We start from the raw sequence: 230686 nt of genomic DNA, 5'->3' as shown, positions 1-230686 counted from the left end.
GAAACGCTGTCGGGCCGACCATCGAAGGCCGCGAATGCCTGACCGTATCGACGTTCATTACCGACAGAAGAACCGACCGCGCGGCGGGCCACCACGCCACCGATTCCGAGTGCGCGTCAGAGACCCACGCGGGCAGGAGATCACGACGGTGGACCTTGGGGCGACCGCGTTCTACGCACTGGCCGACCAGATACAGGACCGCATTGACACCTACGAGCGAGCACGACAGGAGACACACCAGTGAAGACCGGAGTCACGTTCACCTGCCCATGCGGCGCCACCGATGTGCCCGCCGGTTGGGACTGGACGGCGTACGTTCACGAGTCCGGGACAGCGTGGTCGAAGGGGGCAGCGCAGCGGGCGCACCGTCGCGGCACCGTGTGCCGAGGTCCGGGCGACCTGTTCACGTGGATGCTGCGGAACGCCGAGCTGGCCGAGGCCGGGCCGGACCTGCGGCTGGCGACTGACGCCGAGATCGAGGCGGGCCGCTACCACGGCGGCGACAGCGACCCACGCAACGATCACGAGCAGAATATGCGCGACTACGACGAAGCGATGCGCAAGTACCGTCAGGGGGAACTGTTTTGAGCCCTGAAGTCACCGGCCAGCCGATCAAGTATCACGGCACGCTGCAAGCGCCGTACCAGGCCGCACCGCTCGCACTCTCTCGCGACATCTCACTCAGTGATAGCGCGCGGTCGATCGCACTGTGGCTGTGGTCGCACAACGAGAACTACCGCATTTCACAGAATCGGGCAGCGGAGCAGCTTGCACGCTCGCGGAACACGGTTCGGAAGGCATTCACTGAACTGCAAGATGCTCGTTGGCTCATCGCGCAACCTGTCCGGCCGCGATCGGGGGCACGACCGCTCGGATTCATCTACCACCTGACGCGTGAAGGCAGATTCACAGATCGGCAGGCGGAGCGGCTGAGTGCTGACGTAGTGCCGGGTTGTTCAGAATCTGAACAACAGCCTTGTGCAGGAAGTGAACACCTAAGAAGTCCAAGGGAAGAAGTACAAGATACTTCGTCAGCGCAGCTGACGGTATCCCTGCAACTGCCCGGAGACTGGCAGCCGACTGCAACGCACCACGGGCAAGCGGTCGCGAAGGGCGTGGACCTCGACGCGCTGGCCGACACGTTCACTACGCACTTCGCGGACAGCGGCGAGAGCAGGCCGAACTGGAACGCAGTGTTTGGCGACTGGATCAACCGTGAGGCTGCGAATCCCGGCGTCCTGGCGAACCTGTAAGCGACTGACCACACGGAAGGACTGACCGATGGGCAGCATCAACCACAACCTGAAAGCGATCGTGCGCAACACTCACCGCAACCGACGCGAAACCATCACAGACCGACAGCGACAGAGCCACCAGGCGCGGAACGAACTACTGCGCCGACTGCGGTCCGGCGAAGGATCGTGAACCGCCGGCATTGAGATAGCGAACAAGCCCACCATCCAACATCACGGAGAAACGACCATGACTTACGCAAACCAGCTTCGCGCAGCCGCCGACCTCGCCGACCTCGAAGGCGTAGCCACCGTGGTCGAGCATCACGACCACAACTTTCCCAACGAAGCAGTTGAGATTCGCGTCAACCCTCGACGCTATGCGGTCGCACCCGACACTCTCACGGGCCACGTGATGCTGAGCCAAGACCAGGCACGGGCACTCGCTCGCGTGCTACTTCGGGCAACTGAGCAGTAATCAGCCCCTGGGGCCACGCCTGTTGTCGTGCGTGGCCCCTCACGTAGGGGGTGGCTCGATCACGAGGAAGCCGGGAGGCCGGAGGCGAGCCGCTGGTTGGCGTCCTCTCCCCTGCGACCCTAGGCCCATCGGGCGCGTGCGCGCGCGAGGCAGCCGGGCCTGACAACTGAACAGAACCAAGCCATTCCGGGCGCTCAGATCAATTCTGGGCGCCTTTCGGCATCTATTGGAGGTATTGACCATATGGAACGGATGGAAGCAACGAACCGGGGTCGCTGTCAGGCGTTGACGGCGGCGCTCGCGTTCTCGAAGGGCGATCGACGGGCGTTTGAGCGGGCGACTGATGACGTATTCGAGCGGGCATCGGGCTACCACGAGTTGGTGGCCGGTCTCTGCGATCTGGTCGTGGAATCGTTCGACTGTGACCACCAGGGCGATCGGGTGGCGGTGGCCGAAGCGATCCGGGTGCGGCGCGAACTCGCGGCCGAGGCATCGGCGGTGCGCTGATGCGGTGGCCGTGGCAGGCACCGAAGCACGGACGGGCCTACGGGCTGGACGAGCCGCTGACCCATGATGCGGCAACGGTGCTCGATAAGAGTCCGGCCGAGCTGTACCGGGAGCAGCCGCACCTGCGGACGGTGATCGACTTCCTGGCGCGCAACGTGGCGCAACTCGGGCTACACGTGTTCGAGCGCACCGACGATGACGGCCGTGAGCGTGTCCGGGACGGCGGGCTGGCCGCACTGTTGGCACGGCCGAATCCGCACCAGACGACCTATGAGCTGGTGTACGGCATCGTGGCGTCACTCGCGCTGTACGGGCGCAGCCTGACGTGGGTCGGTGTCGATGAGTCGGGGCAGCCGGGCGCACTCTGGCCGATCGCTGAACAGTGGGTGGTGGACACCAGAGACTCGACGGCGTTCGCGGTCGGCGTGTATGTGATCGAGCCGAATGATTCGGGTCGACGGATTGAGATTCCGGCCGACCAGGTGATCGAGTTGCGCGCTTGGCATCCAACCGATCAGAGGGTTGGTTCGTCGCCGGTTCTTGCGTTGAAGTCGATTCTGTCGGAGCAGATTCACGCGCAGACGTTCCGGGAGCAGCTGTGGCAGAACGGTGGTCGTGTCGGCTCGTACATCACCCGTCCGGCTGAGGCGCCGGACTGGTCGAATGAGGCGCGCGCCCGTTTCAAGGGATATTGGAAGGCCGTCTACACGGGCGATGGGCGCAAGGTTGGCGGGGTGCCGATTCTCGAAGAAGGGATGCAGCTACACCGACTCGGATTCAGCGCGAAGGACGAGGATTACGTCGAGGGAACCAAGCTCGCTCTGACGACGGTTGCCAGTGTGTATCAGGTCAATCCGACGATGGTCGGCGTGCTCGACAACGCGAACTACTCGAACGTGCGCGAGTTCCGGCGGATGCTGTACGGCGACACGCTCGGGCCGATCCTGAAGCAGATCGAGGCACGGTTGAACGCGTTTCTCGTGCCACGGTTCGCCGACACCGGGGACCAGTACGTCGAGTTCAACGTTCGGCAGAAGCTCGAAGGCTCGACGGAGCAGATGGAGCAGTACGTGGCTGCGGTCCGTGAGGGCATCCTCACGCCGGGCGAGGTCCGTTCGATGATGAATCGGCCGCATATCGAAGGTTCTGACCATCTGCGTCTACCGGCGGGTGTGACTGTGGCGCAATCGGATTCAGATAGTGGGGTGAGAGATGAAGCGGAGCAAGCTGGCGGTCGGTGAGGTCAAGGCCGTCCAGGACGACGCTGGAACGTTCGAGGCGTACGTCTCGGTGTTCGGCAACGTCGATTCGGTCGGTGATGTGGTCGAGCGTGGCGCGTTCGCGAAGACGCTGGCGGAGTGGGCCGAGCGGGGCCGACACGTGCCGGTCTACTACGGGCATAGGACGGATGATCCGGACATGTGCGTCGGGCATGTGGTCGAGGCGGTCGAGGACGAGCACGGGTTGAAGGCGTCGGTGCAGATCGACATGGACGGGCCGAAGGGCGCGCAGACGTTCCGGCTGGTCAAGGATGGTCGGATCGGTGAGTGTTCGTTCGGGTATGTGGTGCGTGAGAGCGAACGCGAGAACGGGCACAACGTTCTGAAAGAGCTCGAGCTGTTGGAGGTTTCGGTGGTGCCGGTGGGTGCGAATCGGGCGACCTCGATCAGCAATGTGAAGGGTGGCGGGGAGTCCGTCACCGAACAGTCGAAGGGTGACGACATGCAGGTGAAGATCAACAACCGTGACGAGCGGGCAGAAGCCAAGACCAAGGCCGACGAACTGGTAGCGCAGGCCAAGGCGGGCGAGCTGAACGATGAGGGCAAGGCGGAGCTGGCCGGTCTGGTCGAGGCTGTCCAGGAGTTCGACGCCAAGGCTGCGAAGGCGCTGGAATCCAAGGCGCTGATCGACGCGGTGGCCGCGTTGGGTGGCGAGCCGGTCCAGGACGAGGACGGCGAGAAGGCCGCACCGGTCGCGGGCCGTAAGTTCCTGGCCTTCAGTGGCCGCAAGTCGCAGGCTGTCGCGTCGAAGGCTGCCAAGGCCATGCTGGGCGGTATCGGTACCAAGGCTCTCGTGTCGTCCGGGTCGTCCGTGGTCGGTGTCCCGCTGGAAGACCAGTCGCCGATCGAGCAGCAGCGAATCCCGACCAGCTTTCTGGACGTGCTGCCGACCAAGCAGCACACCAGCCCGACCTACCGCTATCTGCGTCAGACTGTGCGCGACTTGCAGGCGGCGGCGTGGCAGTCAGGACAGAAGGCGACTTCGGCCGTGTCGGTCGAGTCGGTGGACGGCGAGCTGCGCGTGATCGCGCACATCTCCGAGGGCGTCCCGGAGTACGAAAATTACGACAACGCGGAACTGTCCGCGTTCGTGGAAGCTGAGATGCGCTACGGGCTGCGGCAGGCGGTCGAGGCCGAAGTCCTCGCGGGCGACGGCACCGGGGCGAGCATGACCGGCATCCTGAACACCAGCGGTGTGCAGGCGCAGGCGTTCGACACCGACCCGATCACCACCGCGCGCAAGGCGATCACCGTCATGGAAGCGGCCGGGTACGTGCCGCACGTGTTCGTGATCCGGCCGGAGACTGCCGAAGCGATCAGCTTGCAGCGCAACACCAGCGGTCAACTCGACATGGGCAACGTGGCGGTGGATCGGGCGGCGCAGCGTCTGCACGGTGTGCCGTACGTGGTTTCGACTGCGCTGCCGACCGGCAAGGCGGTTCTGCTCGACCAGTCGGCTGTCCGGGTCGATTACGACGCGGCCGGTGTCCGCGTGAAGTGGGGCACTCAGGGCGACGACTTCGGATCGAACCTGATCCGGTTGCGTTCGGAGCTGCGCGCCGGTGTCAGTGTGTTGCGGGCCGGGGGCGTCGTGGTGCTCGACACCGTGAGCGTGTGACAAGTGGATGAGTGACGGGAAAGCGCCCCGCTAGCGGAATGCTGGCGGGGCGCTCTTCTGCGTTCCGGCTGTTTGCTAGTACGCCGGACCGCACTCATTAATGCTATCTGCCGAGGGCGGCCTGGCACCTCGGCCGAGGCTGGTGAGATTCGCGCGATTTCCGTATCTGCGCAGTACCGTTCTCCGTTATGACGGGAGACCAGCATGACGACTTGGATGACTTTGTTGAATGGACGCGGCGCTACAGACTGAAAGAGCAAGAATCATTCCAGCCGCAAGGGGCAATTGAGCAGACCGTTCTAAACATGATCGGCGCATACGAGAACGTTGTCTCGCGCGCGAATTGGCTGTGCTTTCACCAAGCTGGCCCCGACGGAGTCGCTGATCGCGAGCGCTTGGTTCCTGCGCTTCGAAGAGCGATCGAGGCCGCCGGGATCGAGGATTGGTCGATCGATGCTTTTGCGACGCAGTTCGACAAAGTCAATACGGCCCGGAATCGGCTCGCACACATGCTTTGGGTAGACGAGGTAACCGGAGACTGGCCGAACCGCAGTTTGCGCGTTGTAGTGCGTGGGAAGGTCGGTGAACCAAAAGGTCGAGGAGAACTTGAGTGGTTCGCTGATGGCTGGTCTAGGAAGAACACTCACACGGTGCAGATTTCCGAGCAGGAACTATATCGGACTCTTGATCGCCTGTGGTCTCTCCGGAACTCACTTCTAAAACTGGGGCGTGCATTCAGCATTGCCGCCGAGAACAAGGCTAGAAACGAGGCGGTCTGACGACACCCTCACACGGGTGGCCCAGCCTCTGCCCCATCCCGGTCGATCGACCCACGAACCACGCCCCTATCGCGTCCGGCCACGACTCATAGCCTCACCGGGAACCGGCAAGGCGAAGTCATGGCACCGGCCGGGCGGCGATCAATCGCGCGGCGGTGGCGCACGTCCCAGGCGTGCGACTGAGCTACTGGAAGCAGGTCGGGATTACGGTCGGGACTCTGCATATAGCCGACCAGTGCCCCGGTGCCGCTACGACGCGGCGAACGACTCGAATCGTCCGGGGCTGGTCGGGTCAGAGCAGAGCGAGAGCGCGCCGGTAGGCGTCCACAGAGCCACGAATCGCGGCGGAGGGCCGCAGGGTGGCGGTCAGATCATTGATGCGGCTGGTGAGCGATGCGCGCACATAGGCGCGGTCAGCGGCAGCGTCGTCCGATTGGATCGTGTCGAGGAGGTCGCCGACGTGTTCGGCCGCGACCATGTAACCGTCTGCCTGGTCGGCGTCGGCACGGTAGAGGTCGGGGAAGGCGCGCCATACGTGGGCGATGATGCGATCGGCGCTACGGTTATCAGTACGGTTCATGCGGGTCAGCTCCGTGTGTCCGAGACCCGGTTCAGCGTTGGCGCGCTGAGTCGGGTCGTTCTATGTCGGACAGGTGCCGGAGGGCACGAACAGGGCACGAGACGGCCGGATGATCGGAGAAACACCGATCTACCTGCACTTATGCTGTGCTCCCGGCAGGATTCGAACCTGCGACACCGGCTTTAGGAGAGCCGTGCTCTATCCCCTGAGCTACGAGAGCGGATCGACCGGACCGATCGAACACAGTGGAGTGTACGGCACCCCACACCCGACCCTGATGGACGCGTCCGTGGGCTGCGGACACCCGGGGAGCGCGTCGATCGCCAGTCCCCGGCCGCACCTCGAGGCGCGGCTGTCACCGCCACCTCGCCTGTGTCCCAGACCACAACTACGGTGCGGTTCACCGCTGTGACCACCGAAAATCTGCCAGGCTGTGAGATCTGTTGATTCTCCTGCCAGGAAATGCCCGTAAACTGCGCGACGCATGACCGTCGAAAGACCAGGAGGGGTGGAGTTGCACAACGGCGCCGATACGACGCCGACGGAGACACGTGGCAGCGTCTCCGCTCCCGGCACCACCACGATGGTACCCAGCCCAGCCACAGCCGCCACTGCGCCGCCGTCGGCGAAGGCTGCGCGCGCCCACACCGCCGACCTGGTCCGTGTCCTGCTGTTCACCGGCGTCGTGATCGCGCACAGCATCAACGGGATCAACACCACCCCGGACGTCATCCGGTCCAGCAACCTCGTCGGCACCCTGCTGCACCTGACGCGCTACGGCTTCGTCGCGGTGACCCTGTTCGTGCTGGTGCTCAGCACTCGCGACCGGCCGATGGCGCCGCGCACCTTCTGGCGTCGCCGCTTCGGGCTCGTCGTCTGGCCCTATCTGCTGTGGACGATCATCTACGCGATCACCGATCACCTGGTGATCGCCGGCAACCCGTTCGGTTCACCCGGTCAGTTCTTCGGCGACCTCGCCGTGAACATGGTCGACGGGCAGGGCAAATATCAGCTTTACTTCCTGCTGATCTCGATGCAGATCTATCTGGCCTTCCCGGCCATCGCGTGGCTGTTGCGTCGCACCGAGAACCGCCACTGGGCAGTGCTCGGGGCGGCCGGGGCCATCCAGATGTCGATGTTCGTGGTGTATCAGTATCTCCCCCGGCCCACCGGCGACGCGTGGACGGTCGTCTACGAGAACCTGTGGAAGACGCTGCCGATGTACGCCTTGTTCGTCGCGATCGGCGCGCTCGCGGCTTACCACCATGAGGCCGTCGAGCGGTGGCTGCGCGACCATGTCGTGTGGGTGATCGCAGCGGGATTGATCGGCACCGCGTTCAGCGTCTCCGCCTATCTGCTGGCCACCGCCCCGGGCGACGTCCCGCTGCAGGCCAACACACCGTGGAATCCTGCCACCCTGCCGTGGCTGATCGGCGGGCTCGCACTGTTGTGGCTGGCGGCGATGGGCTGGGACGACCTGCGAGCCGCCGGCCGCTCGGTGGGCGCGCGGGCGGTCAGCATCGCGACGATTCGCGCATTCGGTGTGTTCGCCGTCCACCCACTGATCCTGGACGTGCTGGCACGGATCGGGTTCATGTCCGCACTGTTCGACTGGTTTCCCAACTCGGCCGCGCTGCGGTCCATCGCGTTGGTGGTGGTCACGTTGGCATTGTCATTGGTCGTCGTCGACCTGCTCTTGCGGACGCCGCTGAGCCGCTGGCTGGTGGCCCGGCCCCGCATTCCACTCCGCCGCGCCGAGCGATCTTCAACGATCGTTCAGAATTCACACAAGTGACGCCAGTTTTCCTGGTCGTCACATCTGCGAAATAGCTCAGGTACCTCCTGCTCATAGCGTCATATCGCTTGCACAACGAGCTTGTCGGGTGTCCGTGGTCCGGCAGGCGACGAACCCAGGAGTGACCATGAGTGGCAGCATGTCTCGCCGTCAAGCCATCGAAGCAGTGACCACCTACGAGGTGGAAACCGACGGCTTCCCCGAACCCTTGGCAGATACCTTCGGACGCAACGTCTTCACGCTCGGGGTGATGAAGAATCGGCTTCCCAAACATGTCTTCAAGGCGGTGTCGGCGACCATCGACAAGGGTGCGCCGCTCGACCCGGCATTGGCCGATTACGTCGCGGTGGCGATGAAGGACTGGGCCATCGAGAAGGGCGCCACCCACTACGCGCACGTCTTCTACCCGCTGACCGGTTTCACCGCCGAGAAGCATGACTCCTTCCTGGAGCCCGACTCCAGCGGCGCGTCGCTGGCGGAGTTCCAGGGCAAGACCCTGCTGCAGGGCGAACCGGATGCGTCGAGCTTCCCCAACGGTGGACTGCGCGGCACGTTCGAGGCGCGCGGCTACACCGGTTGGGATGTGACCAGCCCGGCCTACATTCTGGAGAACCCCAACGGCAACACCCTGTGCATCCCCACGATCTTCATCTCGTGGACCGGTGAGGCGCTCGACAAGAAGACTCCGCTGCTGCGCAGCCAGCAGGCGATGAGCAAGCAGGCCATGCGGGTGCTGGAGCTGTTCGGTCACACCGACATCGACACCGTCGTCTCCTACGCCGGCGCCGAGCAGGAGTACTTCCTGATCGACCGCCACTTCTACTTCTCGCGTCCCGACCTGATGTCGACCAACCGCACCCTGTTCGGCGCCAAGCCGTCGAAGGGTCAGGAGTTCGACGACCACTACTTCGGCGCCATCCCCGACCGGGTGCTGGCGTTCATGATCGAACTCGACCGTGAGCTCTTCAAGCAGGGCATCCCGGCCAAGACCCGGCACAACGAGGTCGCGCCAGGCCAGTTCGAGATCGCGCCGGTGTTCGAGAAGTCCAACCTCGCCCACGATCACCAGCAGCTCATGATGACCACCATGAAGAAGGTCGCCGAGCGTTACGGCATGGTGTGCCTGCTGCACGAGAAGCCGTTCGCCGGTGTCAACGGGTCAGGCAAGCACGTGAACTTCTCGCTGGGCAACAGCAACCAGGGTAACCTGCTCAACCCGGGCGACACCCCGCACGAGAACGAGCAGTTCCTGGTCTTCTGCGCCGCCATCATCCGCGGCGTGCACAAGTTCGGCGGGCTCCTGCGCTCCTCGATCGCCTCGGCGTCCAACGACCATCGCCTCGGCGCCAACGAGGCGCCGCCGGCCATCATCTCGATCTTCCTCGGCGACCAGCTCGCCGACGTCTTCGACCAGATCGCCAAGGGCGGCGCCAAGGAATCCAAGCAGACCGGTGTGCTCGAACTCGGCGTCGACACCCTGCCGCCGCTGAAGGCCGATGCCGGCGACCGCAACCGCACCAGCCCGTTCGCCTTCACCGGCAACCGCTTCGAGTTCCGTGCCCCCGGTTCCAACCAGTCGATCGCCGACCCGATGATCGCGATCAACGCGATGCTCGCCGACTCCCTCGACTACGTCGCCACCTTCCTGGAGAAGGAACTCTCCGACGGCACCGAGTTCAACTCTGCTGTGCAGAAGCTGCTCTCCGACATCATCGTCGAACACGGCAAAGTGGTGTTCAACGGCAACGGTTACTCCGACGAGTGGCAGGAGGAAGCGGCCTCACGCGGCCTACTCAACCTGCGCACCACCGTCGACGCGATGGCGCAGCTCGACGAGCCGGCCATCAAGTCGGTGATGAGCGATTACGGCATCCTGAGCAACCGTGAGCTCGAGGCGCGCAAGGAGGTCGTCCTCGAGCAGTACGCGCTCGCGCTGCTCGTCGAGGCGAAGGAGTCCCTCGAGATCGCGAAGACGATGATCCTGCCCGCCACCAACCGCTACCAGGGAGAACTGGCCGCAACCGCGGCGAGCCTGAAGGCCGCGGGCGTGGAGACCGACCATCCGGTGATGCTGACGGTGACCAAGAACCTCAAGGATCTCTACACCGCGATGGTCACGCTCGAAGAGGCCATCGACCAATTCCACGGCGACTCGGTCGAGGCCGAAGCGGAGTACGCGCTGAAGTCGTTGATCCCGGCGATGACCGAGGTCCGGGAGGTCGCCGACAAGCTCGAGACCATGGTGGCCGACGACCTGTGGCCGTTGCCGACCTATCACGAGATGCTCACCATCCTCTGATCACCGCCCGCTGATCAGCGCCGGGCGGCGCTCGGCCGCCCGGCCACGCTTCGGCGACAAGTGCCTCAGAGAACAACCCGAACAGCGGGTGTTCTCTGGGGCACTTCGCTTTCCGTACGGGGTTCGTATCCGAGTGGGGTGCGCTTCGATGAGCGCAGCGTGGTTCTGCGTTGCCGGAGCGGCAGATCACCACCGACGCGTCGAACCTCGCGACGCGCAACCGATGCACAACCGCGCGGCCGGAAGGGCCTCGAGCCGGGCATCGGAGATCGGCTCACCGCAGCGCTCGCACCGCCCATAGGTACCAGCGTCCGCGCGGCTCAGCGCGGCGTCGAGTTCGTCGAGTCGCACCCGCGACCGCTCCAGCTGCGCGACCAGTTGGCCACGCTCCACCGCGAGTGTCGACCCCTCCGGGTCGTGCTCGTCGTCGGAGCTGGAGTCCGCGGTCGCCTCGATCACCGCCGCCAGACGCGCCGAGAGCTGTTCGATGAGTCGCGTCGTCTCGGTTCGTTCACTGTCCAGCACGCGCCTGATGGCGTCGCGGGCGTCGCCGGTCATCTCGATCCCCTCATCCACGTATAGCCCTCAACGACAGCGCCACCACGAGCCGCGTCGCGGGATCGTCCAGATCCATTCCGGTGAGCGCCTGTAACCGACGAATGCGGTAACGCAACGTGTTCGGGTGTACATGAAGCGCCGCAGCCGCCGTACGGACGTCGCCGAAGTGGTCGAGGTAGGTGCGCAGAGTGATGGTGAACTGGCTTCGCGTGCGTTCGTCGGTGTCGGCCAGCTCGACAACCCGACTGTCCACGAGTTCGGGGTTGGCTGCCAGATGCGCCACGATCTCACCGAGCAACACACCCGTCTGCGATTCCTCGACGGTGGCGACGTCGCCGATCAATTCGCCCTCACGTTCGGCCGCATCGAGGACCCGATCGACCTGGCCGCGCAGCCTCGGCACCGATTCGAGTCCGACGTCCGGGCCGGCGACGACCACCCGCAGGCGGGCGCCGAACTGTCGCTCGGCTGCGTCGATCGCCGCTCGCGCCCACGCCACCGTCGCCTGGGCGGCCACCCGGGGCGCGACCACATATATCCGGGAGCCCAGCGTCCCGGTCACCGACAACGGGCTGAATGCGCTGGCGTGCAGGGTGACCGCCGAAAGCTCGCCTGGGCCGATCGATCCTGCCGGCGACGACGCGAGACCGGCCACCACTACGGTCGCGTCAGGCACCATTCCGAGTTGCGCCGCAAGGTACTCGGGGTCCACGATCTCGCCACGTACCCCGAGTAGCCGGCGGACGGTCACGGCGTGGTCGTTCCCGCGGGCCCGGCCACGCGAGATCACCCGCGCCGCGACGGCGGCCGCGCCGGTCAACACGTCGTCGGTATCCTCGGCGAAGTCGACGGCGCCTCGTTGCAGCCAGATGGCCCCGAGGAACTCCCCCACCGCCGAGCCCGCCGCCCGGATCGCCACCGCACGCCGCGCGCGGATGCCGAGGTCGGCGTGTTCGTCCACCCGAATCACCTCCGACGACGTGCGCAGCGTGTCCATCACCCCCCAGGTCCGCAGCCAGGCCATCATCTCCGGCGGACCCTCGCGGCCCAGGATCGAAAGCCTGCGCAATTCGTCCGCTTCGTCGCCGGCGCGGCTGTAGGCCAGTACATGCGACCGTTCGTCCTCGACACTCACCAGAGCACGGGTGCGTCGAGCTAGTTCGGCCGCAAGGTCGAAGAGGTCGCCGGTGGCGCCCGTCCGCATCGATTCGCCCTGCGACTCACCGCCCGCCTCGGCCTCCAGCACGCGCATGATGAGGTGATAGATCCGCTCCCATCGGGCATGCGGGTCGACGGCGACTACCGCGGTTCCGGTGGCCTCTGCATGTACCACGACCTGCGCCGATGGCGATTTACAGAACACCGCGACCGGCGCGCGGGAGTCGAGGCCGCACAGCCAACTGTGCAGCGTGTCGTCGGGGACCCCGACGAACAGGAACATGTCCGCTCCACGCGCCGCGCGTCCCAGACCGAGACGGACGTCGTCGACATCCAGCAGCGCTGCGGAGGAGACGATCGCGTCGAGACCCGCGGGTGCGGTGATCAACTGCGCGACCGTACGGTCCAAGGCCAGTAGCAGCCGTCCGATGGATACACCTGCGGACACGGACATGATTCCAGTATGCCTGCGGTTCGTTGTTCGATCCGACAAAGAGTCCGATATCGCGTTGGCCGATGAGCCATGTCCTCGTCGCCGCACACGCGGTGAAGTAAGCACATGGATGCCGTCACCAGTCCCCCTCGACCGACCAACGAACCGGTACACATCTATGCGCCGGGTAGCGCCGAACGCAGCCTGATCGTCGCCGAACTCGACCGCTGCTCCGCCGCCGACCCGCAGCACCTGCCGCACATCATCGGCGGGCGTGAGTGCTCCGGCACCGGCCCACTCGTCGATGTAGTCCAGCCGCATGCCCACCACGAGGTCCTCGGCACCATCACCAACGCGACCCACGACGACGCCCGCGCGGCGGTCGATGCCGCGCTCGTGGCGGCGCCGCAGTGGGCGTCCACCACATTCGACGAGCGCGCCACCGTACTGCTGCGCGCGGCCGATCTGTTGAGCGGTCCGTGGCGTGAGCGCATCGCCGCGGCAACGATGCTCGGACAGTCGAAATCGGTGCAGCAGGCCGAGATCGACGCACCCTGTGAGCTGATCGACTTCTGGCGATTCAACGTCGCCTTTGCCCGTGAGATCCTTGCCGAGCAACCGATCTCATCACCGGGGGTGTGGAACCGCCTCGACCACCGGCCGCTCGACGGTTTCGTGTATGCCATCACCCCGTTCAACTTCACCGCCATCGCCGGCAACCTGCCGACGGCTCCGATGTTGATGGGCAACACCGTGATCTGGAAACCCTCACCCACCCAGGCATATGCCGCTGCCGAGACGATGGCACTGTTACGTGCCGCCGGACTGCCCGACGGGGTCATCAACCTCGTGCACGGCGACGGGAAGGAACTCTCCGAGGTGGTTCTACCCGACCAGAATCTGGCGGGCATCCACTTCACCGGTTCCACGGCGACATTCCAGCACCTGTGGCGCGAGGTGGGCGGCCACATCGACCGCTACCGCAACTATCCTCGCATCGTCGGGGAAACCGGCGGCAAGGACTTCATCGTCGCCCACAGCTCGGCCGACCCGGACGTCGCACGCACCGCCCTGATCCGTGGCGCCTTCGAATATCAGGGGCAGAAGTGTTCGGCCGCCTCACGCGCCTACGTGGCCCGCTCGGTGTGGGACCGCATGGGTGATGACTTCCTCACCGAAGCAACAGAACTGACCTATGGAGATGTGCGTGACCTGTCGAACTTCGGTGGCGCGGTCATCGACCGTCGTGCGTTCGCCAAGAGCGTTGCCGCCATAGATCGCGCCAAGACGGTACCCCATCTCACCGTGGCCACCGGTGGCGAATGCGACGACAGCGAAGGCTATTTCGTCCGACCCACCGTTCTGCTGGCAGATGATCCGACCGATGACGCATTCGCCACGGAATACTTCGGTCCCATCCTGGCGGTCCATGTCTTCGACGACGACACGTTCGACGACACCTTGCGCCTGGTGGATACGACCGCCAAGTATGCGCTGACCGGCGCAGTGATCGCCACCGACCTCGACGCCATCGCGAACGCGTCCGGCGTCTTGCGGCAGGCGGCGGGCAATTTCTACATCAATGACAAACCGACCGGGGCCGTCGTCGGCCAGCAACCCTTTGGAGGCGCCCGCGGATCGGGAACCAACGACAAGGCCGGCTCCAAGGCGAACCTGATGCGGTGGACCTCCACCCGCACCATCAAGGAGACCTTCGTGCCACCGACCGCATCGTCGTATCCGCACATGCGCAGCGATCTGTCATGAGTCTGTTCGACGCCACCCTGCGACCGATGATCCTCGCGGCCGCCGGCAGCAACCGGATCCGGGAGACCGCACAGCGGACGGCGATGACCCGGCAGGTGGTCGAGCGGTTTGTTCCCGGGGAGACGCAGGCCGACGTCCTCGCCGCAATTCACGGGTCGCTCGATGCGGGACTCGCGGTCAGCGTCGACTTCCTGGGTGAGGACACCACCGACGACGCGCAGGCCACGGCCACTGTCGAGGCCTACCTCGACCTCATCACAGCGATGGGGCGGCTTTCCCTGGCCGGGACCGCAACCACTGCCCTGGAGGTGTCGGTGAAACTCACCGCGCTGGGCCAATCCCTGTCCGACCACGGCGCCAAGATCGCCGAGGAGAACGCCCGTAGGATCGCCGCCGCGGCACACGACGCGGGTGTGCTGGTCACCATCGACGCCGAGGATCACACGGGCGTGGAGACACGTCTCGGCATCGTCCGCAGCCTGCGCAGTGATTTCCCAGAAGTCGGCACCGTCCTACAGGCATACCTGCGCCGCACCGAGGACGACTGTGTCGAGTTCGCCAGATCGGGTGCGCGGATCCGGCTGTGCAAGGGCGCCTACGCCGAACCTGCGTCGGTCGCCTATCCGACTCGCGAACTCACCGACGAGTCCTACCTACGCTGCCTGCGAATCCTCATGAAGGGCGACGGGTATCCGATGGTCGCCAGCCATGATCCGGTCATCATCGACGCGGCGCAGACGATGGCCGATGAACTCGAACGTACCCCGGACTCGTGGGAACACCAGATGCTCTACGGAATTCGCTCCGATGAACAGAAGCGGCTGGCGGCCACGGGTCGTCGTATACGCGTCTACATCCCGTACGGCAGCGAGTGGTACGGATACTTCGTTCGCCGACTCGCCGAGAAGCCGGCCAATCTCGGATTCTTCTTACGCGCGCTGGCCGGCTGATTGCACACAGAGAACCACGGCCATCACCGCAGCGGCTGAGCCCGTTTCACCTGATCGGCGGCCCGAGCAGCGTCGAGATCGACATCGGCGGTGAGGACGGCCGGACCTACGTGCAGAACACCTGAGGTCAGCGGTTGCGTCCGCAGGCCGCCGCGACCGATCAGCGCCTTGCGCACCCCTTCTCCGGCAACGGTGTCCATCCAGGAACACGGGTGTGCCGGGCGGCCGCCACGGAAGCGAATCGGGCCGCTCCCGGAGTTGATGGTGAACTCGTGTGCTCGCAACGGGTCGAGTTCGAGGCCGCGTACCACCACATTGCGTCGCGCCACTGAGGGGTCGACGTCTCCGGCGGCGGCCTGCCACGCCTCGAGTGCGAGAAAGGTGACCGCGGCCTCGGTGTGCGCACGGACGCCGAAGAAGCGATCGCCGCGAATTCCCTTGTCTGCGACGATCTCCACTTGTTCTGGCGTTGACGTCTGCACCAGCACGGCCGGACCGTCCTTCGGTCTGCCGAAGTACGCGTGGGCCGGTGAGACCAACAGCGAGACGATCTCGAAAGAGTACTCCACGCCCTCGAGAGTAGAGTCACCCGCGCTCGCGCGCCGAGACGTAGTGCAGCCCGCGGAACACCGCACTGCTCGCGAACACCGACGCATCGAGTTCGACGTCGCGGTGCCGCGCCATCCGCAGTGCCAGCCGCAACAGCATCTTGATGTCGCGCGGCGTGATGTCGGGGAAGCCGCCGACGAGGTCGTCGAGTAGATCCTCGCCGAGCACCACATCGTTGCCGGCCGCGAGGATCTGCCAGATCTCCCGGGCGTGTTTGGGCCCCGGCGGCTGATACTCGATGACAGCGGCACAGCGCGCCAGGATCGCCTCGTCGACACCGTCGACGCGATTGGTCGTCAGGAACAGCAAACCGTCGAAATACTCCAGAGTGCGCAGGAATTCGGCGACTATGGCGTTCTGCGCCAGATCCAGGCCGCGCTCCATCACGAACACGTCCGCCTCGTCGAGCAGCAGCACCGCATCCCAGCGCTTGGTCCGGTCGAAGATCACCTCGAGATTCTTGCGCACGAGTTCGGCGGTGGTGCCGAGTGAGCCGGAATGGATCGAGTACAGCGGGCGCCCCGTCACCTCTGCGTACACCTCGGCGGTGAGCGTCTTCCCCACGCCCGGTCGCCCCTTGGCCAGGATCACGTTACCGGCCGACTTGCCATCGATGATGTCTCCGGTGAACACCGAGATGTCTGTGGTCAAGATGTTCAACAGTTCCCGCTGCTCGTCGGGCAACACCAGCTTGTCCTGCAGATGCACATCGTAGACATAGGTATCCAGGTCGGCGGTGTTGACGTCCAGGAAATCCTGCGCCCCGAGATCGAAGACGCGCACTGCTGTGATGACCGGCACCGGACCGTAGTCGGTGCCGGACTCGTCGTCACCGAACAGGATCGACGGCGCGACCATCCGCAGCGCGGCGATCTCGCCCGGCGCGACGTCCTGGATCACCTTGCGGTTGTCGCGTTTGTTCGGTGCACGGTAGTCGTCGGTGCGGATCACCCGGCCGGTGAACCGGAACTGGGTGCCGAACCCGGTGTCGATCACCTCGTGGTATCGGTCGCGCCGAATCTCATACGCCGCCTTGAGCTCCGGCGTCTCCTTGTAGGACCCGCCGGCGGCCAGGGCATCGGCAGGTACCTTGCCGACCACCTCGGTCTCCTCGAACACCAGCAGCCGGGGTGCACGCGACGGGCGCTTGACCGTCGCGTTGTCGGCCTCCATCGTCACCTTGATGCGCGGCCCGTGGGTGCGGTCGGCGTGCTCCAGGGTGATGTCGGTGACCAGATACGGATGCAGATGTCCGTCGGATTCCCGCACATAAAGCCAGCCGTCGATCATGTCCGCACGCAGGAAACTGCGGAAGATCTCGGTGGCGGCGTCGATGTGCGGGATCACCGGGAACCTACCGGCGCGGGCCGACTGGATCGCACCGACCGCGCGGGCGAAGGACTCCGCCCTGTGTGCCTGCGCGGTCTCGGCCAGGTCGGCCAGCGCCGCGTCGGTCAGATCCCGATCGGCGATCGCCAATTCCGCGGACCGCCACGACTGAGCCTGGTGTCGCACGCCGGCGAGGTCAGCGCAGGACGTGGCACCGACCACCGCGGTGGGTGCGACGAGCATCCGTTCAGCGCTCGGGGTCGAGGACGAAGTCGTAGTCCACCACGACGCCTTCGCCGTTGGGGTTCTCCCTCGGATCCAGCATGAGTTCGGGCTTGACCGCCGACGCGATGTCGTCGTCATTGTGCGGATCACCGGGGAAGTACAGCTGGGTGGTGATCAGCTCATGGCCGGGTGCGCTCACCTTGAAGTGCAGGTGGGCCGGGCGCCAGGCGTGCCACCCGGCGGCCGCGATGAGCTGGCCGCACGCACCATCGGTCGGGATCTGGTAGGGCGCCGGACGCAGCGTGTGGATCTCGAATCGGCCGTCCTCGTTGACAGTCCAGGTACCGCGCAGATTCCACTCCGGCAAGCCCGGGGCGAACTGGGAGTAGAAGCCGAGGTCGTCGGCATGCCACAGTTCGACTTTGGCGCCGGTGAGCGGAGTGCCGTCGACGGCCCGCACCTGGCCCGCGAACACGAGTGGCATGCCCGGTTCGTCGTCGCGCATCGGGATGGTGCCGTTCCACTCCAATTCCGGTGAGCCGTCCAGATAGTAGGGCCCCTCGATGGTGCCCTTGCTGCCCTCTCGGTGCTCGCTGGCGACCTCCTCGACGGAGTGCTCGAGCCAGACGTCGAGGAACAGCGGCCATTCGCCGTCCTCGCCGACCTTGATCAGCCACGCCTTGAGTGCGTTGTACTCGGCGTAGCTGACCTTGTCCTCGAGGATGATGTCGTTGAGGCCCTTGATGACCTTGGAGGCCAGGTAGTCGACGCGGGCGGTGTCGACGACACCCTCGCGGGTACCCGCCGATGCCATCCGTTCGCGGAATCGCGCCGAAGCGTTGGCGCCGGATTCGGCGGCCTTGGCGGTGACCTCGGCGTCAAAGCTGATGTCGGTCATGGGTCGTGCTCCTTCTTGATCGGCCGGTGGGCTGACGCATGCGGAATGAGGGCCGTCTCAGCCCGCTGCGATATCCGAGGGGTGGGTGGCCAGCGGGGTCACCGCGATGTCCATGTAGGCGAACAGCGGGAGCGCGGAGAGGATCTCGTGCAGTTCGTCGTTGTCGGTCACGTCGAAGATCGAGTAATTGGAGTACTCGCCGACGATCCGCCAGATGTGCGGCCATTTACCGCTGCGCTGTAGATCCTGCGAGTACCTCTTCTCGCGTGCCACGATCTCTGCGCGCACGTCGGGATCGAGGTCCCCGGGGATGTGGACATCCATCCGTACGTGGAACAACATCGTCAACTCCGATCGGTTCGATAGTGGGCGAGTTTGTCCGGGTCGATCTCGATCCCGATTCCGGCGGAGGCGCACCGGTGCAGGTGGCCGTCACTGATCTGCAGCGGATGCGCCAGCAGGTCATCGGTCATGTCCAGAAAGTTCGACAGCTCACCGGCATTGCGCGAGGTCGATTCGAACGCCGTCCCGAATGCCAGCGCGCAGGCCGTGCCGACCTGACCGTCGATCTGATTGCCGATCACGACCTCGAGTCCGAGTCCTTCGGCGAGATGATGGACGCGGCGAGACGCGGTGAAGCCGGTGCGAGCGGTCTTGATGCTGATGGCGGTGGCGGCTCCCGCGAGGATTTCCCGCGTGACATCGGCGGCAGTCGGCACCGACTCGTCGGCGATGAACGGCACATCGAGCTGCCCGACCAGCCATCGCCGGCCGATCACGTCGTCGGCCGGACACAGTTCCTCGGCGAACAGCAAACCGAGGTCGGCCATCTCCTTCATCGCCCGCGCCGACTCCGACGCCGTCCAGCCGCGATTGCCGTCCACGTAGAGATCGACATCGGCACCAAATCGGTCGCGTAGAGCGCGCACCACCGCGGTGTCGAGGTGTACCGGCCGACGCCCCACCTTCACTTTGAAGGTGGTGATGCCGTAGGTATCGCGCATCTTCTCGGCCTCGGCGACCATGGTGGCCGGGTCGTCGAAACCCAGCATGTGACTGACGCGCATGCGGTCGGTGTAGCCGCCGAGCAACTCGGCCACCGGTAGTCCCAGCGACTTTCCCAGTGCATCCCAGATCGCCATGTCCACTGCGGATTTCGCTGTGGGGTTACCCACGGTTCGGGCGAGCCGGCCGGTCACCACCTCACGCTCGAGCAGGGTCAGACCGATCACCTGCGGTGCGAACACCTTGTCGATCACCGCGACGATCCCGTCCTGAGTCTCGCCGTAGGTGAATGGGCGCGGTGGCGCTTCGGCGACCCCCACGATGCCGTCGTCGGTGTGCACCCGCACCAGCACATGTTCGGCGATATGCACTTCGCCGGAGGCGAACCGCAATGGTTTCGAATACGGGATGGCGAATGGTATCGCCTCCACTGCAGTGATCTTCATAGCTGTTCTCCAACGTAGGTGTCGTTCGGGGAGCGACGGGGCACGACCGAGTCCGCGGCGAATGCCGCCGCGATGACCTCGGCTACGCTGTGCACCACCGGGTTGTCCTGGCCGCCACGCCAGGCGAGGGCGAGTTCGACGCTGCCGGCGTCCACCAGGTCGCGAATGACCAACCCTTCCAGCGGAAGTGATCGCACCGACGCCGGCACCACCGCGACGCCCATCCCGGCGGCCACCAGCGCGAGCAGCACCGCCGTGCCCGGCGCCCGGTGCGCGCGGTGTGGCACGAAACCCGCGCGGTGGCAAGTGCGGACCGCCGCATCGTTGACCGCGGAGTCCTGGCTGTCGTACATCACGAACATCTCGTTGCGCAGATCCTCCACGGCGACCACCGGTTCCACCGCGAGGCGATGGTCCACCGACACCGCGAGCACCATCGGTTCCACGTCGATCAAACGCATGGCGATACCGTCGCCCACCACCGGCGGCCGTAGCACGCCGAGGTCGATGGACAGAGCACGCAGGCTGTCGCACTGCACCGGCGTCAGCATGTCGGATTGGATGTGCAGGTCGACATCCGGCAACTCCCGCTTGACCACCCGCGCGATGCGAGGAAGGTGGGAGAACGCGGCGATGCCCGTCAGACCCAACCGGATGACGCCACTGCGTCCCGCGGCGATGCGCCGGACACCTTCGACGGCATCGTCGACACCCGCGAGGATTCGTGCCGCCTCCCCCTGCAGATACTCGCCAGCGGGTGTCAGCGACACCTGCCGGGTGGTGCGTGTGAACAGGGTGACGTCGAGTTCGGACTCGAGTTGGCGAATGGCATACGACAGAGCCGGCTGAGCCACGTGCAGCTGGGTTGCCGCCTGCCCGAAGTGGCAGGTGTCGGCGACCGCTGCAAAGTAGCGAAGATGCCGTAGCTCCATGTCGTGCGACTCTCTGTCTCTCTCACCATTGAAAGTGGTCCGCTGTGATCGGCACCACGTCTGTCCCAACGGTAGGCCGATGATCCATACCAGACAAGAACATGATTTCCCGTTATTCATGAATCGCATCGATCAATAGGATGCTGGGTCAGGACTGGCAATGTTCCTGGTGTGACAGAGGCCACGCGATGCGAGAGTGCAGAGGACAGCCCACACTCTTGGAGGTAGGACATGACCGCGTCGATCACCGACAACCTGCAGCATGTGCACTCGGTTCTCACCGATGCCGTCATCGACGACCGCGAAGCCGGCATCTACCGGGCCAACCGCCGTATCTTCACCGACGAGGACATCTTCGAACTGGAGATGAAACACATCTTCGAAGGCAACTGGATCTACCTGGCGCACGAGAGTCAGGTGCCCAACCCGGGCGACTACTTCACCACCTACATCGGCCGGCAACCGGTGATGATCACGCGCGACAAGAACGGCGAGCTGCACTGCCTGATCAATGCGTGCGCGCACCGGGGCGCGATGATCTGTCGGCGCAAGACAGACAATCGGATGACTCTCACCTGCCCCTTCCACGGCTGGACCTTCCGCAACGACGGCACGTTGCTCAAGGTGAAGGACCCCGACGATGCGGGCTACCCGGACACGTTCAATGTCAACGGCTCGCACAACCTCACCAAGGTCGCACGCTTCGACAACTATCGCGGGTTCCTGTTCGGCAGCCTCAACGACGATGTGCAGTCGCTCGACGATCACCTCGGCGACACCCGGCTGATCATCGACATGCTGGTCGACCAGTCTCCCGAGGGCCTCGAGGTGCTGCGCGGTGCCTCCACCTATACCTACGACGGCAACTGGAAGGTGCAGGCGGAGAACGGCGCCGACGGCTACCACGTCACCGCGACACACTGGAACTACGCGGCTACCACCTCGCGACGCTCCACCGGCGAGTCGAAGAACGACACCAAGGCACTCGACGCGGGTGGCTGGGGCAAATCCGGTGGCGGGTACTGGTCGTACCCGAACGGGCATCTGTGCCTGTGGACGTGGGCGGCCAACCCCCAAGACCGGCCTCTCTGGGACAAGATGGATGAGCTCAAGAAGGAGTTCGGAGACGCCAAGGGCGAATTCATGGTGAAGGGCTCACGCAACCTCTGCCTGTACCCGAACGTATATCTGATGGATCAGTTCTCCACTCAGATCCGTCACTTCCGGCCGATTGCGCCGGACAAGACCGAGGTCACCATCTACTGCATCGCCCCGAAGGGAGAGAGCGATGCCGCCCGCTCCCACCGGATTCGGCAGTACGAGGACTTCTTCAACGCCTCGGGTATGGCGACGCCCGACGATCTCGAGGAGTTCCGTTCCTGCCAGCTCACCTTCCGCGCGCAGGCCGCGCCGTGGAACGACATGAGCCGCGGTGCCGAGCACTGGCTCAGTGGCCCCGATCCCGTCGCGGAAACCCTCGGCATGACCGGTGTCATCTCCGCAGGAGTCAGGAACGAGGACGAAGGCCTGTATCCCGTCCAGCACGGCTACTGGCTGGAGACAATGCGCAAGGCGGCCGCCCAGGAAGAGAACAGTCCTTCGGCGGTCGAGTAGCCCGAGGCGCCAGCCGAGAGCGTATCGAGCCCCGCCACCCCGCGATCTCGATACGCCACTCACTCCGTTCGCGGCTACTCGATCAGCAGTCGACCGCCGGTCGAGTAGCCCGAGGCGCTAGCCGAGGGTGTATCGAGACCCCGCCCCATCCCGCCGGTCGAGTAGCCCGAGGCGCTAGCCGAGGGCGTATCGAGACCCCGGCGACCTGACCCGCCAAACTCCGAACAGGACCCACCCCATGACCTCCACCCAGCCCGAAACCTCCACCACCACTGGAGAAAAGCTCATCACCCAGAACATGATCGAGCAGTTCCTCTACCGCGAGGCCCGGTACCTCGACGACCGCGAGTTCGAGAAATGGCTCGACTGCTACGCCGACGACGTCGTCTACTGGATGCCGTCGTGGGACGACGCCGACCGTCTGACCGAGAATCCACAGCGCGAGATCTCGCTGATCTACTACGGCAACAAGGGCGGCCTCGAGGACCGGGTGTTCCGCATTCGCACCGAACGGTCGTCGGCCACCTCACTGCCGGAGCCGCGGACGAGTCACAACATCACCAATGTCGAGGTGATCGAACGGCGTGGCGACCTTGTGGACGTTCGGTTCAACTGGCACACCATGTATTTCCGGTACAACACCGTCGACCCGTACTACGGGACCTCGTTCTATACCATCGACTTCTCCGGTGAGCAGCCACTCATCCGTCGCAAGACGATCGTGCTGAAGAACGACTACATCCACCATGTGGTGGACGTCTATCACTTCTAGGAATTCGAGCAGATGACTGTCACCACCGACCGAGACCTGTCCGCGCCCACCGGCGCCGACGACCGCACCCACCAGGTCGCGCTGGCCTTCGAGGACGGTGTCACCCGGTTCATCACCTGTCGTGAGGACCAGACCGTCGCCGACGCCTCCTATCGTCAGCGCATCAACATTCCACTCGACTGCCGGGACGGCGCCTGCGGAACGTGCAAGTCGTTCTGCGAATCCGGCGATTACGATGGCGGCACCTACATCGAGGACGCACTGTCAGCCGAGGAGTCCGCCGAGGGCTATGCACTCCCCTGCTGCATGAAGCCCACATCCGATCTGGTGCTGCAGATCCCGGCGACCTCCGACATCGCCAAGACCCAGGCCTCGACATTCACCGGTACGGTCGTCGAGATCGAACGCCTGTCCGAGTCGACGATGCGGCTGGTGATCGAAATCGCCAACCGCGGCGATCTGGCCTTCCTCCCGGGCCAGTACGTGAACATCGCCGTACCCGGCACCGACGACGGCCAGGGCGAACTGCTCACGCGCTCCTACTCGTTCGCCAACGGACCCCATGAAGAACGACTGGTCTTCCTGGTGAAGCTGACGCCGGGCGGCGCGATGTCGACGTACCTGACCGAACGCGCCGCCCGCGGGGAGGCGATCACCTTCACCGGACCGCATGGTTCCTTCTTTCTGCGCGAGGCCGCCCGACCGGTGCTGCTGTTGGCCGGCGGTACCGGGTTGGCACCCATTCTGTCGATGTTGCGCAAGTTGCAGGACGACGACAGTCGTCGCAAGGTGCACCTCATCTACGGTGTGTCCACCGACACCGATCTGGTGGCATTCGACGAGATCGAGTACTTCGCCCGCGAGTTGCCCGGATTCACCTGGGACCACTGCGTTTCCGACCCGGACAGCACCGCTCCCAACAAGGGCTATGTGATGAGTCTTATCTCTCCGGACCACCTCTACGACGGTGACGTTGCGATCTACCTGTGCGGACCCCCACCGATGGTCGAGTCGGTCCGCACCCACGTGGCCGACGCCGGCATCGATCCGACCGGTTTCTATTACGAAAAGTTCGCGCTCGCGGTTCCGTCGGCATCCACCACTTCGGTCGCCCAGACTCCGGCAACCGACGTGGCACAGACTGTGATCACCGTCGAGGACAGCGTGATCCCCACGGGCGATGCACGCGCGATCGCCGGGCAGATCACCTTGCCGGCGGTCGAGCTCTCGCCGTGGTGGGGGCCGGTTGCCGAATCCACCGACGACGACAGCCGATTCCGCATCGCGGGCCAGCAGGTGTGGCGTTCCACCGGGAACAACGCGGATATCGACCCCGACGATGGTCGACTCATCTTCGTCGACGCGCGGGGCATCGCGGGCCACGAGGTGTTCGTCCCCAGCGACATCGAGCCGCTCTCGGTACCCGAAACGGGTTCGGCGTCAGCGGTGGCCGACGACACGCCGGCGGTCGGCACTCCCGACACGACGACGATCACGCCCGAGGGCTACCAGATCGGCGAGGAGCATCCGGAGATCCACGAGTCCGACGCGCTCTTCGAGGCCAGGGCCGCACTCGAACTCGGCGCTTTGGAACTGACTTTCGGACGACTGACCAGTCAACAGCTCGCCGGGTACCGACTTCTGGCAGAGACCACGTTGCCGTTCGTAGACGGCGATCGATTCGTCGATGCCGCCGAGTACACCGAGACCAATGCCAACTTCCACGACTACCTGTTCAGCCTGACCGGCAACACTCATCTCCTCGACGCATATCAGGCTCTGGGCGTGAAAGGACGTATGAGTGAGGTGCTGCGCAACGCCACCTGGTGTCATCCGCTGTGTGCCCGCGACCACGTCGACATCGTCGCCGCCTTCGAGTCGGGCGACCGCGACGCCGCGCGGGCTCTGATCGCCGCGCACGCCGACCGCTCCAAGCAGACCATGCGGCGTGCGATGGCCGACGAGATGGCCGCTCGTCGGCCGCGTTTCGTCACCCCCGGCCGTTTCGCCGGCAAGGTCGTCGTGGTGACCGGCGCCGCGCAGGGCATCGGCGCGGCCACCGCGCGCCGCATCAGCGCCGAGGGCGGCAAACTGGTGCTGGCAGACCGGTCGGACCTGGTGGCCGAGTTGGCCGACGAACTGACCGCGTCCGGCGCCGCCGCCGTACCCGCGATCGCCGACCTCGAGGATTTCGGTGGCGCGGAAGCGGTGATGTCCTCGGCGCTCACGGCCTTCGACCGGGTCGACGTGCTGATCAACAACGTCGGGGGCGCCATCAATTTCAAGCCGTTCACCGAGTTCACCGACGGCGAGATCCGCGCAGAGATCGACCGTTCACTGATGACGACGCTGTTCGCGTGCCGGGCGGTATTGCCGTCGATGGTGGCCCACGGCGGCGGCGTCATCGTGAACGTGTCGTCGGCGGCCACCCGCGGTATCAACCGCATTCCATACTCCGCGGCAAAGGGCGGCATCAACGCGATCACCGCCTCGCTGGCGATGGAATATGCGGAGTCGGGCATCCGGGTGGTCGCCAGCGCGCCGGGTGGCACCGAGGCACCACCGCGCCGGGTATCGCGCGGCACTCCGACGCCGGCCAATGCGACCGAACAGGACTGGTTCCAAGCGCACATCGACCAGACGTTGTCGTCGTCGTTGCTCAACCGCTATGGCACACTCGATGAGCAGGCTGCGGCGATCTGCTTCCTGGCCTCCGACGAGGCCTCCTACATCACCGGCACGGTGCTGCCGGTCGCGGGTGGAGATCTGGGCTGACGGTGTTCGGCACCGCGGGACCCCGGTTCGGACATACGATGGGGCGATGATGGTCGTCGCCGCCTGCGTCGGGCGGGAGCAGGAGATCGCGACCATCCTCGCCCGCAGCCACGCCGCCCGCCGGACCGAGTTCATGATGATCATCGGCGAGCGGGGCATCGGCAAGTCGACCTTGCTCACCCATCTTGCGAACCGGCACAACGAGTCTGCGGACACCGCACGCACGCTGTACGCGCAGGCGTCGGCTTCCGATCACCAGTCCGCGGGTGGTGTGCTGCGTCAGCTCACCCAGTCGTCCGACGCCAGCAGGGCGGCACTGGCCGACGTGCTCGGTGACCTCGACGCGCCCACCCTCATCACGATCGACGACGCCGAGTTCGTAGACGAGGAGTCGATGCAAACGTTGCTCGCGGTCATCCGCGAACAGCGCGATCGTCCGACGCTGGTGGTGATGTCGATGACGCCGTCCACTATCGGCCGACCGCCCGGTCTCCTCGCCGACGAGCTGCGACTTCGTGGTATCGCTGCTCCCGCAGTGGCCGAACTCGCAGCGCAGCGAGGAATCGTGCTGCACCCGGCGATGCTCGAGAGCCTCACCCGCCACACCGGCGGGAATCCTCGGCACATCGTGTCCCTGCTCGATGAGCTGCCTGCCGGGACGTGGTCACGCACCGGGATCGCGCTGCCGGCACCGAGTTACCTGGTCGACGACGTCCGAACGCGGCTGCACAAATGCTCGGCGCCCGCCCGTGCGCTGGTGGAGTCGCTGATGATCGTCGATGAAGGCGAACCGCTCTCGACGGCGGTCACGCTCGCCGGACTCGACGCCCCGCTGGCGGCGCTCGACGAAGCCGGCGACAGTGGGCTCATCACCCTCGGGGCGGCGCTGACACCCGCCGACGCACAACCGCGACCGACCGATCCGCTCATCCGTGCGGCAGTGCTCGAGATCATGGGGATGGAGGCCGTCGGTGCCGCACACCGGCGCGCAGCCGAGTTGGTGAGCGACCCGGCACGTCGGATGCATCACCAGGTGTCCGCCACCCCGACAACCGATCCCGAACTGGCGAATGACCTCGATGACCTTGCGCGTCGTCGCTCTGCCGACGGCGCCTGGGCCGAAGCGGCCGGATTGTTCCGCCAAGCGGCCCGACTCACGTCCGACCCGGTCCCGCGTGACACCCGCGTCACCCTCGCGGTTGACGCCCTGCTCGCCGCAGGCGACTGTGTTGGCGCGGCAGCACTGGTACCCCTGGTGGAGAGCCTGCGTGAAACCCCCTTGCGCAACGCGACTCTCGCCTATCTGGCAATCCTCCGCGGTCGAGCCGCAGAAGCCCGGGTTCGTCTGGATCGCGCATGGGACATCGTCAACTTCGACCGTGAACCAGACATCGCAGCCCTGATCGCCCAGCGTTACGTTCTTCACAATCTGGTCCGCTGTCAGGGCGACGAACTCGTCGAATGGGCCGACCGGGCAATCACCATGGCGGGCAGCCAATCCCCGGCCGGGGTCGAGGCTGCGGTGATTCGCGGTCTGGGCCTGGCATGGTCGGGGCGACCGGCCGAGGCGACGGCCGAGTACGCCGATCTCACCGATCGGATCCGGTTCGGGGCGCAAGCGCAGCGGGCCACCATGGGTCGCGGCTGGCTTCAGTTGGGTCTCGACGATGTCGGGGCCGCGCGTAGCAATCTGGAGACTGCGGTCTCGATGGCAACACTCGGTGGTTCCACCCGCATCTCGTTGTGGGCACTGGCGTGGCTGGCGCGCACACAATTCCTCACCGGCGACTGGGAAAGCGCCCTGCACAACGTCGAGCAGGGTCGAGCACTGGCCCGCAGCAGCGGTATCGAGCTCGCGAGTCCGCTGTTGAACTGGACCGCAACCGCCATCCATTCGCTGCGCGGCGATTGGCCCGACGCCGAGCTCAGCGTTGCCGACGCCGCCACCAGCGTCGGCGACTACGAGATCATGCGTATTCCAGAGCTGTTGGCCCGGGCACAGATCGCCGAAGCGGCTGCCGATTACGAGAAGGTGCGACGCATCCTGGAACCGTTGGTGACGATGGCCGCCGACGTGCCCGGCCTGGCCGAGCCCGGCTGGTGGCCGTGGGTCGACGTGCTGGCCAACGCCCTGGTCATCGGCGGCGAACTCGAATCCGCCGATGCTCTGCTGACGCCCTACGAGACGCTCGCCGAGCAGCGCGGGCATCGGTCGGCGAGTGCGCGACTGAAGTACGCGCGCGGACGGTATCTCGGCGCCATCGGCGACATCCACCAGGCCAAACGCGCCTTCTCCGAAGCACTCGAACTGCTCGACGGCCTGCCGTTGCGATACGACCGCGCCCGGGTCAACTTCGCGTACGGTCAGACCTTGCGCCGAGCCGGGAAGCGACGCGCGGCCGACGCCGTGATCGGTACCGCCCGGGAACTGTTCGTCTCGCTTGGCGCGACCACCTACGTCGAGCGTTGCGAGCGAGAACTCAAGGCGGGCGGTCTGAATGTCAGCCGCGGCGAACGCGGTGATGTGGAACTGACGCCACAGGAGGAGGCGGTCACCGCACTCGTCGCGCGCGGACTGTCCAACCGGGAGGTGGCCGCGGAACTGTTCATCTCACCAAAGACCGTGCAATACCACCTGACCCGGATCTATGCGAAGCTCGGCGTACGCTCCCGATCCGAGCTCGCCGCGTTGCGCCGGCCGTCGACCGCCGAGTGAGCCAGCGGCTCGACAGCCCGAGCCGGTAGTCGACGTATCGAGACCGAGCCACCCCACCTGGCCTCGATACGCTGCCTCGCCTAGCGGCTCGGTAGCTACTCGACCAGCGACGAAACCGCTCAGTAGCTATCCTTGGATCGAGTCGGCACTGAGCCTGCGACAGGTCGGCTCGAGAGCGCGAGCCGGTGGTCGAGTAGTCGACGAGCCGCTAGGCGAGTCGACGTATCGAGACCGAGTCACCCCACGTGGCCTCGATACGCTGCCTCGCCTGGCGGCTCGGTAGCTACTCGACCAGCGACGAAACCGCTCAGTAGCTATCCTTGGATCGAGTCGGCACTGAGCCTGCGACAGGTCGGCTCGAGATCCGCCCAACCAATGGACGAATAGTCCACCATCCGCCCAACCGAGGGTCGACGTATCGAGATCGACGAGCGACAGAACCACTCGACCAATGGGCCGCACGGCTCAGTTGACCAGAGCAGAGGTCCGATCAGTGAGTGGGGCACCGGTTTTGGCCTGCGCATCGGCGAGCGTCACGTCCGGCGCCAGCTCGGTGACATCGAAACCCGAACCGGTCACGTCGAATACGCCGAGATCGGTGATCACCCGGCTGACGACCGACCGTCCGGTGAGGGGCAGCGAGCATTCGGCCACCAGTTTGGGGTCGCCCTTCTTGGTGGTGTGTTCCATCAGGACGATGACCTGACCGGCCCCGTTGACCAGGTCCATGGCGCCGCCGATGCCCTTGACCATGGCGCCGGGCACCATCCAGTTCGCGAGGTCGCCGTTGGCGGCCACCTGCATCCCGCCGAGTACCGCGACGTCAACGTGTCCACCGCGGATCATCGCGAAACTCGTTGCGGAGTCGAAGAAGGAGGCGCCCGGTAGGACGGTCACGGTCTGCTTTCCGGCGTTGATGAGATCCGGATCGACCTGGTCCTCGTAAGGGTACGGTCCGACGCCGAGGATGCCGTTCTCCGCGTGCAAGGTGATGCCGGAGTCATCCGGCAGATGATCGGGAATCATCGTGGGAAGCCCGATTCCGAGGTTCACATAGTCCCCGCGGCGCAGCTCTCGGGCGGCCCGCGCGGCCATGTCGTTGCGTGTCCAGGTCATGGTTGTCTCCTAGGTGAGTGCCGGCTCGGCGTCTGCGGCGCTCGGCCGTACACGAGTGGTGCGCTGCTCGATCTCTTTGCGGGCGGCCTGTTCCGGGGTCAGTTCGACGACCCGCTTGACGAAGATGCCTGGCAGATGGATGTCTTCGGGTGCGAGTTCGCCCACCTCAACGACCTTCTCGGCCTCGACTATGGTGGTGCGTCCCGACATGGCGGCGGGAGGGTTGAAGTTTCGTGCGGCCGCATGGAATTTGCAGTTTCCTGCCTTGTCCACCACCGCGGCCCGGATCAACGCATAGTCGGTGACGATGGCTTCCTCGAGCACCATGTCCTGACCGTTGAAGGTCCGCACCTCCTTCGACGGCGACGCCAACGCGACGCTTCCGTCGGGGTGGTAGCGCCACGGCAACCCACCATCGGCGACCAGGGTGCCCACACCCGTCGGGGTGTAGAAGGCGCCGATGCCACTGCCGCCGGCACGCATCCGCTCGGCCAGAGTGCCCTGCGGGGTGAGTTCCACAGTCACCTCGCCGGCCAGGAACTGCCGCCCGAACTCCTTGTTCTCACCGATGTAGGAGGCGATGACCTTGTCGATCTTGCGGGCTTCCAACAGAAGTCCGAGGCCGGCCCCGTCCACTCCGCAATTGTTCGACACGATGGTGAGGTTGCCGGCGCCCTGCTCGAGCAGTGCCTCGATCAAGAACCAGGGGATGCCGGCGAGTCCGAAGCCTCCCACCGCCAGACTTGCCCCGTCGGGGATGTCGGCGACGGATTCCGCCGCCGATGCGGCCAGTTTGTCGATGCTCATGCCTGCTCCAGGTGTTCGATGAGTGCGGGAGTGATGATCTCGGGTTGTTCTGCATTGGCCAGGTGTGCCGACTGCTCGACGACCAGCAACCGGCCGTCCTTCACACTGTCGGCGATCTCGGCCAGTTTCGGCGGCGGAGTGGCCGGGTCGTCGGCGCCCGCGATGGCCAGGGTTGGCGCGCTGATCGTGGCCAGATCACCGCGTTGGTCCATCATCGCGATGGCCTCGCAGCAGCCGGCGTAGCCTTCGGCGGGCGTGGCAGCGACCATGTCCTCGTAATATCCGGCCGAAGCCGGGTTGGCAGCGAGATATGCCGGAGTGAACCACCGCTGCACCACAGCCTCGGCGACAGCACCGGTCCCGTGCTCGCGCACGGTGGCCGCCCGGTCGGACCACGCCGATGACGGCGTGAGCTGAGCTCCGGTGCACAACAGCACGAGCCGGTCGACCCGCTCCGGATTGCGGGCGGCGAGCCGCATCGCCGTCATCCCGCCGAGCGAGAGTCCCACGATGTGTGCGTGCGTAACCCCGAGCCGATCCAGCAGCGCCACAACGTCGTCGGCGAGATCGTCGATGGTGTACGGCCCTGCCGGTACCGGCGTTTCACCGTGACCGCGGGTGTTGTAGCGCACGACCCGGAACCGTTGTTCGAGCGCCGGCACTTGGGCGTCCCACATGTGGTAGGTGGATCCAAGCGAATTGGACAGCACCACAACGGGTCCGTCCGGACGCCCGGTGACGACGTGGTCGACCTCGACGGCGCTCACTCGACCACCTCGAAGATGGCAGCGAGTCCCTGTCCGCCACCGATACACATCGTCTCCAGCACGTGGCGGGCATCGCGGCGGCGGGCCTCGTGCGCGGCGGTGGCCAGAATGCGTGCCCCGGTGGCGCCGATCGGATGTCCCAGTGAGATCCCAGAACCGTTGGGGTTCAGCCTATCGTCCTCGGGGTCGACCTTCCACTCGGCCAGCACGGCGAGCACTTGCGCGGCGAACGCTTCGTTGAGCTCGATCAGGTCGATCTCGTCGAGGGTGAGGCCGGCCCGCTCGAGCGCGGACGCGGTGGCGCTCACCGGCCCGATACCCATCGTCTCTGGCGCACAACCGGTGACCGCCCACGACCGCAGCGCGAGAACGGGGTCCAGACCACGCCGCTGCGCCTCGTCGCGAGTCGTCACCACGCACATGGCTGCGCCGTCGTTCTGGCCGGACGCGTTTCCGGCGGTGACGGTCGACTCCGGATCGATCTTGCCCCGGATCGCCCGCAGCTCGGCCATGGATTCCACGGTGGCATCGGGGCGGGGATGCTCGTCGCGATCGACCACCACGTCCGGTTTACCTCGTCGCCCGGGTACGGTCACGGGTACGAGCTCCTCGGCGAAGCGGCCTGCCTTGTGCGCGGCGATCGCACGCTCATGTGATCGCACCGCCAGGTGGTCTTGTTCGGCACGCCCGATGCCGTATCGCGCACGGAGATTCTCGGCGGTCTCGATCATGCCACCGGGCACCGGATGGCGCTCACCGCCGGCGGTGAGCCGCCCTCGGTCGAGCCGGTCCATCAGCTCGACGCCGCCTTGACGCACGCCGGTCCGCAGCCCGAGTGCGTAGTGCTCGACATTGGACATCGACTCGGCGCCACCGGCGATCACCAGGCGGGCACCCCCGGTGGCAACCTGAGCTGCGCCGTTGAGCACTGCCTGCAGTCCGGACCCGCAACGCCTGTCCACTTGCATTCCGGGCACTCCGGTGCCGAGGCCCGCGTCGAGCGCCGCGATCCGGCCGATCGCGGGGGATTCACCGCTTGCATATCCCTGCCCCAGCACCACGTCATCGATGTCGCCATCGCCCAGGCCGGTCCGCGTCGCGAGCTCACGCAGCAATCCGGTGGCCAGGTCAGTGACCGTCAAACGAGCGAGCGCACCCCCCATGCGCCCGACGGGTGTGCGCAGTGGCGAGCAGATGACGATGTCGGTTCCGGAGGTCATACAACTACGATAAGAACCTGATTCGATATTGAGAAGTATCTATTTCGGTCACAGTGATATGTGTAAAGTCTTAATGATGGAATTGCGCCATCTGCGATATTTCCGCGCGGTCGCCGAGGAACTCCACTTCGGCCGAGCCGCAGAGCGCCTGCACATCGCACAGCCGCCGTTGTCGCAACAGATCCGACAGCTCGAGGCCGAACTCGGGGTGACCCTGCTGGTTCGCTCGACCCGCCGGGTGGAACTCACGCCGGCTGGGCACGCCTACCTCGAGCGCGTGGAGTCGATTCTGGACGCGGTCGACGTCGCGGGAATCCAGGCACAGCGAGTCGCCGAAGGTCGGGCGGGCACGCTCGCGGTCGGCTGTGTGGGCTCGGCGACGTACTCACTGCTGCCGCGGCTGGTGCGGGCGCTACGCGAGGAGCTACCCGACCTCGAGGTCAGCGTGCACGGCGAGATGCTGGCCCCGGCTCAGCTGTCGGCGCTGGAGACCGGGGAAATCGACATCGCGCTACTGCGTCCACCGGTGGGTAGCTCCGATCTGGTGGTGGACATCATTCGCCACGACAAACTGTTCGTCGCGGTCCCCGAGGACCTGCCCATCGGCGCCGCCGATGGCGTGCACGCCGAGGACCTGCGTGATGCCGAGTTCATCGCCCACGTCGGTCATGGCCGATCGGTGATGAACGGGGTGCTGGCGACGATCTGCGCCGGAGCCGGATTCGTGCCGCGTATCCGCCACGAGGTGGCCGAGACCTCGACGCTGGTCACGCTGGTGGCTGCCGGGCTCGGTGTCGCCCTGGTTCCCGAACCCACCGCCGCGCTGGGGATCGCCGGTGTGCGCTATCTCCCCCTTCGGCCGGGCGCCCCGACCGTCGAGCTCGCGGTGGCCCGACTCGCCGGTGAGCCGTCGCCGGCGATCGAGCACGCGCTCACCGTCCTACGCCGTGTCGCGGTTGGCTCCTGACTTCAGCGGCCGGCTGCGGCAACGCGCGCCTGGATGGCGTCGACGAACACGTTCTGGATGTCCTCGGGGGTCTCCGCGACGTAGGTCGACCCGCCGGGCGTGGCCTCGGCGATCTGCTCGAGCGCGTCGGTATCGGCGTCATCGGAGATACCGATGGTCAAGATCAACACCGGGCGGGCGGGATCCTCCAGCGACTTCAGCTCCGACAACAACTCGTCGAGGCTGATGCTGTCCGGATCCTCGTTCTGACCATCGGTCATGATGATCACCGAGTTCGAGTAGTTCGGGTCGTAGCTGTTCTGAACCTCTTTGAAGGCCGCGAGGGTTGTGTCGTACAGGCCCGTACCACCGCCGAGCTGCGATGGCGCCAGACCACGCTGCACCGCGCGGCCGAGCTGGTCACGATGCGTTCCGCCGCCGGCCGAGTTCGCGTCGAGACGCTTGATGGGCGACATCCACTTCCAGTCCTGACCGGGACCACCCTTGTCGATACCGAACGCCCACCCCCCGATCGAGGCGTTGTTGGGGAACAGTTTCAGCCCGGTCATCGACGCGTCGATGAGCAACTCGGCGCGGGTGGTATCCCCGGCAGGCGCGGCCATCGAACCGGAGGTGTCCTGCACCACCAACGTGCGGATCGGCACGCCGAGCACCTGCCATTGCCGAATGGCCTTGTCGACCTGGGAGGAATCGTCGAGCTGCAGTCGCTGCACCTGCCCCACGCCGGCGTTGTCGGGCAGCGGGTCACCGTCCGGATTCCGGTAGCCGGATTCGTTGAGCGCCGCGAGTCCGTCGTCGGAGGCGAGTCGGTCCATCAGCGCCTGTCCGGCCTCGGCAGCCGTGTCCTGACGGGACGTGCTCGCCGTGTTGACCATCGGATAGTCCAGCATCACGGTTCCGTCTGCCGGCACCGACGCGGTCAGGCCGGCATCACTGTGTGTCCGCATGTACAGCAGATACTGCTGCTCGGTGGTGACCACCGGAACACCCGTGGCGTTCGCGAGGTTCAGCCGGGCGCCGTCGCTGTCGTTCTCCAGACGTGCGTTGTTCTGTTGGACCGCGAGCACCGTCATCGCCGACGTCAACTCGTCCTCGGTCAGTGCGCCCCCGTTGACCTCGGTGAGTGCACCGACGATGGGGGCATCCCCGGTGCTCGTGTCGATTGGGCTGCCGGTACGCAGATCTGGCAGCTTCATCACGTCGACCCAGCTGTTGAGTTCTGGAACGTCCTTGCCGACGACGACTGTCGGCGAGGTGGCGATCGACGGGGAGACCAGATTCAGGTCCCGACGCACCTGGGTCAGGACCCGGCGAGCCTGGATCTGCGAATCGGCCACCCACAGGTCCGGCGCCTGCTCGCCACTGGTGAGCTGCCCGGGAACCTCCGCGCCGGCAACCCCGCTGACCTGATAGTCGAAACATGAATCCGCGGACGCCTGCTGCGCGACCGACTGCAGTGCGCTGGTCATCGCCGGATCGGAGGCGACCGCCACCGATGTCCGGTCGCCGCAGCCGACCGCGCCGGTTCGCCACAGGACGAACCCGGTGACCAGCGCGACCACCAGGATCAGCGCCGCGATGCCCCAGATCAGGCCCCCGCGGCGACCCGACGATGACCGGCGATGTTCGAAACCGAATCCGTCATCGCCAGATGCGGGGCGCGCAGGCGCGGCAAACGGTCCACTGGCCGGCATGTCGATCGGACCGCTGCGTGATGCCGACGGTTCATTCGGCCCGCCCGATCGCGGCGAGCGCGGTTGATCCCCGTCCGAACTATGACGCCCCACGCCGTCTCCCCCTTGTCACGCAATCAATACGCGGTGGATCAGCCGAAAACCGTGCGGAATGTCGTCAACGACTTGCGCAGATCCCCGGACACCGCCATCGCCGCCGCCTTGCCTGCGGGGCCGATGAGCGGCAGACCACCCAGATCGACAGTGAACGTTACTGTCGAACCGGCATCGGTGGGAAGGATGCCGAGATCGAGCTTGGCCTTCACCCCACCTTTGCCATTGCCTTTGAGGCGCACCTGCTCGAACGGTCGGTACGTCTCGATCAGCCAGTCGAACCGGACCCTGGTGCCCTTGACCTTCACCACCGACGCCAGCGTCACGCCCGCCGCGAGTTCACCAGCACTGGGCACTGGCGAACGCCACCCGTCGTGCAGCAGCAGCCACTCGGAGAACCTCGACAGATCCGACGCTGCCGCCCAGGTATCCTCGACGGACAAGTCCACGTCGATGGAGTCACTCGTCTTGGCCATGGTCAGTGAGCCTAGCGTCAGCCTCGAGGCCCGAGCCCTACTGGGCGCCGTTCTCGTCGGTCACGGAGTCGCCGCCCGCATCACCGAGGTCGAGGCCTACGGCGGCCGCGACGACCCGGCGTCACACGCGTACCGGCGTACCCCCCGCTCGGAGATCATGTACGGGCCGCCCGGACGCCTGTACGTCTACCGCATCCATGGCCACCACTGCGCGAACGTGGTGACCGGCCCCACCGAGCAGGGGGCGGCGGTCCTGATCCGCGCCGGGGAGATCGTCGACGGCCTGGCGACCGCGCGCGACCGACGGCCCACCGCCGGCAACGACGCTGCGCTGGCGCGCGGCCCCGGCAACCTGACCCGCGCCCTCGGGATCACGATGGCCGACCTCGGCACCGACCTCGGCGAACCCCACCCGGTTCACCTCGACGCGACGGGGCGACCGGCAGGTGTGCACATCGCGGTCGGCCCGCGGGTCGGGGTGCGGTTGGCCGCCGACGTCGCATGGCGCTACTGGATCGTCGGCGACCCCTCGGTGTCGGCCTACCGACGCCACCCGCGCGCTGCTGCCGCCGGCGATCCCGAGGCAGGCCTCACTGCTGAGGCGGATTCGGGTTCTGCTGGGTCGGGTTCTGCTGGGTCGGGTTCTGCTGGGTCGGGTTCTGCGGGTTCCGCTGGGGCGGTTGCGAATTCGGATCATTCGACGACTCGGCGCCGACGGCCTTCTTGACCGCGTCCTGCGCCTTGTCGACGTGACCGGCATACTTGCCGCCGGTCGCTTTGTCGATGTAGGAGCCACCCTTTTCGATCAGGTGCGGGTTGCCCCGGAGCGTGTTCTTGGCCTTGTCCACGAGTCCCTTGAGATCCATACGGACCACCCTAGTTATTTCTCGGCGAATGCGACGCCCGCGCATCCCGAACCGCGATCAATCCGGGTACCACTCGTGACACCGCTTCGACGGCGGCCACACCGACGGCGCCCACCATGACCGCCACCGAGACCATCTGTACGTTCGACGAGTCGAGTCGGAACAGTTCCTGAGTCCACGACCAGGTGAAGATGAGCACGTAGGCCCCCACCGACAGCGCCAGCAACACGACTTTCCACCAGGTGTACGGGCGGGCCACCACCGCGAGCACATAGAGCGCAACCATCAGCAGGGTGATCAGCGCGGCAGTGGCGGCCTGCGTCTGTTCCGGGGTGAAGTCGATCGAGTCCTTGGCCCCGACAGCCATCTCGTTGCCGCCCGGGTTGACGATGATGTAAGTCGCGAAGGTGGCGAGCCCGACGATGATCCCGTTGGGTACCGCCTGCGCCAGGACTCGGCGGACGAATCCGGTTCGTGCGCGCTCGGAGTTGGGCGCCAGGGAGAGGACGAACGCCGGTATTCCGATGGTGAACCATGCCGAGATGGTGACGTGGATCGGCTGGAACGGATAGCTGATCGACCCGAATCCGAACACCTCACCGCACACGCCGGCCAACCCCACCAACAGGGCAAGCAGGACGGCGTACACCGTCTTGGTGAGAAACAGGTTCGAGACGCGCTCGATGTTGCCGATGACCCGACGCCCCTCGGCCACCACGTATGGAAGGGTCGCGAACTTGTTGTCGAGCAACACGATCTGGGCCACCGACCGCGCCGCGGAACTCCCGGAGCCCATCGCCACCCCGATGTCGGCGTCCTTGAGTGCCAGCACGTCGTTCACGCCGTCACCGGTCATCGCCACCGTGTCCCCGCGGGACTGCAAGGCGGCAACCATGGCCCGTTTCTGATCGGGCCGCACACGGCCGAAGGTGACGCCGCGGCCGACGACGTCGGCGAGTTCGTCGGTGTCGGTTGGCAACGACCGTGCGTCCACCGAAGTCGCCGGGCTACCGAGCCCGAGCGAGGCCGCGACGGCTCCGACCGACGCAGCGTTGTCCCCGGAGATGACCTTCACCTGTACCCGTTGTCCGGCGAAATAGTCGAGTGTGTCGCGTGCGTCGGGTCGGACCCGCTGTTCGAGCACCACCAGCGCGATCGGTGTCACGGTTCCCGGCGCCACCCGGTCATCCGATGGAGGTGTGTCCACGGCGACGTCGGTGCGCGCCAACAGCAGCACGCGCAGGCCTTGCACACCGAGCTCGGCGGCGTCGGCGGCGACGTCGCTGTCCGCATCGAGCAGAACGTCGGGAGCACCGATCAGCCAGTTACCCATGTCGGCGTCGGTGGTGTCGTCGCGGAACGACATCCCGCTCCACTTCTTTGCCGAGGTGAATGGCTCGAGCGCGCTCATCGTCCAGCGAGGCGGATCGGGATAGGCCTCGGCAAGTGCTTGGATGCTCGCGTTGGGGCGCGGGTCATGCGCCGCGATCGCTGCCAGCACACGGTCGACCTCGCCGACTTCGGTCGCGTCGACGGCGTCGACTCCCCGGGTCAACCGAACCTCGGCGAGGCGCATCCCGTTCTCGGTGAGCGTCCCCGTCTTGTCGGCGCAGACCACGTTGACACGCGCCAGGCCCTCGATGGCGGGCAGCTCGTTGACGAGACACTGCCGCTGACCGAGCCGGACCACGCCCACCGCGAACGCGATCGAGGTCATCAGCACCAGCCCCTCGGGCACCATCGGCACGAGTGCGGCAACCATGCCGAGCAGCGCCGCGCGAATGCCGTTGTCACTGATGAACAACTGATTGATGATCGTGAGGATGCCGGCCGGGATCAACAGCCAGGTGATCACCTTGAGGATCTGATCGATACCCGATCGCAGTTCCGAGGAGACCAAGGTGAACTTCGACGCCTCGGCGGCCAGCTGCGCGGCATACGCGTCCGCACCGACCCTGGTGGCGCGGTAGGCGCCCGCCCCCGCGACCACGAAGCTGCCGGACAGGATCGGGTCGCCGGGCGTTTTGTCCACGGCATCGGCTTCACCGGTCAGCAGCGACTCGTCGACGTCGACGGCGAGCGCCTCGACCATCTCACCGTCGACCACGATCTGATCGCCGGGGCCGATCTCGATGATGTCGTCGAGCACCACCTCGTCGGGAGCGACGTCGGTCGACTCACCGTCGCGGCGAACGACAGGCCGGGCCTGACCGACGATCGCCAGTTTGTCCAGCGTCCGTTTGGCCCGGACCTCCTGGATGATTCCCACACTGCTGTTGGCCACGATCAACAACCCGAACAGGCCGTTGATGAGCGAACCGGTGGACGCGACGATGACGAACAGCACGCCAAGGATGGCGTTGATGCGGGTCAGCACATTGGCGCGGACGATGTCGAAGACCGTCCGCCCGGAGCGGTCCGGCCGGTCATTGACCTGGCCGTCGGCTACCCGGCGCGCGACCTCGGCAGCGGTCAACCCGGGGTTGTCGGCAGTCTCGGTCGTAACCTGTGTCACGCGCTCTTCTCCCACCAGCGCGGCATCTCGAGCCCCGTCCCGGTCCGGTGGAGCAGATGCACGGTGCCGCCCGGCGGCGGAATCAGTACGTCGGTGGGATTGACCACTGCCGCCGGCAGCAGCCGTGCGATCGGATCCCCCCAGGAATGTCGGGCCAGGTTGAAGGTGCCCCAGTGGATGGGGATCATCACCGATTCGCGATCACGTGCAAGCATCCGGTGCACCACGACGGCCTCTTCCGGCGTGACGTGCACATCGGGCCACACCGGGTCATAGGCACCCACTGCCGTCAGCGACGCATCGACCGGGCCGAGCCGGGCAGCGACATCTTCGAAGTGTTCCGAGAACCCTGTGTCGCCCGAGAAGAAGACACGGTGTACCGGGCCGGCCATCACCCAGCTCCCCCAGAGCGCCAGATTGCGGGACAGCGAACGTCCGGAGAAGTGCCGCGCCGGGCAGCAGATGAAGGTGATGTCGCGTCCACCGGCCGACACCGTGACCTCGCCCCACCAGTCGGCCTGATCGATCCGGTCGGCGGCCACGCCCCAGGCGATGAGATGTGCGCCTACCCCGATCGGTGCGACGAACCGTGCCTGCGGATGCAGCAGCGCCAGGTCGACAACGGTCGCCATGTCGAGGTGGTCGTAGTGGTCGTGGCTGATCAGCACCACATCTATGGAGGGCAGGTCGGCGACGGTGACCGGCGCCGCATGCATCCGGGCCGGTCCAACGGTCTGCGACGGCGAGCAGCGACGACTCAGGACCGGGTCGGTGAGCACCCGCACCCCGTCGATCTCGACGAGCACCGACGCGTGCCCGAGCCAGGTGATCTGTAGGTCTTCGACGTCGCCGGAGAAGGCGGGCGCCAACACCGGAACGGGCCGACGCGGCTTGCCCGGGCGACGGGCCATGTCGAGCACCACGCGCAGATCGGCGTCCACCTGCGACGGCGCATGGTCGAGGTTGCGGAAGAACCCGTCGCGCAGATTCGGTGAGCCATGCGTGAAAGCGCCGATCTCAGTGGCACTTGCACCAAGGGCGCGTGCCGCCGGCACGCCCCCGCGGGCCAGGGAACCGGTCGCCGACTCCAGCGCAGTCCGTCCGGCCGCCGCCAGGGTCGTTGCGGCGCGTCGTGCCAGGCCCGGGGACACTGAGCCGATCGTCGAGGTCACGGACCCAGGGTAATGCCGTCGCACCCGATGCCGCGGATGGATCGCCCGCCACGGCGTTCATTGCGCCGCGCCAGACGAAACTGTCCCCATTCATGGGGCCATCCAGCACATCCGGTCCGATCTGCACTGATAGTCTGCTTCGGATATGTTCACCGCGCATGCGCAGGTCGCAGGCGCTCAGGGGGGTAATGCGGTTTGGCACGGATGTCAGTCGAGCAACGACGGACGGCGTTGATCGAAGCCGCCTACCGAGTCATCGCCGACCACGGTGTGGAGGGGGCGACGACCCGCCGCATCTGTTCGCACGCCAATATGCCGCTGGCGAGCTTTCATTATGCGTTCGACAGCCGCACATCGTTGTTGAGCGCGGTCATGGAAACCGCGGTCCCCTCGGACATCGGCCGGATGCTCGAGGCGATCCTCCCGATGACGGCCGACTCCGAGGCGCGCGGCGTCGAGGCGATGCGCAAGAACATGCAGGCTCACCTCGAGGCCTTCTACCGGCTACTCAAGGCCGACCCCGGACGTATGCAGGCGACGATCTCACTCGGCATCTACGCCCACAATCACGCCGAGCTGCAGGCTGTCGGCAAGCAGATGTACCAGCGGCTCTACGAGGTCGCCACGATCGGCCTCGAGGTTGCTGCCGAGCGGTCCGGAGTGCGCTGGATCGAGCCGACAGCGAACCTCAGTCCGGTGATCATCGCGACCACAAACACGATCACCTTGACCTATCTGAGCACGTCTGACGACGTGGCCATCGCGAAGATCATCGAATTGATGGTGACCGCACTCAGCGCTTACCTCATCGAGGACTGACCGAACGGAGATGTCGAGGCGCTGCCGGATCGTTCGGTGAACGATCCGGCAGCGACCACAATCAATGTGTGATGACGCTCAGTGCGATGTCATCAGGCCGGCGGTTGAGCGGGCAGCACATGTTCGCCGGTCTTGTCGCAGGACAGAGCCAGCGAACTGATGTACTGCTTCTCGCCGTTGGGCCCTGGCACGTTGGAGGCGATCATGTCCGGACGCTCGAAGTCGATCCCGGTCACGCAGCATGTGAGGCGAACGTCGGTGGGGTTACCGTGCTCGTCGTACATCGGGATGTCGATCCCGTCGTCGGTGCGGCGCAGGTAGTACTTGCCCTGTGTCGCCGTGGCGATGATCGGCGGCAGCACCAGCGCGAGGATCAACGCGACCAACGGTGAGTACGGCTGGATGGCATCGCCGAACACGTGGAAGTACACCATGATCGACACGCCCCCGGCCACGATCACCGACACGAAGCCGACCGGGTTCACGTTGTAGAGCATGCCGCGGCGGAACTCTGGCTCCTTGGGCGAGATCTTCAGCAGATACTTGTTGATCGCGATGTCGGAGGCGACCGTCACGATCCACGCGATCGCGCAGTTGGCGTAGAAGTTCAACAGTTCGTTCAGGAAGCTGAACATGTTGGCTTCCATCAGCGCGATGGCGATGGCGACGTTGAACACCAGGAAGACGAGCCGGCCCGGGTAGGTCTTGGTGACCCGGGTGAAGCTGTTGGTCCACGCCAGCGAGCCCGAGTAAGCGTTCGTGACATTGATCTTGACCTGGCTGATCACCACCAGGATCACGGCGAGGGTCATTGCCAGCCAGTGCGGCATGAACTCTTCGTAGACGGCGAGGAACTGCTGGACGGGCTCATTGGCCACACCCGCCTGTTCGGCGAAGTTCATGATCAGATAAACGGCCAGGAACAACCCGACGATCTGCTTGATGGCGCCGAAGATGACCCATCCGGGGCCAGCCGTCAGCACGGCGGTCCACCATTTGCGATTGTTCTCCGGCGTCTTGGGCGGCATGAAGCGCAGGTAGTCGATCTGCTCGGCGATCTGGGCGATCAATGAGAGACAGACACCGGCGGCGAGCATCGTTCCGGCAAACGACACGCCATGACCTGCTTGGCCATCGGTTCCGCCGCTGAACGCGAAGAAGTCACCGATCGCGTCGGGATGCTTGATCACCAGATAGAGGAACGGGAAGACCATCATGATCAGCCACAGCGGAGTCGTCCAGACCTGCAGCTTGGCGAGGGTGTTCATGCCGTAGATCACCAGCGGGATGATCAACACCGACGACAGCAGATAGCCAAGCCACAGTGGGATGTTGAGACCCAGTTTGAGACCTTGAGCCATGATCGAGCCCTCGAGCGCGAAGAAGATGAACGTGAAGGACGCGAAGATGACGTTGGTCAGGACCGATCCGTAATAGCCGAAACCGCTTCCGCGCGTGATGAGGTCGAGATCGATGTTGTAGCGCGCCGCGTAGTAGGCCAGCGGATAGCCGGTCAGCACGATGACGATCGCGAAGAACGCGATCCCGAGCAGTGCATTGCCGGTACCGTTGGCGATGCCGACGTTGGCACCGATCGCGAAGTCGGCCAGATAGGCGATGCCACCCAGGGCAGAGATGGCGACAACACCCGGGCCCCACTTGCGATAGCTCCGTGGAGCGAATCGCAGTGTGTAGTCCTCGAGCGTCTCGCGTGCGGCGGCGGCCTGCGCACCGGTCGCGACGATACTGTGTTCAGCGCTCTCGATCTCACCGATGTCCTCGGTGAATTCCGATTCTCTCGACATACCTCTCCCTCACCGGACCCGGCATCAACCAGGGGTGGTCAACGCCTTGGCTGAAAGTAGGGACCAAGGGTTTCGGTCACTTGATCGATATGTTTCGTCTGTGAAAACTGCGGCGCGGCATGAAGTTCGAGGCTCCTAATGTCCGATTTGGGCGTATTTTGGGATTCATGGGACACGCATTCGTGGCGGTGCGCACGTGCCCAGTCGCGCGCATGTCGAACCGACGAGATCTACCGCTGACCTGCAGGAACGTTCTTGTCGGTGGGGTGTCGTAGATTGGTGTCAGCGAGATCGACGAAGTGATGATGTGAGTCGGGCGGGCCGTGAATGTCGGCCTGTTCCTTTCGGAGATATGTGGGTTGTGGTCTCGTGCTGCCCCCGTTGCTGTCTCTGGAAGGTGTGTCGTGTCGGGTCCGGGTTGGTCGATCGCGTCGTGGTGGAGTGACCCGTCGCCGTGGCCGGACCTACCGTCGCTGTTCACCGGCGGGTTACCGGCCGAACAGGTCGGGTCGCGGGAGACGAATGATCTGCTCGGCGCCTTGATCTCCGATGCACGCGGTGAGGCATTCCTGGCGTGGCATCGCTATCAGATCGCCGCCGAACTCCACACCCGCCTGGTCGGTGCTGAATCCGATGATCACGCCCTGTTGCTGCATGACGGGTTCGCCGACTGCGCGGCGCGGATCGCGGTGAGCCAGGGCATCAGTCAGGGTGCGGCCGAAAAGTTCCTGCATCAAGCGGTCGCGTTACGCGACCGTCTGCCACAAGTGTCGGAGCGGTTGCGCGATGGTCGGATCACCGCCGAGTTGGTCACCAAGATCATCTCCCGCACCGAACTGGTCGATGGGCAACCCTATGCGGCGGCAGTCGATGCCGAGATCGCCGCCGACCTCGACGCCCACACCACCGCCTGGTCGGCGCACCGGCTGCGCGACATGTGCGATCGCATCATCTTCCGGCATCATCCCGATGCGGTACGTGAACGTCGCCGCGAGGCCCTCGACAAGCGTGGTGTGCACTCCAAGAACACCGGTGACGGGATGGCCGAGATCTCGGCGACGATGGCCGCCGAAAACGTACGCATCGCCGCCGAGGCGGTCCGTGCACTCGCCGACGCAGTGTGCGACAACGACGAACGAACCCGCCAGCAACGGGCCTCAGATGCGATGTTCGCGCTGTTGTCGGGCACACCGTTCGAATGCCTATGTGGTGTCGACACCTGCACCGCCGTGATTCCCGAGGCGACCACGGTGCCACCGGCGGATGCGAAGATCGTCATCCACGTCGTGTGTGACGAGGCCACCCTGGATGGTGCTGAGCATGCCGGATTCATCGACGGCTACGGCGTCATCGACGACGCACATGTGCGGGAGTTGGCGGCGCGTAAGGACGCGGTCATCAAGCCGTTGGTGCCCGAGGGCACCGTACCCGTCCCGGATGGCGGGTTCACGCTGGATGCGCATCTGCCGTCGGATCCGTATCGGCTGTCCTCGGCGTTGGAGACGTTCATCCGGATTCGGGATGCCTACAGCGTTATCCCCGGTAACGACACCCCCGCGTGGCGCGCCGATATCGATCACGTCGCCGAATACAACCATGCTGATCCGGGCAGGGGTGGTCAGACCGAACCGGACAATCTGAACGTCAAAGACCGCTTCTCCCACATCCCTAAGACGTTCGGGTCGTGGCTCGACGACCAGTACCGCGACCGCTTCGGAAGGCTACGAACGGAGTGCATCACTCCCGAAGGCCTCGTCATCGGCGGGGATACCGAAAGCATGGAGAAACTGTTCCCCGGCCTACGACGTATCCGATTCAAACCGCCACCACCGGCGGCCGACACAAGCACCGACACAACAACACCACCATCGCCGAAACCCCCCACCCGCTCCACACCTCGGGTGGCAGCCAAACACGCCCGCCGACAGCAAGAACGCGAACGCAACCGACAACGACGGGAGGAAGCCGAAGCCGCCGACGACCGTGATGAGGACTAGTCGGACACTAGCGTCCGGAGAACTTCGGCGCGCGCTTCTCGGCGCGTGCCGCCCGCCCCTCTGCGAGATCGTCGCTCTCCCAAGCCTGCATCATCGCCGCGAGTCGATCGGCGGCGGGTTCGGTGCGCGCACCGTCCTCATTGAGGACCATCTTGTAGTGCCGCAGGGTCAGCGGCGCGAGATCGGCGATCATGGACGCCCAATGCTGCGCGTCGGTCACATCCCCGATGCGATTCGCAAACCCCAGCGCATGCGCCCGATCTGCCGACAAGGGATCACACCCGATGAGCATGCCACGCGCCTGACCGGCGCCGACCAGCGACACCAGGCGCCGGATGGTCCACTCGTCTACTGCGACTCCGATCTTCGCGGCCGGGATACCCGCTATCGCATCGGGCGCCATCACGCGCAGATCGGCCGCCATGGCGAGTTGCAGACCCGCCCCCAGTGCCGAACCGTTCAACGCGGCGATCACGGGAATCGGGGTGGCCTCGATCTGCTGCAGCGTGCCCACCAGTCGGTCCAGAAACCCCGGGTCGTAGACGGGCCCGGACAGATCAGCGCCCGCGCAGAACACCGATCCGCGCCCGGTCACCACGATGGCCCGCGCGCCCGCATCGACCGCGGAGGTGAAGGCGTCCGACAATCCGGCAAGCATCTGCTCGTCGAGAGCGTTGCGCTTGTCGACCCGGTCCAGCTCGATGGTCACAACGGTCCCAGTGGCAGACGAGTGGATCATGAGCCGAAGCCTACCCATCCCCCGGGTTCGGCGTCTGTGCCCACGGCGGCGGGCACCACACCCGAGCACGATGCCAGACTGAGAACCGTGGACATGGCTGACCGAACCGATGTGGTGGTGATCGGCGGCGGACAGGCGGGGTTGTCGGCGGCCTACTTCCTGCAGCGATTCGGTCTCGGCAACCGCTACCTGTTGCTAGACCACGCGCCCGGCCCCGGTGGCGCCTGGCAGTTCCGTTGGCCCACCCTGACCCTCGCGACCGCCAACGGCGTGCACGATCTCCCCGGACTCGGGTTGGTCGAGGCCCTGGGCCGAGACTGCGAGGCCTTCCCCGCCGCCACCGCCGTGCCCGAATACTTCGGCAGGTACGAAGAGAAGTTCGGACTCGCCATTCGGCGTCCGGTCAGCGTCGAGATGGTCGACCACGCTGACGACAACTACACCGACGGCGAATTCGCCGTCACACTCGGCGACGGAGCCGTCATCGGCGCACGCGCCATCATCAACGCCACCGGCACCTGGGAGCGGCCTTTCGTCCCGTATGTCCCCGGTATCGCAGACTTCCGCGGCCGGCAACTGCACACCCATGACTATGTGGGCCCCGACGAGTTCGCCGGCCAACGGGTCCTGGTGGTGGGCGCCGGAATCTCTGCGGTGCAGTTGCTGATCGAGATCGCACGGCATGCTGTCGGCGTCGAGACGTACTGGTGTTCGCGCACCGAACCCGTCTTCGACGCCACACCGTTCGACCCCGACAAGGGCAGACAGGCGGTGGCCCGGGTCGAGGAGCGAGTACGCGCCGGCCTGCCGCCCACGTCGGTGGTGTCGGTCACCGGGTTGGCACTGACCCCGTCGATCGCCGCCGCCCGCGATGACGGCATCCTGACGTGGCACCGGATGTTCACCCGGATCACCGAGACCGGCGTGTGCTGGGACTGCGGTACCGGCCCGGCCGGGAGTGATCATCTCGACGTCGACGTCATCTTCTGGAACACCGGTTTTCGCAGCTCACTGGATCATCTGGCACCACTGCGCCTGCGCTCGTCCGGCGGTGGAATCACCATGACGGGCCGGCTCGCGACTACCGTCGCCGATGATCCGCGGGTGCAGTTACTGGGGTACGGGCCGTCCGCGTCGACCATCGGGGCGAACAGAGCCGGCCGCGAAGCTGCACGCAATGTCGCAGAATTCCTCGATTAACAGCATTTCGATGTATCCCCTTGACATGTTGTTGTGTTTTCACAACACTTGATCAGGTGAGTCCAGTGCGGCGGGGTGACAAGCTCCCCATTTACAACCGGATCGGCGTGTTACGCGCCGAGCGCAAGCTCACCCGCGCCCAACTCGCCGAGATGGTCGGGGTGAATGTGCAGTCGGTGGGCGCACTCGAACGGGGCGACAACTATCCCAGCCTGGATCTGGCCTTCCGCATCTGCGCCGTATTCGATCTACCCGTCGAAGCCGTGTTCAGTCGCACTGAATTCGGTGCGATGTCGGCGGAACTGTATCGGCGTCCGGACAGCCACGATTCACCGACTTCAGACCTTGGAGGTGCACGATGAGGGACCCCAACTCCGCCGTTCCCGAGGAGGCGACTCCGGAATTCTGGCGTCGCTACGATCTCTGGCGAGCCCAGCGGCATCTGCGGTTCAACACCAGGCATGCCGGCTCCCTCCGACGGTGGCGCAACCGTCGTGGCTATCGCACATTGGTGGTGTGCCAGTTGGTGATTCTCGCCGTCGCCGGCATCGCCGCCGTCCTCTCCTACTTCACCGAGTGGTTCATCGTGCCGTTCGGGGTGGCCGTGGTCGGCTCGCTCGTATGCCAGTACCTGCTCCGTATCGTCACCGGGTCGATCGCCGACACGCCCGTCTCGGCCCTCGACGAGATTCAAGCGGCACAACGTAACTCGGCACGATCGATGGCATTCATCGTGCTGTACTCGCTGATGTTCGTGCCCTACTTCATCTTGGTCGCCCTCAGTACCCAAGACCAGGTCAGCGGCGACGCGGTGTACGGCACCGCGATCGTGCTGATCACGCTCGTGTTGTGCGCGGTGATGCTGCCGACACTGCTGACCACATGGTGGATGTCCGACCCCGATCCCGAAGATCTCGAAGTCGCCCCCGCCTACCCCGAGGACTCCGCGCACCACCCCGGCTCCGCGCCCCTCCCCGACCCGGGCAACCCGGACACCGCCGACCCCGAACGGAGCACGCGATGAACGAACCGTTGATCATCGACGGCCTACACAAACGATACGGCGATCTGGTCGCCCTGCAGGACATGACTTTCCAGGTGTCACCCGGGGAGTTGTTCGGATTCGTCGGCAGCAACGGCGCCGGCAAATCCACCACCATGCGCATCATCCTGGGTGTTCTCGCAGCCGACGCAGGCCGCGTCACCCTCGGTGCGAATCCCATCGATCTGCACACCCGCCGTCAGATCGGGTACATGCCCGAGGAGCGCGGCCTGTATCCGAAGATGAAAGTGGGTGAACAACTCGTCTTTCTCGCTCGCCTGCACGGTATGTCCATCAGAGCCGCGCAGGAAAGTGTGGACCGTTGGACCACCCGACTCGGGGTCGACCAGCGTGTCAATGACGATGTGGGCGATCTGAGCCTGGGCAACCAGCAACGCGTGCAACTCGCTGCCGCACTCGTCCACGATCCTCGCGTACTGGTCCTCGACGAGCCTTTCTCCGGTCTCGACCCAGTGGCCGTCGATGTGATGAGTGATGTCCTCAAAGAGAAAGCTGCCGAGGGTATCCCGGTGATCTTCTCGTCGCATCAGCTCGACCTGGTCCAACGGTTGTGCGATCGCGTCGGCATCGTGGCGCGCGGCCAGATGCGTGCGCTCGGACGCGTCGACGAACTACGTGCCCGCGACGGCGTAACCCTGGAGATCACCGGGCCGCCGACCACGACCCGGTGGGCCGACGGTCTGCCCGGCGTTCTGGGCGCCGATTATCGGCACACAGACAACATCACGTCGCTGCGCGTGGACCCGACGATCGCCGACGACCAGTCCATCCTCGCCGCTGCCCTGCGCACCGGACCGGTACACCGGTTCGCGCCCTCGACTCCCGATCTGACCGAACTGTTCCGAGAGGCCGTTTCCGCATGAACTCCTCTGTCCCGCAATCCTCAGCCGCCCAATCGATCTGGCTGGTCGCCCAACGAGAAATCGTCACCCGCGCCAAAACCCGATCATTCCTCATCAGTACCGGGCTACTGATGGTCGTGATCATCGTCGGCGCAGTCGTGTGGTCGGCATTGGCAGGCGATTCCGAACCCGACAAGGTCGGCGTCGTCGGGGGTGGCCCCGCATTGTCGAGCACGATCGAGGAATTCGGGAACTCGACCGGCAGCCCGGTCGAGGTGCAACCGGTGGCGACGGCCGAGGACGCGCGCAATCAAGTGGCCGACGGAGGGCTCGACGCCGCGCTGGTCGTCGGGCCGAACGCACAGTTCGTTGCGATCTCCGACAGCGGTCTCAGTCCGACGCTCGATGGCATCCTCCGGTCCTCGGTCGACCAGGCGTCATTGAACCAAGCCCTCTCCGATCGTGGTGTCGACGCGGCCACGCTGCCCCGGGCATCGCTCACCGTGGAGCAGACGACCCCCGACCGACCGGATGAGGGACAACGTATCGTCATCGCACTGGTCGGGACGATCCTGCTCATCACGGCGATCATGATGGGGGGTTCCATGGTGGCCGTGGGCGTGGTCGAGGAGAAGACCTCACGCGTCGTCGAACTGTTGCTGGCCACCATCAAACCGCTGCACCTCTTGTGGGGAAAGATCATCGGGATCGGCGCGATCGCGATGGCGCAGGTTCTGTTGCTGGGAGCGACCGCGTTGATCGCCGGCATGGCCACCGGGTTGCTGACCATCCAAGGCACGGCTATCGGCATGTTCGCCGCCGTCATCGCGTGGTTCGTGCTCGGATTCCTGTTCTTTGCAACGCTCTACGCCGCGACAGGCGCACTCGTCTCCCGGCAGGAGGAACTCAACGCCAGTTCCGCGCCGTTGACCATCCTCGCGATGGCGGTGATGTACTCGGGCATCTTCGGCATCCAGGCACTGGATTCCACGTTGATTCAGGTACTCACGTGGATTCCGCCGTTCAGCGCCGCGCTCATGCCGATTCGGATCGCGACCGGCGACACCTCGACCATGCAGGTCATTGTCACCTTCGTGCTGATGATCCTGGCCTGCGCCGCAGCAACCTGGTTTGCCTCGCGGATCTATCAGCGGTCGATCTTGCGTACCGGCACCCGCATCAAGTGGAGTGAGGCACTGTCGCTGGCTCGCTGATCAGGGTCAGATCTCGCCGAAGCGCCGGAGTGCTTCTTCTCGCTCCGCTTTGTGGTCGACCATGGGGTCGGGATAGTCGTCCGACCCGTACTCCGGCACCCAGCGCTTCACATACTCGCCGTCCGGGTCGAACCGCCCGGCCTGAGTATCGGGATTGAACACCCGGAAGTACGGCGCCGCATCGGTTCCCGTACCGGCAGCCCATTGCCACCCATGCTGATTGGAGGCCATGTCCCCGTCGATCAGTTGGTCGAGAAACCACTGGGCACCCCACCACCACGGCAAGTGCAGGTCCTTCACCAGAAACGACGCGGTGAGCATTCGTACCCGGTTGTGCATGAATCCCGACTCGGCCAGCTGGCGCATACCGGCGTCGACCAGCGGGAAGCCGGTACGCCCCGCCTTCCAGGTGTCGAAGCGTTCATAGGCCGACTTGTCGGTGTCCAGGGCGATGTCGTCGAATTGGCTGTTCCAGTTGTGCCAGGCGCTCTTCGGCCAGTGGTAGAGCACGTCGGCGTAGAAATCGCGAAACGCCAGCTCCCGCAGATACGCTTGCGCGCCTTTCGATCTGCCAAGATCGGCGGCCAGCGTGCGCGGGTGGATGTTGCCGAACTTCAGGTAGGCCGACATCCGGCTGGTGACGTCGAGATCGGGTCGGTCACGGTCGTCGTCGTAGCCGGGGAGATCGTCGTCGACGAAGGTCCGCCACCGCTGCAACGCGGCCCGCTCCCCGGCAGGCAGCGACAATTCGGTGGGGGCAGCGGGAATCTTGATGCGGCCGGAACGCTTGATGGTGCTGGGATCCACGAGGTCGGTAGCGGAAACCGACGACGACGCCGGAGCGCGCCACCCGTGGCTGCGCCACTGCTTGAAGTACGGCGTGAACACTTTGTAGGGCTCGCCATCGGATTTGGTGACCCGTCCGGGCGACACCAGGTACGGCGAGCCCACCGCCTCGAATGGGGTGTCGCCCAGCGCTTCGGCCACTGCGCCGTCACGCCGACGACCGAACGGCGAATAGTCCTCGCTCACATGGACCGACATCGCATCGACGGCGCGGGCCAATCTGGGGATCTCCTCGTCGGGCCGACCGCGGACCACCAGGAGCCGCCCGGACAACTGCTCGTCGAGGTCGCGCAGCGAGTCGAAGAGAAAACTCAAACGTCGTGGACCCGACGACTTCTCCAGTCGCGGGTCCACGACGAAACAGATCAGTACCTCGTCAGCGGCTTCCTGCGCTGCGATCAGCGGCGGAAGATCGCCCAGGCGCAGATCGCGCCGGAGCCACAGCAGCGAGGGTCGTGCGGAAATGGACTACCCCACACCCAGCAGGTCGATGACGAACACCAGCGTCTTGCCGGACAGACGGTGGCCGGCACCGGCCGGGCCGTAGGCCAACTGCGGCGGCACGGTGAGCCGACGCCGACCGCCGACCTTCATACCGGGGATGCCCTCCTGCCAACCGGGGATGAGGCGCTCGAGCGGGAAGTTTGCGGACTGGCCGCGATCCCAGGAGGAGTCGAACTCTTCACCGGTCGCGAACTCGACGCCCACGTAATGCACGTCCACGACGCCACCCCGCTGGGCTTCGGCGCCCTCGCCGACCACAAGATCGGTGATCTGCAGTTCGGACGGGGCAGGCCCCTCGGGGAAATCGACTTCGGGTTTCTCAGCGCTGGTCAACGGGACTCTCCTTTGAGTCGTCAGTCGGTATCTGTGGGCGGACGGCTTGTCGATGTCGTCCGCCGGCTCCCCGCGGGTCGGTCAGCGCGCATCCATGGCGACATAGTCGCGCTCGGTGTAGCCCGTGTAGAGCTGGCGCGGACGACCGATCTTGCCTGCCGGGTCCTCGTGCATCTCACGCCAGTGCGCGATCCAGCCGGGCAGCCGGCCGAGTGCGAACAGCACGGTGAACATCCGGGTCGGGAAGCCCATCGCACGGTAGATGACACCGGTGTAGAAGTCCACATTCGGGTAGAGCTTGCGCTCGATGAAGTAGTCGTCATTGAGTGCGACCTCTTCCAGACCCTTGGCGATATCGAGCAGATCATCCTGAACGCCAAGGGATTCCAGGATCGAGTCCGCAGTCTTCTTGACGATGGCGGCACGCGGATCGTAGTTCTTGTAGACGCGGTGCCCGAAGCCCATCAGCTTCACGCCGGCCTCTTTGTTCTTGACCTTGTTCATGAAGGCCTGAGTGTCGCCACCGGAGAGCCGGATCTCCTCGAGCATCTCCAACACCGCCTGGTTGGCGCCGCCGTGCAGCGGACCCCACAGGGCGTTGATGCCGCCGGAGATGGACGTGAACAGGTTGGCCTGCGACGAACCGACCAGGCGCACGGTCGAGGTCGAACAGTTCTGCTCGTGGTCGGCGTGCAGGATGAACAGCATGTCCAACGCCTTGGCGACCTCGGGGTTCACTTCATAGGGCTCGGCCGGGAAGCCGAAGGTCATCCGCAGGAAGTTCTCCACCAGGCTCAGCGAGTTGTCCGGGTAGAGGAACGGCTGTCCGGCCGACTTCTTGTAGGCGTACGCAGCGATGGTGGGCAACTTTGCGAGCAGCCGGATCGTGGACAGCTCGACCTGCTCCGGGTCCTTGGGATCCAGCGAATCCTGGTAGTAGGCCGAGAGCGCGTTGACCGCACTGGAGAGCACCGGCATCGGGTGCGCGTTGCGCGGGAAGCCGTCGAAGAACCGTTTGAGGTCCTCGTGCAGCAGGGTGTGCCGACGGATCTTGTCAGTGAAGTCGTCGAGCTGGGACGGCGTCGGCAGCTCACCGTAGATCAGCAGGTAACTGACCTCGATGAAGGTGGACTTCTCCGCGAGCTGATCGATGGGGATGCCCCGGTAGCGCAGGATGCCCGCATCGCCGTCGATGTAGGTGATCGCCGACTTGGTCGACGCGGTGTTGACGAAGCCACCGTCGAAGGTGGTCAGCCCGGTCTCGGCGAGGAACTTGCCCAGCGCGACGGAATCGGACCCCTCGGTGGCCTTCAGGATCGGAAGCTCCAGCTGCCCACCGGGGTAGGTCACGGTCGCTGATGCCGTATCGGATGCCTGGTCAGCTGGGACTGTTTCAGCGGACACACGAACCCCTTTACTCAGGTTTGAGCCTATGTTCAACGCAGATCCGGGTAAGGATGCTGTTGGCTACAACCTAGTCGCTTGCCAGCTCGCTCGCCCACGGAGGGTCCGCGCCGGGCCTGGAAACGGTCACCGCAGCGACCTCACCTGCGAATTCGGCGGTCGCGCGCCATTGATCGGCGTCGAGCTCGGCCACCGCCACCGATGACAGCGCACCAATCCGATCCAGGTGTCGCAGCACACCGCCGACAACGCTGTCACCTGCACCGATGGTGTCGACAACCTGAGTAGGCGGTGCGGGTACGGTCAGCTCGGTGTGGCGGGTCCGGACGGTGATTCCGGCCGCCCCCGCCGTCGTTATGATCGCGCTCACACCTGCCGCGAGCCATTCGTCGCCGGTCGTGCCGTCGGGTCCGCTCGCCAACCACCCGGCGTCCTCGTCGGAGAGCTTCACGATGTCGACCGACGATGTCCAGGACGCGAACCGACGACGGTACGCGTCGGGATCTGCGATCACCGCCGGCCGGATGTTCGGGTCGACAATCACCAACCGCCCCTCGCCGTGAGATCGCCGCAACAGCGATTCATACACCGACGCACCAGGTTCCAGCACCATCGACAGGGTGCCGAAACACACCGCGGCCACCGTGCTGGCCAACGGGCCGGGGTCGCTCACCTGACGGTCCGCGGTGCCCTCCACGTAGAACGAATACTGCGCGCCGCCGCCGGGTCCGATCGTCGCCAGGGCCAGCGACGTGGGTTCGGCCCGCCGTTGCAACAGCGACGTGCCGACGCCCGCGGAGCGCAGCGCAGACACGATGGCCTCGCCGTAGGTGTCGGTGGACACCGCCGAGCACAACGAGACCGCGCTCCCCAGCCTGCCGAGGGTGACCGCAACATTGAACGGGCCACCACCGAGCGCCGGCTGCAGCGGCGGCAAGCCACCGCCGGCACCAGCCGGACTCGCCGACGTTCCCACCACGTCGACCAGCGCTTCACCACACACCACGATCTCGCGCATTCGCACCTTTTCGTTGTCGAGCATCTCGGCCGGACCGGCAACCCGCCACGCTGACAGATCCGGCCACGCCGCTGTTCGTGGTGTCATCATGGCCGCTGAGTGGCCGGTAGGTTGGACGTATGCGCGAGTTGCCCGCAGGTCACGACGCGGTGATTCTCGACTTCTCCGGCGACCCGGCGCCGACCGAGGCGGTTGCGCGCGCCACCGCCGCCCTGCATGCCGCCCGGACGGCGGGAACCCTCCTCATCGCCGACGTGGTACCCAGCGCGCAGACCGTGCTGGTGCAGGCCGATCGAGGGAACGGTATCGACACCCTCGGCGTCCACCGGGCACTGCGCACCGGCGATGCGAGCGTGGCGACCGCCGGCGGGGCCGACGACGAACTGCGGATTCCCGTCGTTTACGACGGGCCCGACCTCGCCGACGTCGGCCGACTGCTCGATGTCGACATCCCGCGGGTCGTGGAATTGCACACGAACACCCTGTGGCAGGTGCAGTTCATGGGCTTCGCCCCCGGCTTCGGCTACCTCATCCCCCACGACGAACCCGACCATCCGTTGTGCACGGTGGGGCGGCGGTCCGAGTCGCGCACCCGTGTCCCGCGCGGCGCGGTCGCGATCGCCGCGGGCTACAGCGCGGTGTATCCGCGGGTCAGTCCCGGTGGCTGGCAGCTGCTCGGCGCGACCTCGATGACGATGTGGGACGAGGCGGCGGTCCCCCCGGCCCGACTGCGGCCGGGCAGCCTGGTGAGGTTCGTCGCGGATGAGTGATCGACACCGGCAGGTCACCGTCGTCGCGCCCGGCCCGCTGGCCACGGTGCAGGATCTCGGCCGCGCCGGATACGCCCACCTCGGGGTCCCGGTGTCCGGTGGCGCGGACCGCGGGGCGTTGACCTTGGCCAACCGACTCGTCGGCAACCCGGAATCGGCAGCCGTGATCGAGGCCACGTTGGGAGGCTTGCACATTCGACTCCACGGCGATGTGCTGATGGCGGTGACGGGGGCCCGCGCCGAAGTCCGCGTGGACGGGATACCGGTCGGCGTCGACGCTGCGCTCCCCGTCTCCGACGGAGCCGAGGTGACCATCGAGAGTCCGACCCGCGGGTGCCGCAACTATGTTGCGATTCGCGGCGGCATCGACGTCCCGCTCGTGCTGGGGTCCCGCTCCACCGACACCCTGTCCGACCTCGGTCCGCCCGCGCTGCGTGCCGGTACCGAACTGCCGGTGGGCCAACCCACCGAGGACTGGCCGGCCACATCGTCGGCGCCCCGGGCGGCCGTGGACTCGGCGGTGACCGAACTCGAGGCCACCGAGGGACCACGCCGCGATCATGTACAGACCCCCGCGCATCTGACCCGTGGCGTGTGGGTGGTCGGCGCCGACAGCAACCGGGTGGGTGTGCGACTGTCCCGTCCCGAAGACAGCGATGACCCGCTGGTCGTCCATCGCGCCGACACCGCAGAACTCGCCTCCGAGGGCATCCCGCATGGCGCTGTGCAGATCCCACCCAGTGGACGTCCGGTCGTGTTCCTCGCCGATCACCCGGTCACCGGCGGATACCCCGTCGTCGCTGTTCTCACCGCAGCGTCGTCGGACCGCGCGGCGCAGCTCGTCGCGGGCGATAGGGTGCGCTTCCGCATTCGGTGAACATTGACACCCCGGGTGAGACGATTCTAAACTTTCGTCTCATGACCGAGGTGCTGACGAACACGCCAGAGGACTCATCGATCGAGCACCGGCGCCCGGCGCCCATCCGCGCCGAGGACTACACGCCGCTCGGCCCGGACTCGTTGACGTGGCAGATCTGGGGCACCTGGACCGGGATGTTCCAGGGCCTGTGGGCCGGCTCCATGCAGAACATGCACCCCAAACTCGGCGCGGCCGTCTGGGAGCACTCGGACTTCTTCGGCGAACGCTGGCAACGGTTGATGCGCTCGCTCTACCCCATCAGTGGCGTGGTGTTCGACCCCGTGCCCGACTCGGGTCCGACCACCGGCGAGGAGGTGCGCGACTACCACCGGGACGTCAAGGGCGAGATGGAGGATGGTTCTCGGTATCACGCCCTCGATCCCGACGTCTTCTACTGGGCGCACGCCACATTCTGGTACGGCAACGTCCGACTCTGCGAGCGGTTCGGCCCGTGGCTGAGCGAGGACCAGAAGCGGCAACTATTCGAGGAGTCGAAAGCCTGGTACGCGATGTACGGCGTCTCCATGCGCCCGGTCCCGGATACCTACGAGGACTTCCTCGAGTATTGGGACTACATGTGCCGCAACGAGCTTCGCGATCATCCGGCCGTACGTACGGTGCTCGACATCAGCAAGCTCCCACCGCCACCGTTTCTCTCGTTCATCCCGGAGTGGTTCTGGTTCCGCTTCATGGCCGAACAGAACCAGCGATTCTTCACCTGGATGACCACCGGCTTCTACGACGAACCGGTGCGTGAGATCCTCGGGCTGCCGTGGAGCGAGACCGACGAGCGACGATTCCGCCTACTCGGTAGGGGCGTGAACCTGGTGATGCACCGCCTGCTGCCGAAACGGTTCCTGCGCCATCCGCGTCCCCGCGACGCCTGGGATCGCGTGCACGGTCGGGTGGCTGACGACGCCCCGCTGGTGCACACCCCCGCCCGCAACCTGCCGCCGGAAGCCGAGCGCGACAACCCGATGCACTACTGTCCGGTGCACGCCGCACGGCGCGCCACCTACCCGGGCCGCATCAGCTCCGACTGAGCGGGTCGGGGCTACTGCTGGCCCATGCCGCGACGCATCGCCTGGCGGACGCGTTGCGCTTCGCGGCGCGCGTAGGGATTCGACAGCCCGGCGCGCGAGCCGGCCAGCTTGGCGCCGATGTGCTCGCCGACCGTGATCGGCGAGTAGCGACTGCCCGCACCCACACACGACGGGAGGGTGGAGATGGTGGCATCGATGTTGCCGTCGTGGAAGAACGCGGCGGACCGACGACGTTCGATGGTTCCGTCGATCACCGGCGGCTTCACGCGGTGCAGCGTCGACATCCAGCGTTCGTTGGTCCAGCGCGCCATCAGGTCACCCAGATTGATCAGCAACGCGCCGTCCGCGGGCTCCACATCGTGCCATTCGCCGTCCCGATCGAGGACCTGCAGTCCACGCACCTGGTCGGCCCACAGCACCGTGACGATCCCGTAGTCGGTGTGCTCACCCATGCCGGTCAGCTCACCGTCGAGCTCCACCTCGCCGGGCGGCAGCGCGTAGTTGTTCATCCGCAGCACGTCGAGGGAATGGTCGGTGTATCCGTCGAAGAAATCCGGCGGGAGATCGAGCGCCTCGGCGAAGATCCGGGTGAGGGTGTGCGCCACCCGCGAGGCCTCGGCAAAATACGCGGACACGGCCGCCTCGAAGTGGTCGACACTCGGCCAGGTGTTGCCGGCGTACTGATCGTCGGGCAGTTCGAGGTCCGGGTAGGCGGCGGCCTCGACGCCTACGTTGTAGGCCTCGAAGAAGTCGTTCATGCCCTCGGCCGGCTCCACGCCGAGGCTCAACGACAACGACTCCGACTTCGGCGGCGAATACCCGCGATTGATCTCCGGCGGCGTACGGTAGGCCTTCTTCTCCTCGAGCGGCAACGCGAAGAAATCATCCATCACCGCGGTGAACTCCTCGATCACCGCGGCCGGGATCTGATGCCCGATGATCTGGATGAAACCGACCGTGCTGGCGGCGTCGTCGATCTGGGCGGCGACGACTGCGCGTTGCGCCGCGTCTCCGTTGGCCGTGTACGGCGTGATGTCGATGATCGGCACCGCGAAGGTGCCCGTGGGGTTGTCGACTACCGCACTCATGGCACCATACTGGCACCGAATCCGCGGCTTCGCTGAGCAGGCACTTTGTCCGAGTCGCGACGGACTGCCCCATCACTCAGGCCAGCTGACCGGCCCGGTATCGGACGAACGCCGGAATGGCCAGCGCGGCAACGATCGTCAGCACGATCACGGCCAGCCCGCCGCCTGCGGTCGCCACCGCGGTGCCGACCACGGCCGCCGTGGCCCCGTGCGTGACGTCGGCGATGCGGGGCCCACCGGCCACCACGACGATGAACACGCCCTGCAATCGGCCACGGACGTTGTCGGTGGCCGCGGCCTGCAGCATCGTCTGCCGAAATGCCGCCGAGGCCATGTCTGCCGCCCCGCCGACCATCAGCGCGACCACCACGACCGGCAGCATCGGCAACACCGTACCGTGCGCGAAGAACAGCGCCCCACCGGCCACCGAGATGGCCGCACCCCAGATCAGGATGCACACGATCACGGCCAGACCTTGACGGCGCACCCGCACGACCCACCCGGAGAACACCCCACCGATCACCGATCCGAGCGGAATCGCCGCGAACAGCAAGGCGAACGCGAGACCACCACCTTCGGGACCGCCGAAGCTCTCGTGCGCCATCTGCGGGAACAGTGCGCGCGGCATCCCGAAGATCATCGCGATCAGATCCACCAGGAAGCTGGCCAACAACACCCGGTGATCGCGCAGGTATCGGAATCCGTCGAGCACCGACCGCAACCCGGCGGCGGGACGGCGCTGACCGTCCGCGAGTTCCGGACGCAATACGGGTAATCGGAGCACCGCCCAGAGCGTGGCCAGCAGGCTCAGTGTGTCGACCAGGTACAGCGTGGCGTAGCCGAGTACCGGGATCAGCGCGCCGCCGACGAGCGGTCCGGCGATGGCGCCCGCTTGTATCACCGTCATGTTCAGCGAATTGGCGGCGGGCAATTCGGTCAGCGGCAACAGTCGCGGGAGCACGGCGGTGCGGGTGGGCTGGTTGACGGCGAAGAACGCCTGCTGAACGGCGAAGACGCTCAACAGAAGCCAGACATTCCCGACACCGAGCGCCGCTTGCGCCCAGAACAGCGCGCTACAGCCGATCAGACCCAGTGTCGTCACGATCAGGATGCGCCTGCGGTCGAACACGTCGGCCAGCGCACCACCCCACAAACCGAACACGATCAGCGGAACCAGGCCGAACACGCCGGTCAGGCCGACATAGGCCGAGCTGCCGGTGATCTGGTAGATCTGCGCCGGCACCGCGACGACGGTCAGCTGCGCGCCGACGACGGTGACGATGTTCGCGGTCCACAGTCGCCGGAAGTAAGGATTCCGCAGTGGCGTGGTGTCCGCGAGCAGTCGTCGACTCGACAGCCGCCTCGGCCGGGGAGCGGTGGGCACCAGCGAAGCCTAGTAGTGGCTCACGGCTGCAGTCGCACGGCCTCCCACCCGGCGTCCGATCGGGTCAGGCGAACCCGATTGTGCAGCCGGTTGGCACGCCCCTGCCAGAACTCGACGGTCGTGGGCACCAGTCGATAGCCGCCCCACGCCGGCGGCACCGGAATCTCTGCGCCGGCATCGAATCCACCGAACTGCCCGGCGACCCGGGCCGCGAGATCCTCGAGGTCGGTACGGGTCTCGATGGGTTGCGACTGCGCAGATGCGTACGCGGAGAGTTGGGAGCCGCGTGGTCGCATGTACCAGTACTCCGCGGTCTCCTCCATCGTCACGTGCTCCACCGCTCCGCGGAAGTGAACCTGGCGCTCCAGCGCGATCCACGGGAAGGTCACCGACGCATACGGATTGGCAGCCAGGTGGTGCCCTTTGTCGGAGTCGTAGCCGGTGAAGAAGACGATGCCCGACGCGTCGGCCCCTTTGCACAGCACGGTGCGTGTGGACGGGATGCCCTCGGCGTCGGCGGTCCCGAGCACCATCGCGTTGGGTTCGGGGATGCGCGAGTCGATGGCCTCACGCAGCCACACATGAAACAGGTCCAACCAGGGCGGGTCCCCGCGTAGCCAGCTCGGATCGAGGTTCTCGCGGATGCCGTCGGCACCCGCCGCGCGGTCCCCTTCGCCGATGTTCGGTGGGATGCCGCCGCCGTAGCCCACCCGCATGTTGGGTAGGTCAATCGCATCATCGGCCACGAGGTGAGGCTACTCCGCGACGCACGGTTACTCCCCGGTATGCCGCCGGTGTGCTCCTGTCCTAGAGTTCCTGGTGAGATTGCGGGTCGTGGTGGATCGCGGTGTGGTATCCCCACGACAGTGGTCCACACGATGTGCGTGTCGAGGTGAGGTGGTCTTCGATGTCCAACACGGTGCCCGACGATTTCGTCGCCGGTCTCGAAGGAGTGGTGGCGTTCACCACCGAGATCGCCGAACCCGACAAAGACGGCGGTAACCTGCGCTACCGCGGCGTCGACATCGAGGACCTCGTGGAAAACCACGTCACCTTCGCCGATGTGTGGGCGTTGCTCGTCGACGGCCGATTCGGCGACGGACTACCCCCGGCCGAACCCTTCCCCCTGCCCATCCACACCGGCGACGTACGCGTCGACGTACAGGCCGCCCTGGCCATGCTCGCCCCCATCTGGGGCTACCGACCCCTCCTCGACATCGACGACGACACCGCCCGCGCCAACCTCGCCCGCGCCTCGGTGATGGCACTGTCCTACGTCGCCCAATCGGCCCGCGGCATCCATCAACCCGCCGTCCCCCAACACATCATCGACCAATGCGACACCGTCACCGCACGTTTCATGACCCGCTGGAAAGGCGACCCCGACCCCCGACACATCCGAGCCATCGACGCCTACTGGGTCAGCGCAGCCGAACACGGCCTCAACGCATCGACATTCACCGCACGCGTGATCGCCTCCACCGGCGCCGACGTGGCCGCCGCGCTGTCGGGCGCGATCGGCGCGATGTCCGGGCCACTGCACGGCGGCGCACCGGCCCGAGTGCTCCCGATGATCGAAGAAGTCGAAACCACCGGCGACGCCCGCGGCCTCGTGCGCGGCATCCTCGACCGCAAAGAAAAACTGATGGGCTTCGGACACCGCGTCTACCGCGCCGAGGACCCACGGGCCCGCGTACTACGCCGCACCGCCCAAGAACTCGACGTCCCCCGCTACGAAGTGGCCGCCGCCCTCGAACAAGCCGCACTCACCGAACTACGCGAACGCCGCCCCGACCGCGCCATCGAGACCAACGTCGAATTCTGGGCCGCAGTCATCCTCGACTTCGCCGAGGTCCCACCCCACATGATGCCCGCCATGTTCACCTGCGGCCGCACCGCCGGATGGTGCGCCCACATCCTCGAACAAAAACGCCTCGCCAAACTCGTCCGACCCGCCGCCATCTACACCGGACCAAGCCCACGACGACCCGAGGACGTCGCCGGCTGGGGCGACGTCAAACCGGCGCCGGGACTCTGATCCGCACCCGATCGCGGGGAGGTGCGCCCCGCCCCGCCCCCGCGCATAGGGCAAGCCGGTGTCGTAGGGTCATAAATCAGACACATAACGATTGCCCGAATACCACTGATTGCACACCCTGATCCTGCAGTAGCGTCCGATTAGGTCGCGAACACGTCGCGGAACCTGTCGGTTCGCCGCCGATGTGAGCAGGTCGACTGCCGTCGATGCCGAGCAGCACGCTGTGCCGCTCCGCGTCGACGACGATCGTCGATGTGCACGAGTTGCAAGGGAGCGAGATATGTTCCGGTCCGCCTGGCGGGAGCAGCACAAACCGGTGTTCGTCACCGCGTCGCTGATCATCTTCGCCTTGATCATCTTCTGCGTGATCTACGCGAGCACGGCAGCCGACGCATTTCAAAAGCTGAACGGGTGGATCACCTCCGGCGTGGGTTGGTGGTACATCCTCATCGTCACCGGGTTCGTGATATTCGCGATCTACTGTGCGATCAGTCGGATCGGAACGATCCGACTCGGCAAAGACGACGAAGAGCCCGAGTTCGGTGTCCTGTCCTGGTTCGCGATGCTGTTCGCCGCCGGCATGGGCATCGGCCTGGTGTTCTACAGCGTCGCCGAACCGCTGTCGCACTACATCACGCCACCCGAAGCCGGTGGCATCGAAGGTTCCACCGACGCCGCCGCCAATCAGGCGATGGAACTCACGCTGTTCAACTGGGGCCTGCACGCCTGGGGCATCTACGTCGTCGTGGGTCTCGGCCTGGCGTACATGACGTTCCGCAAAGGACGCCCGCTCGCGGTGCGCTGGCTGCTCGAGCCGTTGATCGGCCGCGAACGTGTCGAAGGCTGGATCGGGCATCTGGTCGACGTCGTCGCCATTGTCGGCACTTTGTTCGGTGTCGCCACCTCGCTGGGCTTCGGCATCCAGCAGATCTCGGCCGGCCTGGAGTATCTCGGTTGGCTGACGGTCAACAACTGGGTGGTCGTCATTATGATCTTCCTGATCACGAGCCTGGCGATCTTCTCCGTGGTCACCGGTGTCACCAAGGGTCTGCGATGGCTGTCGAACATCAATATGGCGGTCGCGGCGCTGTTGGCCGCGTTCGTCCTGGTCCTGGGGTCCACGCTGTTCCTGCTGCAGTCCTGGGTGCAGAACATGGGCAACTACATCGCCACGCTGCCGGACATGATGTTGCGCACCGCGCCGTTCGCCGACGACACCTGGATGGCCGATTGGACCATCTTCTACTGGGGCTGGTGGATCAGTTGGGCCCCGTTCGTGGGCATGTTCGTCGCCCGGATCTCCCGCGGCCGCACCATCCGGGAGTTCATCGCCGGTGTGCTGCTGCTCCCGACGTTCATCAGCGCCATCTGGTTCACCATCTTCGGCGACTCCGGCATCCTGCGTCAGCAGCAGGAGGGCAACATGCTCGATGACGGCAGCGTCAACGCAAACACGTCGCTGTTCCAGTTGCTCGACGGGTTCCCGCTGGCCGCGGTCACCAGCGTCATCGCGATCATCGTGGTGGTCATGTTCTTCGTGACGTCGTCGGACTCCGGGTCGCTGGTCGTTGACATGCTCGCCACCGGCGGCAAGATCGAGACCCCAGTCCTGACCAGGGTCTACTGGGCCAGCCTCGAAGGGGTGACGGCAGCCGTGCTGCTGCTGGTCGGCGGCACCGACTCGTTGACCGCCTTGCAAACGATGTCGATCGCCACGGCGGTGCCGTTCTCGATCGTCATGGTGCTCGCGTGTATCTCGTTGCTACGGGCGTTCCACTACGACATCGCCGTGCAGCCGAGATTCCTGCACCTGAGTCTGGGCAATGGGAGCGAGGCGGCCGCCGTCGCCGCAGCCGCCGAACCGGCGCATCGTCACGAGAAACGCCGGCGTCCGATGTCGGCGACCTTCGCGGGACTGCCCGACAATGCCGACAAGCCCGACACCGGCGAGCTGATCGTCGCGGTGCACGAGGTACCGCATCACGCGGTGACGGTCGACCCGGAGACCGGGTCGTTCGCGATGGGTGCGTACGAGGAACCCGAGGATCCCCTCGCAGATGGCGACGGGTCCACCAACGGCGAGGTCAGCCGATCTGTCGACGACGAAAGATCGCCCAGCCAGTCGTGACGAACAGCGCCGCGACCCCGATCAGCACGACGATCGGGGTCGCGCGCATCGGGTCCACCGGCACCAGCGGGGTGTGGGTGAACGGCGACAGATCGGCGGCCCACTGCGGCAGGTCGAACATGCCCGACAGCGGCCCGAGCAGCAACGCCCCCACCACGACCACCCATCCAACATGGGCCAGCGACGGTCGGATCGCGTAGAGCGCAAGCGCTATCGCCACCACGACCAGCATCGCCGGAACCTGCACTGCGCCCGTTTGCGCGGCGTTGGTCGCGGCTCTCGACCATCCCCCGCCCGCGATGCCGGAGCCGAGCACCATGCCGGCCGCCGCCACGATCACCAGGGTGACGCCGCCCACCGCACCGATCACCGTGTAGGTGAGGTAATAGCGGCCCCGAGCAGTCGGCGTCGTGAGTACCACCTCGGCGCGACCGGCCGACTCCTCGGCCCGCAGACGTTCGGCCAAATTGACTCCCCATGCCGAGGCGGCGACAGCGAGGAAGCCCAGCATGGTCATCCCGAACAACGTGCTCAACGTCGCGTCACCGAGTGCGGCGCGCATGACCTGATCAAACTGTTCGTTGCCCTGCGCGAGGTCGGCCACTGAGGGTTGCATGAAACCGATGATCAACGCGTAGACGAATATGCCTGCAGCCCAAGCCAACAGCAACGACCGAGACAGCCGCACCGCCAACGACTCGACGCGTGGCAGCCGGGAACTCGCCGCCGGACCGCGGCGCTGGGCGATCAGCCCGGCTCCCAGATCGCGGTGCACCGCGACCCGCCCGGCGATGGCCGTCCCGCCGACGAACACCGCCACCGACAACACGGCGGGCAGCAGATCGTTGTTCCCGAACGGGTCGATCTGCTCAGCCCATCCGATCGGGTTGGTCCACCTCAGCCATGCCCAGTCGTCGGTTGTGTCGGCTGCACCGCGAAGCAGATAGCCCAGTAGGACAACCGAACTGGCGGTCAGGTTGGCGATATGGGAGGTGGTCGCGATCTGCGCGGCGACCAACGCCACCCCGATCGCAGCCAGCCCGGTCGAGGCGTACTGCGCGAACACGGCGACCGCATCGCCTGCATCGGCCCCCAGCGGGAGCAGGATCACTGCCATTGCCACCGAGACGATGCCGACGAAGAGGGTAGCGACGGCCGCGGCCGCGGCGGCCGGTGCCAGCGGGCCCACGGCGGCCGCCCGGACGAGTTCGGTACGGCCGAGTTCCTCCTCTTTGCGGGTCTGCCGCACGGTCATCATCGCCGCGCAAACCCCGAGCGCGGCGATCAGGAACAGCCCCGCGCGCCAGGAAACGAGCGCCGCGGTAGGTTCCACGTGGGTCAACTCACCGAGCAGAAATCGGAAGGCCGGGTTGGCACCAGGCCCGGCCTGCAGGCTCAGCCGCTGCTGGGGTGTCTCGTACATCCCTGAGATCGCCTGTGCGGTCGACACGTTGATCAACACGAACAACACAACCGTGATCGGCGCGAGAATCCGTTCGCGTCGTAGGCCGAGTCGCACGAGCACTCCGACGTGGGCCAGTTGATGCGACACCACGCTCGCGCGCACGCCGGCGACTCCCGCCGTCCCCGCCGTCATGCCCCGACCTCCCGGGGTTCGGAGTAGACGTGCAGGAACAGTTCCTCGAGACTCGGCGGCTCGACCGCCAACCCCCTCACGTCGAGTCGGGCGAGGACGCGGGTGACTTCGGCCAGTCCGGCGTCGGCGACGGTGAAGCTGACCTGATCGTGGTCGACGGTGAAGTCGTGCACGCCGACAATCGAGGCCAGGTCGTGTGCGCCGACTCCGATGGTGGCGGTCACCCGTGAGCGTCGCAGGTGGCGCAGTTCGGTGAGCGGGCCGGACCGGATCGTCTTGCCGGCCCGGATGATGGTGACCGTCTGGCACAGTTGCTCGACCTCGTCGAGGAGATGGCTCGACATCAGTACCGCCGCCCCGCCGTCGGCGACTTCGCGCACGCAATCGGTGAACTCGCGTGTGATCAGCGGATCCAGTCCGGAGGTGGGCTCATCGAGCACCAGCAGTTCGCATGGCGCCGCCAGCGCGGCGATCAACGCCACCTTCTGGCGGTTCCCTTTCGAGTATGCCGAGGCCTTCTTGGTGGGGTCGAGGTCGAACCGGTCGATCAGTTCGTTCTTGCGTCTGCCGGACTCGACTCGCAGACCCCGCAACGACAGGAGCAGGTCAATACATTCGCCGCCGGACAGTTGTGGCCATAGATTGACGTCGCCGGGCACATAGGCGAGACGACGATGGATCGCCACCGCGTCGGCCATCGGGTTGCGCCCGAATACCGCGACTCGCCCGGCATCGGGCCGGTACATCCCGAGCATGGTGCGGATCGTGGTGGACTTCCCGGCGCCATTGGGACCGAGAAATCCGGCGATCTCGCCGGCGCACACGGTGAGATCGAGGCCGTCGAGGGCGGCGAACGAGCCGAACGTTTTCCGTAGCCCCTCGATGTCGATCACCGGATCAGTCAGAGTCGTGGTCATTGCGTTCCTCTCGATAGGCCAGTACCGCATCGAGCAATGACTCGTCGGTCATCACCCCGTGAACGGCGAGTTCGGCTGCGGGCAACACCACCCGGTCGACGTAGGACTGCAGGATCACCCCGGCATCCGACCAGTCCGCGGGCGGATTCATCACCACGTCGACCAGCAATGCACCCATCGACTGCGCGACCATGTACCGGGCGCGGGCGGCCTCGTCGCGGGAGGGCCGGATGGTTCCGGCGGCCACGCCTTTGCGGAAGGTCTGTTCGGCGTCCTCGGCCAGGTGCGCCAGCAACTGACGGGCCATCTCGCCGCCCGCCTGCAGACTGCGGATGAGATAGACGATGCGCGGGCCATCGGAGTCGATGTCCTCCATCCGCCGCACGAATCCGGCGAACGCGTGCGGACCGGCCTGCTCGTCGAGCCCCTGTTCGTTGGCCTCGCGGGTCTGCCGCAGGACATGTTCGTCGCACTCGGCGCGCAATTTCTCCTTGCTGCCGAAGTGATGGATCACCAACCCCGGACTCACCCCGGCGGCCTCGGCGATCGTGCGCACGGTCGCGGTGAAGCCGTCGCGGGCGAACACCTCGATGGCGGTGTCGCGGACCCGAGCGCGGGTGGTGCGATCGTCGGCGTCAGCTAAACGCATGTACAAGATGTTAAACACACGTTCAGCCGGGGTCAACAGATAACCAGTGGGGCCTGCCCGGGGTGGTCGGGGCCACAACCTTAGACTTGCGGACATGAGTGACACCGCCACCGCACCGATCACGATTCCCGCCGACCTCCTGCCGTCGGACGGCCGCTTCGGATGCGGCCCGTCCAAGGTGCGCCCGGAACAACTGCAATCCCTCGTCGACACCGGTGCGTCGGTGTTCGGCACCAGCCACCGTCAGGCGCCGGTGAAGAATGTCGTCGGCTCCATCCGCGCCGGCCTGTCGGAGTTGTTCGCCCTGCCCGACGGGTACGAGGTGGTGCTCTCCAACGGCGGCACCACCGCCTTCTGGGATGCCGCTGCGTTCGGACTGATCAAGCAGCGTTCCCTGCACCTGACCTACGGCGAGTTCTCGTCGAAGTTCGCCACAGTCGCCAAGAAGGCCCCGTTCCTCGACTCGCCCGCGGTGATCTCCACCGACCCGGGGACCGCGCCTGATCCCGCCGCGCTGACCGCCGACGACTTCGGCGGCATCGACCTGATCGGCTGGGCGCACAACGAGACCTCCACGGGCGTGGCCGTGCCCGTGACCCGTCCGGCGGGCTCTGACGATGCACTCGTCGCCATCGACGCGACCTCCGGCGCCGGCGGCCTCCCGGTGAACATCGCCGACGCCGACGTGTACTACTTCGCACCGCAGAAGTGCTTCGCCTCCGACGGCGGCCTGTGGATCGCGTTGATGAGCCCGCGCGCCCTGGAACGGATCTCGCATATCGCCGAGACCGACCGGTGGTGCCCCGAGTTCCTCTCGCTGCCCACCGCTGTGGACAACAGCAGCAAGAACCAGACGTACAACACCCCAGCCGTGGCGTCGTTGCTACTCCTCGACAACCAGGTGCAGTGGATGCTCGGCCAGGGCGGTCTCGATTGGTGCGTCTCGCGCACCGCCGATTCCAGCGCACGCCTCTACCAGTGGGCCGAGGCGAGCGAATTCGCGACACCGTTCGTCGCTGATCCGTCGCAACGCAGCCAGGTGGTCGGCACCATCGACTTCGACGACGAGATCGACGCGGCGACCGTCGCGAAGACGTTGCGCGCCAACGGCGTGGTCGACACCGAGCCGTACCGCAAGCTCGGTCGCAACCAGCTGCGCGTCGGCATGTTCCCGGCGATCGAGCCGGACGATGTCAGCAAGCTGACGTCGTGCATCGACTTCGTCGTCGACAAGCTCTGAGGGCCTCCTGCTGACCGTCCCGCTGATCGAGTAGCCCGCGAGCCACCGTCCCGCTGATCGGGTAGCCCGCGAGCCACCGTCCCGCTGATCGGGTAGCCCGCGAGCCACCGTCCCGCTGATCGAGTAGCCCGCGAGCCACCGTCCCGCTGATCGAGTAGCCCGCGAGCCACCGTCCCGCTGATCGAGTAGCCCGCGAGCCGCTAGGCGAGCGGGCGTATCGAGATCCCTTGCCTCGCGCCGGGTCTCGATACGTTGCCTCGCCTAGCGGCTCGGCAACTACTCGACCAGCGGGGAGAGCGGCGGCCCACCGGCGGGGAGGCGCGGCCCACCGGCGGGGAGGCGCGCCCACCGGCGGGGCTGGCGGCCGCCGGTCGGCCGGAGCTCACAGACCGTGAGTATCCCTGTTATCACCTGTAGCCTGTGCCCCATGGGTAACATCTGCCACAACCTTGCTGATCTGCGGTTTTACCGCGTGTCAGACAGTTCGGCAGGCGAGGTCTGGATTAACCTGACCCCAATGCCCGCACTCGTGGTCACCGGAGGAGGAGCAGATGCGTGAGCTTCGCGTCGTCGGCGTGGAGGCCGACGGCACCCATGTGATCTGTCAGGATCCCGAGTCGGGTGAGAAGTACCGGATGGCCGCCGATGAACGGCTCCGGGCCGCCGCACGCGGCGACATCTCACGATTGGGGCAGATCGAGATCGAAATGGAAAGCACACTACGGCCCCGAGAGATCCAGGCACGCATCCGCGCGGGCGCCACCGTCGCCGAGGTCGCGGCGCTGGCCGGCGTACCCGTCGACAAAGTCGAACGCTTCGCCCACCCGGTTCTGCTCGAGCGCGCCCGCGCCACCGAACTCGCCTCGATGGCCCACCCGATCCGCGAAGACGGCCCTGCTGTCTCCACCCTCGGCGAGGTGGTCGGTGAGGCCATGACCGCGCTGGGTCACAACAACCAGGACGTGGACTGGGATGCCTGGAAGGGCGACGACGGCTACTGGGTCGTCCAGGTGTCGTGGCATGTCGGCCGCACCGACAACCATGCGCACTGGCGGTTTCAACCGGGTAGCCATGGCGGCACCGCCGACCCGCTCGACGACCTCGCCGACGAGCTCACCCATCCCGAGATGATCACGCCGCGTCGTCGGTTGACGCCGGTGGCCACCCCCGACCTCGCGCCGACACCCGCGGTCGAGCATGAGCCCGAAGGCCACGACGAGGTCACCTTCGACGCCGATCGACTCATCGATGCACAGCGCACGCGGACGGGCCAGATCCCGCCGAGTCACGACGAGCACGGAACCGTTGCCATCGACTTCGGCACGCCAGACTCCGACTCGACCCCCTCCGGTTCGACCGATCAATCCGGCGACGACCGCGAGCCGGACTCGGCGGTCACCACCGCATCCGGTGAGCAGGCCACCGACGATGCGGCGACCAACGGCAAGCCCCGCCGTCGGTCCCGCAAGCCCGCGGTGCCTGCGTGGGAGGACGTTCTGCTCGGCGTCCGCAGCAACGGCAACGGCTGATCGCTGACGTGTCGGCCCGCGCAGTCACTCTGTGGTTCATCGACAGTGACGACCCCATCGCACAACTGTCCGCCGATCCCCTCAACGATGTGGTCGCCGCGCAGAAACTCGCCGCGACGATCTACGGCGACCGGGTGCTGGTCCCCGTCGCCGATACCGATCTCGCCACTGCGGCCGCTGCGGCCGACGCGCATGTCTATGCCGGCTGGTATGGACGTTTGTCGGTGTTGTGCTGTTCTCTCTTCGACACCACCGAACCGTCCACGCTGACCCGGACACTGGCGTCGATCCGGCCCAGTTCGGCCGCGACGCTGCTGGTCACCGACCCCGACCGGTCGGCCGGAGCCTTCGCCCGGTGGGAGCACGGCGAGCTGCGCCGGTCCTTCGCGGCCGACCCGGTGACGATCTTCGAGGACTCCGGCCTGCCCTACCCGTTCGAGCGGCCGTTCTGGGCGGGCGAACACCCCCTTCGCTATGCGCCGGGGGTACCCGCCGAACCGCTCGCGCTGCCGTTCCATCCGCAAGAACTCGCCGAACAGGCCAACCGGGAATGGCTGGGCTTCCGGTTCACCACCCCGCTGGCCGACACCGATCTCGATCCAGCCCGAATCCCGGTCACCGCGTTCGCGATTCACCCCGCCGACTATGTTCCTGCCGAGGAGGACTGGGCTCGATACCAGGGCAATCTGACCGTCTCGGGCAGTGCCGTGGCCGACGACGGCGCAGACGCGGCGTCAGGATCGCCCGCGCCGCCACCCAAACGCCGCGGGCGCCTCGCGCGCTACTTCGGCTTCGGCTGACCCGGTTGCCGGGCGCCGGTGGTCAACGCCCCAGCGCCAACAGCACAATCGACGACCCGAGGCCGGCCAGCAGGCCGATCAGCGCGCCCCAGACGATCCAGCGCCATACCGGGCGTTCGCGCAGGTCCCACAACGTCCACCCCATCCCGAGCGCGACGACGAGCACCGCAGCCAAGCCGAGCCAGGTCACGAGCGACCCGATCAGTTCGTAGACGCCGACGAGGAGCAACGTCGCGAATACCGCGCTGATCAGGGTCACCAGCAGACCCAGCACCCAAGGTGTCGGCTCGTCGACAACCCGATCATCGACCATCGGGCCATCGCTGGTTCGTGGACCCGCGCCCGGTCGACGGACGAGCCGCGACCTGCGCCACCGGGACTCGTCATGTTCGTCCGACCTCATGGCCTCATTGTTCCCGACGCCGCTCCCAACTCCGCGGAAGCCCCCGCACCGCATCGTGATCCCCGAGCACGCACGCCTGTCGACGTCAGGTCGTCAGCGAGCGCTCGCGCTCGTAAAACGCGATCGCCGCGGCCGTGGCCACGTTGAGTGAATCGGTACCCCGGCTCATCGGGATGCGGGCGCGCACATCACTGGCACGCATGATGGTTTCGGACAAACCAGGGCCCTCCGCGCCGACGAGGAATGCCACCTTGGGGGCGTCAACGGTCTCCGACAGCGGTTTCGACCCCTCTCCCGGGGTCAGGGAAATGGTCCGGAAGTCGTTGTCGCGCAACACCGACAGCCCGCGCGGCCAGTCTTCGAACCGGGCGAATGGCACCAGCAGCGCGTGACCCATCGAGACTCGCACACAGCGGCGGTAGAGCGGGTCGGCACATCCGGCTCCGAACAGAACCGCATCCACGCCGAGTCCGGCCGCGTTGCGGAAGATGCTGCCGATGTTTTCGTGGTCGTTGACGCCCTCGAGGACGGCGACCGTCTGTGCCGATTCGATCGCCTCACCCACCGACAGCGCGTCGGGACGCCGAGCTGCACCCAGCACGCCGCGGTTGAGGTGAAATCCCACCACCTCGGCCATCACCTCTGCTGATGCCCGATAGAACGGCACCCCCTGCACCGACGGGACGGTGAGAGCATCGGTGAGCTCGCCGAGCCGCTTGTCGACGCCGAGGAAGGCGTGCGGGGTGAACCGGGAGGCGATCATCCGCTGCGCCACCAACACGCCCTCGGCGATCACCAGCCCCTTGCCGACGCGCCCGCCCGGCAGGGCAGGGAGATCGGGTCGCCGGTCGACGGAATTGAGGTCACGGAAGTCATCGACGCGCTGGTCGGCGGGGTCGTCGATGTCGATCACGTCGACACAGATGCTGGACACGTGACCAGTCTGCCAACCCGGGCCGTCGTCGCCGGCGGTGGCCCGCCGGCCTGATCGGGAAAGGCGGGGCTGATCGCTCGCACAAACCCGCACTGTGAAACGGTTGACCGGTGAGTATCTCGCAAGCCACCTCGTCCGATCTCACCCTGGCGCGTGCCACCGACGCCGATTGGGACGAGATCTTCGCGACGGATGCCCGGGCGTTCCTGATGACCGATCCGCTGTCGGCGGCAGAGCAGGCCGACCTGCGCGGCAAGGTCGACAACCGCGACGTCGTGCTGGTCCGTGACCCGCAGGGACTGGTGGGGGCGCCGCTGGTGGGCGTGTCGATGTTCTACCGCATGGCGATGACGGTGCCCGGCGGCGGCCAGACGCCTGCGGCCGGTTTGTCGTGGGTGTCGGTCGCGGCCACCCATCGTCGGCGGGGCATCCTGCGCACGATGATCACCGAGCTGTTCGACCAGTGGGAATCCGAGGATCAGGTGTTCGCCATCCTCACCGCCAGCGAGGCGACCATCTACGAACGCTTCGGGTTCGGACCCGCCTGTCATGCGCACGACGTCTCGATCGATCTCGGGGCCGCGAAGATGCGGCATCGGGCCGACAAGCACATCTCGCCGGTGAACTACGCCTCCGGTGAGGACGTGGCTCGCCGAGTTCCCGAGATCCATGCTCGATGGGCGGCGACGCGGCCCGGCGCACTGAGCCGCCCGGCGTCCTGGTGGGAGCCGATTCTCGCCGACCGCCGATCGCAGCGGCCCGCGCAGACCAGCGGCCTGCATTACCTGCTGCATGCCGACGGTTACGCCAGCTACCGGATCAACACCTCGGTGGAGCCCGCGCGGGGTGACATCTCGGAGGTGGTCGCCGTGACCGAGGCGGCACACACCGATCTGTGGCGGGTCCTGGTCGGCCTGGACCTGATGTCCTCGGTGACCGCATCGATTCCCGCCGACGACCCGTTGCCGGAAAAGCTCACCGATCACCGGGCGGTGTCGGTGACCGGGGTGCACGACAAGATGTGGCTGCGCATCCTCGACGTCGACCGTGCGTTGCAATCACGCACCTACTCCGCCGATCTGGATGTGGTCCTCGAGGTCACCGACGAGTTCCGCGGCCGGGGCGGTGTGTTCGACCTGTCCGTGCGTGACGGTGCGGCGACGGTCACCCCGAGTACGTCGGCGCCGACGATCCGCATGGACATCTCGGCATTGGGGTCGGTGTTCCTCGGCGGGACCCCGGCGCGCACGCTCGCCGCCGCCGAACGAGTGTGGGCTGCGGACGCGGCAACGTTGCGGGCGTTCGACCGCGCTTTCGCCACCGATCGGGCACCGTACTCGGGCACCTTTTTCTAGCTGTCCGCGACTGGTAGCGCGGCGCGCTGATCGGGATTCACTCAGCGATCATCGTCGCTGGTGATGACCTTGTTGATGATCGGCACGACGGCCGCGAGGGTTAAGCGCTCCTCGGGTGTGAGTTCGTCGAGGCGCGCACTGAGCCACTCCTCCCGCGCATCACGCTCGGCGGTGATCACATCGCTGCCCTTCTGCGACAGCGTCACGATCGCCTGCCGCCCGTCGGTGGGATGCGGCTCGCGTTTGACCATGCCCAGGTCGGACAGCGAGGCGATGACCCGGGTCATCGAGGGCGGCTGCACCCGTTCGGCCAGGGCCAGGGCGCCAGGAGTCATCGGACCCTCGTGGTGCAGTGTGTGCAGCGCGGAGAGCTGTGTCAGCGAGACGACCTTGCTGGCGCGCCTGCCGCGCAGCCGTCTGGCGAGTCGGACCACCGCCAGCGACAATTCCCCAGACAGCGTCCGGTCCGAGAGGATGGTGTCTTCGCGAGTGAGCTGTGAGATCGTCATGCCGCCGTGTCCGTTCCGAGCGAGTCAAATCTGAGACCACGTGGTTCCCAACGCTAAGCGTAATTCACTTCCGCGGTCTTGCAACGGGTTAACGTCAGTTTTTGCGAATGCGAACCGGCGTTGTCGTACCAACGACGTACACAACGGGGCTGACCGCGCTCATCCGACGAGGTCGTAGATCGGTCCGCGCGCGAAGTAGGCGAGAAACACCGCGGCGATGATCCACAGCAGCGGATGCACCGACCGCGCTCGTCCGGCCGCCGCATTGAGGACCACCCAGCTGATGAACCCGACGCCGATGCCGTTGGCGATGGAATAGGTGAACGGCATGATCACCACGGTCAGGAACGCCGGCAGCGCGTAGTAGAACTTGGTGAAGTCGACCGTGGTGAGCTGGCCGATCATCATGGCACCCACCACCACCAGCGCGGGTGCGACGGCTTCGAGCGGCACGATCTCGTACAGCGGCGTCAAGAACATGGCCAGCAGGAACAGACCGCCGGTAACGACATTGGCCAGGCCGGTGCGGGCGCCTTCGGCGATGCCGGAGGCCGATTCGACGAACACCGTGTTCGACGACGAGGATGCGACGCCGCCGGCGATGGCGCCAGTGCCCTCGACGACCAGCGCCTTGCCCACACCGGGCAGGTTGCCCTTGGCGTCGGACAGGCCGGCTTCTTTGCCGAGGCCCGTCATCGTGCCCATCGCGTCAAAGAAGTTCGAGAGCACCAGGGTGAACACGAGGACCGAGGCGGCGAGCACACCGATACGTGTGAACGCACCGAACAGGTCGACATCACCGACCAGCGCGAGATCGGGCAGGCCGCCGAGCCCGTCAGGGATCTGTGGAATCGACAGACTCCAGCCGTCCGGGTTGACCGCACTGGACCCGAGGTCGAGGGTTGCTTCCAGGATGATCGAGAGGACGGTCGTGATGACGATCCCGATCAGCAGACCACCGGGCACTCGGCGGACGACGAGCACTCCCATCAGGAGTACCCCGATGCAGAAGATCAGGGTGGGGACGGTGTTGATCGAGTTGTCGGTGCCCAGCTGCACCGGCACCGTGGTGTTCGCGGCATCTGGGACGCGCCGCACGAATCCCGCGTCGACGAAACCGATGAAGGCGATGAACGCGCCGATGCCGGCGGCGATCGCTGCCTTGAGTTCCGGCGGCACCGCGTTGAACACCGCGGTGCGGAATCCAGTGACGGCCAGCAGCACGATGATGATGCCGTCGATGACGACCAGACCCATCGCTTCGGGCCAGGTCACCTGCGGTGCAATGGTGACCGCCAGGAGGCTGTTGATGCCGAGCCCGGTGGCGATGGCGAACGGATAGTTCGCGACCAGACCGAAGATGATCGACATGACACCGGCGACCAGCGCGGTGACCGCTGCAACCTGCGCCAGTGGCAGCACGTTGCCCAGGACATCGGCGTTCTTCGGTTCGCCGGGGATGCCGCCGATGATGATCGGGTTGAGCACGATGATGTAGGCCATCGTGAAGAAGGTGACGAGTCCGCCGCGGACCTCGCGGGTCAGCGACGATCCCCGTTCACTGATCTTGAAGAAGCGGTCGACGCCACCGGTCGGTTCACCCGGCGGCCGATCGGGTTCCACAGCCGCCGGGTTGGTCGCCCTCAACGCCGGTTCGGAAGCGCTGGGCGAAGTGTCGGATGATGTCGACGAATGTGCGGGTTCTGGCGACCCTTGTTCTGTCGACGCTGTGCTGGGCTCGCTCGACGGATCGGTGGGCACAGTCGAAAGTTACTCTGAAGCCATGGCCGACGCACGAGACATCCCGGAACTCCCCCGCGCGTTGCGCGCCCCCGAACCGGTGATCATCGTCGGCATGGTTGCGTGGCTCGTCGCCACGGTCGTGGTGTGGATCGGCGGATGGGGCGGCGATCGCACGCTCGCAGTGTGTCTGGTCGGGCTCGCGGTCGGAGTCCTGGGCACGACGATCGTCCTCATCCAACGTGCAGCGGTGCGCCGCGGTGACCGAACGGCGCAGCAGGGCCTCGACTGACGCCCCGAGGGTCTGGACTGACCCGCCGAAAGTTCTGGCCGCAGCCACTGGCTCCAAGCCGGAACCTGAAACTGCGGCCAGAACCTGACGGGCACGCGGACGTGAGGGTCACATGCCGCTGAACACCGGGAACGCGGCGGCATCTCCGTAGTCCTCGATCCGCATGGTGCGCAGGGTTGCCATGTCCTCATCGGAGATGGCGAAGTCGACCTGCGCGTTGCTACGCATGTGCTCGGGGTTGGCAGTCTTCGGTAGCGACACCGCCCCCAGCTGCAGGGTGTAGCGGATGCACAACTGCGGCACACTCACCTCGTAGCGCTGTGCAATTGCCGCAACCTCGTCATTCTTGAGCACCTCACCGTGCCCGATCGGCGAGTACGCCTCGACCAGGATGTTCTTCTGTTCGCAGTAGTCGATCAGGTCTACCGGGGTGTTGCCCGCGTGCACGAGGATCTGATTCACGTGCGGGGCGATGGTGCCCTTGGCAAGGATGTTGTCGAGGTCGCTTGCCTGGAAGTTCGACACACCGATCGCGCGCAGCTTGCCGGCCCGATAGGCCTCTTCGAGTGCGCGCCACGCCTCGAGGTTGCCCTCGGCGTAGTCGCCGCCACGCCAGTCGGCCCACGGCTGCGGGCTGTGGATCAGCATCAGATCGATATAGTCGAGGCCCATCGTGCGCAGTGACTCATCGATCGCCGCCGCTGCCTCCGCATGGTCCTTGATCTCGGCGGCGAGCTTGGTAGAGACAAACAGGTCGCCGCGGGCGACGCCGCTCGTGCGCACCCCCTCACCGACACCGCGTTCGTTGCCATAGGCCTGGGCGGTGTCGATGTTGCGGTATCCGATGTCGATGGCCGACCGGACGGCGTGCGCGGCCTTGTCGTCGTCGATGAACCAGGTGCCCAGACCCAGCTTGGGGATCTGCACGTCGTTGGCCAGTGTGTAGGTCTCGTTGAAGATCATGGCTTTTCGCTCCTGTTCTCTGTTCGCGTCAGGCCGTGTACTCGGCGTCGGTGACGTGGTCGAGCCACGTGACGACCTGGCCGTTCTCGTCGGCTTCCTGCATCGCGACGTGAGCCATGAAGCGATCGGGAGTCGCGCCGTGCCAGTGCTCCTCACCGGGTTCGATGTACACCACGTCGCCGGGCCGGATCTCCTGCGCTCCCCCGTCGCGGGTCGCTACCAGTCCGATCCCGTCGGTGACGTACAGCGTCTGCCCTTTTGGGTGGTGGTGCCAGGCGGTGCGGGCACCGGGCGCGAAGCGGACGTGCGCGCAGCCGATCGCCGACTGCTCGTCCGGGTTACGAATGCCATCGATCTGAACCGTTCCGGTGAACCACGCCTCGGGTCCGGCGCCGGTTTGTCCGCCACTCTGCGTGTACTTCATGCCATTCTCCTCACGACTTAACGGATATCGTTCATCCGGTTACTACCGTATGCCAATAAGCGGATACCGTCAATCCGATTCACTGCTACAGTGGCTGTATGGCGAAAGCGCACTCCTCCCGACCGCTGCGCAAGGATGCATCGATCAACCGCGAGCGATTACTGGACGCGGCTCGGGAACTGTTTGCCGAGAAGGGACTCGGCGTCACCCTCAACGACATCGCCCATCACGCAGGCGTCGGGGTGGGTACCGCGTACCGTCGTTTCGCCAACAAGGAAGAGGTCATCGACACCCTTTTCGAAGAGCGACTACAAGCCGTCGAAGCAGTGGCACGCGAAGCTCTCGACGAGCCGGACCCGTGGACGGCGCTCGCCGGCTACCTCCGACGCACCCTGAAGATGCAGTTCGGCGACCGCGGCCTGCACCAGATCCTCGACGACCCCACCCTCGGCGACGCCAGGATCAACGACGTCCGTGTCCGCATCGCCCCATTGATCGTCGAGTTGGTACGCCGAGCGAAGGATGCCGGCGTGGTCCGCGAGGACTTCGAGCCGACCGACGTGACATTCATCCAGTCGGCAATGGCACCAATAATCGACAGCACGCGTGACGTGGCGCCGGCGGTTTACGAGCGCTACCTGACATTCTTTCTGGACGGAATCCGCAGCGACGACCGGAGATTCACCCCGCTACCGGCGCCCGCACTCAACTCGGAGACGACGCATTCGGCGATGACACGGCGGCGGCGCAACACGTAGCGTCAACCGCCTTCGCCGCGCGTGGTAACCACTTCGGCGATCGCTGTGACGAGTCGGTCGGCCATCTCGGCGAGTTCGTCGCGCTTCAATTCGATTCGCCCATCGAGCCATTCGAGGTAGAGCGAGATCGACACACCCGCGAGCGCCGCGGCCAACACCGACAATTCGGTCGAGTCACGTGGAAGCAGCTTATCGTCCACGCCCCCCAGCGCGGGGATGATTGCGCTCAGGAACGCCGGCGACCGACCGGCTTGATGGACTCCGTAAAACGTCATCCGACAACGGCTCTCGCAACAGAGTGCGCGCTCGACGCGGGTCTTCTTCGAAATACTCGGCGCATATGTCGATGATCTCGCGGATCGACAGCTTCGGCGCGGCCTCGTTCGCCGGGACCAACCGCGCGAGAAGACCCGCCTCGGCGTGGTCGTACACCGCTGTGAGCAGCCCCTCTCGATCGGCGAAGCTCTCGTAAAAGTAGCGCGGACTCAGGCCCGCCTCCCGACACACCGCCCGGAGCGTCACGCTCGGTGCGCCGTGGGTTCCGATCATGTCGAAACCCACGTCGAGAAGCTGCGCTCGGCGTTCCGCGGAACGGTCGTCCATGGTTTGACCGCGCCAGACAATCGGCTCGTCCATGAGCCAATCATGCACGCTGAGGTCGATGGGTTGCAGCCAGGCGACGCTGGTTGCCACTGCGGTCCGGGTTCCGCGATGCTCGAGTCGCTCAGCAAGCGAGCTGCGACCGCCGGATGGCTTCTGCGTTGTCCTCTCCGATGAATGCATCAACCAACCGCGGACCGAGTCGACCGACGTGGAGCAGGGCGAACGCAGGCAGAGAGGCCAGATAGAGCAGATCCAGTAGCGGATCGGCGATGCGCGGAATGCGGTGCAGGCGTCGGCATGGACGCGGAATCGCGCCATAGGCCAGAAACGTTGTTCCCACCAGCAGGAGGTCGGCGGCCATGGTGCCGGCCGTGTCGGCATCTGTCAGCCTGAACTGGCTCTTGGCCGTACGTAGCTGACTAGCGAAATAACCCTGCCGCTTGCGGTATTTGGACGACTGCGAGCGATAGTAGTGGGCGACATCTCGCGCCGTAACCGGTATCCGATCCCTGGGGACACCCATGAGGACCGCGAGTTCTGCGGTTTCGGCGAAGAACTGGTCCCGATCGCACTCGGGCAACCGGCGCGGGAACCGCCTGTCCCGAAACACGAATCGTTCGTATGCAAGGAGAGCCCCGTGCGCGATGGTGACGGACGCGAACAACATGGTGTCGGGGTCGACCGCTGAGTACATCTCGCCGTCGTCGCTGTTGATTCCCTGCATCGGGCGGTGGTACGCGACAAGCCTGTCGGCGCATCGCCGGGCCGTCTCGCGGTCGCCGAAAATGATCGGTAACGGACCGACGACGGTCCGCCGCAGCCTGTCGGTTATCCGACCCCCTTTTTTTGCCGGATCGCCGCGCCAGGCTCGCTGCTTCTTCCGGTTCGTCGGGTACAGCGGATCATGATCGAGCATCACCGATTGAAAATCGACATGGGGTGCCTCGAGGAGATTGGTGACCTGCGCAATCATCAGCGGCACGGGCGTAGCGCCGAGGATCGTCCATGACAGTGACCGACGACCGAAATACCCGTCGTCTTCGACGCTGTCTACAGCCCATGCCCTATGGTGCTTGCGTTGCGGAGCAGCGGATTCGGAGGACCCCCGGAAGTCCCGCAGCGCCGACGAAGGGCTCGACACCCTGCGGATCAAACGATCTGTCAGCCATGGGAAACATATGTTTCCCATGGCTGCGGCTGCGTCAATACGCAGCCGGCAACAATCACCCCTTGACACGTCTCAAAAAGTGAATGTACGTTCACTCACTATGAGAGTGCGGTCACTAACCGCGCCGATGGAAGGAGTTGGAGTTCATGAACTACGAGGACATCGAGTACACCGTCGAGGGACCGACCGCGATCATCACGATGAATCGACCACAGCGCTACAACGCCTTTCGGGCCACGACGGTCGAGGAGATGATCAACGCATTCCGGCGCGCCTGGGCCGACCGCGACGTGCAGGCGGTGATCCTGACCGGTGCCGGCGAGAAGGCGTTCTGCACCGGCGGCGACGTGAAGCAACGCGCGGAGACCGGTGACTACGGACCCTCCGAGAGCGGCATGTTCGAGATCGGGAACCTGCACAAGACCATCCGCGACATCCCCAAGCCGGTGATCGCGGCCGTCAACGGCTTGGCCATCGGCGGCGGGCACGTGCTGCACGTGCTGTGCGACCTCACCATCGCCGCCGACACCGCCCGCTTCGGCCAGTCCGGCCCCAAGGTCGGTTCGTTCGACGCCGGGTTCGGCTCGGCGTTCCTCGCCCGCATTGTCGGCGAGAAGCGCGCCCGCGAGATCTGGTACCTCTGCCGCCAGTACGACGCGGAAACCGCTGAGCGCTGGGGCCTGGTGAACTGGGTGGTCCCGGCCGCCGACCTGCTCGACGAGGCCAAGAAGGTCGCCGCCGAGATCGCGGAGAAGTCTCCCACCACCATCAAGTTCCTCAAGCAGAGCTTCAACGCCGACACCGACCACCAGGCGGGCCTGTCGAACATGGCGATGAGCGCGCTGGATCTGTTCACCCACTCCCCCGAGGGCCTCGAGGGCGCCACCGCCTTCGCCGAGAAGCGCGTGCCGGACTTCAACAAGTACGTCGGTGCCTGAGCCACACGATCGACTCTGAACAACCCGACCGACAAGGACACACCATGAGCAGCACCAACATCGCGGTCGTCACCGGCGCCGGATCAGGTATCGGACGGGCCATCGCCCTGGCTTTCGCCGAGCAGGGCACCACCGTCGTGGCCGCCGACCTGAACCTCGACGCTGCCAAGCAGACCGCCGAACAGAACACGACGATCGTGCCGATGAGCGTCGACGTCGCCGACCGCACCACTGTCGATGCACTGCGCGACGCGGTCCACGCGAAGGTTGGTGTACCCGACATCCTGGTCAACGCCGCCGGCTGGGACCGAACCGACCAGTTCCTCAACGCGACAACAGAGTTCGCCGAGAAGGTGGTCGGCATCAATTACCTCGGCCCGGTCCACATGGCCAGCGCGTTCCTGCCCGGCATGGTCGAGGCAGCCACGGGCGACGGCTGGCAGGGCGGACGCGTGATCAACCTCGCCTCCGACGCCGGTCGTGTCGGCAGCTCCGGCGAATCGATCTACGCCGGAGCCAAGGGCGGCGTCATCGCACTGTCGAAATCCCTGGCACGCGAGATGGCGCGGCACCAGATCACCGTCAACGCGGTGTGCCCGGGTCCCACCGACACCCCGCTGTTCCAGGCACAGTCCGACAAGCTCAAAGAGGCCCTGGTCAAGGCGATCCCGTTCCGTCGCCTGGCCCGCCCAGACGAGGTCGCGGCACCGGTCCTGTTCTTCGCGTCGGCCGCAGCATCGTTCATCACCGGTCAGGTGATCAGCGTCAGCGGCGGTCTCACCATGGCCGGCTGAGCGGCCAACCACCTCCCCCGGATCATCGGAGATCTGCCATGAGCACCAACGACTCCCAGAGCTACGTCTACGACGCCCACCAGTACCGGAGCTTCTTCGAGAACGAGTTCACCTACCTGAATGGCTTTCGCCGCAACGTCACCCGGTATGCCGGTGCGGTCGCGATGATCGACCCGGTCACCGACACCACCTGGACCTACGCCGACCTCGGCCGAAGCGTTGATTCTCTCGCCGCCGGACTGCGTGCCCGCGGCGTAGACGAGGGCGATGTGGTGGCTTATCAGTTGTTCAACGGACCCGAGTTCGCGCAGTTGTATCTCGCCACGCAGGCGGCCGCAGCGGTCGGCTCACCGGTCAATTTCCGTCTCGCTGCCGGGGAGACCGCTGTGATCCTCGACATCAGCCGGCCGAAGATCTACGTCTACGACACCGACCTGACCGCGACGGTGACCGAAGCGATCTCGCTCGCCCGGCACACCCCGCACGTGCTCGTCGGTGTGGGCGACGGCCAGTTGGTCGACGGCCCGGTGTCGATCCGGTTCGATGACCTGCGCTCGGACGCGGCGGTGCCCGCGCCGAGTCCGTCGATCTACGACGAGACGACTCGCCTGTACACGTCAGGCACCACGGGAATGCCCAAGGCGGTGCCGATGAACAGTGCCATCGAGATCTTCTCGGCACACGACGTGATCATCCACTTTCCGCTGTCACCGGAGGACCGGACGCTGAACATGACACCGTGGTTTCACCGGGGTGGGCTGTACTGCGCAGGCCCGAATCCGACGTTCTACCTGGGCTCGTCGCTGCTACCGATGCGCACCTTCGATCCGGAACGCACGCTCGACTGGGTGGAGCGCTACGCGCTGACCTTCCTGATCGGTGCCCCCACCAATCTCGCCATACTCGCCAACGCCCAGCAGGCGAATCCACGAGACCTCTCCAGCCTCAAGGGCATCGTCACCATGGGCGCACCGCTGGAACGTGATGCCGCCCTGCACTATCAGCACGTGCTGACGCCGCGGATCTTCAACGGGTACGGCAGCACGGAGGGGTTCTGGAACACCTTCCTGCGGCCGACCGATCTGCCCGACCACGCCGGAACGGCCGGACGCGCCTGCGTCGACGACGAGGTGCGGGTGGTCAAGGTGCGCGACGACGGACAACTCGCGAGCCCCGACGAGGTAGTCGCCCGTGACGGTACCGAGGTCGGCGAGGTGATCATCCGGTCACCGAAATGTGCTGCTGCCTATTATGATTCACCGGCGCAGGAAGAAGTCAAGTACCGCGGCAGCTGGCTGCACATCGGCGACCTCGCCACTTGGGACACCGACGAGTTCGTCACCATCGTCGGCCGCAAGGACGACATGCTGATCTCCGGCGGCGAGAACGTGCACCCCGTGCAGGTCGAGGAAGCGCTCAACGGCCACCCCGACGTGGCCGACTCGCTGGTCGTGGGTGTTCCCGATGAACGTTGGGGCCGAATGGTGGTCGCCTATGTCCTTCCGGCGAAAGGGGCATCGCCGACCGCGGAGCAGCTCGACGACTACTGCCGCAGCCACCCGATGCTGTCGCAATTCAAGCGACCGCGCGCCTACCGGTTCGTCGATTCGCTTCCCGTCTCGGCGACCGGCAAAAAACTGCACTACAGGGCAACCGAATCCGCGGCAGCCGAGATGACCTCCGGCGACTTCGTGACGCCGACGGCGTCACACGCTGGGTGAGAGGTCGGGGCATCGGAATCATGGAGCGTCACCTGGTTTCGATACGTCCTCGCCCAGCGGCTCGGACTACTCAACCAGCGGATGGCCGAGGCTCGGACTACACCGTGGATCAAGTTGCGGCAAGCGAAGCGGCGCACCTTCACCGCTGGTCGAGTAGCGGCAAGCGAAGCGGCGCACCTTCACCGCTGGTCGAGTAGCGGCGAGTGAGCGGAGCGAGCCCGCCGCGTATCGAGACCCCTACCACCACAACACACCAGGACACGACACATGACTGCATTGACCCACGACATCGAGCACAAGCACTTCCGCGAGACCGTTGCCAAGTTCGTCGCCGAGCAGATCACCCCGGCTCACGAGAGCTGGGAAGATGCCGGACTGTGGGATCGCAGCCTGTTCACCGAGGCGGCCAAGAACGGGCTGCTCGGCTTCCCGGTGCCGGAGAGATTCGGCGGACCGGGTGTCGACGATTTCCGCTATCACGCCATCGTCATCGAGGAGACCGCGACCACCGGTGCGGCTGCGGAGGCCATCGCCTTCTCGCTGCAGAACGATGTCGTTCTCCCTTACCTCGTCGAGATGACCGACGACGAGCAGAGGGCCCGATGGTTGCCCGGCGTGGTCTCCGGCGACACCGTCCTGGGTATCGCGATGACCGAGCCGGGTGCGGGCAGCGACCTGACCGGCATCCGGACCACCGCGGTCCGCGACGGCGACCACTACGTCGTCAACGGCTCGAAGACCTTCATCTCCAACGGTCGCAACGGCGATCTGTTCGTCGTCGCCACCCGAACCTCGGCCGACAAGCACAAGGGCCTGACCCTGCTCGTCGTCGACGCCGACACTCCGGGCTTCCAGCGGGGACGCAAGCTCGACAAGATCGGGTTACACGCCCAGGACACCAGCGAACTGACCTTCACCGACATGCGAGTCCCGGTATCCGACCGCCTCGGTGAGGAAGGCCAGGGCTTCTACCAACTCGTGCACAACCTTCCCCAAGAACGGCTGTCCCTGGCGGTCGGCGCGGTCGCCGCCGCCGAAGGCACGTTCGCCCGCACGCTCGACTACGTGAAGGAACGCACCGCCTTCGGGTCGCCGATCTCGTCGTTCCAGAACACCCAGTTCATGTTGGCCGAACTCGCCACCGAACTCGACATCGCCCGCACCTTCCTCGACGACTGCATCGCCGAGCACATCGCCGGCACGCTGAGCGCGGCACGCGCCGCGAAACTCAAGTGGTGGGCCACCGAGCTGCAGGTGCGGGTCGCCGACCGTTGCCTGCAGTTACATGGCGGATACGGTTACATGCGCGAATACCCGGTGGCGAGGGCTTTTGTCGATGCCCGTATCCAAACGATCTACGGCGGGACCACCGAGATCATGAAGTCCATCGTCGCCAAGGATCTGGGCATTTGAGACGATGACAGCCGTGACGAGGAGCTCAGGAACCACCACATCGGTCGATGTCGCCGAAGCGGTGCGCGCAGTGCGCGCATCGTCGCGGCGCCGTCAGCTGCTCGACGCCGCGGTCGTGGTGATGGGTCGGACCGGATTCCACCAGATGTCGATGCAGGCCCTCGCGGACGAGGCCCAGGTCAGCGTGGGCCTGTTCTACAAATACTTCGGGTCCAAGGAAGACATCCTGCTCGCCGCCATCGTCGATATCCTCGAGGCCTTTCGCGACCAGCTGCAACCCGCCATGGACACCGCCGGCGACGACCCGGTGATGCAGCTGATCGCCGGATTCCGCCAGTACACGACGATCGTCGACGAGAACCGGGATGCCGTCGTGCTCACCTATCGGGAGAGCCGCACACTCGATGCCGCCGGCCGCGACCGCATCAAGGAACTCGAGGTGCAGACCTCGGCACCGATGCGCGACGCAACGACCGCCGCCATCGATGAGGGCCTGATGTCGTCGGTGGACGTCGACCTCGCCGTGTTCGACCTGATGATGCTGGCACACGGGTGGGCGCTCAAACATTGGCATTTCGCACCCGATTACGGACTCGACGCCTACATCGCGGCACAACTGCGCTTCGCGCTGCCCGCGCTGCTGGTTCCCGAGAAGCTCGGCGAGTACCTCAGCCGGATCTGACCCCGACCGATCGCAGCGTGCGTGCGTACGCCGCGACACCGCGTCCCGCCGCGGTCAACGGCTCGGACGACCGCATGGTCCGTGCCATGACGAACGCCCCCTCGAGCGCCGCGATCACCGCGACGATCAAGGCGCGGGCGTCGTCATCGCCGAGTCCGCGGGCACGAAACAACGCAGCGCCGTTGGTGATCCACGCATCGAACACTTCGGCAGCAACCTGACGCAACTCCGGTTCCACGTCGGCGACTTCCCCGGCCACCGTGCCCACCGGACACATGTTGGCCCAGCCGGTCTGTTCGATGTCCTCGGCCGCGGCCGCGAAAGCGAACTCGATGCCGTCGGCGATGTCCTCGTGCGGCGCCAGCAACGACGCGACGAGCTCGCCGTATGCGGCCCCCGACTGCCGCAGAGCCGTCGCCGCGACGGCGCGCTTCCCGCCCGGGAAATGGTGATACACCGAGCCGATCGGCGCCCCAGACGCGTCGACGACCTGCTTGATCCCTGTCGCCGCGTACCCCTGCCGCCGCAGTAGCTCCGCCATCGACACCGCGATCCGCTCATCCGTCTGCATCTGGCCATTCTAGAATAGTTGCTCTAGAGTGATCATTCTAGAGCGTCCGTTCTAGTGAGGGAGGATCATCATGGGTCAGGTGCATCTCACAGCAGGTCCGGTCGAGTACATCGAGGTCGGCGACGGCCCGCCCGTCGTCCTGCTGCACGGCCTGTTCATGGACGAGTCGCTGTGGGACGCGACGTTGCCGCTGCTGCCGAACGGATTTCGCTACATCTGTCCGGTTCTGCCGCTCGGTGGACACCGCCGACCCATGGCTCCCGACGCCGACCTCACGCTCATGGGGATGGCGCATCTCCTCGCCGATTTCCTCGACGCCCTCGACCTGCGCGACGCGACGCTCGTCCACGCGGATTGGGGAGGCGGACTGTTTCTCACTGCGATCGGCCGCGACGAGCGTGTCGGCGCCATCGTCATTCTCCCGTGCGAGGCGTTCGACAACTTTCCGCCGGGACTGCCGGGGCGGATGGCGACTCTCGCCTCCCACCTGCCGGGCGGCATCACCCTCGCCGCCCGCCAGCTGCGGATCGGATTCCTTCGACGGACACCACTACTCTTCGGCTGGATGGTTCGACGCGACCTGTCCGACGACCTCGTGCGCCGATGGACCGAACCGTCGCTGACGATCCCCGGCGTGCGCCGCGACCTGGAGAAGTATGCGGCGTCGACATTCGACAAGCGCGAGCTTGTCCGTGACACCGAGGCCTTGTCGGGCTTCGACGGACCGGCGTTGGTGTTGTGGTCGCCCGACAATCGAGTGATGCCGCCCGAGCACGGTCACCGACTCGCCGAACTCATTCCTCGCTGCCGGTATGCGGAAATCGATGATGCCTACGTCTTGTCGATGCTGGACCGGCCGGCCGAGGTCGCCGCGCAGATCGGGTCGTTTCTCATCGAACGGCGCGACACCGCCGACGCGTGACCCCCCTCGAGACCCTGAGACGAGGCCAGCCGATCACCGGGTCGGCAACACGGGCCGACGGCGTCGCCGACCCACGCGCGCCTGTCGAATCGCGGCCCGCCACATCACCTTTATTCCCGATGACATGTGCGGCAGAGTGATCGAGTCACGCGCCAGGATCGCGTTCGCGCGAGCGATTGTCCCAGCCGATGCGTTGGCCACGTTGCCCGAGTGGAACGGCGGCTGTGGGTCGTACTCGATCGCGAGCGCGATGGCCTTGGCCCGTTCGGAACCCGCGATCCGCTCGGCGATCCACAGGGCAAGATCGATGCCCGCGGAAACCCCGGCCGCAGTGACGATGTCACCGTCTTCGACGATGCGTTCGTCGGCGCTGGGCGTCGCGCCGAAAGCGCGCAGAGCCTGCACGGCCTGCCAATGCGATGTCGCGCGTCGGTCGCGCAACAGCCCCGCGGCACCGAGGATGACCGACCCTGCACACACCGACGCGGTCCAGGTGGTGTACTCATCGACGGCCCGCAGCCACCGGCGCAACTCGGGATCATCGGCATGGATCATCACCGACGTGCTGCCGCCGGGGACCACCACGATGTCCGGACGCGGCGTCTCACGAAACGCGTGGGTGGCACCGATCACCAGGACCCCGGAATCGGTGGTGACCGGCCCGGTCTCGTGCCAGACGAACCGGATGTCGGCGTCGGGGAGCATGCGCAAGACCTCGTACGGGCCGATCAGGTCGAGCGCGGTAAATCCCGGGTAGGTGACCAGCGCGATCTGGGTCACGCCGCCGTTCCGTCCCGAACGTCGGAGCGCCGGAACGGGGTGAGGCGCAGTATGTGCCGAAGTAGAACGCCGAGGAGTGGGCGAAGCAGAGGAGCAGTCCAACGCCACGGGAGGAAGCCGATCCATCGCGGCGACCCGGCGATCTCCCAGGTGACGACGACGGTGCCCGACCGGTCCCCGTCAGTGATGGTGAAACGCTCGACGAAGCCCTTCACTGCGAGCGGCACCGAGACGCCGGTTCCCGTGAGGGTGAGACGTTCGCGCTCGTCGACCTCGATGACCTGCTCGCACACTGCCAGGAACGTGCCTGACATCGACCGTCGCTCCCCGGACCGCACGGGGAATGACGCGTCGGCCGTGCGGCCGAGCTCCATCCAGTGCGGTCCGCGTACCAGCGGGAGATTGCTCAGGTACGCGGACTCGGCGACGCGGTCCCACACCTCGCGGCGCGACAACGGCGTCGTCTCCTTGACCGTGACGGCCAACGACGCGCGTTTTGCGAGGTAGTTGTCGACGTCGTCGAGGGCGATCGCCTTCACCCGGAAACGGTCGGGTCGTTTGGCCAGCGCATACAGGATCGCCAAACCGACCAGCGCGATGACACCCAGCGCGACGATCACCCCGATCACCGTCCACATGATCTGCGTGCCACTCATACAGCCCCCGATTCCGTGTCGTGTTTCATATATGAAACCTGAACATACGACTCATGGGCCATGAGAGCAACGACGCTCGTCGACGAACCCGTCGAGCCCCAATCAGAATTCGACGACTCAGGAGCCGGCGATGAGCTCGTTGAGCCGTCCCTCCACCATGCCCACCGCGAGTCCGAGCGCACCGAAGCGCTCGTTGGTGGTCTGCCCGTGGTAGTAGCGGTAGTAGATCTGTTGCGCGATCACCGCGAGCCGGAAATGCCCGAACGCCTCATACCACCGCCATTTCTCCGGTGTCATGTCGAAACCCATACGGTCGCAATAGCGTTCGACGAACTCGGCCCGGGTGATCATGCCCGGAAGATTGGTGGGCACACGGCGCATCGCCTGCGTCGCGTCGTCGTCGTCGGCTTGTACCCAGTACGCGAGCGACCCGGCGACGTCCATCAACGGATCGCCGAGCGTGGCCATCTCCCAGTCCAGGATGCCGACCACCCGGGTGGGGTCGTCGTTGGACAGCACCACGTTGTCGAGCTTGAAATCGTTGTGGATCACGCAGTTGGCGATGTCCTCGGGCTGGTTGTCAGCCAGCCACGCCATCACGGCCTCGTAGTCGGGTACGTCGTCGGTTCGGGCGTTGCGGAAACGCGCCGACCACCCGTCCACCTGCCGGCGCACATACCCGTAGCCCTTGCCCAGATCAGCCAGACCGGCCTTCTCCGGGTCCACCGAGTGCAGTTCCACCAGCACGTCGATGAAGGCGAAGCACAGCGCGCGGGCCTGCTCCGGCGAGAGGGCCACCTCGGGCGGGAACTCCTTGCCCGCGATGACGCCGTCGATCTTGCCCATCGCGTAGAAGTCGGACCCGAGGACCCCGGGATCGTCGCAGAACGCGATCATCGGGGCGATATAGGGCAACACCGTCGACAGCTTCGACTGAATCCGGAACTCCCGACCCATGTCGTGGGCGCCCTTGGCCTTGGTGCCGCCCGGCGCCCGACGCAGGATCACCTCGCGAGTGGGGTAGGTCAGCAGATAGGTCAGGTTCGACGCCCCGCCGGAGAACTGTTTGACCGCCGGCACCGCATCGAGGCCGGACGAATCGACGGCGTGCTCGCGCAGCCACTCGGCCACCACCTCGACGTCGAACGCATCCTCGGCACGCACGTCGCGCGCGCCGGCCACCTGACTGCTCACTGTCGCCTCCTCATCGGTGTTCCTCGGTTCGAGCCGCATCCCGTCACCATCGGCCAACCGTAGCGAACGCTCCCCGACCCGAGTCTCGGCCTTCGCCGAGTTCGGCCGGTCGTGACGACACGGGCCACGACCACGCCCCCGACGTTAACGCGCCGGCCTCGCCGTACGCGGCCAAATTCGACGATGCCATTGACGTCGCTGACTCCAGCGTCGAGAAAGCCACGCACACAACATGACCCACAGGGCGCCCAGCACCCACCCCGCGAGCACATCGGTGGTCCAGTGCACCCCCAGATACACCCGGGTACAGCCGATGGCGACCGAGGCGAGCGGGGCAATGACCAGCACCAGCGGGTGCGCCCGCACCCAGGGGCTGCAGCGATGCGCGGCGACGGCGAGCAGCCCGAACACCACCATGCTGGTCATCGCGTGCCCCGAGGGGAACGAGAAGGTGTCGATGGTCAGCAGACGGTCCGCCACCGGCGGACGTGGCCGGGCGACGAGGTGTTTGATGCCCACCATGAGCGCGTAGCCGCCGACCGAGCCCGCGGCGACCAGCAGCGCCTCCGGCCGATGGCCCCGCGATACCAGCCCGACCGACGCGGCGATCATCACCAGCGCGAGCACCACCGTGCTGCCGAATGCGGTGACGACCAACGCGAGATCGGTGGCGAACGGGTTTCGCGCGTCGACAACGGCGTCGGTGATAGCGCGGTCGATCGGGTTGGCGTCGAGAATCACCAGCTCAGCACCCATCTGCCGACAGTTGGGCCGCGGCTCAAGTCGGGCCCAAGCGGTCCACAAGTCATGCCTCCCACCCTAATGATGTCCACCGACCTGCTCGCTCGTGTCACCGCGGAATCCGTGCACAAGACCGAGCACTCACAAAGGAAGACCCATGCAGACCACCCCCCTCTACCGGTTGGGCCGGGCGTGCGCCGCCCACCCGGTCCGCGCTCTCCTCGGTTTCGTGATCGGCCTCGCCGTGCTGCTGGGTGCCTCATCGGGCCTCGGCGGTCAGACCCAGGAGAACTGGGACGTCACCGGAACGCCATCGCACAGCGGTATCGAACTCCTGCGCGAGCATGTCCCCGGTGCCGGCAACGCCTTCGCACATGTCGTCGTCCATTCCGATGCCGGCGCCCTGTCCTCGTCCACCACCACCGAATTACGCGAACGGCTCGGACGTATGCCGCACGTCGCGACGGTCACTGAACCTCGGCTCAGCGCCGACGGTGACACCGCGATCATCTCGGTGGGCTACGACGTTCCCGAGACCGATCCCGACCTGATGGGGGACGCGAGCGCCCTCGACGACGCCATCGAGCCAACCCGGGCGGCCGGCGTGCAGGTGGAGATGAACGGCTCGTTGCCCGAGACCGCGGCCGCACCCATCAAGGGTCATGCCGAGATCATCGGCATCACCCTGGCGCTGCTGATCATGGTGTTCGCTTTCGGTTCGGTGGTCGCGGCCGGTCTGCCGATCCTCTCCGCGATCGCCGGCCTGGTAGCCGGGTCGGCTGGTGTGCTGGTGCTCGCCGCCGCCATCGACGTCAGTCCCACCGCCCCGATGGTGGCCAGCATGGTCGGCCTGGGTGTCGGCATCGACTACGCGCTGCTGGTGGTCAGCCGGCACGTGGAGTTCTTGCGTCGTGGCCACGATCCGATCGAGGCCGCGGCCCGGTCGGTGGCCACCGCGGGTCGCTCGGCGGTGTTCGCCGCCACGACGGTGCTGGTCTCGCTGATGGGGCTGCCGCTGGCGGGACTGCCGACGTACTCGTCGTTCGGGTTCGCGACGGCGATCGCCGTGATCGCGATGCTGATCGCAACCCTGGTGCTGGTACCGGCCCTGTGTCGGTTGGCCGGGCGACGCATCGTGCCGCGCAAGACACGGTCGCTGTCGACGGAGCCGGTAGACGACGCCATCGCGACACGTCCGCCGCTGACCGCCCGCTGGGCCGCGCGCGTCGGGTCGCGGCCGGTGGCCGCGGTGCTGATCGCGCTGACCCTGATGCTCGCACTGGCCGCGCCCGCGATGTCGATGCGCACCTGGCCGCAGGATTCCGGAGCGCAGTCGAGCGAGTTGACCACGCGCAAGGCGCACGATCTTCTCGCCACCGAATATGGTGCCGGCGCGAACGCCGACGTGGTGATCGTCGCGCCCACCGATGAGGTCACCCCGGCACAGTTGGCCGCCACGCGCGCGTCGCTCGAACGCGTCGACGGTGTGACCGCGGTCGCCCCCACCACTGCATCACCCGATGGCGCCCTCGACATCATCAATGTCACCATCGCCCACGACCCCGCCGACGCAGCGACCGTCGACGTGCTCGACGACATCCGTTCGAGCCTGCCCGCGGGTGCGATCCTGACCGGCTATACGGCGTACCTCGACGACATCTCCACTCTGCTGCAGCAACGCCTGTGGGTGGTGATCGGATTCGTCGTCGCCGCATCCGTGGTGCTGCTGACCGTGCTGTTCCGGTCAGTCGTGGTCCCGGTGAAGGCAGCGCTGATGAACCTGTTGTCGGTGGCCGCCGCCTACGGAGTGATCACCATGGTCTTCCAGTGGGGTTGGGGCCTGTCGCTGCTGGGGGTGGATCATCCGGTGGCCGTGTCCAGTTGGGTACCGATACTGATCTTCGCCGTCCTGTTCGGCTTGTCGATGGACTATGAGGTGTTTCTGCTGTCGCGCATTCGGGAGGAGTGGCTGGCCACCGGCGACGCCCGCGCAGCGGTCATCGCCGGCCTCGCGAAGACCGGTCGGGTCATCACCACCGCCGCGGCGATCATGGTCGCCGTCTTCATCAGCTTCGCCACCGAGACCGACATCGTGCTCAAGATGCTCGGACTCGGGATGGCGGTGGCGGTCCTGTTGGACGCCACGGTGATCCGGATGGTACTGGTGCCCGCGACGATGAGTTTGCTCGGCAGGTTCAACTGGTGGCTGCCGGCGTGGCTGGACCACATCCTGCCCCGCATCGACGTCGAGCTCGACGACGACCCGACCCCGGCACCCGGGTCAGCGGCAACGCCCCAACTCACCCGCACCTGAACGCCTCCTGCGGCGCCTTCGATCGTGTCGGCCAAGCCGACCACAACTGTGGCCCAAGCGATGTGTCGCACCCTCAGCTCATCACCAAGAAAGGACATTCCGATGACCGCTCAACTCGCCGGTTCCGACAATCCGACCCAGGTCGTACTGCCCGGACAGGCCGCCGCCCCGGACGGACCGAACGACCCGTTCATGATGTACTTGATGCACTACGCCTTTCGGCGCGACCTCTACCAGTTCGCCCGAACCGCGCCCCGCACACCCGTCGACGATCACGCCACCTGGCAGGCGCTGCACAAACGCTGGGCGCTGTTCCGCGACACCCTGCACCATCACCACACCGGTGAGGATCAGTGGCTCTGGCCGCTTCTGGAGTCGCGCAGCTCGGCGGCCGAACAGCAGACCCTTGCCGAGATGGAGGCAGAACACGGCGTGATCGATCCGCTGTTGGCTGCCGGCGACGCCGGCTTCGCCCGCCTGGCGGCCGGTGCCGACGACGCAGCCCGACTCGAACTCGCGGACACGCTGCGGCGCACCCACGATCGTCTCATCGCCCACCTCGCGCATGAGGAAACGGACGCGCTGGCGCTGGTGCAGCGTCACCTGTCGCCCCAGGAATGGACCGACCTCGAGGCCAAGTTCGGTGAAGACTCGTCGCTGACCGACTTGTTTCGGGTGGCCCCATGGGCGATCAAGGGGCTCGACGGCGGGGATCTCCGGTCGGTGCGGACGCACGTACCGAAGCCGGTATGGCTCATCGCTCGGCTGTGTCTACGGCGCTTCACCGCCGCCGACCGGCGCGCCTTCCGCTACGACCCGGATGCGACCCGCTGAGATGACCGGTTCAGCGGGAGGCCAGCGAGCGTGCGATCACCAGACGTTGAATCTGGTTGGTGCCCTCGAAGATCTGCGTGATCTTGGCCTCCCGCATGAATCGCTCCACCCGGAAGTCCCGGGTGTAGCCGTAGCCGCCGAACACCTGCACGGCGTCGGTGGTGACCTTCATCGCGGCATCGGTGGCGACGAGCTTGGCGGTCGCGGCGGCACGCGAATACGGACGGCCGGCGTCGCGTCGCCGCGCCGCGTCGAGATAGGTGGCACGGGCCGAATCCACCGCCGCCGCCATGTCGGCGAGCACGAACCCGAGACCCTGGTGGTCGATGATCTTTCGACCGAAAGCCGTTCGCTCTCCGGCGTACTCGACCGCCGCGTCGAGCGCGGACTGTGCCAGACCGGTGGCCACCGCCGCGATGCCCAGGCGTCCGGAGTCCAACGCGGAGAACGCGATCGGCAGACCCTCCCCTTCCGCGCCGAGCCGACGATCCGCAGTCACCAGCGCATCGTCGTAGGTGGCCGAGGTGGTGGGCACGGCGTGCAGGCCCATTTTTTCCTCGGGTTTGCCGAAGCCGAGTCCCTCGGTATCGCGTGCGACGAGAAAGCAGCTGATCCCTTTGGATCCCTCACCGGTGCGGGCGAAGAGGTTGTAGACATCGGCGATTCCGCCGTGCGTGATCCACGCCTTTGCCCCGTTCACCCGATACCCACCGTCGACGGGTTCGGCTTTACACGCCAGGGCGGCGGCGTCGGAACCGGCCTGCGGTTCCGAGAGACTGTACGCGCCGACGAGTCTGCCGTTGAGCAGGTCCGGCAGCCACCGCTGCTTCTGCTCATCGGTGCCGTAGTGGAACAGCGGGTGGCAGGCCAACCCGTGCACGCTCACCGCGACCGCCACCGCGGCCCATCGCGCCCCGAGCTCTTCGAGAACCTGCAGGTAGACCTCGTAGGGCTGGCCACCACCGTCCCACTCCACCGGATATGGCAGACCGAGCAATCCGGCCTCCCCCATCTCGGCGAACAAGCCCTCGGGGTACTTCTCCTGCTTCTCGTGGTCGTCCACGATCGTCGCAAGCCGCTTGTCGGCGAAATCCCTGGTCAGGGCGATGAGGTCATGCGCTTCATCACTGGGCAGCAAACGATCAACGGGCATGACACGACCTCCGGGGGAACGAAACCAGTACTACAGTACTCCAGATAGTACTATTTCTGACGTGGACGACACCATCGGCTTCGGCACCCGGCGCCGCGACGATCTGTTCAATCGGTTGCTGACCCTGCTGCTGGCCGAGGGATTCGCGCAGCTGGGCGTCGCGGATCTCGCCACACGCCTACGATGTTCCAAGTCGACCCTCTACACCCTGGCCGGCAGCAAGGAGCAGTTGGTCGTCGCCACAGTGACGCAGTTCTTCCGCACCGCCACCACACAGGTGGAGTCGGCGGTGGCCGGTGCGGTGACCGCCCGGGACCGGGTGATCACCTACCTGGTCGCGGTCGGCGACGCCTTGGCCCCGGCATCGGAAGCGTTCATGACGGACCTGCATGCCTTCGGACCGACTCGCGAACTGTACGAACGCAACACGGCCGCCGCCGCGCTGCGCGTGCAGGGACTGATCAGCGAGGGTGTCGCCGCCGGGGAGTTCCGCGATGTGGACGCCGCCTTCGCCGCCGACATGGCGGCCTCGATGATGAGCCGTATCCAGCGCCGCGAGGTCGCAGCGACCACCGGGCTCGACGACGCGTCGGCGTACCGTCAGCTGGCGTCGATCCTCACGGTCGGGATAGCCGCGGCAGATGAGTGATCCCGCCCTCGTCGATCCACCACCTGACCCGCTGGTCACTCCGCTCCCCGTTGCGGTGCACCCGAACCCAGAGTTCGTCGTGTAACCGGATGTCTGCGCGGGCCAGGGCGTGACCCCAGGTCGCGGCGGACAGTGTCGCCTCGGCGCACGCCCAGGTGGCCGGCGTTCCCTCATCCAGCACCTCGCCCCGCACCTCATCACCTGCCGTGGGCAGATCGAGGATCTCAGCCAGCACGGCCGCGTCATCGGGGTCGGTCGCCACGCCGGCCAGCACGATCTCGTCCGGACCGAGCACCTGTGTCAACCACGGTCGGTCGAGCACCACGGCCGACGCCACGGCGTGGCCGGACGCCGACCGAACTCGTTCGGGTACCGCGAGTTCGGTCGGATCGATGACCCCGCGGCGGGCGGCGATCACCAGATTCGCGTGCACCGCGGCGGCGACGCCGGACTCTATCTCGCGCGCCGCCTCACCCAGATGCGCGAGGACGGTGTCGGCGTCGGCGTCGGATTCGATGACGTCGCCGCCGAGGGCGGCCGCGAGTTCGTCGGCGTGCGGATGGTGCAGTACGTCTCGCACCCCGCTCATCGATGTGTCGGATGGCGCCCGGTACCAGCCGAGCGGATGGCCGTCGATGACGGCATGCTGTCGTAGCCACCACGCGGTGTATCCGTGCCGGTCGGCGAGCAGCGGCGCGGTGCGCCGGTCGGTGGCCAGGAGCGTCAGCGCCTGTGGCCAGCGGTCGTCGTCGATCAGGTCCAGATCACGTACAGCCGCGAGGGTTTCCGGCGGATCCACGAGGGTCTCCCACCACTGGTCTTCGTCGGGGAGATCGTGATCGGGGCCCACCGGCAGCTCGTCGACGACGGTCAGAAACCCCCACCCCACACCGAGTGCGCGCAGCGGTTCGACACCCACCCGATCCACGAGATCGTCGGCGACCCTGCCGAACGGTGCGTCGTCGACGAGGACGGCGGCCAGCGGACTCCCGGGTAGCAGCAGTTCGTCGGCGGCCCGCAGTTCGCCATGCTGATCTGGCAAGGGCAGCGCAGCAAGCCACTCCGGCACCGATCCGGGCGGATCGGCGGCGAGCAGGGCCAACACCTCCCCGGCCACCACGGCCAACTCGTCGTCGTCGCCGTGGTCGATCAGTTGCCGCAAGGCAGGATCAGCCAGGGCGTCGCTCACCGTCAACGTGGTTGCGCCCAACCGTTCGAGCAGCGGGTGACGTGCCTGTGCGTCGACGGTCGGAACCCAACGCAGCGGGGTGTCGATGCCGTCGGCGAGGAACAGCCCGCGGGCACCGACCGACACCCGTCCGTCGGAGCGTGGGATCGGCAGCGCACCGAGTTCCTCCGCATCGGCGGCGGTCGTGACCAGCGGCGACAGCGCCGCATAGAGATCGCGCCACCACGTCGAGGATCGTTGTGTGCCGGTGAGTCGTTCGGCGAGGTCGGCGAGTCCGATCTCGGTCACCCCGACACTGCGCAGGCGAGCCAGGTGGCGACGCTCCGAAACGTCGGGATGGGCCAGGTCGCCCATCAGCGGCGCGAGCACCTCGGCAAGGTCTGCGGTGAGGTCACCGAAGACCACCGATCTGCCGGGCACCAGCTCGTCGCCCGCCGCCCCGGGTAACCAGGCCTCATCGGCGAGGTCCGCGAGCACCGCCGCGCTCAGCGCGGCATCGTCGCGGTTGCGTGAATGCGCGGGCACCGGGATGAGTGACGGGCGGACCGATGCCGGCAGTGCCCGCATCAGGTCGGCGTAACCGTGTGCAGCCGTGGCGATGTCGGCGTCGGGGTGAAGGTGGCGCCGGTCCGGCGTGAGGTGTAGGCCGGTGATGGCCGCGGCGGGCAAGGTCAGTTCGATGTCGGTGGGAGTCGGTGCGCGCAGCACGTTTTCGGTGAGGGCCGAGGGCGTCTCGGCGAGCGCGCCTGCGTCATCGATCTCGACCAGCCATCGGGTGTGCAGGCCGGTCTGCAACCAGTGATGGACGCGCGTTCGGCGAGGTGACGTGATGGTGATGGTGATGTGTTGCGTTGCGGCCCTTCGTGACGCTCGACTGGCGCCTCGCTCCTCAGGCGTCGAGGGTGGGGTCGGCGCCATCTCGATCGTGAAGGCGGTGTCGCCGACGGTGATCTGAGCTAGCCCGGGCAGTTCCAACAGCAGATCGGCGGCCTGCGCACGCGCGGCCCCCACCAGGTCCGCAGCGGAATTGCCGTCGCTGAGGTACAGGACGATCTCGGTGTCCATCCCGGGGGCGGGTGGCTCGTCGACGGGCCACGCCAGCCGCAACAGGGGCGGCCGCCGCGAACCGGTCGCGACGCGTTCGTCGGCGAGGACCTGCGCGGTGCGAGCGCGGTCGAACACGAAAGACCCGGTGGTCGAACGCACCTCGACGCGATCGGCGACAGCCGCGGTTGCCGTGAACCCGACGCCGTAGCGCCCCACGCTCTGCGCACCCGCGACCTTCGCCGAGACGCGCAGGGACAGCAGCGAACGCACGCCATCATCCGAAACCGGGGCCCCGGTGTTGGCGACATGGACCGTGCGTTCGTCCGATGACCAGATCCGGACCTGACCGGCAACGTCGGCGGTCATCGCCGCATCGGCCGCATTGGCGACGAGTTCGGTGAACAGCCGGTCGCGGTAGCCGACGGTGACGAGATCGTCTTCGGTGGTGGCGTCCTCGACGTACCGGGTGGCCGATGACCGCCACGCCGATACGACGGCGGATCGCATCTCGTCCAGGCCGAACCGGTCGGCCCGGGCACCCTCGGTCAGGAGGTTGCTTCCCCGCCGGCGTCTGCCGCCGTCACGTGCACGATCTCCAGGACGCCGTCGTCGAACGCATCGTAGGCGGGTGATCCCTGGCCTCGCGGGGCCGCGACATCGGAGTGGGCGCCGCACCCGTAGTCGGCGGCGACCACCTGTCCATCGGCCGAGTACTCGTTGGCGCAGACACCGAATGCCGGTCGAAGCGCGCCCGCGATCGGCAGATAGAACCCGCACGTCGCGCAGTTGAACTGCGCCGCGGCGGCCATGTCACTGTGCGGACCGAAATCTCCGTCGTGCCATCGTTGTGCCGCCTCGTCGCGGCCCTCCGGGCTGAGCAGTCGCCGGCGACCCAGTCCGATCTCGCCCGCGATCTGCCCGATGTCGTCGGGATCGGTGCTGTCGTCGTCGAACCGGAACTCGTCGGCGGTGTCGATCTGATTGGGGACCAGTCGGTGGTCGTCGGGTTCTGCGGCCAGCACGTCGCCAGGCGTCAGATCACCCGCGGCGATCCGCTCGTTCCACGGCACCCAGTTCGGCGCCAGCAGCGACCCCTCGCCGGGCAGCAGGACGATCTCGCTCACGGTGATCTCGTCGTGGCCGGGCGCACCGGCCACCACGACGCACCACTGCCACCCGCGGTAGCCGGGCAGGTCCGCCTCGAAATAGTGGGCGACCGCCCACTCCCCCTCCGGGGTGCTCTCCAGGTGCCGTCCCGGTTGCTGGCCATCCTCGACGAGCGCGGCGCGCGCCACGTCGGCGGCGGCGAGCAGCCGGTCACCGTCGAATACAAGAGTCACCCCTCCAGTGTGCAACACGAACCCGCGCTCGCGGCACGGACCCGCCTCGCTGGTGGCGACCATCCGCGACTCGACGGCCACGATGAGGAACAATTGTCGGTGTGAACCGACCCAGTCCCCACTCCCCCCGCCGGGACGACGGTGACCCGACCCGCTACCAGGGTCGCGACGGCTTTGCGGGCAACGGCCACGATCGGCGCAGTCCACGACAGCATCCGGGTACGGCGAACTACCCCGCCGACGACGGCCGTTCCGGACGTGCGACCGGCCGCGGTGCTGCGCGGGGGCCCAACGATCATGCGTACCTCCCGCCCCGAACCCACAACCCGCATCTACCTCCGCTCGACGACGGGCACCCCGCCGCCGCGGGCGCCGAGCGCACACGGGCGATGCCGTCGACGGCGTCCACCGACCCGCGGATGCCCAAGAAACTGACCGTGGCCCGGGTTGCGGCGATGCGCAGCCGCGAGCTGACCGGGCGCGGTGTCGGCAAGATCTATCAGGCGGCCACCGCCGACGGCGCCGATCGATCCGGGATGACGGCACTCACGCTGCCCGTCATCGCGAACTTCGCCGTCGACGCGGCGATGGCGGTCGCCCTGGCCAACACGCTGTTCTTCGCCGCGGCGACCGGGGAGTCGAAGACCAATGTCGGGCTGTATCTGGCGCTGACGATCGCGCCGTTCGCATTGATCGCCCCACTCATCGGGCCGTTGCTGGACCGGCTGCAGCACGGTAGACGCATCGCCATGGCCACCACGTTCGGTTTGCGCGCGGTGCTCGCGTTGCTGATCATGGCGAATTCGTCGTGGGACAGCGCTACGCAGCAGTTGCAGTACGACCCGTGGGTGCTCTATCCGTGCGCGCTGGGTTTGTTGGTGTTGTCGAAATCGTTTGGTGTGCTGAAGTCGGCCGTCACCCCCAGAGTGGTGCCGCCGTCGATCGATCTGCCCCGGGTGAACTCCCGGCTCACCACATTCGGTCTGATCGGCGGGACGCTGGTCGGCGGGGCCGTCGCTGCGGTCTTCGAACTGTTGCTGGGCAAGGTGCTGCCGTTCCACATCCCCGGCGCCATGGTGTGGTTGGCCATCATCGCGGCGGTCGGCGCGTGGCTGTGCATGCGTATCCCGTCCTGGGTGGAGGTCACCGAGGGTGAGATCCCCACCACGCTGACCTACCACGGCGAGCCGGCGATGTCGCGGGCCCCCGAACACGATTCCGGCGGAGCCGGCGGATTACGCGGTGCGCGGGAGACGGCCAACGAACTCGCCCAGAAGATGCGGCAACCGTTGGGACGCAAGGTGGTCGCCGGCCTGTGGGGTAACGCGACCATCCGCATTCTCACCGGCTTCCTGACGCTCTACATCGCGTTCTACGCCAAGGCCCAACAGGATGTGCACTCCGACTGGACCCAGTTGGTGCTGTTGGGTGCGGTGGGCGCGGCGGCCGCGGTGGGCAACATGCTGGGCAACGGTCTCGGCACCCGACTGGAGCTGAAGAACCCACCGACCATTGTGGTCTGGTGCACCGCAGCCTGTTTCGTCGCGGCGGTACTCGCCGCCATCTTCGGCAGCATCGTGATCGCGACGGTCGCGGCGTTCGTCGCCTCGGGGACCAGCGCCATTGGCAAGGTGTGCTTGGACTCGTCGATCCAGGACGACCTCCCCGACGAATCGCGCGCATCCGCGTTCGGTCGGTCGGAGACGGTGCTGCAGTTGGGCTGGGTCTTCGGCGCGACGCTCGGCGTGGTGTTGCCGACCACGCTGTGGATCGGGTTCACCGTGGTGGCCGTACTCCTGGGCATAGGTCTGGTGCAGACGGTGCTGACCAATCGCGGTTCCTCGCTGATCCCCGGCATCGGCGGACGTCGACCCGACTACGCCGAACCGACGGTGGCCTTCGCCGCGATCGGCGACCCAGACCGGCCGTGGCGCCGGGGCAGCCACGGCTCGCCCTCGACGGCACCGACCCGCGCGCACCGGGCACCTCACGATCCTCGCCGGCCCGATCTCGACCCCGGCCGGACAACCCCTCCGACCAAACCCCACCACACAGGACGGCACTAGACGGTGAATCTCAGCAGTGCAGACAAGAAGGTCATGGCCATCATCGCGGCGGTGGTCGTCGCGTTCGTCGTGATCGTCGGCGGGGCCGTCGCGGTTCTCACCAAGGACACCTGGTCGGGCGATCACCCCGACGAAGATCCGTATCTGCAGCTCGCGGTGGGTGATCGCCTGGTGCGCGTGGAGCCGACCCGGATGTGTGATGTGTTCCTGCGCAACTGCGAACCAGAAGACCCCACCGCGATCGACGTGGCCCGGGTGCCGGTGCCGGTCGGCGAATCGATGATGTTGTCGGTGTCTCAGGACATCGCCGAATGGCCGTGGAACCTGGTCGTGCAGTATCTCACCCCGAGCGGGCCCGACGGCACGATCGTGCCGATGCGGTCCAATTCCACCTACACCACGGTGCTGCACTCCACCCCGGACCGGATCCTGATCGCGATCGAGGTGCAGCTGCCGTCGGTCGTCTCCGCCGGCGACGACACCGTCAGCATGCGCGGCTATCTCGCCGCGGACACCTCTCCGGAGGGCATGCAGTTGCCGGGCAGCGGCGCGGCGCTCAGTGCTCCAGCTCGCGGGTGACCGCGCGAACCACCTCGGAGATCCGCTGGGAGGTCTTGCGGTCGGGGTACTTGCCCTTGCGCAGTTCCGGCTGCACCGCACCTTCGAGCAAGGTGATCAGATCCGCCACCATGCCGTGCAGTTCATCGGGGGTGTGCCGTTTGGCGTCCTTGCGGGCCGCCTCGCGGGTGTTCTTCGCGACGCTGGGTGCGGGATCGAGCACAGCCACCTTGAGCGCCTGCGGTCCGCGGCGGCCGGCGGCCATCCCGAATTCGACGCGCTGCCCGGGCTTGAGCGTCTCCACGCCCTCCGGAAGCGCGGACGAACGGACGTAGACGTCCTCGCCGCTCTCTTGCGACAGGAAGCCGAAGCCCTTCTCCGCGTCGTACCACTTCACCTTGCCGGTCGGCACTGCGCTCACCCTCATCTGCGTTTTCGGACGTGTCATGACAAAAGCGCCCCTCACCTGACCCAGCAGCCGTCCCGAACCCGGGCCGGCCCTCCATCAGATGAGCAGAGGCGCCAATGAGGCACAGTCTAGCCAACGGCCGGCCCCACGGTCACATGGAATACCCACGACCGGCCGAGCCGAGCCGGCTTCTCGACGCACGCCGCCACCAGACGGCGCGGTGTTCTACCGTGGAGGACATGCAGAGTCACTCCACTCCCCGCCTCCTGCAGGCGGCCGGGGTCGTCTTCGCGATCGGGCTCGCCGCGATCGTCGCGTTGTTCGTGACGCCGCTGGTCACCGACGGCGACACGGCGCCGACCTTCGTGTATCTGCTGACGATGTGTGCCCCTGTCGGATTCATCCTGGGCATCGCGTTCGCGCTGCGATCGGGACGGAGGGCGCGGTGAGGGTCGACTCCGTGATGCCCGTCGCCGACGATCTTCGTCCGGCCGCCGATTCGGACACGCTCCGCCAGGCCTACGGCTGCTTCCCGTCCGGAGTGGTCGCGGTGGCCTGCCGGCTCCCCGACGAGAACGGTACCGCCGCTCCGGCCGGGATGGCCGCGAGCGCGTTCACCACCGTCTCCCTCGAACCGCCGCTGGTGTCGCTGTGTGTGCAGAACACGTCCACCACGTGGCCGCGATTGCGCACCGCGCCGGCCATCGGGGTCAGCGTGTTCGCCCGGGACCAGTCCGACCTCTGCCGGCAGCTCGCCGGGCCGGCGGAATCCCGGTTCGACGGCATCGCCCCGATCCGCACGGACGACGGCGCGGTCTTCATCCCGGACGCGGCGGCCAGCCTGTCCTGCTCGTTGTTCAACGAGATCCCCGCCGGCGACCACACCCTGGTGTTGCTGCGTATCGAGGCGCTGCGCTTCGACCCCGGCGTGGAGCCCCTGGTCTTCCACGCCAGCACCTTCCGCTCCCTGGAAGCACTTCGGGACGGCCGATGACCATCGTCGGACTCGGGCTCCCCACCACCCCGTCGGATCGGGTGGAGCCCACCGATGCGCCCACCACTGGCCCGCTGCGCGACCGCTTCGGCCGGGTGGCTACCGACCTACGCGTGTCGGTGACCGACCGCTGCAACCTGCGCTGTACCTACTGCATGCCCGCCGAGGGTCTCGACTGGCTGCCGACCGACGAGGTCCTGCGCACCGACGAACTGATCCGGGTGATGACGGTCGGGGTCCGGGATCTCGGCATCCGATCGATCCGGTTCACCGGTGGCGAACCGTTGCTGCGCCGCGACCTCGAGGATCTGATCTCAGCGATGTCGGCGCGCCCAGAGCGTCCCGAGATCGCGATGACCACCAACGGGCTCGGTCTGGCCCGCCGGATCGATGGCCTGGTGGCGGCGGGGCTGGATCGGGTGAATATCTCGCTGGACACGGTGGATGCGACGCGGTTCGCCGAGATCACACGACGCGACCGGCTGCACGATGTACTCGCCGGCCTCGCCGCTGCCCGGTCGTCCGGGCTCAGCTCGGTGAAGGTCAACGCGGTGCTTGCCGATCACGACGACCTCACGAGGCTGCCCCAGCTGGCTCACTTCTGCCTCGACCACGGATATCAGCTACGCATCATCGAGCAAATGCCACTCGACGCTGATCATCGGTGGGACCGCGCGTCGATGGTGACCGCCGATGAGATCCTCGCGAAGCTCAGAGCCCACTTCTCGCTTCGCCCCGATCCCCGACCGCGGGGTAGCGCCCCCGCGGCCACCTGGCTCGTCGACGGCTTCGACGTCGACGGTTCCCCGGCGCGCATCGGGGTGATCGCGTCGGTCACGCGGCCGTTCTGCGGTGACTGTGACCGCACCCGGTTGACCGCCGACGGCGCGCTACGCAATTGTCTGTTCGCGCAGGGTGAGACCGACCTCCGCGAGATCGTGCGCGGAGGGCTGACCGGCCACGACCTCGACGACGCGCTCGCCCGTCGCTGGCGTGGCAACACCTGGGCCAAGTCGGCCGGACACGGCGTGAACGATCCGGGATTCCTGCAACCGAGCCGGCCGATGTCGGCCATCGGGGGCTGACCGTGCACGTGACCATCCGCTATTTCGCTGCGGCGCGCGCCGCCGCCGGAGTGGAGTCGGCCGTCCTCGACGTGGACGACGAGGCGACTCTGGGTGATCTGGAGGCCGTGCTCGGCAAGGACAACCCCGACCTCGGACGGGTGCTCGAACGGTGCTCGTATCTGCGGGATTCGGTGGCGCTGTGTGACCGCGGGGCCCGGCTGGGTCGGTGCGACACTCTCGACGTGCTCCCGCCGTTTGCCGGTGGCTGACACCACATCTCGTGTGTGAGCTTAGTCACATAACGGAATGATTACGGCTAGGACACGACTCGACCATCAGGCCGTGAGCAGGCAGGACGCGAAATCTGAGTCGAAAGCTCCACTCGGACGCGGAAAACAGCCTTGCCAACAACGTGATTAGCAATGCGAGAAGTCGTAGTGTGACTCAACGACGCCCTCGGGGGGTCACGAGAAAGTAACCAAATGCATAACGTCGCATCGGCCGCGCCGAACCTCGCTCCACCGATGAGACGCACGAGAACGACATCTAGGAGCGAGGACGGGGGACCCACCTCCCGCAAGGGAACGGATGCCGATACGACGTCCTTGGGGTCAAGTCCCGCCAATGACAAGCGTCAACGGCGGGGCCGGGCACCTCTCGCCCGAACCCGACAGCTGACTTCGTAGGCGCGTGGAGAGAGGAAACGCAGCAATGTCCGGACGTCATCGCAAACCGACGACAGCCACCACCACCAAGACCTTCGCGAAGGTCGCGCTGACCGGGGCCGTCCTCGGCGGCGGCGCCGCTCTGCTGGGAACCGGAACCGCCAACGCGGCCACCGACGCCGAGTGGAACCAGGTCGCGCAGTGTGAATCGGGCGGCAACTGGTCGATCAACACCGGCAACGGCTACCACGGTGGCCTGCAGTTCAGCCCGAGCACCTGGAGCGGCTACGGCGGCGGCGAGTTCGCGCCGACCGCCGATCAGGCCACCAAGGAGCAGCAGATCGTCGTGGCCGAGCGTGTGCTCGCCGGCCAGGGCAAGGGCGCATGGCCGACCTGCGGCACCGGGCTGTCGGGCGCCACCCAGCGCTCCGCTCCGGCCGCACCGAAGCCTGCTCCGGTCCTGCCCAAGCTGCCCGAGCTGCCCGCTCCGTTCGATTGGGCCACCGCCCCCGACGCCGGGAGCACCGCGGATGTGAACAAGCAGATCGACCAGGCGCTCGGCCAGGCGATCGACAACAACCAGGTCACCCCCGAGGTACGCGACCTGTGGAAGGCCGCCAAGCAGAGCGGTTACGAGCTCACCCCGGATCAGATCGACCTGTTCAACCAGCACAAGGATCAGCTGCCGAATCCCTGATCGACAGCTGAGCACAGCCCGCACGGGCCCCTAGTCGAAGGGCCCCGCACGACGGCCACGCGCCCGTGCGGGGCCCTTGTCCATTTCTCGGGCTGGTGTGCCCGACCCACCACGGAGACGGTGCCCGATGGACGCGAAACGGCGCCCACTCGACGGGACGGGGCATGCGCCGATGTCGGCGAGATGGAACGGTCGAACTCGGGTCAGTCGTCGCCCAGGCGTCGGCGCTCGTTGAAGGGCAGCACCACCCACATACACACGAAGACGACGACAGCGATCACCGCTGCCGCCAAAGCGGCCCATCCGCCGAACACGATGTCGAAGATCACCGCGAGCACGCCGGTCAGTGCCATGCCGAGGAAAGTGATCCCGATCAGGGTCAGTCGATGCGCTCGGTGCACCAAGCGATCGATCGCATGCCGGCGGAACAACAGTCGATGCAGTGCGACCGGTGAGATCAGGGTGATGGTCGACAACACCGCGCACACCAGGCTGATCACGAAGATGTACTGCTGCCGCGAGGTGAGTTCCTCGAAGCCCTCCTGGAACGGGACGGTCAGCATCAGGCCGGTCAGGATCTGACCGCCGGTCTGCACAACCCGCAATTCCTGCAGCAGGCTCGCCCAGTTGCGGTCCAGCTGCTCGGTCCGGGTCTCGTTGCGTTCGGCGTCGCGCGGCGGTGTGGTCTGGTCGCGGTCGGCGGTCACGCCGACCCCACCCACTCGTCGGAGCCGTCGCCGAAGTGCTGATGCTTCCACACCGGCAGCTGTGCCTTCACCTGATCGACCAGTTCTGAGCAGGTCTCGAACGCGGCCCGACGGTGGTCGGCGGCGACGGTCACCACGAATGCGACGTCGCCGATCGCCAGGTCACCGACCCGATGTGACACCGCGACCGCCCGAACCCCCGCCGTCTGCGTCACGACGCCCTCAACCACCTGCCGCAGCACATCGGGAGCGGTCGGATGTGCCGAGTAGTCGAGTCGGGTCACCTCGCGGCCGCCGTCGTGATTGCGCACCGCACCGACGAATCCCACGACGGCGCCGGCACGTCCGCCGGCTGCCCGGGTGACGAGGTCCTCGTGCTCACCGAGTGCGATGGGCTCCGCAGCGAGTGCAGCCCGCACGACCTGTACCGGCGCGAAGTCGCTCACTTGTGATCGCCTCCTCGGATCTGGTCGAGTGCATGGTCGAGTACCCCGTCGAGCACCGACAAACCATCCCGAACTCCGCCGGGCGACCCCGGCAGGTTGATGATCAGGGTGGACCCGGCGACACCCGCGAGACCACGCGAGAGCACCGCGGTCTGCACCTTCGGCAATCCCGCCGAACGGATGGCACCGGCGAGGCCGGGAACCTCCAGATCCAGCACGCCCCGGGTCTCCTCGGGGGTGCGGTCGGTGGGCGACAGTCCGGTACCACCGGTCGTGATGATCACATCGGCATGAGCGTCCACGCCGGCGCGCAAGGCCGAACCGACCGGAGGCCCGTCGGAGACCACCCGGTGTTCCTCGACCACAAAATGTCGCGCGGTGAGCCACTCACTGATGATCGGGCCGGTTCGATCGGGATACTCACCGCGACTTGCACGGGTGGACGCGACCACGATCCGGGCGACCCGCGGATGGCCGCTGGTGGCGGGGTCAGTCACGGTGCCACGGTCCGGATTTCCCACCGGTCTTCGCCAACAGACGGATATCGGTCATGCTGGCCCGGCGGTCGACGGCCTTGACCATGTCGTGCAGGGTCAACCCGGTCACCGCGATGGCGGTCAACGCCTCCATCTCCACACCCGTCTGACCGCTGGTGGACACGGTTGCGGTGACGTCGATGTGGTCGTCGCCGATCGAGAAATCGACCTCCACCGACGACAACGCCAACTGGTGACACAGCGGGATGAGTTCGTCGGTCCGCTTTGCCGCCATGATGCCGGCGATTCGCGCGGTCGCCAGGACGTCGCCCTTGGGCAGCTTGCCGTCGCTGAGCAAACCGATGACCTCGGCCGTCGTTCGGAACCTGCCACCGGCGACCGCACGCCGCGTGGTGGCGGCCTTACCCCCGACATCGACCATGTGCGCCGCGCCGCTCGAGTCGATATGACTCAGACCGGTCATGTCGGGCGATCGGCCCTGGTCGGACACCCGCTTGTCAGCGGTTGACGACGGTCTTCGACTGCACGAAGGGAAGATCCTCGAGCGGGATCGGGAATTCGACATCGCCGAACGGTGAGAGCGCACCCGAGATGTGGGTGGCGAACTCCGATACCGCATGTTCGGCGGCGTCGCCGTTCCCGTCCTTCGGCCAGCCGTTGTCGACATACTTCTTCTTCTCAGCCACGCGCTCATTGTGCCATGCACCCCGGTGCGCCGTGCCGGCGAAACCGGCGCGACGTCGGCGCTCAGTAGAATCAGCCGAATGAGTGCGGATGACCAGGGACTGAGCCTGGCCGACGATCTGGCGCTGCGCAGCGACGACGAGCTGTTCGAGTTGCTCTCCGCCCGCCCGGATCTGGCGTCGCCGCCACCGGCGGGCACCGGGGTGCTGGCGTCGCGCGCGCTGGCCGCCGCGTCGTCGGCGCTGGTCGGCGAAGACCTCGACCTGCTCGACGTGGCGGTGCTCGAGGCCATCATCGGACTTGGTACCGGGTCATCGGGCCGCATCCCCGCCCCGACCTCGGTCGACGCTGTCGTCGCGGCGCTGTCCGGCCGCGCCGACGACGACGAGATCATCGCGCGCGTGCATCACCTGCGCACGCGTGCCCTGGTGTGGGGACCCGACGACGCGATCGTGTCCGGCGCACACGCGCCTGCGGCCCTCCCATGGCGGGCGCACCACCTCACCGGGCCCCTGGCACGGCAAACCACCGAGCAGTTGCAAGCCCGCCTGGACGGCCTCGACGAACGCCAACGCTCCCTCCTGGAAACCCTGTCCCGGGGACCCGCTCTCGGACGCAGCCGCGATGCAGCACCCGACGCCGATCCCGACCAGCCGGTGGCCCGGCTCATCGCCGACGGTCTGCTCGCCCGCGTCGACTCGCAAACCGTTGAGTTGCCACCGATGGTCGGGCAGCTCCTGCGCGGCGAGCCACCACTTTCCACCGCCGATCTCCGCAGACCGGCCCTGCACGATGCGGCGGCGAAGAAACGGTTCTCGCACGCCGCCATCGACGCCGCGGCCGGCGGCGAGGCGATCGAACTGATCCGGCATACCACCACGCTGATCCGCGCACTCGGGGCAACGCCGGCGGCGGTGCTGCGCAGCGGGGCCCTCGGGGTGCGCGAGTTGCGCAGGCTCGCCAAGGTGACCGGCCTGGAGCAACAACGCGTCGCCTTCGTCGTGGAACTCCTCGCCTACCTTCGGCTGATCGACGCCGGGTTTCCCGAACCGGCACCGGCCACCGACAACGGTGAACTCGCCTTCGCCCCGACCGCGACGGTCGACGCGTGGCTGCACCACACGCCGGACCGTCAGTGGGCGGCGCTGCTCGGGGCATGGCTGGACATGCCGCGCCGGGCGTGGCAGGTGGGTGAGCCGGACCGCGACGGCAATGCGCTCGCCGCCCTGTCGGGCGAACTCCACGACTCCTACGCCCCGCTGCAACGGCGCGCCATCCTCGAGACCCTTGCCGACGCCACCCGATCGCTTCCCGTCGGCATCGATGCCCTGGTCAGCGCGTTGCACTGGCGGCACCCGCGACAGATGCGCCGATACCCCCGACGGGTCGTCGAGGAGACGCTGCGCGAGGCACGCGAGCTCGGGGTGGTCGCCCACACCGCACTGACCGGGGTCGGACGCGCGGCGATCGACCCCGGAGAACCCGACAACGCGGAGTCACGTCTGCTCTCCGCGATGCGGGTGGCACTGCCCGAACCGGTCGACCACTTTCTCGCCCAGGCCGATCTGACCCTGACCGTTCCCGGGCCGATGACCCCGGACCTCGCCGAACAGGTGGACCTGGTGGCCGACCTCGAATCCGGGGGTGCGGCCTCTGTGTACCGCGTGTCGGAGAGCAGCGTGCGCCGCGCACTCGACGCCGGACGCAGCAGCAGCGAGTTGCTCACGATGTTCACCGCGCACTCCAGCACGCCCGTCCCCCAGTCCCTGACCTATCTGATCGAGGACGTCGCTCGCAAACACGGACAGTTGCGGGTCGGGGTGGCGTCGGCGTTCGTGCGGTGCGAGGACGCCACCACCCTGGCCGCGGTGCTGCGAAGCAACGCCGCCGAACACCTCGCGCTGCGGGCCTTGGCCCCGACCGTCGCGGTGTCCCAGGCGGATGTGCGGGAGGTGATCGACCGGTTGCGCGAGGCCGGATTCGCTCCCGCCGGTGAGGATTCCAGCGGAACCCTGGTCGATCTGCGGGAACGCGGCTCGCGGGTGAGTGTCACCCGGGCGCGCCGCCAACCGCAGCAGCGACGCCCGGTGGCATCGCCGGAACAGCTGCGTTCGGTCATCTCCCGGATGCGTTCGCAGGACCGCGCGGCGTCGGCGCGCCCCGCGGCGGCCGATCCGTCCGCAGCGCCGGTCCGCGCCTCCGGGGGCGGCGAATCTGCCACGGCGCTCATCCAATTGGCGCTGCGGGTCAACCGTCGGCTGCGGGTGGACTACGTCGACGCGCAGGGTTCGGCCAGTCGCCACGTGGTCACCCCACGCACCCTCGGCGCCGGTCAACTCATCGCCATGGATGCGGGAAGCGAGGAGGAACAACGCTTCTCGTTGCATCGCATCACCAGTGTCGAGCTCCTCGAGAGCTGACTCACCGGAGAACCGGGACACCACGCCGAAACTCTCTCGACCGGGCCGACCCACCAACGTACGGTGAGTGCGCCACCCCATCGAAGGGCGAGCCCGTCGCGTACCGCGGCAGGCCCCCGCGACCCAGGATCGTCATGAACACCCGCTTCCCCGTTGCCCTTTCGGGCGCTCGTGCGTCGACTCTACTGTGGACCGACGAGGAGTCGATCGAGCACGAGGCGCGCAACCAGCTGCGTCGCGTGTCCGCCCTGCCCTGGGTGCACGGGGTTCGTGTCATGCCCGACGTCCATGTCGGCAAGGGCGCCACGGTCGGTTCGGTCATCGCGATGCGCGACGCCGTCTGCCCGGCGGCGGTCGGTGTCGACATCGGGTGCGGAATGGCCGCGGTCCGGACCGACCTCGTCGCCGACGACCTGCCCGACGACCTGTCCGGGCTACGGTCGGCGATCGAGTCGAAGGTGCCGGTGGGATTCACCTCGCACGCCCGACCGGTCGATCTGCGCCCGTTGCAGGTCGGTGGCGGCTGGGGTGATTTCTGGCAGCGGTTCGACGAACTCCACGACGGCGTACAGAAACTGGATGGCCGGGCGCACAAGCAGTTGGGCACACTCGGCGGTGGTAACCACTTCATCGAGGTCTGTCTGGACGACGACGACGCGGTCTGGGTGATGTTGCACTCCGGATCGCGCAACATCGGCAAGGAACTCGCCGAACGCCACATGTCGATCGCGGCGAAGTTGCCCCACAACGCCGATCTACCCGACCGTGACCTCGCGGTGTTCCTCTCCGGCACAGCCGAGATGGATGCCTACCGGCACGATCTGGAGTGGGCGCAGGAGTACGCGGCACGCAACCGCCGGGTGATGCTCGCGCTGGTGTGCGCGGCCGTGGCGGAGACCTTCGCTGCCCGCACCGTCCGGTTCGACGACCCGATCAGCTGCCACCACAACTACGTGGCCGCCGAGTACATCGACGGCCTCGAGTTGTTGGTGACCCGCAAAGGCGCGATCCGGGCCGGCCACGGCGAGCTCGGGCTGATTCCCGGGTCCATGGGCACCGGGTCTTATGTGGTCCGCGGGGTGGGGTCGGCGGCGTCGTTCTACTCCGCGTCCCACGGCGCCGGTCGACGGATGAGCCGGTCCAGGGCACGCCGAACGTTCACGACCGAGGACCTCGTCGCGCAGACCACCGGCGTCGAGTCCCGCAAAGATGCCGGAGTCCTCGACGAGATCCCGGCGGCCTACAAGGACATCGACTCGGTGATCGCGGCGCAGACCGATCTGGTCGAGGTGGTCGCCCACCTGCGTCAGGTGGTGTGCGTAAAGGGCTGAGTGCCGATATCGGCTCCTGACCTGCGCTCGAGGGATATCCCCCTCGGCGGGCGTCGGGGGCCGACCTCGGCACCACTGACAGGAGTTGCGCCGATCTGGACAATGGATCGGGTGACCGATGGACCTTTGATCGTGCAATCTGACAAGACGCTGCTGCTCGAGGTGGATCACCCCGGCGCGCCGGCAGCGCGCGCGGCGATCGCCCCGTTCGCCGAACTCGAGCGTGCACCCGAACACATGCACACCTACCGGGTGACCCCGCTGGCGCTGTGGAACGCCCGCGCCGCGGGTCACGACGCCGAGCAGGTGGTGGACGCGCTCGTCACCCATTCGCGGTACGCAGTGCCGCAGCCGCTGCTCATGGACATCGTGGACACGATGGGCCGGTTCGGTCGGCTGCAGCTCGTCAAGCACCCGGCGCATGGACTGACGTTGGTCAGCCTCGACCGGGCGGTGCTCGAGGAGGTGATGCGCCACAAGAAGGTCGCGCCCATGTTGGGCGCCCGGATCGACGACGACACGGTGATCGTGCATCCCTCCGAGCGGGGTCGGCTCAAGCAGATCCTGCTGAAAGTGGGCTGGCCGGCGGAGGACCTGGCCGGCTACGTCGACGGTGAAGCCCATCCCATCGACCTACAGCAGGACGATTGGCACCTGCGCGACTATCAGCAGCTGGCCGCCGACTCGTTTTGGGCCGGCGGTTCCGGTGTGGTGGTGTTGCCATGTGGTGCGGGAAAGACCATGGTGGGCGCGGCTGCCATGGCCAAGGCCGGTGCTACAACGCTGATCCTGGTGACCAACACGGTCGCGGGTCGACAGTGGAAGCGCGAGCTGGTCGCACGGACCTCGTTGACCGAGGAGGAAATCGGCGAGTATTCGGGCGAGCGCAAGGAGATCCGTCCAGTCACCATCGCGACCTATCAGGTCATGACGCGCAAGTCGAAGGGCGAGTACAAGAATCTCGATCTGTTCGATTCGCGCGACTGGGGTCTGATCATCTACGACGAGGTCCATCTGCTGCCCGCACCGGTATTTCGTATGACCGCCGACCTGCAGTCACGTCGTCGGCTCGGACTCACCGCGACCCTGGTGCGTGAGGACGGACGCGAGGGCGACGTCTTCAGCCTCATCGGCCCCAAACGCTACGACGCCCCGTGGAAGGACATCGAGGCCCAGGGGTGGATCGCGCCGGCGGATTGCGTCGAGGTGCGCGTCACGTTGACCGACGAAGAGCGCCTGCAGTACGCGGTCGCCGACTCCGACGAGAAGTACAAGCTGTGTTCCACCGCCCACACCAAGGTCAACGTGGTGAAGTCGATCCTGGCTCGGCACAAGGAGTCTCAGACCCTGGTCATCGGCGCCTATATCGACCAGCTGGAAGAACTGGGCCGCGAACTCGACGCACCGGTGATCCAGGGATCGACCAAGAACAAGGAACGCGAGGCCCTGTTCGACCGATTCCGGTCGGGCGAATTGCAGACCCTGGTGGTGTCCAAGGTCGCGAACTTCTCGATCGACCTCCCGGAGGCGTCGGTGGCGGTCCAGGTGTCGGGCACCTTCGGTTCGCGGCAGGAAGAGGCGCAACGGCTCGGCCGGCTGCTACGACCGAAGAAGGGCGGCGGTCAGGCCCACTTCTACTCGGTGGTATCCCGCGACACCCTCGACGCCGACTATGCGGCGCACCGCCAGCGTTTCCTGGCCGAACAGGGCTACGCCTACCGGATCACCGACGCCGACGATCTGCTCGGACCGACCATCGGCGAGGAATCCGCGAGCTGATCGGTACCGGATGAGGTCCGGTCGAGGTCCCCGATGACACAGGGCTCGACCGGCCTCAGGGTTCGCCGAGGCAGTATCCGAGCGGGTTCGGCAGCGCGAAGTACACACCCAACTGGGTGCTGGCACATGTCGGCTGGCCCTGGGTTCGACTCTCGACCCGCAAGATCTCGGTGCCGGCCGCCTTGATCGCCCCGCATTCCACCTGCTGGTAGTCCGAGAGGCTTGCGGTCGGCAGCCCCCCGACCGGGATCTGATAGCACTCGCCCTGGGTCAGATTCGGGACCAGGCACAACTGCTCCCCGGTCTCCTCACCGTCGCGCAACCAGTACAGCCGCGAGTAGTCGTCGTTGGGGCAGGAGCCGCCGCTGATCTTCTGCGCCACGTAGAAGGTGAAGGCGCCCTCGGATCCGCAGTCCGCCTTGGCAGCGCTGATGTTGTCCTCGGCTTGGCTGCCGCTGATGGTGACGCAGTCGCCGACGGCGACGTCGTCGCTGTCGGTCACCGCATCGCGGGTCACGAACACGACGAGACCGATGATCACCACCAGCAACAGCAGGACGATGCCGATCACCCACCACAACCGCTTGCTGGACCGCTTACCCGATGCGGGTGACGGGTAGGCACCTGCCGGATACGGCTGGCCCGGATACGGCTGCTGGCCGCCAGAGTAGGGCGGTTGCTGCTGCCCCGGAAAGACTTGTTGTCCCGGATACGCCTGTTGTCCCTGATATGCCTGTTGTCCCGGATATGCCTGTGGGCCGGCGTCGGGCTGCTGCGATCCCGGATAGGGCGGTTGTCCACCCGCCTGCTCACCCGCGGGGTACTGCTGCGTGCCCGGATACTGCTGGCCGCCCGGATACTGCTGCGCGCCCGGATACTGCTGGCCGCCCGGGTACTGTTGTGCGCCCGGGTACTGTTGTGCGCCCGGGTACTGCTGGCCGCCCGGGTCCTGAACTGCAGGGTTCTGCCCACTCGGATACTGGCCGCCGGGGTACTGGGTACCGGGCGGATAGGACGGCTGTTGCGGCGATGGATATTGTCCGGCAGCAGATTCCGCGCCCGGATACTGTTGGGCGCCCGGATATTGTTGCGCGCCCGGCCCCGGCTGCGCGGCCGATTCGGTGCCCTGATTCTCCGGGCCGTCTGTCGAATCCGGATGGGGTGGTCCCGGCGGCGTTGTCATAGTGGCAGATGCTACCGCTGCCGACGCGGACTCGGGGCGATGCTGTCAACCCGATGACCGACGGGTGTGCCCGCGCCATCGAGTATGTCAGCCTGGACTGCGTGCGCACCGTTTCCCGCCTTAGTCCCTTCGGCACCACCGTCTTCGCCGAGATGTCGGCGCTGGCCGTCGAGCATTCAGCAGTGAATCTCGGCCAGGGCTTCCCCGACACGGACGGTCCGGCGTCGATGCTGGCTGCGGCTGCGCGGGCGATCGCCGAAGGCCACAATCAATATCCGCCGGGCATCGGCGTGGCCCAGCTTCGCCACGCAGTCGCCCGCCACCAGGATCATCATTACGGGCTCCGGTACGACCCAGACACTGAGGTGCTGATCACCGTGGGCGCCACCGAGGCGATCGCCGGTTCGGTGGTGGGACTCGTGGAGCCGGGCAGCGACGTGGTGATGATCGAGCCCTACTACGACTCCTATGCCGCCACCGTCGCGATGGCCGGCGGCAACCGACGCACCGTCCCGCTCGTCGGCGACGCGGACGGATTCCGGCTCGATCGTAGTCGGTTGGCCGAAGCGTTCACGCCGCAGACATCGATGATCCTGGTCAACTCACCGCACAACCCGACCGGTACGGTGCTCGCCGATGATGACCTCGCCGAGATAGCCCGGTTGTGCGCTGCGCACGATGTCGTCGCCGTGACCGATGAGGTCTACGAGCACCTGCTGTTCGACGGACGCGTGCACCGGCCGCTGGCCACCTTCCCCGGCATGCGGGAACGTACGTTGCGCATCTCAAGTGCGGCAAAGACGTTCAATTGCACCGGGTGGAAGGTCGGCTGGGTCAGCGGACCCGCCGACCTGGTGGCGGCCGCACGCGCAGCCAAGCAGTTCATGTCCTATGTCGGTTCGGGCCCGTTCCAGCCCGCGGTCGCCCATGCCCTCGACCACGAAATGGATTGGGTACGAGCATCTTCGGCCGAGCTGGCCGGCAAACGCGACCTGCTGTCGGCCGCGTTGCGCGATGCCGGGTTCGATGTGCATCGCAGCGAGGCGAGCTATTTCGTCTGCGCCGACCCGCGTCCGGTGGGTTATGCCGACGGAATCGAGTTCTGTCGCATGCTGCCCGAACGGATCGGCGTCGCGGCGGTGCCGGTCAGCGCGTTCGTCGACGACAAGTCCACATGGCGTCATCTGGTCCGATTCGCGTTCAGCAAGCGGGAGGACGTGATCGCCGAGGCGGCCCAACGCCTTCGACGACTCTGAGCCCGGCATCAACGCGGGGCCCGGGGCATCAACGCAAGGCCGGCATCACCTGGTGCTCGAACAGTTCCAGACTGCTGGTGTCGTGTGCGATGTCGGGGAAATAGAAGATTCCGTACGACATCCCGGCCTCGGACAGTCCGGACAGGTTCTCGATGACCTGCTCCGGCGTACCCACTGCGGGCATCCCGCGGAAGGCACTCATGGTCGCGTTCGCCACGTCGGCTGGCACGAATCCTGCCAACCGCGCCTGGAGCGCGTCCAGCCGCTGCGCCACCTCGGCGTCACTCTCGGCGATGATCACGTTGTAGTTGGCCGACCTGACGATCGAGTCGTAATCACGTCCCAGATCGGCACAATGCTGTTGCAGCACCGAGGACTTGTGGGCGAAGCCGTCCGGCGTCCCGTCGAAATTGGTGTAGTCGGCGTACTTCGCCGCGATCCGCAAGGTCTTGCGTTCCCCGCCACCAGCGATCCACAGCGGGAGTCGCCCGGCCTCCGGCTGCGGAGCGCAGATGGCGTCGTCGACCTGATAATGCCTGCCGTCCAACGTGGCTCGGCCCAGTTCCCAGGCCTGTTTCATGATCTGCACTCCTTCGTCCAGGCGTGCAAGACGCTCCCCGGCCGACGGGAAACCGTAACCGTAGGCGCGCCATTCATGCTCGTACCATCCTCCCCCGATACCCATCTGCACCCGACCACCCGAGATCAGGTCGGCGGTCGCCGCAACCTTCGCCAGGTACATCGGATTGCGATAGCTCATCGCCGTGCACATCTGCCCGATGTCCACTCGAGAGGTGGTCGCGGCGAACGCCGACACCAGCGTCCACGCCTCGTGGGTCGCCTCGTCGGTCGGCAACGGGACGGTGTGGAAGTGGTCATAGACCCAGATGGAATCCCATGCGCCGGTGTCGGCACGGCCGGCCAGGCCCGACATCACCGACCACTGGTCGGCCGGGGGTATCCCGGTCAGATCGAGTCGCCAGCCTTGGGGAATGAAGAGACCGAAGCGCATGACCACACGCTACCGTCGTGAGGGCGCGGCCGGCCACGGTCGCACACCCTAAACTGGGACGAGAGTCCGACAGCGGGGTCGGTCGGGGGCAGGCAGGAGAACGAGTCCGATGACAAAGGGCCGCAGCGAGCAGGTGGCGAACACCCGGGGTCTCCTGCTCCGCACCGCTGAACGACTGTTCGCCGAACAGGGCATCTCGTCGGTCTCCAACCGCCAGATCAGTGAGGCCGCCGGGCAGGGGAACAACTTCGCCGTCGGCTACCACTTCGGCGGCAAACTCGAACTGGTGCGGTCGATCCTCGCTCACCACAACGCGGCGATCGAGCCCATCCGGCGGACGATGTTGGCCGACCTCGGATCGACGGTCCAATTGCGCGACTGGATCAGCTGTCTGGTCCGCCCGCAGACCGACTACCTGGATTCACTGGGTGCACCAACCTATTTCGCGCGATTTTGCGCGCAAATCACCACCGACCCCCAATACGGTCGAACGCTGTATGAGCAGGCCGATATCTCCGACGAGCTGATCACGTTGCTCACCGGGCTCTATTCGGCGCTGCCCGCCCTGCCGCCGTCGGTCCTCGAGATCCGCGACACCATGGCCCGGAACATGATCGTGTTGACCCTCGCCGACCATGAGCGGGCGTGCGCCGATGGCGCCGCGACCCGCTCGTGGTCTGAGGTCTCCGATCAGGTCGTCGACGCTCTGGTCGGCATGTGGCTGGCGCCGGTCGTCGGACCATCCGACGACTCGTCGCCCGCCTAGTTCTCGCCTTGTGCCCCGCACGAAAGCTCAGATGATCGACCCCACATCGCACGCCACGATCTCGTCCAGCGCCCGCTCGGCCACGGCGGCGATCGTCATCGACGGATTGCATGCCGCGGTGTTGCCGGGGATCAACGCACCGTCGAGAACGTACAGACCGCGTTGACCGTGCACGCGACCCTCGAGGTCGCACACCGGCCCCATGTTCGCCCCTCCGAGCGCATGCCACGTCGAGGGCACCACCGCGTTGGTGTCGGTGAGGATCCCGGTGGGCCCGGCGATCGCGGCGGCCGTCGGGTGGATGGCACCGTTCTGAATCCGCGCGTCGCCCTCGTGTGGCCACCAGAGTTTGGCCTCCCCGGCAGCAGAGTCGTAGGCGAAGTGCCCACGCGCATCGCTCACTCCGAAACCAACCATCATCGTGCTGTGTGAGTCGAGACCGAAACCGGGTATGGCGGCTTGGATGACCGTATGGGCGCGGTCGGGATCAGACCAGTTGAGGCTGCCGTACACGACCGGGCCACCCTGCACTGCGCCGAAACCACCCGATGGGTCCGACCACAGGTAGATTCGATCGGCGTTGGTTCCCCACCCGTGCCCGAGTCCGTCGGGCAGGTCGCCGATCAATCCACGCGCCGACGCGCGCACCAGCAGTTTGGTGGTGTTGAGGCTGCCCGCGGCCATCACCAGTGCACCGGCGGTGAGGATCTTCTTCTCCCGCACGGTCCCGTCCGACGCGATGCGATCCACATGCACCGTCCACCGGCCGTCGCGTGCGCGAGCGACATCGGTCACCTCGTGCTGCGGGCGCACATCGACCAGTCCGGTGCGCTCGGCCGCGGCGAGGTAGGTGACGTCGACGGAATGTTTGCCTCCGTTGTTGACACCCATCGCGCCGGAACCGTCGGTGTAGGACGGCTTCATCTTGCCCTCGATCTCGGCGAGCGCATAGTCCCAGTCGATCGGCATGGGGATCTTGGACACCGGAAGACCGGCGGAACGGGCATGGCGGGCGAAGGTTCGCACCGCGCGGTAGTTCGGCGTGTTGATGAGTCGGTCCGGCGCGGTCTCGATCTGCAGCATCCGCGCCACGCGCGGGTAATGGATCCGATTCATCGTCGCCCAATCCAGCTGCTCTGGCAGCTGGGTGTTGAACACGTCCTGCGCCGGCTGCAACGTCATCCCCTGATAGACCAGTGAGCCTCCGCCGACGCCAGCCGCACACAGGGCGGTCATGTTCTGCCCGATGACCGTTTCGACCAGCCCAACATACGGGTCGAAAGGCATTGGCCTACCAAAAAGTTCCGGTTCCGAGCGATACCACAGCAGGCGTTTGTCCGGCTGGGTCGGATTCGGGAAGGTGGTGGCGTTGGGGCCGGTGCGCCATCGTCGACCTCGCTCCAGCACCACTAGCGGCACGCCTGCTTGCGACAGGCGAAGTGCGGTGACACCGCCTCCGAAACCCGACCCGATCACCACCACCCGGTGATCTTCCCGCGTCACTTTCACTCGGCGCACAGGCGCCGAGAACACTTGCCCCACATTCGATGAGGTTGCCGCGGCCGCCCCCACGGCCGCCACCCCACCGAGAAATGATCGACGTGCGATCACGTCAGCCCCCTCGAGCGTCTCGTCCTCGTGGGCCCACCTACGCGCGGCGGGCCGGGAGACATTGAAACATGTTTCAGTCATCCGACTCAAGGCTACGCGAGATCGCACGCGCTGACGCCGCTCGCTCGCGCGATGCCGCTGGAGGCACGCCATGCGGGCACGCGCATGTCCGGGAACATCACGACCCACGGGGGTCGGAGGGACAATCCAGATCGTCGCCCGCTGCGGTGATGTCGGCGGACACTTTCCGACGGCGCCAGGCCCGGCGGCGGCCTGGCTCGGCAGTTCAACGCGGAGATCGACGAGCACAGCAGCGCCGCCGAATCACGGAACTAAACAAGCAGTCTGGACTGTTTGTGATTTTCGCACTACCGTCACCGACATGACCGAGCACGAACCCGCTCCTACGCGAACCCAGGCACAGCGCACCGCGGCCACCCGCGCCAGGGTGCTCGACGCCGCCATCGACTCGCTCGTCGAGCTCGGCTATGCGCGCACGACGACGCAGGAGGTCAATCGGCGTGCCGGGGTTTCGCGCGGCGCTCTACTCCACCATTTCCCCACCCGTGAATCTCTGGTCGTCGCCGCCGTCGGCCATCTGGTCGAGGCCCGCATGACCGAGATCCTGCAGCGCCCGCGCACCGGCGGCGAAGACATCTCGGTGATCATCGAAGCCTTCAGCGGACCTCTGTTCGACGCGGCGCTCGAGCTGTGGGTGGCCGCCCGAACCGACGACGCATTGCGCACCGCCATGGCGCCCCTCGAGCAAAAGGTCTCCGACGCGCTCACCACGGGCAGCGAAGAGCTTTTCGGCGCGCGCTACACGCCCGATCAGATCGCATTGTCGGTGGAGCTCGCGCGTGGCCTTGCGGTCTCACGCATCCTGCGCACCCCAGACTCCGACCGCGCCTTCACCGACCGCGTGCTCACCACTTGGAAGGACATCCTCGATGCCCAGTGATCCCACTCCGATACCTCGCTGCGACCGGCTACCCGACCGCGTCGACGTCCTCGTCGTCGGCGCCGGATTCGGCGGCCTGGCAGCCCTGCATCGCCTGTCCGTCGACCACCCCGATCTGAACGTTCTCGCTGTCGAGCGCGCCGAGGGCGCGGGCGGGGTGTGGCGCGCCAACGACTATCCCGGAGCCGCGTGCGACGTCCCCACTTCGCTGTACTCGCTGTCGTTCGCACCGAATCCCGACTGGTCACACACGTACGGGCGCCAGCACGAGATTCGCGACTACCTGGTGGGCGTTGCGGCCCAGTTCGATGACCGCATCCGTTACCGCTGCGCGCTGCTGGATGCGCAGTGGGATGACGCCGCAGGTGAGTGGTCGGTCACCACCGAACTCGGTGGTCTTCGGTGCCGGTTCCTGGTGGCTGCCCCCGGCGCGCTGTCGGCGCCGGGAGTCCCCGATCTGCCGGGGTCAGAGACGTTCGACGGTCACGTATTCCACAGCGCGCGCTGGGATCACGAGCACACCTTGTGGGGCCGTCGGGTCGGGATCGTCGGCAGCGGCGCCTCGGCGGTGCAGATCGTCCCGGAGATCGTCGACGAGGTGGAGCACCTGGTGGTCTTCCAACGCACACCCGCGTGGGTCGTGCCGCGCCTCGACCGCCGCATCGGACGAGCCGAGCAGGAACTGTACCGACGCATTCCCGCGGCGCACCGCCTGATGCGCAGGATGGTCCATCTCTACCGCGAGTCCTATGTGATCATGATGGCGCGGCGTCCGGAGTTGCTGCCGATCGCCACGGCGATGGGTAAGGCACAGCTGCGGCTCCAGGTGCGCGACCGCACGCTGCGGCAGCGACTGACCCCGCGATACACCATCGGGTGCAAGCGCATGCTGCTCACCAACAAATGGTTTCCCGCGCTGCAGCGACCCAACGTGACGGTCACCGGCGCGCTGACGGCGTTGTCCGACGGTGGCGCGATCGACGACTCCGGAACAACGCACGAGGTCGACACACTCATCTATGCCACCGGTTTCACCCCCACCGAACCACCCATCGCCCAGCACATTCGCGGGCGCACCGGCGCCACGCTCGCCGAAACCTGGGCCGGATCGCCGTCGGCCTACCGTGGCGTGTCGATCCACGGGTTCCCCAATCTCTTCTTCCTGTACGGGCCCAACACCAACCTCGGGCACAGCTCGATCGTGTTGATGCTCGAACCACAGGCGCGCTACGTCAGTACCACGATCGCCCACCTGCGCACCGCCGGCATCGACACCGTGGAGGTGCGGGCCGACGCCCAGCATCAGTACAACTCCCATCTCGACGACGAACTCGCCGGAACGGTCTGGAACACCGGCGGCTGCGCCAGTTGGTACATCGACTCGTCCGGCCGCAACTCGGTGATGTGGCCGACGTTCACGAACACCTATCGACGGCTGATGTCACACTTCGAGCCGCTCGATCACCGTCTGGGTCGTCGCCACGGTGCGACTGCCGGCCAATCGGCGCGCGAAGCTGAGGTCGGCCGATGACGACTCGCGACGACCACTACGACGTCCTCATCGTCGGTTCGGGATTCGGCGGCTCGGTTGCGGCGCTGCGCCTGGCGGAGAAAGGCTACCGCGTGGCGGTGCTGGAGGCGGGACGACGATTCGCCGACCATGAACTCCCCAAGACGAGCTGGCGCATCCGGGACTATTTGTGGGCACCGGCACTCGGATGCTATGGCGTACAACGTATGCACCCACTTCGCGACGTGCTCGTGATGGCCGGCGCGGGAGTCGGTGGCGGGTCGCTGAACTATGCGAACACCCTGTATCGACCGTTGCCCGCGTTCTTCGACGACCCGCACTGGGGCGCCATCACCGACTGGGCGAGCGAACTCGACCCGTACTACGACCAGGCGGCGCGCATGCTGGGCGTGACCACTTTTCCCGACACCACCGCCGCCGACGAGGTGATGGCCCAAGTCGCCGAGGAAATGGGCGTCGGTGACACCTTCGTCCGCACGCCGGTCGGTGTGTTCTTCGGAGAACCGGGCAGCACCGTCGCCGATCCCTACTTCGGCGGTGCAGGACCTGACCGCACGGGGTGCACCCAATGCGGTTCATGCATGACAGGGTGTCGGGTGGGCGCGAAGAACACTTTGGTCAAGAACTACCTACATCTGGCGGAAGGCCTCGGCGCGCAGATCATCCCGATGACAACGGTCGTCGGCGTGCGACACCAGACTGTGGGCGGTTACGAGGTCGACACTCGTCGGACGGGCGCGAAAGTCCGTCGCCGGCGACGCACCTTCACCGCCGATCAGGTCGTCTTCGCCGCTGGCACCTACGGCACCAACAAATTGTTGCTGTCCATGCAGCGCTCCGGCAACCTGCCGAGGCTGTCGGGCCGCCTTGGAAAGGTGGTGCGCACCAACTCCGAAGCAGTCCTAGCCGCCACCGCACGCGACACCACCACCGACTACACCCGCGGCGTCGCGATCACCTCATCCTTTCACCCCAACGACCACACCCATATCGAACCGGTCCGCTATGGCAAGGGCAGCAACCTGATCGGCCTGCTCCAGGCGATCCTGGTGGACGGCGACGGCCGCACACCGCGCTTGCTCAAGGCGATACTCGCGATGGCCGCGCACCCGGCCACCACGGCACGGTCGCTGTCGGTGCGCCGTTGGTCGGAACGGACCATCATCGCACTCGTCATGCAGACCATCGACAACTCGATCGAACTGTTCGCGGCGGGCACCGGGCCGGTGCTTCGAAGCCGGCCCGGCGACGGTGACCCGCCACCGAGATGGATTCCCGAGGGGCACACCGCCGTCCGGTCCGCCGCCCGACAGATCGACGGAGATGCGGGCGGTTCGCTCGTCGACCTGCTCAACATCCCGATGACGGCACACTTCCTCGGCGGTTGCGCCATCGGCGCCTCCCCTGAGGACGGTGTGGTCGACGCCTACCATCGCGTCTTCGGATATCCGGGACTGCACGTGGTAGACGGTTCGACCGTGTCGGCGAATCTCGGAGTCAATCCGTCATTGACCATCACCGCACAGGCCGAGCGCGCAATGGCGCTGTGGCCCAATGCCGGAGAATCCGACCCTCGCCCACAACTCGGATCGGACTATGTGCCCGTGGAAGCGGTCGAACCATATCGCCCGGCCGTGCCACCATCGGCGCCGGGTGCACTCCGTCTGCCGATCACTCCGGTGCAGCGGTGGGCGTGATCGGCCGGCCGGCCTGGATACGCCGCCCGACCTGACGGATCGGGGCGTACGGTGTCGCGTATCGCGCACCACGAGGGTTGTTGTGCAACCGATGTGGCCGTCGGGTACGCGACACCGTTGCGGCGCCGTTGTTTCACGCTATGGAGTTCTCAAGGGACGGTTGCGGTCCCGACCGGGATCGGGTGCGTGGGAAGACTTGGCTGCGTGACCTACTCGCCGGTCAGCGTGGCTCAGGCGGCGGCGGGTAGGTTGTCGAGGTTCATCGTGCGTCGGTTGTAGGCCGGTATCGGCCGACGTGTCGGGTCGACAGCGACGGGTGGGATGAGCCAGGGATGTCGGTCGTGACCCATGATCACCTCCCACCCGTTATGGTGGATGTCGGCATGACACGACGGGCACAGCAAACATCCGTTATCCAACACCGTGATTCCACCATCAGCCCAATGCACAATATGATGGCCCTGGCAGCGGGAGGCCGCCACACCGCATTTGATGCAACACTCGTCGCGTTTGTGCAACGCTTTACGCAGATGGGCTGGGAACAGGCGTTTGTCTTTACTCATCTCCATCGGCACCGCCTCACCATCGACGATCGCGACCGTCGCGGTGGTGTCACACGTCAGGGTGCGCAGCATGGCTTCGGAGATCGACCCCAGGAACGGCAGTTCGGCCAGATCAGGAGTATCGGCGGGCACCGACACCAGCATCTGGTGACGCGGTGCCGAGGCCGCATCGCCGCTGCGGGCAGCGATATCCAGCAACGCTTCGAGGGCGTCGGCATGCCGGCGCTCGGTGGAACGCGCATCCGGTGAACCGTCAGGTTCAGGGCGCGGAGCCGCCAACTCTTCCATCGCAGCCGAGAATTTTTCGCCGACCTCGGTGTTGAGGTCGGCGCGCACCTGCAGCCGTCCGTCACCGTCGACATCGTGGGTGAGCGTGTTGAGGTTGCGGTCTTCGGAGGCGGGTAGCCCACCGGTGTCCTCAGCGGCCTGGTTACCCAGACGACGGGCACGTTTGCCGATGTCGGCGGGGGTGGCGCCGGAAAAGAAGTGGGCGAGAAGTTCGGTCACGATGTTTAGACGCGCCACATCGTCGATCGGTTCCGCTGATCTTTTCCCGACATGATCGACACCTTTACCCACCGCGTCGACATGCTCGGCGGAGATCGCCCCATCAGCGGCGTGCGCGGCCAGGGTCGGCAGTTTCTCGCGGGCGGTCGCGATGCGGATCAGACGGGTCGCCACCGCCGGCGCGAGCCCCATCACGATCAACAACTCGCTGAGTTTGCGGCCGTGGTCGCGGGCCACACCCAGTCGGTCCAGATGGCCGACCACCGTCGCGGCGTGATGGTCGATCAGATTACGCAACGTGACCAGTGTGGTCATCGCATCGAACGCTGCCCGACCCGACATATCGTCGCCCAAGTGCAGGTCACGAACAGAATCAGTGATGGTGGTGAGATCCCCCGAAGCTCCCATGACTCCACTATGGTCGAACACCAGTTCGACGTCAAGGAAATTCTTGAAAATAGTGCAGAAGATTTTTGAGCGGGTGGGGTGGTTTCGATACGCGACGGGCTCGCAAGCTCGCACGCCGCTACTCAACCAACGAAAAGGGGGCGGCGGCACGTAGGGCGGGCGCCGCTACTCAACCAACGAAAAGGGGGCGGCGGCACGTAGGACGGGCGCCGCTACTCAACCAGCGAGGGGGGCGGCCGTGCATGGGGTGGCACGCCGCTACCCAACGAGCGACAGGGGCAGCGGTGCATGGCGTGGCACGCCGCTACCCAACGAGGAACGGACAGCGGGCTCGCAGGCTTGCGCCGACTGATCCGGTGAGACCGTCAGAAGTACTGGGCCCCACCATCAATGGAGATGTGCTCGGCGGTGATGAACTTCGATTCGTCGGAGGCGAGGAACGCGACGACGTTCGCGATCTCCGACGGCTCGGCGACGAACTGGTTGAGGAAGGTCATCCCCATGCCGGCCAGGCGCGGATTGGCCGCGTTGGTCTCCTCGATCCGCGCGACCATCTGTCCGGAGCCCATCGGCGTGGCGACGGCACCGGGGTGGATGCTGTTGACCCGGATGTCGTGATTGCCCAACTCCGCAGCGAAAGCCCGTGTCATCCCCACCAACGCATGCTTGCTGGTGGTGTAGTGAACCATGAAGGGCTGCAACTTCTTACCGGCCAGCGAGCTGGTCAGGATGACCGATCCGCCACCTCGCTCGATGAGATGCGGCGCGGTCGCCGTGACGGTGTTCCACACGCCGATGACGTTGATGTCCATCACGTCGCGGAAGCTGGTCGGAGTCACCTCGTCCCAGGTCTCCGGAATGCAGATGCCGGCATTCGCCACCACCACATCCAAGCCGCCGACCATGGCGACGCCCTCGGCGACGACCTCCCGGAGCGCCTCGAGATCTCGCACATCGCATTGCCGCAGGTGCGCCGCGGCGCCCTGCTCCTCGACAAGACGACGGGTCTCGTCGAGGTCTTCCGGGGTGGCCGGGTCATACGGTACGCCGGGCAACGGGCCGGCGATGTCGACGCCGACGATGGTCGCCCCTTCAGCTGCGAGTCGGACGGCGTGGGCACGGCCCTGGCCGCGGGCCACACCGGTGATGAAGGCGATTTTGTGGTCGAGTCTTCCCATGGTGTGAAGTCCTTTCGTGAGCCGATGCCCGAACTGGTCTCCCACTCAGAGCGGCAGACCCTGTTCCAGCAGATCGACCGCGTTGAGCAGGGTGGCGAGCAGGTCGTCGTCGGTGGGGTCATCCCTGGATTGTGCGAAGTGAAACATCACTCCGCCCGCGGCGGCAATGAACACCCGTAGGCGAAGGTCATCGGACTGCACGCCCAGGTAGTCGGCGAAGAAGTCTGTCGCCTCCGAAATCGCTCTGTCGCTTTCGATCTGGTAGGCGGTTCGCAGCGTCGGCTCGGACTGGATCAGCCGCATGCGTGCGGAGTTGCTCACCCACTCGTCGGCGGTCCCGATGCGGAACATCTGTCCGATCAACCGGCGCAGCAGATCGAAATGCCCCAGCCCGGGCGGGATGGCGGCGATTGCGTCGTGCCGAGCTTCCTCCAGATCGTCGGAGATGACGACCTGCTCCTTGGAGGCGAAGTACCGGAAGAACGTGGTGTGAGAGACCTCTGCCTCGCGCGCGATCTGCTCAACTGTCGTGTGGGTGTAGCCGTTCTCGGCGAACAGCTTCATCGCCGCGTCGCGGATCGCTTTGCGGGTGCGAATCTTGTTCTTCTCCCGCAAACCGACCCGACGCCCCGGGCCGCAGCCCGGGGACGTCGTCGGTGTGGCCATTTGTCGGTGACCTCCCTGATCAGGTCGCCGGGGCGACCGCCTGCCGCTCGTTGTCGGCATCGAGGTGTTCGAGCCCGCGGTCGCGGACCGCACCACCCTCGATGTCGAAGTTCACCACAAGACGATCCAACCACTTCGGCAGCCCCCAGGCGCGATCACCCAGCAGAGCGATGATCGCCGGCACCACCATCATCCGGATGATGAAGGCGTCGAACGCCACTGCCACCGCAAGCGAGAAGCCGAGCATCTTGGCCGTGGTGTCAGGCGCGAGCATGAACGCGGCGAACACGCTGATCATGATGATCGCGGCGGAGGTGACCACACGCGCACCGTGCCGATATCCGGCGATGATGGCGTCCTTGGCGGACATCCCGTGGATGTACTCCTCGCGCATTCGGGTCACCAGGAACACCTGATAATCCATCGCCAGGCCGAACACCACGCCGATCAGGAAGATCGGCAGGAACGACAGGATGGGCTTGGTGTTGTCGATCAGGCCCAGTGCGCCTTCCTGGAAGAAGAGCACCGTCATGCCGAAGGTGGCGAGCACGGAGAAGATGAAGCCGAGGGTGCCGATCAGGGGCACCCAGATCGAGCGGAAGACGCCGATCATGATCAGGAATGCCAGCCCGACCACGACCACCAGATACGGGATCAGCGCACTGTCGAGTTTGGCCGACAGATCCGACAGGATCGCCGTCTGCCCACCGACATGCAGTTCCACCCCGGCGGCTTCGGCGGTGGGCGCGTAGTCGCGGATCGTCTCCATCAGATCGTGCGTTGCGGCATCCGATGGCGCGCTGATCGGCGTCACCGAGATGAGTGCGGTGTCCGCTCCCACCTGTGGCTGCGGTGTTCCGTTACCCATCCAGGTGAGCGTGGCGGCGTTGGCCACGTCGTCGAGCGTCGCGATATGTTCCACGGCACTGTCGGCCGCAGCGCTGACGTCACCGTCTTCGGTGTGCAGCACCACCAGCAGCGGCCCGTTGATGCCCTCACCGAAACCGCGCTGCAGCAAGGTCTGCGCCTGCGCCTCGTCGTCGCTGGTCAGCGACATGCCGAGTTCCATCTTGGACATCGGGATCGCGGCCAGAGCCAGCACGGCGAGCCCCGCGACGATGAACGGGATCGGCCGATTGACCACTCTGCGACCGACTTTGACGCCCACGGTATCGAAGGTCGCACTCTCCTCAGCGTGCTTGATCCACGGTATGCGCGGGGTGAAGGCGAATCGGCCGACCGCGCCGAGCAGCGCCGGGATCAACGTGAGAGCTGCGACCACCGCCATGAACACGGCGACCGCGGCGCCCATACCCATCTGGGTGATCAGCGGGATGCCGATGACCATCAGGGCTGCGACGGCGATGATCACGGTGAGGCCGGCGAAGACGACGGCCGATCCGGCAGTGCCGACCGCTCGGCCGGCCGCATCGGCGGGATCACCACCCCGCATGCGCTCGGTCCGGTAGCGGGACACGATGAACAGCGCGTAGTCGATCGAGACGGCGATGCCGAGCATGGTGACGATCGCGGTAGCGGTCTCGTTGATGCTGAGGAACTCCGCCGACAGCGTGAGCAGCATGATGGTGATCATCACGCCCACCAGGCCGGTGACCAGCGGGATGAATGCCGCCACGAGCGCACCGAACGCGACGATCATGACCACGAAGGCGACCGCGAAACCGATCAGCTCGGCAGTCCCACCGGCCTCCATGACCTGCATGAGCGAGCCGGTGGCCTCCACCCGCAGGCCATCACCACTGTGCTGGGCGAGGATCTCCTGCAGCTGCTCCTTCTCCTCGACGGTGAGATCCATGATCTCGATGTTCTGGCGGATCTGGATCAGGCCCACCCGACCTTCGTCGCCGAGGACCGACGCGCCGATGGTCGGGTTGGCCTGCGCGGCCACCACCGGGTTGACCACGGTGCTCGCATCGGTCAGATCGGGCAGTGTCTTGAGGTTCTCGACCAGCGCGTTGATCTGATCGGTGTGCGCGGCCAGCCCGTCGTCGGCGGCCACGAGCACGCTGGTCGACGCTTGCGACTGCTGCTCCATGACCTGCGGGAAGTACTCCTCGATCTGCGAGGTGGCGGTACCGGAGTCGGTACCCGGCAGGCTGAAGTCCTTCGCGAACTTCGGGCTCAGCGCGCCCACCAAACCGGCCACCGTGACGGCGGCGAGCAGCCACGTCGCGATCACCCACCATTTGTGTCGGAAGCAGAATCTTCCGACTCGGAACAGCATTGAGGCCATCGTCTCCCTCTCGGATCGGCGGATCGCCGGCGGTCAAAAGTGTTAGTGACTACCACTTGTTACTGGATAACAATAAATGTCGGATTTCGCCACCGAGTCCGCCGCCAGAGTGTCGAATGCCTCCCTCCACGCACCACCGTGACGCGCACAATATCGAACACGCGTTCGCATGAGTCGGTATGCTCGCGTTCATGACCGCAGGTATGCAGTGGTCGCTGTTCGACCAGTCGACCCACACGGAGTTACGCTCGCTCGACCGCACATCCCGACACGTGCTGTCGGACGGCGCGTGGGTGGATCTACGTCCCGGATGGGTCGCCGGTTCGGCCGCACTCTTTGACCGCCTACACACGGCCGCTGCATGGCGCGCCGAGCGACGACGCATGTACGACCGGGTGGTCGACGTCCCGCGGCTGGTCGCGACCTACCATTCCGCCGAATCGTTTCCCGACCCGATGCTCGTCGCCGCACGTGACGCACTCAGCGGCCAATACCGCCGCGAGTTACCCGAAGGGTTCGCCACCGCGGGCCTGTGCCTCTACCGGGATGGTTCCGACAGCGTTGCCTGGCACGGCGACCGGATCGGGCGGGGCTCACACGAGGACACCATGGTGGCGATCGTGTCGTTGGGCTCACCCCGGCCGTTGCTGCTGCGTCCACGCGCCGGCGGCCCGTCGGTGCGCTTCGTGGTGGGCCCCGGTGACCTGCTGGTGATGGGCGGCAGCTGCCAGCGCACCTGGGAGCACGCGGTACCGAAGGCCTCCGGGGTCGGCCCACGCATCAGCGTCCAGTTCCGCCCCCGCGGCGTGTGGTGATCGGCGCAACCGAAATTCACCCGTTCCTGACGCCCCGCCAACATGGTCACGGTCGGTGGTGGTTGAATCGACGAGAAGGTCCACGCATCGGGGGGTTGTCAGTGAGTCTCAAGTCGCGCTTGTTTGCGCTCGCCGTCGGATCGGCGGCGGTGGCCATCGCAGTCTCCGCCGCACCCGCCCTCGCCGCTCCACTGGACTCCGTCTTCGGCAGCGCAGGCAGTTCCGGTTCCGGGAGTGCGGGCAGTTCGGATCTGCTCGATGCCGGTAGTTCAGCACTCGGCTCCTCGGGCGACAAGACCGAGCACTACGGCAAGCTGGGACGCGACAACGCCCCCAACGGGGTGAGGTCGATCAACGTCTGGGTGTACGCGCCGAACACGCAACCGATCAGCCCGGGTGTGTATCCCCGGAACTCACAACTCGGCGTCCGCTACAACTCGACGATCGATGCCGGGCCCGTCGTAGACGGCGACGAATGCGCGATGCAGATCCGGTTGAGCGGGCCGAAGGTGCCGAAGAAGGCGCAGCTCTTCAGCACGCAGGATTGCACGTCGGTCAAGCCCTACACGCTGCGCGCTCCGGGGTCGTACTCGATCAGCGTCACCGACACCATCTCCGGCGCCTCGAACGCGATCACCTTCGACGTCCAGTAGGCGCGGCCGCCCTTCGTGACACTCGGCTGGCGCCTCGTTCCTCAGACCACGAAGTCGGTCTTCGTGAGCTGTTCGGACATCGTCCACAGCTTGTCTCGGACGCCGGCGTCGTCAGCACGCTTGTGGTAGCCGGAGACACCCGGGGCCCCGCGGCTGCCGAACATCTCGGTCGGACCGTAAAAGGTGCCGTTCGTGGCATCCGGCGATGTCGCGGCGTACAGCGTGGGCAGCGCACCCTCGGCGGCACTCTGCGCGAAGATCTTGTTGCCGAACTTCATGAACACGTCCTCGACCGTCTCCGATCGCCCCTGTAGCTCCGTGGCCGCGTAAAGCCGAACATCAGATTCGCCATCTTTGAGTCCCCGTACGCACGCCACCGGCGGTATCTGCGCGCCTCCCAGTTCAGACCATCGAGGTCTATGCGTCCAATCTGATGCATGGATGACGAGAGCGTGACCACTCGGTCGGCGATCTTGGGCAGTAGCAGCGCGGTCAACGCGAAGTGTCCGAGATGATTGGTGCCCATCTGCATCTCGAATCCATCGGCGGTGCGGCGCATCGGAATCGCCATGACCCCGGCATTGTTGATCAGCACGTCGGCACCATCGCAGCTGTCGGCGAACGTCCGCACCGATGCCAGATCAGCCAGATCCAACTGGGCCACAGTCGCATTCGGACCGATTTCGGCTGCCACCGGCTGCGCCTTGTTGACATTGCGGCACGCCAGGGTCACGGTGGCACCGGCCTTTGCCAACGCTTTCGCCGTCTCGGCCCCCAGACCGCTGTTGGCTCCGGTCACCACGAACCGGCGCCCGGTCTGATCCGGGATGTCCGCGGTCGTCCACTTGCTCATCATGCCTCCCCATCGATGCTGTGCGCTGACTGCCAGCGACGCTATGGTCTCCGACCAACGTCGTCAACGAGCGATCACAACTGCCCGGTGACCCGGCGCGCCGGCCGGAGCAGACCGGCCACCACCGTGCCGATCGAGATTCCCGGCGGGCGCGTGGCAATCGAGCGCGGCGCGAACACCTGAGTCGGCTCACTGCGACCGCGCAGTGACCGCGTCCCCACCGGAATCCACTCACCTGCCTCGTCGTCGGTGGCGCAGGCCAGCGCCGCACCCGACGCCATCACCGAGCTGCCGGACTGTTTGGCCAGATCCGACAACCGCGCGCTTTCGTTCACCGCGTCACCGATCACCGTGTACTCGTAACGGGTCTCGGCGCCGATGTTGCCGGCGAACACCGTTCCGTAGGAGATACCCATTCCCCACCCGATGTCGAGTTCGTCCCCCAACCGATCGGCGAGGTCACGCGCCGCGGACAGTACCGACGTGGCAGGGTCGTCGAGTTCCACCGGCGCGCCGAAGATCGCCAGCGCCGAGTCGCCTTCGAACTTGTTGACGAAGCCGTGATGGCCGTCGACCACGTCGGCAACGATGGTGAAGAAGTCGTTGAGCAGCTCAGCGGTGGCCCCCGGATCCTGCCGCGCGGCCATACCGGTGGAGTCGATGATGTCCACGAACAGCACACCGACCGTCGCGTTGACTCCCCGCATACCCTCGCCGTGTTCGAGTGCCTGCGCCGCGACGGTGTCGCCGACATGGCGGGCGAAGAGCTGCCGCATCCGCTCGCGCTCCTCGAGTCCGATCACCATCGTGTTGAAGCCGTGCTGCAGCACGCCGAGTTCGGAGGAGTCGTAGACAGGCACCCGGACGGTGTAGTCGGCCGCGTCCACGCGCGTGACCGCATGGTGCAGATCGCTGAGCGGGTCGGCGATGGAACGACCTACGAGGGTGATCACCCGGATACCGGCGACCAGCGCCACCACCCCGAGGATGATGATCGTCCAGTCGACCGGACCGCTGACCGGCGGGAGCATATCCAACCATCGCCCGAGATTGAGCAGCAACAACCCGAACATCGGTACGGCGGAGCTCACCAGCCACACCGCGATCATCCGGCTGCGGACACCGTGAAAGACGTGTCGCGCCGGGAAGTCACGGAAGGCGACCACCGCCAGCGGTCGGGCCGCCCGTTCGGCGAACAGATAGGTGATACACGAACTCGACATCGCCGCGAGTAGAAAGGCCGCGGCGACCCCGGCCGTGCGCGACGACGACGGGTCGTCGGCGACGACGGCGTAGGAGCCGACGGCGGTGGTCCAGGCGGCCAGCGTGGCGATCACCTGATTGCGCGGTATGTGACGGATGGCTGCGCGGCGAGCGCGATCGGCGGGTATTCCGCTCACGAACCAATCGACCTGCGGTTTGATCAGTAGGACGCCAAACAGCATGTTGGTCAGCGTGCCGACGATGATGCCGGTGAGCACTGCCGGGAAGTTGGGGGCGCCGACCGTGCCCTCCAAGGTGAGCTGACTGCCGTTGTACGCCAGCTGCACCAGCAAAAAGGTCTCGATCCCGATCGCACAGTTCGTACCGATCAGCGCGATCGCGGCGGCTGCGGTCGCCCGCCGCGACATGCGGGCGCGTTGTGTGCGGGGCAGTTCTGCGAGGTCCCGAACGTTGGTGCCGCCGTGGCGGCCCCACAGGTATCGCGGCAGTGCCTCGCCGTGGATGTACGGCCACGCCCGTTGCAGGGCGGCGTGGCCGAGTGGTCGCGCCATGACGGCCACCTCCTGCGCCGGTAGGTACCTGCAGGGTACCCATGACCGACGGCGGCGGGCAGGGCCTCGAGGTCCCGGATGCCCCCGGCATGCAGAACGGCCGGCTCCACGGCCTCGGGGGATGAGGGGTTCAGGTGTGGAGCCGGCCGACGCTCCGGCCGATCGGGCCGGACGTTCGTGATCGGATCAGGCAGGCTGGTTGGCCTCGATCTCGAGCGTGATGGTGACCTTGTCGCCCACCACGACGCCGCCACCTTCGAGCGGCATGTCGATGTCGATGCCGAAGTCCTTACGGTTGAGGACGGTGCTCGCCTCGAAGCCGGCGACCGCGCCGTGGCCCATGCCGGGGTTGGTGCCGTTGAACTCGAGGTCCAGTTCGACCGACTTGGTGACGCCCTTCAGGGTGAAGTCCCCGGTGAGCACGTAGTCGTCGCCCTTGGGAGCCACGCCGGTCGAGACGAAGGTGGCCTTCGGGAATTTCTCGGCGTCGAAGAAGTCGGCGGACTTGATGTGTCCGTCGCGCTGATCGTTGCCGGTGGTGATCGAGGTGACGTCGATCTCGGCCTGCACCGAGGGGGTGCCGTCCTCGGCGATGGTGATGGTGCCCGAGAAGGTCTCGAAGTTGCCGCGCACCTTACTGACCATCAGGTGCTTGACGGAGAACGCGACGGCCGAGTGAGCCGGGTCGATGGTCCAGGTGCCGGTTGCGATGGGGGCGGCTACGGCTGCGGTCATGGTGATACCTCCAATGGGTGTGGTCTTGGGTCTGGTGGGCCCTTTCGACCCAACACCACCTTAAACGGACCGCAGTCCGATTACATTCCCGGGCCGGCAAAAAAACTTCCGGGGCAATGTCAGCGCGTGGTGGAGATCCCTCCATCGACCGGGATCACTGCGCCGGTGAGGTAGCTACCGGCCCTGCTCGTCAGGTACACCGTGGTACCGATCACGTCATCGGCCCGGCCGATACGACCCAGCGGAGATGAGGCCGCGATCTCATCGCCACGTTCGGCGAGGAAGTGAGCCATCATGCGTGATTCGAACGGGCCGGGCGCGATGGCGTTGACGGTGATGTTGCGCGACCCGAGATGTCCGGCGAGGTGTCGGGTCAGTTGGTGGACGGCGGCCTTGCTGGCAGAATAGGAGTACGACTCGGTCTGCGGGACCCGGATGCCGTCGATGCTGCCGATCATGATCACGCGCGCTGGGTCGTCGACGGTTGCAGACGCCAGCAACTGCGGGAGCAACGCCTGGGTGAGGGTGAAGGGCGACTGCACGTTGAGATCAAGGACCCGGTCCCACGCCGAGTCCGGGAAGTCCTCGATCGGCGCACCCCAGGTGGCGCCGGCGTTGTTCACCAGGATGTCGAGCCGATCCACCTCAGCGCCGACCTGCGCGGCCAACTCCCGGCACCCCTCCGGGGTGGACAGGTTGGCCTGGATCGCACCGAGGCCGGCGGCGCGGGCCTCGGCCAGCGCGGGCTCCTTGCGCCCGGCGATGATGACGCGCGCCCCGCGATCGGCCAGACCGTGCGCGATCATCGCGCCGATCCCGCTGGTGCCGCCGGTCACGAGCGCGGTCTTGCCGCTGATGTCGAAGAGGTCAGTGGTCATCGTCGTCGGTACTCCGGTCGTCGTTTCTCGAGGAACGCGGCCGTTGCCTCGGTCCGGTCGTCGGTCATCGCGGTGATCATCTGTTGTCGGTTCTCGAACTCCACCGTCGCGGAGAACGAGTTCGACTCGACCGCCGCCCACATCCCCACCTTGGTCATCTCGACCGACAGCGGCGGGTTGGCGAGGATCGATTCGGCCGTGGCGATCGCCGCGGCCAGCAGGTCGGCCTGCTCGACGACGTAGACAAGCAGCCGTACCGCAACGCGTCGTCGGCGTCGAACTTGCGGCCGGTCAGCATCAATTCGTGTGCGCGGCCGGTGCCGACCAGTCGCGGCAGCAACCAGGACACCCCGATGTCGCAGGCGGAGAAGCCCGCGCGGATGAAGCCGACCGCGAAGACGCTGTCGGTGGACCCGATCCGGATGTCGCTGGCGCTCACCAATGCCAATCCGCCGCCGGCCGCCGCACCGTTGACGGCCGCGATGACCGGTTGGCGTAGACCGTGCAGACGGCGCGCCAGACCGGCGATGTCCTGCTGGCGTTCAAAACTCGCGATCATGACGCCATCGTCGACCGAGTCGTCGTCGCCATACCCCCGCAGATCCAATCCGGCGCAGAACGCCCGACCGGCGCCGGTGAGGATCACCACGCGACAGTGCTGGTCCCGGTCCAGCTCGTCGAGTACAGCCGTGAGATCGCGCACCAACGCGGCGTTCAGCGTGTTCATCGCGTCACGGCGGTCCATCGTGACGATGGCGATCTCCCCGCGATGCTCGACGGCCACCGTCGTCATCGACCGGCTCCGGTCATGTCGTGGATCACATACGTGGTCATGCTGTCGTTGGTACCACCCCCGGCGCCACACCTAGGACCGAGGTGGCGAATCTGGTGTCCTAGCGCCAGGCGAAGACGGGCTGCTCGAACCCGTCGACGCGGGTATGCCGTTCGCGCAGGACGACTTCGGCGAACTGATAGATCACCGCCGCAGTCGGTGCGTGGACCAACGCACCCACGATGGGCAGCTGGATGACGGGACGGTCCGATTGCGGGATGGTGAGGAACCGCGGCTCGACCATCAATTCGTCGAAGGTGACGAAGAAGAGTTGGGCAACCTCGTCCGGGTTGGGGTCCGGAACGTGCGTCTGGTCGGACCAGCAGACGACTGGCGTGATCACGAACCCCGATCGGGTCGGGTAATCGTCAAGCATGCCGAGCACGCTGTCTGCGGGGAGCTCGACGCCGATCTCCTCGTGTAACTCCCGCAAGGCGGCCGTCGGCTGGTCCTCCCCCGGGTCCAGTCGCCCGCCCGGTAGTGCGTACTGCGCCGCGTGACGGCGCATCGTTGCGGGTCGCTTGGTCAGCCAGATCCCCTGCTGTCCGTCCTGTTCGGCGATGGTGATGGCAACCGCCGCCGAGCGCGCGTCCGGCAGGTCGGCCGTGTGTCGTCGGAATCCGGAGATCCGCGCGGCTACGGCGGCGCGATCGAGAGTGCTCACCTTCCCAGTTGACCACGCCCGGCGCTCGACCAGGATGAGTGCGTCCACATGGGAACTGACATCCACGGTGGTTGCTTCCGGGTGTGAGAGTCAGATCCGCGCGTTGTCGTGGGCGGAGGTCTGCCGTCCGAGGTGGTAGCTGATGACCGCCAGGCCGAACAGCCCGACACCGAGATTGATCAACGCACCAAACCCCTCGAGGGCGAAATCGACCAGGGCGTTGGTCACGGTGAACACCAAGGCGGCCATGCGGAGCGACCGCAGCGGCCACACGCTGTCGGTGCGACGACGTGCGATCATCGCCGGCAACGACAACCCGAGGGTGGCGATACCGCTGACGAACAGAATCCAGTTCGCCGTTGGGTTGCGGCTGATCTCGAAATAGAGGTCGATGTCCCCCATCTCCCTCGTGTTGAACGTCCAGGCGAGGACTCCGAGGACAAATGTGAATGCCGAACTGGCCACCAGCAACCACCCCACCACCGGCACCCAGCGCGGGCTGCGGAAGAAGTCGGGAATCAGCCCGGTCGCCCGATCACGCAGCCGCATCAGGCGATCCGGCGTGTCCGCGCTCGCATCCAGCAGTCCACGTATGTGACCGATCGCCGTCGGGTCGGCGCCCTGGTCTTTGGCTACCTCGAGGAAGCCGACCGCCTGCCGGCGCCTGCGGGCGGGCAGACCATGGGAGATACCGTCGGCGGCAATCGTGGCGGCGTTGGCCATCGCTTCGGCGACTGTCGGCTTCTTGACGTCGCGGACGACACGACTGATCACCAGCACCGCGACGACCAGGATGTACATGATCTCGGCCGACGGTCCATAGAAGTAGTCGTTGTTCTTGGTGATGAACTTCCCGATTTCATCCAGGAACAGCCCGAAGCCGATGCCGCCCATCACGATCGCGGTGACCCGGGTGGCCGGACCCAAGAAGAGCCAGCCGATGATCAGCGCCAGCATCATCAGCGCACCACCCCACAGGGCGTGCGCGATGTGCAGCGTGCCGCCACCGACCTGCGGATAGCCGGTGAGCTGCAGGTAGAGCCGAGTCACCAAAATCGTGCCGATGGCGAAGATCAAGAACCATTCCACCGACGTGGTGCCGTAGATACTGCGGATCATCACCGCGTTGGCCCTATTGCGCGTCGGTCGCGATGTCGTGGGTCGCGAGGTCATGGACGCAGTATCGCGTGCACCGGTCGGGCCGGGCGGGCGTTCACGCGATCAGGCCGTGCGCACGGCCCATTCGGTGCAACGCTAACGCGACTACCGCGTGTCGACCACCAGGCCTCCGGCGCCGAAGAGGTCGAAGAGCAGGCGCGTGGCGCGAGCCGGGGCGACGACGTCGACACGGCCGGCGGCGACCAATGGATGCTCGGCAATCGTGCCGACCGCGCGCGGGCTCATGAAGGAGACGTCGGCGAGGTCGACTATCACCCGGGCGTACCCGGCGCCGGCGCGGGTCATCGCGCGCTGCAGATCTCCGCATGCCGCGAGGTCGATCTCACCGGTCACCCGCAGCCAGACGGTGCCCGCAGAGCGTCGTTCGACGGTGAACTCGTAGAGCGGAACCGTGTGCTGCCGGGGTGTTTCCGCCGAGCCGATGACATCGAAGACGTCGATCGCGGGGATCGTGTCGCTCTGGTCATCGGTCGGAAAAGGAGCAATGGTCATGGCGTCACCGATCGTCGCAGGGGCACTGATCCGCCGTCACGGACGTGCTCTACGCCAGATCCGCCGGTAACCAAAAACTACCGGCGGGATCGGACACGCACGCACGCACGGGACATCAGTGATACCGCACCGATATGACAAGTCTCGAAACGGTAACGGAACGCAACTCGACATTCCAGGCCCCCGCCCGTTCAGCGGGCACTCCACCCGCCGTCCATCGGATACGACGAGCCAGTCACCATGGCGGCAGTGTCGGATGCCAGCCACGCAACCAACTCGGCGACCTCACTGGGCCGCACGAGACGCTTGACGGCGCTCTCGGTGAGCATCACCTTCTCGACAACCTCACCTGCGTCCATCCCGTGCACACGCGCCTGGTCGCTGATCTGCCGGGCCACCAGCGCGGTCTCCACATAGCCGGGATTCACGCAGTTGCTGGTGACCCCACGTGAAGCGCCCTCCAGTGCAACGGTTTTCGACAACCCTTCCAGCGCGTGCTTGGCGGTGACATAGGACGACTTGTAGGCCGACGCCCGCAGTCCGTGGATCGACGAGACGTTGACGATCCGGCCGAATCCGCGCCCATACATCCGCGGCAGCGCGGCACGGATCAGCAGGAACGGGGCCTCGACCATCACCCGCTGCATCCGGCGAAAGGTGTCCGGCGCCATCTCCTCGATCGGCGCGACCGATTGGATACCCGCGTTGTTGATGAGGATGTCGACATCCAACCGGAGACCATCGAACTGTTCGGTGTCGCAGAGGTCGACGTGCCACGCCTCACCGTCGAGATCGGCCGCGACCTGCTTGGCACCGACCTCGTCGATGTCGGCGACGACGACGTGTGCGCCACGCTCGGCGAGGGCGCGGGCACAGGCCTGCCCGATGCCGCTCGCCGCACCGGTGATCAACGCGCGTCGCCCGGCAAGCTCCGCCGTGCTCATACCGACACCCCTTCCCGGCGTGGCGCGACGTGGAGGAACTGCGCCGCATCGGCGTCGTCGATCGACTGCAGGGACAGTCCTCTGGTCTCGCGCGCCGCGATCACCGCGATGATGGTGACGACACAGGCCGCGGCCAGGTAGATCGCGATCGGCACCGACGAGTCGAACCGACTCAGCAGCGACGCGGCGATGATCGGCGCGAGCGATCCGGCGACGATCGAGGTGACCTGGTAGCCAAGCGAAACGCCGGAGTACCGCATTCGAGTGGGGAACATCTCGGCCATCATCGCGGGCTGCGGCGCGTACATGAAGGCATGGAAGACCAGGCCGCTGATGATCGCCAGCATGATGACGCCGTAATGGCCCGTGTGCATGAGCGGGAAAGCGAAGAATCCCCAGGCGGCGGTCGTCACCGCCCCGAACAGGTAGACCGGCCGGCGGCCGAGACGATCGGCCAGTCGTCCGACCATCGGGATCACGGCGAGGTGAACGGCGTGGGCCGCGAGCATCCACCACAGGATGTCGGCGGTGTCGGCGTCGACGACGACCTTCAGGTAGGTGATCGAGAAGGTCACGACGAGGTAGTACATGATGTTCTCCGCGAAGCGCAGGCCCATCGCGGTGAACACGCCACGGGGGTATCGCTTGAGCACCTCGATCGCACTGAACGACGATGTCTTGATCTCCTCGGCCTCGCGTTGTGCGGCGACGAAGATCGGCGCGTCGGTCACCTTGGTGCGCACGTAGTAGCCGACCAGCACGATGACCGCCGAGAGCCAGAAGGCGATACGCCATCCCCAGCTCAGGAATGCGCTGTCGGGCAAGGTGGTGGTGAGCACCAGCAGCACCACTGTCGCGACAAGGTTGCCGACGGGCACGCCTGCCTGAGGCCACGATGCCCAGAACGCGCGGGATCGGTTGGGGCTGTGCTCGGCCACCAACAACACGGCCCCACCCCACTCACCCCCGACGGCGAAACCCTGGATGAACCGCAGGGCGACGAGCAGCGCGGGCGCCCAGTAGCCGATCTGGCCGAATGTCGGCAGACATCCCATCAGGAAGGTGGCCGCTCCCACCAGCACGAGACTCAACTGCAGCAACTGCTTGCGCCCGTACTTGTCGCCGAAGTGACCGAACACGACGCCGCCGAGCGGCCGGGCCACGAAACCGACGGCGTAGGTGACGAATGCGGCGATGATGCCGTCAAGCTCGTTGCCGGTGTCGGGAAAGAAGACCTTGCTGAAGACGAGGGTGGCTGCGGTGCCGTAGAGAAAGAACTCGTACCACTCGACGATCGTGCCGGCCATGGACGCGGCGACGATACGACGCAGGCCCGACCGTTCGTCGCGCGACGACATCGCAGGTTCTGCACTGGACATGCTCACTCCTTCGCGGGAATTTCATGTGATTCGGGTCACGTGTCGCTCGAGTATTGAATGAACATGGATGCGCATGCAATGCCCAGATCGGCGATGGGCATCTGCAAAAATGCAGATATGCCTGCTGACTTGCCGAGTCCGGACGACCTGCTGGTTCTTCTCGCCGTGGGTCGCAGCGGGCGCTACACCTCGGCCGCGGACACGCTCGGCCTGAACCACACCACCGTCGCGCGTCGGATCGAATCCCTCGAACGCACGATGGGCGGCCGAGCACTCGCCCGCGGCGCGGGAGGCTGGGAATTGACCGATCTCGGTCGGCAGGCGTTCGCCGCCGCTGAGCGCATCGAAACTGCCCTGCGGGCACTCGAGGCCGACATCGATGGATCGCCGAGCCTGAGTGGCGTGGTCCGGATGTCGGCCACCGACGGGTTCTCCGCCTACCTCGCCGCACCCGCCGCGGTGTCGGTGCGGCGGCACCATCCGGCAGTGAGCGTGGAGATCGTCACCGCCACCCGACTCGCGTCGCAGCACCGCACCGGCCTCGACATCGAAGTCGTCGTCGGCGAGCCGCATGTGCACCGCGCCGAGGCGATACGTCTCGCCGACTACCGCCTCGGTCTCTACGCCTCGCGCGGCTATCTCACCGAACACCAGACGCCCACCAGCCCCGGGGATCTCACTGCTCACCCGCTGATCTACTTCGTCGACGCAATGCTGCAGGTGGACGATCTGGATCTGGCCCGGACCCTGGTCCCCCAGATGCCCGAATCTGTGACGTCGACGAACGTGTTCGTGCACGTCGAAGCCACCCGCGCGCACGCCGGCATCGGACTGCTGCCGTGCTTCATGGCCGACCGGCACGACGATCTGGTCCGCGTGCTGCCCACTGTCGGAGCCGAACTGACCTACTGGCTGGTGACGCGGACCGAATCGGCCCGGCGCCCGGAAGTCGCCGTGGTGGTCGACGCCATCCGCGCGATCGCGGACGCGCGGCGAGCCGAGTTGTTGGGTGAGCCCTCCGGAGCGGTTGCCGCGAACGCGAACCCCTGACAACACAAAACCCCCGGAGTGATTTCCGGGGGTTGTGACGTGGCCAGGGCCGGGATCGAACCGGCGACCTTCCGCTTTTCAGGCGGACGCTCGTACCAACTGAGCTACCTGGCCGGACGGCACCCGAACCGAATGCCTATCGCAAGAGACTTGCGACCCTGACGGGACTCGAACCCGCGACCTCCGCCGTGACAGGGCGGCGCGCTAACCAACTGCGCCACAGGGCCATGTTCTGTTGTGTTGCACTCTCTCCGACCCCCGCGAAGGGTCCGAGCAAGCGTACCCCCTACGGGATTCGAACCCGCGCTACCGCCTTGAAAGGGCGGCGTCCTAGGCCGCTAGACGAAGGGGGCCGGTTCTCCGTGAGGAGGTCTCCGTTGGGAGCCGACTCAGCTTAGGACACTCTCTCGACAATTCACAAATCGGGAGGTCGGACGCTGTTTCCACGCCATCACACCGGTCGTGTGGAAGCCACGTCTTCGCGTCCCCCGAGTGGCCACCCTTCGCTGAAAACGATCCGGCATTCATGATAGGCAAGAGAGATGGGGGAACAACTCTTCGTGCGCCCGGTCGACCCGTCGACGAACGGTCGGACGGCACCGTTCGACGACGCATCGATCCGAAGTTTCGTCGCACGACACCTGCTCCCGATCGCCACGGCCGACCTCGACGCCGACGATGCGCCTCCGGTGGACGGAGGTCGCCGAGTCGCCGGGACCACTTACGTCGACAGGTCGGGGATACGGGTGGACATCGGCCCGGAGGCGATCGTGGTGCACGAATCCGGCCACGCAGCCGAGCAGACGATCTTCGCCGCCCTGACCGAGATCGGGGGCATCGCGATCGACCCCGAGCAAGCACTGGCGATCAGCTGCGACGTGACCTGGCTCGACGCCACATATAGCCCGATCGACACGCTGGTTGTGGTGTCCACCGCCACCGAGTTGAGTGCGGCGATGCGCACAGTCCTCCCGGAAGCCGGCATCGTCGACGGTCGGCGGCGATGAGCGGCACCGACGACGTACCGACCCGACGACGGTGCCGTCGATGATGCCTGTAAACTCGTCGTCGCCCTGCCCGCAGGGCACGCCCCTATAGCTCAGTTGGTAGAGCTACGGACTTTTAATCCGCAGGTCCCAGGTTCGAGCCCTGGTGGGGGCACCATCGTTGTCGGCCGACGTCGGCTACGTTCCCGATCCGGCCAGTGGTCACCCGGTGACAGCGATCATCCCGTGCCCTGCGGAAACTAGTGCTGAACCGGCGCCGCCATTCCCACGAAGGCGACGATGTGGTGGCCACCCGGGTTGCTCTGGATGGGCACCTCGTCCCAGTTGTTGGCGACCCACACATTGCCCGACTGATCCACCGCCACACCGGTATTGCGGACAAGTCCGTCGAAGGCATAGCCGGTGATCTCCGGCGAGATCGGCGCTCCGGTCCTCTTTCCGGGCGGGCAGGTCCGGGTGTTGACGCCGCAGAAATGTGACAGCCGTTTGCCACCGAAGTTGGCGACCCACACATTGCCGTCACCATCGGTCGCGATTCCCCACGGCAGAGTCGCGCCGCCACCGTAGAACGGTCCGGCCACCGGCTGTCCGTCCGGGCTGATCAAGCTGACCGAGCCGATCGTGGACGGTGTGCTGGGACGCTCGGGACACGGCAGGGTCACCGCCCCCGAGTTGGCCACCCACACGTTCCCGGCCTTGTCGGCCGCCACCCCCATCGGCTTCTGGAACATCCCGGTCAACGGGGGCCGCACGGGCTTACCCGTGTAATTCAACACCGCGACATTGTTGCTCTCCATACCGCTGACGAAGACATGCTCGCCGTTGTCGACCACACCGAATGCCTGCTTCAGTCCGGCGTCGATGGTGCGTGCGCGGGACCGGTCACCATCGGGGTACACCGTGACCGTGCCCGACCCACAGTTGGCCATCCAGAGACTGCCGCGCCGGTCGAAGGTCATGCCCTGCGGCCAGTCCAGGCGTCCCTGCGTGTACCCGGTGGACGGCGAGATCGGCTGCCCCTGTGGAGTGAACTCGGACACCGAGTTGTGCGGTGGCTGATCGGGGCACCCGGGTGCGGCGAATCCGTAGTTGCTGGCCCACACGTTGCCCGACGGGCCGAGCGTGACACCGAAACCTGACCCCGAAAGACCACCGCCCCGGTACGGTGATCCGTCGACCATCGCGCCGTCAGGTCCGAACTTGAACAGCATGTCGCTGGCACACACGGGAACCCGCCGGTCCGAGTTGTAGACGTAGTTGTTGTTGACCCACAGGTTGCCCTCCGGATCGATGGCGAAGTTGCCGGGACCGTCGATCAGGCCGCCGCCACCGTCGAAGCGCAGCGCCAACGTCCAGGACGTGGGCGGCAGGGCGACACCCGGCCCGAACACCGGTCGGGTTTTGGCCAGGGTGAACAGCTCCAGTGGCTTGTTGCCCGGGTTGCGGGTGATCGAGGCGAACGCCCGCAAGCTGTCCGGCGGCACCGGCCAGCCCGGGGTGGTCGCTCCCGCGCGCAGGGCATCACAACCCGATGTCGCCGCGACGCAGGCGGCGAGCATGTTGGTCATCGAGGTGAAGGTGGCAAGTGTCGAGGTCTGTCCGCCGTTGGGTGAACTGGTGATCACCCGGCCCAGCCGGCCAGTCGCGACATCGACCAGGTTCGGCACCATCGACGCGGCATTGACCACGCCCGGCGCGCGACCGGTGATGCCCGGCGTGCCGAGGAACTGCGCCATCGCCACACCGGTCGCCACCGTGGTGCGCTCGTTGAGCACCACCCGTCCAGAATGGCCGGCCGGCAGCACGGTGGCGAAAGTCGGCCGGTTGCCCTGCCCCGGCGCCTTCGCAGTCAGATACAGCACGGCACCTGGTCCCGGACTCGCGGACACCGGCACGACAAAGGATCCGTTGGGCGACGTGGTCGCGCGACCCACCACCCGCGCGGCCTGCGATGGCGACCCCGACACCGCAGCGGTGACCGCCCACCCGGCGCCGTTGCCGGTCGACGGGCGCACCGCCCCGCCCACCGAGTCGCCGGGCGCACCAAAGGCCGGGACCGTGATGCTGCCGGCGAACACCACGGCCAACGCGGCGATCAGCGGAGCAGCCAAGCGATATCGCTTCCTCGAACCACCCTCACCTGATTGACTGGTCTGCGATCTGACGGAAACATGAGAGCCGTTGGTACGCAAGGTGAAACCGCCTTGTATTCCGGCGCGTCGGGGACTGCTCGCGACTGACGCCGTGCTGAGGATGACCGATTCGGTGCTCTCGCATGGTAAACGACTGCCCTACATTTTTCGCCACAAACAGCCAAATGCACGTAGACCGGACGTGTGGGGTCCGGCGCACATTCGGCCATCGGGCTGCGCTCGTCCACCGGGTGAGGGATGATCGCAGAATGAGGGTCGCCCTGTTCGCCACCTGCTTCAACGACACGATGTGGCCGGGCACCCCGAAGGCCACGGTGCTGCTGCTCGAACGCCTCGGTGTCGATGTGGAGTTCCCTCTCGAGCAAACCTGTTGTGGGCAGATGTTCACCAACACCGGCTATGCCGACGAGGCGATCCCCGGTGTCCGCCGCTTCGTCGATGTGTTCGCCGCGTACGACGCCGTGGTGGCCCCCTCGGGTTCCTGCGTCGGCTCGGTGCGCCACCAGCACCGCCTGATCGCCGACCGGGCCGACGATCACACACTGCGCTCGGCCGTCGACACCATCGCACCAAAGGTGTATGAGCTCAGCGAGTTCCTCATCGACGTGCTCGGAACAGTAGACGTCGGAGCCTATTTCCCGCATCGGGTCACCTATCACCCGACGTGCCACTCCCTGCGGATGCTGCGCGTCGGGGACAAGCCGTTGCGACTGCTGCGGGAGGTTCGCGGCATCGACCTCGTCGAATTGCCCGAGGCCGAGCACTGCTGCGGCTTCGGGGGCACGTTCGCGATGAAGAACGCCGACGTCTCGGTCTCGATGGGATCGGACAAGTGCAGCAATGTGAAACGCTCCGGCGCCGAGGTGGTCGTCGCCGGTGACAACTCCTGCCTGGCACACATCGGCGGACTACTGAACCGAGAACGGTCGGGCATCCGCACGATGCATCTGGCCGAGATCCTGGCCGCCACCGAGCGGGAGCCGGTGTGAGCGCCCGGTCGACGACCGGCGGTCATCCCCATGTCGGGGTGACCACCCAGTTCGTCGGCATGCCGACGTTCCCGGACGCGGCGCGTTCGGCGTTGGCAGACGCCACCCAGCGGCGCAACCTCGCCCACGCGACGGGGATCATCCGAACCAAACGTGCCGAGGTCGTCGCCGAGCTGGACAACTGGGAGCAATTGCGCGCCGCCGCAGCAGCCATCAAGGACCGGACCCTGCGACATCTCGATCAACATCTGATGCGGTTCGAGGAGAACGCCACTGCCGCCGGCGCGGTGGTGCACTGGGCTCGTGACGCCGAGGAGGCCAACCGCATCGTCATCGACCTCGTGCGCGCGGCCGAAGCCGACGAGGTGGTGAAGGTGAAATCGATGGCCACCCAGGAGATCGAGCTCAACGAAGCACTCGCCGATGCCGGAATCGACGCCTGGGAAACCGATCTCGCGGAGCTGATCGTGCAACTCGGCGACGACTGGCCCAGTCACATCCTCGTGCCCGCGATCCACCGTAATCGAAGTGAGGTCCGGGAGATATTCCGGCATCGCATGGGTCAGGTGGGACGGCCCGCTCCCGACGACCTCACCGATGAGCCACGCCGGCTGGCCGAGGCCGCTCGGCTTCACCTACGGGAGAAGTTCCTTCGGGCGAAGGTCGGGATCAGCGGCGCCAACTTCGCGATAGCCGACACCGGTAGCCTCGTCGTGGTGGAGTCCGAGGGCAACGGCCGGATGTGCCTGACCTTGCCCGAGACGGTGATCTCCGTGGTGGGTATCGAAAAGCTGCTACCGACCTGGGCAGATCTCGAGGTCTTTCTACAGGTGTTGCCCCGCTCGAGCACCGGCGAGCGGGAGAACCCGTACACGTCGGTGTGGACAGGGGTCACCCCCGGCGACGGGCCCCGCAACGTGCACATCGTGTTGCTCGACAACAATCGCAGCACCGTTCTCGCCGACGAAGTGGGTCGCGATGCGTTGCGGTGCATTCGCTGCTCGGCGTGCCTCAACGTCTGCCCGGTGTACGAGCGAACCGGTGGGCACGCCTACGGTTCGGTGTATCCCGGCCCGATCGGCGCGATCCTCACCCCGCAACTGCGCGGCACCGGTTCGGCCGTCGACGCCTCGTTGCCCTTCGCGTCGAGCCTCTGCGGCGCATGCTCGGATGTGTGCCCGGTCGCCATCCCCATCCCAGAACTGTTGGTACATCTGCGCACCCGCGTCGTCGACGAACACCGGGGCGGCATGCCTACCCCCGAGACGGGTGCGATGAAGGCAATGGCGTGGATGTTCGGGAGTCATCGCCGACTCGAGGCCGCACAGCGGGCGGCGACGGTGGGCAACCGCCTGCTGGGCCGCCGCGCGAGCATCGGCGCGCTGCCCGGTCCGCTCGCGGGATGGAGTTCGGCCCGCGACATCCCGGTCCCGCCGGCCGAATCCTTCCGACAGTGGTGGAAGCGCGAACGGTCCGAGAAGGCCGATGAGCCCGGGGCCGCCCAGTGAACGCCCGCGAGGAAATCCTCAGCCGGGTCAGAGCCGCGCTCGCCGACGTCACCGATCCCGATCCCGCCGAGACGCGGGTGGACTGGTCCTACGGTGAGATCGTCGACACCGGCGACCTTCCGGTGGTCGACCGTTTCGCCGAGCGCGTCGCCGACTATCGCGCTGCCGTCGAACGCGTCGCAGAGCACGAGTTGGCGGCCGCCGTCAGCGCGGCCCTGTCGGGGGTGGGTGGCCCGATCTTGGCCGACGACACGGTGCGCCGCCGCCTCGACCTCCCCACGCTCGACTGGCTCGACGACGATCAGCTGTCGCCCCGCGAACTGGACCGCGCCGGAGCCGTGGTGACGACCGCCGCGGTCGGAATCGCCAACACCGGCACCATCGTGCTCGACCACAGCTCCGGACAGGGCCGGCGGGCCTTGTCGCTTGTGCCGGATGTGCACGTGTGCATCGTGGATGCCGGCCAGGTGGTCAGCGACGTCCCGGAAGCGGTCGCTCACCTCATCGGGATCGGTGCGCAGAGCCGGCCGCAGACCTGGGTCAGCGGCCCCAGCGCGACCAGCGACATCGAGCTGGACCGGGTGGAAGGCGTCCACGGCCCGCGGACCCTGCACGTGGTCATCGTGGACTGAGCGAGGCATCCTCCGGCGTCGGGGGTACCGGCGCACCGGCGTCCTGCACCGCATCGACCGCGTCGACGAACGGCGGGATGAAGAACTGCGCGCCCAACACACAGCACGCGTGCCCGCCGTCGACCTCGAAACGGCGAGCCGCCGGGATGCCGTCTATCAGCAGTTGCTGGCGCGCAGGCTCCACGACACGGTCACGCACCGAGACGACCACCGACGTCGGGACATCGATCTCGGCCAGCCAGCCGCGGGAGTCGAAGCCACCCAAGCCCTCCCCGAAGTGGCCCAGGTGCGACAGCGGGGTGGAGAAGAACTGCCGCAGCGCCCACACCGAGGTGTGACCGACGGGATCGTCGAGCCGGTTGAGCCGTGGCTTCGGGAGTGCCCGGTACACACCGGTCATCAGTCGTCCGGTGCGATGCGATTGGGCGCGCAGGTCCGGGTCGTTGGTGCTGAAGTACGGGCCCGTCGAGCACAACACCAGTCCCGAGACCCGCCGGCGATGGCGTCGCCAGACCAGTTGGGCGATACCGCCACCCATGGAGAAACCGGCGGCGGTGAACCTCTCGATGCCGAGTTCGTCGGCGAGGGCCGCGACGTCGTCGGCGCAGTCGCGCAGATCGAACCGGTCGGATCGGATGCCGCGGCCGTGCCAGCGCTGATCCATCGTGATCACCCGGTATCGCTTGTTCAGCTCCGGGATGACCGGATACCAGCAGAGCAGCCCGGTGGTCAGCACCGAGTGCAGCAGAAACACCGCGGGTGCATCGCGCGGTCCGGAGTCGGTGACGAACACCGGGCCCCGGTCCGGGAGCTCGACCATCGTCCCGGGCGGGACGTCGCGCGCCGGATACGGCCGCAGCACATGACCGAATGCCCGACCCACGCCGCGGACGAACTGAGAACTCATGGACTCGACGCTACGCGCTTTCGGTTGAGAATCTGCTGTGCTCACCTCAGCGGACGCTCACCGATAGTCGATGACCATCCGACCCTCGATCGCACCCTTCTCCATCCGCCCGAAGACCTCGTTGATCTCGTCGAGTCGCATCGTCGCGACGGTCGGCTTGATCAGCCCGCGTGCGTAGAAGTCGAGCGCCTCGGTCATGTCCTGCCGGGTACCCACGATCGAGCCCCGGATGGTGAGTCCTTTGAGCACCACGTCGAAGATCGGCGCGGGGAAATCGCCCGGCGGCAGGCCGACGAACACGATGGTTCCGCCGCGCCGGGCCATGCCGATGGCCTGACCGAATGCCTGCGGATGGACTGCGGTGACGAGCACGCCGTGGGCGCCACCGGTCTGTTCTTGCACCGCGACCGCCACATCAGTGGTCTTCGCGGCGTTCACGGTCACCTCGGCGCCGAGGTGACGGGCGAGGTCCAGCTTGTCGTCGGCGATGTCCACGGCCGCCACCCGCATGCCCATCGCCTTCGCGTACTGCACGGCAACGTGACCGAGTCCGCCGATTCCGGAGATCACCACCCACTGCCCGGGTTTGGTGTCGGACACCTTGAGCCCCTTGTAGACGGTGACCCCGGCGCACAGGATCGGGGCGACCTCCACCGGGTCGACCCCATCCGGGATCCGCGCGGCGAATCGCTCGTCGACGAGCATGTGCGTCCCGAAGGACCCGTTCACCGAGTAACCACCGTTGCTCTGCTTCTCGCACAGCGTCTCCCAGCCTGTCCGGCAATACTCGCAGCTCCCGCATGCCGACCACAGCCACGCGTTGCCGACCTTGTCGCCCACCATCAATTCGGTGACGCCGGGGCCGAGGGCAACCACCGTCCCGTAACCCTCGTGCCCGGGCACGAACGGTGGTGACGGCTTGACCGGCCAGTCGCCGTGTGCGGCGTGCAGGTCGGTGTGGCAGACCCCTGAGGTCTCCAGTTTCACCAGCGCCTGGCCGGGGCCCGGTTCGGGGAGGTCGAGTTCGGTGACTTCGAGCGGATCGCCGAACGCGGTGACCACCGCCGCTGTGAACTTCTGATCTGACATCTCACACCACCTGTCGTCTCAACGGATCCCCCGGACGCTTCCAGTCTTCGCGATCCGGGCCGCGGCGGGCGCGGTTTCGGGTGAACAATCGGTTCAGGCGGAACCTCGGCGGCTCTCGAATCGGCAGCGAAGAGCAGGCCGCGTGATCCACAACACACGCGAACGTGGGATGCTCGAGGACATGATGGACATCGACCGCCCCAAGATCGAGGGGTCAGTGACCGTCGGAGACGACGGACAGCGTCGTATCGGGTTCGCCGAGTTCGGTTCGGCCACCGGACGCGCACTGTTCTGGCTACACGGCACTCCGGGCGCACGACGACAGATCCCGACCGAGGCGAGGGCGTTCGCCGCGCAGCACGGACTGCGCATCGTCGGCCTCGACCGGCCCGGGGTCGGTTCGTCGACGCCGTACCGGTACCGCAACGTGGCCGAGTTCGCGTTGGACCTCGAGATCGTCGCCGACGCACTCGGTATCGAGGAGTTCGCGGTCATCGGTCTGTCCGGCGGTGGCCCGTATGCCCTCGGTGTCGCGCACACCTTCCCCGACCGGGTCGTCGCCGCAGGTGTCCTCGGTGGGGTTGCCCCCACCGTCGGTCCCGATTCCGCGCCCGGCGGCGCCATGCGACTCGGGCGCGCGGCGGCGCCGGTGCTCGGTGTTGCCGGCGCGCCGATCGGCAAGGTGGTCAGCTCGGTACTCGGCGTCGCCCGTCCGATCGCCGACCCGGCGATCGCGATCTATGGCCGATTGTCCCCGGAAGGGGATCGAGAGTTGTTGTCGCGGCCGGAATTCCGCGCGATGTTCCTCGACGACCTATTGCACGGCGGCTCCCGTCGGATGGAGGCGCCGTTTGCCGACATCGTGGTGTTCTCCCGGGACTGGGGCTTCCGCGTGTCCGAGGTGACCGTGCCGGTGCGTTGGTGGCACGGCGACCGCGACCACATCATCCCCCACGCACACGGCGAACACATGGTGGCCATGCTCCCCGATGCCAAGTTGTTCACCATGCACGGCGAGAGCCACCTCGGCGCTCTCGGCCTCTCCGTGGAGATCATCACCGAACTGCTGACCGTGTGGGACCAGCCGCGCTGAACCGTCGAACACCGAGCGCATCGACAGATACGGCAACCCGCTCAGGGTGCGGTGCCCGCGAGGCCCACGGCCAGCCCGAGCACCACACCCATCACCGCGAGTTCCACTGTCGCCAAACGCAACGAGGTGGCCTCGCTGAGCTGATGCCGGTCGACGCCGGGAACCCAACGGCGCCGCGCGTACACGCCCAGCCCGATGAGGATCACCAGGCCTACCGCCTTGGCCAGCAGGACGCGACCATAACCGGTGTCGAGCAGGTCGCCGAGGCCGATCTGCAGCGCAGCGCTGATCAGCCCCGTCGTCGCGATCCCCGCGACCGCCCACAGTGCGCGGGAAGAGAACTCCGGCAACGCCGAGGCCCAGCCCCGGCGCCCGCGGACGACGAGCACCATCGCGGCCAGGGTGCCGCACCACCAGGCGGCGGCAAGCGCATGCGCACCGACCAGGATCGGCCCGATCGCGTGTTGGCCAGGGTGGCCGGTGATCGACGTCGCGAGCACTCCGACGCCGGCCAGCAGCGCATAGGAAGCTGCAGGTGGTGCCGCGCGGCCGGTGAGCTCCACACACACCAGCCCGACCACCAGACACGAGGCGACCAGAGTGACCATCTCGGGGGCCCCGGCCCGCAGCGTGTCGACGAACTGACCTAGCCCCACGGCGGTCGGTGCCCGACCCGACTGATCGGCGGTTCGCAGCCAGGCCGCCACCGCGACCCCGACGAACCAGGCCGCACCGGCCACACCCACCGCCACCGGCGACGGCACGAGCCCGAGAACCGGGAGCGAACCGAGACCCACGAGGAGCACCGCGGCCGCCAGCGCGACCGTGTTGGGCAATGACGTCGCGGCCGGGCCGGCGGGAGCCGCAAGCAGCCAGCATCCGCCGAGACCGACGAACATCGCGGCCGACGCCGCGGCGATGGCCGCCGCCCGCTGCCGCTGATGCACAGGCCCGCGGCGTCCCGCCGTCGTGTTCATCGCACCGTCATACCGACCGGCCCGACCGCCGCGACAGTACGACGACCACGCCGAGTCCACCGACGAGCACCAGCACTGCCACGACGATGAACGGCCACAGCGGTGGACCGTCGTCGCCGGAGTCGGCCGCGGTGTCGGCGACCGGTCCAGGCGTCCCGGACCCGGCGACGGTCAGCTCGAAGCTGCGCTGTCCGTCGACGGGATGTCCGTCGGCCGAGGTCACCCGATAGTTGAGCGTGTAGGTACCGGTTGGCCCCAGTTCACGCAAGCCGACACTGAGCCGTGGGCCGTCGACGACGGCGTCGCCGTCCTGCCAGTAATTGCCGTCCGGGCCCACCACGGTCAGCACCGCAAAGGCTTCCTGGAGCGGCTCGTTGAAGGTTACGGTGGCCCGCGCCGGACTCGACTCCACCCGGGCTCCGTCGTCGGGGTCCGATGAGACCACCTGCGAATGGGCGTGCGCCTCGGGCGCGGTGACGACGCCGAACAGGGCGGAGCACAACACCCCCGCCACGACTGCGACGGCAGTGGTGATCATCCGACTGCTACGCATCATCGGAGCCGCTCTCACCGGTGCCGGACGACTTGGCAGCGCGGCCGGCGCGGGTCAAGGCGGCCACGCCGAAGACCGCACCGAGCGCACCGACGATCAGTCCGATGCCGCCGAGCCACCGTGCGGTGTCATCGGTGGACGAGTCGGCGGCCTCGGCAGTGGTCTCGTCGGACGCCGAACCCGTGCCGTGGTGGCCACCGTCGCCATCGGCGACCGGCAACGTCAGCACCGGCGCGGGGTGGTCGGGTTCCGCACCATCGGCGCCCATCGGCTCCGACCACGAGACCTCCTCGCCGTCGCCGTAGGTCTGGGTTGCGGGCAGGGCGATGCTGTCCTCCTCCGGGAACGGTCCGCCCGAGATACGGAACTGCGCGAACTCTCCGACGGGGACCCCGGGGGTGCCCGGCAGCGCGGACCAGGTGATCGAGGTGACCTCCTCGGTGGACGGGTCCTTGGTCACCGTGGACCGCCAGCCCGACATCACCTCGGGTCGGGCGGACTTCAGGTTCGGCAGGGTAACGGTGAGTGTGGTGGTGGCGGCGGTCTCGGATTCGTTGGGAACCACGAGTGTCACCACGCCGTAGCCGCCCTGGGTGAGGGTGGGCGCGGTGGCCGACACGTGGGCTGCGGCCGCGCCGGCACCGGCCAGCGTGCCGGCGGCGGCGATGGACAAGGCTGCGGCGGGTGCCGCGAGGCATCGGATCATGCGGTTGTTCATGGTGAGAAGTCCTGTCTGTGCGGGCACCTCAGCGCCCCGGTGCTCGCGCCGGCCGATGCCAGCGAAGGGGTATGCCCGGCGAGCCGAAACGCTGCCAGGCATCGATGTCGAGGAATCAGGACCTACCGGGCGGGGCTCGTACGCCGCAGCCACCGATGACCAGCGCGCCACCCGACCGGAACATCTCGCGACTGATCGCCGCAACAGTGTGGGATGCGATGACCGATATGACGGTGATCGCGCGAATTGTCGAGGTCAGCGCGGCGAGTAGGCCGGCCGCCACGACGATGAGCAGCGCACTGACCGGGATGGCGATTGCGTGCGTCACCGTCATCGGGAGCAGGGCGTGCTGGTCGATGTGCATCGCCGGATGCCCGACCGACATCGCCACGTGCGCAGCCAACTGCGCCGCGGTGAGCGCGATGACCGCCGACAGCGTCGCCATCAGCGTCGATCGACGTCGCAGATCGCCCATGGCCAGCGTGGTGAGGACACCGATGGCAGCGGTGAGCAGCATGCCTCCGGTCGAGGGGAGCGCGCCGGCACCGAGCCCGTGGGCGGCCACCGCGACCACCGGCACCACGACACCGGCGGCGACGCGCGTCAGCGTGTCACGGCCCCGGTCCGATGGCGTCCTGCTCATGAGGCCTCATCCTAATGAGGTCGCATGGCGGTTCTGCGGGCAGATTCGCCTGGAATGCTCACGGCACCGGCCGACCGTGGCACGGGAGGTTCGAGTCGCGCGTCACCGGGCCCCGCGGCGGAGGGTGACCCGATATGTGTAGTGCTCGGGGAGGAAATGGCTGATCGCGAGTTCTACCGCGTTGCCGGCCGCGTCGGTGTAGAGCCGATCGACCCGCAACATCGCATGCCCCTCGGCGCACTGCACCTGTTCGGCCACCGCAGCATCGGCCGACGCCACCGTGATCGACTGCGCCGCCTCGGTGATCGGATGCGGCAAATGCGGCTCCAACAGCCCGATCATGGTGTGAGTACTGGTGGCACCGTGGGCGAGTTCGTCGCGATCGGCCACCAACCGTCCCACCGATTCCGGCCACCACACGGTGGTCGACACGAATGGCACACCGTCGTGAAATCGCCGAAACGTCAACCGGTGGACCAGATCGGTGTCGAGACGCAGCCGCCCGGCCGCGTCCAGATCCACCTGACGACGCGGCGCCGACACCACTTCCATCGTGGTGTCGGCCGACAGGTTCATCAGATCCTCGATGGAACCGAGTTGGCGAAGATAACGCCCGGCCCCCTCGGTGGCGAAGGTGCCCCGGCCGGGCACCCGATACACCGACCCCTCGGCCACCAGGTCCTGGAACGCGCGCCGGACGGTCTGCCGGCTCAACCCGAATTCGTCGGAGAGTTCGGACTCGGTGGGCAGACGCACCCCGCCGCGATAGCGTCCCTCGGCGATCTGCGCGCGCAACGTCGCGGCGAGCGCCCGGTAAGCCGGTTCGGCGAGACCACGTGAGCTCATCGAGCTGATCCTATCGGTCCTCAGATGCCGCCCCGGGAAACGAGTTGGGCGGCGATCACGTTGCGCTGGATCTCGTTGGTGCCCTCACCGACGATCATCAGCGGTGCGTCCCGGAAGTACCGTTCGACGTCGAACTCGGTGGAATAGCCGTAGCCACCGTGAATCCGAACCGCGTTGAGGGCGATCTCCATGGCCATCTCGGACGCGTAGAGCTTGGCCATCCCCGCCTCCATGTCGCAGCGTTCACCCTTGTCGTACTGTTCGGCCGCGTGCCAGGTCAGTTGTCGCGCAGCGGTGAGTTTGGTCGCCATGTCGGCCAGGTAGTTGCCGATGGACTGGTGTTTCCAGATCGGCTGGCCGAACGACTCCCGCTGCTGCGCATAGGTCAATGAGTCCTCGAGCGCCGCGGTCGCCACACCCAGCGCGCGACACGCAACCTGGATGCGTCCGGTTTCCAACCCCTTCATCATCTGCCCGAAGCCCTTGCCCGGCGTCGTGCCGAGGATTGCCGATGCGGGCACACGGTAGCCGTCGAAGGACAGCTCGCAGGTCTCCACACCCTTGTATCCGAGTTTCGGTAGGTCACGCGAGACCGTCAGCCCGGGGCCATGCTCGCACAACACGATCGAGATCCCGCGGTGGCGGGGCTCGGCGGCCGGATCGGTCTTGCACAGCAACGCGATCAGGCCAGAACGGCGGGCGTTGGAGATCCATGTCTTTGACCCCGAGATCACCAGATCGTCACCGTCGGTCTTGGCCACGGTCGACATGTTTTGCAGATCCGAGCCCCCGCCCGGTTCGGTCAACGCCATCGTCGCCCGCATCTCGCCGGTGGCCAGACGGGGCAGGTAGTTCTGCTTCTGTTCCTCGGTACCGAACAGCGTCAGCAACTTGGCCACCACGGTGTGCCCGCCCATCGCCCCGGCCAGACTCATCCAGCCGCGCGCCAATTCCTGAGTGACCTGCGCATAACACGGCATCGACACCGGCGAACCGCCGTACTCCTCAGGCACCGCCAGACCGTAGATGCCGATCTGCTTCATCTGCTCGATCCAGCGCTCCGGATACTCGTTCGCGTGCTCCACGTCCTGCACGGTCGGCTTGACGTCGCGGTCGATGAACGCGCGCACCGTATCGACCAGGAACGACTCCTCGGCGTTCAAGCCACCCATAACCTACCTCGCCAATCCCACGTGTTAGAAAACCAATTTGTACGGCCATATTCACCGTCGGACATGTCCCTGTCAAGACTCGAGGCGCACTTCCCAAGATATGGGCACGTCTGGTAAGAGTCAGAGGACCATATTTGGCCGCACATTTTGCCATCGCAATGGCACCCCGGCCGATCGAGACCAACGGATCGAGGCTCGCCGATGCAGACCGTTCGACGACGAGCAGTGCTCGTCGCACCCGCCTCCGACGACCGAAAGGCCCGCAAGGCGCTCGCGTCAACCGCCGATGAGGTCGTACTGGACCTCGAGGACGCCGTCACCCCGGAGAACAAGGAATCAGCCCGAACGGCCGCCGCCGCCCTGGTCGCCGAATTCGGAGCGCAGCGACCGGTGTCCATCCGGGTCAACGCCTTCGACACCGAGTGGTTCACCGACGACCTCGCGGCGTGCGCGGCGATGGGCGGGGGCCTGAGTGCCGCCGTGGTACCGAAAGCCGAGTCGCCCGAGCACCTCACGGAGGCAGACCGACTACTCGGCGACTCCCCCGCCGCGCTCCAGATCCTCGTCGAGACCCCCACCGGCATCCGCGATGTCGCGCACCTGTGCGCGGCCACCGACCGACTGGCCGCGATCATCATCGGCTACGCCGACCTCGGTGCGGCACTGGGTCGCTGGCCGTCGGCACCCCCATCGGTGTGGCATCCGATCCAGGAGAGCGTCCTCGTCGCGGCCAGGGCGGCAGGCGTGTCCGTGGTCGACGGGCCGCATCTGACCATCGCCGACGACGACGCATTCCGAAACGCCAAGACCTGGGTCCGGGACCTCGGCTTCGACGGCACATGGGTCATCCATCCCTCCCAAATCGATTCGGCAACAACTATTTTCACTCCCGATCCGGAGTCCGTCGAGGATGCACGGCGCGTACTCGCGGCACTCGAGGAGGCAGCCGCCCGTGGCGACGGAGCCGCGAAACTCGACGGCCGGATGCTCGACGAGGCACTGGCCGTCTCGGCGCGGCGTGTGCTGGCCAAGGCGGGTCCGGCATGACCCGGGTCGTCGCCGTGGGCGGGCCGTACTTCGACGACCTCGCCGTCGGCCGACGGTTCGACGACGCGCCCTCGGTCACCATCACCGACGGAATGGCCGCCGCACATCAGGCCATCCTGGGCGATCGAATGCGGTTGTCGCTCGACACGGAGTTGGCCCGGCGCGTGACGGGCGTGGCAGCACCGGTCGCCCACCCCGGGCTGGTCTGCGACCTGGCCATCGGCCAGTCCACTCTCGCCACCCATCACGTCAAGGCCAACCTGTTCTATCGCGGACTCCGATTTCTCCGGTACCCGCACGTCGGCGACACACTCGCCACCACGACCGAGGTCGTCGGACTGCGGGAGAACTCGGCCAAGCCGGGGCGGGCACCGACCGGGCTGGCCGCACTGCACATCGTCACCACCGATCAACAAGGTCGACGCGTGCTGGACTTCCACCGATGCGCGATGTTGCCGCTGAGCGCCGGCCCGAAACCCGACCGCACACCCGCCGCCGACGACCTCGCCGACATCGGTGACACGTCGTCGGAACCCGTGCTGCCCGACTGGGATCTGTCCGAGTACCGAAACTCTCTGCCCGGACAGCACTTCTCCCCAGACCTGCGCGACACCGTCTTCACCTCAAGCGGGGACGTGGTGTCCAGCGCCCCCGAACTCGCGCGACTCACCCTCAACATCGCGGCCACCCACCATGACGCCCGCGTCGGGCAGCAGGGGCGACTGGTGTACGGCGGCCACACGATCGGCCTCGCGCTGGCCCAAGCCACTCGAGCCCTACCCAACCTCCTGACCGTGCTGGACTGGGAAGGGTGCGATCACACCGGCCCGGTGCACGAGGGCGACACCCTCACAAGCGACCTACACGTCGAGACCGCCACCACACTCGACACCGGCGGCGGCATCCTCGGACTGCGCTCGACGGTGGTGGCCGAGGAACCCGACGGAACCCGACGTCCCGTACTCGACTGGCGCTTTCGCGCCTTGATGGCCTGATCAGAGGAGCCCACACATGACCAACCCCGCCCCTCCCCTCGCCGGTCTGCACGTCGTCGAGGTGTCGAGTTTCATCGCCTCCCCGCTGGCCGGACTCACGTTGTCGCAGTTGGGTGCCGACGTCACCCGGGTCGACCCGATCGGTGGTGCGGCAGACGTCCATCGGTGGCCGGTGACGGCAGACGGCAAGTCGATCTACTGGACCGGCCTCAACAAGGGCAAACGATCGGTGACCGCCGATCTGCGCAGCGACGACGGACAGAGAATGGTGCAGCGGATGGTCGCCGACTCGGGACCCGGCGGCGGAATCCTGCTGACCAATCAGGCCGGACGATCCTGGATGAGTCACGAGACCCTCTCGGCGCTGCGGCCCGATGTCATCACCGTGGAGATCCTCGGCCGCACCGACGGCACCCCGGGCGTCGACTACACGGTCAACGCGGGCCTCGGATTCCCGCAGATCACAGGCCCTACCTCCCATGCGGATCCGGTCAACCATGCGCTCCCGGCCTGGGATGTGGCCTGCGGGCTGTATGCGGCGCTGGCCATTTCGTCCGCGGTGCGGCGTCGGGAACAGTCCGGCGTCGGGTCACAGATCACGCTGCCGCTCGAGGACACCGCGCTGTCGATCGCGAGCGCGCTGGGATATCTGACCGAGCCGCAGGTCAACGGCCACGGCCGCTCCGGCACCGGAAACGACGTGTACGGCACGTACGGAACCGATTTCGCCACCGCAGACGGTGGCCGATTCATGATCGTCGCGCTGACACCTCGACACTTCCGCGACCTGCTGGAGCTCACCGGAGTCGGTGATGCGGTGGCCGCCGTGGAGAAGGCACTCGGCGCCGACTTCGGCCGCGAGGACGACCGGTTCACGCACCGCACCGTGCTCAACGGGCTGATCGCCCCCTGGTTTGCCGCCCGGTCGACAGCGGACGTGGCAGCGGCGCTGGAGAAGTCGTCGGTGCTGTCACAGCGCTACCGCACCTTCGACGAGGTGGTCGCCGACGGCGACCTGAGCACCAATCCGATGTTCAGCGCACTGGATCAACCCGGCATCGGCACCTTCCTCGCCGCCGGCCTGCCCGCCGCCTTCGACGGCGAGCACTACACCACCGGCCCCGCCCGCGCCCTCGGCGCCGACACCCCTCGCAAGTAACCCAAGCAACTCGACCCACGGAGGCCGCGAAACTGCGTTCCGTCGGCCTCCGTGCCGGCCGCGATGTCCGGTCGGGTTACCGGTGGTTCTCCTCGAGCTCGGCGAGGATGGCTTGGGTGTGTTGGCCCAGCGCGGGCACATCACCCATCGGGAGCTCGACGTCGGCGAAGGTCATCGGCGGCAGCACCGCACGTATCGGGCCGGCCTCGGTACCGACCTCGCGCCATCGGTCGCGTTCGGCGAGCTGCGGATGCGCGAGGACGCCGTCGAGCTCGCGGATCTCGGCGGCCGGTATCCCGGCGGCGGCGAGGGTCTCGTCGAGTTCGGCCGTGGTGAATCTCTTGGTTTCGCCGGCAACGAGGTCGTCGACCTCGCCGCGCCGCCGGACCCGCTCGATGTTGGTGGCATAACGCGGATCGTCGGCCAACTCCGGGCGGCCCAAGACGTCGTCGATCAGCACCCGCCAACCACGGTCGTTCTGCACGCCGATGAGGATCTCCCCGTCACGTGTCGGGTAGCGATCATACGGCACGATCGCGGCATGACCGACCCCCGAACGCGGGATCTGACGGTCACCGTAGAGCCGCATGTACAGCGGGTGACCCATCCATTCGACCGTCGCGTCGAACATCGACACCGCCACCGCGGCGCCCGCGCCGGTGGTCGCACGCCGGAGCAGGGCGCTGAGCACCGAGGTCAGCGCGTACATACCGGCCGCGATGTCGGAGGTCGGGACCCCGGTCTTCGCGGCCTCGTCGGCAGAACCGGTCACCGAGATCAACCCGGTCTCGGCCTGTACGAGCATGTCGTAGGCCTTGCGCTCGCGGTACGGTCCGGCGTCGCCGTACCCGGACATGTCGACCACCACCAGACCGGGATTGTTCCAACGTAAGTCCTCCGCACCGAATCCGAGCCGCGCCGCCGCCCCGGGCGCGAGATTCTGCAGGAACACGTCGGCGCGCGCGATCAACCGTCGGAGCACATCACGTCCGGCATCGGTCTTCAGATCCAGCTCCATCGACTCCTTGCCGCGGTTCAGCCATACGAAGTGCGACGCCAGACCGTGCACGGCGTCGTCGTAGTCCCGGGCGAAGTCGCCCTCGCCGACCCGCTCGATCTTGATCACCCGCGCTCCGAGATCGGCGAGGTGGCGGGTGGCCAGCGGTGCGGCCACCGCCTGTTCCAGGGCGATGACGGTGATCCCGGCCAGTGGCGGGCCCGCAGAGTTGTCGATCACCGGGCAACAATCGCCCGGCCACGACCACCGCGTCAACCGGTACGTTCCCTGACGCAGGTGATTGCGCATAGGCAGTTCCTCATCGAGCGTGAGCCGGACCCACTTTGAACGCGATCCGGGGCACGTGGTCGGATGGAAGTTGATGCGCGCAACTGTCTGAAGCTGCGGGCGACGATCTGGAGGTGCAGATGACCACGATCGAGGTCACCGGACATCGTCAACGTGAGGCGTGGGCAGAGAAAGTCCTGCCGCCGGTCGAGGAGGTCCGCCCGGGACTCTGGTCCATCCCCGTACCGATGGCTCCCAACCCTCTGCGGTACGTCCTGATCTACGCTCTGGTGCTGCCCGACGGCATCGCCCTGATCGACACCGGTTGGCCATCCGACGACGCCTGGCAGGCGCTGGTCGACGGAATCCATGCGACCGGCCACGACATCACCGAGGTCCGACACGTCTCGATCACCCATCTGCATCCCGACCATTTCGGTCTGGTGCCACGGCTGCTCGAACACGTCGATCCCGTCCTGGCGATGCATCACAATGATGCCTGCCACCTGCACCACGTCACCGAGGCCGAACTCGAGCGCCAGATCGCGACGGCCCGACACGAGCTCGAGGCGCTGGGCGCACCCGATGTCGTCGACAACGGCTTCCGACACATCGCCCGCCTGCCCAAGGGCCGCACGATCGACGTCGAGCTCGACCATGACGATCCACTCGATCTGCCCGACTGGAACGTCCGCGCATTGTGGACACCCGGGCACACCGCTGGGCATCTGTGCTTTGCCGACGACGACGCCGGCGTCATCTTCACCGGCGACCACCTGCTGCCACGGATCAGCCCGAACATCTCGACCAATGCGTTCCAGGCCCACAATCCGCTCGACCAGTATCTCGTTTCGCTCGCGCACACCGAGAAACTCCCCGACCTCGAGGCGCTCCCCTCGCACGAATACCGGTTCCGCGGACTCGCCGACCGTGTCACCGACCTCCTCGACCACCACGAAGAGCGACTCCGGGAGATCACCACGGCGGTCGTCGACAATCCAGAGAGCACCGCGTGGGAGATCACCCGATCGGTCACGTGGTCGCGGCCGTTCGAACAGCTCGGCACGGACCTGGCGCGGATGGCCATGCGCGAGACCCATGCGCACCTCGTCGTCCTGGAACAACGCGGCGTCCTCACTCCGACCGAAGGCTCGCCCGTCCGCTGGAATCGGACTCAATCTGCCGCCGGCCCCACCGCTGACAGGAGTGTCCGATGAGTTCGGTGACCACCGAGTTCGCCGACGGCGTCGCCGTCATCACCATCAACCGTCCCGAGGCCAAGAACGCGGTCAACCTCGACGTCGCCGAGGGTATCGCGGCGGCCGTCGAGGAACTCGACGCCCGCGACGACCTGACGGTCGGCATCCTGACCGGCGCGGGCGGGACCTTCTGCGCCGGCATGGACCTCAAGGGCTTCACCCGCGGTGAGCGTCCATTTGTATCGGGCCGCGGCTTCGGCGGACTCGTGGAGGCCCCACCGAGCAAACCACTCATCGCCGCCGTCGAGGGCTGGGCACTGGCCGGAGGGTGCGAACTTGCGCTGTCCGCCGACCTGATCGTGGCCGCTCGCGACGCGCGGTTCGGCCTGCCCGAGGTCAAGCGCGGTCTGGTCGCCGCTGCCGGCGGCTTGTTGCGGCTGCCCAAGATCCTGCCGTACCAGCTCGCCATGGAGATCGCATTGACCGGCGAACCTCTCAGCGCGGCACGCGCACACGAGTTCGGGCTGGTGAACCGGCTGACCGAGCCGGGCGATGCCCTCGCCGGAGCACGACAGCTCGCGGCGACGGTCGCCGCGAACGGGCCGATGGCCGTCCGCGCCACCAAACAGGTCCTGTCGATGGCGATCCGCTACACCGACGGGGACCTGATCACCGAGCAGCGCCGCCACATCGACCCGGTCTTCGCCTCACAGGACGCCCAGGAGGGCGCGCTCGCCTTCGCCGAGAAGCGCGCTCCCCGGTGGACCGGGAAGTGAACGCTCGCCGGTGACCGAGCGCACACCGGTCACCGAGACCTCCGTACGATGAGTCCGTGGACCTGCACCTCGTCACCTACTTCGTCGCGGTGGTCGATCATGGCGGGATCACGAAGGCAGCCCAGTCGCTCTACATCTCGCAACCGTCGTTGTCACAGGCGATCCGAACCTTGGAGCGCCGACTCGGAGTCACCCTGTTCGACCGCTCCGGACGACGACTCGAACTGACCGAAGCGGGTCGCAAAGTCGAGGTCGCGGCACGCCGCATCCTCGACGACGTGGACCGCGCCAAGGCACGGGTCGCCGCCGTCCGTGAGCTTCGCTCGGGTCGCGTCGACGTGGTCACCCACAGCGCGTTCAGCATCGATCCGATGGTGGAGATCGTTCGCGTCTTCCGCGAACGCTTCGGCCACCTCGCCGCGCGCATCGTGGCCGCCGATGGCCCGAGTGGAGTTCTCGCGACGCTCCGCCGAGGGGATGCGGAGATCGGTCTGATGGACGCCTCGGCCGACCACGCCTCGTTCACGGCCATCCCGCTCGGCACACAGGAACTCGTCCTCGCGGTCCCGCCGGAGCGTGCCTTCGACCTGCCGGATCCGCTGTCCCGAACCGATGTTCGCGACATCCCGCTGGTGCTCGACATGGCCGATCCGGGCACTGCCGAGGTGCTCGCCGACGTGATCGCCGAGAACGGCCGCAATGTGGTCGTCGACTGCGCCCACCCCACCGCGACCTGGGACCTGGTCACTCGCGGCACCGGCGCCACCGTTGCCCCCGATATCGTTGCGCGACAGCAGATGCCCGGCGCACTCCGGTTTCGGATCGAACCACCGCTCACCCGCGGATTCGGGCTGGTGTTGCGCTCGGGCCGGCCGTCACCGGCAGCGATGGCTTTCATCTCGGTCGCACGCGGCCTCTTCGGCACCCAACCCGCACAGCCGTCCGCCGAACTGACCGACGTCGGTGATTGGTGATTCTGTGGAGCTACGTCAGATCGAGTACTTCCTCGCCGTCGTCGAGCACCAGGGCATCGGGGGCGCGGCAGGCGCGCTCGGGGTCGCCCAACCCACCGTCTCGCAGGCGCTGCGAGCGCTGGAACGGGAGTTGGGGGTACAGCTCTTTCACCGGATCGGACGCGGCATGGTACTCAGCTCCGCCGGACGGTCCATGGTGGGCCCGGCACGCCAGATCGTGCGTGACGTCGATGCCGTCGGAGATCTGCTGGCGGCCCCCTCCGACGAGTTGACCGGGCGACTCGACATCCTCGCGGTACCGTCGGTGGCGTCGGGTCCACTCGTCGACCTCCTGGTCCGCTTCCGATCCGAATACCCAGGTGTCACGGTACGTTTCGGCGAACTCCGAGACGAGACCCAGGCCGCGTCGGCGATCGAGGACGGTCACTGTGAGTTCGCTGTCGCCCACCTGCCGATCGCCGGCGACGACCTCGAGGTCGTCGTGGTGGGTGAACAGGAGTACCTGCTCATCTATCCACCCGGGACCCAGGTACCCGACGGCCCGATCCCCCTCGAGGAGTTGCCGTCGGTACCCATGGTATTCGTGCCGCGGGGCCAGTCGGTCGCCGACGAGATCGAGGAGGCGATCCGCGTCGCCGGGGCCCGACCGCCGCTGGCCGTCCTCTCCGAGCATCGGGAGGAACGACTCCCGATGGTGCTCGCCGGCATCGGTGGGACGATGCTGGAGAAGTCGATGGCCGAGGCCGCCGCCGACCGCGCCGTCGTACGGACGGTGCAGCCCCGATTCGTCCGTCCGTTCGCGATTGCTTACGACCCCACCACTGTCTCCCCGGTCGGCCAGGCCTTCGTGGACCTGATCGGCACGGTCCTCGAGTCGAATGGGCGCTGATTGCGAAGGTGCGCTATGCCACCCGCTCGAAGACTGCCGCTAGTCCCTGCCCGCCACCGATGCACATCGTCTCCAGGCCGTAGCGCACCTGCCGGCGATCCATCTCCCGAGCCAGCGTCGCCAGCATGCGAACACCGGTGGCGCCCACCGGATGTCCCAGTGAGATACCAGAGCCGTGCACATTGGTGCGGTCGAAGTCGCCGCCGGCACCGAAGCGGCCGAATCCCCACTCCCTGGTGACCGCCAACGCTTGCGCGGCGAAGGCCTCGTTCAGTTCGATGAGGTCGATGTCGGCGAGCGACAGGCCGGCCTTGTCCAGCGCCTTCGCGGTAGCGGGAACAGGACCGATACCCATTGTGCGCGGAGCGACGCCGGCCGCCGCCCACGACACCAGCCGCGCCAGCGGGCGTAGCCCGTGCCGCTCGGCGACCTCGGGAGTGGTCACGATACACATCGCGGCCGCATCGTTCTGACCGCTGGCGTTGCCCGCAGTCACCGTGGCGTCGGGATCCTGCTTGGCCATGATGGGTTTCAGCTTTGCCAGCACGGCGGCAGAAACATCCGGTCGCGGGTGCTCGTCGGTGTCGATCACTCGCTCGCCGCCTTTCCCTGCGACGGTCACAGGGATGATCTCCTCCGCGAAGATGCCGTCCTTCTGGGCGCGGACCGCACGGAGATGGGATTCGACGGCCAACTCATCCTGTTCGGTGCGGCTGATCTCGTATTCTTCCCGCAGGTTCTCGGCCGTCTCGATCATGCCGCCTGGCACCGGATAGTTCTTGCCGCCGGCGGTGGACCTGGCGCGAACCAGGCTGTCGTGCATGGCGATACCCGACCGGGCGCCACCCCATCGCATATCGACGGAGTAGAACGACGCATTGCTCATCGACTCGGTGCCACCTGCCACGACGACATCGTGGTCACCGCCCGCGACCTGGAAACCCGCCTGGATGACGGCCTGCAGACCCGACCCGCATCGTCGGTCGATGTGCATACCGCCCACCGTGACCGGCAACCCGGCGTCGAGCGCCACCACCCTCCCGATCGCCGGTGCCTCACTGTTGCCGTTGCAGTGTCCGAGAATCACATCCTCGACGGCCTCCGGAGCAAGTCCCGACCGATCGAGCATCCCCCGCACCGCCGTCACCCCGAGGTCGACGGCGGTGAGATTCTTGAACATCCCGCCGTACCTACCGATCGGTGTGCGTACGGGTTCACAGATGACAACGTCTCTCATGGTGCGCCTTTCGGTGATCGATAATCGGATCTGATGGTTGTCACATGAACCGTCCGCCGGTCACCTCCAGCACGGTTCCGGTCATGTAGGACGACATATCCGAGGCGAGGAAGAGTGCCACGGAGGCCACCTCGTCGACCTCACCGGCGCGTTGCATCGGGATCTCCGCCATCTTCTGATCCCAGGCCTTCTGCGGCATCGCCTCGGTCATCGCCGAGCGAATCAGCCCGGGTTGAATGGCATTGACCCGGACACCGTGATGTGCCATCTCCTTTGCCGCGGCCTTCGACATGCCGACGATCCCTGCCTTGGCGGCCGAGTAGTTGGTCTGACCGACCATGCCGACCTTGCCGGACAGCGACGAGATGTTCACGATCGCACCACGTTTGGCCTCGCGCATGATCGCGGCCGCCTTGCGGGTGCCGTTCCACGTGCCCTTCAGGTGAACCGAGACGACGAGATCGAAATCCTCCTCGCTCATCGTCCGCATCGTCGCGTCGCGAGTGATTCCGGCGTTGTTGACCATCACGTCCAACGAACCGAAGCTGTCGACGGCGTCGGCGAGCAGGGTGTCCATCTCTCCCGCGTCGGTGACGTCGCATCGCACCGCACGCGCGACCTCGGCGCCACCGAGTTTGCCCGCCGCGGCCGTCGCGGCGTCGAAGTTCAGATCCCCGAGGACGACGCGCGCCCCCGCGTCCACGAAACACCGGGCGATCTCGAAGCCGATGCCCTGAGCGGCGCCGGTGATCACCGCGGTTCGTCCATCGAGCAGATTCTGAGGTGTAGAGGAAGCCATGGGTCGGAATCTACCGCCGACCGGCCACCGGCGGCCCCGTCGATCCATACAAAGCAGCTAAGGGTGCGAGAGGGAGTTCGATGTGGACCGGCACCGCAGAACCCGTCAGAGTGGGAGGATGACCAGTGTCGTGAACACCACCGCCCAGCGCGAGGTCAGCGATGACGACTTCGCCGACATACTCGCGGCGACACGCGAATTCATCCGAGCGAAGGTCGTCCCGCGGGAACAGGAGATTCTCGACCTCGATGCGATCCCCGAGGACATCCGCGCCACCGCCAAGGAAATGGGACTGTTTGGCTATGCGATTCCCCAGCAATGGGGAGGGCTAGGACTCGATCTGACCCAGGATGTCGAACTCGCGATGGAGTTCGGATACACCTCGCTGGCGCTGCGATCGATGTTCGGAACCAACAACGGGATCGCCGGCCAGGTCCTGGTCGGGTTCGGTACCGACGAACAGAAATCCATGTGGCTGGAGAGGATCGCCTCTGGAGAGGTCGTCGCATCGTTCGCACTGACCGAGCCAGGCGCCGGCTCCGATCCCGCCGGACTACGCACCAGAGCGGTTCGCGACGGATCGGATTGGGTCATCAGCGGCGAGAAACGCTTCATCACCAATGCCCCGATCGCCGACCTGTTCGTGGTCTTTGCGCGAACCCGCTCCAAGGACGAGAACGGAACCGGCATCGCGGTGTTCTTGGTTCCCGCCGACACGCCGGGCGTGAGCGTGGGCGCCAAAGACCGCAAGATGGGCCAGGAAGGCGCTTGGACCTCCGATGTCCATTTCGACGATGTCAGGGTGCCGGCTACCGCCCTGGTCGGAGGGAACGAAGATGTCGGTTACCGGGCAGCGATGACCTCGTTGGCGCGTGGCCGCGTACATATCGCCGCGTTGTCGGTGGGGACCGCCCAGCGGGCGCTCGACGAGTCGGTCGCCTGGGCTGCGACGGCGACCCAGGGTGGCACACCCATCGGCGAGTTCCAGCTCGTGCAGGCGATGCTCGCCGATCAGCAGACGGGTGTGATGGCGGGCCGCGCCATGGTGCGCGAGGCAGCCCGCGCCTGGGTGGACAACACGGACCGCCGAATCGCGCCGTCGGCCGCGAAGCTGTTCTGCACCGAGATGGTCGGCAAGGTCGCCGACCTCGCGGTCCAGATCCACGGCGGCAGCGGCTACATGCGCGAGGTTCCGGTGGAGCGGATCTACCGGGATGTCCGGCTGTTGCGGCTCTACGAGGGCACCAGCGAGATCCAGCGCTTGATCGTCGGTGCAAATCTGGTCAAACAGGCACAGAAATCGCGCTGACCTGGCCGTCGCCGGCAGACTCAACAATTTTCGACAATTCGCTTGACTTCGAACGTGAGTTCGAATACCTTGTTTGCCAGCAGGCCGAGATGATGACGATATGCCGGACCGGATAAGCACGCACAGGAGCGAATGCGTTGCTCGGCACGGTAGGAAACCCAGAACGGCCGCCTGCATCACCGGTTACACCGGTGCCGTTGTCGTATCTGCTGGGGAGTCGTCATGTCTGTCATCGCTGAAGTGTCTGTATCTGCTGATTCGGCTGTCGATGCGGAGTTGTCTGCGGTGGTCTCGGTATTGCGCGAGCTGCGCTGCGATGACCTGTCGGGGCGTGCCACCTTCGACGCCATCGGTCAGGTCCTGGCGCTACGCAACCTCATCGATCATCACGCGGCCCGCCTGGCCGCACAACTCGACCGACTCGGTGTGGCCCGCGACCACGGCCGCAGTACCCGTGAACTGCTCATCGTGATGGGATTCGCACCATCGGTGGCCCAACGACTGCTGCGTATCGCCGGCTCGCTCGACACACTGCCCACCCTGCACGCGCACGCCGCCGACGGCGCGATCCCCGCCGAACACCTCGACGCCATCGTGCGCGGAGTCAGCCATATCGCCGGCAGATCGGCGGAACCAATCGACGACGCATTGCGTCTAACCCATGTGACCGATCTTCTCGGACAATACTTTTCCGGCGCCACCCCCGCCGACATCGACACACGCGCCCGCACCCTGGGCAACCAACTCGCCGCCGGCACCAACGGCCTACCCGCCGCCGAAGACCGCCAACTCAACGAACTCACCCACCACCGCGACACCGACGGCCGCCTCCACCTCGAGGCCAGCCTCGACCTCGAAGTCGGCGAAAAACTCTGCGCCGCCCTCAACGCCCTCGGCGCACCCCGACCCCAACCCGACGGCTCCCGCGACCCCCGCACCATCGCCCGCCGCCACGCCGACGCCCTCGACACCATCCTCGACATCGCCGCCCGCATGCCCAGCGACATCGCCAGCGCCGCACCCAAAACCCAACTCCTACTCACCATCCCCGCCGACACCCCCACCCTGGCCGAACTCGACCTCCTCGGCTCGGTCACCCAAGCGACCCTGCGTCGACTGTCCTGCGATGCGGCCACCACCACCCTGCTCGTCGACGACGAACGCGTCCCCCTCGACATCAGCCGCGAGAAAAGATTCGTCCCACCACACATCCGAAAAGCGTTGCACGTCCGAGACGAATGCTGCATCAAATGCGGCGCACCCGCCAACCGCACCCAAGCCCACCACCTGACCCACTGGATCGACGGCGGCGACACCAGCCTCGACAACAGCTGCCTACTCTGCCCCACCTGCCACACCGACATCCACCACAACGGCTGGGACGTGATCCTCGGCACCGACCGCCACCCCTGGCTCATCCCACCCACCGCCGTCGACCCCGGACGCACACCCTTGCCCGCCCACAACCGGCGGACCCTCAACCTCGACAACCTGCCTGCTGCCGCCTGACCGTCACAGCAGTAGCCGCAGATCTCGATACGCCACCTCGCCTAGCGGCTCGGCGGCTACTCGATCAGCTAGTGTCCCGCGTCGGAAATTCGTTTCATGAGTTCGGCGATCCAGGTGGATGCATCGCGAGGCGGCGGAGGAGCAGGTACTGGATGTACCTGCGACGACGCCAACGAAGCGAGGCGCCACCTGGACGTCGAAATCATCAACGAATTTCCGACGCGGGACACCAGACCGCACCCGACCACAACGGGACCGCATCTGTACCTTGACAACTCCACAGTGTGAACAAGCCTGCTGACCGACCGACCCGAACGTCAGCGACGGACGCGACACCATCGCGGCCGGTCGGTCAGCACGCTCGATCAGCAGGCGGGTCGGCACCCACCGACACTCGTCCCCCTGCGACCGTCGCAACCGTCATGCGGTGACCAGACGCTCCCGGAGCGCAACCTTTTGGACCTTGCCGGCGGCTGACGTCGGTAGCGAATCCACCACGAGGACGTCCCGGATCTTTTTGTACGGCAACACTTGTTCGGCAACGTAGGCCTGCAGGCGATGGGTGTCGACCTGGTGACCGGCTGCTGCGACGATGAAGGCCACGGGTTCCTGGCCCACACTGCCCGCCTCGCGACCGACGACGGCCGCCGCGGCGACGTCCGGGTGGGTGACGAGAATCTCCTCGAGCTCACGCGGATACACGTTGTAGCCCTTGTAGATCAGCATGTCCTTTGCCCGATCGCAGATGTAGAGGTAGCCGTCGTCGTCGCGATAAGCGATGTCGCCGGTGTCGAGCCATCCGTCGACGTACTGAGCGGCGGTGATCTCGGGATGGTTGTGATAGCCGTCGGTGACCTGCGGTCCGCGGACCCAGAGCTCGCCACGCTGCCCGGGTTCCAGAACGGTCGCACGGTCGTCGGCGGACCGAATCTGGATCTCGGTGTCGAATGTAGGTAGTCCGACACTGCCGAGCCGATACTCGCCGTCGCCGGTCAGCGGAGCCGACGACACCAGGCAGGTCGCCTCGGTGAGTCCGTAACCCTCGACGACCGCGCCCGCAGGGAACGCCGATGTCAGCGTCTCCAACGTCACCTGATCGATGGGGGCGGCACCAGAGGACACGACGCGCACCGACGTCAGGTCACGATGAGCGACATCGGGGTGTGAGGCGAGTGCGTGCCACATCGCCGGGCTTCCCGTGACATACGTGGCCCGATGCCGCTCGATCAGTTCGAGCATGCCCGCCGGATCGAATCGGCCGGCCAGCACCTGGGTGGCGCCGCAGAGCAGCAGAAAGGACATGTTGATCAGGGCATGTGCGTGGAACAGCGGTGACACCACAACGGTCGCCGCCGACCCTGGAACCACGCCGCGCTCATCGGCGCCGTCGCGGCTCTCGAGCCGCACCAGTCCGGTCGCGTCGGCGACCACCGCATGACCGGCCCGCCACCCGACCATCTGCGTCACATTCGCCACGACATTGCGGTGCAGCACCCGGACCCCCTTCGACACGCCCGTCGTGCCGCCGGTGAAGGCGAGATGCGCCAGATCCGATCCGACCACGTCGGTGATCGCCGGATCGGTATGGCCGGCAGTGAACTCCGCCAAGGTGATCACACCGTCCGGAACGGTTTCGACATCGACACCGGGTCGATCGGCCAGCACGACAGCGGTCACACCGTGATCGCTGTCGGCTTCGAGGAGACGATCGAGCTGCGCACTGCCCGTGAACGCAATCGACGCTCCGGTCTCGGCCAGTTGTGCTCGCAAGCCTGGCATCGGCTGCAACGGATTGACCGGCGTGACAGCCGCACCGGCGCGCAACGAACCGTAGTAGCAGACGAGGAACTCGATGCTGTTGCCCAGATGCAACAGCACCACGTCGCCGTCCCCGACACCCGCGGCACGCAGCGCCGCGGACACACGTGCCGTCGCCACATCGAGTTCGTCGTAGGTGACTATGCGGTCCTCGTCGACCACAGCGGCCCGCGAACCGTACATCCGCGCCGTACTCGGTGGCAGCGCCGCCATCGTGATGTCCGGGTAGTTCAGCTCCGTGCTCATCGATCTCCTGTCTCGGTGCGCCCCGAATGCATGTCCTCGCCGGGCCGGCGTCAGAGACGCTCGACGATGGTGGCGTTGGCCATCCCGCCGGCTTCGCACATCGACTGCAAGCCGTACCGGATGCCGTTGTTGCGCATGTGATGTACGAGTCGCGTCATGAGAATCGCGCCGGAGCCACCGAGCGGATGGCCCACCGCGATGGCGCCGCCGAGCGGATTCACCCGATCCGCGTCAGCACCGGTCTCGATCTGCCAGGCCAGCGGCACCGGCGCGAACGCCTCGTTGATCTCGAACGCGCCGATGTCGCCGATGGTCAGACCGGACCGCTCGAGAGCTTTCGCAGTTGCTGCGATCGGGCCGGTGAGCATGATGACGGGGTCGTCACCGGCTACCACCGCCGTGTGTACCCGGGCAATCGGCGTGAACCCGTGCTCAGCCGCAGTCTGCGAACACATGACGAGCAACGCCGCCGCACCATCGGAGATCTGAGAAGCATTGCCGGCGTGAATAACCCCGTCCTCTCGGAAAGCGGGCTTGAGCGCCGACATCGACTCGAGCGTGCCGCCACGCCGAATGCCCTCATCCCCTTCGAGGACGCCGGTGATCGGCGCCAGTTGCCCGTCGAAGGCGCCCGCATCAGCGGCTTGGGCGGCGAGTTCGTGTGAGCGAAGGGAGAACTCGTCGAGGGCGGTCCGGCTCAGCGACCATTTCTGGGCCATCATCTCCGCCCCGATGCCCTGACTGAAGCGATCGACGCCGTACCGGTCGAGGACGGTGGGCGGCTGACTCTCCCCGTTGGGCGCGGCGCTCCCCATCGGCACTCGGCTCATCGACTCCACACCGCCGGCCACCACGACGTCCTGTTGACCGGAGATCACCGCGGCCGCAGCCATACTGAGCGCTTGTTGGCTGGATCCGCAGGCCCTGGTCACCGTGGTGCCCGGCACCGATTCCGGCCAACCGGCGGCCAGAATCGCAGTACGCGCGACGTTGCCTGCCTGCTCGGAGGTCTGACTGACACACCCCCAGACGACATCGTCGATCACGGCCGGATCGAGCCCGGTCCGCTCGACCAACGACTCGAGCACATGTGCCGACAGGTCGGCGGGATGGATGCCGGACAGGGCGCCGCGTCGACGTCCGATCGGCGTGCGGACGGCATCGACGATCACTGCATCACGCATGGGATCTCCTTGAACTGAAATGCGGCTTGTACTGATGTGCGGCTCGGCTGCGGTGGCGAGACGCGCCCTCCCATCGAATGAACCTCGTGCGGCATACGAGCACAAGATGTTTCACACTCACGGTGCGATAGCCCTCGCCTATGTCGCGTGCGCGCCGACCGGCAGGTCCCGGCGCACCAGCACCTTGTCCCGCTCCGGATTCGCGAACACCAGGGCGAGGACCGCGCATACGGAGGCAACGATGCCGATGATCTGGAACGAGGTCGCGTAGCCGGCCGCCGGGGTCGAGGCGTTGTCGACGATGACGCCCGTGGCGTACGGGGCGACCAGACCGCCGATGGCCATGATCGCGAGGAAAACACCCAGCGTCCCGGCGGTCTGGCGCGGCGGGCAGATTTCCGAGATGGCTGCGTTGAACAGCGGGAACACCGAGGTGGCGCAGCCGTAGCCGAGCGAGACCACCAACACCGCGAGGGCCGGGGTACTGATCCCTGGGAGGGTCACCAACAGCACGCCGGCGACGAGCACGCCCGTCGAGGGGACGATCACCCGCAACTTGCGTGATGTCGCACCGCGAGAGATCAGCCGGTCACCGACCACGGACGTCACGAGCATCATCGCGAGTCCGACGATCGAGGGCAGCGCGAACATCGACCCGGCTTCCAATCGGCTGTAACCCAAGCCCTTCTCGAAATAGGAGGGCAACCAGGTCAGCACCACCGTGACCAGCGCGTACACGCTCATCACCAGAAGTGCGGCGCTGATGAAGGTCCGGGTGGTGAAGATCCGCACCCACGGCACAGCAGGTTCGTCTGCTCCGGATACCGACGTAACCGAGGTGCTGTCGCCCGAGCCCTTGGGCTGCTTGCCGCCCGCGATATAGGGTCCGTCCTTCCAGGTGGCCAGCCAGACCACGCACCACAACAGACCCGCGACCGAAAGCGTGATCAGGGCTGCCCGCCAGCCGAGGTTGACGGTGATGACCGCCAGGATCGGGGCGATGGCGATCTTGGCGATCGATGCCGCCCCGGCCAACAGCGCGCCGGGAAGTGCTCGGCGGGCCGGTGGATGCCACGAGTAAGCGGCCGTGTGCAGCAGCGCCGAACTCGGCCCCTCGGCGAATCCTAGGAACAACCGACTCACGATGAGCACCGAGAACGCAGCGACCGCCACCATCGGCAGCATGGCCGCCGCCCAGCACACGGCCAGGATGACCAACGCCCACCGCAGCGACAGCCATCGGTTCAAAGCGCCGGCAAAGAACCCGCCGATCGTGAAGGTGAGGAAGAAGAGGCTGCCGACCAGACCGATCTGCGATGAATTGAAACCCAACTCGTCGGCGAGTGACTGCGCGATGATCCCGAGGACTGCCTTGTCGGCATAGTTGACGACATACAGAGCGACGAGCAGGGAGGTCAGTCCCCATGCCCGGCGCCGAAGCGCGCCATCGGCGGGGACTGCGTCGGTCACGGGCGCACCTCCGGTGGCCGCGTCCGATCTGGCCTTGATGGTGGGCATGTCGTCCTCCTGCGACGGAAAATGGATGGGGGTGTCGAGCGAAGTAATCAGCACAGGTGACGTGAGCGAGGCTCGAACATCATCGTGTCGTGGATCACATCTGCGATCATTGAACCCCTCCCGCGCAATCGCGGGCAATGCCGGTTCGACGAATCGACAGACTGCGAATACCTATGGGTGCGGTCACCATGTCCCGCGACCACCCGTCATTGGCTCCCGCTAACAGATCGTTAGTCGATGACCTCGTTCCGCTACCGAGGTCTGCAGGGCATGCTGAGAGGGTTCAGTGATGCCGGCCACCGCCGGCATCACGCCACGACTGTCTCTCCCCGGCCGAACCGCACCCAAAAGAGAAGAGATCACGATGGCCCGCCTCGCACAGACCCTGGGTCTCACCGACATCCAGACCGAGATTCTGGCGAACGTCCGACAGTTCGTCGACAAGCAGATCATCCCGAACGCCCAGCAACTCGAGCACAACGATTCATATCCACACGAGATCGTCGACGGGATGCGCGACATGGGCCTGTTCGGCCTGATGATCCCTGAGGAATACGGCGGGCTCGGCGAGTCGCTGCTCACGTACGCGTTGTGCGTCGAAGAACTGGCGCGCGGGTGGATGAGCGTGTCCGGGGTGATCAACACCCATTTCATCGTTGCCTACATGCTGCGTCAGCACGGAACCGAGGAACAGAAGCGCAGATTCCTGCCACGGATGGCGACCGGCGAAGTGCGCGGCGCGTTCTCGATGTCCGAACCGGAACTCGGTTCGGATGTGGCCGCGATCAAGACCACCGCCAAGCGCACCGCCGACGGTGACTACTCGATCAGTGGCCAGAAGATGTGGCTGACCAACGGCGCGAGTTCGACGCTGGTGGCCGCGCTGGTGCGGACCGAGGAGGGCCAGGACAAGGCGCACAAGAATCTCACCACCTTCCTGGTGGAGAAACCCGCCGGGTTCGGCGAAGTGCTCCCCGGGGTGACCATCCCGACCAAGATCGACAAGATGGGCTACAAGGGAATCGACACCACCGAGCTCATCTTCGACGGTTACCGCGCCTCGGCCGACGACATTCTCGGCGGCTTCCCGGGCCGCGGGTTCGCCCACATGATGGACGGGGTCGAGGTGGGCCGGGTCAACGTATCTGCACGCGCCTGTGGAGTGGCCCAGCGCGCCTTCGAGCTCGCCGTTCGCTACGCCCAGCAACGATCAACCTTCGGTAAGCCGATCGCACAGCACCAGGCGATTGCGTTCAGCCTCGCCGAAATGGCCACCAAGGTGGAGGCCGCACACCTGATGATGGTCAACGCCGCCCGACTCAAGGATTCCGGCGACCGCAACGACGTGTCGGCCGGAATGGCCAAATACCTGTGCAGCGAGTACTGCGCGGAGGTCACCCAGGCAAGCTTTCGCATCCACGGTGGCTACGGCTACTCCAAAGACTTCGAGGTCGAACGGCTCATGCGGGAGGCGCCGTTTCTACTCATCGGTGAGGGCACCAGCGAGATCCAGAAACAGATCATCAGCAAGGGACTACTGCGCGACTACCGCGAGAACTGAGGGGAAAACCATGCAGCGCACCGTGTTCAACGACGATCACGAGACATTCCGCAAAACCCTTCGCGACTTCATCGCCAAAGAGGTCGTGCCGCACTACCACGACTGGGAGAAGCAGGGCCACCCGCCGCGCAACTTCTACAATCGGCTCGGCGAACTCGGCGTGCTCGGCATCGAAGCGCCTGAGGAGTTCGGCGGCGGCGGCATCAAGGACTTCACCTACTCGATGGTGATCGCCGAGGAGACATCGGCGGCCGGCGTGACCTTCGGCAGCTATTCGGTGCATTCGAATCTCATCCTGCCCTACCTGATGGAGTACGGAACCGACGAGCAGAAGCACCGCTGGCTGCCCGGATTCTGCTCCGGCGACATCATGTTCGCCATCGCGATGACCGAGCCGGGAACCGGCTCGGACCTCGCCAACATCTCCACCACCGCCACGCTGTCCGAGGACGGCAGCCACTACGTGCTCGACGGCGCGAAGACATTCATCACCGGTGGTGCACTCGCCGACCGCGTCCTGGCCGTCTGTCGCACTTCGCCGTTCGACGCGGACAACCGCCGGTCCGGGCTCTCAATCCTGGTTGTCGACACCACCTCCGAAGGGTTCTCCGTCGGCCGCAAGTTGGAGAAGATCGGGCTGAAGGCATCCGACACCGCGGAGCTGGCGTTCAGTTCGGTTCGCGTTCCCGTCGAAGATCGCCTCGGCGACGAGGGCGCGGGATTCTCGTATCTCACACACAATCTCGCGCAGGAACGGCTGACCATCGCGGTCGGCGCATCGGCCACCGCCGCGGCCGCAGTACAGCACGCGCTGGCATACACCACCGAGCGCGATGTTTTCGGCAAACCGGTGTCGTCGTTCCAGAACACCAAGTTCGTGCTTGCCGAATGCTCCGCCGAGGTCGAGGCGATCCGGCAGTTCGTCGACCGGGCCATGGAACTGCACAACGCCGGGGATCTCTCGGTGCCCGACGCGGCACGAGTGAAATTGTTCGCCACCGAGACCGCCGGCCGGGTCATCGACAAATGTCTGCAACTGCACGGCGGGTACGGCTACATCCTGGAATACCCGATCGCCCGCCTCTACGCCGACACCCGAGTGTCGCGAATCTACGGCGGCACCAACGAGGTGATGAAGACGATCATCGCCAAGGACCTGGGGCTGTAGCGGACTCGGTCATGGTGGCACCGCCGACGCGAGGACCGACGTGGGACCGGGCGGCCCTCGGATAGGCTCGCAGTGTGTCTGTCTATGACCACGGATTCGCCCGGGTGACCGGAGCGGTCCCACTCGTCGCCCTCGCCGACCCGGCCACCAATGCCAAACGCATCATCGAACAGGTGCGCGCATCCGCCGACGATGGCACGGCTCTCGTGGTGTTCCCGGAGTTGGGATTGTGCGGTTACAGCATCGACGACTTGTTTCACCAGGACGCGATCATCGACGCCTGTCTGGCAGGTCTGGCGACGATCGTCGAGGCGACGACGGGGCTGCGGCCGGTGGTGGCAGTGGGGTTGCCGCTGCAGGTCGGCGACGGCCTCTACAACTGCGCCGCAGTGATCCACGACGGCGAGGTGCTGGGCGTGGTGCCGAAGTCGTATCTGCCCAATTACCGGGAGTTCTACGAACAGCGCTTCTTCGCGGCCGCCCGCGACGCACCGGTCACCACCGTGACCGTGCTCGGCCGCGACGTGCCGTTCGGGGCGGATCTGATCTTCGAGGCGACCGACCTCGAGGGTTTCGGAGTTCACGTGGAGATCTGCGAGGACGGTTGGGTGCCCATTCCGCCGAGCACCTGGGCAGCGCTGGGCGGTGCGACAGTGCTGGCCAACCTCTCCGGCAGCCCGGTCACCGTGGGCAAAGAGAGCTATCGAAAGGCCCTGTGCACCAGTCACTCCGCTCGGTGCGTCGCCGCCCACATCTATGTGGCGGCCGGGTTCGGGGAATCGACCACCGACCTGGCCTGGGACGGCGACGCCTTGATCACCGAGAACGGGACCCTGCTGGCACGCTCCGAGCTGTTCGCGATGGAGGCACAGACCATCACCGCCGACATCGACCTGGACCGGCTGCGTCAGGAACGGATGCGGATGATCAGTCTGCGCGACCAGGTCGGCGATTTCGCCGACGACCTCAAGCCGTTGCGCCGGATCCGATTCGCCCTGGGTGAGACCGCCTCGGCAGACGACAGCCTGCGCCGCGCGGTCCCTCGATTCCCGTTCGTGCCCGCGGATTCCGCCGACCGCGACGCGCGCTGCCGCGAGGTAGGCAACATCCAGGTCCAAGGACTCGCCGCGCGGCTGCGCGCCACCGGCATGGACAAGATCGTCATCGGCGTGTCCGGCGGTCTCGACTCCACTCTGGCGCTGCTGGTCGCGGTGGACACCTTTGACCGACTCGGGCTGCCGCGCGAGAACATCCTCGCCTATACGATGCCCGGTTTCGCGACCGGATCGGCAACGCTGCGGCGGGCACACATCCTGATGGACAGCCTCGGTGTGAGCGGCACCGAGATCGACATCCGTCCGTCCTGCGAGCAGATGCTCGCCGACCTGGGCCATCCGTACGCGCGTGGCGAGCAACTCTACGACGTCACCTTCGAAAACGTACAGGCCGGCGAGCGGACCTCGCATCTGTTCCGGCTGGCCAACCACCACGGCGCGTTCGTGTTGGGCACCGGAGATCTCTCCGAGCTGGCACTGGGTTGGTGCACCTACGGGGTGGGCGACCAGATGTCGCACTACAACGTGAACTCGTCGGTGCCCAAAACGCTGATCCAACACCTGATCCGGTGGATGATCGCCACCGGCGCCTATTCCGACGAGACGGCCGACGTTCTGGCCGAGATCCTCGACGACGTCATCTCACCGGAGCTGGTGCCGGCCGACGACGACGGTCGCATCCAGAGCACCGAGGACACCGTCGGCCCCTACGAGCTGCACGACTTCTTCCTGTATCACCTCACCCGGTTCGGTTACCGTCCCGAGAAAATCGCCTACCTGGCGGGCCAGGCGTGGGGCGACCGGGACCGCGGCGCGTGGTCGGAGTTGCTGACCGCTGATCGGCGCAACGAATACGATGCGGCCACCATCGACAGTTGGCTCCGGGTGTTCTTGACGCGGTTCATGAACAGTCAATTCAAGCGCAGCGCGATGCCCAACGGACCGAAGGTCGGTTCCGGTGGTTCACTGTCCCCGCGCGGGGATTGGCGGGCCCCCAGCGACTCGGGTGCCCGCGCGTGGCTCGACAGCTTCTGACCGACCGCCCGCCGTGACCGGAGTCAGTCGCAGGCCTCGAGCAGCTGCTTGAGTTCCTCGTCGAAGGCGTGCGCGATCGACCAGACGTCGGGTGTCTGGTCGGTGCAGGCGACCACGCCGACGTTGATGTGACCGTCGGCGGAGAACACGGTGATGTTGAGCCCGAGGCCGTGAAAGATCGGCCCGAGCGGATACACCGACGTCACCCGCGCACCGAGGAAGTAGAGCGGGAAATCGGGGCCGGGGACATTGGATACCAGCACGTTGAAGATCGGCGGATGACTTGTCGCGAGGTGGCGATCGCCATAGAACTTCATCAGCGTCGACATCGTGGTTCCCGGCGCGAACTGGGCCCAGCCGCGCAACATGTTCGCGTCGATCTCTGCGTGATGCTCCTTGGAGGTCCGGGTGAGGTCGGCGGCGCGCTCCACCCGCGCGACCGGGTCGCCGAGATCCGACGGCAACCGCGTGAACATGCCGGTCACCTTGTTGGTGCCGGTGGTGACCAGTGAGCTCTCATCAGACCCGTGTACCGACACCGGCACCATCGCGATCAGCGGCTGTTCGGGTAGCTCGTCGTGTTCGAGCAGGTAGCTACGCAACGCTCCGCCGGTGATGGCGAGCACGACGTCGTTAATCGTGACGCCGAACCGGTTCTTGACCCTCTTCACGTCGTCAAGGGACAGCTGGGTGAGCGCGATCGACCGATGCGGGGTGATCGGCCCGTTGAAGCGGGTCCGCGGCGCCTGGAACGGCGCAGGCATGGCCGACTTGGAGCGGCTGCGGCGAAACCATCCGATCGGGACGCCGACAGTACCGGGCACCAACTTCGCCATCGCGATCGGTCGCTGCACGAAGAAATTGACCGCCCCACCGACGGCCATCGAGGTCCGCGACGACGGGCCGGCCGTCTCCTGCATCTTCGCGGTGTCGAGATCCGGGGATTCGGGTGTGAGCGTGCACAGTTGGGCGAGCATCTCGGCGCTGGTCACCCCGTCGGTGCCGGCGTGGTGCATCCGTAGCATCGCGGCGATCCGGCCGTCGGCCATCCCTTCGATGATCCACAACTCCCACAACGGCTTTCCACGGTCGAGGGTCTGCCCGGCAAGATGTCCGCACAGTTCGGCGACCTCGAGTTCGCCACCGGGTGCGGGCACCGCCACGCGATGCACGTGTCGCTCGATGTCGAACCGTTCGTCCTCGATCCACACCGGGTGATCGATGTTGAGCATCGAATTGTCCAGTTTGCGTCGAAAAGCCGGCATGGCCGCGATGCGGCGTTCGAGTTCGTCGCGCATCTTCTCGAAGCTGTAACCACCGGGCACGGTCGTCGGGTCGATCTCCATCAACCCGATCACCTGCATCAGCTGAGATCGGGTCTCCAAGTACAGGAATGACGCGTCGAGTCCGCTCAACCGTTGCATACGATCACCATCTGCTCCCACCGATCTCACTGCCGAGCCACCCCGGGTGATGCCCGCCGTTTGCGAACCGTCCTCATCATGCCTGAGGCCCGCGCCGCGACGGGCCGGTTCAGCTCAGGTGACCGGCTGCGGCGAAGCCACCCGAATGAGAACACGTTCAGGGTAGGGTCGCCTCCCGATGAGCACATACAGCCACGCCGAGCTCGACGACGCCTTTCGCGTCTTCCAGAAGACGGTCGCCGAGATCGCGGTGACCCGTGACTGGGATCGTTTCGCCGAGATGTTCACCACCGACGCCCGCTACATCGAGCACGCGCTGGGCACCATGGCCGGGCGCGAGGAGATCCGCACCTGGATCTGGAAGACCATGACCACGTTCCCCGGCAGCCACATGACCGGCTTTCCAGCCCTGTGGCACGTGGTGGACGCACCGACGGGGCGGGTGATCTGCGAGGTCGACAACCCCATGCGCGACCCCGGCGACGGCACCCACATCACGGCCACCAACCTGACGATCCTCACCTACGCCGGGGACGGTCTGTGGTCGTGCGAAGAAGATGTGTACAACCCCTTGGAGTTCGGACAGGCCGCGGCGCGTTGGTGTGAGAAGGCCGAGCAACTCGGCACCCTTGACGCCGAGGCCCTCCGGTGGCGGGAGACCGTCGGTGCGATGTTCGCCCGGCGCCGGTAGCACCCGACGATCACGCGCCGGGCATTCGGCGCATGCCCGGCGATGTTGGATGTGATCCCCCGGCCGGTGGTGAATCCGCCTGTTTTGCTGTGAATTCACTGCGAGCGGTACCGATGATCGGCCGGTATCGGGCACCATCGACAGGCAACGAGCACGAGGTCGAGGCAGGTGACCGAGGACACGCGAGCCGCACGTAACGAAGCGGGGCCGCGGTTACGATTGCGTAGGTATGGACTTGGGTCGACCGGCCCGGTGACGTACCCTGGACGACTGATCACCGTGTCAGTCGGGCGTCGAGACCACCAGACACGACATGCGGACAACACCGTTCGGAGGAAAGTATGCCACGCGAGCTGACTCAGCTTGAACTGCTCAAGGAGCTGTCGCCGGTCGCCGAGGACAACGTCAACCGGCACCTGAAGATCGCCAAGGACTGGAACCCGCACGACTACGTCCCGTGGGACGAGGGCCGCAACTTCGCCGCTCTCGGCGGCGTCGACTACGACCCCGAGCAGTCTCAGCTCGACGAAGTCGCCAAGGCCGCGATGGTCACCAACCTGCTCACCGAGGACAACCTCCCCTCCTACCACCGAGTGATCGCCGAGAACTTCTCGATGGACTCGGCCTGGGGCCACTGGGTAGGCCGCTGGACCGCCGAGGAGAACCGGCACGGCATCGTCATGCGCGACTACCTCGTGGTGACCCGCGGCGTCGACCCGGTCGCCCTCGAAGAGGCCCGGATGATCCACATGACCAACGGCTACGATCCGTTGCTGGCCGCAGCCGACCGTGCCGAGGAGATGAAGGAAAAGGGCGAGGAGGTCGGCCTGCTGCATTCGGTTGCCTACGTCACCTTCCAGGAGCTCGCCACTCGTGTCAGCCACCGCAACACGGGCAAGGCCTGCGCGGACCCCATCGCCGACAAGATGCTGCAGCGCATCGCCGCCGATGAGAACCTGCACATGATCTTCTACCGCAACATCTGCGGCGCCGGCATGGACATCTCGCCCGACCAGACGCTGCGCGCGGTCACCGATATCGTGACGAACTTCCAGATGCCCGGCGCGGGGATGCCGAACTTCCGCCGCAACGGCGTGCTGATGGCCAAGCACGGCATCTACGACCTGCGCCAGCACCTCGAAGAGGTCATCATGCCCGTTCTGCGGAAGTGGAAAGTCTTCGAACGCGAAGACTTCTCCGCGGAAGGCGAGAAGACCCGCGAGGAGCTCGGCAACTTCCTCGAACAGCTCGAAAAGGACACCATCCGCTTCGAGGAGATGCGCGACCGCTCACTCGCCCGCGAGGCCAAGAAGCGGGAACGGGAGCAGCAGGCATCCTGACCACGACCATCAACCGCCCGGCGCCTTCGGACATCGAAGGCGCCGGTTCGGCGTCTCCAGAAGCCGGAACCGCAGCTCTGCGGATCGGTTCCATCGAACTGGCCAGCCCCGTCGTGCTGGCCCCGATGGCCGGGGTCACCAACGTCGCCTTCCGCACCCTGTGCCGCGAACTCGAACTGGCCCGCACCGGCACGGTGTCGGGTCTGTATGTGTGTGAGATGGTCACCGCCCGCGCACTCGTTGAGCGACATCCGGTCACCATGCACATGACGACCTTCGGTCCGGACGAGAATCCGCGATCGATGCAGCTCTACACCGTCGACCCCGAGAACACCTACGCCGCGGCCAAGATGATCGTCGACGAGAACCTCGCCGACCACATCGACATGAACTTCGGTTGCCCGGTCCCCAAGGTGACCCGCAAGGGCGGCGGATCAGCAATTCCTTACAAGCGCAAGCTTTTCCAGCGAATCGTCGCAGCCGCGGTGAAGGCCACCGAAGGCACCTCGATCCCGGTGACCGTGAAGTTCCGGATCGGCATCGACGACGAACACCACACGCACCTCGACGCGGGCCGCATCGCCGCCGGCGAAGGCGCACAGGCCGTGGCCCTGCACGCGCGCACCGCTTCTCAACGCTATTCGGGCACCGCCGACTGGGACGAGATCGCCCGCCTCAAAGACCACGTCACCGAGGTGCCGGTCCTGGGCAACGGCGACATCTTCGAGCCCGCCGACGCGATCGCGATGATGCGTCACACCGGGTGCGACGGGGTCGTGATCGGCCGCGGTTGCCTCGGCCGCCCGTGGCTCTTCGCCGAACTCGCCGCCGAACTGAACGGGCTCGAGGCGCCTGCTGCGCCAAATCTCGGCGAGGTGTCGAAGATCATCGTGCGCCACGGTGAACTGCTCGCTGCCCACCACGGCGAGAACAAGGGCATGCGCGAGATCCGCAAACACGTCGCCTGGTACCTGCGCGGCTTTCCGGCCGGCTCGGACCTGCGTAACCGACTCGCTCTCGTCGGCACCCTCGAGGAGCTGCGCGAACTGGTCGCGACGCTGCCCGACGACGCACCGTTTCCCGACGACGGTCACGGACCCCGCGGTCGGCAGGGCTCCCCGGCCAAGGTGGCGTTGCCGGAGGGATGGCTAGACGACCCGTACGAGGACGTCGTGCCCGAAGGCGCCGAGGTGATGCACTCGGGTGGATGACCTGCCCATTGCGCTTGTCCGCATGGTGGCTGAGAGATCTTCTCAGGTGCAATCAGTACTATGACGCGGAGGTTCCGCGTGCGCGGAGCCATGTCATGGTGCGCCAGAGCTGGTGCGCGAGAGCCGACAACCCGGTGCGCCACTGCGTCGGGGTCGAGGGGAATCAGAGTTGAGTCGTAGGGGATCGGGACCGGACGAACCGGCCGACGAGGGCAGTACGCCCCGCCGGGGCCGGCGCGCGGGCCGCTCCGGAGCCGCCAACGACTTCTCCGAGATGTTCGGTCAGGCCCCCACCAACGATGCCCCGGCGCACGGGGCCCTCCATGAGCCACGCGCCACCGACCGCTATGTGCGCGGCCGCACCCGCCTGACGGTGCGCGAGCTCATGGAGCAGATGAACGCGGGCGGTGAGGTCGGCCCGGCCGAGCCCAGCGGAGCTCGCCCACAACCGCCGGCCGACGAGGCACCGACCGAGGTGCACCGGTTCGAGGACCTCGAACGATTCCCCCACGAGAACGACGTCACCACGCAGATCCCGACGATCCGGCCGCCGGCGACTGTCCCCGACACCGACGTCGATCTCTCCGACGACGCCACCCGCGAGCGGGTCACCGCCGAGTCACGCGGTCAGGGCAGTCGCGTGCGGCCGTTGCAGCCCACTCCGGATCTATCCGACACCATCCCGCCGAGGTCGCGACCTCGGCGCCATCCCGGCGCCCGCGCGGGCCGTCGCAACCTCGGTCACAACGTCACCGTCACCGGACGCATCCTCGTCGCGGTCGCCTGCGTGATGGCACTGGTGGGCACCGGTTTTGTCTGGGGTTATCTGCAGTCGTGGAACGGCAACTGGAAGACCATCAACGCGGTCAACCCCGAAGACGCCAACATCCGCAACAAGGATGCCCAGTACGGCGACGAGAACTACCTCATCGTCGGCACCGACACCCGGGCCGGCCAGAACGCGAAGGTGGGCGCAGGAACCACCGATGACGCGGCGGGCGCCCGCTCCGACACCATCATCCTGGTCAACATCCCGGCCAACCGCAGTCGCGTCGTCGCCGTGTCCTTCCCGCGTGACCTGCAGGTGGACCGGCCCGCCTGCCAGCAGTGGGACAACGCCACCGGCACCTACGGTGAAGAACTACCCCCCGCGTACGGCGTCAAGCTCAACGGGGTCTATGCCGACGGCGGCCCGAAGTGCCTGGTCAGCGTGATCACGCAGATGAGTGGTCTCAACATCAACCGGTTCATCGCCATGGACTTCTTCGGCTTCGAGAAGGTCGTGCGCGCGGTCGGCGGCGTCGAGGTGTGCTCCCCCACCCCGCTCTACGACTACGAACTCGGTCAGGTGCTGCGCAAGCCGGGTACCCAGAAGCTGACCGGCAGGCGCGCGCTCAACTACGTGCGAGCCCGCAACATCGCGTCGGAGGGCAACGGCGACTACGGACGCATCAAACGCCAGCAACTGTTCATGTCGTCACTGCTGCGGGCGACCCTGTCCGGCAATGTCCTGTCGAGTCCCAACAAGCTCAACAGCATCGTCAACACATTCATCGAATACAGCTTCGTCGACGGGGTCGACACCCAGTCGCTGCTGAACCTGGCCGAATCGATGCAAGGTATCGAGGCCGGGCGCGTGACCTTCCTGACCATCCCGACGTCGGGCACCACGACCGACGGGCTGAACAACGAGATCCCGCGCACCGACGACATCAACGCCATCTTCAACGCGATCATCGACGACGCCCCCCTGCCCGGCGAACAGGCCAAGCAGCAGGCGGCATCGTCGTCGAGCAGTTCGTCGACGTCGGCGACGTCACGCAGTACCACCTCCGAGTCGGCGCCGACGCAGGTGTCGGCGACCGCACAGAACCCCGGCAACGTGGGAGTCCGTGTACTCAACGGCAGTGGGCGTACCGGCGCCGCCGGCGACACCTCCGATCAACTGGTGTCGATCGGCTTCGACGTCCGCGGGGTGGCCGATGCCTCGGAGAACCGCGAGGACACCGTCATCCGGTACGGCGGCGGTGAAGAGGACTCTGCCGCCACCCTGGCCACGATGTTCCCGGGATCGTCGATCCAACTCGACCGCACGGTGAAGTCGGGTGTCGAGGTGATCCTGGGTTCGGACTACGACGGTTCGATGGGCTCTCCGGCCGCCGTCGGGAGCACGATCTCGGTGTCGCAGCTGCCGCCGGCCTCCAACACGTCCAACCTGCCCAACGACCTCGCGGTGACCAACGCAGGCGACACTACCTGCAGCTGACCTGCGCGAACACGCCAAACGCGCAGTATGCACCGGGCGTTCACGGCTCGTTCATCCGCAGGGTCCACAAGCCCACCGGTGTGCCAAGTATTGTGGACTACATGCGTACCGCCTACCATGAGCAGCTCGACGCGCTCAACACCATCCTCGGCGAGATGTGCGAACTCGCCGGCTCGTCGATGGCCCGCGCCACCCAGGCCCTGCTCCAGGCCGATCTGGCCATCGCCGAAGAGGTCCTTTCCGAGACCGAGAGAATGAATCAGCTGTCGGCCCGCGCCGAGGAACAGGCGTTCGCGCTGCTCGCCCTGCAGGCGCCGGTGGCCGGTGATCTGCGTGGGATCGTCAGCGGTTTCCAGATCGTCGCCGACGTGGACCGGATGGGTGCGCTGGCGCTGCATGTGGCCAAGGTCGCGCGTCGCCGTCACCCCGCCAAGGCACTGCCCGAGGAGGTCAACGGCTACTTCGCCGAGATGGGCCGCCTCGCCGTGCAGCTGGCCACCACCGCCCGCGAGGTGCTCAACACGCAGAATCCGCAAGATGCCATCCGCCTGCAGGAGGATGACGACGCGATGGACGACCTGCACCGGCACCTGTTCACGGTCCTGATGGACCGGGAGTGGAGCCACGGCGTGGCCGCTGCCGTCGACGTCACCCTGCTCGGCCGCTACTACGAGCGCTTCGCCGACCACGCGGTTCTCATCGGACGCCGGGTGGTCTTCCAGGCGACCGGTCAGACACCCGAGCAGTTCCTCGAGGTGTCCTGACACGCCGACCTGTGCTTCCCCACCGCACCGCCGATCTCGCTCGATGAGGCCGGCGGTGCGGTCGTCTGTGGTACCTCGTCCCCACCTCCGATGCGGTCCAGATCCCTCGACGTATCTGTTTGAGACGGCGCTCACCATGTCTGACTTGGGATTTCGCCCTCGGACCGAGTGCACGCTAGGGTGACCGACATGGATCGGCACCATCGTGTGGAACCCGACTTCAACGCCGTCGACGACGACGGGCACGCTGCGGCTGCCCACCGACGACAGATCCTCACCTACAGCGGATTCACGCTGTCGCTGATCGCGTTGTTGGTCATCCTGGTCGTCAGTATGTGACCCTCCCTCGGTCACACACTAAACCCTCCCCCCACCGAAACGACTCGCGCCGCAGACCTTGTCGGTCCGCGGCGCGAGTCGTCGATCGTGTGGCTGTCGGATTTCAGCCGAAGCGGCCGGAGATGTAGTCCTCGGTTTCCCGCTTGGTCGGCGCCGAGAACATCGTCTCGGTGTCGTTGATCTCGATCAGCTGACCGGGCTGGCCGACGCCTTCGAGGTTGAAGAACGCGGTCTGGTCACTCACACGGGCAGCCTGCTGCATGTTGTGGGTGACGATGACGATCGTGTAGTCCTTTTTCAGCTCACCCATCAGATCCTCGATGGCGAGCGTAGAGATCGGGTCGAGCGCCGAGCACGGCTCGTCCATCAGCAACACGTCCGGCGACACTGCGATCGCACGGGCGATGCACAGACGCTGCTGCTGTCCGCCCGACAGGCCGCCGCCCGGCTTGTCGAGGCGATCCTTGACCTCTTCCCACAGGTTGGCGCCGCGCAGGCTGCGCTCGCACACCTCGTTGAGCTGACTCTTGTTGCGGACGCCCTGCAGCTTCAGCCCGGCCACCACGTTGTCACGGATCGACATGGTGGGAAACGGGTTCGGCCGCTGGAACACCATGCCGATGGTGGTGCGCACCGCGGTCGGGTTGATGTCCTTGGCGTAGATGTCCTCACCGTCGAGCAGCACGCTGCCCACCGCGTAGGCGCCCGGAATCTCCTCGTGCATGCGATTGAGCGTGCGCAACACGGTGGACTTGCCACACCCCGACGGCCCGATGAAAGCCGTGATGCTGCGGGGCGGCACCGAGAGAGTCACGTCCTTGACGGCGTGGAACTTGCTGTAATAGACGTTGAGATCTTTGATGTCGAGGCGCTTGGCCATGATGATGCCTTTGCTGTGTGGCGGCGGTCGAGGACCGTTTTACTTGGTCTTGGGGGCGAGGAACTTGGCGGTCATGGCGGCGACGAGATTGAGCGCCGCGATGATGATGATCAGCGTGAGCGCCGCACCCCAGTAATAGAAGTCCGATGCCGGCTGCGCGGAGGCCCACATGTCCTTGATGAACAGCGGCAACGAATTCATCCCGCCCTCGAACGGGTTGGTCTGCACCTGCGAGCTCGCCGGGCCGGCCAGGATGAGCACCGGGGCGGTCTCCCCCATGATGCGGGCGATGGCGAGGAAGACGCCGGACAGCATGCCCGACAGGGCAGTGGGCAGCACGACCTTCATGATGGTCCGCCACTTGGAGATACCGAGAGCGTACGACGCCTCGCGCAGTTCGTCAGGGACCAGTTTCAGCATCTCTTCGGTGGACCGCACCACGATGGGGATCATCAGCAGGATCAGCGCCAGGCTCACCATCAGCGCGCTCTGGCCCATCCCGAGTCCGATCACGAAGACGGTGAAGATGAACAGGGTGGCGACGATCGACGGGACACCGGCCAGGATGTCGACCATGAAGCTCACCGGCTTGACCAAAGGGCTGGTCGGATACTCGACCAGCATGATGCCGGTCATCACCGCGATCGGCACCGAGATCACGGTGGCGATCAATGCCTGGATCAGGGTGCCGATGATCGCCTGAGAGATACCGGCGCCGTACTGCGTGGTGGTGTCCACGCCGTAGGCATTGCCGAACCACCAGTTCGGGTCGGCAAGCGCGGGCGCACCGTTGGAGATCACGGTCCACAGCAACCACACCAGTGGGATGACGCCCAACACGAAGCAGAGCGCGAACGTGCCGCGGGCGACCTCGTTGCGCATCTTGCGACTGGCCGACACCTCTCGGAAAGCGGTGGCCGAGGACTTGACCGGCCCACCGGGTGTCGTATCGACGGTCACGGTCATCCGTTCACCTTTCCACCGGCGATCACACGGGCGATCGCGTTGACGACGAATGTCAGGACGAAGAGGACGAGGCCGGCCGCGATGTAGGCACCGGCGGATGACTCACTGCCGACGAACTCGCCGACGTCGCGGGCGATCTTCGAGGCGAAGGTGTCACCGCCTTCGAACAGCGACCAGTTGAGTCGGCCGACGGCCGCACTCAGGATGATCATCAGCGCGATCGTCTCGCCGAGGGCGCGACCGAGCGCCAGCATCGACGCCGCGATCATCCCGGATCGGCTGTACGGGAAGGCGGTCATGCGGATGACTTCCCATTTGGTGGCACCGAGCGCCTGCGCGGCCTCTTTGTGTCCACTGGGCGTCTGCCGCAGCACCTCGCGGGTGATGGAGGTGATGATGGGCAGCATCATGATCGCGAGCACGATGCCGGCGGTGAAGATGGTGCCGCCGCCGGTGATCGACGTCTTCCCGCTCGAGAACAGGAAGAACCACCCGAAGGTGTCGTTGAGCCACACGGCGAACGGAGCGATCACCGGCGCGAGGACGTAGATACCCCACAGACCGAAGATGATCGACGGCACCGCCGCCAACAGGTCGATGACCGCGCCGAGCGGTCGCGAGACCTGCCTCGGAGCGTATTCGACCAGGAAGACGGCGATGCCGATGGCGATCGGGGTCGCCAGGAACAGCGCGAAGAACGAGGTCAAGACCGTGGCCCGGAACAGCTCCCAGACACCGAAGGATGCGGTCCCATCGGCGAAGGCAGCTCCGCTCGTGTTCCAGTCCGAAGAGAAGAGAAAATTCGCGTTGTTGTCGAGAAGCGCCGGAATGGCATCGATCAACAACGAGATCCCGATCCCGGCGATCAGGATGATGACCAGCAGACCGGTTCCCTGCGCCAGGTACGAGAAGACCCGGTCGCCCACCTGACCGCGACTGCTACGCAGACCCGGGTGTAGCTGTTCTTCTAAATCGTCGCCGGGGGTGAGGTTCGGATCCTGATCGGGCGTCTGGGTCGGCACCGAGCCGGACGAGTGCTTACCCGTCCGGCCTCGGCCGACACCGGTGGTGTCATCCACTGACATGATGGTGAATCGCTCTTCTCTCGGTTGAGTTCGAGCCGCAGTTACTGAATGGCCTCAATCGAACCCTGCAGCTTGGTCTGGAACTCCTGCGGCAGCGGGATGTAGCCCGCGTTCTGCAGATCCTGTCCCTGGTTCTGCGGTGCCGAGGCAACGCTCAGGAACGTCTTGACACCCTGTGCGGTGGCGTCGTCCGCGTAATCGGAGCACACCATCTCATAGGTCGCCAACACGATCGGGTAGGCACCCGACTCGGTCGGCTTGTAGAACGAGGAGGTGTCGATCACCATGTTGTGGCTCTCGTCGCCATTGGCCAGCGTGGCACCATCGATGGTCTTTCCACCGGACTCTGCGGTCAGGGCGACGCCCTCGGGGTCCTGGTCGGTGATGATCTTGGCCATCGACAGGTTGTTGGACTGTGCATAGGCCCACTCGACATAGCCGATCGATCCGGCGGTTGGGCCGATCGCCGAGCCGACGCCCGGGTTACCCTGCTTGCCCTCGCCGACACCGCCGTTGAAGGTCTTGCCGTCGCCCTTGTCCCAGCCGCCGGCGGCGGTCAGGTACTTCTGGAAGTTGTCGGTGGTGCCCGACTCCTCGGCGCGGTAGATCACGCTGATGGGCAGATCCGGCAACTCGACGCCCTCGTTCTCGGCGGCGATGGCCGGGTCGTTCCAGTTGGTGATCTCGCCGCCGAAGATCTTCGACAGCGTCGGGCCGGAGAGCGCGAGGTCATCGACGCCCTCGACGTTGTAGGCCACCGCGATCGGGCCGAAGACCAGCGGCAGGTTCCACGCCTCGGAGCTGCATCGCTGCTGGGCGGCGGCGGCGTCGTCGCCTTCCAGCGGCGAGTCGGAGCCGCCGAAGTCGGTCAGGTTCTGGGTGAAGTCAGAGACGCCCTGGCCGGAACCGCCACCCCCGTAGGCGAGTTCGAAGCCGGGGCAGGTCTGGGCGAACGACGTGGAGAAGATGGTCATCGCATTTGCCTGCGCGGTCGAGCCACTGGCCTGCAGATCCTGTTTGCCCTCGCACTGGATGTCCGCCACCGCCGACGCGGGTGCGGCGCTGCTGTCCCCCCTCTCCGAGTTGTCACTGCACGCACTCAGGATGAGCGCGGAGGTGGCCGCCAAGGAGGCCACCGCAACACCGGAACGACTCAATTTCACAGGATTCCTCCAGCATCAGAACATGGTGCACCGCAGTCACGGCATCACCCGGTCGCTGGAGACATTAGGATTCGCTGGTGGACACTCCGCGCCCCGAGGGTTAACGGAAGATGAATTACCATCGCTATACCTTCGCCGAATGTGATCCAACACTCAACGCACCCGAGTGCGCATCCGGCAGAACAAACAGCCGATCCGCGATAGTCGCAAAACATCCTGTCCCAGAATAGCGCTCGGCCCCGAGCGGCTACGCGAAACACAGAGAACGGGTGAACACGAGGTGAACCGCAAGGACCGCCGCCCGCCGGTGTCCGGCGGCACCCGAGTGGCGCTGATCGACCTGCTGCACGCACAGCGCCGTTGCGCCTCGGTCTTCGGCCCGATGCCCGTGCCGACGGTCGACGAGGCCCGCAACCGCCTGTACGCGATGGCCGCCGCCGGCCCCTCGCTGCGACTCGGTTTACGTCCATCGGCGCACCACATCCACTGGCAGACCGCGCCGCCGGCCACCGCGGTGTCGATCGCCCCCCAGTGGATTTCCCCCGGGCGGATTCCCCCCGCGTGGATTTCCCCCGCGTGGATTTCCCCGGAATCGGTTGCCACGGAGTCGGATGCCCAATCGGCCTGCACGCAGTCGATCGCCGACAGGGGTCGGATCGAGCCCGAAGGAGATCCGCTGGCCCTGCTCGAATCGGTGCGGGCACTGCCCGACGCCGGTCTGCGCGTGGTGTGCGCGGGAGATCTGGTCGCCGTCGATTTCAACCACGGACTCGGCGATGTCGCGTTCACCCAGGCCGTGGTCGATGCGATGATCGGCGGGCTGACGATGTCCGATGCGCACTGGGACCGATACCGAGGCACCACCCGTCCGCTACTCGCGGCCGCCATCCACACCTTCGGCCGCCACCCCGGACGGCTGGCGAGCCTCGGGCACTCCCGTCGGCACCGACTCCCCACCGATGACGCCGACACACAACGCGCGGCTCCACCGGAGCCCGGACCGGGCGCACCTATTCCCGCCGGCGCCGGCAGACCCCCGAGCGCCGCCACCGTGCGCATCCCCGTCATCGAGATGCGCCTGCTGCGCGATGCGCGGGACCGCGATCTGCCCGGGGTGAGCATGTTCGCAGTGCTCACCTGCGCCCTGGTCCGGGCGCTACTCGACGCGGGCATCGACCTCGACCCCGCGGTCACCATCCCGTTCGACCTCCGCCCGTACCTCCCGGCCGGCACCGATACCCTCGCCCCGCTCTCGGCCGGCCTGACCTTCCCAGTCACGGCGGACACCGCGGCCCGGACACTGACGCAGATGCTGGACGTGGCAAGCCGCTCCGGTCGGCCGGTGGCGACCATGACGATCGGCACGATGGGGGAATGGACGAGTCGACTCGCCCGTCGACACCCGCCGGCGCCGGACTCGTCGTTGCCACGCGCCCAGCTGCTCCATTCATCGGTGGGTCGCCTGCCACAGACCGCGCATACCCGGTTCACCGATCCGGCGCGCGCGGTCAACTACACCGTCAGCGATCCCGCGACACCGACGGGCATAACCGTGACGTCGTCGACGGTCGGTGGCGCGCTGTGCGTGACCGCCGCGTTCTATCCTGAGTATTGCGACGCCACGGCCGTCAGAGCCGCCCTCGCGGCGCTCCCCGGCCATGTGGCGACCACCCTCCACCACAAGTGACATAGACCACAAAAGAAGCTGAGAATTAGGCAAGGGTTACCTAAACAAATAGGGTCACATGCAACGACAGTTGCGTGGTGACGGGCGCTCGAAGCGGTTCCGCCACATGCGCGGACTCGATGACGAAGGGGCGCTGTGACCGGCCAACGAGTAGACCTGGGCAAGACCACTCCGCGAGTAACCGTGGTGATCCCCATGCGCAACGAGGCCCTGAACCTTCCATACGTGGCCGAACGGATGCCCTACGTCGACGAGATCGTCGTGGTCGACGGCGCATCGGTCGACGACACCGTCGCGGTGGCTCGTCGGCTCTGGCCGGACGCCGTGATCGTGCAACAGACGCGCACCGGAAAAGGCAACGCACTGGCCTGCGGGTTCGCCGCGGCCACCGGCGACATCATCGTCATGATCGACGCCGACGGCTCGACAGACCCCGCCGAGATCCCGGCCTTTGTGCGCGCCCTGACCGAAGGTGCGGATCTCGCCAAGGGCAGTCGCTTCTCACTGGGCGGCCACAGCGACGACATCACCGCACTGCGCCGCCTCGGCAACAAGGGACTCAACGGCCTGGTGAACCGGATCTTCCACACCGGGTTCGCCGACCTCTGCTACGGATACAACGCTTTTTGGCGCCGGCATCTCCCCATCATCGACCTGCCCTCGACCGACACCACCGAGGCGCAGTGGGGAGACGGCTTCGAGGTGGAGACGATCATCAATGTGCGGATGGCCCGTGCTGGCCTGACGATCACCGAGGTCGGTAGCCACGAGAGTCGACGAATCCACGGACGCAGCAACCTCAACGCGGTGAGTGACGGACTGCGGGTGCTGCGCACGATCGATCGCGAGCGACGCTCGCGAAGGGCCGGGCAGCGGGGCGCGCACAGTGAATCGGACGCCGCCGAACCCTATGACGTCGCCGCCGATACCGTCGTCGCCGAAACCGGTGGCGCCGAAACCGGTGTCGCTGAAGCCGAAGTCGTCGAAGCCGACACCACCCCGGCCGCGGTTGCGCGCTGACCAGCACTACCGATCGAGAAGTATGACCCACGAGATCAGAACACAGGTCGCCATCATCGGCGCCGGCCCCGCCGGGCTCACCCTGGCGCAGATGCTTCACCTGCAGGGCATCGACACCGTCGTGATCGAGCGGCAGTCGCAGGCACATGTGCGCGCCCGGATCCGGGCCGGTGTCATCGAACAGACCACCGTCGACCTGCTCGATGAGATCGGCCTGGCCGGCCGACTCCGACGTGAAGCTCTGGTGCACAACGGTTTCTATATCCGTTTCGATCGCACCACACATCATCTCGACTTCCACCGCCACCTCGACAGGCACGCATTCGTCTACGGGCAGAGCGAACTCGTCGCCGACCTGATCGATGCGCGCCACGCCACGGGTCGTCCGCTGCACTTCGAGGCGACCGACGTCAGCGTGCATGACATCGGCACCGACGCCCCGTTCGTCGAGTTCGTCGTCGACGGACGGGCCCACCGGATTCGCGCCGACTTCGTGGCGGGATGCGATGGCTTCCACGGCATCTGTCGACAGGCTCTCGATCCCGACCGGACCACCGTTGCGAACCGGACCTACCCGTTCGCCTGGCTCGGCATCCTCGCACGCACCACCCCGGTCACCGACGAGGGCATGTATTGCGCGCACCCCGATGGGTTGTCGGTGCACAGCATGCGCGGCCCGCACCTGACCCGCCAGTATCTGCAGGTGCCGGCACACACCGACCTCGGCACGTGGTCAGACGAGCAGATCTGGCGGGAACTGCGTCGACGCAGCGCAGCTGACGACCATCCCGAACTCGAGACCGGCGAGATCATCGAGCGATCCCTGGCGCCGCTGCGCAGTGTGGTCACCGACCCGATGCAGCAGGGTGCGCTGTTCTTGCTCGGGGACGCGGCCCACATCGTGCCGCCCACCGGAGCCAAGGGCCTCAACCTCGCGATCTCCGACGCCTGCGTCCTGTCCCACGGCCTCGGACATTATTACGCCACCGGGGACCACACCGCGCTGGACCGGTACAGCGAGACGGCGCTGCCGCGAGTCTGGCAGGCACAAGCGTTCTCGTGGAATCTGACCACCACGCTGCATCGCCTCGGCGACGATGGGTTCGACTGGCACCTACGCCATGCCCGGCTGACGAGATGGACGAGCTCGGTCCACGAGGAACGCGCGCTCGGCGAGGTCTACCTCGGCCTGCCCTTCCCGACACCGTGGCGCCCCCGCGCAACGTCGCGCGCATGAACCTTCCCCCGGATTGCCGCATGTCAATAGGCGAGGCTAACCTTACTGAACGAGTGTCGTCGCTCCGCGCCTCGCGGACCGACGACAACCGCACGCTCACCGATCGGAGAACAGTGTGATCGACAATCCCGACGCCCGCAGGCACCTGCCATCGGGCAAGCAGATCCGGTTGTCCCGGATCTTCGGTGCCGTCAATCGCCGCGCCCTGGTGGTGCCGCTCGATCATTCGGTGACCATCGGCCCGCTCGGCGCGGCCGGACATGCCGATCACACCGCCGCGATCCTGGAAGTTGCGGGCGCCGATGCCCTCATCGTGCACAAGGGCCGGGCACGCACCATCGCACCGACCCGATTCGGCGCCATGGGTCTGATCGTCCACCTGTCGGCCGGCACCAACCTCGCTGTGGACCAGACCCGCAAGGTGCTCGTCGGGTCCGTCGAGGAGTGCTTGGCTCTCGGTGCCGACGCGGTGAGCGTGCACGTGAACGTGGGGGCGCCCACCGAAGCGCAACAGTTGACCGACCTCGGAGTCGTGGCAGCGGAATGCGACCGCCTCGGTGTGCCTCTGCTGGCGATGATGTATGCGCGCGGCGGCGTCGCCGACACCGCGCCGACGTCGGTGTCGACACTCGCCCATCTCGGTGCCATCGCCACCGATCTGGGCGCGGACATCGTGAAACTCGACTATGCCGGTGCACCCCAGCAGATGGACGAGGTCGTCGACACCTGCCCGCTGCCCATCCTGGTCGCCGGTGGTCCGGCCACCGCCACCGACGACAACGCCATCGACTTCGGCATGCGGGTCGCGGAGTCCCGGGTGGCCGGCCTCAGTTTCGGCCGCCTCATCTTCGGCGCCGACCATCCCCACCGCGTGGCGAGGGCGTTGGCGGAGCGTCTGCACCGCGGATCGGACCCGAGTCGACCACTGGCCGCCGCCCTCGAACTCGCCTGATCGGTTTACCGACCCCGAGCCTCCATCCCCCGAGCCCAGCCCAGCCAAACAGAAAGACCACCGTGAACTCCTCCACCGATATCGTCACCGACGACATCACCCCACTGACCGCGGTCCCCGCTGCCGACAACGGCCCCGGGCCGGACGGCACGGCCCGTGCCCACTTCGCCTGGATCGACATCCGAGGCACCGTCGGCGACGTCCGCGCCGCACTGGTACAGGCGGCCATCCACCACCGCATCGACGGCATCGTGAGCGACGACGCCGACACGTTGTCCGATCTCCCCCCCACGATCCGCCGGGTCCTGGCTGTTGCTTCGCCGGAGGTCGACGTCGAGGCTGCCAGTCAGGCAGACATCGTGCTCGCCGCGCACACGGGCCGTGATGTCAACCCGATCGTGGACGCGGGCCCGTCCGCCGAGGCGGGGGTACACGTGGTGGTCTCCGATGCAGACACCCTGCGGCACGCCTGCGAGACGGTGCGCCGGGCGCCGTGGACACTGCTGACCTTCACCGATCCCACCAAGATCCCGCTGGAGATCGTGATAGCGGCGGCGGAGAACTCCGGCGGTCGAACGGTGACGGTGGTCAACGACATCGAGGACGCGGGGATCGTCAAGTTGGTTCTCGAGCACGGCTCGGACGGCTTGTTGCTGGCCCCGCGCAGCGCCGATGACGTCGCGACGCTCGCCGACGTGATCCGGCCCAGCGCCGATCGCATCGAACTCGGTGAACTCACCGTCACCAAGGTTGAACACATCGGCATGGGTGAGCGGGCCTGCATCGACACCTGCTCCTTGCTGGAGAAGGACGAAGGCTGCCTGATCGGTTCCTTCTCCACCGGGATGTTTCTGTCCTGCAGTGAAACCCACCCGCTGCCCTACATGCCGACCCGGCCGTTCCGTTGGAACGCCGGTGCGGTGCACTCCTATGTCCTCGTGCCCGACAACCGGACCCGGTATGTCAGCGAACTGCAGGCGGGCCAGCCGATCCTGGCCATCCGCAGCACCGGCGAGGTCCGCGAGGTGCGGATCGGCCGGGTGAAGATCGAACGGCGACCGCTGATCTCGGTGACCGCGACCACCGATGACGGCCGGGTGGTCAACGTCATCGCACAGGACGACTGGCACGTGCGACTGCTGGGACCGGGCGGGTCGGTGAACAACGTGACCGACCTGACGCCCGGCGACAAGCTGCTCGGCTATGCCCCGCCGGAATCCCGACACGTCGGCCTGCCCATCACGGAATTCTGCGACGAGCGCTAGGTCATGAGCATCGCCGAACTCGGGACCGACGTCGGCATCGAACCGGGGCGTGCCGGGCCGCAAGTCCTCTGGTACATCAATCCGACCGACGGCGAGGTTCCGTGGGAACCGTCCGAACGGGTGGCACCCACGTTCGATGTGATCCGTCACCAGGCTCGGACGCTTGATCGGCTCGGCTACTACGGCGCGCTGACCACCGCGCGCGAGGCGATCTCGCTGGTGGCCGACACCGAACGGCTACGCTTCCTGATCCCCGAATACCCGGGAGTCAAACCTCCGGTGCTGCTCGCCGAGGAAGCTCAGGTCTTCGATCAGTATTCCGGTGGTCGACTGATCTACAACCAGGTCAATGGCGCCGACCCCGTGCTGCACCGGTACGGCCGCTTCGGCTCCAAGGCCGAACGTTACCGCGTCTCGGCTGAGTTCTGGACGCAGGTCAAACGTCTCTACCTCGACGACGCTGAACCGTTCGAGGGTGAGTTCTTCTCCTACGGACCGCGGTACAAGCCCGCGATACCGGGTCCGCGCCAGCCTGGCGGCATCGAGGTGTGGGGCACGGGTGCATCGCCGGAGGGCATCGCACACGCCGCGGAGGTGCTCGACGTCTATCTGTCGTTCATGTCCGAACCCACCGCGCTGACGGGCCTGTTCGACCGGGTCCGCGCCGCCGCCGCCGAGCGCGGCCGACGTCTCCGGTTCGGGGTGCTGGCCAGTGTCATCGTGCGCGAGACCGACGAACAGGCGTGGGAGCGCTTCGAATGGCAAGTGAACCGCACCCGCCCGGAGACCGTGCTGGCCACCGCCGATCGTAATCTCCGCAGCTTCGGCTACCCCGGCCTCGATGAACTCAGCAGTCGCGATCCGCAGGTCCAGAATCGGATCGACGCGTTGCGCGCCGGCCGCCTGCCGGACCGCGCAGATCTGGAGTTCGCTCCGAACATGGCAGCGGGACTGACCACCTGGACCGCGGCCGAACCACCCTTCGATATCGCGGGCAAGGGCACCGGCACCTATTTCGTGGGCAGCCCGGAGAATGTCGCCGCCGCGATGTCGGCGGTGGCCGAGCAGGCCGGTGTCGACATCTGGATTCTGTCTGGCTGGCCGTTGGCGGCTGAAGCCGAGATCACCGCCGAACTTCTTCTACCGCTGTTGAATCCGTCTCACGCAAGCACTTCGCCGCAGACCTGACGCCAGGTCGCCGACACGAGTCGGCAGATCACACGCGCACCGTGACGATCACCCCGTGATGATCCGACCCGGGAATATCGATGCGCCGCAACGATGTCGGGACGGGTCCATTGCGGGTGAGCACACGATCGAGCGCCAGGAGCGGCGGGTAGCGGCGATCGGCGGGATAGGTTGCCACGATCCCGGACCCGAGATGCTCGGCGGCATCGACGAGTTGGGGTGAGCCGTCGACGTCGGAACCGGTGAGCAAGTCGCGAAACGGCCGGTGATCATAGGTGGAGTTCACGTCGGCTCCGATGATCAGCGGCTGCGTGTCGGCGGCCAAGATCGCCTGCAGGCGTCGCAGCTCAGCATCCCAACGCCAAGACGCCTCCGGGTAGGGCGGCAACGGATGCAGCGCGTACACCGATACGCCGCCACGTCCCGGAACATCCAGCCGGGCATGGAGATTGGCGAGCCGGAATCCGTGCAGCGCGGCTCCACCGTCGAGCGGCGTTCGAGCATAGATCCCGGCGCCACCGCCGCCGTCGCGCGGGACCTCGAAGGCGTAGGGCAGTTCTCGCCGCAGACCTGCCGAGTCGAGCGCGGTGACCGCCGCTCCGGTCAGTTCGATGACGGTCAACACGTCCACCCGCGCATCGCGGACCTGCGCAACAAGGGCGGCCGGGTCCGCGGTGCCCCTCTTGATGTTGGCCTGCATCACGGCCAGATCAGTGGTCGAGACCTGTTCGGTCACACCGCGATACAGCGGTGCCTGGGAAGCGACACCGGCGGCCGCGACCACCACGGCGATGCCGGCGAACACCCACGACCGGCAGATCAGCAACAGGACCGCCCCGAGGATTCCCACGGCGATGAGCACCGGCGCGAACGACGCGACCCGGGTGACGGTGTTGCTGACCAGTCCGGAGAAGTGGGCGCCGATCCCGCACGCAGCCAAGGCGACGCACAGGATTCCGATCACACGGACGACACGCAGCATGACATCGATCTTGTCATGTTCGCCCACAACGATTGTGATGCACCGGCACCGACCGACGCGCGGCCGTCGTCAGCCGTAGGCGACGTCGATGGCGTAGCGGGTGAATCCGAGACGTTCGTACGTGCGCAACGCGGCGGCGTTGTCGCCCTCCACGTACAGTTCGACCTCTGTCATGCCACGCTCGGCGAGATGATGCAGTCCGGCAAGCGTCAACAACCGCCCCAACCCGCGGCCCTGAGCCGCCGGATCGACCCCGACGATATAGACCTCACCAAGATCGGCGTCGTGCTGCTTGGTCCAGTGAAAACCCAACAACTGCGCGGGATTGGCGGCGTCGAAGGCCAAAAAGAGGCCGGCCGCATCGAACCAGGAGCTGTGCACCCGATCGGAGATCTGGTCGGCCGTCCACCCACCCTGCTCCGGATGCCAGTCGAACGACGCATTGTTGACCCGCAGGATCTCGGCGTCGTCGGCGGAGCCGGCATAGGTCCGCAACACGATGTCGTCGCCCACCTCGAGCGGGGGCAGCGCGTCGGCGGCGCCACCCACGGGGCGGCGCAGCTGCAGGAGCTCACGCCGCCGGGTCAGGCCCAACGCCGCCGCCGTGGCCACCGCAGCAGGCAGATCCCCGTGTGCCCACACACGCGGCGCCGGTTCGGCGACCATCTCGCGGGCGACGTCAAAAGCCTTCAGTAGCAACTCACGGCCGTGGCCGCGTCCGCGCGAACCGGGGTCCACCACCGCCTCGATCATCGCCGGCTCATCGTCGCGGCCGACGCTGACGTTGGCATAGCCGGTGTCGGAAAGAATGTGGCGCACAACCGGATCGGCGGCATCGCCGATAGCCTTTTCCGCTTGCTCCGACAGCGGCGCAACGCCGTCGACCGCCCGCGCCGCGGTGACCATCGCCCGTGCCCGAGCAGCCTGCTCCGGCGTCAGCCGATCCATCACCATCGGATCTGCGGCAGACCCCTCAGTTCCCTGCACTCGCACTGAACTCCTCGTACGGACCGCCCAGATCGTCCGTGTCGATGTCGTCTTCGCCGATGTCGTCACCGGCGGTGTCGTCGCCCATCACGTCGAGTGAGTCCGCCGCACCGCTGCCCCGACCGCGGTTGGGGCGCACCGCCTTGTAGCCGACGTTACGCACCGTACCGATCAGCGACTCGTGCTCGCTGCCCAGCTTGGCGCGCAACCGTCGAACGTGCACGTCCACGGTCCGGGTACCGCCGAAGAAGTCGTATCCCCAGACCTCTTGCAGCAGTTGCGCCCGGGTGAACACCCGGCCCGCGTTCTGCGCGAGGTACTTGAGTAGCTCGAACTCCTTGTAGGTGAGATCGAGCGGGCGCCCGCGCAACCGCGCGGTGTAGGTGCCCTCATCGATGACGAGTTCCCCCAGCGTGACCTTGCCGCTCGCCTCCTCGGTGGTCATGCCCCGAGTACGCACCACCAACAACCGCAGTCGCGCGTCGAGTTCGGCCGGCCCCGTACCCGGTAGCAGGAACTCATCGAGCCCCCAGTCCGCGTTGACCGCCACCAATCCACCTTCGGTGAGCACTGCGGCCACCGGCACCGACGACCCGGTGCTGCCGAGTAACCGACACAGACCGCGTGCAGCCGCCAGGTCGGTGCGCGCATCGACGATCGCGACGTCGGCATTGCCCGCCTCCATCAACGACGACACCTCGGTCGGCGCGGTCCGCACGGTATGTGCCAGCAGCGACAACGACGGCAACACTGCTTCCGGGTTCGGATCGGCTGTCAACAGCAAGAGATCCATGAACCACTCCGATCTCGTCGTTCCCCAAACCCTCGGTCACGCCCTCCCGAGCGCCCCTGTGAGCCCGGTGCGACGTCGGAATGGACCGCCGGCGATTGTTTACGCCGCCTTACCAACGTGTGCGCGATAGATGACAGAATAGCGCCAATGGGGCGTTTCGCTGTCAACAAGGCGACCGGGGAGGGTCGGCGACAGCGCGCAGAGCACCCGCGCCGCGCACTGCGGCGAGGCATCGGGATCGGCATCGTCGCGATCGTCGTACTCGGGGCCGCGGCGCTGCTCGCCGACACCCTCGTCGCGATGCGGGCCGAACACTCGCTGTCGAAGGCACTGCTCGATTCGCCACGCCTGAGCTACGACCCCGAGGTCACGATCAGCGGTTTTCCGTTCACGAGCCACGCGCGCGCCGGCGAGTTCGGCGGCGCGGTGATCACCGCGCGCGGCGTGTCGGTCGATTGTCCAGGACTCACGGACTGCCACGCGGAGATGGGCGCGACCCTGGGGTCGATCTCGGTGCCCGACGGCTTCGAATTTCAGCCAAGTGACTTGATACACACCTCGTCGATGCAGGCCTACACGCGGCTCGATTCGGTCAATCTCGGGCGCATGCTCGGCATCATCGACCTGACCGTGAACACCCCGGCCCCCGCCGACCGAGCGGGTGGCGGCGGACCCGCGGACGGACTGTTGCGGCGGACGAGCGGTGTGCTGCTGACGGGCACCGTCGCGCTCCCCCCGGTCAATCGGGCCACCGATGTGCCGCCGTCGGCGTCGATGTATCCCGGCCCGACCGTACGGGTGAGTGTCGCGGCCGACCTGTCGGTCGACGACGGTCGGCTGCGAATCACCGCGACCGATTTCTATCGCGGACCCGAAGAACACGTCGAGTCCGATATCGCCGACGACCTGCACGCCTACGTTCTGTCCCGCTTCAGCACTCTCCTCGGCCCGGTACCGATGCCGTGGGGTATCACCCCCACCGAGGCCACCAGCGAAGGTAGCGATGTCCTGCTCATCGGCGACACCGGGGCCCGCGATCTCCGGCCCGACGAGTTCTGAGCACCCAGCCGTTTGGGAGGGCCGATGCGTCCCTGTATGGTGAGGCGCATGCAGCTGCGCCGTGAGTTCATGCTCACTCGCCGTCGTGCGATCGACTTCTGTCGTGTCGCCGACTGTTGCTGTCGTTAGACGGTGGACGTGGCGTCGGAAGATCGACGCGTTCACCTTCTCGATGGCGGCCGGGCAGTCTTGCACACCTCATCTATTGTGTCCGATCCGGACTCCTCCGTCGGTGACGACATCTGCCACGACGGTTCGGCCTTCATCACCCGCTCCACATCGCACACAATCTCCGATAGTTCGGGAAGGATCAACCATGGCACGCAGCGACGTCCTGGTCAGCGCCGATTGGGCTGAGCAGAACCTCAACGCCGACAAGACCGTCTTCGTCGAGGTCGACGAGGACACCAGCGCGTACGACGGTGGCCACATCGCCGGCGCCGTGAAGCTCGACTGGAAGACCGATCTGCAGGACCCGGTCCGTCGCGACTTCGTCGACGCCGACCAGTTCTCCAAGCTCCTGTCCGAGCGCGGCATCGCCAACGACGACACCGTCGTCCTCTACGGTGGCAACAACAACTGGTTCGCCGCCTACGCGTACTGGTACTTCAAGCTCTACGGCCACAACGACGTCAAGCTCCTCGACGGTGGCCGCAAGAAGTGGGAGCTCGACGGCCGTCCGCTGTCGACCGACGCAGTGAACCGCCCGGCCACCAGCTACAAGGCCGCCGAGCCGGACACCTCCATCCGCGCTTTCCGCGACGAGGTCGTCGACGCGATCGGCGCCAAGAACCTGGTCGACGTGCGCAGCCCCGACGAGTTCACCGGCAAGATCCTCGCCCCGGCTCACCTGCCGCAGGAGCAGAGCCAGCGTCCCGGTCACATCCCGGGCGCGATCAACGTGCCGTGGAGCAAGGCCGCCAACGAGGACGGCACCTTCAAGAGCGACGAGGATCTCGCCGAGCTCTACTCCGAAGCGGGCCTCGACGGCGAGAAGGAGACCATCGCCTACTGCCGTATCGGCGAGCGGTCGAGCCACACCTGGTTCGTGCTCAAGGAGCTGCTCGGCCACCAGAACGTGAAGAACTACGACGGCAGCTGGACCGAGTACGGTTCGCTGGTCGGTGTCCCGGTCGAGCTGGGAGAAGGAAAGTAATCATGTGTGCTGCACCCAAACAGGGCCAGAAGCTGCCCGCCGGCGTGGACGTCGAGAAGGAGACCGTGCTGACCGGCGCCGTCAACGATGAGTCGGGCACCCCGGTGGCCGGCGCGTTCGTCCGGCTGCTCGACTCCACCGGCGAGTTCACCGCCGAGGTCGTGGCCAGCCCGACCGGCGACTTCCGATTCTTCGCCGCTCCCGGCAAATGGACGTTGCGTGCGCTGTCGTCGTCGGGCAACGGCGACGTGACCGTGTCCCCGGAGGGACCCGGCGTGCACGAGCACGACATCGTCGTGAGCAAATAGGTCGTCAGCGAGTACGTGGTGAGCAAGTAGCACGCCACTGGACCACCGAGGCCCCCGGGTACCACCCGGGGGCCTCGCCGTGTTCGGGCCGCTCATGGTGATGGAGCAGCGACCACCGCGCAGGACCCGAAAGCCGGGCGGTAGACTCCTCGCGTGGTCATCTTCTTCGAGATTCTGCTGATTCTGGCATCGATCCTGATCGCCTGGTTCGGTGTGTACGTCCTCTACCGTCTGATCACCGACGAGTCGTGACCTCCGCAGACGCGGACGGCGCCGACGACCAGCCGACCCCGGCCGGCCGCCGGTCCGGCGACGAAGCAATCACCCAGGCGGCCGAACGCGCGCGGGAGACCGCCGAACGGAACCTGCCCGAGTGGGGCGATCTGCCGCTGCCGCACGACACCGCCAACCTGCGCCACGGCGCGGATCTGCATTCCGGTCTGCTCGCCCTGCTACCGATGGTGGGGATCTGGCAGGGCGAGGGTGAGGCGAACGACCCCGAGACCGGCGAGGACTATCACTTCGCGCAACAGATCGTGGTGAGCCACGACGGCCAGAACTTCCTCAACTGGCAGGCACGCTCCTGGGTGATCGACGAGGATGCGCACTTCGTCCGTCCGGACCTGCGCGAGACGGGCTTCTGGCGGATCGGTGACGACGACAGCATCGAACTGCTTCTCGCCCATGCCGAGGGGTCGATCGAACTCTTCTACGGTGCACCGCTGACCCAAACGTCCTGGGAGCTCGCCACCGATGTGGTGATCAAGGCCGACTCCGGCCGCCGCACCGGTGGGGCCAAGCGGCTCTACGGACTTGTCGAGGACGGTGACCTGGCCTACGTCGAGGAACGCGTGGACGCCGACGGTGACCTCATCCCGCGTCTGTCGGCCAAACTGCGCCGCGTCGCCGGCTGACCGCCACCGTCGAGCACTCAGTGCTGCGACCGACGATGCCGACGGTGACGGCGATCTGACCAGGGACGATCTGACCAGGCGAGATACAGATTCTTCTTCGGGATGGCGCTGTAGACCACGGTCCCGAGCATGACCACCACCGACCCGTAGTTGGTGGGGGTGCCGGGCCGCCCGGATGCGCCCGGGACGAACCCACCCGCGGAATCCACACTCGCCGCACGCCCGGCGGTTCCACCCCGTCGCGTACCCACCACCGAGAACACCTGCCCGGTGTCGGCATCCGACCGCACCGGGAACACCCGTCTGCCGCGCGGCGCGATCTCGGCGACTGCCCGATCCGATCCGAGGTTGTAGATCACCGCGATCGACTCGTCGCCGGTATTGCGGATGGTCAACGTCTCGGCGCCCGTTCGATACTGGTAGGTCACCCCGTCGGCCTCGGCGTCGAGGTGGTCCTGCTGGTTGTAGCCACACTCCCAATCGGCACTCCACGGCGTCAGGAAGTTGCGGGCCAGGTGATCACGACGATCGGGGACGGGCAGCGCACTGGGCATCAGTACACCACCGGCCAACCACATCACGCCCAGAATCGTCGGGCTCCCGTCGGTCCGCGGCGCCTGCACGTAGCAGACCTGGTCGCCGGGTGGCACCGGCACCGACTCGCCCGGCTCGGCGACCAGGAGGTCCAGCGGCCCGTCGGCGCCCACGGTCAACACCGCGACGGGCCCGTCGGAACGGTTGTGAATGGTCACCTCGGAATCGATCCGGGTGTGATGAACCCCGTGCGTCAGCGGGTCGACGAAGACGAATGACGGCGACGTGGGGACCCCGAAATCGACGTCGCCGGGTCGCCAGAAGATGCCGTCGGGATCGCGCTGATCCCAATCGACCTCGCCGACTTCCGGGCCGTCGAGAATCATCTGCGGTTCACCGGTATGTGCGTCGCGGCCTTCGAGGATCTGCCCGACAAGCACCGGACGTCGGTCGATGCGCGCCGATTGCAGTACGTGGGAGTCGGCGGAAGGCAGAGCCACGGAGCTGCCGGCGGGCAGGTGGGTGAAGACATTGTCGGAGGTACCAGGCCGCTCGGGGACCGACAGCACGCCGAGCTCGGAATCGCCGCGATTGTGCAGGACCAGGTGGTCGGCGCCGGGTGCGTGCGAATACGCCAACCCGCTGACGTGACCGGCAACCCAGTTCGCGGCGCCGTCGTTGGTCCAGTCCGCATCATCGGGGGTGAGAAACCGCGCTCGGACGTGCTCGTCGACGCGGCCGTCGAGCTCTGCCGCCGACGCGCGCGGACCCTGCGCGATCGGCTCGTCCAGGACGGACACCACGTGTGCATGCGTCGTGGTCATGGCGGTCTCCCTTGCGAGTATTCGTTCATCTGTGGTTCGCGCCCCGGCCCGGTGCGGATGGGTCGGTGTGATCTGTGCTGATCGACGCCTGTGCCTAGTTCACGTCACGATCAGGTCGCGAACACGAGTAGTCGACTACTTGAATTACGCATCGACCCTGCGGTGATCTGCGTTACTTCCGGCGCATGGCGTCGAATGCCTGGTGCCGCGGACGCAGACGGCCCCCGTACCGCCCGTGAACGGGCCTGAGCCGATCGGACAAGGATCGGGGTACGGGGGCCGGGTGACCACCTGGGATTCGCCGACGCGGACCGGTGCGACGTCACCGATCCCTCTCGGCATCGGCCGCGCACTCCGCGGAGGTGAACACCTCGGTCCGCGCTAGCGGATGGTCACCTCACGTGTCCAACAGTCATACAACTTCGAACCACCTCCTTCCTCGTGTACCGACGAAGATACGCTCGGACCCGGCGCGCGGCAACAGGTTTTCAGCCGGTTGGCGACGGCAGCACCTCGAGCACCCGGCATCGCGGATTCTCCGACGAAATCTGTTGTGCTGCAGGATCATGCGTGATCACCACCACGATCCGCGCCGAATCGAACAGGCCGCGGGTACGCCCGAGAAGTCGGTGCAGCAGCACCGCCGAGTCGGCAGCGTCGAGGTGCTCGGTCGGCTCGTCGAGCACCACCACCGGCGCCGGGTGCACCACAGCCCGCGCGAGCAGCAGACGTCTGCGCTGCCCACCACTGACGGCCGCCGACCCCCCGACGAGCTCGGTGTCGAGTCCGTCGGCCAGACCCGCCAGCCAGGTCCGCAGACCCACGGACTCGAGGGCGGCGACCAGCTCGTCGTCGCTCGCGTCCCCGCGGGCGACCCGCAGATTCTCCCGCAGCGTGGTGGAGAACAGGTGGCCTTCCTCGGCGAAATAGCAGCTCGCCGAGCGGACGTCCACTGTCGCGCCGTGGTCGTCGCGGGTGTCGATGCGGCCCGCGTGCGGTGCCAACAGCCCGGTCACGGTGAGGCCGAGGGTGCTCTTGCCCGCGCCGCTCGGACCGACGATCACCAAGCGGTCGCCCGGTGACAAGTGCAGATCGAGTCCGTCGGCCGATCCCAGGCAATCGCCGGCAGGCCATCCCCACCGCAGGCCGGTGGTGTCCAGGGTGACCGGGCCGGAGTGAATGGCGCGATCGGGTCCGTCGCCCTCGGGTTCTCCTGCGGCGCCGTCCACACCGGCACCGTCCACCAGGGCCATCACCCGTCGGGCGCTCTGACGACTGCGCTCGAGTTGGATACCCGCCTCGGTGAGCGGACCCGTCGATTCGAACGCCGACAACGGCAACAGGATCAGGACTCCGAGCACCATCGGTGTCAGCCCCTCCCCCGATGCCACGTCGGCCAGCGATCCGGGGATCTGCGAGGCCAGGTGCACCCCGATGAGGCATGCCGCGAGCAGTGATGCCCCCATCGACAGCGGTGTGGCGGCACTCGCCGCCGCCTCGTAGCGCAGGCCGCGGTCGGCTGCGGCCAGGGCGTCGGCCTCGGTGCGCCGCGCGATGGCCAACACCTCGGAGCGTCGACGGGCCACGGTCAGTTCCGGCGCATGCCACAGCGCGGTGACCGCGGCATCGGCCGACCGGTCATGTGCGGCGGAGGAGTCCGCGATGGTCCGCGCCGCTCCCCGCGCGGCCAGCGCCGGTGCGAGCAGTCCGCTGACGATCATTGCGACCGCGAGCACCCCGGCGGCCCACCAGGAGACGGAAGCCATGATGGCGACGGCCGCCACGCTGGTCACCGCGCCCACGGCGATCGGGATGACGCCGCGGATCAGGGCGTTGCCGATCTCGTCGATGTCGTCACCGGTTCGGCCGAGCAAGTCCGAGCGCCGCAGGCTGACCGAGTAGGCGGGCGAGCCCGCGGCCAGAGTCCGGTACACCCGCTCGCGTGCAGTGGCCATCGCGCCGAGCGCCAGATCATGGGTGGCCAGACGCTCGAGATAGCGAAAGACACCGCGAGAGATGCCGAGGGCGCGCACCGCGGTGATCGCGACCGACAGGTAGAGCACGGGCGGCATCTGCCAGGCGCGGGTGATCAGCCAGGCCGACAGCGCGGCGAGTCCCAGTGCCGAAAGGGCTCCGCCGACACCGAGGAGGATCGACTTGACCAGCGGGCGCCCACGCAGCCCGAGGAAAGCGAAGGCCCGGCGCAGCGCGGCGTCCGATGACACCGGGGGCGCCGTGCCGATATCCCGGCCGGGTCGGGTCGTCATGCCGACTCCTGTCCGACTACGAGAACACGATCGGCGAACGCGCGTGCCACCGACTGATGGGCCACCACCACCACGGTGTCCCCCGCCGCCGCCCGGGCGGACAGGACCTCGAATACGGCACGCACCGATGCGTCGTCGAGATGCGCCGCCGGTTCGTCGAGCAAAAGCAGAGGCGCCGGGGACGCCAGTGTCCGGGTGAGCGCGAGACGCTGACGCTGGCCGGCCGACAGCCCCGAGCCGTCCGCACCGATCGGGGTGTCGACGCCGTCGGGCAGGGCCGCGAGCACCCTGTCGAACCCGGTGGCAGCCGCGGCACGGGCCGACGCAGCCGATTCGAGCCGGCCGAACAGCGCAAGGTTCTCGCTCACCGTGCCGGGCACCATCACGGGTTGCTGCGGCAGCCACGCGATCTGTTCGTGCAGGAGGCTCGGTTCGAGTTCGGCGACGGGAATCGAGCCGATCAGCACCGACCCGCAGTCGGGAGCCACCAGCCCCATCACCGCCAGCAGGGCGGTGGACTTCCCGGCCCCGTTCGCCCCGGTCACCATGGTGAGCCGGCCGGGTTCGAACACGGCGTCGAGGTGCTCGGGTGCCCAGCCGTCCCGGCCGTGCACACCGACATCGAGCAGTCGGACCGGCTGCCCGGCCACCGAACAGCTCCGGCGGCCCGGCGCGATCACCGCGTCGTCGGGTGCCGACTCGATCAGGTCGAGGACCTCGCCGGCGGCGGCGACGCCGTCGGCGGAGTTGTGGAACTGGGCGCCCACCTGCCGCAACGGGTGATAGGCCTCGGGAGCCAGGATGAGCGCCAGCACACCGGCATACAGGCTCATGTCGCCGTGGACCAGCCGTAGACCGATGCCGACCGCGACCACCGCCACACTCAAGGTGGCCAGCAGTTCCAGCACCGCCCCCGACAGGAACGCCACCCGCAACGCCGACATCGTGCTGCGTCGCTGCGCCCGACCAAGTTCGGCCACCCTCGCCGCCGGACCACGAGCGCGGTTGAGCGCACGCAGAGTCGGTAGTCCGGCGATCAGGTCGAGCAGTTGCGCCGCCAGGCGACTGGTCGCCGCCAGTTTGCGATCGGTCCGTTCCCGGGTCATCAGACCGATGAGGATCATGAACAGCGGGATCAGCGGCAAAGTGATGAGGATGGCCACAGCCGACGGCCAATCGGTGAACCCGATCACCACCACGACCGTCGGCGTGACCGTCATCGTGACGATCAGTGCGGGAAGGTAACCCGACAGATATGGTCCCAACGCGTCGAGTCCCCGCAACACCACCGTCGCGGCGTGTTCGCGACGGGCCACCAGGGCACGCACCGAGGTCTGCGTCGGGTCCGTGAGGACGTCGAGCGCCCGGCCGCGCAGCTGGGCGATGACCCGCGCGGCCCCACGGTGGGCGTAACGGTCGTGCAAGTAGGTCAGCATTCCGCGCGCGACGAGAGCCCCGGCCAACACCGCCAGATGCAGTTGTTGTGCACCCAACGATCGCCGGCTCGGGTCGACGATGAGTTCGGAGACGATCGAAGCCGCCATCGCCGCTGTCACGATGGTCATCGCCACACCGGCGAAGGCGAACATCGCCGTGGCGACAACGTAGCCGCGGGCAACCGTGGAGTGCCGCAGCAGTCGCGGATCGACCGGCCCGGACCGTCCCGCGGTGGCCGGCCCGGGATTCGGCGAACCGTCCTCGGTCGTGGCCTCGGCCGTGGCCGTGGTAACCGGGGCGCGGAGGGGTCGGGTCACTGCGAACGCATACGCAATGACGGCAACCCGGTGGGCGCCGGGATCTGCTCCACGGACAGCCGCTTGCGGAAAACCCAGTAGGTCCATGCCTGGTAGGCCATGACAACGGGGGTGATCAGCACCGCGGCCCACGTCATGATGGTCAGCGTGTAGTTGCTCGACGAGGTGTTGGCGATGGTGAGGTTGTAGGCCTCACTCGTGCTTGACGGCAGTACGTTCGGGTAGAGCACGGCGAACAATGTTGCCACCGTGCCGCCGATGGCGACGAAGGTCGCGGCGAAGGCGATGCCCTCTCGGCGGATCTGCGTGGCGACCACCATCACCACCGCGGCAACCGCGCCGATCAGCACCGGTATCCAGGTCCATCCGTTGCCGTAGGCGAACTGCGTCCAGAGCAGGAAGACCGCGGCCACCACGAGCGTCGGGATCGCGAGCCGTGCGGCGTAGGTCATCGCGTCCTGTTTCAACACACCGGAGGTCTTGAGCGCGAGGAAGACCGCGCCGTGGGTCAAGAAGGCGAGCAGCGTGGTGAGTCCGCCGAGCAGGGCGTACGGGTTGAGCAGGTTGAAGAAGCCTGCGGTGTACTGATATTCGGCATCGATCGGAATGCCACGGACCACATTCGCGAACGCCACTCCCCAGAGGATCGCCGGAATCCACGAGCCCAGGCCGATACCCACGTCGGCTGCCTTGCGCCACTTCGGATCGTCGATCTTGCCGCGCCATTCGATGGCGCAGACCCGGGTGATCAGCCCGATCAGGATGAGGAACAGCGGGAGATAGAAAGCGCTGAACATCGTCGCGTACCAGCCGCCGAACGCCGCGAACAGCGCGGCGCCGGCGGTGATCACCCATACCTCGTTGCCGTCCCACACCGGTCCGATGGTGTTGAGAATGGTTCGACGCCGAGCATCAGGATCGGCGATCTCCTCGGTGGGTGACACCGATTCGTCACCGCCGGTGTGACTGCGGCCGAGGAATGGCATCAGCATGCCGACGCCGAAATCGAAGCCTTCCAACACGAAGTAGCCGACGAACAGAAACGCGATGATCAGGAACCAGAGTTCGGGCAGACCCATCGTCGACCTCCTCAGTACGCGAACGAGAGTTGTTTGGGCTCATCAGTATCCGACGGTTCGTCGGGCGGTACCGCGTCATAGGTGGCCGGACCCTCGATGATGTATCGGCGTTGCAGCATGAACCAGACCACGCCGAGCGCACCGTAGAGCAGGGTGAATCCGATCAGCGTGACCCACACTGTCGCCGCCACATGGTTGGACACACCGTCCTGCACCAACATATGTATCCGCAGTGGATCGAGGTCGTCTTCCCAGTTCGGCACCACCACCCACGGCTGGCGGCCCAGCTCGGTGAAGATCCAGCCGGAACTGTTGGCCAGGAACGGGGTCGGGATCATCCACAGCGCGAACAACCCGAATCTGCGGGATTCCACCACCCGCTTCTTGCGGGTGAGCCACAGCGCGCCCAGCGCGAGCAGGGCCGACCCGAGCGCCCAGGTGATCATGGCGCGGAAACCCCAGTAGGTGACGAACAGATTCGGCGCGAAGTTCTGGCCCGGCATGCCGAATTGTTCCTGATACTGCACCTGCAACTCGTTGACACCCTGCACAGTGCTGTTGATGTCCCGGTTGGCCAGGAAGGACAGCATGTTCGGGATCTCGATGACCTGGGTGATGTTGTCGCAGTTGTTCTGCCGTCCGATGGCGAGCACCGAGAACGGCGCGCCGGTGGTGGTTTCGCACAGCGACTCCGCCGAGGCCATCTTCATCGGCTGCTGTTTGAACATGATCTCGGCCTGGATGTCGCCGGTGATGAACAGCGCGACACCGGAGACCATCACGACCCACAGTGCCAATCTGGTCACCGGGCGCCAGAGACGACGGGCGTCGTGCTCCAGATCTTCCGGCGTGGCGTCGACCTGGCTCGGCGAGGTGGTGGGCGGCAGATCGGCGGTCTCGCCGGCTTCAGACGCCGCGCGCAGTTTCTTCGCCCGCCACATGTTGCGAGCCATCCACCAGCAACCGATCGCCGCGACAAAAGTGCCTGCGGTCAGGAAAGCGCCGGCGATCACATGGGGGAAGGCGGCCAACGTGGTGTTGTTGGTGAGCACCGCCCAGAAGTCATTCATCGCCGGTCGGTCACGTGAGTCGTCCCAGGCGACACCGACCGGATGCTGCATCCAGGAGTTGGCGGCGATGATGAAGTAGGCGGACGCATTGACCCCGATTGCGGCAAGCCAGATGCAGGCGAGGTGTACCCGACGCGGCAGCCGGCCCCAACCGAAGATCCACAGTCCGATGAACGTGGACTCCAGGAAGAATGCGACCAGACCCTCGAACGCCAGCGGCGCACCGAAAACGTCGGCGACGAACCGGCTGTACTCGCTCCAGTTCATGCCGAACTGGAATTCCTGCACGATGCCGGTGGCGACGCCGAGGGCGAAGTTGATCAGGAACAGCTTGCCGAAGAACTTGGTGGCGCGCAGCCACTGCTCGTTGCCGGTCACATGCCAGACCGTCTGCATCACCGCGATCATCGGCGCCAGGCCGATGGTCAGGGGGACGAGGATGAAGTGATAGACGGTGGTGATCCCGAATTGCCATCGGGAGACATCAAGAGCGTCCATGTCGCCTCAATCAGAGTCGGTGCATCGGGCTGCGATGCACGGGCCGGTCCGGCTGTGCGAACTCCTGACCACCGAACCACACCTACTACAAGACGTCGTAGTAGCTGTGTGGCCCACGCTACGCTGCGCAGATCGTCCGGCTCAAGCCCTCCGCAGTCAGATCGCACCCGGATTCAATTGTGGGATGCATCGCGTTGTTCGGCGCGCCAGAGCTCGGTCACCGCCGAAGGACCCGATGACGACATCATTCTCGATCAACACAAATGGCACGGTCCACTAAATCGACGAAATCGTGGTGGTTCGGTGACACCGGCATGATGTAGCGATTGAGCGAGGTGACCCGCGCGGCCAGCGCGACACTGCTGATCAGCCAGACCGAGTCCGCCGCGATGAGGTCGGCGCGGCCGAGCGCGTCGGTGCGGGTGGTCCACCCTTCGGACGCCGCGGTTTCGAACACTGCTCGTTGAGTGGTGCCCGGCAGGATTCCGGCCTCCGACGGCGGGGTGGTCAGGGTGGTTCCGGTCACGGTGACGACTGTCGAGCGCGGCCCCTCGAGGACCGAGCCCTCACTGCTCAGGTAAATCACGTCATCGAACCCGTTCGCAGCCGCGTAGCGCAGCGCAGCCATGTTGGTCGCATAGCTCAAGGTCTTGGCGCCCAACAGCTGCCACGGGGCGCGGTCGGCGAGGTCGGTGGAGAACCCGCGGTCCAGCGTCACCACCGAAACGCCCTCGGACCGGGCCGCGGCGACCCGGTCGGCAACCGGCCCGGCCATCAGGTAGGCCGTCGGTCCAGCGTCCGGGACACTCTCCCGGCCGCGCGAGTAGACCAGGCGCAGCCATGCCTCGGCATCAGGGTTTGCGCGGGACCACTGCTTCTCGACGACCTCGATGGCACCGCGCCACTGCGCACGGTCGGGCGCGGGCAGCTCCATCATCGCTGCACTGCGCTCGAGCCGGTCGAGGTGCGCGCCCACCTTGCGGGTACGCCCGGAACGGATGAGCAGCGTCTCGAACACCCCGTCCCCGCGCAGCGCGGCGAGGTCGTCGGCGTGCAGGAACGGGACGTCGGGGTCATGCACCGTGCCGTCGAGGGTCACCAGGATCTGCGCAACAGCCATGGCACGAGGCTAGCTACCCACACCGAGGATTCGCGGGATCCCGTAGGCAGTGCGCCTTTCGGGCCGCCAAGATGCGAACGCGTCGACCCGTAGGATGGACGTTGTGGCCGCGTCACCAATTTTGACCAGGTACTCCGACCAGGGCGCCGTGCCCGGTCCCGATTCCGCCGACGACCTGCTCCATGTCGCCTGGCACTATGGAGATCCTCTCGGGGAGCAGCGGGCAGCGCAACGCACCGCGGTGATCGTCGACAGGTCCGATCGGGCCGTCATCGAGATCCCGGGCGCCGATCGTTTGTCCTGGCTGCACACCATCTCCAGCCAGCACGTCGCGTCGCTCGCCGACCGGCACAGCGCCGAGAACCTCTCTCTCGACCTGAACGGGCGTGTCGAGGAGCATTTCGTGCTCACCGACATCGACGGGATCACCTGGATCGACTGCGAGGGCAGCCGGGGCGCCCCGTTCACGGACTTCCTCACCAAGATGGTGTTCTGGGCCAAGGCCGAACCGGCCGCGCGCCCCGACATGGCGGTGTTGACGCTGATCGGTCCCGACATCGTCGGTGGACCCATCGCCGAGCTGCTCGAACTGACGCCCGATGCCGAGGTGTACACCGCCGGCAGCCTCCCCGAACTGCACCACGAGGACGAGCCGATCGGCTTCTGGCGGGTCATGCCCGGCCTCGGTGACGGCGGACGAGTGCCGGTGGTCGACCTCGTGGTGCCCGACCATGCGGTGCAGTCGTGGTGGGCGCAGCTCACCGAACTCGGCGTCCGGATGGCCGGCACCTGGGCTTACGACGCGATGCGCGTCGCGGCGCTGCGACCGCGGCTGGGTGTCGACACCGATGAACGCACCATCCCGCACGAGGTCGACTGGATCGGGGGTCCGGAGGTTCACGGTGCGGTCCACCTCGACAAGGGGTGCTACCGCGGCCAGGAGACGGTCGCTCGGGTACACAACCTCGGCAAGTCGCCGCGACGCCTCGTCCTGCTTCACCTCGACGGCAGTGGGGACGAGCGGCCGGCCACCGGCGACCCGGTGACCGCGGGCGGTCGGACCGTCGGCCGGGTCGGGACGGTGGTGGATCACTTCGAATGGGGCCCGATCGCCCTCGCGCTGGTGAAGCGGTCGGTGGGACCCGACGTCGACCTCCTCGTCAACGGCGAACATCCGGTGTCCGCCCGGATCGATCCCGATTCGGTGCGCTCCGACGACCACGTGCAGGCCGGACGCGCAGCGGTCGAGCGGCTCCGCCGCGGCGGACAGAACTCGTGAACGACGCGCCACCGAGCGGCACCGTGCTGACCGTCTGTGCCGCAGGCCACGATGTGATCCTGGACAACGTCGGCGCCAGCGGAATAGACAAACGCCCGCAAACAGGCCGGATTCAGGTCACCGAACTAGGCCTGGTGACCGACCACGTCGTCGATACCAAGCACCACGGCGGGATCGACCAGGCGCTGTACGCCTACAGCGAACGCGAGGCGCAGCGGTGGGCCGAGGAACTCGACCGCGACCTCCCGCACGGGTGGTTCGGGGAGAACCTTCGCATCGACGGGCTCGAGACCACCGACGCGGTGGTCGGTGAGCGGTGGGAGATCGGCGACGACGGTCTGGTGGTGGAGACGACGATCCCGCGCACCCCGTGCCGGACCTTCGCCTCCTGGGCTGGTGAACCGAAGTGGGTGAAGCGATTCATGGCACGTGCCGACACCGGCACCTACCTGCGCATCGTGCGGCCCGGCAGTGTCGCCGCAGGGGACGTCGTGCGGGTGACATACCGACCCTCGCACGGCGTTCTGGTGCGCCACCTACTCGCCGGCACCGAGGCCGATGCCGAGGCTCTGTCGGTGTTGCTCTCCCACGACGGTCTCGCACCCAAGGTGCACCGCGAGGCCTCCCGCAAGCTCGCCCGGACCGTGAATTTTTGACGCTCTGCGCAGCACATTCTGCGTCGGCGTCGGCGTGTACGGCAGGGCGATCCGCATTATCGAGACGAGCGCGCTAAACTGGGTCCCACGACAGATTCATTACCTAGAGAACGGGGCCGCCAAGTGTTTGGCCGCCCCGTCATTGTGCGAGGGGGTCCCACATGGGCCGCGGCCGGGCAAAAGCAAAGCAGACGAAGGTTGCTCGTCAGCTGAAGTACTCCACTCCCCACACCGACTTCGACAGCTTGCAGCGCGAGCTGTCCGGGTCGGACGACTCGGCGGATCGCCGGGATCCAGTGGATGAGTGGGCCGATGAGGACGAGTGGCGTAGAGCCTGACTCTCGTTCGACGTCGGCATGACCCTCATGCCTCTGCATCGTTGTCGGTGCGCATCACACGAAACCACACCTGATCGGCAAACTCTGGGCATTGTTGCCCGTCTTCGCCCCGGGTGTGGTTTCGTGCTGGGTCTCTGACGTGCGACCGAACCATCGCCGGACCACCTGCGGGCGGTCGGTCACGTCGCGTCCGAATACCACCAACGCCCTGTGCGCGGGACCGGTCGGCCAGGTCGCCATTGCGGCGTCTCGTCGCGTGCCCGAAATCATGTGCCGACAGATGCTGCTGCGTTCGCTGACTGGCGCCATGCGCCACCACAGCGCGTGGACCTGATGTCCCGCGCCGTTCCCTTCACAGAACAGGCGGCGCCTCCGGTCGTTTTCCGGGCACCCCGCAGGTAGCGCCCCGCCATTCAGCTCAGAACCGGGGATGCTCCCCGGACAGCGCCACACGAGGAAGGTCGGGGTTCTTCGGTTCGGCGGCGCGCTTGATGGAGCCGAGAACCCAGTTGTCCACGTGCCGAGCCGTCAGCACCGCCTGAGCCCGCTCGGTGTCCTCTGGCGCGACCACGGCGACCATGCCCACACCCATGTTGAAGGTGCGTTCCATCTCTTCCCGCGCAACCCGTCCGCGTTGAGCGATGAGCGCGAACACCGGCGCCGGGGTCCAGGTCTCCCGTTCGATCTCCGCGACGAGGCCGGCTGGGATCACCCGGGCCAGATTCTCAGCGAGCCCACCACCGGTGACATGGGCGAATGTACGGACATCTGCCTCCGCGGCGACGGCCAGACAATCCCGGGCGTAGATCCTGGTCGGTTCCAGGAGTTCCTCGCCGAGCGAGCGGCCGAACTCCTCGACGTGGCCGGCGAGATCCATGTGCCCCCACTCCAGGAGCACCTTGCGGGCCAGCGAGTAACCGTTGGAATGCAGGCCCGACGACCCCATCGCGATCACGACGTCTCCAGGCCGCACACGCTCGGGCGAGAGGATCGAATCCGCCTCGACCACACCGACGGCGGTGGCCGACAGGTCGTAGTGATCCTCGTCCATCAGACCGGGATGCTCGGCCGTCTCGCCACCGAGCAGAGCGCAACCGGCATCGACGCAACCGTCGGCGATCCCGGCGACGATCTGCGCAACGGTCTCCGGTACGACCTTGCCCACAGCCACATAGTCCTGCAAGAACAACGGCTCGGCGCCGCACACGACGAGGTCGTCGACGCACATGGCGACGAGGTCGCGCCCGACGGTGTCGTGTTTGTTCATCGCCTGAGCGATGGCCAGTTTGGTGCCCACACCGTCGCTTGCGGCGGCCAGCACCGGCTCGCGGTAATTGCCCTTCAATGCGAAGAGACCGGAGAACCCGCCGAGACCGCCCATCACCTCCGGGCGAGAGGCCCGCTTGGCGTGCGGGGCAAAGAGTTCGACCGCGCGCTCACCGGCGTCGATGTCGACGCCCGCGGCGGCGTAGGAAAGACCATCACCACGGTCGTTGGCCGTTGCGTCGGCAGCCGAATCCCGATCGGTCATCTAGCTGAGCACCCCTTGTCGAAATCCAGGTGGTCGGATCTCCGGGCGTCGGAGCCTCCGTCGTCGTACGGTCGGCTCGCGCCTGAGGTCACCCACGAGTCCCGACGCCGAATACGCTACCCGACCCTGCGATGGCCGCGGGCAGGGTGTCGCGCCCTGATCCGAACCCGGTCAGGGCCGCATCACCGCGCTGACATTGTCGTTCGAAGCGGTCAACGGGTCGCGGCCATCGCCGGCCGCACTGGCCAGCATCTGTTCCAGAACGGCTTTGCCCATCGAGGTCTCCTCGGGCAGTTCGATCGGATAGTCACCGTCGAAACACGCGGCACACAGGTTCTCCGCCGGCTGTTCGGTGGCGGCGATCATCTCGTCGATACCGATATAGCCGAGCGAGTCGGCGCCGATCGCCTGCCGGACACCTTCGACCATGCCTTCTTCGGACTCCATGCCATTCGCAATGAGCTCTGCGGGCGAAGCGAAGTCGATCCCGTAGAAGCACGGCCAGCGCACTGGGCTCGAGGCGATACGGACGTGGATCTCGGCCGCACCGGCCTCGCGCAACATCCGGATCAGCGCTCGCTGGGTGTTACCGCGCACGATCGAGTCGTCGACGACGACGAGGCGCTTGCCCCGGATGACTTCCTTCAAAGGGTTGAGTTTGAGGCGGATACCGAGCTGGCGGATCGTCTGCGACGGCTGGATGAACGTGCGCCCGACGTAGGCGTTCTTCATCAGCCCCTGTCCGTAGGGGATACCAGATTCCTGGGCGTATCCGACTGCGGCGGGAGTGCCCGACTCCGGGACGGGGATCACCAGATCACCCTCGGCCGGGAACTCACGGGCGAGCCGCCGACCGATCTCCACCCGGGTGGAGTGCACCGAACGCCCATGGATGACGCTGTCCGGCCGGGCGAGGTAGACGTACTCGAAGACGCAGCCGCGCGGCGTCGGCTCGGCGAACCGCGAGCTGCGCACCCCGTCGGCGTCGATCGCGAGCAGTTCGCCGGGCTCGATGTCGCGCACGTAGGAGGCACCGACGATGTCGAGCGCCGCGGTCTCCGACGCGACCACCCAGCCGCGATCGAGGCGTCCCAGACACAGCGGTCGCACGCCGTGCGGATCACGCGCCGCATACAGCGTGTGCTCGTCCATGAAGGTGAGACAGAACGCACCCTTGAGATGCGGCAGCAGTTCCATCGCCGCCTGCTCCACACTGCTGTCGGCGGCACCATGCGCGAGCAGGGCGCCGACCAGGTCGGAGTCCGACGTCGCGGCCGTGCTCATCACGCCCAGCCCGCGGGCGCGGCTCGCCAGGTCGGCGGTGTTGACCAGGTTTCCGTTGTGTCCCAGCGCGACGCCGGTGCCGGCGGCGGTGGTGCGGAAGATCGGTTGCGAGTTCTCCCAGGTCGTGGAGCCGGTGGTGGAATATCGGCAATGCCCGATCGCCACGTGCCCCACCATCGCGCCGAGAGTCTGCTCGTCGAAGACCTGACTGACCAGCCCGAGGTCCTTGAAGACCAGCACCTGAGAGCCGTCGCCGACGGCGATTCCGGCGGCCTCCTGACCACGATGTTGCAACGCGTACAGGCCGTAATACGAGAGCTTGGCGACATCCTCACCCGGCGCCCACACCCCGAACACGCCACACTCTTCACGCGGCTCGTTCTCGGGCTCCTCGGAGATCTGGGGCGCACCGCAGGTACGCACCGGCGCGAGCAGGTTCTTGCTGGTGATCGACAAGTCGGTCATTCGAGGTGCGCTCCCTGGGGCTCTACAGATCACGGCGGTACAACACGTTGACGGGGCGAGACGTCGACGGATTGGGAGATACCGCGAGTTTACCGGTCGGTAGTCGGCCCGTGCGAATCAAGCAGCGGTGCGCCGCGGCGGGAAATTCCGCGGTGTGAGGCATCGCACTGTCTCCGGACACTAGACCTGACGGTCGAGCGGGACGATGGGCAACAGGTCCACGATGGCCGGCGCCCGGTGACCCGACGCGCTGAGCCGCCCCGCGCCGACGGCATCGTCGTAGCCGGCGAGCCCGGTCGCCAGCAACAGCCAGGTCCGGGCATCCGTCTCGACCACGTTGGGCGGTGTCCCCCGGGTGTGGCGGGGACCTTCGATGCATTGCACGGCCACAAACGGCGGCACCCGGACCTCGACGGAGTTGCCCGGAGCGAGCTGGGCCAGGGTACGGACGCTGAGGCGCACTGCAGCAGCCAGTTCGCTGCGTGTCGGTTCGGGGGCGGCGTCGTCGAGCAACCAGGGCGCCACGGCCAGCACCGCCGCACGCACGGCGACCGGATCGATCGGTTTGCGCGCTGCCACGCCGACCATCATGCACCATTGACCCATGGGCACCGATGTGGCCGAACGCGAGTTCACCGGCGACGACCGGGTGCGGTTCCGCAGGCAGGTCAGCCGCGGAACCGAGGCCATCGCCCGCATGCTCGCCGACGGCCTGTTCACCGATCAGGGCCGTCCGCCCGAGCCGCTGCTCGGCATGGAGGTGGAGCTCAACCTGGTCGATGAGGACATGAACCCGGCGATGGCCAATGCGACGGTGCTCGACGCGATCGCCGATCCCGACTATCAGACCGAGCTCGGCCAGTTCAACATCGAGATCAACGTCTCCCCCCGCCCATTCGTCACCGACGACACGATCTCGCTCGAGCAGGCGCTGCGCACGTCGCTCAACCGCGCCGAGGAGCGCGCGTCGCGCACCGACAACCACCTCGTCATGATCGGCATGCTGCCGACGCTGACGCACGAGCACTTCGCGCATCAGTGGATCTCGGCGAACCCGCGTTACGACCTGCTCAACCGGCAGATCTTCGCAGCCCGCGGTGAGGACATCGAGATCGACATCGCGGGCGTGCCGCTGAGTGAACGGCACGCAGGCGAACGGCTGCGCACCACCACCGACTCGATCCTGCCCGAGGCCGCGTGCACGTCACTGCAATTGCATCTGCGGGTGGCACCGGAGGACTTCGCCGCCTATTGGAACGCCGCACAATCGATCGCCGGTGTGCAGGTGGCGCTGGCGGGCAACGCCCCCTTCCTCGCCGGGACCGCGTTATGGCACGAGAGTCGTATCCCGGTTTTCGAACAGGCCACGGACACCCGTCCGCTGGAGTTGAAGAATCAGGGCGTGCGCCCACGAGTGTGGTTCGGTGAACGATGGATCAACACCATCTTCGATCTGTTCGAGGAGAACACTCGCTACTTCCCCGCCCTGCTGCCGGTGTGCAGCGACGTCGATCCCATCGATGAGATCGACGCCGGCCGCATCCCCGCACTCGACGAACTACGCTTGCACAACGGCACCGTGTACCGCTGGAACCGGCCCGTCTACGACGTCGTCGACGACCGCGCACACCTGCGCGTGGAGAACCGGGTGCTGCCCGCGGGCCCGACCGTCGTCGACACCATGGCCAATGCTGCGTTCTACTACGGACTCGTGCGTGGCCTCGTCGAATCGGACCGGCCACTGTGGTCACAGATGTCGTTCAACGCGGCTGCGGAGAACCTGCAGTCGGGTGCTCGCGGAGGTATGGAGGCACAACTGTATTGGCCGAACGTCGGGTGGGTTCGCCCCGACGAACTGACGCTGCGACGCTTGATCGACGTCGCCGACACCGGATTACGTGCCTACGGCGTATCGGGCAAGGCCCGTTCGCGGTACCTGTCGGTGATCGAGGGCCGCGCCATCACCCATCAGACCGGTTCGGCATGGCAACGCAGGGCGGTCCTGGCACGCGAGGATGCCGGCGAGGACCGAGCGCAAGCACTGCGGGGGATGTTGCGGGACTACGTCACCCAGATGCACGAAGGGGAACCGGTGCACACCTGGTCGGTGTAGAAGCGAGTGCACGCACAGTTCTACTCGGCGCTCACCTCCCCGCCACGAGCCCCCGACCACTCACCGGCGGAAGGTCCAGCGCGGTCACCAGCCCGGGCTTCGCATCCACAACCGCAGCAACCGAATTGACCAGCCGCATTGCCGTGACGATCATGCCGGACACGTTGTGGTCGCCGTTCTCGCCGTGGTGGGTGAACTCGACCTGCATCTGCGGTTCACCCGAGATCAGGATGCGGTAGCAGCCGTCGCCCTGAGCCGGGGTGGGCCAATCCGGACATTGCTCTGGATGGGTGCGCGTGAAATGTTCGAGAACCACCCGGTCGACGCCGTTCACCTGTCCGACGACCTCGAAATGCAGTGCCGCCATGGCCCCCTCGGGAATGTCGACCGACACCGTGGAGTAGTCGCGGTCGGCTGCGACCCGGTCGAATCGCTCCACGAGCGGTTCGTCGAGTGTCAGGTCGAGGCCGGCGGCGATCTGGCGCACCACGCTGCCCCACCCCATCGCGAGCACCCCCGGGTAGAGCAGCATCGGCGTCTCGTCCATCGACTGGCCGAACCCGAAGATGGTCTTCATGACCACGGGTTGGTAGTAGGTGGAGTAGTCGGCGATCTCCAGGCAGCGCACCTCGTCGATCCGCTGGGACAGGCTCGTCATCGACAGCGGCAGCATGTCGTTGGCGAAACCCGGGTCGATGCCGTTGACGTGCAGACTCGCGTTGCCACTGCGCCCGGCCGCCGCGATCCGATCGATCAGGTCCTGATCGAGGATGCCCTGCGGGAATTGCAGGAGAACCGGTCCGCTGGACACGACATTGATACCGGACTCGATGAAGAAGATGAGGTCGTCGATCGCCTCGAAGATGCGGTCGTCGGTCATCGCGGTGTGCACGATGCAGTCGGGCTTCAGCGCGATGAGCGCATCCCGATCGTTGGTCGCGGCGACGCCCAGCTCGCGTCCGAGGCCGGCGAGGTCCCCGGCGTCGCGACCGACCTTGGCCGGATCGGACACCCACACGCCGATCAGTTCCAGGTCCGGCCGGGCGTCGATCCCGGCGATGGCGTGCCTGCCCACGGTTCCGGTCGACCACTCGACCACGCGAAGAGTCATGCACTCAAACTAGAACACGTTTCACTTTTCGGTGGCGGGTTCGGCGAAACGGCGGCCCGACGGCGTAGCCACCAGCCGGTGATGGTCGCGACGATGAGCGCCATGCACATACCCGCCCCGGCGAAGGAAGTCACCAGAACTACTGTCGATGTGTCCTCGTCGACAAACGGGCCGGGCACGAAGGTCGCCACCAGGCCGACCGACCAGGCAGCCACATTCACCGGTATCCACCCCACCGCGTGCGGCATCACCTCGCGGAGCACCAGGAATTGCGCCGTCGGAATGCTCAGCAGGAGCAGGACCGCGCCCACCCCGAATGCGACCCACACGGCCGGATTCGACATGTCGGCGAGCACTCCCGCATCGTTCAGGATCGACGGCAACATCCCCAGCATCCACGCGAACGCCGCCGCAGCTGACGTCACCGCCACCCACTTCAACACCGGCACAGCCACTTCCGTGCCGTACAACGCTTCGGCCTGACCCAACCCGAGCAGGGCACCCTCGCCGGCTCCGAAGATCGCGACAGTCAGCCAGGTCGCCCAGGGCGACCACTCCGCCGCCGCACAGATCGCCATGCCCGCCACCGGAATCAGGAAGCCCACCGATTCCGCAACCGTCACGAAACCGATCCATCGTCCTAAACTGAACCGCATCGATGCCTTCCGTTCATCCGGGCGGCGTAGCGTCTCGCCGATGCACACCGACCCGGTCTTCACGCCTTCCACGCTGCCACCGGTGGAAGTGATCCACGAGGGCCATAGGACCTGCATCAAGTGGCATCGTGCGCGCCGACGTCCCACCGATCCGCCATTCACCGCGCGTCGGATCGTCGAGGGTATGACGGCGGGGGCGAGCGTCGAGATCGATCTGGTGATCCACGGCGAACGCGGTTTCGCCGTCCTGCACGACCTGGAACTCGGGCACACCACCACCGGGCGTGGCCGGGTGACCGCGGCCTCGGTCGCGCAGTTGCGCACCGTGCACCTCCGGGACAACGACGGGGTGCCCGTCGATCAACCGGTCCTGCTGCTGGAAGATCTTCCGGACCTGTTCGCGCATAGTCGGATTCATCCGGCCGCGAGGTTGCAGCTGGACTTCAAACAGGACGCTTCGGCACTCGACGACACCGTGATCGGCCACTTCGCGGACGCGACCGCCGACATGGCACCCAACATGATCCTGTCCTGCGGTGACGCCGAGGCCGTCCGACTCCTGACCGACGCCGTGCCCGGTATCCGGATCGGCTACGACCCTTGTCATCACGGCGCCCTGCGGCGCGTCCTGCGTTCCGAGGATTTCCACGGCTTCGTCCGACGAGCGATCGCCGCATCACCGCACGCCGAGATGGTCTATCTGGAACGCCGCCTGGTTCTGGAGGCCGACCGGCGTGGCTTCGACATGGTCGGCGCTTTCCACAGCCAAGGGCGCACCGTCGATGCGTACACAATCACCGGGGTCGACGATGACTCGGTGCGGCAAGCGCGGCGCCTGATCGAACTGCGCGTCGATCAGATCACCACCGACGATGCCGAGGGGCTCGTCGCCGCGGTGTGAACGGTAGTGAGCGTGCTCCTCAGCGCGGGCTCCTCAGCGCGCCGCGTTTTTGATGAACTCCTCAACACCCGCAGCAGGTTTGGTGCCCCCGAAGTAGCCACCACGCACATGTCTGCGCCGCGAGTCGTCGTCGGTCGCGCGGGCAGCGGAGTGCCACAGGTAGCAGTCATGCAGCAGGATGTCGCCGCGCTCGGCGTACACGGCGACCTCGCCGGGCACCTTCTCGAACCGCAATGGCATGTCGAAGGGCGGCGGCCGATCCGTGCGGCCGCCGGCCGGGCGCGCCGTCGCGGGCACCTCGACGCCGTTGACGTTCCGGTAGGGTGCCGGCGTCGCCCACAGGTGCGAGCCGGGGACGACGCGCAGGAAACCGTTGGCAGGGCTGGTCCCGTCGATGTGGATGGTGAACGCCGTCGACGGCCAGACGTCGAGGCTCGGGCCCGCCTGCCAGTCCGAATGCCAGCCGATCCGGGTGTAGCCGGACTCCCGGCCGGGTCGGGCATCCTGGTAGACCACGCCGAACTGTTCATGCGCACGCAGCCAGGCGCGTTCTCCGAGCAGCCGAGCCATTGCGTCGGCGAGTACCGGGTGGGTGACGGCCGCTCGCACCGCCGGCGAGATCTCGCTGACGTACTCGACGTAGTTGGCGAACCGCTGGGCCTTGGCCTCCTCGTCGAGGAACACCGTCGAGCCGTGGCGGATGTCGAGTTCACCGGCGATCACCGCCTGCTGCGCCGCGGTGCATTCACGTTCGACCGCCGCGACATCGGATTCGGTCAGCAGTCCACGCAGCGTCGCGTAGCCGTGCATGTCGTAGAACCACACCAGCGCGCCGAGCTCGTGTGGTCCGAACACGCCCGGCTCGGAGGACATCAGCCGAACAGCTTCGGCAGAGTTCCCTCGTGGGTCGCGCGGAGGTCGGCGAGGGTGACCTCGAACTGGTCCTGCACGGTCACCGAGTCGCTACCCTGGTCCACCACCCCGATCCGCGTCCACGGCATGCCGCGCGCGTCGAGCATCGAGCACAACCGCGACTCCTCGGTGCGCGGCACCGCGACCACGGCGCGGCCGGCGGACTCGGAGAACAGCCATACGAAGGGGTCTGCACCGTCGGGAAGCAGGATGCGGCAACCGGTCTCGCCGGCCAGCGCCGATTCGACGACCGCCTGGAACAGGCCGCCCTCGGACAGGTCGTGGGCCGCCGAGACCAGCCCGTCGCGCGACGCGGCGACCATGATCTCGGCGAGCAGCCGTTCGTGCGCGAGGTCGACCCGCGGCGGCACCCCACCGAGGTGATCGTGAGCAACCTGCGACCAGATGGAGCCGTCGAACTCGTCGCGGGTCTCGCCGAGCAGGATCAAGGTCTCCCCCGGCTCGGTGCCGAACCCGGTCGGCACCCGCCGATGTACGTCGTCGATGATGCCGAGCACGCCGACCACTGGCGTCGGCAGAATCGCGGTCGACCCGGTCTGGTTGTAGAAGCTGACGTTGCCGCCGGTCACCGGGATACCGAGTTCGGCGCAACCGTCGGCGAGGCCGCGCACGGCCTGCTGGAATTGCCACATCACCGCCGGGTCCTCGGGCGATCCGAAGTTGAGGCAGTTGGTGACAGCCTTCGGCGACGCACCCGACACCGCCACGTTGCGGTAGGCCTCGGCCAGCGCGAGCTGCGCACCCCGATACGGATCGAGGTAGGTGTAGCGACCCGATGCGTCGGTGGCCAACGCGATGCCTCGGCCGGATGCCTCGTCGATGCGGACCATGCCGGAGTCGGCGGCCTCGGCGAGCACGGTGTTGCCACGTACGTAGCGGTCGTACTGCTCGGTGATGAACTTACGGCTGCACAGGGCCGGCGAGGCGAGCAGCTCGAGTGCCGTGGCCCGCAGCTCGTCGGACGTCTCGGGCCGTTTCAGTGACGCGGTGGTCGACGAGGTGACGCCGTCCTGCCAGTCCGGCCGGGCGACCGGGCGCTCGTAGACGGGGCCCTCGTGGGCGACGGTGCGCGGTGGGACGTCGACGACGGTCTCGCCGTCCCAAGTGATGACGAGATGATCGCCGTCGGTGACCTCACCGATCACGGTCGCCAGCACATCCCACTTCTTGCACACGGCCAGGAACGCGTCGACATTGTCCGGCGTCACCACCGCGCACATGCGTTCCTGCGACTCGCTGGAGAGCACCTCGGCCGGGGTCATGCCCTCGGCGCGCATCGGCACCTTTTCCAGGTCGATGTGCATGCCGCCGTCTCCGGCGGCGGCGAGCTCCGAGGTGGCGCAGGAGAGCCCGGCGCCGCCGAGATCCTGGATACCGACGACGAGGCCCGCGTGATAGAGCTCGAGGCAGCACTCGATGAGCACCTTCTCGGTGAACGGGTCACCGACCTGCACACTCGGTAGCTTCTTACGGTTCGGCCCGGAGTTCCCGTCGGAGTCGTCGAACGTCTCCGACGCCAGCACCGACACGCCGCCGATGCCGTCCAGACCGGTCCGCGCGCCGAACAGGATGATCTTGTTGCCGGCTCCCGACGCGAAGGCCAGGTGCAGGTCCTCGGTGCGCAGCACACCCGCGCACAGCGCGTTGACCAGAGGATTACCCGCATAGCTGGCGTCGAAGACGGTCTCACCACCGACGTTGGGCAGGCCGAGGGAGTTGCCGTAGCCGCCGACGCCGCGGACCACACCGTCGACGACCCGGCGGGTGTCGGAAGCATCTGCCGGACCGAAGCGCAGCTGATCCATCACCGCGATCGGTCGTGCTCCCATTGCCATGATGTCGCGGACGATGCCGCCGACGCCGGTGGCCGCCCCCTGGTAGGGCTCGACGTAGCTGGGGTGATTGTGCGACTCCACCTTGAAGGTGACCGCCCACCCGTCGCCGATGTCGACAACACCGGCGTTCTCGCCGATGCCGGCGAGCATGCTCGCGCGCATCTCGTCGGTGGTGGTCTCACCGAAGTAGCGCAGATGCACCTTCGACGACTTGTAACTGCAATGCTCCGACCACATGACCGAGTACATCGCGAGTTCCGCGTCGGTCGGACGGCGGCCGAGGATCTCCTTGATCCGGGCGTACTCGTCGTCCTTGAGTCCGAGCTCACGGAAAGGCTGCGGTTGGTCGGGGCTGCCTGCTGCGGCTGAAACGGTATCCACCTGCGCACTCACTCTGACGAGTCTATGTCAGGCTCGGCCGCGGCCGCGTGTGGGAGTGGACAGGCGCCCCGCTACGCTGGGCACCTGACACGGACAGGTCACCACACCGTGGGTGACCTGCACGAGCACGGACTGGGGGACCCGATGGCTGACGTCCGCAAAGCGAGGCAATTGTTCGAACTCGGAGTGCTCTCGCTCGGCATCGCCGTCGAGGGCCAGGAACCGATCAACAATGCCGCCCAGGCCGCCAAGGCGTTCACGCGGGCCAGTGAATGGGACCCGTCGATGGCCGACGCGTGGCTGGGACGACTCGTCTGCGGCGAGGACACCGACGAGGTGTTGCTCGCCCTGTACCGAACCCGCAGCACAATCGGCCACGAGCAACGGCGACTCGGATTGCCGCAGCGAACGCTGGTCGGCCGGTGGACGGTGGGTCACATCACCTATCCGATGACCGATGCCACCGAGGCGGCGGCCGCCTATGCCGGTTCACTGACGCGTGGTCAGGATTTCGCCGGAGCCCAGGACGTCCTCGACGACGTACCCGCAGCCCATCGGACGCCGATCGTGGAGTTCGTGCAGGCGTTTCTGTACCTGTCGGCGAAACGCTGGCCCGACGTACTCACCGCCCTACGACGCTCGGAGCGGTGGAACGACAGCTTCCTGCAAGCGGCCGCTGACAACATGGTCGGCGCGGCGTGCGTGCAGATGGGCATGTTCGGGGAGGGCATCCGAAGGCTGCAGAACGTCGTCGACGGTCCGATTCCGGCCCTCGCCACCGAGGCGATGTACCTCCACGGCCTCGCGCTGCGTGAACAGGGCCATGAGGACAAGGCGCGGGCGATGTTCGAGCAGGCCTACGCCCGGGACCCGAACTCACCGGCCGGGCAGGCGCTGAAGTCGCCGAATTTCCGATTGGTCATCACCTCCCCCGACGCCATCGCCGAGCGGAGCGACCCGTGGGACCCCGACTCGGTGCCCGATCTCGCCGACTCGCTGGTCTCCGACACCGCCGAACGTCCCGAGATGGCGGACATGGTGACCGAGGCCCAACGTGAATTGTCCGACCAGATCGGCCTCGACTCGGTCAAGGAGCAGGTCGCCAAACTCCAGTCGGCCGCCACGCTGGCCAAGGTCCGCGCCGACCGTGGCCTCAACACCGCCGCGCGCAGTCTGCACCTCGCCTTCACCGGTCCGCCCGGTACCGGCAAGACGACCGTGGCCCGGATCGTCGCGAAAATCTACTGCGGCCTCGGGTTCATCAAGACCGACAAGGTGATCGAGGCGACCCGCCGCGACCTCGTCGGCGAACACCTCGGCTCCACGGCGCCCAAGACGTCGGCCGTCATCGATTCGGCCATGGACGGTGTGCTGTTCATCGACGAGGCCTACACCCTCATCCAAGAGGGGCTCTCCGGTGGGGATGCGTTCGGTAAAGAGGCCGTCGACACACTCCTGGCCCGGATGGAGGACGACCGGGACCGTCTGGTTGTGATCATCGCCGGATACGACTCCGAGATCGACCGCCTGTTGTCGTCCAACGACGGCCTCGCGTCCCGGTTCGCCCGTCGCGTGCGGTTCGAGTCCTACACACCCGATGAACTCGCCCGGATCGGCGACTTCATCGCTCGTCGGCGCGATTCACTGCTCACCCACGAATCCGTCATCGAACTCGAACAAGCCTGCACACCTCTGTATCACGATGTGCGGCAGAGCCCCTCGGGGATACGGCGAGCCAGCGACGTGGCCGGCAATGGGCGTTTCATCCGCAACATCGTCGAGGCCGCGGAGGAGGAGCGCGAATACCGGCTCTCGGCGTCCGACGATCTCGCATCGCTGTCCCAGGACGACCTGATGCGCATCGAGGTGGGCGACATCCGCACCGCCCTCCGCAATGTCCTTGCCGGACTCCAGCGCTGACCCTGATCGTTCCTCCGCTGATCGAGTAGCCCGAAGCGCCAGCGGAGAGCGTATCGAGATCCACCACAACAGGTTTCGATACACGCTGCGCTCGCAAGCTCACGCACCGCTACTCAACCAGCATGACCCACTCAACGAGACCACCCGACAGCTGATCGAGTAGCCCGGAGCGCCAGCGGAGGGCGTATCGAGATCCAGTACGGCCCACTACGACGACGCGGTCACCGCGAGAATCGCGTCGCGCAACTCGGGACGACAGATGACCAGGTCGGGCAGGTAGGTGTCGTCCTGGTTGTAGACGAGGGCACTTCCGTCGATGCGGCCACACCACAGCCCCTTGGCCTGCGCGACCGCGACCGGAGCCGCCGAATCCCACTCGTACTGGCCACCGGCGTGCACGTAGGCATCGGCCTCCCCGCGCACCACGGCCATCGCTTTCGCACCCGCGGAGCCCATCGGTAGCAACTCGCCGCCGATCGCCTCGGCCACCGCCTGCGAGAAGGCCGGTGCGCGCGAAGCACTCACCACCACCCGCGGTCGCTCGCCACGCGCAGACGATGCCAAGCCCGTTGTCGCCGCGACCGGTTCGCCACTGTCGACGTAGGTGACATCCAATGCGGGTAGCGCCACAGCACCGGCGATCAGGCCACTCTCGGCCGACCACAACGCCACGTGCACCGCCCAGTCGGTATGCCCGTCAGTACCGTATTCCCGTGTGCCGTCGACAGGGTCGACGATCCACACCCGCTCCGCATGCAGTCGACTCTTGTCGTCGGCCGATTCCTCCGACAACACCTTGTCATCGGGACGTGCGGCCGCCAACCGCTCCAGCAAGAGATCATTCGACCGCCGATCCCCTTCGGCACCGAGTTCCTTTCCGCGCAGATCACTCTCGGCGCGGATCTGCAGGAGCAACTGTCCGGCGGCGGTGGCGAGCTCGCCGGCGAGAACACGATCCTCTGACACGCTGTCTCCTACAGTCCCAGGTTGCGGATGATCGATTCGGCCACCTCGGCGGGCGAGCCATCCGATGGTGTCACGAGGACGTCGGGATCGGCGGGACGTTCGTACGGCGAGTCGATGCCGGTGAATTGGCTGATCTCGCCGCGACGGGCCTTGGCATAGAGCCCCTTGGGATCCCGCTGCTCACAGACCTCGAGCGGGGTGTCGACAAAGATCTCGTAGAACGGCAGGCGCCGCTCGGCGTGGATCTCCCGCGCACGCCGGCGTTCATCGGCGAACGGGCTGATCAGCGACACGATGGAAATCGCGCCCGCATCGGCGAACAACGCGGCCACCTCACTGGTCCGGCGGATGTTCTCACGCCGGTCGTCGTCGGAGAAGCCGAGGTCGGCGTTCAGGCCGTGCCGGAGGTTGTCGCCGTCCATGAGGTAGGCGAATCGACTTTCGGCCACCATCCGCCGCTCGAGTTCCACCGCGAGCGAGGACTTCCCCGACCCCGACAATCCGGTCAGCCAGATGGTCGCCCCTTGGTGGGTGCGCTGCTCGCGGGTGACCTTCGTGGTCTGCCACACGACGTGGCTGTCCTTGCTGACCGGCGCGGTGATCATGCCCGCTCCGACGGTCTTATTGGTCGCCTCGTCGATCAGGATGAAGCTGCCCGTTTCCCGGTTCTTGCGGTATGCGTCGAACAACAGGGGTTGCTGGGCGTGCACCGAGATGCGTGCGATCTCGTTGAGCTGTAACGTCTTGGCTTCTTCATCTCGGTGCAGGGTGTTGACATCGAGCCGGTAGTTCAGCCCGCTGATCTGCGCGCGCGTGGTACGGGTTCCGCACATCATCACGTACCGGTTGCCCGGCCGCAGTTCGGTGTCGTCGGAGAACCAGCACACCATCGCGTCGATGTCGCGGCCCACGTAGGGACGATTGTTCGGCCGTGCCAGCATGTCACCGCGGACGATGTCGATCTCGTCGGCGAGTTCCATCGACACCGCCATCGACGCGAACGCTTCGTCGACCCGCTCGCCGCCGGGTCCCCAGATGCCGGTGATGGTGGTGCTGAATCCGCTCGGCAGCACCACCACTTCGTCGCCCCGCGAGAAGACACCACCGGCAACGGTTCCCGCGTACGCGCGGTGATCGGCGCCGTCGCTACGCTGCGGGCGGATCACGTACTGGACCGGCATGCGTGCATCGATCAGGTTGCGATCCGACGCGATGTAGACGTTCTCGAGGTGGTTGAGCAGCGGCCGCCCCTCGTACCAGGGCATGTTGACCGATTGGTCCACCACATTGTCGCCCTGGAGCGCCGACAGCGGGATGAAGGTGAGGTCGGTGACATTCAGTTTTGCCGCGAAAGCGATGAAGTCGTCGCAGATCTCGTCGAACCGCTCCTGCGACCAGTCGACGAGATCCATTTTGTTCACACAGATCGTGAGGTGCGGAATCCCCAGCAGCGATGACAGGAACGCGTGCCGCCGCGTCTGTTCGAGAATGCCTTTGCGGGCGTCGACGAGAATGATCGCGAGATCGGCGGTCGACGCCCCGGTCACCATGTTCCGGGTGTACTGCACGTGCCCGGGTGTGTCGGCGATGATGAACTTCCGCTTGGGCGTGGAGAAATAGCGGTAGGCGACGTCAATGGTGATGCCCTGCTCGCGCTCGGCGCGCAGTCCGTCGGTGAGCAGCGCCAGATTCGCGTACTCGTCGCCGCGTTCGGCGCTGGTGCGTTCGATCGATTCGAGTTGGTCGGTGAAGATCGTCTTCGAATCGAAGAGGAGTCGACCGATCAAGGTCGATTTTCCGTCGTCGACCGAACCCGCAGTCGCCAACCGCAACAGTTCCTTGGGCATCAGAAGTAGCCCTC

208 protein-coding genes, 5 tRNA genes, 3 pseudogenes and 1 riboswitch (2 of these 217 running past the window's edge) are annotated in these 230686 nt (G+C 66.5%); of the genes and pseudogenes, 103 read left to right on the top strand and 113 right to left on the bottom strand.

What is annotated here, in order from left to right; translation table 11 throughout:
- From ACIGKQ_RS03950 to ACIGKQ_RS03915, 8 genes are all read left to right on the top strand, one after another.
- Positions 1-42, top strand: partial view of a hypothetical protein gene (locus tag ACIGKQ_RS03950; RefSeq protein ID WP_396572410.1) — the final stretch only. It extends 177 nt beyond the left edge of the window; 42 of the gene's 219 nt are visible here — the last part of the coding sequence; the start codon falls outside the window, past its left edge; the stop codon is at positions 40-42.
- Between the two features lie 198 nt (positions 43-240).
- A complete protein-coding gene (locus ACIGKQ_RS03945; RefSeq protein WP_396572408.1) occupies positions 241-588 on the top strand; it encodes a hypothetical protein in 348 nt (115 codons plus the stop codon).
- The gene (locus tag ACIGKQ_RS03940) at positions 585-1253 is read left to right on the top strand and encodes a hypothetical protein (RefSeq protein WP_396572406.1); all 669 of its coding nucleotides are present in this window, start codon (positions 585-587) and stop codon (positions 1251-1253) included. The genes ACIGKQ_RS03945 and ACIGKQ_RS03940 overlap by 4 nt, the downstream gene beginning before the upstream one ends.
- Before the next feature lie 229 nt (positions 1254-1482).
- The gene (locus tag ACIGKQ_RS03935; protein WP_396572404.1) at positions 1483-1710 is read left to right on the top strand and encodes a hypothetical protein; all 228 of its coding nucleotides are present in this window, start codon (positions 1483-1485) and stop codon (positions 1708-1710) included.
- A 252-nt stretch (positions 1711-1962) separates the two neighbouring features.
- Entirely contained in the window at positions 1963-2217 is a 255-nt protein-coding gene (locus ACIGKQ_RS03930; protein ID WP_396572402.1) for a hypothetical protein, read from the top strand.
- The gene (locus tag ACIGKQ_RS03925) at positions 2217-3458 is read left to right on the top strand and encodes a phage portal protein (protein WP_396572400.1); all 1242 of its coding nucleotides are present in this window, start codon (positions 2217-2219) and stop codon (positions 3456-3458) included. The genes ACIGKQ_RS03930 and ACIGKQ_RS03925 overlap by 1 nt, the downstream gene beginning before the upstream one ends.
- Complete coding sequence (locus tag ACIGKQ_RS03920; protein WP_396572399.1) at positions 3430-5115, top strand: HK97 family phage prohead protease; 1686 nt, start codon at positions 3430-3432, stop codon at positions 5113-5115. The genes ACIGKQ_RS03925 and ACIGKQ_RS03920 overlap by 29 nt, the downstream gene beginning before the upstream one ends.
- A 188-nt stretch (positions 5116-5303) precedes the next feature.
- On the top strand, positions 5304-5894 hold the full coding sequence (locus ACIGKQ_RS03915; protein ID WP_396572397.1) for a hypothetical protein: 591 nt from the start codon (positions 5304-5306) through the stop codon (positions 5892-5894).
- 292 nt (positions 5895-6186) lie between these two features.
- Here the strand turns inward: ACIGKQ_RS03915 and ACIGKQ_RS03910 are convergent, their stop codons facing one another.
- Positions 6187-6474, bottom strand: a complete 288-nt coding sequence (locus tag ACIGKQ_RS03910; protein WP_396572395.1) for a hypothetical protein — start codon at positions 6472-6474, stop codon at positions 6187-6189.
- Between the two features lie 147 nt (positions 6475-6621).
- Positions 6622-6694: transfer RNA gene (locus ACIGKQ_RS03905), tRNA-Arg, on the bottom strand.
- A gap of 264 nt (positions 6695-6958) precedes the next feature.
- Between ACIGKQ_RS03905 and ACIGKQ_RS03900 the strand changes: the two genes are divergently transcribed.
- Both ACIGKQ_RS03900 and ACIGKQ_RS03895 read left to right on the top strand, forming a co-directional pair.
- Positions 6959-8269, top strand: a complete 1311-nt coding sequence (locus tag ACIGKQ_RS03900; protein ID WP_396572393.1) for an acyltransferase — start codon at positions 6959-6961, stop codon at positions 8267-8269.
- Positions 8270-8396: 127 nt separating this feature from the next.
- Positions 8397-10568: a glutamine synthetase III gene (locus ACIGKQ_RS03895; RefSeq protein WP_235725498.1), complete on the top strand. Its 2172-nt coding sequence runs from the start codon at positions 8397-8399 to the stop codon at positions 10566-10568.
- Between the two features lie 186 nt (positions 10569-10754).
- Here ACIGKQ_RS03895 and ACIGKQ_RS03890 read toward each other — a convergent pair whose 3' ends face one another.
- Both ACIGKQ_RS03890 and ACIGKQ_RS03885 read right to left on the bottom strand, forming a co-directional pair.
- A complete protein-coding gene (locus ACIGKQ_RS03890) occupies positions 10755-11126 on the bottom strand; it encodes a TraR/DksA C4-type zinc finger protein (RefSeq protein ID WP_268900523.1) in 372 nt (123 codons plus the stop codon).
- Between the two features lie 10 nt (positions 11127-11136).
- A complete protein-coding gene (locus ACIGKQ_RS03885; RefSeq protein WP_396572391.1) occupies positions 11137-12738 on the bottom strand; it encodes a PucR family transcriptional regulator in 1602 nt (533 codons plus the stop codon).
- 105 nt (positions 12739-12843) lie between these two features.
- Between ACIGKQ_RS03885 and pruA the strand changes: the two genes are divergently transcribed.
- Both pruA and ACIGKQ_RS03875 read left to right on the top strand, forming a co-directional pair.
- The gene (gene pruA / locus ACIGKQ_RS03880; protein ID WP_396572389.1) at positions 12844-14484 is read left to right on the top strand and encodes an L-glutamate gamma-semialdehyde dehydrogenase; all 1641 of its coding nucleotides are present in this window, start codon (positions 12844-12846) and stop codon (positions 14482-14484) included.
- The gene (locus tag ACIGKQ_RS03875) at positions 14481-15434 is read left to right on the top strand and encodes a proline dehydrogenase family protein (RefSeq protein WP_266059864.1); all 954 of its coding nucleotides are present in this window, start codon (positions 14481-14483) and stop codon (positions 15432-15434) included. The genes pruA and ACIGKQ_RS03875 overlap by 4 nt, the downstream gene beginning before the upstream one ends.
- Positions 15435-15457: 23 nt before the next feature.
- On the opposite strand, the gene ACIGKQ_RS03870 is transcribed toward ACIGKQ_RS03875, so the two are convergent.
- The 6 genes from ACIGKQ_RS03870 to ACIGKQ_RS03845 are packed head-to-tail and all read right to left on the bottom strand — an operon-like array spanning position 15458 to position 20878.
- The gene (locus tag ACIGKQ_RS03870) at positions 15458-16003 is read right to left on the bottom strand and encodes a molybdenum cofactor biosysynthesis protein (RefSeq protein ID WP_235725490.1); all 546 of its coding nucleotides are present in this window, start codon (positions 16001-16003) and stop codon (positions 15458-15460) included.
- Between the two features lie 16 nt (positions 16004-16019).
- The gene (locus ACIGKQ_RS03865) at positions 16020-17615 is read right to left on the bottom strand and encodes an AAA family ATPase (RefSeq protein WP_396572386.1); all 1596 of its coding nucleotides are present in this window, start codon (positions 17613-17615) and stop codon (positions 16020-16022) included.
- A gap of 4 nt (positions 17616-17619) precedes the next feature.
- Entirely contained in the window at positions 17620-18495 is an 876-nt protein-coding gene (gene catA, locus ACIGKQ_RS03860; protein ID WP_396572384.1) for a catechol 1,2-dioxygenase, read from the bottom strand.
- Positions 18496-18552: 57 nt separating this feature from the next.
- Complete coding sequence (catC, locus tag ACIGKQ_RS03855; protein WP_396572382.1) at positions 18553-18837, bottom strand: muconolactone Delta-isomerase; 285 nt, start codon at positions 18835-18837, stop codon at positions 18553-18555.
- Positions 18838-18839: 2 nt separating this feature from the next.
- Positions 18840-19946 (bottom strand): mandelate racemase/muconate lactonizing enzyme family protein, encoded by a 1107-nt coding sequence (locus ACIGKQ_RS03850; protein WP_235725485.1) that lies wholly within the window; start codon positions 19944-19946, stop codon positions 18840-18842.
- The gene (locus ACIGKQ_RS03845; RefSeq protein WP_235725484.1) at positions 19943-20878 is read right to left on the bottom strand and encodes a LysR family transcriptional regulator; all 936 of its coding nucleotides are present in this window, start codon (positions 20876-20878) and stop codon (positions 19943-19945) included. Before ACIGKQ_RS03845 ends, ACIGKQ_RS03850 begins: the two co-directional genes overlap by 4 nt.
- A gap of 231 nt (positions 20879-21109) precedes the next feature.
- Between ACIGKQ_RS03845 and benA the strand changes: the two genes are divergently transcribed.
- The 4 genes from benA to ACIGKQ_RS03825 all read left to right on the top strand — a co-directional run bounded on the left by benA (position 21110) and on the right by ACIGKQ_RS03825 (position 28755).
- Entirely contained in the window at positions 21110-22492 is a 1383-nt protein-coding gene (benA, locus tag ACIGKQ_RS03840; protein WP_266059867.1) for a benzoate 1,2-dioxygenase large subunit, read from the top strand.
- 238 nt (positions 22493-22730) lie between these two features.
- Entirely contained in the window at positions 22731-23264 is a 534-nt protein-coding gene (gene benB / locus ACIGKQ_RS03835; RefSeq protein WP_272492746.1) for a benzoate 1,2-dioxygenase small subunit, read from the top strand.
- Positions 23265-23276: 12 nt separating this feature from the next.
- The gene (gene benC / locus ACIGKQ_RS03830; protein ID WP_235725482.1) at positions 23277-26039 is read left to right on the top strand and encodes a benzoate 1,2-dioxygenase electron transfer component BenC; all 2763 of its coding nucleotides are present in this window, start codon (positions 23277-23279) and stop codon (positions 26037-26039) included.
- A 46-nt stretch (positions 26040-26085) separates the two neighbouring features.
- Complete coding sequence (locus ACIGKQ_RS03825; protein WP_396572379.1) at positions 26086-28755, top strand: LuxR C-terminal-related transcriptional regulator; 2670 nt, start codon at positions 26086-26088, stop codon at positions 28753-28755.
- Positions 28756-29220: 465 nt separating this feature from the next.
- On the opposite strand, the gene ACIGKQ_RS03820 is transcribed toward ACIGKQ_RS03825, so the two are convergent.
- The 4 genes from ACIGKQ_RS03820 to ACIGKQ_RS03805 are packed head-to-tail and all read right to left on the bottom strand — an operon-like array spanning position 29221 to position 32665.
- A complete protein-coding gene (locus ACIGKQ_RS03820; RefSeq protein ID WP_235725480.1) occupies positions 29221-29871 on the bottom strand; it encodes a 3-oxoacid CoA-transferase subunit B in 651 nt (216 codons plus the stop codon).
- 9 nt (positions 29872-29880) lie between these two features.
- Entirely contained in the window at positions 29881-30678 is a 798-nt protein-coding gene (locus ACIGKQ_RS03815) for a CoA transferase subunit A (RefSeq protein ID WP_266059871.1), read from the bottom strand.
- Positions 30675-31445, bottom strand: a complete 771-nt coding sequence (gene pcaD / locus ACIGKQ_RS03810; protein WP_396572377.1) for a 3-oxoadipate enol-lactonase — start codon at positions 31443-31445, stop codon at positions 30675-30677. Before pcaD ends, ACIGKQ_RS03815 begins: the two co-directional genes overlap by 4 nt.
- Complete coding sequence (locus tag ACIGKQ_RS03805; RefSeq protein ID WP_396572375.1) at positions 31442-32665, bottom strand: acetyl-CoA C-acetyltransferase; 1224 nt, start codon at positions 32663-32665, stop codon at positions 31442-31444. The genes pcaD and ACIGKQ_RS03805 overlap by 4 nt, the downstream gene beginning before the upstream one ends.
- A 76-nt stretch (positions 32666-32741) precedes the next feature.
- On the opposite strand from ACIGKQ_RS03805, the gene ACIGKQ_RS03800 reads away from it, so the two are divergent.
- A complete protein-coding gene (locus ACIGKQ_RS03800) occupies positions 32742-33632 on the top strand; it encodes a LysR substrate-binding domain-containing protein (protein ID WP_266059875.1) in 891 nt (296 codons plus the stop codon).
- Between the two features lie 2 nt (positions 33633-33634).
- On the opposite strand, the gene ACIGKQ_RS03795 is transcribed toward ACIGKQ_RS03800, so the two are convergent.
- Complete coding sequence (locus tag ACIGKQ_RS03795; RefSeq protein WP_396572373.1) at positions 33635-35419, bottom strand: substrate-binding domain-containing protein; 1785 nt, start codon at positions 35417-35419, stop codon at positions 33635-33637.
- A gap of 38 nt (positions 35420-35457) precedes the next feature.
- Positions 35458-35895 carry an SRPBCC family protein gene (locus ACIGKQ_RS03790; protein ID WP_396572371.1) on the bottom strand — a complete coding sequence of 146 codons (438 nt, stop codon included), beginning with the start codon at positions 35893-35895 and terminating at the stop codon, positions 35458-35460.
- On the opposite strand from ACIGKQ_RS03790, the pseudogene ACIGKQ_RS03785 reads away from it, so the two are divergent.
- Positions 35873-36457 (top strand): annotated as a pseudogene (locus tag ACIGKQ_RS03785) (DNA-3-methyladenine glycosylase); the annotation flags it as partial. The gene ACIGKQ_RS03790 and the pseudogene ACIGKQ_RS03785 overlap by 23 nt on opposite strands.
- Positions 36458-36485: 28 nt before the next feature.
- Here ACIGKQ_RS03785 and ACIGKQ_RS03780 read toward each other — a convergent pair.
- The 3 genes from ACIGKQ_RS03780 to ACIGKQ_RS03770 are packed head-to-tail and all read right to left on the bottom strand — an operon-like array spanning position 36486 to position 40448.
- Positions 36486-36761 carry an antitoxin gene (locus ACIGKQ_RS03780; RefSeq protein ID WP_396572369.1) on the bottom strand — a complete coding sequence of 92 codons (276 nt, stop codon included), beginning with the start codon at positions 36759-36761 and terminating at the stop codon, positions 36486-36488.
- Positions 36762-36771: 10 nt separating this feature from the next.
- Positions 36772-39276: an HAD-IC family P-type ATPase gene (locus tag ACIGKQ_RS03775; protein ID WP_396572367.1), complete on the bottom strand. Its 2505-nt coding sequence runs from the start codon at positions 39274-39276 to the stop codon at positions 36772-36774.
- Positions 39273-40448, bottom strand: a complete 1176-nt coding sequence (locus ACIGKQ_RS03770) for an MBL fold metallo-hydrolase (RefSeq protein WP_372475324.1) — start codon at positions 40446-40448, stop codon at positions 39273-39275. Before ACIGKQ_RS03770 ends, ACIGKQ_RS03775 begins: the two co-directional genes overlap by 4 nt.
- Positions 40449-40643: 195 nt before the next feature.
- Between ACIGKQ_RS03770 and ACIGKQ_RS03765 the strand changes: the two genes are divergently transcribed.
- Complete coding sequence (locus ACIGKQ_RS03765) at positions 40644-41267, top strand: TetR/AcrR family transcriptional regulator (RefSeq protein WP_235725471.1); 624 nt, start codon at positions 40644-40646, stop codon at positions 41265-41267.
- Positions 41268-41359: 92 nt separating this feature from the next.
- Here ACIGKQ_RS03765 and ACIGKQ_RS03760 read toward each other — a convergent pair whose 3' ends face one another.
- On the bottom strand, positions 41360-43072 hold the full coding sequence (locus tag ACIGKQ_RS03760; RefSeq protein ID WP_266059882.1) for a cytosine permease: 1713 nt from the start codon (positions 43070-43072) through the stop codon (positions 41360-41362).
- 404 nt (positions 43073-43476) lie between these two features.
- On the opposite strand from ACIGKQ_RS03760, the gene ACIGKQ_RS03755 reads away from it, so the two are divergent.
- Positions 43477-45069, top strand: coding sequence for a DUF222 domain-containing protein (locus tag ACIGKQ_RS03755; protein ID WP_396572364.1), 1593 nt, complete (start codon positions 43477-43479; stop codon positions 45067-45069).
- A gap of 7 nt (positions 45070-45076) precedes the next feature.
- Here the strand turns inward: ACIGKQ_RS03755 and ACIGKQ_RS03750 are convergent, their stop codons facing one another.
- Positions 45077-45808, bottom strand: a complete 732-nt coding sequence (locus tag ACIGKQ_RS03750) for an enoyl-CoA hydratase (RefSeq protein ID WP_396572362.1) — start codon at positions 45806-45808, stop codon at positions 45077-45079.
- A gap of 93 nt (positions 45809-45901) precedes the next feature.
- On the opposite strand from ACIGKQ_RS03750, the gene ACIGKQ_RS03745 reads away from it, so the two are divergent.
- Genes ACIGKQ_RS03745 through ACIGKQ_RS03725 form a run of 5 tightly spaced genes read left to right on the top strand, consistent with a single transcriptional unit; the run spans position 45902 to position 50127 of the window.
- Positions 45902-47008, top strand: a complete 1107-nt coding sequence (locus ACIGKQ_RS03745) for an NAD(P)-binding domain-containing protein (RefSeq protein WP_235725467.1) — start codon at positions 45902-45904, stop codon at positions 47006-47008.
- A 56-nt stretch (positions 47009-47064) separates the two neighbouring features.
- Complete coding sequence (locus tag ACIGKQ_RS03740) at positions 47065-47370, top strand: helix-turn-helix transcriptional regulator (RefSeq protein ID WP_235725466.1); 306 nt, start codon at positions 47065-47067, stop codon at positions 47368-47370.
- A complete protein-coding gene (locus tag ACIGKQ_RS03735; protein ID WP_235725465.1) occupies positions 47367-48032 on the top strand; it encodes a hypothetical protein in 666 nt (221 codons plus the stop codon). The genes ACIGKQ_RS03740 and ACIGKQ_RS03735 overlap by 4 nt, the downstream gene beginning before the upstream one ends.
- Positions 48029-48934 carry an ABC transporter ATP-binding protein gene (locus ACIGKQ_RS03730; protein WP_235725464.1) on the top strand — a complete coding sequence of 302 codons (906 nt, stop codon included), beginning with the start codon at positions 48029-48031 and terminating at the stop codon, positions 48932-48934. Before ACIGKQ_RS03735 ends, ACIGKQ_RS03730 begins: the two co-directional genes overlap by 4 nt.
- Positions 48931-50127, top strand: coding sequence for an ABC transporter permease (locus ACIGKQ_RS03725; protein ID WP_396572361.1), 1197 nt, complete (start codon positions 48931-48933; stop codon positions 50125-50127). The genes ACIGKQ_RS03730 and ACIGKQ_RS03725 overlap by 4 nt, the downstream gene beginning before the upstream one ends.
- A 6-nt stretch (positions 50128-50133) precedes the next feature.
- Here ACIGKQ_RS03725 and ACIGKQ_RS03720 read toward each other — a convergent pair whose 3' ends face one another.
- The 4 genes from ACIGKQ_RS03720 to ACIGKQ_RS03705 all read right to left on the bottom strand — a co-directional run bounded on the left by ACIGKQ_RS03720 (position 50134) and on the right by ACIGKQ_RS03705 (position 54232).
- Positions 50134-51417, bottom strand: coding sequence for a cryptochrome/photolyase family protein (locus ACIGKQ_RS03720; protein ID WP_396572449.1), 1284 nt, complete (start codon positions 51415-51417; stop codon positions 50134-50136).
- Positions 51418-51441: 24 nt separating this feature from the next.
- Positions 51442-51810 carry an FKBP-type peptidyl-prolyl cis-trans isomerase gene (locus ACIGKQ_RS03715; RefSeq protein ID WP_235725462.1) on the bottom strand — a complete coding sequence of 123 codons (369 nt, stop codon included), beginning with the start codon at positions 51808-51810 and terminating at the stop codon, positions 51442-51444.
- 81 nt (positions 51811-51891) lie between these two features.
- Positions 51892-53214: a citrate synthase gene (locus tag ACIGKQ_RS03710; RefSeq protein ID WP_266063764.1), complete on the bottom strand. Its 1323-nt coding sequence runs from the start codon at positions 53212-53214 to the stop codon at positions 51892-51894.
- 70 nt (positions 53215-53284) lie between these two features.
- The gene (locus ACIGKQ_RS03705; protein WP_396572448.1) at positions 53285-54232 is read right to left on the bottom strand and encodes a carbohydrate kinase; all 948 of its coding nucleotides are present in this window, start codon (positions 54230-54232) and stop codon (positions 53285-53287) included.
- Positions 54233-54351: 119 nt separating this feature from the next.
- Between ACIGKQ_RS03705 and ACIGKQ_RS03700 the strand changes: the two genes are divergently transcribed.
- Genes ACIGKQ_RS03700 through ACIGKQ_RS03690 form a run of 3 tightly spaced genes read left to right on the top strand, consistent with a single transcriptional unit; the run spans position 54352 to position 56964 of the window.
- Entirely contained in the window at positions 54352-55002 is a 651-nt protein-coding gene (locus ACIGKQ_RS03700) for an allophanate hydrolase subunit 1 (RefSeq protein ID WP_396572358.1), read from the top strand.
- Positions 54995-55879: a biotin-dependent carboxyltransferase family protein gene (locus tag ACIGKQ_RS03695; protein ID WP_396572356.1), complete on the top strand. Its 885-nt coding sequence runs from the start codon at positions 54995-54997 to the stop codon at positions 55877-55879. The genes ACIGKQ_RS03700 and ACIGKQ_RS03695 overlap by 8 nt, the downstream gene beginning before the upstream one ends.
- A gap of 41 nt (positions 55880-55920) precedes the next feature.
- Positions 55921-56964, top strand: coding sequence for an oxygenase MpaB family protein (locus tag ACIGKQ_RS03690; RefSeq protein ID WP_266063761.1), 1044 nt, complete (start codon positions 55921-55923; stop codon positions 56962-56964).
- An 11-nt stretch (positions 56965-56975) separates the two neighbouring features.
- Here the strand turns inward: ACIGKQ_RS03690 and ACIGKQ_RS03685 are convergent, their stop codons facing one another.
- From ACIGKQ_RS03685 to pdxH, 3 genes are all read right to left on the bottom strand, one after another.
- A complete protein-coding gene (locus tag ACIGKQ_RS03685; RefSeq protein WP_266063760.1) occupies positions 56976-58052 on the bottom strand; it encodes an isopenicillin N synthase family oxygenase in 1077 nt (358 codons plus the stop codon).
- 76 nt (positions 58053-58128) lie between these two features.
- On the bottom strand, positions 58129-59436 hold the full coding sequence (locus tag ACIGKQ_RS03680) for an MFS transporter (protein WP_396572353.1): 1308 nt from the start codon (positions 59434-59436) through the stop codon (positions 58129-58131).
- Between the two features lie 20 nt (positions 59437-59456).
- Entirely contained in the window at positions 59457-60152 is a 696-nt protein-coding gene (gene pdxH / locus ACIGKQ_RS03675; protein WP_396572447.1) for a pyridoxamine 5'-phosphate oxidase, read from the bottom strand.
- Positions 60153-60343: 191 nt separating this feature from the next.
- On the opposite strand from pdxH, the gene ACIGKQ_RS03670 reads away from it, so the two are divergent.
- A complete protein-coding gene (locus ACIGKQ_RS03670; RefSeq protein ID WP_287016617.1) occupies positions 60344-61474 on the top strand; it encodes a citrate synthase 2 in 1131 nt (376 codons plus the stop codon).
- Positions 61475-61754: 280 nt separating this feature from the next.
- Positions 61755-63602, top strand: a complete 1848-nt coding sequence (locus tag ACIGKQ_RS03665) for a BCCT family transporter (RefSeq protein WP_235725454.1) — start codon at positions 61755-61757, stop codon at positions 63600-63602.
- Here ACIGKQ_RS03665 and ACIGKQ_RS03660 read toward each other — a convergent pair.
- The 3 genes from ACIGKQ_RS03660 to ACIGKQ_RS03650 are packed head-to-tail and all read right to left on the bottom strand — an operon-like array spanning position 63559 to position 66765.
- Positions 63559-65199: an ABC transporter permease gene (locus tag ACIGKQ_RS03660; RefSeq protein ID WP_396572350.1), complete on the bottom strand. Its 1641-nt coding sequence runs from the start codon at positions 65197-65199 to the stop codon at positions 63559-63561. The two genes, ACIGKQ_RS03665 and ACIGKQ_RS03660, sit on opposite strands and share 44 nt — an antisense overlap.
- The gene (locus ACIGKQ_RS03655; protein WP_396572349.1) at positions 65196-66116 is read right to left on the bottom strand and encodes an ATP-binding cassette domain-containing protein; all 921 of its coding nucleotides are present in this window, start codon (positions 66114-66116) and stop codon (positions 65196-65198) included. The genes ACIGKQ_RS03660 and ACIGKQ_RS03655 overlap by 4 nt, the downstream gene beginning before the upstream one ends.
- On the bottom strand, positions 66097-66765 hold the full coding sequence (locus tag ACIGKQ_RS03650; RefSeq protein WP_235725451.1) for a TetR/AcrR family transcriptional regulator: 669 nt from the start codon (positions 66763-66765) through the stop codon (positions 66097-66099). Before ACIGKQ_RS03650 ends, ACIGKQ_RS03655 begins: the two co-directional genes overlap by 20 nt.
- A gap of 94 nt (positions 66766-66859) precedes the next feature.
- On the opposite strand from ACIGKQ_RS03650, the gene serC reads away from it, so the two are divergent.
- The 3 genes from serC (at position 66860) to ACIGKQ_RS03635 (ending at position 70334) form a co-directional block, all read left to right on the top strand.
- Positions 66860-68005: a phosphoserine transaminase gene (gene serC / locus ACIGKQ_RS03645; RefSeq protein WP_328713163.1), complete on the top strand. Its 1146-nt coding sequence runs from the start codon at positions 66860-66862 to the stop codon at positions 68003-68005.
- 551 nt (positions 68006-68556) lie between these two features.
- Positions 68557-69534 (top strand): septation protein SepH, encoded by a 978-nt coding sequence (gene sepH / locus ACIGKQ_RS03640; RefSeq protein ID WP_235725899.1) that lies wholly within the window; start codon positions 68557-68559, stop codon positions 69532-69534.
- A gap of 8 nt (positions 69535-69542) precedes the next feature.
- Complete coding sequence (locus ACIGKQ_RS03635) at positions 69543-70334, top strand: DUF6928 family protein (protein WP_266062712.1); 792 nt, start codon at positions 69543-69545, stop codon at positions 70332-70334.
- A 22-nt stretch (positions 70335-70356) separates the two neighbouring features.
- Here the strand turns inward: ACIGKQ_RS03635 and ACIGKQ_RS03630 are convergent, their stop codons facing one another.
- Positions 70357-70647: a DUF2537 domain-containing protein gene (locus ACIGKQ_RS03630; RefSeq protein WP_235725902.1), complete on the bottom strand. Its 291-nt coding sequence runs from the start codon at positions 70645-70647 to the stop codon at positions 70357-70359.
- Positions 70648-70822: 175 nt separating this feature from the next.
- Positions 70823-71671 (bottom strand): RNA methyltransferase, encoded by an 849-nt coding sequence (locus tag ACIGKQ_RS03625; RefSeq protein WP_287016612.1) that lies wholly within the window; start codon positions 71669-71671, stop codon positions 70823-70825.
- A gap of 110 nt (positions 71672-71781) precedes the next feature.
- Here ACIGKQ_RS03625 and ACIGKQ_RS03620 point away from each other — a divergent pair, with 110 nt between their 5' ends.
- A complete protein-coding gene (locus ACIGKQ_RS03620) occupies positions 71782-73026 on the top strand; it encodes a GNAT family N-acetyltransferase (RefSeq protein ID WP_396572345.1) in 1245 nt (414 codons plus the stop codon).
- Positions 73027-73067: 41 nt separating this feature from the next.
- Here ACIGKQ_RS03620 and ACIGKQ_RS03615 read toward each other — a convergent pair whose 3' ends face one another.
- Positions 73068-73535, bottom strand: a complete 468-nt coding sequence (locus ACIGKQ_RS03615; protein ID WP_235725896.1) for a MarR family transcriptional regulator — start codon at positions 73533-73535, stop codon at positions 73068-73070.
- 159 nt (positions 73536-73694) lie between these two features.
- Positions 73695-75296, bottom strand: a complete 1602-nt coding sequence (locus tag ACIGKQ_RS03610; protein ID WP_396572343.1) for an NCS2 family permease — start codon at positions 75294-75296, stop codon at positions 73695-73697.
- 22 nt (positions 75297-75318) lie between these two features.
- On the opposite strand from ACIGKQ_RS03610, the gene ACIGKQ_RS03605 reads away from it, so the two are divergent.
- Complete coding sequence (locus tag ACIGKQ_RS03605) at positions 75319-75567, top strand: DUF2530 domain-containing protein (RefSeq protein ID WP_287016609.1); 249 nt, start codon at positions 75319-75321, stop codon at positions 75565-75567.
- A gap of 108 nt (positions 75568-75675) precedes the next feature.
- Here the strand turns inward: ACIGKQ_RS03605 and ACIGKQ_RS03600 are convergent, their stop codons facing one another.
- Both ACIGKQ_RS03600 and ACIGKQ_RS03595 read right to left on the bottom strand, forming a co-directional pair.
- A complete protein-coding gene (locus ACIGKQ_RS03600) occupies positions 75676-76530 on the bottom strand; it encodes an aldo/keto reductase (protein WP_396572341.1) in 855 nt (284 codons plus the stop codon).
- A 28-nt stretch (positions 76531-76558) separates the two neighbouring features.
- Positions 76559-76954 carry a cupin domain-containing protein gene (locus ACIGKQ_RS03595; protein ID WP_235725892.1) on the bottom strand — a complete coding sequence of 132 codons (396 nt, stop codon included), beginning with the start codon at positions 76952-76954 and terminating at the stop codon, positions 76559-76561.
- A gap of 98 nt (positions 76955-77052) precedes the next feature.
- Here ACIGKQ_RS03595 and ACIGKQ_RS03590 point away from each other — a divergent pair, with 98 nt between their 5' ends.
- Positions 77053-77712 carry a TetR/AcrR family transcriptional regulator gene (locus tag ACIGKQ_RS03590; RefSeq protein ID WP_396572339.1) on the top strand — a complete coding sequence of 220 codons (660 nt, stop codon included), beginning with the start codon at positions 77053-77055 and terminating at the stop codon, positions 77710-77712.
- Between the two features lie 2 nt (positions 77713-77714).
- Here ACIGKQ_RS03590 and ACIGKQ_RS03585 read toward each other — a convergent pair whose 3' ends face one another.
- The 3 genes from ACIGKQ_RS03585 to ACIGKQ_RS03575 form a co-directional block, all read right to left on the bottom strand.
- The gene (locus tag ACIGKQ_RS03585) at positions 77715-77912 is read right to left on the bottom strand and encodes a hypothetical protein (protein WP_266062639.1); all 198 of its coding nucleotides are present in this window, start codon (positions 77910-77912) and stop codon (positions 77715-77717) included.
- A complete protein-coding gene (locus ACIGKQ_RS03580; RefSeq protein WP_396572337.1) occupies positions 77902-78348 on the bottom strand; it encodes a TetR/AcrR family transcriptional regulator in 447 nt (148 codons plus the stop codon). The genes ACIGKQ_RS03585 and ACIGKQ_RS03580 overlap by 11 nt, the downstream gene beginning before the upstream one ends.
- 88 nt (positions 78349-78436) lie before the next feature.
- Positions 78437-79552: an oxygenase MpaB family protein gene (locus tag ACIGKQ_RS03575; RefSeq protein WP_396572335.1), complete on the bottom strand. Its 1116-nt coding sequence runs from the start codon at positions 79550-79552 to the stop codon at positions 78437-78439.
- 77 nt (positions 79553-79629) lie between these two features.
- Here ACIGKQ_RS03575 and ACIGKQ_RS03570 point away from each other — a divergent pair, with 77 nt between their 5' ends.
- From ACIGKQ_RS03570 to ACIGKQ_RS03550, 5 genes are all read left to right on the top strand, one after another.
- Positions 79630-80421, top strand: a complete 792-nt coding sequence (locus ACIGKQ_RS03570; protein WP_235725888.1) for an enoyl-CoA hydratase-related protein — start codon at positions 79630-79632, stop codon at positions 80419-80421.
- Positions 80422-80465: 44 nt separating this feature from the next.
- Positions 80466-81215: an SDR family NAD(P)-dependent oxidoreductase gene (locus ACIGKQ_RS03565; protein WP_396572333.1), complete on the top strand. Its 750-nt coding sequence runs from the start codon at positions 80466-80468 to the stop codon at positions 81213-81215.
- A gap of 38 nt (positions 81216-81253) precedes the next feature.
- Positions 81254-82936, top strand: coding sequence for a class I adenylate-forming enzyme family protein (locus ACIGKQ_RS03560; RefSeq protein WP_396572331.1), 1683 nt, complete (start codon positions 81254-81256; stop codon positions 82934-82936).
- A 267-nt stretch (positions 82937-83203) separates the two neighbouring features.
- Entirely contained in the window at positions 83204-84349 is a 1146-nt protein-coding gene (locus ACIGKQ_RS03555) for an acyl-CoA dehydrogenase family protein (protein ID WP_396572329.1), read from the top strand.
- A gap of 4 nt (positions 84350-84353) precedes the next feature.
- Positions 84354-85031 (top strand): TetR/AcrR family transcriptional regulator, encoded by a 678-nt coding sequence (locus ACIGKQ_RS03550; RefSeq protein WP_396572327.1) that lies wholly within the window; start codon positions 84354-84356, stop codon positions 85029-85031.
- On the opposite strand, the gene ACIGKQ_RS03545 is transcribed toward ACIGKQ_RS03550, so the two are convergent.
- Positions 85018-85602: a TetR/AcrR family transcriptional regulator gene (locus ACIGKQ_RS03545; RefSeq protein WP_235725883.1), complete on the bottom strand. Its 585-nt coding sequence runs from the start codon at positions 85600-85602 to the stop codon at positions 85018-85020. The genes ACIGKQ_RS03550 and ACIGKQ_RS03545 overlap by 14 nt on opposite strands.
- A gap of 70 nt (positions 85603-85672) precedes the next feature.
- Here ACIGKQ_RS03545 and ACIGKQ_RS03540 point away from each other — a divergent pair, with 70 nt between their 5' ends.
- A complete protein-coding gene (locus tag ACIGKQ_RS03540) occupies positions 85673-86524 on the top strand; it encodes an alpha/beta fold hydrolase (protein ID WP_396572325.1) in 852 nt (283 codons plus the stop codon).
- A 33-nt stretch (positions 86525-86557) separates the two neighbouring features.
- Here ACIGKQ_RS03540 and ACIGKQ_RS03535 read toward each other — a convergent pair whose 3' ends face one another.
- From ACIGKQ_RS03535 to ACIGKQ_RS03520, 4 genes are all read right to left on the bottom strand, one after another.
- Positions 86558-87304 carry a DJ-1/PfpI family protein gene (locus ACIGKQ_RS03535; RefSeq protein WP_235725881.1) on the bottom strand — a complete coding sequence of 249 codons (747 nt, stop codon included), beginning with the start codon at positions 87302-87304 and terminating at the stop codon, positions 86558-86560.
- Complete coding sequence (locus ACIGKQ_RS03530) at positions 87301-87960, bottom strand: hypothetical protein (RefSeq protein ID WP_328713194.1); 660 nt, start codon at positions 87958-87960, stop codon at positions 87301-87303. The genes ACIGKQ_RS03535 and ACIGKQ_RS03530 overlap by 4 nt, the downstream gene beginning before the upstream one ends.
- 117 nt (positions 87961-88077) lie before the next feature.
- Positions 88078-89154, bottom strand: a complete 1077-nt coding sequence (locus tag ACIGKQ_RS03525; RefSeq protein WP_235725879.1) for a phosphotransferase family protein — start codon at positions 89152-89154, stop codon at positions 88078-88080.
- 144 nt (positions 89155-89298) lie between these two features.
- Positions 89299-89910 carry a phosphatase PAP2 family protein gene (locus tag ACIGKQ_RS03520; protein WP_328713196.1) on the bottom strand — a complete coding sequence of 204 codons (612 nt, stop codon included), beginning with the start codon at positions 89908-89910 and terminating at the stop codon, positions 89299-89301.
- A 142-nt stretch (positions 89911-90052) separates the two neighbouring features.
- Between ACIGKQ_RS03520 and ACIGKQ_RS03515 the strand changes: the two genes are divergently transcribed.
- Positions 90053-92209 (top strand): MMPL family transporter, encoded by a 2157-nt coding sequence (locus ACIGKQ_RS03515; protein WP_287016598.1) that lies wholly within the window; start codon positions 90053-90055, stop codon positions 92207-92209.
- Between the two features lie 102 nt (positions 92210-92311).
- A complete protein-coding gene (locus tag ACIGKQ_RS03510) occupies positions 92312-93043 on the top strand; it encodes a hemerythrin domain-containing protein (RefSeq protein ID WP_266062653.1) in 732 nt (243 codons plus the stop codon).
- 10 nt (positions 93044-93053) lie between these two features.
- Here the strand turns inward: ACIGKQ_RS03510 and ACIGKQ_RS03505 are convergent, their stop codons facing one another.
- On the bottom strand, positions 93054-94196 hold the full coding sequence (locus ACIGKQ_RS03505) for an acyl-CoA dehydrogenase family protein (protein ID WP_266062654.1): 1143 nt from the start codon (positions 94194-94196) through the stop codon (positions 93054-93056).
- 61 nt (positions 94197-94257) lie between these two features.
- Between ACIGKQ_RS03505 and ACIGKQ_RS03500 the strand changes: the two genes are divergently transcribed.
- Positions 94258-94845, top strand: a complete 588-nt coding sequence (locus tag ACIGKQ_RS03500) for a TetR/AcrR family transcriptional regulator (RefSeq protein ID WP_235725874.1) — start codon at positions 94258-94260, stop codon at positions 94843-94845.
- On the opposite strand, the gene ACIGKQ_RS03495 is transcribed toward ACIGKQ_RS03500, so the two are convergent.
- Both ACIGKQ_RS03495 and ACIGKQ_RS03490 read right to left on the bottom strand, forming a co-directional pair.
- A complete protein-coding gene (locus ACIGKQ_RS03495) occupies positions 94814-97588 on the bottom strand; it encodes a sacsin N-terminal ATP-binding-like domain-containing protein (RefSeq protein ID WP_396572321.1) in 2775 nt (924 codons plus the stop codon). The genes ACIGKQ_RS03500 and ACIGKQ_RS03495 overlap by 32 nt on opposite strands.
- A 38-nt stretch (positions 97589-97626) precedes the next feature.
- Positions 97627-98421 carry a DUF3027 domain-containing protein gene (locus ACIGKQ_RS03490; protein WP_235725872.1) on the bottom strand — a complete coding sequence of 265 codons (795 nt, stop codon included), beginning with the start codon at positions 98419-98421 and terminating at the stop codon, positions 97627-97629.
- Positions 98422-98522: 101 nt separating this feature from the next.
- Here ACIGKQ_RS03490 and ACIGKQ_RS03485 point away from each other — a divergent pair, with 101 nt between their 5' ends.
- The gene (locus ACIGKQ_RS03485) at positions 98523-100487 is read left to right on the top strand and encodes an MFS transporter (protein ID WP_396572320.1); all 1965 of its coding nucleotides are present in this window, start codon (positions 98523-98525) and stop codon (positions 100485-100487) included.
- A 3-nt stretch (positions 100488-100490) separates the two neighbouring features.
- On the top strand, positions 100491-101066 hold the full coding sequence (locus ACIGKQ_RS03480; RefSeq protein WP_235725870.1) for a DUF2771 family protein: 576 nt from the start codon (positions 100491-100493) through the stop codon (positions 101064-101066).
- Here ACIGKQ_RS03480 and ACIGKQ_RS03475 read toward each other — a convergent pair.
- On the bottom strand, positions 101044-101457 hold the full coding sequence (locus ACIGKQ_RS03475) for a cold-shock protein (protein WP_287017065.1): 414 nt from the start codon (positions 101455-101457) through the stop codon (positions 101044-101046). The genes ACIGKQ_RS03480 and ACIGKQ_RS03475 overlap by 23 nt on opposite strands.
- Before the next feature lie 236 nt (positions 101458-101693).
- On the opposite strand from ACIGKQ_RS03475, the gene ACIGKQ_RS03470 reads away from it, so the two are divergent.
- The 5 genes from ACIGKQ_RS03470 to ACIGKQ_RS03450 all read left to right on the top strand — a co-directional run bounded on the left by ACIGKQ_RS03470 (position 101694) and on the right by ACIGKQ_RS03450 (position 104877).
- Positions 101694-101903, top strand: coding sequence for a hypothetical protein (locus tag ACIGKQ_RS03470; protein WP_235725869.1), 210 nt, complete (start codon positions 101694-101696; stop codon positions 101901-101903).
- Positions 101904-101917: 14 nt separating this feature from the next.
- On the top strand, positions 101918-102448 hold the full coding sequence (locus tag ACIGKQ_RS03465; protein ID WP_266062713.1) for a flavin reductase family protein: 531 nt from the start codon (positions 101918-101920) through the stop codon (positions 102446-102448).
- Positions 102445-103533: a GTP 3',8-cyclase MoaA gene (gene moaA / locus ACIGKQ_RS03460; protein ID WP_235725868.1), complete on the top strand. Its 1089-nt coding sequence runs from the start codon at positions 102445-102447 to the stop codon at positions 103531-103533. Before ACIGKQ_RS03465 ends, moaA begins: the two co-directional genes overlap by 4 nt.
- Positions 103534-103535: 2 nt before the next feature.
- Positions 103536-103784 carry a MoaD/ThiS family protein gene (locus ACIGKQ_RS03455; protein WP_235725867.1) on the top strand — a complete coding sequence of 83 codons (249 nt, stop codon included), beginning with the start codon at positions 103536-103538 and terminating at the stop codon, positions 103782-103784.
- A 225-nt stretch (positions 103785-104009) separates the two neighbouring features.
- A riboswitch (cyclic di-AMP (ydaO/yuaA leader) is annotated at positions 104010-104220 on the top strand.
- A 6-nt stretch (positions 104221-104226) separates the two neighbouring features.
- Entirely contained in the window at positions 104227-104877 is a 651-nt protein-coding gene (locus tag ACIGKQ_RS03450) for a transglycosylase family protein (protein ID WP_235725866.1), read from the top strand.
- Positions 104878-105080: 203 nt separating this feature from the next.
- Here ACIGKQ_RS03450 and ACIGKQ_RS03445 read toward each other — a convergent pair whose 3' ends face one another.
- Genes ACIGKQ_RS03445 through ACIGKQ_RS03425 form a run of 5 tightly spaced genes read right to left on the bottom strand, consistent with a single transcriptional unit; the run spans position 105081 to position 107213 of the window.
- Positions 105081-105584, bottom strand: coding sequence for a DUF6328 family protein (locus tag ACIGKQ_RS03445; RefSeq protein WP_396572317.1), 504 nt, complete (start codon positions 105582-105584; stop codon positions 105081-105083).
- Complete coding sequence (locus ACIGKQ_RS03440; RefSeq protein ID WP_235725864.1) at positions 105581-106030, bottom strand: molybdenum cofactor biosynthesis protein MoaE; 450 nt, start codon at positions 106028-106030, stop codon at positions 105581-105583. Before ACIGKQ_RS03440 ends, ACIGKQ_RS03445 begins: the two co-directional genes overlap by 4 nt.
- The gene (locus tag ACIGKQ_RS03435) at positions 106027-106527 is read right to left on the bottom strand and encodes a molybdenum cofactor biosynthesis protein B (protein WP_396572314.1); all 501 of its coding nucleotides are present in this window, start codon (positions 106525-106527) and stop codon (positions 106027-106029) included. Before ACIGKQ_RS03435 ends, ACIGKQ_RS03440 begins: the two co-directional genes overlap by 4 nt.
- Entirely contained in the window at positions 106520-106990 is a 471-nt protein-coding gene (gene moaC, locus ACIGKQ_RS03430; protein ID WP_396572312.1) for a cyclic pyranopterin monophosphate synthase MoaC, read from the bottom strand. The genes ACIGKQ_RS03435 and moaC overlap by 8 nt, the downstream gene beginning before the upstream one ends.
- 34 nt (positions 106991-107024) lie before the next feature.
- Entirely contained in the window at positions 107025-107213 is a 189-nt protein-coding gene (locus tag ACIGKQ_RS03425; RefSeq protein WP_235725861.1) for a hypothetical protein, read from the bottom strand.
- 78 nt (positions 107214-107291) lie between these two features.
- Here ACIGKQ_RS03425 and ACIGKQ_RS03420 point away from each other — a divergent pair, with 78 nt between their 5' ends.
- The 3 genes from ACIGKQ_RS03420 to ACIGKQ_RS03410 all read left to right on the top strand — a co-directional run bounded on the left by ACIGKQ_RS03420 (position 107292) and on the right by ACIGKQ_RS03410 (position 112741).
- A complete protein-coding gene (locus tag ACIGKQ_RS03420; RefSeq protein WP_396572311.1) occupies positions 107292-109631 on the top strand; it encodes a helicase-associated domain-containing protein in 2340 nt (779 codons plus the stop codon).
- 134 nt (positions 109632-109765) lie between these two features.
- Positions 109766-110962, top strand: coding sequence for an RtcB family protein (locus tag ACIGKQ_RS03415; RefSeq protein ID WP_235725859.1), 1197 nt, complete (start codon positions 109766-109768; stop codon positions 110960-110962).
- A 111-nt stretch (positions 110963-111073) separates the two neighbouring features.
- Positions 111074-112741: a DNA repair helicase XPB gene (locus ACIGKQ_RS03410; protein ID WP_328713204.1), complete on the top strand. Its 1668-nt coding sequence runs from the start codon at positions 111074-111076 to the stop codon at positions 112739-112741.
- A 55-nt stretch (positions 112742-112796) separates the two neighbouring features.
- Here the strand turns inward: ACIGKQ_RS03410 and ACIGKQ_RS03405 are convergent, their stop codons facing one another.
- Positions 112797-113924: a hypothetical protein gene (locus ACIGKQ_RS03405; protein WP_235725857.1), complete on the bottom strand. Its 1128-nt coding sequence runs from the start codon at positions 113922-113924 to the stop codon at positions 112797-112799.
- Positions 113925-113977: 53 nt separating this feature from the next.
- Here ACIGKQ_RS03405 and ACIGKQ_RS03400 point away from each other — a divergent pair, with 53 nt between their 5' ends.
- Positions 113978-115180, top strand: a complete 1203-nt coding sequence (locus ACIGKQ_RS03400; protein ID WP_396572309.1) for a pyridoxal phosphate-dependent aminotransferase — start codon at positions 113978-113980, stop codon at positions 115178-115180.
- Between the two features lie 28 nt (positions 115181-115208).
- Here the strand turns inward: ACIGKQ_RS03400 and ACIGKQ_RS03395 are convergent, their stop codons facing one another.
- Positions 115209-116192, bottom strand: a complete 984-nt coding sequence (locus ACIGKQ_RS03395; protein WP_235725855.1) for an LLM class F420-dependent oxidoreductase — start codon at positions 116190-116192, stop codon at positions 115209-115211.
- A gap of 109 nt (positions 116193-116301) precedes the next feature.
- On the opposite strand from ACIGKQ_RS03395, the gene ACIGKQ_RS03390 reads away from it, so the two are divergent.
- Complete coding sequence (locus ACIGKQ_RS03390; RefSeq protein ID WP_266062664.1) at positions 116302-116958, top strand: TetR/AcrR family transcriptional regulator; 657 nt, start codon at positions 116302-116304, stop codon at positions 116956-116958.
- 27 nt (positions 116959-116985) lie between these two features.
- Here the strand turns inward: ACIGKQ_RS03390 and ACIGKQ_RS03385 are convergent, their stop codons facing one another.
- Positions 116986-118650 (bottom strand): GMC oxidoreductase, encoded by a 1665-nt coding sequence (locus ACIGKQ_RS03385; protein WP_396572306.1) that lies wholly within the window; start codon positions 118648-118650, stop codon positions 116986-116988.
- A 301-nt stretch (positions 118651-118951) separates the two neighbouring features.
- On the opposite strand from ACIGKQ_RS03385, the gene ACIGKQ_RS03380 reads away from it, so the two are divergent.
- Genes ACIGKQ_RS03380 through ACIGKQ_RS03370 form a run of 3 tightly spaced genes read left to right on the top strand, consistent with a single transcriptional unit; the run spans position 118952 to position 122758 of the window.
- Positions 118952-119530 (top strand): TetR/AcrR family transcriptional regulator, encoded by a 579-nt coding sequence (locus ACIGKQ_RS03380; RefSeq protein ID WP_266062665.1) that lies wholly within the window; start codon positions 118952-118954, stop codon positions 119528-119530.
- Entirely contained in the window at positions 119520-121061 is a 1542-nt protein-coding gene (locus ACIGKQ_RS03375) for an NAD(P)/FAD-dependent oxidoreductase (protein WP_266062666.1), read from the top strand. The genes ACIGKQ_RS03380 and ACIGKQ_RS03375 overlap by 11 nt, the downstream gene beginning before the upstream one ends.
- Positions 121058-122758, top strand: coding sequence for an FAD-dependent oxidoreductase (locus ACIGKQ_RS03370; protein WP_266062667.1), 1701 nt, complete (start codon positions 121058-121060; stop codon positions 122756-122758). The genes ACIGKQ_RS03375 and ACIGKQ_RS03370 overlap by 4 nt, the downstream gene beginning before the upstream one ends.
- Positions 122759-122988: 230 nt before the next feature.
- Here ACIGKQ_RS03370 and ACIGKQ_RS03365 read toward each other — a convergent pair whose 3' ends face one another.
- The 4 genes from ACIGKQ_RS03365 to ACIGKQ_RS03350 form a co-directional block, all read right to left on the bottom strand.
- Positions 122989-124236: an HNH endonuclease signature motif containing protein gene (locus ACIGKQ_RS03365; RefSeq protein WP_266062668.1), complete on the bottom strand. Its 1248-nt coding sequence runs from the start codon at positions 124234-124236 to the stop codon at positions 122989-122991.
- Positions 124237-124601: 365 nt separating this feature from the next.
- On the bottom strand, positions 124602-125414 hold the full coding sequence (locus ACIGKQ_RS03360; RefSeq protein ID WP_396572303.1) for a mycofactocin-coupled SDR family oxidoreductase: 813 nt from the start codon (positions 125412-125414) through the stop codon (positions 124602-124604).
- Positions 125415-125459: 45 nt separating this feature from the next.
- Positions 125460-126080 carry a TetR family transcriptional regulator gene (locus ACIGKQ_RS03355; protein WP_235725798.1) on the bottom strand — a complete coding sequence of 207 codons (621 nt, stop codon included), beginning with the start codon at positions 126078-126080 and terminating at the stop codon, positions 125460-125462.
- Positions 126081-126099: 19 nt separating this feature from the next.
- Positions 126100-128334 (bottom strand): MMPL family transporter, encoded by a 2235-nt coding sequence (locus ACIGKQ_RS03350; protein ID WP_396572301.1) that lies wholly within the window; start codon positions 128332-128334, stop codon positions 126100-126102.
- Positions 128335-128525: 191 nt separating this feature from the next.
- On the opposite strand from ACIGKQ_RS03350, the gene ACIGKQ_RS03345 reads away from it, so the two are divergent.
- Both ACIGKQ_RS03345 and ACIGKQ_RS03340 read left to right on the top strand, forming a co-directional pair.
- A complete protein-coding gene (locus ACIGKQ_RS03345; RefSeq protein WP_396572300.1) occupies positions 128526-129149 on the top strand; it encodes an alpha-ketoglutarate-dependent dioxygenase AlkB in 624 nt (207 codons plus the stop codon).
- Between the two features lie 101 nt (positions 129150-129250).
- Positions 129251-129802, top strand: coding sequence for a hypothetical protein (locus tag ACIGKQ_RS03340; RefSeq protein WP_266062671.1), 552 nt, complete (start codon positions 129251-129253; stop codon positions 129800-129802).
- A gap of 41 nt (positions 129803-129843) precedes the next feature.
- On the opposite strand, the pseudogene ACIGKQ_RS03335 reads toward ACIGKQ_RS03340, so the two are convergent.
- The 10 genes and pseudogenes from ACIGKQ_RS03335 to ACIGKQ_RS03290 all read right to left on the bottom strand — a co-directional run bounded on the left by ACIGKQ_RS03335 (position 129844) and on the right by ACIGKQ_RS03290 (position 139533).
- Positions 129844-130655, bottom strand: a pseudogene (locus tag ACIGKQ_RS03335) (SDR family NAD(P)-dependent oxidoreductase).
- Positions 130656-130729: 74 nt separating this feature from the next.
- Positions 130730-132430, bottom strand: a complete 1701-nt coding sequence (locus ACIGKQ_RS03330; protein ID WP_372475369.1) for an adenylate/guanylate cyclase domain-containing protein — start codon at positions 132428-132430, stop codon at positions 130730-130732.
- A gap of 186 nt (positions 132431-132616) precedes the next feature.
- Positions 132617-133165: a YceI family protein gene (locus ACIGKQ_RS03325; RefSeq protein WP_235725793.1), complete on the bottom strand. Its 549-nt coding sequence runs from the start codon at positions 133163-133165 to the stop codon at positions 132617-132619.
- A 119-nt stretch (positions 133166-133284) separates the two neighbouring features.
- The gene (locus ACIGKQ_RS03320; protein WP_287016289.1) at positions 133285-134043 is read right to left on the bottom strand and encodes an SDR family oxidoreductase; all 759 of its coding nucleotides are present in this window, start codon (positions 134041-134043) and stop codon (positions 133285-133287) included.
- Positions 134040-134770 (bottom strand): annotated as a pseudogene (locus ACIGKQ_RS03315) (enoyl-CoA hydratase/isomerase family protein). The gene ACIGKQ_RS03320 and the pseudogene ACIGKQ_RS03315 overlap by 4 nt, the downstream one beginning before the upstream one ends.
- A gap of 166 nt (positions 134771-134936) precedes the next feature.
- Positions 134937-135539 carry a CoA pyrophosphatase gene (locus ACIGKQ_RS03310; RefSeq protein ID WP_372475368.1) on the bottom strand — a complete coding sequence of 201 codons (603 nt, stop codon included), beginning with the start codon at positions 135537-135539 and terminating at the stop codon, positions 134937-134939.
- Positions 135540-135629: 90 nt separating this feature from the next.
- Entirely contained in the window at positions 135630-136661 is a 1032-nt protein-coding gene (locus tag ACIGKQ_RS03305; RefSeq protein ID WP_235725804.1) for a hypothetical protein, read from the bottom strand.
- A 141-nt stretch (positions 136662-136802) separates the two neighbouring features.
- A complete protein-coding gene (locus ACIGKQ_RS03300; protein ID WP_287016287.1) occupies positions 136803-137210 on the bottom strand; it encodes an STAS domain-containing protein in 408 nt (135 codons plus the stop codon).
- Positions 137211-137401: 191 nt separating this feature from the next.
- Positions 137402-138154, bottom strand: coding sequence for a 3-hydroxybutyrate dehydrogenase (locus ACIGKQ_RS03295; RefSeq protein ID WP_235725790.1), 753 nt, complete (start codon positions 138152-138154; stop codon positions 137402-137404).
- Positions 138151-139533: an MFS transporter gene (locus ACIGKQ_RS03290; RefSeq protein ID WP_287016286.1), complete on the bottom strand. Its 1383-nt coding sequence runs from the start codon at positions 139531-139533 to the stop codon at positions 138151-138153. The genes ACIGKQ_RS03295 and ACIGKQ_RS03290 overlap by 4 nt, the downstream gene beginning before the upstream one ends.
- A 117-nt stretch (positions 139534-139650) precedes the next feature.
- On the opposite strand from ACIGKQ_RS03290, the gene ACIGKQ_RS03285 reads away from it, so the two are divergent.
- Complete coding sequence (locus tag ACIGKQ_RS03285) at positions 139651-140583, top strand: LysR family transcriptional regulator (protein ID WP_235725788.1); 933 nt, start codon at positions 139651-139653, stop codon at positions 140581-140583.
- 40 nt (positions 140584-140623) lie between these two features.
- On the opposite strand, the gene ACIGKQ_RS03280 is transcribed toward ACIGKQ_RS03285, so the two are convergent.
- From ACIGKQ_RS03280 to ACIGKQ_RS03270, 3 genes are all read right to left on the bottom strand, one after another.
- Positions 140624-140697 (bottom strand) — tRNA-Phe (locus ACIGKQ_RS03280).
- Between the two features lie 39 nt (positions 140698-140736).
- Positions 140737-140810, bottom strand: a tRNA-Asp gene (locus ACIGKQ_RS03275).
- Between the two features lie 53 nt (positions 140811-140863).
- Positions 140864-140936 (bottom strand) — tRNA-Glu (locus tag ACIGKQ_RS03270).
- 189 nt (positions 140937-141125) lie between these two features.
- Here ACIGKQ_RS03270 and ACIGKQ_RS03265 point away from each other — a divergent pair.
- Together ACIGKQ_RS03265 and ACIGKQ_RS03260 are read left to right on the top strand one after the other, a co-directional pair.
- The gene (locus tag ACIGKQ_RS03265) at positions 141126-141590 is read left to right on the top strand and encodes a hypothetical protein (protein ID WP_235725787.1); all 465 of its coding nucleotides are present in this window, start codon (positions 141126-141128) and stop codon (positions 141588-141590) included.
- A gap of 81 nt (positions 141591-141671) precedes the next feature.
- Positions 141672-141747 (top strand) — tRNA-Lys (locus ACIGKQ_RS03260).
- A gap of 82 nt (positions 141748-141829) precedes the next feature.
- On the opposite strand, the gene ACIGKQ_RS03255 is transcribed toward ACIGKQ_RS03260, so the two are convergent.
- Positions 141830-143701 (bottom strand): NHL repeat-containing protein, encoded by a 1872-nt coding sequence (locus tag ACIGKQ_RS03255; RefSeq protein WP_396572295.1) that lies wholly within the window; start codon positions 143699-143701, stop codon positions 141830-141832.
- Between the two features lie 290 nt (positions 143702-143991).
- On the opposite strand from ACIGKQ_RS03255, the gene ACIGKQ_RS03250 reads away from it, so the two are divergent.
- Genes ACIGKQ_RS03250 through ACIGKQ_RS03240 form a run of 3 tightly spaced genes read left to right on the top strand, consistent with a single transcriptional unit; the run spans position 143992 to position 146872 of the window.
- Complete coding sequence (locus tag ACIGKQ_RS03250) at positions 143992-144732, top strand: (Fe-S)-binding protein (protein ID WP_235725770.1); 741 nt, start codon at positions 143992-143994, stop codon at positions 144730-144732.
- Between the two features lie 59 nt (positions 144733-144791).
- Positions 144792-146240, top strand: a complete 1449-nt coding sequence (locus tag ACIGKQ_RS03245; protein WP_235725803.1) for a LutB/LldF family L-lactate oxidation iron-sulfur protein — start codon at positions 144792-144794, stop codon at positions 146238-146240.
- The gene (locus ACIGKQ_RS03240) at positions 146237-146872 is read left to right on the top strand and encodes a lactate utilization protein C (protein WP_396572293.1); all 636 of its coding nucleotides are present in this window, start codon (positions 146237-146239) and stop codon (positions 146870-146872) included. The genes ACIGKQ_RS03245 and ACIGKQ_RS03240 overlap by 4 nt, the downstream gene beginning before the upstream one ends.
- Here the strand turns inward: ACIGKQ_RS03240 and ACIGKQ_RS03235 are convergent.
- Together ACIGKQ_RS03235 and adhP are read right to left on the bottom strand one after the other, a co-directional pair.
- Complete coding sequence (locus ACIGKQ_RS03235; protein ID WP_396572291.1) at positions 146859-147779, bottom strand: alpha/beta fold hydrolase; 921 nt, start codon at positions 147777-147779, stop codon at positions 146859-146861. The two genes, ACIGKQ_RS03240 and ACIGKQ_RS03235, sit on opposite strands and share 14 nt — an antisense overlap.
- A 57-nt stretch (positions 147780-147836) precedes the next feature.
- Complete coding sequence (adhP, locus tag ACIGKQ_RS03230) at positions 147837-148868, bottom strand: alcohol dehydrogenase AdhP (protein ID WP_235725766.1); 1032 nt, start codon at positions 148866-148868, stop codon at positions 147837-147839.
- 181 nt (positions 148869-149049) lie between these two features.
- Here adhP and ACIGKQ_RS03225 point away from each other — a divergent pair, with 181 nt between their 5' ends.
- Positions 149050-149961 (top strand): alpha/beta fold hydrolase, encoded by a 912-nt coding sequence (locus ACIGKQ_RS03225; protein WP_235725802.1) that lies wholly within the window; start codon positions 149050-149052, stop codon positions 149959-149961.
- A gap of 41 nt (positions 149962-150002) precedes the next feature.
- Here the strand turns inward: ACIGKQ_RS03225 and ACIGKQ_RS03220 are convergent, their stop codons facing one another.
- The 6 genes from ACIGKQ_RS03220 to ACIGKQ_RS03195 form a co-directional block, all read right to left on the bottom strand.
- Entirely contained in the window at positions 150003-150938 is a 936-nt protein-coding gene (locus ACIGKQ_RS03220) for a copper resistance D family protein (protein ID WP_235725763.1), read from the bottom strand.
- A 7-nt stretch (positions 150939-150945) separates the two neighbouring features.
- Positions 150946-151476, bottom strand: a complete 531-nt coding sequence (locus ACIGKQ_RS03215; protein ID WP_396572288.1) for a copper resistance protein CopC — start codon at positions 151474-151476, stop codon at positions 150946-150948.
- Between the two features lie 7 nt (positions 151477-151483).
- Positions 151484-152209 (bottom strand): DUF1775 domain-containing protein, encoded by a 726-nt coding sequence (locus tag ACIGKQ_RS03210; protein WP_235725760.1) that lies wholly within the window; start codon positions 152207-152209, stop codon positions 151484-151486.
- Positions 152210-152324: 115 nt separating this feature from the next.
- Complete coding sequence (locus ACIGKQ_RS03205; RefSeq protein ID WP_235725759.1) at positions 152325-152852, bottom strand: YtxH domain-containing protein; 528 nt, start codon at positions 152850-152852, stop codon at positions 152325-152327.
- Between the two features lie 102 nt (positions 152853-152954).
- Complete coding sequence (locus tag ACIGKQ_RS03200) at positions 152955-153698, bottom strand: GntR family transcriptional regulator (protein WP_235725758.1); 744 nt, start codon at positions 153696-153698, stop codon at positions 152955-152957.
- 20 nt (positions 153699-153718) lie between these two features.
- Entirely contained in the window at positions 153719-154870 is a 1152-nt protein-coding gene (locus ACIGKQ_RS03195) for an acyl-CoA dehydrogenase family protein (protein WP_396572286.1), read from the bottom strand.
- A gap of 201 nt (positions 154871-155071) precedes the next feature.
- Between ACIGKQ_RS03195 and ACIGKQ_RS03190 the strand changes: the two genes are divergently transcribed.
- The 3 genes from ACIGKQ_RS03190 to ACIGKQ_RS03180 are packed head-to-tail and all read left to right on the top strand — an operon-like array spanning position 155072 to position 158071.
- Positions 155072-155917, top strand: a complete 846-nt coding sequence (locus ACIGKQ_RS03190) for a CoA ester lyase (RefSeq protein WP_328713222.1) — start codon at positions 155072-155074, stop codon at positions 155915-155917.
- Positions 155914-156912 (top strand): MaoC family dehydratase, encoded by a 999-nt coding sequence (locus ACIGKQ_RS03185; protein ID WP_235725753.1) that lies wholly within the window; start codon positions 155914-155916, stop codon positions 156910-156912. Before ACIGKQ_RS03190 ends, ACIGKQ_RS03185 begins: the two co-directional genes overlap by 4 nt.
- Before the next feature lie 16 nt (positions 156913-156928).
- On the top strand, positions 156929-158071 hold the full coding sequence (locus ACIGKQ_RS03180; protein ID WP_396572283.1) for a CoA transferase: 1143 nt from the start codon (positions 156929-156931) through the stop codon (positions 158069-158071).
- Positions 158072-158147: 76 nt separating this feature from the next.
- Here ACIGKQ_RS03180 and ACIGKQ_RS03175 read toward each other — a convergent pair whose 3' ends face one another.
- A complete protein-coding gene (locus tag ACIGKQ_RS03175; protein ID WP_396572442.1) occupies positions 158148-159305 on the bottom strand; it encodes a CaiB/BaiF CoA transferase family protein in 1158 nt (385 codons plus the stop codon).
- Between the two features lie 191 nt (positions 159306-159496).
- On the opposite strand from ACIGKQ_RS03175, the gene ACIGKQ_RS03170 reads away from it, so the two are divergent.
- Genes ACIGKQ_RS03170 through ACIGKQ_RS03155 form a run of 4 tightly spaced genes read left to right on the top strand, consistent with a single transcriptional unit; the run spans position 159497 to position 163194 of the window.
- The gene (locus tag ACIGKQ_RS03170; RefSeq protein WP_396572281.1) at positions 159497-160573 is read left to right on the top strand and encodes an MBL fold metallo-hydrolase; all 1077 of its coding nucleotides are present in this window, start codon (positions 159497-159499) and stop codon (positions 160571-160573) included.
- A complete protein-coding gene (locus ACIGKQ_RS03165) occupies positions 160570-161331 on the top strand; it encodes a crotonase/enoyl-CoA hydratase family protein (RefSeq protein WP_396572280.1) in 762 nt (253 codons plus the stop codon). The genes ACIGKQ_RS03170 and ACIGKQ_RS03165 overlap by 4 nt, the downstream gene beginning before the upstream one ends.
- Before the next feature lie 56 nt (positions 161332-161387).
- Entirely contained in the window at positions 161388-162305 is a 918-nt protein-coding gene (locus tag ACIGKQ_RS03160) for a LysR family transcriptional regulator (RefSeq protein WP_266062707.1), read from the top strand.
- Between the two features lie 4 nt (positions 162306-162309).
- On the top strand, positions 162310-163194 hold the full coding sequence (locus ACIGKQ_RS03155; protein ID WP_235725745.1) for a LysR family transcriptional regulator: 885 nt from the start codon (positions 162310-162312) through the stop codon (positions 163192-163194).
- Between the two features lie 13 nt (positions 163195-163207).
- Here ACIGKQ_RS03155 and ACIGKQ_RS03150 read toward each other — a convergent pair whose 3' ends face one another.
- Positions 163208-164431, bottom strand: a complete 1224-nt coding sequence (locus tag ACIGKQ_RS03150) for an acetyl-CoA C-acetyltransferase (protein WP_235725744.1) — start codon at positions 164429-164431, stop codon at positions 163208-163210.
- A gap of 40 nt (positions 164432-164471) precedes the next feature.
- Complete coding sequence (gene fabG, locus ACIGKQ_RS03145) at positions 164472-165230, bottom strand: 3-oxoacyl-ACP reductase FabG (protein ID WP_287016274.1); 759 nt, start codon at positions 165228-165230, stop codon at positions 164472-164474.
- 118 nt (positions 165231-165348) lie between these two features.
- On the opposite strand from fabG, the gene ACIGKQ_RS03140 reads away from it, so the two are divergent.
- A complete protein-coding gene (locus tag ACIGKQ_RS03140; RefSeq protein ID WP_235725742.1) occupies positions 165349-166539 on the top strand; it encodes an acyl-CoA dehydrogenase family protein in 1191 nt (396 codons plus the stop codon).
- 222 nt (positions 166540-166761) lie between these two features.
- Positions 166762-168048 carry a DUF222 domain-containing protein gene (locus ACIGKQ_RS03135; protein ID WP_396572277.1) on the top strand — a complete coding sequence of 429 codons (1287 nt, stop codon included), beginning with the start codon at positions 166762-166764 and terminating at the stop codon, positions 168046-168048.
- 420 nt (positions 168049-168468) lie between these two features.
- On the opposite strand, the gene ACIGKQ_RS03130 is transcribed toward ACIGKQ_RS03135, so the two are convergent.
- From ACIGKQ_RS03130 to ACIGKQ_RS03120, 3 genes are all read right to left on the bottom strand, one after another.
- Positions 168469-170112 carry a class I adenylate-forming enzyme family protein gene (locus ACIGKQ_RS03130; protein ID WP_396572276.1) on the bottom strand — a complete coding sequence of 548 codons (1644 nt, stop codon included), beginning with the start codon at positions 170110-170112 and terminating at the stop codon, positions 168469-168471.
- A 50-nt stretch (positions 170113-170162) separates the two neighbouring features.
- The gene (locus tag ACIGKQ_RS03125; RefSeq protein ID WP_235725905.1) at positions 170163-171296 is read right to left on the bottom strand and encodes an acetyl-CoA C-acyltransferase; all 1134 of its coding nucleotides are present in this window, start codon (positions 171294-171296) and stop codon (positions 170163-170165) included.
- 138 nt (positions 171297-171434) lie between these two features.
- Positions 171435-172814 (bottom strand): MFS transporter, encoded by a 1380-nt coding sequence (locus ACIGKQ_RS03120; protein WP_372475396.1) that lies wholly within the window; start codon positions 172812-172814, stop codon positions 171435-171437.
- Positions 172815-173178: 364 nt separating this feature from the next.
- On the opposite strand from ACIGKQ_RS03120, the gene ACIGKQ_RS03115 reads away from it, so the two are divergent.
- The 3 genes from ACIGKQ_RS03115 (at position 173179) to ACIGKQ_RS03105 (ending at position 177633) form a co-directional block, all read left to right on the top strand.
- Positions 173179-174375, top strand: coding sequence for an acyl-CoA dehydrogenase family protein (locus tag ACIGKQ_RS03115; protein WP_235725944.1), 1197 nt, complete (start codon positions 173179-173181; stop codon positions 174373-174375).
- 10 nt (positions 174376-174385) lie between these two features.
- Positions 174386-175543, top strand: coding sequence for an acyl-CoA dehydrogenase family protein (locus tag ACIGKQ_RS03110; protein WP_235725907.1), 1158 nt, complete (start codon positions 174386-174388; stop codon positions 175541-175543).
- Positions 175544-175617: 74 nt separating this feature from the next.
- Positions 175618-177633 (top strand): NAD(+) synthase, encoded by a 2016-nt coding sequence (locus ACIGKQ_RS03105; RefSeq protein ID WP_235725908.1) that lies wholly within the window; start codon positions 175618-175620, stop codon positions 177631-177633.
- A gap of 23 nt (positions 177634-177656) precedes the next feature.
- Here ACIGKQ_RS03105 and ACIGKQ_RS03100 read toward each other — a convergent pair whose 3' ends face one another.
- Entirely contained in the window at positions 177657-179057 is a 1401-nt protein-coding gene (locus ACIGKQ_RS03100) for a wax ester/triacylglycerol synthase family O-acyltransferase (protein WP_235725909.1), read from the bottom strand.
- 178 nt (positions 179058-179235) lie between these two features.
- Between ACIGKQ_RS03100 and ACIGKQ_RS03095 the strand changes: the two genes are divergently transcribed.
- The 6 genes from ACIGKQ_RS03095 (at position 179236) to ACIGKQ_RS03070 (ending at position 185668) form a co-directional block, all read left to right on the top strand.
- On the top strand, positions 179236-179748 hold the full coding sequence (locus ACIGKQ_RS03095) for a nuclear transport factor 2 family protein (protein WP_235725910.1): 513 nt from the start codon (positions 179236-179238) through the stop codon (positions 179746-179748).
- A gap of 341 nt (positions 179749-180089) precedes the next feature.
- The gene (locus tag ACIGKQ_RS03090) at positions 180090-181088 is read left to right on the top strand and encodes an acyl-ACP desaturase (RefSeq protein WP_235725911.1); all 999 of its coding nucleotides are present in this window, start codon (positions 180090-180092) and stop codon (positions 181086-181088) included.
- Positions 181089-181120: 32 nt separating this feature from the next.
- A complete protein-coding gene (dusB, locus tag ACIGKQ_RS03085; protein WP_396572441.1) occupies positions 181121-182299 on the top strand; it encodes a tRNA dihydrouridine synthase DusB in 1179 nt (392 codons plus the stop codon).
- 169 nt (positions 182300-182468) lie between these two features.
- Entirely contained in the window at positions 182469-184565 is a 2097-nt protein-coding gene (locus tag ACIGKQ_RS03080) for an LCP family protein (RefSeq protein WP_235725913.1), read from the top strand.
- Positions 184566-184666: 101 nt separating this feature from the next.
- The gene (gene phoU / locus ACIGKQ_RS03075; RefSeq protein ID WP_235725914.1) at positions 184667-185329 is read left to right on the top strand and encodes a phosphate signaling complex protein PhoU; all 663 of its coding nucleotides are present in this window, start codon (positions 184667-184669) and stop codon (positions 185327-185329) included.
- 189 nt (positions 185330-185518) lie between these two features.
- Entirely contained in the window at positions 185519-185668 is a 150-nt protein-coding gene (locus ACIGKQ_RS03070) for a hypothetical protein (RefSeq protein ID WP_235725915.1), read from the top strand.
- 103 nt (positions 185669-185771) lie between these two features.
- Here ACIGKQ_RS03070 and pstB read toward each other — a convergent pair whose 3' ends face one another.
- The 4 genes from pstB to pstS are packed head-to-tail and all read right to left on the bottom strand — an operon-like array spanning position 185772 to position 189762.
- Positions 185772-186548: a phosphate ABC transporter ATP-binding protein PstB gene (gene pstB / locus ACIGKQ_RS03065; protein WP_235725916.1), complete on the bottom strand. Its 777-nt coding sequence runs from the start codon at positions 186546-186548 to the stop codon at positions 185772-185774.
- Positions 186549-186587: 39 nt separating this feature from the next.
- Positions 186588-187514: a phosphate ABC transporter permease PstA gene (pstA, locus tag ACIGKQ_RS03060; RefSeq protein WP_235725917.1), complete on the bottom strand. Its 927-nt coding sequence runs from the start codon at positions 187512-187514 to the stop codon at positions 186588-186590.
- A complete protein-coding gene (gene pstC, locus ACIGKQ_RS03055; RefSeq protein WP_235725918.1) occupies positions 187511-188599 on the bottom strand; it encodes a phosphate ABC transporter permease subunit PstC in 1089 nt (362 codons plus the stop codon). The genes pstA and pstC overlap by 4 nt, the downstream gene beginning before the upstream one ends.
- A 41-nt stretch (positions 188600-188640) precedes the next feature.
- Complete coding sequence (gene pstS, locus ACIGKQ_RS03050; RefSeq protein ID WP_235725919.1) at positions 188641-189762, bottom strand: phosphate ABC transporter substrate-binding protein PstS; 1122 nt, start codon at positions 189760-189762, stop codon at positions 188641-188643.
- A 280-nt stretch (positions 189763-190042) separates the two neighbouring features.
- On the opposite strand from pstS, the gene ACIGKQ_RS03045 reads away from it, so the two are divergent.
- The 6 genes from ACIGKQ_RS03045 (at position 190043) to ACIGKQ_RS03020 (ending at position 197111) form a co-directional block, all read left to right on the top strand.
- Positions 190043-191449 (top strand): hypothetical protein, encoded by a 1407-nt coding sequence (locus tag ACIGKQ_RS03045; protein ID WP_396572270.1) that lies wholly within the window; start codon positions 190043-190045, stop codon positions 191447-191449.
- Positions 191450-191644: 195 nt separating this feature from the next.
- The gene (locus ACIGKQ_RS03040; RefSeq protein ID WP_235725945.1) at positions 191645-192469 is read left to right on the top strand and encodes a glycosyltransferase family 2 protein; all 825 of its coding nucleotides are present in this window, start codon (positions 191645-191647) and stop codon (positions 192467-192469) included.
- A gap of 22 nt (positions 192470-192491) precedes the next feature.
- The gene (locus tag ACIGKQ_RS03035; RefSeq protein WP_235725921.1) at positions 192492-193706 is read left to right on the top strand and encodes a 4-hydroxybenzoate 3-monooxygenase; all 1215 of its coding nucleotides are present in this window, start codon (positions 192492-192494) and stop codon (positions 193704-193706) included.
- A gap of 115 nt (positions 193707-193821) precedes the next feature.
- Complete coding sequence (locus ACIGKQ_RS03030; protein WP_235725922.1) at positions 193822-194658, top strand: 2-amino-3,7-dideoxy-D-threo-hept-6-ulosonate synthase; 837 nt, start codon at positions 193822-193824, stop codon at positions 194656-194658.
- Between the two features lie 62 nt (positions 194659-194720).
- Complete coding sequence (locus ACIGKQ_RS03025; protein ID WP_266060522.1) at positions 194721-195923, top strand: 3-dehydroquinate synthase II family protein; 1203 nt, start codon at positions 194721-194723, stop codon at positions 195921-195923.
- Between the two features lie 3 nt (positions 195924-195926).
- Complete coding sequence (locus ACIGKQ_RS03020; RefSeq protein ID WP_396572269.1) at positions 195927-197111, top strand: LLM class flavin-dependent oxidoreductase; 1185 nt, start codon at positions 195927-195929, stop codon at positions 197109-197111.
- Between the two features lie 28 nt (positions 197112-197139).
- On the opposite strand, the gene ACIGKQ_RS03015 is transcribed toward ACIGKQ_RS03020, so the two are convergent.
- The 3 genes from ACIGKQ_RS03015 to ACIGKQ_RS03005 form a co-directional block, all read right to left on the bottom strand.
- Positions 197140-198093 (bottom strand): endonuclease/exonuclease/phosphatase family protein, encoded by a 954-nt coding sequence (locus tag ACIGKQ_RS03015; RefSeq protein ID WP_396572267.1) that lies wholly within the window; start codon positions 198091-198093, stop codon positions 197140-197142.
- 69 nt (positions 198094-198162) lie between these two features.
- Positions 198163-199047 carry a mycothiol synthase gene (gene mshD / locus ACIGKQ_RS03010; protein ID WP_235725946.1) on the bottom strand — a complete coding sequence of 295 codons (885 nt, stop codon included), beginning with the start codon at positions 199045-199047 and terminating at the stop codon, positions 198163-198165.
- Between the two features lie 19 nt (positions 199048-199066).
- A complete protein-coding gene (locus ACIGKQ_RS03005) occupies positions 199067-199873 on the bottom strand; it encodes a response regulator transcription factor (protein WP_235725926.1) in 807 nt (268 codons plus the stop codon).
- 147 nt (positions 199874-200020) lie between these two features.
- Here ACIGKQ_RS03005 and ACIGKQ_RS03000 point away from each other — a divergent pair, with 147 nt between their 5' ends.
- From ACIGKQ_RS03000 to ACIGKQ_RS02985, 4 genes are all read left to right on the top strand, one after another.
- On the top strand, positions 200021-200932 hold the full coding sequence (locus tag ACIGKQ_RS03000) for a DUF2993 domain-containing protein (protein WP_396572265.1): 912 nt from the start codon (positions 200021-200023) through the stop codon (positions 200930-200932).
- A 316-nt stretch (positions 200933-201248) separates the two neighbouring features.
- A complete protein-coding gene (locus ACIGKQ_RS02995) occupies positions 201249-202088 on the top strand; it encodes a sulfurtransferase (protein WP_235725928.1) in 840 nt (279 codons plus the stop codon).
- Between the two features lie 2 nt (positions 202089-202090).
- Positions 202091-202396: a DUF1416 domain-containing protein gene (locus tag ACIGKQ_RS02990; RefSeq protein WP_235725929.1), complete on the top strand. Its 306-nt coding sequence runs from the start codon at positions 202091-202093 to the stop codon at positions 202394-202396.
- A 248-nt stretch (positions 202397-202644) separates the two neighbouring features.
- A complete protein-coding gene (locus tag ACIGKQ_RS02985; protein WP_235725930.1) occupies positions 202645-203310 on the top strand; it encodes an FABP family protein in 666 nt (221 codons plus the stop codon).
- A 17-nt stretch (positions 203311-203327) separates the two neighbouring features.
- On the opposite strand, the gene ACIGKQ_RS02980 is transcribed toward ACIGKQ_RS02985, so the two are convergent.
- The 6 genes from ACIGKQ_RS02980 to ACIGKQ_RS02955 all read right to left on the bottom strand — a co-directional run bounded on the left by ACIGKQ_RS02980 (position 203328) and on the right by ACIGKQ_RS02955 (position 212456).
- Positions 203328-204668: a hypothetical protein gene (locus tag ACIGKQ_RS02980; RefSeq protein ID WP_266060516.1), complete on the bottom strand. Its 1341-nt coding sequence runs from the start codon at positions 204666-204668 to the stop codon at positions 203328-203330.
- A 488-nt stretch (positions 204669-205156) separates the two neighbouring features.
- The gene (cydC, locus tag ACIGKQ_RS02975) at positions 205157-206935 is read right to left on the bottom strand and encodes a thiol reductant ABC exporter subunit CydC (protein WP_266060514.1); all 1779 of its coding nucleotides are present in this window, start codon (positions 206933-206935) and stop codon (positions 205157-205159) included.
- Positions 206932-208689 carry a thiol reductant ABC exporter subunit CydD gene (gene cydD, locus ACIGKQ_RS02970; protein WP_396572261.1) on the bottom strand — a complete coding sequence of 586 codons (1758 nt, stop codon included), beginning with the start codon at positions 208687-208689 and terminating at the stop codon, positions 206932-206934. Before cydD ends, cydC begins: the two co-directional genes overlap by 4 nt.
- Positions 208686-209768: a cytochrome d ubiquinol oxidase subunit II gene (cydB, locus tag ACIGKQ_RS02965; protein ID WP_396572259.1), complete on the bottom strand. Its 1083-nt coding sequence runs from the start codon at positions 209766-209768 to the stop codon at positions 208686-208688. Before cydB ends, cydD begins: the two co-directional genes overlap by 4 nt.
- Before the next feature lie 11 nt (positions 209769-209779).
- Positions 209780-211336 carry a cytochrome ubiquinol oxidase subunit I gene (locus ACIGKQ_RS02960; RefSeq protein ID WP_396572258.1) on the bottom strand — a complete coding sequence of 519 codons (1557 nt, stop codon included), beginning with the start codon at positions 211334-211336 and terminating at the stop codon, positions 209780-209782.
- Positions 211337-211580: 244 nt separating this feature from the next.
- Positions 211581-212456 (bottom strand): aminodeoxychorismate lyase, encoded by an 876-nt coding sequence (locus tag ACIGKQ_RS02955; protein WP_266060511.1) that lies wholly within the window; start codon positions 212454-212456, stop codon positions 211581-211583.
- Positions 212457-212559: 103 nt separating this feature from the next.
- Between ACIGKQ_RS02955 and ACIGKQ_RS02950 the strand changes: the two genes are divergently transcribed.
- The 3 genes from ACIGKQ_RS02950 to ACIGKQ_RS02940 all read left to right on the top strand — a co-directional run bounded on the left by ACIGKQ_RS02950 (position 212560) and on the right by ACIGKQ_RS02940 (position 214729).
- On the top strand, positions 212560-213735 hold the full coding sequence (locus ACIGKQ_RS02950) for a folate-binding protein YgfZ (protein WP_266060509.1): 1176 nt from the start codon (positions 212560-212562) through the stop codon (positions 213733-213735).
- The gene (locus ACIGKQ_RS02945; protein ID WP_396572256.1) at positions 213732-214391 is read left to right on the top strand and encodes an MOSC domain-containing protein; all 660 of its coding nucleotides are present in this window, start codon (positions 213732-213734) and stop codon (positions 214389-214391) included. The genes ACIGKQ_RS02950 and ACIGKQ_RS02945 overlap by 4 nt, the downstream gene beginning before the upstream one ends.
- 161 nt (positions 214392-214552) lie before the next feature.
- Complete coding sequence (locus ACIGKQ_RS02940) at positions 214553-214729, top strand: DUF3073 domain-containing protein (protein ID WP_235725938.1); 177 nt, start codon at positions 214553-214555, stop codon at positions 214727-214729.
- Positions 214730-215147: 418 nt separating this feature from the next.
- On the opposite strand, the gene purM is transcribed toward ACIGKQ_RS02940, so the two are convergent.
- The 3 genes from purM to ACIGKQ_RS02925 form a co-directional block, all read right to left on the bottom strand.
- Positions 215148-216260: a phosphoribosylformylglycinamidine cyclo-ligase gene (purM, locus tag ACIGKQ_RS02935; RefSeq protein ID WP_266060507.1), complete on the bottom strand. Its 1113-nt coding sequence runs from the start codon at positions 216258-216260 to the stop codon at positions 215148-215150.
- A 171-nt stretch (positions 216261-216431) separates the two neighbouring features.
- Complete coding sequence (gene purF, locus ACIGKQ_RS02930; RefSeq protein WP_235725940.1) at positions 216432-218009, bottom strand: amidophosphoribosyltransferase; 1578 nt, start codon at positions 218007-218009, stop codon at positions 216432-216434.
- A gap of 180 nt (positions 218010-218189) precedes the next feature.
- Positions 218190-218597, bottom strand: a complete 408-nt coding sequence (locus tag ACIGKQ_RS02925) for a sterol carrier family protein (RefSeq protein WP_235725948.1) — start codon at positions 218595-218597, stop codon at positions 218190-218192.
- A 16-nt stretch (positions 218598-218613) separates the two neighbouring features.
- On the opposite strand from ACIGKQ_RS02925, the gene ACIGKQ_RS02920 reads away from it, so the two are divergent.
- Positions 218614-220122, top strand: a complete 1509-nt coding sequence (locus tag ACIGKQ_RS02920) for a glutamate--cysteine ligase (protein WP_287015907.1) — start codon at positions 218614-218616, stop codon at positions 220120-220122.
- 31 nt (positions 220123-220153) lie between these two features.
- On the opposite strand, the gene ACIGKQ_RS02915 is transcribed toward ACIGKQ_RS02920, so the two are convergent.
- Together ACIGKQ_RS02915 and ACIGKQ_RS02910 are read right to left on the bottom strand one after the other, a co-directional pair.
- Complete coding sequence (locus ACIGKQ_RS02915) at positions 220154-221233, bottom strand: diacylglycerol kinase (RefSeq protein WP_266060503.1); 1080 nt, start codon at positions 221231-221233, stop codon at positions 220154-220156.
- On the bottom strand, positions 221230-221856 hold the full coding sequence (locus ACIGKQ_RS02910; protein ID WP_287015909.1) for a hypothetical protein: 627 nt from the start codon (positions 221854-221856) through the stop codon (positions 221230-221232). Before ACIGKQ_RS02910 ends, ACIGKQ_RS02915 begins: the two co-directional genes overlap by 4 nt.
- A gap of 73 nt (positions 221857-221929) precedes the next feature.
- On the opposite strand from ACIGKQ_RS02910, the gene ACIGKQ_RS02905 reads away from it, so the two are divergent.
- Entirely contained in the window at positions 221930-222790 is an 861-nt protein-coding gene (locus tag ACIGKQ_RS02905; RefSeq protein ID WP_266060501.1) for a glycerophosphodiester phosphodiesterase family protein, read from the top strand.
- Between the two features lie 33 nt (positions 222791-222823).
- Here ACIGKQ_RS02905 and ACIGKQ_RS02900 read toward each other — a convergent pair whose 3' ends face one another.
- Together ACIGKQ_RS02900 and purL are read right to left on the bottom strand one after the other, a co-directional pair.
- Positions 222824-223663 (bottom strand): phytanoyl-CoA dioxygenase family protein, encoded by an 840-nt coding sequence (locus tag ACIGKQ_RS02900; protein WP_235725280.1) that lies wholly within the window; start codon positions 223661-223663, stop codon positions 222824-222826.
- Positions 223663-225951 carry a phosphoribosylformylglycinamidine synthase subunit PurL gene (gene purL / locus ACIGKQ_RS02895; protein ID WP_266060499.1) on the bottom strand — a complete coding sequence of 763 codons (2289 nt, stop codon included), beginning with the start codon at positions 225949-225951 and terminating at the stop codon, positions 223663-223665. Before purL ends, ACIGKQ_RS02900 begins: the two co-directional genes overlap by 1 nt.
- 132 nt (positions 225952-226083) lie before the next feature.
- Between purL and eccA the strand changes: the two genes are divergently transcribed.
- Entirely contained in the window at positions 226084-227859 is a 1776-nt protein-coding gene (gene eccA, locus ACIGKQ_RS02890) for a type VII secretion AAA-ATPase EccA (protein WP_266060561.1), read from the top strand.
- 207 nt (positions 227860-228066) lie between these two features.
- On the opposite strand, the gene ACIGKQ_RS02885 is transcribed toward eccA, so the two are convergent.
- The 3 genes in view from ACIGKQ_RS02885 to cysD are tightly spaced (at most 8 nt apart) and all read right to left on the bottom strand, a layout consistent with a single transcriptional unit that may run on beyond the window.
- A complete protein-coding gene (locus ACIGKQ_RS02885; RefSeq protein WP_328713652.1) occupies positions 228067-228825 on the bottom strand; it encodes a 3'(2'),5'-bisphosphate nucleotidase CysQ in 759 nt (252 codons plus the stop codon).
- Positions 228826-228833: 8 nt separating this feature from the next.
- A complete protein-coding gene (cysC, locus tag ACIGKQ_RS02880) occupies positions 228834-230672 on the bottom strand; it encodes an adenylyl-sulfate kinase (protein WP_235725276.1) in 1839 nt (612 codons plus the stop codon).
- A protein-coding gene (gene cysD / locus ACIGKQ_RS02875) for a sulfate adenylyltransferase subunit CysD (protein WP_287015912.1) crosses the window boundary here: on the bottom strand, positions 230672-230686 show its end. The gene runs 948 nt beyond the window's last position; the window shows 15 of its 963 coding nt (coding positions 949-963); its start codon lies beyond the right edge, outside the window; it ends in the stop codon at positions 230672-230674. Before cysD ends, cysC begins: the two co-directional genes overlap by 1 nt.

Origin of the sequence: Gordonia sp. NPDC062954, from assembly GCF_044543825.1 — a bacterium.
Lineage (GTDB): Bacteria > Actinomycetota > Actinomycetes > Mycobacteriales > Mycobacteriaceae > Gordonia > Gordonia tangerina.
Note: the sequence above shows the minus strand (reverse complement) of the source record. Positions and strands in the feature narration are given on the sequence as shown.

Coding starts and splice junctions, on each gene's coding strand:
- ACIGKQ_RS03210 (WP_235725760.1), bottom strand. CDS start 152,209: ATGAACAACCGCATGATCCGATGCCTCGCGGCACCCGCCGCAGCCTTG.
- ACIGKQ_RS03690 (WP_266063761.1), top strand. CDS start 55,921: ATGACCGAGGTGCTGACGAACACGCCAGAGGACTCATCGATCGAGCAC.
- ACIGKQ_RS03495 (WP_396572321.1), bottom strand. CDS start 97,588: ATGCGATCCGCCGTCGTATCGGCGTGGCGGTCATCGGCCACCCGGTAC.
- ACIGKQ_RS03750 (WP_396572362.1), bottom strand. CDS start 45,808: ATGATCCACTCGTCTGCCACTGGGACCGTTGTGACCATCGAGCTGGAC.
- ACIGKQ_RS03570 (WP_235725888.1), top strand. CDS start 79,630: ATGAACTACGAGGACATCGAGTACACCGTCGAGGGACCGACCGCGATC.
- ACIGKQ_RS03465 (WP_266062713.1), top strand. CDS start 101,918: ATGCCCGTCGCCGACGATCTTCGTCCGGCCGCCGATTCGGACACGCTC.
- ACIGKQ_RS03735 (WP_235725465.1), top strand. CDS start 47,367: ATGAGGGACCCCAACTCCGCCGTTCCCGAGGAGGCGACTCCGGAATTC.
- ACIGKQ_RS03120 (WP_372475396.1), bottom strand. CDS start 172,814: ATGCCCACCATCAAGGCCAGATCGGACGCGGCCACCGGAGGTGCGCCC.
- ACIGKQ_RS03660 (WP_396572350.1), bottom strand. CDS start 65,199: ATGACGGCGGGGACGGCGGGAGTCGCCGGCGTGCGCGCGAGCGTGGTG.
- ACIGKQ_RS03865 (WP_396572386.1), bottom strand. CDS start 17,615: ATGCTCGTCGCACCCACCGCGGTGGTCGGTGCCACGTCCTGCGCTGAC.
- ACIGKQ_RS03350 (WP_396572301.1), bottom strand. CDS start 128,334: ATGGCCTCAATGCTGTTCCGAGTCGGAAGATTCTGCTTCCGACACAAA.
- ACIGKQ_RS03150 (WP_235725744.1), bottom strand. CDS start 164,431: ATGAGAGACGTTGTCATCTGTGAACCCGTACGCACACCGATCGGTAGG.
- ACIGKQ_RS03510 (WP_266062653.1), top strand. CDS start 92,312: ATGACCGCTCAACTCGCCGGTTCCGACAATCCGACCCAGGTCGTACTG.
- ACIGKQ_RS03745 (WP_235725467.1), top strand. CDS start 45,902: ATGGCTGACCGAACCGATGTGGTGGTGATCGGCGGCGGACAGGCGGGG.
- ACIGKQ_RS03450 (WP_235725866.1), top strand. CDS start 104,227: ATGTCCGGACGTCATCGCAAACCGACGACAGCCACCACCACCAAGACC.
- ACIGKQ_RS03005 (WP_235725926.1), bottom strand. CDS start 199,873: ATGGATCTCTTGCTGTTGACAGCCGATCCGAACCCGGAAGCAGTGTTG.
- ACIGKQ_RS03760 (WP_266059882.1), bottom strand. CDS start 43,072: ATGTCGAGAGAATCGGAATTCACCGAGGACATCGGTGAGATCGAGAGC.
- ACIGKQ_RS03250 (WP_235725770.1), top strand. CDS start 143,992: ATGAGGGTCGCCCTGTTCGCCACCTGCTTCAACGACACGATGTGGCCG.
- ACIGKQ_RS03205 (WP_235725759.1), bottom strand. CDS start 152,852: ATGAGCAGGACGCCATCGGACCGGGGCCGTGACACGCTGACGCGCGTC.
- ACIGKQ_RS03825 (WP_396572379.1), top strand. CDS start 26,086: ATGATGGTCGTCGCCGCCTGCGTCGGGCGGGAGCAGGAGATCGCGACC.
- ACIGKQ_RS03560 (WP_396572331.1), top strand. CDS start 81,254: ATGAGCACCAACGACTCCCAGAGCTACGTCTACGACGCCCACCAGTAC.
- ACIGKQ_RS03915 (WP_396572397.1), top strand. CDS start 5,304: ATGACGGGAGACCAGCATGACGACTTGGATGACTTTGTTGAATGGACG.
- ACIGKQ_RS03655 (WP_396572349.1), bottom strand. CDS start 66,116: ATGACCACGACTCTGACTGATCCGGTGATCGACATCGAGGGGCTACGG.
- ACIGKQ_RS03165 (WP_396572280.1), top strand. CDS start 160,570: ATGAGTTCGGTGACCACCGAGTTCGCCGACGGCGTCGCCGTCATCACC.
- ACIGKQ_RS03220 (WP_235725763.1), bottom strand. CDS start 150,938: ATGAACACGACGGCGGGACGCCGCGGGCCTGTGCATCAGCGGCAGCGG.
- ACIGKQ_RS03000 (WP_396572265.1), top strand. CDS start 200,021: ATGGGGCGTTTCGCTGTCAACAAGGCGACCGGGGAGGGTCGGCGACAG.
- ACIGKQ_RS03900 (WP_396572393.1), top strand. CDS start 6,959: ATGACCGTCGAAAGACCAGGAGGGGTGGAGTTGCACAACGGCGCCGAT.
- ACIGKQ_RS03355 (WP_235725798.1), bottom strand. CDS start 126,080: ATGGCCACACCGACGACGTCCCCGGGCTGCGGCCCGGGGCGTCGGGTC.
- ACIGKQ_RS02900 (WP_235725280.1), bottom strand. CDS start 223,663: ATGTCCTCCGAGCCGGGCGTGTTCGGACCACACGAGCTCGGCGCGCTG.
- ACIGKQ_RS03875 (WP_266059864.1), top strand. CDS start 14,481: ATGAGTCTGTTCGACGCCACCCTGCGACCGATGATCCTCGCGGCCGCC.
- ACIGKQ_RS03420 (WP_396572311.1), top strand. CDS start 107,292: ATGAGTGCGGATGACCAGGGACTGAGCCTGGCCGACGATCTGGCGCTG.
- ACIGKQ_RS03935 (WP_396572404.1), top strand. CDS start 1,483: ATGACTTACGCAAACCAGCTTCGCGCAGCCGCCGACCTCGCCGACCTC.
- ACIGKQ_RS02990 (WP_235725929.1), top strand. CDS start 202,091: ATGTGTGCTGCACCCAAACAGGGCCAGAAGCTGCCCGCCGGCGTGGAC.
- ACIGKQ_RS03140 (WP_235725742.1), top strand. CDS start 165,349: ATGACCAGTGTCGTGAACACCACCGCCCAGCGCGAGGTCAGCGATGAC.
- ACIGKQ_RS03890 (WP_268900523.1), bottom strand. CDS start 11,126: ATGACCGGCGACGCCCGCGACGCCATCAGGCGCGTGCTGGACAGTGAA.
- ACIGKQ_RS03330 (WP_372475369.1), bottom strand. CDS start 132,430: ATGGCGCGACCACTCGGCCACGCCGCCCTGCAACGGGCGTGGCCGTAC.
- ACIGKQ_RS03600 (WP_396572341.1), bottom strand. CDS start 76,530: ATGATCTTCAACGAGACCTACACACTGGCCAACGACGTGCAGATCCCC.
- pruA (WP_396572389.1), top strand. CDS start 12,844: ATGGATGCCGTCACCAGTCCCCCTCGACCGACCAACGAACCGGTACAC.
- ACIGKQ_RS03385 (WP_396572306.1), bottom strand. CDS start 118,650: ATGACTGAAACATGTTTCAATGTCTCCCGGCCCGCCGCGCGTAGGTGG.
- ACIGKQ_RS03390 (WP_266062664.1), top strand. CDS start 116,302: ATGACAAAGGGCCGCAGCGAGCAGGTGGCGAACACCCGGGGTCTCCTG.
- ACIGKQ_RS03565 (WP_396572333.1), top strand. CDS start 80,466: ATGAGCAGCACCAACATCGCGGTCGTCACCGGCGCCGGATCAGGTATC.
- phoU (WP_235725914.1), top strand. CDS start 184,667: ATGCGTACCGCCTACCATGAGCAGCTCGACGCGCTCAACACCATCCTC.
- ACIGKQ_RS03895 (WP_235725498.1), top strand. CDS start 8,397: ATGAGTGGCAGCATGTCTCGCCGTCAAGCCATCGAAGCAGTGACCACC.
- ACIGKQ_RS02940 (WP_235725938.1), top strand. CDS start 214,553: ATGGGCCGCGGCCGGGCAAAAGCAAAGCAGACGAAGGTTGCTCGTCAG.
- catA (WP_396572384.1), bottom strand. CDS start 18,495: ATGACCGACATCAGCTTTGACGCCGAGGTCACCGCCAAGGCCGCCGAA.
- serC (WP_328713163.1), top strand. CDS start 66,860: ATGAGTGACACCGCCACCGCACCGATCACGATTCCCGCCGACCTCCTG.
- ACIGKQ_RS02980 (WP_266060516.1), bottom strand. CDS start 204,668: ATGACCACGACGCATGCACACGTGGTGTCCGTCCTGGACGAGCCGATC.
- ACIGKQ_RS03530 (WP_328713194.1), bottom strand. CDS start 87,960: ATGAGTGGCACGCAGATCATGTGGACGGTGATCGGGGTGATCGTCGCG.
- adhP (WP_235725766.1), bottom strand. CDS start 148,868: ATGTCAGATCAGAAGTTCACAGCGGCGGTGGTCACCGCGTTCGGCGAT.
- pstA (WP_235725917.1), bottom strand. CDS start 187,514: ATGACCGTGACCGTCGATACGACACCCGGTGGGCCGGTCAAGTCCTCG.
- ACIGKQ_RS03395 (WP_235725855.1), bottom strand. CDS start 116,192: ATGCGCTTCGGTCTCTTCATTCCCCAAGGCTGGCGACTCGATCTGACC.
- ACIGKQ_RS03195 (WP_396572286.1), bottom strand. CDS start 154,870: ATGGGTGGCTTGAACGCCGAGGAGTCGTTCCTGGTCGATACGGTGCGC.
- ACIGKQ_RS03515 (WP_287016598.1), top strand. CDS start 90,053: ATGCAGACCACCCCCCTCTACCGGTTGGGCCGGGCGTGCGCCGCCCAC.
- ACIGKQ_RS03110 (WP_235725907.1), top strand. CDS start 174,386: ATGCAGCGCACCGTGTTCAACGACGATCACGAGACATTCCGCAAAACC.
- ACIGKQ_RS03345 (WP_396572300.1), top strand. CDS start 128,526: ATGACCGCAGGTATGCAGTGGTCGCTGTTCGACCAGTCGACCCACACG.
- ACIGKQ_RS03780 (WP_396572369.1), bottom strand. CDS start 36,761: ATGGATCTCAAGGGACTCGTGGACAAGGCCAAGAACACGCTCCGGGGC.
- ACIGKQ_RS02905 (WP_266060501.1), top strand. CDS start 221,930: ATGCACACCGACCCGGTCTTCACGCCTTCCACGCTGCCACCGGTGGAA.
- ACIGKQ_RS03545 (WP_235725883.1), bottom strand. CDS start 85,602: ATGCAGACGGATGAGCGGATCGCGGTGTCGATGGCGGAGCTACTGCGG.
- ACIGKQ_RS03300 (WP_287016287.1), bottom strand. CDS start 137,210: ATGACCATTGCTCCTTTTCCGACCGATGACCAGAGCGACACGATCCCC.
- ACIGKQ_RS02995 (WP_235725928.1), top strand. CDS start 201,249: ATGGCACGCAGCGACGTCCTGGTCAGCGCCGATTGGGCTGAGCAGAAC.
- ACIGKQ_RS03115 (WP_235725944.1), top strand. CDS start 173,179: ATGGCCCGCCTCGCACAGACCCTGGGTCTCACCGACATCCAGACCGAG.
- ACIGKQ_RS03295 (WP_235725790.1), bottom strand. CDS start 138,154: ATGAGCACGGCGGAGCTTGCCGGGCGACGCGCGTTGATCACCGGTGCG.
- ACIGKQ_RS03375 (WP_266062666.1), top strand. CDS start 119,520: ATGCCCAGTGATCCCACTCCGATACCTCGCTGCGACCGGCTACCCGAC.
- ACIGKQ_RS03035 (WP_235725921.1), top strand. CDS start 192,492: ATGACCCACGAGATCAGAACACAGGTCGCCATCATCGGCGCCGGCCCC.
- ACIGKQ_RS03360 (WP_396572303.1), bottom strand. CDS start 125,414: ATGGGAAGACTCGACCACAAAATCGCCTTCATCACCGGTGTGGCCCGC.
- moaC (WP_396572312.1), bottom strand. CDS start 106,990: ATGACCGGTCTGAGTCATATCGACTCGAGCGGCGCGGCGCACATGGTC.
- ACIGKQ_RS03845 (WP_235725484.1), bottom strand. CDS start 20,878: ATGGAGCTACGGCATCTTCGCTACTTTGCAGCGGTCGCCGACACCTGC.
- ACIGKQ_RS03040 (WP_235725945.1), top strand. CDS start 191,645: ATGCGCAACGAGGCCCTGAACCTTCCATACGTGGCCGAACGGATGCCC.
- benB (WP_272492746.1), top strand. CDS start 22,731: ATGACCTCCACCCAGCCCGAAACCTCCACCACCACTGGAGAAAAGCTC.
- ACIGKQ_RS03705 (WP_396572448.1), bottom strand. CDS start 54,232: ATGCGCGAGATCGTGGTGTGTGGTGAAGCGCTGGTCGACGTGGTGGGA.
- cydB (WP_396572259.1), bottom strand. CDS start 209,768: ATGGGTCTGCCCGAACTCTGGTTCCTGATCATCGCGTTTCTGTTCGTC.
- ACIGKQ_RS03650 (WP_235725451.1), bottom strand. CDS start 66,765: ATGCGTTTAGCTGACGCCGACGATCGCACCACCCGCGCTCGGGTCCGC.
- benA (WP_266059867.1), top strand. CDS start 21,110: ATGACCGCGTCGATCACCGACAACCTGCAGCATGTGCACTCGGTTCTC.
- purM (WP_266060507.1), bottom strand. CDS start 216,260: ATGACCGATCGGGATTCGGCTGCCGACGCAACGGCCAACGACCGTGGT.
- eccA (WP_266060561.1), top strand. CDS start 226,084: ATGGCTGACGTCCGCAAAGCGAGGCAATTGTTCGAACTCGGAGTGCTC.
- ACIGKQ_RS03730 (WP_235725464.1), top strand. CDS start 48,029: ATGAACGAACCGTTGATCATCGACGGCCTACACAAACGATACGGCGAT.
- ACIGKQ_RS03920 (WP_396572399.1), top strand. CDS start 3,430: ATGAAGCGGAGCAAGCTGGCGGTCGGTGAGGTCAAGGCCGTCCAGGAC.
- ACIGKQ_RS03170 (WP_396572281.1), top strand. CDS start 159,497: ATGACCACGATCGAGGTCACCGGACATCGTCAACGTGAGGCGTGGGCA.
- ACIGKQ_RS03245 (WP_235725803.1), top strand. CDS start 144,792: ATGCCGACGTTCCCGGACGCGGCGCGTTCGGCGTTGGCAGACGCCACC.
- ACIGKQ_RS03100 (WP_235725909.1), bottom strand. CDS start 179,057: ATGCAACGGTTGAGCGGACTCGACGCGTCATTCCTGTACTTGGAGACC.
- ACIGKQ_RS03215 (WP_396572288.1), bottom strand. CDS start 151,476: ATGATCACCACTGCCGTCGCAGTCGTGGCGGGGGTGTTGTGCTCCGCC.
- ACIGKQ_RS03550 (WP_396572327.1), top strand. CDS start 84,354: ATGACAGCCGTGACGAGGAGCTCAGGAACCACCACATCGGTCGATGTC.
- pdxH (WP_396572447.1), bottom strand. CDS start 60,152: ATGCGGGTGGGCTACGGCGGCGGCATCCCACCGAACATCGGCGAAGGG.
- ACIGKQ_RS03225 (WP_235725802.1), top strand. CDS start 149,050: ATGATGGACATCGACCGCCCCAAGATCGAGGGGTCAGTGACCGTCGGA.
- ACIGKQ_RS03590 (WP_396572339.1), top strand. CDS start 77,053: ATGGCGAAAGCGCACTCCTCCCGACCGCTGCGCAAGGATGCATCGATC.
- ACIGKQ_RS03470 (WP_235725869.1), top strand. CDS start 101,694: ATGCAGAGTCACTCCACTCCCCGCCTCCTGCAGGCGGCCGGGGTCGTC.
- ACIGKQ_RS03070 (WP_235725915.1), top strand. CDS start 185,519: ATGGATCGGCACCATCGTGTGGAACCCGACTTCAACGCCGTCGACGAC.
- ACIGKQ_RS03370 (WP_266062667.1), top strand. CDS start 121,058: ATGACGACTCGCGACGACCACTACGACGTCCTCATCGTCGGTTCGGGA.
- ACIGKQ_RS03555 (WP_396572329.1), top strand. CDS start 83,204: ATGACTGCATTGACCCACGACATCGAGCACAAGCACTTCCGCGAGACC.
- ACIGKQ_RS03885 (WP_396572391.1), bottom strand. CDS start 12,738: ATGTCCGTGTCCGCAGGTGTATCCATCGGACGGCTGCTACTGGCCTTG.
- pstB (WP_235725916.1), bottom strand. CDS start 186,548: ATGGCCAAGCGCCTCGACATCAAAGATCTCAACGTCTATTACAGCAAG.
- ACIGKQ_RS03910 (WP_396572395.1), bottom strand. CDS start 6,474: ATGAACCGTACTGATAACCGTAGCGCCGATCGCATCATCGCCCACGTA.
- ACIGKQ_RS03365 (WP_266062668.1), bottom strand. CDS start 124,236: ATGGGAGCTTCGGGGGATCTCACCACCATCACTGATTCTGTTCGTGAC.
- cydC (WP_266060514.1), bottom strand. CDS start 206,935: ATGACGACCCGACCCGGCCGGGATATCGGCACGGCGCCCCCGGTGTCA.
- ACIGKQ_RS03095 (WP_235725910.1), top strand. CDS start 179,236: ATGAGCACATACAGCCACGCCGAGCTCGACGACGCCTTTCGCGTCTTC.
- ACIGKQ_RS03090 (WP_235725911.1), top strand. CDS start 180,090: ATGCCACGCGAGCTGACTCAGCTTGAACTGCTCAAGGAGCTGTCGCCG.
- ACIGKQ_RS03670 (WP_287016617.1), top strand. CDS start 60,344: ATGTCCAACACGGTGCCCGACGATTTCGTCGCCGGTCTCGAAGGAGTG.
- ACIGKQ_RS03580 (WP_396572337.1), bottom strand. CDS start 78,348: ATGGACGAGCCGATTGTCTGGCGCGGTCAAACCATGGACGACCGTTCC.
- ACIGKQ_RS02920 (WP_287015907.1), top strand. CDS start 218,614: ATGGGCACCGATGTGGCCGAACGCGAGTTCACCGGCGACGACCGGGTG.
- ACIGKQ_RS03930 (WP_396572402.1), top strand. CDS start 1,963: ATGGAAGCAACGAACCGGGGTCGCTGTCAGGCGTTGACGGCGGCGCTC.
- ACIGKQ_RS03320 (WP_287016289.1), bottom strand. CDS start 134,043: ATGACCACTGACCTCTTCGACATCAGCGGCAAGACCGCGCTCGTGACC.
- ACIGKQ_RS03020 (WP_396572269.1), top strand. CDS start 195,927: ATGAGCATCGCCGAACTCGGGACCGACGTCGGCATCGAACCGGGGCGT.
- ACIGKQ_RS03380 (WP_266062665.1), top strand. CDS start 118,952: ATGACCGAGCACGAACCCGCTCCTACGCGAACCCAGGCACAGCGCACC.
- ACIGKQ_RS03405 (WP_235725857.1), bottom strand. CDS start 113,924: ATGACAACGCCGCCGGGACCACCCCATCCGGATTCGACAGACGGCCCG.
- ACIGKQ_RS03190 (WP_328713222.1), top strand. CDS start 155,072: ATGCAGACCGTTCGACGACGAGCAGTGCTCGTCGCACCCGCCTCCGAC.
- ACIGKQ_RS02960 (WP_396572258.1), bottom strand. CDS start 211,336: ATGGACGCTCTTGATGTCTCCCGATGGCAATTCGGGATCACCACCGTC.
- ACIGKQ_RS03400 (WP_396572309.1), top strand. CDS start 113,978: ATGACCGACGGGTGTGCCCGCGCCATCGAGTATGTCAGCCTGGACTGC.
- sepH (WP_235725899.1), top strand. CDS start 68,557: ATGCGTGAGCTTCGCGTCGTCGGCGTGGAGGCCGACGGCACCCATGTG.
- ACIGKQ_RS03665 (WP_235725454.1), top strand. CDS start 61,755: ATGTTCCGGTCCGCCTGGCGGGAGCAGCACAAACCGGTGTTCGTCACC.
- ACIGKQ_RS03725 (WP_396572361.1), top strand. CDS start 48,931: ATGAACTCCTCTGTCCCGCAATCCTCAGCCGCCCAATCGATCTGGCTG.
- benC (WP_235725482.1), top strand. CDS start 23,277: ATGACTGTCACCACCGACCGAGACCTGTCCGCGCCCACCGGCGCCGAC.
- ACIGKQ_RS03285 (WP_235725788.1), top strand. CDS start 139,651: ATGCCTGCTGACTTGCCGAGTCCGGACGACCTGCTGGTTCTTCTCGCC.
- pstC (WP_235725918.1), bottom strand. CDS start 188,599: ATGTCAGTGGATGACACCACCGGTGTCGGCCGAGGCCGGACGGGTAAG.
- ACIGKQ_RS03685 (WP_266063760.1), bottom strand. CDS start 58,052: ATGAGTGCGGTAGTCGACAACCCCACGGGCACCTTCGCGGTGCCGATC.
- ACIGKQ_RS03505 (WP_266062654.1), bottom strand. CDS start 94,196: ATGCCCGTTGATCGTTTGCTGCCCAGTGATGAAGCGCATGACCTCATC.
- ACIGKQ_RS03815 (WP_266059871.1), bottom strand. CDS start 30,678: ATGAGCATCGACAAACTGGCCGCATCGGCGGCGGAATCCGTCGCCGAC.
- ACIGKQ_RS03520 (WP_328713196.1), bottom strand. CDS start 89,910: ATGGGTGCTGAGCTGGTGATTCTCGACGCCAACCCGATCGACCGCGCT.
- ACIGKQ_RS03850 (WP_235725485.1), bottom strand. CDS start 19,946: ATGAAGATCACTGCAGTGGAGGCGATACCATTCGCCATCCCGTATTCG.
- ACIGKQ_RS03325 (WP_235725793.1), bottom strand. CDS start 133,165: ATGACCGCAGCCGTAGCCGCCCCCATCGCAACCGGCACCTGGACCATC.
- ACIGKQ_RS03200 (WP_235725758.1), bottom strand. CDS start 153,698: ATGAGCTCACGTGGTCTCGCCGAACCGGCTTACCGGGCGCTCGCCGCG.
- ACIGKQ_RS03700 (WP_396572358.1), top strand. CDS start 54,352: ATGCGCGAGTTGCCCGCAGGTCACGACGCGGTGATTCTCGACTTCTCC.
- ACIGKQ_RS03630 (WP_235725902.1), bottom strand. CDS start 70,647: ATGGTCGATGATCGGGTTGTCGACGAGCCGACACCTTGGGTGCTGGGT.
- ACIGKQ_RS03800 (WP_266059875.1), top strand. CDS start 32,742: ATGGAATTGCGCCATCTGCGATATTTCCGCGCGGTCGCCGAGGAACTC.
- ACIGKQ_RS03925 (WP_396572400.1), top strand. CDS start 2,217: ATGCGGTGGCCGTGGCAGGCACCGAAGCACGGACGGGCCTACGGGCTG.
- mshD (WP_235725946.1), bottom strand. CDS start 199,047: ATGGTGATGGATCGGCTGACGCCGGAGCAGGCTGCTCGGGCACGGGCG.
- ACIGKQ_RS03015 (WP_396572267.1), bottom strand. CDS start 198,093: ATGCTGCGTGTCGTCCGTGTGATCGGAATCCTGTGCGTCGCCTTGGCT.
- ACIGKQ_RS03595 (WP_235725892.1), bottom strand. CDS start 76,954: ATGAAGTACACGCAGAGTGGCGGACAAACCGGCGCCGGACCCGAGGCG.
- ACIGKQ_RS03695 (WP_396572356.1), top strand. CDS start 54,995: ATGAGTGATCGACACCGGCAGGTCACCGTCGTCGCGCCCGGCCCGCTG.
- moaA (WP_235725868.1), top strand. CDS start 102,445: ATGACCATCGTCGGACTCGGGCTCCCCACCACCCCGTCGGATCGGGTG.
- ACIGKQ_RS02955 (WP_266060511.1), bottom strand. CDS start 212,456: ATGGCTGTTGCGCAGATCCTGGTGACCCTCGACGGCACGGTGCATGAC.
- ACIGKQ_RS03180 (WP_396572283.1), top strand. CDS start 156,929: ATGACCAACCCCGCCCCTCCCCTCGCCGGTCTGCACGTCGTCGAGGTG.
- ACIGKQ_RS03415 (WP_235725859.1), top strand. CDS start 109,766: ATGAACACCCGCTTCCCCGTTGCCCTTTCGGGCGCTCGTGCGTCGACT.
- ACIGKQ_RS03290 (WP_287016286.1), bottom strand. CDS start 139,533: ATGTCCAGTGCAGAACCTGCGATGTCGTCGCGCGACGAACGGTCGGGC.
- ACIGKQ_RS03615 (WP_235725896.1), bottom strand. CDS start 73,535: ATGACGATCTCACAGCTCACTCGCGAAGACACCATCCTCTCGGACCGG.
- purF (WP_235725940.1), bottom strand. CDS start 218,009: ATGACCGACTTGTCGATCACCAGCAAGAACCTGCTCGCGCCGGTGCGT.
- ACIGKQ_RS03540 (WP_396572325.1), top strand. CDS start 85,673: ATGGGTCAGGTGCATCTCACAGCAGGTCCGGTCGAGTACATCGAGGTC.
- ACIGKQ_RS03130 (WP_396572276.1), bottom strand. CDS start 170,112: ATGAGCACGGAGCTGAACTACCCGGACATCACGATGGCGGCGCTGCCA.
- ACIGKQ_RS03185 (WP_235725753.1), top strand. CDS start 155,914: ATGACCCGGGTCGTCGCCGTGGGCGGGCCGTACTTCGACGACCTCGCC.
- ACIGKQ_RS02915 (WP_266060503.1), bottom strand. CDS start 221,233: ATGACTCTTCGCGTGGTCGAGTGGTCGACCGGAACCGTGGGCAGGCAC.
- ACIGKQ_RS03790 (WP_396572371.1), bottom strand. CDS start 35,895: ATGGCCAAGACGAGTGACTCCATCGACGTGGACTTGTCCGTCGAGGAT.
- cysC (WP_235725276.1), bottom strand. CDS start 230,672: ATGCCCAAGGAACTGTTGCGGTTGGCGACTGCGGGTTCGGTCGACGAC.
- ACIGKQ_RS02925 (WP_235725948.1), bottom strand. CDS start 218,597: ATGGTCGGCGTGGCAGCGCGCAAACCGATCGATCCGGTCGCCGTGCGT.
- ACIGKQ_RS03265 (WP_235725787.1), top strand. CDS start 141,126: ATGGGGGAACAACTCTTCGTGCGCCCGGTCGACCCGTCGACGAACGGT.
- ACIGKQ_RS03125 (WP_235725905.1), bottom strand. CDS start 171,296: ATGCGTGATGCAGTGATCGTCGATGCCGTCCGCACGCCGATCGGACGT.
- catC (WP_396572382.1), bottom strand. CDS start 18,837: ATGTTGTTCCACGTACGGATGGATGTCCACATCCCCGGGGACCTCGAT.
- fabG (WP_287016274.1), bottom strand. CDS start 165,230: ATGGCTTCCTCTACACCTCAGAATCTGCTCGATGGACGAACCGCGGTG.
- ACIGKQ_RS03605 (WP_287016609.1), top strand. CDS start 75,319: ATGGCCGACGCACGAGACATCCCGGAACTCCCCCGCGCGTTGCGCGCC.
- ACIGKQ_RS03820 (WP_235725480.1), bottom strand. CDS start 29,871: ATGACCTGGACACGCAACGACATGGCCGCGCGGGCCGCCCGAGAGCTG.
- ACIGKQ_RS03235 (WP_396572291.1), bottom strand. CDS start 147,779: ATGAGTTCTCAGTTCGTCCGCGGCGTGGGTCGGGCATTCGGTCATGTG.
- ACIGKQ_RS03805 (WP_396572375.1), bottom strand. CDS start 32,665: ATGACCTCCGGAACCGACATCGTCATCTGCTCGCCACTGCGCACACCC.
- ACIGKQ_RS03135 (WP_396572277.1), top strand. CDS start 166,762: ATGTCTGTCATCGCTGAAGTGTCTGTATCTGCTGATTCGGCTGTCGAT.